This window comes from Polaromonas sp. CG_23.6 (assembly GCF_029892315.1).
GTDB lineage: Bacteria > Pseudomonadota > Gammaproteobacteria > Burkholderiales > Burkholderiaceae_C > Polaromonas.
The window spans coordinates 181920-403463 of sequence record NZ_JARXUY010000001.1 but is presented as its reverse complement, the minus strand read 5'-3'; the positions used below and the strand labels follow the sequence as shown (position 1 = coordinate 403463).

229 protein-coding genes, 1 tRNA gene, 3 pseudogenes and 3 riboswitches (2 of these 236 running past the window's edge) are annotated in these 221544 nt (G+C 61.3%); of the genes and pseudogenes, 136 read left to right on the top strand and 97 right to left on the bottom strand.

What is annotated here, in order from left to right; translation table 11 throughout:
- Window positions 1-866, top strand: the end of a protein-coding gene (gene metH, locus H4V98_RS02025; RefSeq protein WP_196862660.1) for a methionine synthase. It extends 1975 nt beyond the left edge of the window; only the last 866 of its 2841 coding nucleotides appear in the window; its start codon lies beyond the left edge, outside the window; it ends in the stop codon at window positions 864-866.
- A 30-nt stretch (window positions 867-896) separates the two neighbouring features.
- On the opposite strand, the gene H4V98_RS02020 is transcribed toward metH, so the two are convergent.
- The 3 genes from H4V98_RS02020 to H4V98_RS02010 form a co-directional block, all read right to left on the bottom strand.
- Window positions 897-5528: an amino acid adenylation domain-containing protein gene (locus H4V98_RS02020; RefSeq protein WP_196862661.1), complete on the bottom strand. Its 4632-nt coding sequence runs from the start codon at window positions 5526-5528 to the stop codon at window positions 897-899.
- Window positions 5529-5539: 11 nt separating this feature from the next.
- Entirely contained in the window at window positions 5540-6196 is a 657-nt protein-coding gene (locus tag H4V98_RS02015; RefSeq protein WP_196862662.1) for a 4'-phosphopantetheinyl transferase superfamily protein, read from the bottom strand.
- Between the two features lie 667 nt (window positions 6197-6863).
- Window positions 6864-8408, bottom strand: coding sequence for a YifB family Mg chelatase-like AAA ATPase (locus H4V98_RS02010; protein ID WP_196862663.1), 1545 nt, complete (start codon window positions 8406-8408; stop codon window positions 6864-6866).
- A 225-nt stretch (window positions 8409-8633) separates the two neighbouring features.
- On the opposite strand from H4V98_RS02010, the gene H4V98_RS02005 reads away from it, so the two are divergent.
- From H4V98_RS02005 to glcF, 7 genes are all read left to right on the top strand, one after another.
- On the top strand, window positions 8634-9401 hold the full coding sequence (locus H4V98_RS02005; protein WP_196862686.1) for a TorF family putative porin: 768 nt from the start codon (window positions 8634-8636) through the stop codon (window positions 9399-9401).
- Window positions 9402-9451: 50 nt separating this feature from the next.
- The gene (glnK, locus tag H4V98_RS02000) at window positions 9452-9790 is read left to right on the top strand and encodes a P-II family nitrogen regulator (protein ID WP_196862664.1); all 339 of its coding nucleotides are present in this window, start codon (window positions 9452-9454) and stop codon (window positions 9788-9790) included.
- Window positions 9791-9824: 34 nt separating this feature from the next.
- Window positions 9825-11351 (top strand): ammonium transporter, encoded by a 1527-nt coding sequence (gene amt, locus H4V98_RS01995; RefSeq protein ID WP_196862665.1) that lies wholly within the window; start codon window positions 9825-9827, stop codon window positions 11349-11351.
- Window positions 11352-11495: 144 nt separating this feature from the next.
- Window positions 11496-12422, top strand: coding sequence for an SMP-30/gluconolactonase/LRE family protein (locus H4V98_RS01990; protein ID WP_196862666.1), 927 nt, complete (start codon window positions 11496-11498; stop codon window positions 12420-12422).
- Window positions 12423-12618: 196 nt separating this feature from the next.
- Window positions 12619-13770: a glycolate oxidase subunit GlcE gene (gene glcE, locus H4V98_RS01985; RefSeq protein WP_196862667.1), complete on the top strand. Its 1152-nt coding sequence runs from the start codon at window positions 12619-12621 to the stop codon at window positions 13768-13770.
- Window positions 13771-13778: 8 nt separating this feature from the next.
- Entirely contained in the window at window positions 13779-14543 is a 765-nt protein-coding gene (locus H4V98_RS01980) for a YoaK family protein (protein WP_196862668.1), read from the top strand.
- 8 nt (window positions 14544-14551) lie between these two features.
- Window positions 14552-15799, top strand: a complete 1248-nt coding sequence (glcF, locus tag H4V98_RS01975) for a glycolate oxidase subunit GlcF (RefSeq protein WP_196862669.1) — start codon at window positions 14552-14554, stop codon at window positions 15797-15799.
- Window positions 15800-15941: 142 nt separating this feature from the next.
- Here glcF and H4V98_RS01970 read toward each other — a convergent pair whose 3' ends face one another.
- A complete protein-coding gene (locus H4V98_RS01970) occupies window positions 15942-16427 on the bottom strand; it encodes a glutathione peroxidase (RefSeq protein ID WP_196862670.1) in 486 nt (161 codons plus the stop codon).
- Window positions 16428-16687: 260 nt separating this feature from the next.
- Window positions 16688-16798: riboswitch (guanidine-I (ykkC/yxkD leader) on the top strand.
- A gap of 54 nt (window positions 16799-16852) precedes the next feature.
- On the opposite strand from H4V98_RS01970, the gene H4V98_RS01965 reads away from it, so the two are divergent.
- From H4V98_RS01965 to atzF, 16 genes are all read left to right on the top strand, one after another.
- On the top strand, window positions 16853-17890 hold the full coding sequence (locus H4V98_RS01965; RefSeq protein ID WP_196864414.1) for an ABC transporter substrate-binding protein: 1038 nt from the start codon (window positions 16853-16855) through the stop codon (window positions 17888-17890).
- 75 nt (window positions 17891-17965) lie between these two features.
- On the top strand, window positions 17966-18979 hold the full coding sequence (locus tag H4V98_RS01960; RefSeq protein WP_231374829.1) for a fatty acid desaturase: 1014 nt from the start codon (window positions 17966-17968) through the stop codon (window positions 18977-18979).
- Between the two features lies 1 nt (window position 18980).
- On the top strand, window positions 18981-19769 hold the full coding sequence (locus tag H4V98_RS01955) for an SDR family oxidoreductase (RefSeq protein WP_280757253.1): 789 nt from the start codon (window positions 18981-18983) through the stop codon (window positions 19767-19769).
- Window positions 19769-20533 (top strand): glucose 1-dehydrogenase, encoded by a 765-nt coding sequence (locus H4V98_RS01950; RefSeq protein WP_196864412.1) that lies wholly within the window; start codon window positions 19769-19771, stop codon window positions 20531-20533. The genes H4V98_RS01955 and H4V98_RS01950 overlap by 1 nt, the downstream gene beginning before the upstream one ends.
- A gap of 17 nt (window positions 20534-20550) precedes the next feature.
- Window positions 20551-21474, top strand: coding sequence for a DMT family transporter (locus H4V98_RS01945; protein WP_280757252.1), 924 nt, complete (start codon window positions 20551-20553; stop codon window positions 21472-21474).
- On the top strand, window positions 21471-22235 hold the full coding sequence (locus H4V98_RS01940) for a creatininase (RefSeq protein WP_196864410.1): 765 nt from the start codon (window positions 21471-21473) through the stop codon (window positions 22233-22235). Before H4V98_RS01945 ends, H4V98_RS01940 begins: the two co-directional genes overlap by 4 nt.
- Window positions 22236-22248: 13 nt before the next feature.
- Window positions 22249-22830, top strand: coding sequence for an isochorismatase family cysteine hydrolase (locus tag H4V98_RS01935; protein ID WP_280757251.1), 582 nt, complete (start codon window positions 22249-22251; stop codon window positions 22828-22830).
- On the top strand, window positions 22746-22925 hold the full coding sequence (locus H4V98_RS01930; protein ID WP_348535214.1) for a hypothetical protein: 180 nt from the start codon (window positions 22746-22748) through the stop codon (window positions 22923-22925). Before H4V98_RS01935 ends, H4V98_RS01930 begins: the two co-directional genes overlap by 85 nt.
- Complete coding sequence (locus H4V98_RS01925) at window positions 22922-23728, top strand: N-acyl homoserine lactonase family protein (protein WP_196864409.1); 807 nt, start codon at window positions 22922-22924, stop codon at window positions 23726-23728. Before H4V98_RS01930 ends, H4V98_RS01925 begins: the two co-directional genes overlap by 4 nt.
- On the top strand, window positions 23725-24552 hold the full coding sequence (locus tag H4V98_RS01920) for a hypothetical protein (RefSeq protein ID WP_196864408.1): 828 nt from the start codon (window positions 23725-23727) through the stop codon (window positions 24550-24552). The genes H4V98_RS01925 and H4V98_RS01920 overlap by 4 nt, the downstream gene beginning before the upstream one ends.
- Window positions 24553-24770: 218 nt before the next feature.
- Window positions 24771-24877: riboswitch (guanidine-I (ykkC/yxkD leader) on the top strand.
- Between the two features lie 56 nt (window positions 24878-24933).
- Window positions 24934-25752, top strand: a complete 819-nt coding sequence (locus H4V98_RS01915; protein WP_231374830.1) for an ABC transporter permease — start codon at window positions 24934-24936, stop codon at window positions 25750-25752.
- A 4-nt stretch (window positions 25753-25756) separates the two neighbouring features.
- On the top strand, window positions 25757-26593 hold the full coding sequence (locus H4V98_RS01910) for an ABC transporter ATP-binding protein (protein ID WP_196864407.1): 837 nt from the start codon (window positions 25757-25759) through the stop codon (window positions 26591-26593).
- Between the two features lie 46 nt (window positions 26594-26639).
- Entirely contained in the window at window positions 26640-27422 is a 783-nt protein-coding gene (locus H4V98_RS01905) for an urea amidolyase associated protein UAAP1 (protein ID WP_196864406.1), read from the top strand.
- 56 nt (window positions 27423-27478) lie between these two features.
- Entirely contained in the window at window positions 27479-28129 is a 651-nt protein-coding gene (locus H4V98_RS01900; protein ID WP_196864405.1) for an urea amidolyase associated protein UAAP2, read from the top strand.
- A 71-nt stretch (window positions 28130-28200) separates the two neighbouring features.
- Window positions 28201-31827: an urea carboxylase gene (gene uca / locus H4V98_RS01895; protein ID WP_196864421.1), complete on the top strand. Its 3627-nt coding sequence runs from the start codon at window positions 28201-28203 to the stop codon at window positions 31825-31827.
- Between the two features lie 30 nt (window positions 31828-31857).
- Entirely contained in the window at window positions 31858-33684 is a 1827-nt protein-coding gene (gene atzF / locus H4V98_RS01890; protein WP_196864404.1) for an allophanate hydrolase, read from the top strand.
- Between the two features lie 2 nt (window positions 33685-33686).
- Here the strand turns inward: atzF and H4V98_RS01885 are convergent, their stop codons facing one another.
- Together H4V98_RS01885 and lplT are read right to left on the bottom strand one after the other, a co-directional pair.
- A complete protein-coding gene (locus H4V98_RS01885; RefSeq protein ID WP_196864403.1) occupies window positions 33687-34595 on the bottom strand; it encodes a DMT family transporter in 909 nt (302 codons plus the stop codon).
- Window positions 34595-35875, bottom strand: a complete 1281-nt coding sequence (lplT, locus tag H4V98_RS01880) for a lysophospholipid transporter LplT (protein ID WP_196864402.1) — start codon at window positions 35873-35875, stop codon at window positions 34595-34597. Before lplT ends, H4V98_RS01885 begins: the two co-directional genes overlap by 1 nt.
- A 231-nt stretch (window positions 35876-36106) precedes the next feature.
- Between lplT and alr the strand changes: the two genes are divergently transcribed.
- The gene (alr, locus tag H4V98_RS01875) at window positions 36107-37201 is read left to right on the top strand and encodes an alanine racemase (protein ID WP_196864401.1); all 1095 of its coding nucleotides are present in this window, start codon (window positions 36107-36109) and stop codon (window positions 37199-37201) included.
- A 35-nt stretch (window positions 37202-37236) separates the two neighbouring features.
- Here the strand turns inward: alr and H4V98_RS01870 are convergent, their stop codons facing one another.
- Complete coding sequence (locus H4V98_RS01870; RefSeq protein ID WP_196864400.1) at window positions 37237-37452, bottom strand: hypothetical protein; 216 nt, start codon at window positions 37450-37452, stop codon at window positions 37237-37239.
- Between H4V98_RS01870 and gtfA the strand changes: the two genes are divergently transcribed.
- Window positions 37451-38893, top strand: coding sequence for a sucrose phosphorylase (gene gtfA / locus H4V98_RS01865; RefSeq protein ID WP_196864399.1), 1443 nt, complete (start codon window positions 37451-37453; stop codon window positions 38891-38893). The two genes, H4V98_RS01870 and gtfA, sit on opposite strands and share 2 nt — an antisense overlap.
- Before the next feature lie 232 nt (window positions 38894-39125).
- On the opposite strand, the gene H4V98_RS01860 is transcribed toward gtfA, so the two are convergent.
- The 3 genes from H4V98_RS01860 to hpaI form a co-directional block, all read right to left on the bottom strand.
- On the bottom strand, window positions 39126-40100 hold the full coding sequence (locus H4V98_RS01860) for a 2-dehydropantoate 2-reductase (RefSeq protein ID WP_196864398.1): 975 nt from the start codon (window positions 40098-40100) through the stop codon (window positions 39126-39128).
- 100 nt (window positions 40101-40200) lie between these two features.
- Window positions 40201-40605, bottom strand: a complete 405-nt coding sequence (locus H4V98_RS01855) for a 5-carboxymethyl-2-hydroxymuconate Delta-isomerase (RefSeq protein ID WP_196864397.1) — start codon at window positions 40603-40605, stop codon at window positions 40201-40203.
- 57 nt (window positions 40606-40662) lie between these two features.
- On the bottom strand, window positions 40663-41469 hold the full coding sequence (gene hpaI, locus H4V98_RS01850; RefSeq protein WP_196864396.1) for a 4-hydroxy-2-oxoheptanedioate aldolase: 807 nt from the start codon (window positions 41467-41469) through the stop codon (window positions 40663-40665).
- Between the two features lie 44 nt (window positions 41470-41513).
- Here hpaI and H4V98_RS01845 point away from each other — a divergent pair, with 44 nt between their 5' ends.
- The 4 genes from H4V98_RS01845 to radA all read left to right on the top strand — a co-directional run bounded on the left by H4V98_RS01845 (window position 41514) and on the right by radA (window position 45345).
- Window positions 41514-41708, top strand: coding sequence for a diacylglycerol kinase (locus tag H4V98_RS01845; protein ID WP_196864395.1), 195 nt, complete (start codon window positions 41514-41516; stop codon window positions 41706-41708).
- 152 nt (window positions 41709-41860) lie between these two features.
- The gene (locus tag H4V98_RS01840) at window positions 41861-42430 is read left to right on the top strand and encodes a phosphatase PAP2 family protein (RefSeq protein WP_348535213.1); all 570 of its coding nucleotides are present in this window, start codon (window positions 41861-41863) and stop codon (window positions 42428-42430) included.
- A gap of 50 nt (window positions 42431-42480) precedes the next feature.
- Window positions 42481-43857 (top strand): bifunctional DedA family/phosphatase PAP2 family protein, encoded by a 1377-nt coding sequence (locus tag H4V98_RS01835; RefSeq protein WP_280757249.1) that lies wholly within the window; start codon window positions 42481-42483, stop codon window positions 43855-43857.
- Between the two features lie 108 nt (window positions 43858-43965).
- A complete protein-coding gene (gene radA, locus H4V98_RS01830; RefSeq protein WP_196864419.1) occupies window positions 43966-45345 on the top strand; it encodes a DNA repair protein RadA in 1380 nt (459 codons plus the stop codon).
- A 192-nt stretch (window positions 45346-45537) separates the two neighbouring features.
- Here the strand turns inward: radA and H4V98_RS01825 are convergent, their stop codons facing one another.
- On the bottom strand, window positions 45538-45783 hold the full coding sequence (locus H4V98_RS01825; protein ID WP_196864393.1) for a hypothetical protein: 246 nt from the start codon (window positions 45781-45783) through the stop codon (window positions 45538-45540).
- 227 nt (window positions 45784-46010) lie between these two features.
- Between H4V98_RS01825 and H4V98_RS01820 the strand changes: the two genes are divergently transcribed.
- Entirely contained in the window at window positions 46011-46424 is a 414-nt protein-coding gene (locus H4V98_RS01820) for a glycerate kinase (RefSeq protein WP_196864392.1), read from the top strand.
- 142 nt (window positions 46425-46566) lie between these two features.
- Here H4V98_RS01820 and H4V98_RS01815 read toward each other — a convergent pair whose 3' ends face one another.
- The 5 genes from H4V98_RS01815 to H4V98_RS01795 form a co-directional block, all read right to left on the bottom strand.
- Window positions 46567-47058 carry a spore coat U domain-containing protein gene (locus H4V98_RS01815; RefSeq protein ID WP_196864391.1) on the bottom strand — a complete coding sequence of 164 codons (492 nt, stop codon included), beginning with the start codon at window positions 47056-47058 and terminating at the stop codon, window positions 46567-46569.
- Window positions 47059-47144: 86 nt separating this feature from the next.
- Window positions 47145-47657, bottom strand: coding sequence for a spore coat U domain-containing protein (locus H4V98_RS01810; RefSeq protein WP_196864390.1), 513 nt, complete (start codon window positions 47655-47657; stop codon window positions 47145-47147).
- Window positions 47658-47700: 43 nt separating this feature from the next.
- Window positions 47701-49962, bottom strand: coding sequence for a fimbria/pilus outer membrane usher protein (locus H4V98_RS01805; RefSeq protein WP_280757248.1), 2262 nt, complete (start codon window positions 49960-49962; stop codon window positions 47701-47703).
- A gap of 257 nt (window positions 49963-50219) precedes the next feature.
- Window positions 50220-50963, bottom strand: a complete 744-nt coding sequence (locus H4V98_RS01800; RefSeq protein ID WP_196864388.1) for a fimbria/pilus periplasmic chaperone — start codon at window positions 50961-50963, stop codon at window positions 50220-50222.
- A gap of 24 nt (window positions 50964-50987) precedes the next feature.
- A complete protein-coding gene (locus tag H4V98_RS01795) occupies window positions 50988-51467 on the bottom strand; it encodes a spore coat protein U domain-containing protein (protein WP_196864387.1) in 480 nt (159 codons plus the stop codon).
- 366 nt (window positions 51468-51833) lie between these two features.
- Between H4V98_RS01795 and H4V98_RS01790 the strand changes: the two genes are divergently transcribed.
- From H4V98_RS01790 to waaF, 3 genes are all read left to right on the top strand, one after another.
- On the top strand, window positions 51834-52775 hold the full coding sequence (locus H4V98_RS01790; protein ID WP_196864386.1) for a branched-chain amino acid transaminase: 942 nt from the start codon (window positions 51834-51836) through the stop codon (window positions 52773-52775).
- Between the two features lie 37 nt (window positions 52776-52812).
- Complete coding sequence (locus tag H4V98_RS01785) at window positions 52813-53022, top strand: zinc-finger domain-containing protein (RefSeq protein ID WP_196864385.1); 210 nt, start codon at window positions 52813-52815, stop codon at window positions 53020-53022.
- 226 nt (window positions 53023-53248) lie between these two features.
- Window positions 53249-54253 (top strand): lipopolysaccharide heptosyltransferase II, encoded by a 1005-nt coding sequence (gene waaF, locus H4V98_RS01780; RefSeq protein WP_196864384.1) that lies wholly within the window; start codon window positions 53249-53251, stop codon window positions 54251-54253.
- A gap of 288 nt (window positions 54254-54541) precedes the next feature.
- Here the strand turns inward: waaF and H4V98_RS01775 are convergent, their stop codons facing one another.
- From H4V98_RS01775 to H4V98_RS01765, 3 genes are all read right to left on the bottom strand, one after another.
- Window positions 54542-55762 carry an ATP-binding protein gene (locus H4V98_RS01775; protein WP_280757247.1) on the bottom strand — a complete coding sequence of 407 codons (1221 nt, stop codon included), beginning with the start codon at window positions 55760-55762 and terminating at the stop codon, window positions 54542-54544.
- A 7-nt stretch (window positions 55763-55769) separates the two neighbouring features.
- Entirely contained in the window at window positions 55770-56489 is a 720-nt protein-coding gene (locus H4V98_RS01770; RefSeq protein ID WP_196864383.1) for a response regulator transcription factor, read from the bottom strand.
- A gap of 159 nt (window positions 56490-56648) precedes the next feature.
- Window positions 56649-58034 (bottom strand): MFS transporter, encoded by a 1386-nt coding sequence (locus tag H4V98_RS01765; RefSeq protein WP_196864382.1) that lies wholly within the window; start codon window positions 58032-58034, stop codon window positions 56649-56651.
- A 31-nt stretch (window positions 58035-58065) separates the two neighbouring features.
- Between H4V98_RS01765 and H4V98_RS01760 the strand changes: the two genes are divergently transcribed.
- From H4V98_RS01760 to H4V98_RS01750, 3 genes and pseudogenes are all read left to right on the top strand, one after another.
- On the top strand, window positions 58066-58908 hold the full coding sequence (locus H4V98_RS01760; RefSeq protein ID WP_196864417.1) for a M48 family metallopeptidase: 843 nt from the start codon (window positions 58066-58068) through the stop codon (window positions 58906-58908).
- Between the two features lie 124 nt (window positions 58909-59032).
- Complete coding sequence (locus H4V98_RS01755) at window positions 59033-59200, top strand: hypothetical protein (RefSeq protein ID WP_196864381.1); 168 nt, start codon at window positions 59033-59035, stop codon at window positions 59198-59200.
- A gap of 929 nt (window positions 59201-60129) precedes the next feature.
- Window positions 60130-61542, top strand: a pseudogene (locus H4V98_RS01750) (undecaprenyl-phosphate glucose phosphotransferase).
- 156 nt (window positions 61543-61698) lie between these two features.
- Here H4V98_RS01750 and H4V98_RS01745 read toward each other — a convergent pair.
- From H4V98_RS01745 to H4V98_RS01725, 5 genes are all read right to left on the bottom strand, one after another.
- On the bottom strand, window positions 61699-63069 hold the full coding sequence (locus H4V98_RS01745; protein WP_196864379.1) for an NAD-dependent succinate-semialdehyde dehydrogenase: 1371 nt from the start codon (window positions 63067-63069) through the stop codon (window positions 61699-61701).
- A gap of 100 nt (window positions 63070-63169) precedes the next feature.
- Entirely contained in the window at window positions 63170-63853 is a 684-nt protein-coding gene (locus H4V98_RS01740; protein ID WP_196864378.1) for a type 1 glutamine amidotransferase domain-containing protein, read from the bottom strand.
- Window positions 63854-64021: 168 nt separating this feature from the next.
- Entirely contained in the window at window positions 64022-65131 is a 1110-nt protein-coding gene (locus tag H4V98_RS01735; RefSeq protein ID WP_196864377.1) for an alkene reductase, read from the bottom strand.
- 112 nt (window positions 65132-65243) lie between these two features.
- On the bottom strand, window positions 65244-66401 hold the full coding sequence (locus tag H4V98_RS01730; protein WP_196864376.1) for an iron-containing alcohol dehydrogenase: 1158 nt from the start codon (window positions 66399-66401) through the stop codon (window positions 65244-65246).
- 97 nt (window positions 66402-66498) lie between these two features.
- On the bottom strand, window positions 66499-67104 hold the full coding sequence (locus tag H4V98_RS01725) for a TetR/AcrR family transcriptional regulator (protein ID WP_196864375.1): 606 nt from the start codon (window positions 67102-67104) through the stop codon (window positions 66499-66501).
- A gap of 92 nt (window positions 67105-67196) precedes the next feature.
- Here H4V98_RS01725 and H4V98_RS01720 point away from each other — a divergent pair, with 92 nt between their 5' ends.
- The 4 genes from H4V98_RS01720 (at window position 67197) to H4V98_RS01705 (ending at window position 69492) form a co-directional block, all read left to right on the top strand.
- Entirely contained in the window at window positions 67197-68042 is an 846-nt protein-coding gene (locus H4V98_RS01720) for a PA4780 family RIO1-like protein kinase (RefSeq protein ID WP_196864374.1), read from the top strand.
- Window positions 68043-68315: 273 nt separating this feature from the next.
- Window positions 68316-68831, top strand: a complete 516-nt coding sequence (locus tag H4V98_RS01715; RefSeq protein WP_231374833.1) for a redoxin domain-containing protein — start codon at window positions 68316-68318, stop codon at window positions 68829-68831.
- Between the two features lie 75 nt (window positions 68832-68906).
- Window positions 68907-69062: a DUF6789 family protein gene (locus H4V98_RS01710; RefSeq protein ID WP_196864373.1), complete on the top strand. Its 156-nt coding sequence runs from the start codon at window positions 68907-68909 to the stop codon at window positions 69060-69062.
- A gap of 232 nt (window positions 69063-69294) precedes the next feature.
- Window positions 69295-69492 (top strand): hypothetical protein, encoded by a 198-nt coding sequence (locus tag H4V98_RS01705; protein ID WP_196864372.1) that lies wholly within the window; start codon window positions 69295-69297, stop codon window positions 69490-69492.
- Between the two features lie 41 nt (window positions 69493-69533).
- Here the strand turns inward: H4V98_RS01705 and H4V98_RS01700 are convergent, their stop codons facing one another.
- The gene (locus H4V98_RS01700; protein ID WP_196864371.1) at window positions 69534-69707 is read right to left on the bottom strand and encodes a hypothetical protein; all 174 of its coding nucleotides are present in this window, start codon (window positions 69705-69707) and stop codon (window positions 69534-69536) included.
- Window positions 69708-69835: 128 nt separating this feature from the next.
- Window positions 69836-70171: a hypothetical protein gene (locus tag H4V98_RS01695; protein WP_196864370.1), complete on the bottom strand. Its 336-nt coding sequence runs from the start codon at window positions 70169-70171 to the stop codon at window positions 69836-69838.
- A 144-nt stretch (window positions 70172-70315) separates the two neighbouring features.
- Here H4V98_RS01695 and H4V98_RS01690 point away from each other — a divergent pair, with 144 nt between their 5' ends.
- Window positions 70316-71206 carry a DUF3014 domain-containing protein gene (locus H4V98_RS01690; RefSeq protein ID WP_196864369.1) on the top strand — a complete coding sequence of 297 codons (891 nt, stop codon included), beginning with the start codon at window positions 70316-70318 and terminating at the stop codon, window positions 71204-71206.
- 212 nt (window positions 71207-71418) lie between these two features.
- Here the strand turns inward: H4V98_RS01690 and H4V98_RS01685 are convergent, their stop codons facing one another.
- A complete protein-coding gene (locus H4V98_RS01685) occupies window positions 71419-73194 on the bottom strand; it encodes an ABC transporter ATP-binding protein (protein WP_196864368.1) in 1776 nt (591 codons plus the stop codon).
- 417 nt (window positions 73195-73611) lie between these two features.
- Here H4V98_RS01685 and H4V98_RS01680 point away from each other — a divergent pair, with 417 nt between their 5' ends.
- Window positions 73612-73839 carry a hypothetical protein gene (locus H4V98_RS01680; protein WP_196864367.1) on the top strand — a complete coding sequence of 76 codons (228 nt, stop codon included), beginning with the start codon at window positions 73612-73614 and terminating at the stop codon, window positions 73837-73839.
- Between the two features lie 94 nt (window positions 73840-73933).
- Here H4V98_RS01680 and H4V98_RS01675 read toward each other — a convergent pair whose 3' ends face one another.
- Complete coding sequence (locus H4V98_RS01675; RefSeq protein ID WP_196864366.1) at window positions 73934-74749, bottom strand: exodeoxyribonuclease III; 816 nt, start codon at window positions 74747-74749, stop codon at window positions 73934-73936.
- Between the two features lie 52 nt (window positions 74750-74801).
- Here H4V98_RS01675 and pyrE point away from each other — a divergent pair, with 52 nt between their 5' ends.
- Window positions 74802-75515 (top strand): orotate phosphoribosyltransferase, encoded by a 714-nt coding sequence (gene pyrE, locus H4V98_RS01670; protein WP_196864415.1) that lies wholly within the window; start codon window positions 74802-74804, stop codon window positions 75513-75515.
- Window positions 75516-75524: 9 nt separating this feature from the next.
- Window positions 75525-76196 (top strand): DUF4124 domain-containing protein, encoded by a 672-nt coding sequence (locus tag H4V98_RS01665; protein ID WP_196864365.1) that lies wholly within the window; start codon window positions 75525-75527, stop codon window positions 76194-76196.
- Between the two features lie 90 nt (window positions 76197-76286).
- On the opposite strand, the gene gatB is transcribed toward H4V98_RS01665, so the two are convergent.
- From gatB to gatC, 3 genes are read right to left on the bottom strand one after another with little or no spacing between them, the layout of a single operon-like run.
- Window positions 76287-77744, bottom strand: coding sequence for an Asp-tRNA(Asn)/Glu-tRNA(Gln) amidotransferase subunit GatB (gene gatB / locus H4V98_RS01660; protein ID WP_196864364.1), 1458 nt, complete (start codon window positions 77742-77744; stop codon window positions 76287-76289).
- Window positions 77741-79273, bottom strand: a complete 1533-nt coding sequence (gatA, locus tag H4V98_RS01655; protein ID WP_196864363.1) for an Asp-tRNA(Asn)/Glu-tRNA(Gln) amidotransferase subunit GatA — start codon at window positions 79271-79273, stop codon at window positions 77741-77743. Before gatA ends, gatB begins: the two co-directional genes overlap by 4 nt.
- Window positions 79270-79569 carry an Asp-tRNA(Asn)/Glu-tRNA(Gln) amidotransferase subunit GatC gene (gene gatC, locus H4V98_RS01650; RefSeq protein WP_196864362.1) on the bottom strand — a complete coding sequence of 100 codons (300 nt, stop codon included), beginning with the start codon at window positions 79567-79569 and terminating at the stop codon, window positions 79270-79272. Before gatC ends, gatA begins: the two co-directional genes overlap by 4 nt.
- Window positions 79570-79874: 305 nt before the next feature.
- Between gatC and H4V98_RS01645 the strand changes: the two genes are divergently transcribed.
- The 4 genes from H4V98_RS01645 (at window position 79875) to mrdA (ending at window position 84774) form a co-directional block, all read left to right on the top strand.
- Window positions 79875-80918 carry a rod shape-determining protein gene (locus H4V98_RS01645; protein ID WP_036807110.1) on the top strand — a complete coding sequence of 348 codons (1044 nt, stop codon included), beginning with the start codon at window positions 79875-79877 and terminating at the stop codon, window positions 80916-80918.
- A gap of 81 nt (window positions 80919-80999) precedes the next feature.
- Window positions 81000-81920 carry a rod shape-determining protein MreC gene (gene mreC, locus H4V98_RS01640; protein WP_196864361.1) on the top strand — a complete coding sequence of 307 codons (921 nt, stop codon included), beginning with the start codon at window positions 81000-81002 and terminating at the stop codon, window positions 81918-81920.
- Entirely contained in the window at window positions 81917-82435 is a 519-nt protein-coding gene (gene mreD / locus H4V98_RS01635) for a rod shape-determining protein MreD (protein WP_196864360.1), read from the top strand. The genes mreC and mreD overlap by 4 nt, the downstream gene beginning before the upstream one ends.
- Window positions 82436-82614: 179 nt before the next feature.
- Complete coding sequence (gene mrdA, locus H4V98_RS01630) at window positions 82615-84774, top strand: penicillin-binding protein 2 (RefSeq protein ID WP_196864359.1); 2160 nt, start codon at window positions 82615-82617, stop codon at window positions 84772-84774.
- Window positions 84775-84807: 33 nt separating this feature from the next.
- Here the strand turns inward: mrdA and H4V98_RS01625 are convergent, their stop codons facing one another.
- Together H4V98_RS01625 and H4V98_RS01620 are read right to left on the bottom strand one after the other, a co-directional pair.
- Window positions 84808-85566, bottom strand: a complete 759-nt coding sequence (locus H4V98_RS01625; protein WP_196864358.1) for a TSUP family transporter — start codon at window positions 85564-85566, stop codon at window positions 84808-84810.
- A 383-nt stretch (window positions 85567-85949) separates the two neighbouring features.
- Complete coding sequence (locus H4V98_RS01620; protein WP_196864357.1) at window positions 85950-87692, bottom strand: GMC family oxidoreductase N-terminal domain-containing protein; 1743 nt, start codon at window positions 87690-87692, stop codon at window positions 85950-85952.
- 243 nt (window positions 87693-87935) lie between these two features.
- On the opposite strand from H4V98_RS01620, the gene H4V98_RS01615 reads away from it, so the two are divergent.
- The 5 genes from H4V98_RS01615 to H4V98_RS01595 all read left to right on the top strand — a co-directional run bounded on the left by H4V98_RS01615 (window position 87936) and on the right by H4V98_RS01595 (window position 92986).
- Entirely contained in the window at window positions 87936-89084 is a 1149-nt protein-coding gene (locus H4V98_RS01615; RefSeq protein WP_196864356.1) for an ABC transporter permease, read from the top strand.
- Between the two features lie 259 nt (window positions 89085-89343).
- The gene (locus H4V98_RS01610; RefSeq protein WP_196864355.1) at window positions 89344-90129 is read left to right on the top strand and encodes an ATP-binding cassette domain-containing protein; all 786 of its coding nucleotides are present in this window, start codon (window positions 89344-89346) and stop codon (window positions 90127-90129) included.
- Between the two features lie 18 nt (window positions 90130-90147).
- On the top strand, window positions 90148-91080 hold the full coding sequence (locus H4V98_RS01605; RefSeq protein ID WP_196864354.1) for an MlaD family protein: 933 nt from the start codon (window positions 90148-90150) through the stop codon (window positions 91078-91080).
- Window positions 91081-91169: 89 nt separating this feature from the next.
- Window positions 91170-91790: an ABC-type transport auxiliary lipoprotein family protein gene (locus H4V98_RS01600; protein WP_348535212.1), complete on the top strand. Its 621-nt coding sequence runs from the start codon at window positions 91170-91172 to the stop codon at window positions 91788-91790.
- 422 nt (window positions 91791-92212) lie between these two features.
- Window positions 92213-92986, top strand: coding sequence for a class II aldolase/adducin family protein (locus H4V98_RS01595; RefSeq protein WP_196864352.1), 774 nt, complete (start codon window positions 92213-92215; stop codon window positions 92984-92986).
- A 44-nt stretch (window positions 92987-93030) separates the two neighbouring features.
- On the opposite strand, the gene H4V98_RS01590 is transcribed toward H4V98_RS01595, so the two are convergent.
- Genes H4V98_RS01590 through H4V98_RS01580 form a run of 3 tightly spaced genes read right to left on the bottom strand, consistent with a single transcriptional unit; the run spans window position 93031 to window position 94446 of the window.
- A complete protein-coding gene (locus tag H4V98_RS01590) occupies window positions 93031-93888 on the bottom strand; it encodes a transglutaminase family protein (RefSeq protein WP_280757246.1) in 858 nt (285 codons plus the stop codon).
- Between the two features lie 58 nt (window positions 93889-93946).
- Complete coding sequence (locus H4V98_RS01585; protein WP_280757245.1) at window positions 93947-94261, bottom strand: hypothetical protein; 315 nt, start codon at window positions 94259-94261, stop codon at window positions 93947-93949.
- A complete protein-coding gene (locus tag H4V98_RS01580; protein WP_196864349.1) occupies window positions 94261-94446 on the bottom strand; it encodes a DUF1328 domain-containing protein in 186 nt (61 codons plus the stop codon). The genes H4V98_RS01585 and H4V98_RS01580 overlap by 1 nt, the downstream gene beginning before the upstream one ends.
- Before the next feature lie 468 nt (window positions 94447-94914).
- Between H4V98_RS01580 and H4V98_RS01575 the strand changes: the two genes are divergently transcribed.
- Window positions 94915-96024, top strand: coding sequence for an alkene reductase (locus tag H4V98_RS01575; protein WP_196864348.1), 1110 nt, complete (start codon window positions 94915-94917; stop codon window positions 96022-96024).
- 64 nt (window positions 96025-96088) lie between these two features.
- Here the strand turns inward: H4V98_RS01575 and H4V98_RS01570 are convergent, their stop codons facing one another.
- Complete coding sequence (locus tag H4V98_RS01570) at window positions 96089-96379, bottom strand: hypothetical protein (protein ID WP_280757244.1); 291 nt, start codon at window positions 96377-96379, stop codon at window positions 96089-96091.
- A gap of 381 nt (window positions 96380-96760) precedes the next feature.
- Here H4V98_RS01570 and H4V98_RS01565 point away from each other — a divergent pair, with 381 nt between their 5' ends.
- From H4V98_RS01565 to H4V98_RS01545, 5 genes are all read left to right on the top strand, one after another.
- Window positions 96761-98935 carry a TonB-dependent receptor gene (locus tag H4V98_RS01565; RefSeq protein ID WP_196864347.1) on the top strand — a complete coding sequence of 725 codons (2175 nt, stop codon included), beginning with the start codon at window positions 96761-96763 and terminating at the stop codon, window positions 98933-98935.
- 18 nt (window positions 98936-98953) lie between these two features.
- Window positions 98954-99946, top strand: a complete 993-nt coding sequence (locus H4V98_RS01560) for an ABC transporter ATP-binding protein (protein ID WP_196864346.1) — start codon at window positions 98954-98956, stop codon at window positions 99944-99946.
- Window positions 99943-100188 carry a hypothetical protein gene (locus H4V98_RS01555; RefSeq protein ID WP_196864345.1) on the top strand — a complete coding sequence of 82 codons (246 nt, stop codon included), beginning with the start codon at window positions 99943-99945 and terminating at the stop codon, window positions 100186-100188. The genes H4V98_RS01560 and H4V98_RS01555 overlap by 4 nt, the downstream gene beginning before the upstream one ends.
- On the top strand, window positions 100185-100391 hold the full coding sequence (locus H4V98_RS01550) for a hypothetical protein (RefSeq protein WP_196864344.1): 207 nt from the start codon (window positions 100185-100187) through the stop codon (window positions 100389-100391). The genes H4V98_RS01555 and H4V98_RS01550 overlap by 4 nt, the downstream gene beginning before the upstream one ends.
- A 609-nt stretch (window positions 100392-101000) precedes the next feature.
- A complete protein-coding gene (locus tag H4V98_RS01545) occupies window positions 101001-101198 on the top strand; it encodes a hypothetical protein (protein WP_196864343.1) in 198 nt (65 codons plus the stop codon).
- Between the two features lie 155 nt (window positions 101199-101353).
- Here the strand turns inward: H4V98_RS01545 and H4V98_RS01540 are convergent, their stop codons facing one another.
- The 7 genes from H4V98_RS01540 to H4V98_RS01510 form a co-directional block, all read right to left on the bottom strand.
- Window positions 101354-101518 (bottom strand): hypothetical protein, encoded by a 165-nt coding sequence (locus H4V98_RS01540; RefSeq protein ID WP_196864959.1) that lies wholly within the window; start codon window positions 101516-101518, stop codon window positions 101354-101356.
- 32 nt (window positions 101519-101550) lie between these two features.
- Window positions 101551-102195 carry a thiamine phosphate synthase gene (gene thiE, locus H4V98_RS01535; protein WP_196864960.1) on the bottom strand — a complete coding sequence of 215 codons (645 nt, stop codon included), beginning with the start codon at window positions 102193-102195 and terminating at the stop codon, window positions 101551-101553.
- 76 nt (window positions 102196-102271) lie between these two features.
- The gene (locus tag H4V98_RS01530) at window positions 102272-103090 is read right to left on the bottom strand and encodes a thiazole synthase (RefSeq protein WP_196864961.1); all 819 of its coding nucleotides are present in this window, start codon (window positions 103088-103090) and stop codon (window positions 102272-102274) included.
- A gap of 2 nt (window positions 103091-103092) precedes the next feature.
- Window positions 103093-103302, bottom strand: coding sequence for a sulfur carrier protein ThiS (thiS, locus tag H4V98_RS01525; RefSeq protein WP_196864962.1), 210 nt, complete (start codon window positions 103300-103302; stop codon window positions 103093-103095).
- Window positions 103299-104372, bottom strand: coding sequence for a glycine oxidase ThiO (gene thiO / locus H4V98_RS01520; RefSeq protein WP_196864963.1), 1074 nt, complete (start codon window positions 104370-104372; stop codon window positions 103299-103301). The genes thiS and thiO overlap by 4 nt, the downstream gene beginning before the upstream one ends.
- 300 nt (window positions 104373-104672) lie before the next feature.
- The gene (gene thiC, locus H4V98_RS01515) at window positions 104673-106610 is read right to left on the bottom strand and encodes a phosphomethylpyrimidine synthase ThiC (RefSeq protein WP_196864964.1); all 1938 of its coding nucleotides are present in this window, start codon (window positions 106608-106610) and stop codon (window positions 104673-104675) included.
- 92 nt (window positions 106611-106702) lie between these two features.
- A riboswitch (TPP riboswitch) is annotated at window positions 106703-106817 on the bottom strand.
- A 60-nt stretch (window positions 106818-106877) separates the two neighbouring features.
- Entirely contained in the window at window positions 106878-107528 is a 651-nt protein-coding gene (locus H4V98_RS01510) for a hypothetical protein (RefSeq protein WP_196864965.1), read from the bottom strand.
- A 242-nt stretch (window positions 107529-107770) separates the two neighbouring features.
- On the opposite strand from H4V98_RS01510, the gene H4V98_RS01505 reads away from it, so the two are divergent.
- The 7 genes from H4V98_RS01505 to H4V98_RS01475 all read left to right on the top strand — a co-directional run bounded on the left by H4V98_RS01505 (window position 107771) and on the right by H4V98_RS01475 (window position 115173).
- Window positions 107771-108349, top strand: a complete 579-nt coding sequence (locus H4V98_RS01505; RefSeq protein ID WP_280757243.1) for a Spy/CpxP family protein refolding chaperone — start codon at window positions 107771-107773, stop codon at window positions 108347-108349.
- 347 nt (window positions 108350-108696) lie between these two features.
- Entirely contained in the window at window positions 108697-109416 is a 720-nt protein-coding gene (locus tag H4V98_RS01500) for a hypothetical protein (protein ID WP_280757242.1), read from the top strand.
- Between the two features lie 156 nt (window positions 109417-109572).
- Window positions 109573-110424 (top strand): endonuclease/exonuclease/phosphatase family protein, encoded by an 852-nt coding sequence (locus H4V98_RS01495; protein ID WP_280757241.1) that lies wholly within the window; start codon window positions 109573-109575, stop codon window positions 110422-110424.
- A gap of 74 nt (window positions 110425-110498) precedes the next feature.
- Window positions 110499-111776: a cardiolipin synthase ClsB gene (clsB, locus tag H4V98_RS01490; RefSeq protein ID WP_280757240.1), complete on the top strand. Its 1278-nt coding sequence runs from the start codon at window positions 110499-110501 to the stop codon at window positions 111774-111776.
- Between the two features lie 7 nt (window positions 111777-111783).
- A complete protein-coding gene (locus H4V98_RS01485) occupies window positions 111784-112785 on the top strand; it encodes a YbhN family protein (RefSeq protein ID WP_196864969.1) in 1002 nt (333 codons plus the stop codon).
- Between the two features lie 70 nt (window positions 112786-112855).
- Entirely contained in the window at window positions 112856-114175 is a 1320-nt protein-coding gene (locus tag H4V98_RS01480; RefSeq protein WP_196864970.1) for a putative DNA modification/repair radical SAM protein, read from the top strand.
- Window positions 114172-115173 carry a TIGR03915 family putative DNA repair protein gene (locus tag H4V98_RS01475; RefSeq protein ID WP_231374915.1) on the top strand — a complete coding sequence of 334 codons (1002 nt, stop codon included), beginning with the start codon at window positions 114172-114174 and terminating at the stop codon, window positions 115171-115173. Before H4V98_RS01480 ends, H4V98_RS01475 begins: the two co-directional genes overlap by 4 nt.
- 225 nt (window positions 115174-115398) lie before the next feature.
- Here H4V98_RS01475 and H4V98_RS01470 read toward each other — a convergent pair whose 3' ends face one another.
- The 3 genes from H4V98_RS01470 to H4V98_RS01460 all read right to left on the bottom strand — a co-directional run bounded on the left by H4V98_RS01470 (window position 115399) and on the right by H4V98_RS01460 (window position 117859).
- A complete protein-coding gene (locus H4V98_RS01470) occupies window positions 115399-116196 on the bottom strand; it encodes a fumarylacetoacetate hydrolase family protein (protein WP_196864971.1) in 798 nt (265 codons plus the stop codon).
- 135 nt (window positions 116197-116331) lie between these two features.
- Window positions 116332-116964, bottom strand: coding sequence for a MarC family protein (locus H4V98_RS01465; RefSeq protein ID WP_196864972.1), 633 nt, complete (start codon window positions 116962-116964; stop codon window positions 116332-116334).
- A gap of 148 nt (window positions 116965-117112) precedes the next feature.
- On the bottom strand, window positions 117113-117859 hold the full coding sequence (locus H4V98_RS01460) for an SDR family oxidoreductase (RefSeq protein ID WP_196864973.1): 747 nt from the start codon (window positions 117857-117859) through the stop codon (window positions 117113-117115).
- A gap of 97 nt (window positions 117860-117956) precedes the next feature.
- On the opposite strand from H4V98_RS01460, the gene H4V98_RS01455 reads away from it, so the two are divergent.
- Together H4V98_RS01455 and H4V98_RS01450 are read left to right on the top strand one after the other, a co-directional pair.
- Window positions 117957-118562, top strand: a complete 606-nt coding sequence (locus tag H4V98_RS01455) for a 2-hydroxychromene-2-carboxylate isomerase (protein WP_280757239.1) — start codon at window positions 117957-117959, stop codon at window positions 118560-118562.
- Between the two features lie 86 nt (window positions 118563-118648).
- Complete coding sequence (locus H4V98_RS01450) at window positions 118649-119338, top strand: dienelactone hydrolase family protein (RefSeq protein WP_196864975.1); 690 nt, start codon at window positions 118649-118651, stop codon at window positions 119336-119338.
- 201 nt (window positions 119339-119539) lie between these two features.
- On the opposite strand, the gene H4V98_RS01445 is transcribed toward H4V98_RS01450, so the two are convergent.
- Window positions 119540-120427, bottom strand: a complete 888-nt coding sequence (locus tag H4V98_RS01445) for a LysR family transcriptional regulator (RefSeq protein WP_196864976.1) — start codon at window positions 120425-120427, stop codon at window positions 119540-119542.
- Window positions 120428-120630: 203 nt separating this feature from the next.
- Between H4V98_RS01445 and H4V98_RS01440 the strand changes: the two genes are divergently transcribed.
- Window positions 120631-120948 (top strand): DUF4148 domain-containing protein, encoded by a 318-nt coding sequence (locus H4V98_RS01440; protein WP_196864977.1) that lies wholly within the window; start codon window positions 120631-120633, stop codon window positions 120946-120948.
- A 236-nt stretch (window positions 120949-121184) separates the two neighbouring features.
- Here the strand turns inward: H4V98_RS01440 and H4V98_RS01435 are convergent, their stop codons facing one another.
- The 4 genes from H4V98_RS01435 to H4V98_RS01420 all read right to left on the bottom strand — a co-directional run bounded on the left by H4V98_RS01435 (window position 121185) and on the right by H4V98_RS01420 (window position 125923).
- On the bottom strand, window positions 121185-121973 hold the full coding sequence (locus tag H4V98_RS01435) for a DUF72 domain-containing protein (RefSeq protein WP_196864978.1): 789 nt from the start codon (window positions 121971-121973) through the stop codon (window positions 121185-121187).
- Between the two features lie 93 nt (window positions 121974-122066).
- A complete protein-coding gene (locus H4V98_RS01430; RefSeq protein ID WP_196864979.1) occupies window positions 122067-122441 on the bottom strand; it encodes a response regulator in 375 nt (124 codons plus the stop codon).
- Window positions 122438-124195, bottom strand: a complete 1758-nt coding sequence (locus H4V98_RS01425) for an ATP-binding protein (protein WP_196864980.1) — start codon at window positions 124193-124195, stop codon at window positions 122438-122440. Before H4V98_RS01425 ends, H4V98_RS01430 begins: the two co-directional genes overlap by 4 nt.
- Before the next feature lie 78 nt (window positions 124196-124273).
- Window positions 124274-125923 carry an ATP-binding protein gene (locus tag H4V98_RS01420; RefSeq protein ID WP_196864981.1) on the bottom strand — a complete coding sequence of 550 codons (1650 nt, stop codon included), beginning with the start codon at window positions 125921-125923 and terminating at the stop codon, window positions 124274-124276.
- Window positions 125924-126330: 407 nt separating this feature from the next.
- Here H4V98_RS01420 and H4V98_RS01415 point away from each other — a divergent pair, with 407 nt between their 5' ends.
- Window positions 126331-126834: a response regulator gene (locus tag H4V98_RS01415; RefSeq protein WP_280757238.1), complete on the top strand. Its 504-nt coding sequence runs from the start codon at window positions 126331-126333 to the stop codon at window positions 126832-126834.
- A 43-nt stretch (window positions 126835-126877) separates the two neighbouring features.
- Complete coding sequence (locus H4V98_RS01410) at window positions 126878-127216, top strand: hypothetical protein (protein ID WP_196864983.1); 339 nt, start codon at window positions 126878-126880, stop codon at window positions 127214-127216.
- Between the two features lie 37 nt (window positions 127217-127253).
- On the opposite strand, the gene H4V98_RS01405 is transcribed toward H4V98_RS01410, so the two are convergent.
- Together H4V98_RS01405 and hemB are read right to left on the bottom strand one after the other, a co-directional pair.
- Window positions 127254-128369, bottom strand: coding sequence for a magnesium transporter CorA family protein (locus H4V98_RS01405; protein WP_196864984.1), 1116 nt, complete (start codon window positions 128367-128369; stop codon window positions 127254-127256).
- Between the two features lie 110 nt (window positions 128370-128479).
- Window positions 128480-129496: a porphobilinogen synthase gene (gene hemB / locus H4V98_RS01400; RefSeq protein WP_196864985.1), complete on the bottom strand. Its 1017-nt coding sequence runs from the start codon at window positions 129494-129496 to the stop codon at window positions 128480-128482.
- A 365-nt stretch (window positions 129497-129861) separates the two neighbouring features.
- Between hemB and H4V98_RS01395 the strand changes: the two genes are divergently transcribed.
- The 22 genes from H4V98_RS01395 to H4V98_RS01290 all read left to right on the top strand — a co-directional run bounded on the left by H4V98_RS01395 (window position 129862) and on the right by H4V98_RS01290 (window position 145073).
- Complete coding sequence (locus tag H4V98_RS01395) at window positions 129862-130284, top strand: CopD family protein (protein ID WP_196864986.1); 423 nt, start codon at window positions 129862-129864, stop codon at window positions 130282-130284.
- 161 nt (window positions 130285-130445) lie between these two features.
- Complete coding sequence (locus H4V98_RS01390; RefSeq protein ID WP_280757237.1) at window positions 130446-131543, top strand: VanZ family protein; 1098 nt, start codon at window positions 130446-130448, stop codon at window positions 131541-131543.
- A gap of 9 nt (window positions 131544-131552) precedes the next feature.
- Window positions 131553-131936, top strand: coding sequence for a (2Fe-2S) ferredoxin domain-containing protein (locus H4V98_RS01385; protein ID WP_196864988.1), 384 nt, complete (start codon window positions 131553-131555; stop codon window positions 131934-131936).
- Window positions 131937-132064: 128 nt separating this feature from the next.
- Window positions 132065-132709, top strand: coding sequence for an alpha/beta fold hydrolase (locus H4V98_RS01380; RefSeq protein ID WP_196864989.1), 645 nt, complete (start codon window positions 132065-132067; stop codon window positions 132707-132709).
- Window positions 132710-132795: 86 nt separating this feature from the next.
- Window positions 132796-134004, top strand: a complete 1209-nt coding sequence (locus H4V98_RS01375) for a D-alanyl-D-alanine carboxypeptidase family protein (RefSeq protein WP_231374914.1) — start codon at window positions 132796-132798, stop codon at window positions 134002-134004.
- A gap of 144 nt (window positions 134005-134148) precedes the next feature.
- The gene (rpsL, locus tag H4V98_RS01370; RefSeq protein ID WP_011799633.1) at window positions 134149-134526 is read left to right on the top strand and encodes a 30S ribosomal protein S12; all 378 of its coding nucleotides are present in this window, start codon (window positions 134149-134151) and stop codon (window positions 134524-134526) included.
- Window positions 134527-134728: 202 nt separating this feature from the next.
- The gene (gene rpsG / locus H4V98_RS01365; protein WP_011799634.1) at window positions 134729-135202 is read left to right on the top strand and encodes a 30S ribosomal protein S7; all 474 of its coding nucleotides are present in this window, start codon (window positions 134729-134731) and stop codon (window positions 135200-135202) included.
- A gap of 206 nt (window positions 135203-135408) precedes the next feature.
- Window positions 135409-137511 carry an elongation factor G gene (gene fusA / locus H4V98_RS01360; RefSeq protein WP_196864990.1) on the top strand — a complete coding sequence of 701 codons (2103 nt, stop codon included), beginning with the start codon at window positions 135409-135411 and terminating at the stop codon, window positions 137509-137511.
- A gap of 182 nt (window positions 137512-137693) precedes the next feature.
- Window positions 137694-138884, top strand: coding sequence for an elongation factor Tu (tuf, locus tag H4V98_RS01355; RefSeq protein WP_036807038.1), 1191 nt, complete (start codon window positions 137694-137696; stop codon window positions 138882-138884).
- Between the two features lie 28 nt (window positions 138885-138912).
- Entirely contained in the window at window positions 138913-139227 is a 315-nt protein-coding gene (rpsJ, locus tag H4V98_RS01350) for a 30S ribosomal protein S10 (RefSeq protein WP_007838118.1), read from the top strand.
- A 236-nt stretch (window positions 139228-139463) separates the two neighbouring features.
- Complete coding sequence (gene rplC, locus H4V98_RS01345) at window positions 139464-140144, top strand: 50S ribosomal protein L3 (RefSeq protein ID WP_196865088.1); 681 nt, start codon at window positions 139464-139466, stop codon at window positions 140142-140144.
- The gene (gene rplD / locus H4V98_RS01340) at window positions 140144-140764 is read left to right on the top strand and encodes a 50S ribosomal protein L4 (protein WP_011799638.1); all 621 of its coding nucleotides are present in this window, start codon (window positions 140144-140146) and stop codon (window positions 140762-140764) included. The genes rplC and rplD overlap by 1 nt, the downstream gene beginning before the upstream one ends.
- Window positions 140761-141087 (top strand): 50S ribosomal protein L23, encoded by a 327-nt coding sequence (rplW, locus tag H4V98_RS01335; protein WP_036807029.1) that lies wholly within the window; start codon window positions 140761-140763, stop codon window positions 141085-141087. The genes rplD and rplW overlap by 4 nt, the downstream gene beginning before the upstream one ends.
- The gene (gene rplB, locus H4V98_RS01330; RefSeq protein ID WP_196865086.1) at window positions 141087-141911 is read left to right on the top strand and encodes a 50S ribosomal protein L2; all 825 of its coding nucleotides are present in this window, start codon (window positions 141087-141089) and stop codon (window positions 141909-141911) included. The genes rplW and rplB overlap by 1 nt, the downstream gene beginning before the upstream one ends.
- 9 nt (window positions 141912-141920) lie before the next feature.
- Complete coding sequence (gene rpsS, locus H4V98_RS01325) at window positions 141921-142199, top strand: 30S ribosomal protein S19 (protein ID WP_007866503.1); 279 nt, start codon at window positions 141921-141923, stop codon at window positions 142197-142199.
- 9 nt (window positions 142200-142208) lie between these two features.
- Complete coding sequence (rplV, locus tag H4V98_RS01320) at window positions 142209-142538, top strand: 50S ribosomal protein L22 (protein ID WP_196865085.1); 330 nt, start codon at window positions 142209-142211, stop codon at window positions 142536-142538.
- Window positions 142539-142546: 8 nt separating this feature from the next.
- Entirely contained in the window at window positions 142547-143452 is a 906-nt protein-coding gene (gene rpsC / locus H4V98_RS01315; RefSeq protein ID WP_196865084.1) for a 30S ribosomal protein S3, read from the top strand.
- A 24-nt stretch (window positions 143453-143476) separates the two neighbouring features.
- Complete coding sequence (rplP, locus tag H4V98_RS01310) at window positions 143477-143893, top strand: 50S ribosomal protein L16 (protein WP_029526555.1); 417 nt, start codon at window positions 143477-143479, stop codon at window positions 143891-143893.
- Between the two features lie 16 nt (window positions 143894-143909).
- A complete protein-coding gene (rpmC, locus tag H4V98_RS01305) occupies window positions 143910-144113 on the top strand; it encodes a 50S ribosomal protein L29 (RefSeq protein ID WP_196865087.1) in 204 nt (67 codons plus the stop codon).
- Window positions 144113-144382 carry a 30S ribosomal protein S17 gene (rpsQ, locus tag H4V98_RS01300; protein ID WP_036807019.1) on the top strand — a complete coding sequence of 90 codons (270 nt, stop codon included), beginning with the start codon at window positions 144113-144115 and terminating at the stop codon, window positions 144380-144382. Before rpmC ends, rpsQ begins: the two co-directional genes overlap by 1 nt.
- A 17-nt stretch (window positions 144383-144399) precedes the next feature.
- On the top strand, window positions 144400-144546 hold the full coding sequence (locus H4V98_RS01295) for a hypothetical protein (RefSeq protein ID WP_280757236.1): 147 nt from the start codon (window positions 144400-144402) through the stop codon (window positions 144544-144546).
- A gap of 20 nt (window positions 144547-144566) precedes the next feature.
- Window positions 144567-145073 (top strand): peroxiredoxin, encoded by a 507-nt coding sequence (locus H4V98_RS01290; RefSeq protein WP_280757235.1) that lies wholly within the window; start codon window positions 144567-144569, stop codon window positions 145071-145073.
- Here H4V98_RS01290 and H4V98_RS01285 read toward each other — a convergent pair.
- The 3 genes from H4V98_RS01285 to H4V98_RS01275 are packed head-to-tail and all read right to left on the bottom strand — an operon-like array spanning window position 145058 to window position 146470.
- Window positions 145058-145219, bottom strand: a complete 162-nt coding sequence (locus tag H4V98_RS01285) for a hypothetical protein (RefSeq protein ID WP_196865082.1) — start codon at window positions 145217-145219, stop codon at window positions 145058-145060. The genes H4V98_RS01290 and H4V98_RS01285 overlap by 16 nt on opposite strands.
- Before the next feature lie 18 nt (window positions 145220-145237).
- Window positions 145238-145726, bottom strand: a complete 489-nt coding sequence (locus tag H4V98_RS01280; protein ID WP_196865081.1) for a GNAT family N-acetyltransferase — start codon at window positions 145724-145726, stop codon at window positions 145238-145240.
- Between the two features lie 57 nt (window positions 145727-145783).
- Window positions 145784-146470 (bottom strand): cytochrome b/b6 domain-containing protein, encoded by a 687-nt coding sequence (locus tag H4V98_RS01275; protein ID WP_196865080.1) that lies wholly within the window; start codon window positions 146468-146470, stop codon window positions 145784-145786.
- Between the two features lie 181 nt (window positions 146471-146651).
- On the opposite strand from H4V98_RS01275, the gene H4V98_RS01270 reads away from it, so the two are divergent.
- On the top strand, window positions 146652-147107 hold the full coding sequence (locus tag H4V98_RS01270; protein WP_196865079.1) for a cytochrome c: 456 nt from the start codon (window positions 146652-146654) through the stop codon (window positions 147105-147107).
- Window positions 147108-147299: 192 nt separating this feature from the next.
- On the opposite strand, the gene H4V98_RS01265 is transcribed toward H4V98_RS01270, so the two are convergent.
- The gene (locus H4V98_RS01265) at window positions 147300-147815 is read right to left on the bottom strand and encodes a TlpA disulfide reductase family protein (RefSeq protein WP_196865078.1); all 516 of its coding nucleotides are present in this window, start codon (window positions 147813-147815) and stop codon (window positions 147300-147302) included.
- 13 nt (window positions 147816-147828) lie between these two features.
- On the opposite strand from H4V98_RS01265, the gene H4V98_RS01260 reads away from it, so the two are divergent.
- The 4 genes from H4V98_RS01260 (at window position 147829) to H4V98_RS01245 (ending at window position 151434) form a co-directional block, all read left to right on the top strand.
- The gene (locus H4V98_RS01260) at window positions 147829-148533 is read left to right on the top strand and encodes a DUF4197 domain-containing protein (protein ID WP_196865077.1); all 705 of its coding nucleotides are present in this window, start codon (window positions 147829-147831) and stop codon (window positions 148531-148533) included.
- A 208-nt stretch (window positions 148534-148741) separates the two neighbouring features.
- Window positions 148742-150022: an aminotransferase class V-fold PLP-dependent enzyme gene (locus H4V98_RS01255; protein WP_196865076.1), complete on the top strand. Its 1281-nt coding sequence runs from the start codon at window positions 148742-148744 to the stop codon at window positions 150020-150022.
- Window positions 150023-150305: 283 nt separating this feature from the next.
- A complete protein-coding gene (locus tag H4V98_RS01250; protein ID WP_196865075.1) occupies window positions 150306-150545 on the top strand; it encodes a KGG domain-containing protein in 240 nt (79 codons plus the stop codon).
- A 289-nt stretch (window positions 150546-150834) separates the two neighbouring features.
- Window positions 150835-151434, top strand: a complete 600-nt coding sequence (locus H4V98_RS01245) for an OmpW family outer membrane protein (RefSeq protein ID WP_196865074.1) — start codon at window positions 150835-150837, stop codon at window positions 151432-151434.
- Between the two features lie 458 nt (window positions 151435-151892).
- Here the strand turns inward: H4V98_RS01245 and H4V98_RS01240 are convergent, their stop codons facing one another.
- From H4V98_RS01240 to H4V98_RS01215, 6 genes and pseudogenes are all read right to left on the bottom strand, one after another.
- Complete coding sequence (locus tag H4V98_RS01240; protein ID WP_280757234.1) at window positions 151893-155657, bottom strand: autotransporter domain-containing protein; 3765 nt, start codon at window positions 155655-155657, stop codon at window positions 151893-151895.
- Between the two features lie 354 nt (window positions 155658-156011).
- Window positions 156012-156761, bottom strand: a complete 750-nt coding sequence (locus H4V98_RS01235) for an alpha/beta hydrolase (protein WP_196863474.1) — start codon at window positions 156759-156761, stop codon at window positions 156012-156014.
- Window positions 156761-158008: a CaiB/BaiF CoA-transferase family protein gene (locus H4V98_RS01230; RefSeq protein WP_196863473.1), complete on the bottom strand. Its 1248-nt coding sequence runs from the start codon at window positions 158006-158008 to the stop codon at window positions 156761-156763. Before H4V98_RS01230 ends, H4V98_RS01235 begins: the two co-directional genes overlap by 1 nt.
- A 101-nt stretch (window positions 158009-158109) precedes the next feature.
- On the bottom strand, window positions 158110-160059 hold the full coding sequence (locus H4V98_RS01225) for a PEP/pyruvate-binding domain-containing protein (RefSeq protein ID WP_231374715.1): 1950 nt from the start codon (window positions 160057-160059) through the stop codon (window positions 158110-158112).
- 387 nt (window positions 160060-160446) lie between these two features.
- Complete coding sequence (locus H4V98_RS01220; RefSeq protein WP_231374723.1) at window positions 160447-161103, bottom strand: SGNH/GDSL hydrolase family protein; 657 nt, start codon at window positions 161101-161103, stop codon at window positions 160447-160449.
- Window positions 161104-161406, bottom strand: a pseudogene (locus tag H4V98_RS01215) (hypothetical protein); the annotation flags it as partial.
- A gap of 259 nt (window positions 161407-161665) precedes the next feature.
- Between H4V98_RS01215 and H4V98_RS01210 the strand changes: the two are divergent.
- The 4 genes from H4V98_RS01210 to H4V98_RS01195 all read left to right on the top strand — a co-directional run bounded on the left by H4V98_RS01210 (window position 161666) and on the right by H4V98_RS01195 (window position 163751).
- On the top strand, window positions 161666-161827 hold the full coding sequence (locus H4V98_RS01210; RefSeq protein ID WP_280757233.1) for a hypothetical protein: 162 nt from the start codon (window positions 161666-161668) through the stop codon (window positions 161825-161827).
- A gap of 369 nt (window positions 161828-162196) precedes the next feature.
- Window positions 162197-162388 carry a hypothetical protein gene (locus H4V98_RS01205; RefSeq protein WP_196863471.1) on the top strand — a complete coding sequence of 64 codons (192 nt, stop codon included), beginning with the start codon at window positions 162197-162199 and terminating at the stop codon, window positions 162386-162388.
- 788 nt (window positions 162389-163176) lie between these two features.
- Window positions 163177-163356, top strand: a complete 180-nt coding sequence (locus H4V98_RS01200) for a hypothetical protein (protein ID WP_196863470.1) — start codon at window positions 163177-163179, stop codon at window positions 163354-163356.
- 143 nt (window positions 163357-163499) lie between these two features.
- Entirely contained in the window at window positions 163500-163751 is a 252-nt protein-coding gene (locus H4V98_RS01195; protein WP_196863469.1) for a hypothetical protein, read from the top strand.
- Between the two features lie 169 nt (window positions 163752-163920).
- Here H4V98_RS01195 and cynS read toward each other — a convergent pair whose 3' ends face one another.
- From cynS to H4V98_RS01160, 7 genes are all read right to left on the bottom strand, one after another.
- Window positions 163921-164364, bottom strand: a complete 444-nt coding sequence (gene cynS / locus H4V98_RS01190) for a cyanase (RefSeq protein WP_196863468.1) — start codon at window positions 164362-164364, stop codon at window positions 163921-163923.
- Window positions 164365-164404: 40 nt separating this feature from the next.
- Window positions 164405-164851, bottom strand: coding sequence for a nuclear transport factor 2 family protein (locus tag H4V98_RS01185; RefSeq protein WP_196863467.1), 447 nt, complete (start codon window positions 164849-164851; stop codon window positions 164405-164407).
- Entirely contained in the window at window positions 164848-165729 is an 882-nt protein-coding gene (locus H4V98_RS01180) for an ABC transporter ATP-binding protein (protein ID WP_196863466.1), read from the bottom strand. The genes H4V98_RS01185 and H4V98_RS01180 overlap by 4 nt, the downstream gene beginning before the upstream one ends.
- The gene (gene ntrB / locus H4V98_RS01175) at window positions 165719-166591 is read right to left on the bottom strand and encodes a nitrate ABC transporter permease (RefSeq protein ID WP_196863465.1); all 873 of its coding nucleotides are present in this window, start codon (window positions 166589-166591) and stop codon (window positions 165719-165721) included. The genes H4V98_RS01180 and ntrB overlap by 11 nt, the downstream gene beginning before the upstream one ends.
- An 8-nt stretch (window positions 166592-166599) precedes the next feature.
- Window positions 166600-168015 carry a CmpA/NrtA family ABC transporter substrate-binding protein gene (locus tag H4V98_RS01170; RefSeq protein ID WP_196863464.1) on the bottom strand — a complete coding sequence of 472 codons (1416 nt, stop codon included), beginning with the start codon at window positions 168013-168015 and terminating at the stop codon, window positions 166600-166602.
- Window positions 168016-168163: 148 nt separating this feature from the next.
- Entirely contained in the window at window positions 168164-168835 is a 672-nt protein-coding gene (locus H4V98_RS01165) for a response regulator transcription factor (protein WP_196863463.1), read from the bottom strand.
- A 15-nt stretch (window positions 168836-168850) separates the two neighbouring features.
- Window positions 168851-169984, bottom strand: a complete 1134-nt coding sequence (locus H4V98_RS01160) for a PAS domain-containing sensor histidine kinase (protein WP_231374724.1) — start codon at window positions 169982-169984, stop codon at window positions 168851-168853.
- 256 nt (window positions 169985-170240) lie between these two features.
- Here H4V98_RS01160 and H4V98_RS01155 point away from each other — a divergent pair, with 256 nt between their 5' ends.
- The 5 genes from H4V98_RS01155 to ptsP all read left to right on the top strand — a co-directional run bounded on the left by H4V98_RS01155 (window position 170241) and on the right by ptsP (window position 174833).
- Window positions 170241-170801, top strand: coding sequence for a hypothetical protein (locus tag H4V98_RS01155; RefSeq protein ID WP_196863461.1), 561 nt, complete (start codon window positions 170241-170243; stop codon window positions 170799-170801).
- Window positions 170802-170805: 4 nt separating this feature from the next.
- The gene (locus tag H4V98_RS01150; protein WP_196863460.1) at window positions 170806-172068 is read left to right on the top strand and encodes an MFS transporter; all 1263 of its coding nucleotides are present in this window, start codon (window positions 170806-170808) and stop codon (window positions 172066-172068) included.
- Window positions 172069-172073: 5 nt separating this feature from the next.
- Window positions 172074-172517 carry a PTS fructose transporter subunit IIA gene (locus H4V98_RS01145; RefSeq protein ID WP_196863459.1) on the top strand — a complete coding sequence of 148 codons (444 nt, stop codon included), beginning with the start codon at window positions 172074-172076 and terminating at the stop codon, window positions 172515-172517.
- Window positions 172486-172755 carry an HPr family phosphocarrier protein gene (locus H4V98_RS01140; RefSeq protein ID WP_196863458.1) on the top strand — a complete coding sequence of 90 codons (270 nt, stop codon included), beginning with the start codon at window positions 172486-172488 and terminating at the stop codon, window positions 172753-172755. The genes H4V98_RS01145 and H4V98_RS01140 overlap by 32 nt, the downstream gene beginning before the upstream one ends.
- Before the next feature lie 293 nt (window positions 172756-173048).
- The gene (ptsP, locus tag H4V98_RS01135) at window positions 173049-174833 is read left to right on the top strand and encodes a phosphoenolpyruvate--protein phosphotransferase (RefSeq protein WP_196863457.1); all 1785 of its coding nucleotides are present in this window, start codon (window positions 173049-173051) and stop codon (window positions 174831-174833) included.
- A 100-nt stretch (window positions 174834-174933) separates the two neighbouring features.
- On the opposite strand, the gene H4V98_RS01130 is transcribed toward ptsP, so the two are convergent.
- On the bottom strand, window positions 174934-175443 hold the full coding sequence (locus H4V98_RS01130; RefSeq protein WP_280757232.1) for a DNA starvation/stationary phase protection protein: 510 nt from the start codon (window positions 175441-175443) through the stop codon (window positions 174934-174936).
- A 520-nt stretch (window positions 175444-175963) separates the two neighbouring features.
- On the opposite strand from H4V98_RS01130, the gene H4V98_RS01125 reads away from it, so the two are divergent.
- Entirely contained in the window at window positions 175964-176152 is a 189-nt protein-coding gene (locus H4V98_RS01125) for a hypothetical protein (protein WP_196863455.1), read from the top strand.
- Between the two features lie 15 nt (window positions 176153-176167).
- On the opposite strand, the gene lipA is transcribed toward H4V98_RS01125, so the two are convergent.
- The 7 genes from lipA to H4V98_RS01090 form a co-directional block, all read right to left on the bottom strand.
- Entirely contained in the window at window positions 176168-177166 is a 999-nt protein-coding gene (gene lipA / locus H4V98_RS01120) for a lipoyl synthase (RefSeq protein WP_196863454.1), read from the bottom strand.
- 28 nt (window positions 177167-177194) lie between these two features.
- Entirely contained in the window at window positions 177195-177863 is a 669-nt protein-coding gene (lipB, locus tag H4V98_RS01115; RefSeq protein ID WP_280757231.1) for a lipoyl(octanoyl) transferase LipB, read from the bottom strand.
- Between the two features lie 5 nt (window positions 177864-177868).
- Window positions 177869-178048, bottom strand: a complete 180-nt coding sequence (locus H4V98_RS01110; RefSeq protein ID WP_196863452.1) for a hypothetical protein — start codon at window positions 178046-178048, stop codon at window positions 177869-177871.
- Window positions 178049-178237: 189 nt separating this feature from the next.
- Window positions 178238-178567 (bottom strand): DUF493 family protein, encoded by a 330-nt coding sequence (locus H4V98_RS01105; RefSeq protein ID WP_196863451.1) that lies wholly within the window; start codon window positions 178565-178567, stop codon window positions 178238-178240.
- Window positions 178564-179466 (bottom strand): D-amino acid aminotransferase, encoded by a 903-nt coding sequence (locus H4V98_RS01100; RefSeq protein WP_196863450.1) that lies wholly within the window; start codon window positions 179464-179466, stop codon window positions 178564-178566. Before H4V98_RS01100 ends, H4V98_RS01105 begins: the two co-directional genes overlap by 4 nt.
- Window positions 179467-179536: 70 nt before the next feature.
- The gene (locus tag H4V98_RS01095; protein ID WP_196863449.1) at window positions 179537-180124 is read right to left on the bottom strand and encodes a DUF2062 domain-containing protein; all 588 of its coding nucleotides are present in this window, start codon (window positions 180122-180124) and stop codon (window positions 179537-179539) included.
- Window positions 180125-180188: 64 nt separating this feature from the next.
- Window positions 180189-180623 (bottom strand): DUF4149 domain-containing protein, encoded by a 435-nt coding sequence (locus tag H4V98_RS01090; RefSeq protein ID WP_348535230.1) that lies wholly within the window; start codon window positions 180621-180623, stop codon window positions 180189-180191.
- Between the two features lie 201 nt (window positions 180624-180824).
- On the opposite strand from H4V98_RS01090, the gene H4V98_RS01085 reads away from it, so the two are divergent.
- The 9 genes from H4V98_RS01085 to H4V98_RS01045 all read left to right on the top strand — a co-directional run bounded on the left by H4V98_RS01085 (window position 180825) and on the right by H4V98_RS01045 (window position 188284).
- Window positions 180825-181385 carry an ATP synthase subunit I gene (locus H4V98_RS01085; RefSeq protein WP_196863448.1) on the top strand — a complete coding sequence of 187 codons (561 nt, stop codon included), beginning with the start codon at window positions 180825-180827 and terminating at the stop codon, window positions 181383-181385.
- A 14-nt stretch (window positions 181386-181399) separates the two neighbouring features.
- Window positions 181400-182293 (top strand): F0F1 ATP synthase subunit A, encoded by an 894-nt coding sequence (gene atpB, locus H4V98_RS01080; RefSeq protein ID WP_196863447.1) that lies wholly within the window; start codon window positions 181400-181402, stop codon window positions 182291-182293.
- Window positions 182294-182367: 74 nt separating this feature from the next.
- Window positions 182368-182616 (top strand): F0F1 ATP synthase subunit C, encoded by a 249-nt coding sequence (gene atpE, locus H4V98_RS01075; protein WP_011799683.1) that lies wholly within the window; start codon window positions 182368-182370, stop codon window positions 182614-182616.
- Window positions 182617-182656: 40 nt separating this feature from the next.
- Window positions 182657-183127: a F0F1 ATP synthase subunit B gene (locus tag H4V98_RS01070; protein WP_196863446.1), complete on the top strand. Its 471-nt coding sequence runs from the start codon at window positions 182657-182659 to the stop codon at window positions 183125-183127.
- A gap of 16 nt (window positions 183128-183143) precedes the next feature.
- Window positions 183144-183683 carry a F0F1 ATP synthase subunit delta gene (locus H4V98_RS01065; RefSeq protein ID WP_196863445.1) on the top strand — a complete coding sequence of 180 codons (540 nt, stop codon included), beginning with the start codon at window positions 183144-183146 and terminating at the stop codon, window positions 183681-183683.
- 60 nt (window positions 183684-183743) lie between these two features.
- Window positions 183744-185297 carry a F0F1 ATP synthase subunit alpha gene (gene atpA, locus H4V98_RS01060; RefSeq protein ID WP_196863444.1) on the top strand — a complete coding sequence of 518 codons (1554 nt, stop codon included), beginning with the start codon at window positions 183744-183746 and terminating at the stop codon, window positions 185295-185297.
- Between the two features lie 153 nt (window positions 185298-185450).
- Window positions 185451-186317: a F0F1 ATP synthase subunit gamma gene (gene atpG, locus H4V98_RS01055; RefSeq protein WP_196863443.1), complete on the top strand. Its 867-nt coding sequence runs from the start codon at window positions 185451-185453 to the stop codon at window positions 186315-186317.
- A 48-nt stretch (window positions 186318-186365) separates the two neighbouring features.
- The gene (atpD, locus tag H4V98_RS01050; RefSeq protein WP_036806937.1) at window positions 186366-187790 is read left to right on the top strand and encodes a F0F1 ATP synthase subunit beta; all 1425 of its coding nucleotides are present in this window, start codon (window positions 186366-186368) and stop codon (window positions 187788-187790) included.
- 77 nt (window positions 187791-187867) lie between these two features.
- Window positions 187868-188284 carry a F0F1 ATP synthase subunit epsilon gene (locus H4V98_RS01045; RefSeq protein WP_196863442.1) on the top strand — a complete coding sequence of 139 codons (417 nt, stop codon included), beginning with the start codon at window positions 187868-187870 and terminating at the stop codon, window positions 188282-188284.
- Between the two features lie 62 nt (window positions 188285-188346).
- On the opposite strand, the gene H4V98_RS01040 is transcribed toward H4V98_RS01045, so the two are convergent.
- The gene (locus H4V98_RS01040) at window positions 188347-188544 is read right to left on the bottom strand and encodes a hypothetical protein (RefSeq protein ID WP_280757230.1); all 198 of its coding nucleotides are present in this window, start codon (window positions 188542-188544) and stop codon (window positions 188347-188349) included.
- Here H4V98_RS01040 and H4V98_RS01035 point away from each other — a divergent pair.
- From H4V98_RS01035 to pdeM, 4 genes are read left to right on the top strand one after another with little or no spacing between them, the layout of a single operon-like run.
- Window positions 188543-189628 (top strand): ligase-associated DNA damage response exonuclease, encoded by a 1086-nt coding sequence (locus tag H4V98_RS01035; protein WP_196863441.1) that lies wholly within the window; start codon window positions 188543-188545, stop codon window positions 189626-189628. The two genes, H4V98_RS01040 and H4V98_RS01035, sit on opposite strands and share 2 nt — an antisense overlap.
- Complete coding sequence (locus H4V98_RS01030; RefSeq protein ID WP_196863440.1) at window positions 189625-191295, top strand: ATP-dependent DNA ligase; 1671 nt, start codon at window positions 189625-189627, stop codon at window positions 191293-191295. The genes H4V98_RS01035 and H4V98_RS01030 overlap by 4 nt, the downstream gene beginning before the upstream one ends.
- 2 nt (window positions 191296-191297) lie before the next feature.
- The gene (locus tag H4V98_RS01025; protein ID WP_280757229.1) at window positions 191298-194234 is read left to right on the top strand and encodes a ligase-associated DNA damage response DEXH box helicase; all 2937 of its coding nucleotides are present in this window, start codon (window positions 191298-191300) and stop codon (window positions 194232-194234) included.
- Complete coding sequence (pdeM, locus tag H4V98_RS01020) at window positions 194234-194920, top strand: ligase-associated DNA damage response endonuclease PdeM (protein ID WP_196863439.1); 687 nt, start codon at window positions 194234-194236, stop codon at window positions 194918-194920. Before H4V98_RS01025 ends, pdeM begins: the two co-directional genes overlap by 1 nt.
- Window positions 194921-195029: 109 nt before the next feature.
- On the opposite strand, the gene H4V98_RS01015 is transcribed toward pdeM, so the two are convergent.
- The 3 genes from H4V98_RS01015 to H4V98_RS01005 are packed head-to-tail and all read right to left on the bottom strand — an operon-like array spanning window position 195030 to window position 197125.
- Window positions 195030-195560, bottom strand: coding sequence for a TPM domain-containing protein (locus H4V98_RS01015; protein ID WP_196863438.1), 531 nt, complete (start codon window positions 195558-195560; stop codon window positions 195030-195032).
- A gap of 14 nt (window positions 195561-195574) precedes the next feature.
- The gene (locus H4V98_RS01010) at window positions 195575-196501 is read right to left on the bottom strand and encodes a TPM domain-containing protein (protein ID WP_196863437.1); all 927 of its coding nucleotides are present in this window, start codon (window positions 196499-196501) and stop codon (window positions 195575-195577) included.
- Window positions 196502-196516: 15 nt separating this feature from the next.
- Window positions 196517-197125: a LemA family protein gene (locus H4V98_RS01005; protein ID WP_196863436.1), complete on the bottom strand. Its 609-nt coding sequence runs from the start codon at window positions 197123-197125 to the stop codon at window positions 196517-196519.
- Between the two features lie 129 nt (window positions 197126-197254).
- Here H4V98_RS01005 and H4V98_RS01000 point away from each other — a divergent pair, with 129 nt between their 5' ends.
- The 3 genes from H4V98_RS01000 to H4V98_RS00990 are packed head-to-tail and all read left to right on the top strand — an operon-like array spanning window position 197255 to window position 199538.
- Window positions 197255-197701: a nuclear transport factor 2 family protein gene (locus H4V98_RS01000; protein WP_196863435.1), complete on the top strand. Its 447-nt coding sequence runs from the start codon at window positions 197255-197257 to the stop codon at window positions 197699-197701.
- A gap of 15 nt (window positions 197702-197716) precedes the next feature.
- Entirely contained in the window at window positions 197717-198922 is a 1206-nt protein-coding gene (locus H4V98_RS00995; protein WP_231374717.1) for an alpha/beta fold hydrolase, read from the top strand.
- A gap of 55 nt (window positions 198923-198977) precedes the next feature.
- Entirely contained in the window at window positions 198978-199538 is a 561-nt protein-coding gene (locus H4V98_RS00990) for a DUF2946 family protein (RefSeq protein ID WP_280757228.1), read from the top strand.
- A gap of 100 nt (window positions 199539-199638) precedes the next feature.
- Here H4V98_RS00990 and H4V98_RS00985 read toward each other — a convergent pair whose 3' ends face one another.
- The gene (locus H4V98_RS00985; protein WP_196863433.1) at window positions 199639-200526 is read right to left on the bottom strand and encodes a c-type cytochrome; all 888 of its coding nucleotides are present in this window, start codon (window positions 200524-200526) and stop codon (window positions 199639-199641) included.
- A gap of 197 nt (window positions 200527-200723) precedes the next feature.
- Between H4V98_RS00985 and H4V98_RS00980 the strand changes: the two genes are divergently transcribed.
- A tRNA-Arg gene (locus H4V98_RS00980) sits at window positions 200724-200799 on the top strand.
- 336 nt (window positions 200800-201135) lie between these two features.
- Here H4V98_RS00980 and H4V98_RS00975 read toward each other — a convergent pair.
- The gene (locus H4V98_RS00975) at window positions 201136-202074 is read right to left on the bottom strand and encodes a 2-hydroxyacid dehydrogenase (RefSeq protein ID WP_196863432.1); all 939 of its coding nucleotides are present in this window, start codon (window positions 202072-202074) and stop codon (window positions 201136-201138) included.
- Between the two features lie 251 nt (window positions 202075-202325).
- On the opposite strand from H4V98_RS00975, the gene H4V98_RS00970 reads away from it, so the two are divergent.
- A complete protein-coding gene (locus H4V98_RS00970; RefSeq protein ID WP_196863431.1) occupies window positions 202326-202532 on the top strand; it encodes a dodecin in 207 nt (68 codons plus the stop codon).
- Between the two features lie 31 nt (window positions 202533-202563).
- The gene (locus H4V98_RS00965; RefSeq protein ID WP_196863430.1) at window positions 202564-203001 is read left to right on the top strand and encodes a universal stress protein; all 438 of its coding nucleotides are present in this window, start codon (window positions 202564-202566) and stop codon (window positions 202999-203001) included.
- Window positions 203002-203484: 483 nt separating this feature from the next.
- On the opposite strand, the gene H4V98_RS00960 is transcribed toward H4V98_RS00965, so the two are convergent.
- Complete coding sequence (locus H4V98_RS00960) at window positions 203485-203802, bottom strand: high-potential iron-sulfur protein (protein WP_196863486.1); 318 nt, start codon at window positions 203800-203802, stop codon at window positions 203485-203487.
- A gap of 603 nt (window positions 203803-204405) precedes the next feature.
- Between H4V98_RS00960 and H4V98_RS00955 the strand changes: the two genes are divergently transcribed.
- On the top strand, window positions 204406-205377 hold the full coding sequence (locus H4V98_RS00955) for a tripartite tricarboxylate transporter substrate binding protein (RefSeq protein WP_196863429.1): 972 nt from the start codon (window positions 204406-204408) through the stop codon (window positions 205375-205377).
- Window positions 205378-205393: 16 nt separating this feature from the next.
- Window positions 205394-205771 (top strand): hypothetical protein, encoded by a 378-nt coding sequence (locus tag H4V98_RS00950; protein ID WP_280757227.1) that lies wholly within the window; start codon window positions 205394-205396, stop codon window positions 205769-205771.
- A 175-nt stretch (window positions 205772-205946) separates the two neighbouring features.
- On the opposite strand, the gene H4V98_RS00945 is transcribed toward H4V98_RS00950, so the two are convergent.
- Window positions 205947-206306 (bottom strand): hypothetical protein, encoded by a 360-nt coding sequence (locus H4V98_RS00945; RefSeq protein WP_196863427.1) that lies wholly within the window; start codon window positions 206304-206306, stop codon window positions 205947-205949.
- A 552-nt stretch (window positions 206307-206858) separates the two neighbouring features.
- Here H4V98_RS00945 and H4V98_RS00940 point away from each other — a divergent pair.
- Complete coding sequence (locus tag H4V98_RS00940) at window positions 206859-207338, top strand: hypothetical protein (RefSeq protein ID WP_196863426.1); 480 nt, start codon at window positions 206859-206861, stop codon at window positions 207336-207338.
- 10 nt (window positions 207339-207348) lie between these two features.
- Here H4V98_RS00940 and H4V98_RS00935 read toward each other — a convergent pair whose 3' ends face one another.
- Both H4V98_RS00935 and rsmI read right to left on the bottom strand, forming a co-directional pair.
- Window positions 207349-208575: a multidrug effflux MFS transporter gene (locus tag H4V98_RS00935; protein ID WP_196863425.1), complete on the bottom strand. Its 1227-nt coding sequence runs from the start codon at window positions 208573-208575 to the stop codon at window positions 207349-207351.
- Window positions 208572-209432 carry a 16S rRNA (cytidine(1402)-2'-O)-methyltransferase gene (rsmI, locus tag H4V98_RS00930; protein WP_196863485.1) on the bottom strand — a complete coding sequence of 287 codons (861 nt, stop codon included), beginning with the start codon at window positions 209430-209432 and terminating at the stop codon, window positions 208572-208574. Before rsmI ends, H4V98_RS00935 begins: the two co-directional genes overlap by 4 nt.
- A 50-nt stretch (window positions 209433-209482) precedes the next feature.
- Between rsmI and H4V98_RS00925 the strand changes: the two genes are divergently transcribed.
- From H4V98_RS00925 to H4V98_RS00915, 3 genes are all read left to right on the top strand, one after another.
- Window positions 209483-209944, top strand: a complete 462-nt coding sequence (locus H4V98_RS00925; protein ID WP_196863424.1) for a YraN family protein — start codon at window positions 209483-209485, stop codon at window positions 209942-209944.
- Between the two features lie 123 nt (window positions 209945-210067).
- Window positions 210068-210667 carry a phosphoheptose isomerase gene (locus H4V98_RS00920; RefSeq protein WP_196863423.1) on the top strand — a complete coding sequence of 200 codons (600 nt, stop codon included), beginning with the start codon at window positions 210068-210070 and terminating at the stop codon, window positions 210665-210667.
- Window positions 210664-211326, top strand: a complete 663-nt coding sequence (locus tag H4V98_RS00915; protein WP_196863422.1) for a BON domain-containing protein — start codon at window positions 210664-210666, stop codon at window positions 211324-211326. The genes H4V98_RS00920 and H4V98_RS00915 overlap by 4 nt, the downstream gene beginning before the upstream one ends.
- 78 nt (window positions 211327-211404) lie before the next feature.
- Here H4V98_RS00915 and H4V98_RS00910 read toward each other — a convergent pair whose 3' ends face one another.
- The 4 genes and pseudogenes from H4V98_RS00910 to H4V98_RS00895 all read right to left on the bottom strand — a co-directional run bounded on the left by H4V98_RS00910 (window position 211405) and on the right by H4V98_RS00895 (window position 215210).
- The gene (locus H4V98_RS00910; protein ID WP_196863421.1) at window positions 211405-212307 is read right to left on the bottom strand and encodes an NAD(P)-dependent oxidoreductase; all 903 of its coding nucleotides are present in this window, start codon (window positions 212305-212307) and stop codon (window positions 211405-211407) included.
- Window positions 212308-212333: 26 nt separating this feature from the next.
- Complete coding sequence (locus H4V98_RS00905) at window positions 212334-213470, bottom strand: PilT/PilU family type 4a pilus ATPase (RefSeq protein ID WP_196863420.1); 1137 nt, start codon at window positions 213468-213470, stop codon at window positions 212334-212336.
- Window positions 213471-213511: 41 nt separating this feature from the next.
- Window positions 213512-214127 (bottom strand): annotated as a pseudogene (locus H4V98_RS00900) (cyclic nucleotide-binding domain-containing protein).
- A gap of 39 nt (window positions 214128-214166) precedes the next feature.
- Entirely contained in the window at window positions 214167-215210 is a 1044-nt protein-coding gene (locus tag H4V98_RS00895) for a type IV pilus twitching motility protein PilT (protein ID WP_196863419.1), read from the bottom strand.
- 43 nt (window positions 215211-215253) lie between these two features.
- On the opposite strand from H4V98_RS00895, the gene H4V98_RS00890 reads away from it, so the two are divergent.
- Window positions 215254-215994: a YggS family pyridoxal phosphate-dependent enzyme gene (locus tag H4V98_RS00890; protein WP_196863418.1), complete on the top strand. Its 741-nt coding sequence runs from the start codon at window positions 215254-215256 to the stop codon at window positions 215992-215994.
- Here the strand turns inward: H4V98_RS00890 and H4V98_RS00885 are convergent.
- On the bottom strand, window positions 215991-218468 hold the full coding sequence (locus tag H4V98_RS00885; protein ID WP_196863417.1) for a bifunctional diguanylate cyclase/phosphodiesterase: 2478 nt from the start codon (window positions 218466-218468) through the stop codon (window positions 215991-215993). The genes H4V98_RS00890 and H4V98_RS00885 overlap by 4 nt on opposite strands.
- A gap of 596 nt (window positions 218469-219064) precedes the next feature.
- Here H4V98_RS00885 and H4V98_RS00880 point away from each other — a divergent pair.
- Window positions 219065-219634 carry a polymer-forming cytoskeletal protein gene (locus H4V98_RS00880; protein ID WP_196863416.1) on the top strand — a complete coding sequence of 190 codons (570 nt, stop codon included), beginning with the start codon at window positions 219065-219067 and terminating at the stop codon, window positions 219632-219634.
- Window positions 219635-219766: 132 nt separating this feature from the next.
- On the opposite strand, the gene H4V98_RS00875 is transcribed toward H4V98_RS00880, so the two are convergent.
- The 3 genes from H4V98_RS00875 to H4V98_RS00865 all read right to left on the bottom strand — a co-directional run.
- On the bottom strand, window positions 219767-220492 hold the full coding sequence (locus tag H4V98_RS00875) for an LrgB family protein (protein ID WP_196863415.1): 726 nt from the start codon (window positions 220490-220492) through the stop codon (window positions 219767-219769).
- Window positions 220485-220871 (bottom strand): CidA/LrgA family protein, encoded by a 387-nt coding sequence (locus H4V98_RS00870; RefSeq protein ID WP_196863414.1) that lies wholly within the window; start codon window positions 220869-220871, stop codon window positions 220485-220487. The genes H4V98_RS00875 and H4V98_RS00870 overlap by 8 nt, the downstream gene beginning before the upstream one ends.
- Window positions 220872-221002: 131 nt before the next feature.
- A protein-coding gene (locus H4V98_RS00865; protein WP_196863413.1) for an FAD-linked oxidase C-terminal domain-containing protein crosses the window boundary here: on the bottom strand, window positions 221003-221544 show its 3' end. It continues 961 nt past the right edge of the window; the window shows 542 of its 1503 coding nt (coding positions 962-1503); its start codon lies off the right edge, out of view; it ends in the stop codon at window positions 221003-221005.

Sequence of the window (221544 nt, the reverse complement as noted above, 5' to 3'; positions counted from 1 at the left end):
CGTTCCCGGCGATTCTGAAGGACGAGGTGGTGGGCACCGAGGCCGTGCGCGTCTATGCCGACGCCAAGCGCATGCTCAAGCGGCTGATCGAGGGACGCTGGCTCACCGCCAGTGGCGTGATGGGTTTGTATCCCGCCAACAGCGTCGGCGACGACATCGAGATCTACACCGACGAGACGCGCAGCGAAGTCGCCATGACCTGGTACGGCCTGCGCCAGCAGACCGAGAAAACAGCCGTTGACGGCGTGATGCGCCCCAGCCGCTGCCTGGCCGACTTTGTCGCGCCCAAGGTGCTTACTCCTGAATTAATAGCTGCTCGTGCAAGCCAGACATGCGCAAACGGCCAAAATGGCTCAAAAATCGCCGATTACATCGGTATTTTTGCCGTCACCGCCGGGCTGGGCGCCGAGAAGAAGGACAAGTATTTCCTCGACGACCACGACGACTACTCGTCCATCATGTTCAAGTCGCTGGCCGACCGGCTGGCCGAGGCTTTTGCCGAGGCGCTGCACCAGCGGGTGCGCAAGGACCTCTGGGGCTATGTGCCCGCCGAAGCGCTCGACAAGGACGCGATGCTCGCCGAGCAATACCAGGGCATCCGCCCGGCGCCCGGCTACCCGGCCTGCCCGGACCACAGCGCAAAAAAAGAGATGTTCGAGTTGCTGCAATGCGCCGACATCGGCATGGCGCTGACGGAAAGCCTGGCGATGACGCCCGCCGCCAGCGTCAGCGGGTTTTACCTGAGCCACCCGCAAAGCAGTTACTTCAGCGTTGGCAAGATCGGCGACGACCAGCTGCACGATCTGGCGCAGCGACGTGGCGCGCGGGCCGAAGACCTGCAACGCCTGCTGGCGCCCAATCTTTGAAGCGCGGGCCGCGTCCGGGCGGGCGCTTCTTCAGGCCGGCAACGGCCCGGCTTGCAATCTGATCCGCGTCCGCGCTCCAGCCTGCGCATCGACGGTACGGGCCAGTTCCCGCTGCAGCGCCTGGGCCAGTTGCAGCACACCGGGCTCCTCCATCATCGAGGCGTGATGGCTGACGATGGTGACCGGGCGAATGCCGCCCTGGATGTGCTTTTCCCAGCCCAGGCTTTGTCCGGCGTTCAAATAAGGCATTTCGGCCAGATGGGACGCGCCCTTGAAAAGAACCATCGGCCCAGGGTAGGGCTTGGGCCTGTAGAGCTTGAGGGCCACAAAGAAGTGGTGGTACAGGTGATGCCCGATAAGGTCTTGCGTCACGGGTTCGCCGGGGGAAAATTCTCCCAGCTTCAACGCAAGATTTTCTTCAAGGAGTTTTGTCTGGCGGCGGCGCTCGGAGCGTTCCCTGATGAACTTCAGAGACCAGTTCCGCATCAGCCACAGTCTTCTCAAAAATGAGATGTTGCGCTCTGCCGCCTCTGGCGACAGCGTGTCGATCATCCCCAGGAGCGCCACCTCCGCGCCGGCCTGCCTGAGCTGCTGTGCCATCTCGAAGGCAATCACGCCGCCCGCGGAATAGCCGAGAAGCCAATACGGACCGTGAGGATCTACGGAACGGATGGCCTCGACATATTGCGCGGCCATGGCCTGAATGGTCGCCAGTGCGGGACGGTGGCCGTCAACGCCTTGGGCCTGCAGCCCATAGAAGGGTTGTGCCGGCCCCAGCTCGGTTGCCAGGCGCTTGAAATTGATCACGTTTCCACCGGCGGCATGAATGCAAAAAAGCGGGGGCTGGTCTGCTTGTCCCTGGCAAATGGCCACCAGCGGAGACCACTTGGGCACGGCAGGCGCCAGCGCGCCGGATGCGCTGGCTGCCGCCTGCATGTGCGCCATCGAAATCTCGCAGGCCTTGGCGACGATGGCCGTAAAGCCTGCAAGGGTCGAAGCCTGAAACAGGGTGGCCAAGGGCAGGTCAACGGCGAATTGACTGCGAATCTGGGCGAACAGGCGCACGGCCGTGAGCGAATGGCCACCGAGCGCGAAAAAGTCATCCTCGGGCGCGATGTCCTGCATGTCCAGCAACTCGCGCCACATCCGAGCAATGCCAGATTCGATGGAGGAACGCACTGGCACTGCCTGCGCCACCGGGCTGGCATCAGGCAACGCCAGTGCCAAGGCGGCACCGGCGGCAATCCCGTTGTGCAGCATGGCTGCGGCGAACTGGCCGGGCACGCTGGCATCGAGCTGCCCGGCCAGTTCGCCGAGGACCGGAAAACGCATCATGTCAGCCAACGGGACGTTGAGGCCGCAGGTTTCCTGCAACCGGCGCTGCACCTGCACGGCCAAGAACAAACTGCCGCCAAGATCAAAAAAACTGTCGCCGGTGCGCACGCCGGACTGCCCGAGGATCGGCTCCCAAGCAGCGGCAATGGCTTTTTCAAACCGGCTTTGCGGCAGCCCGCCCGCATCGGCGGTCGGTGACCGTGCTGGCAGCAAGGCGCGCCGGTCCACCTTGCCATTGGGCGTCAGCGGAAATGCGCGTAGCGCCGCGATGGCCTTGGGCACCATGATGTCGGGCAGCTTTTCGGCCACGCCACGGCGCAGTTGGTCGGTGTCGAGCAACGTGTCCGCCTGCGGCGTCACGTAAGCGGCCAGGCTCCAGTCACCGGCGGCATCTTCGCGGGCGATGACCACTGCTTCTTTCACGCCAGGCTGGCGCAGCAGCACGCTTTCGATCTCGCCGAGCTCGATGCGGTGGCCGCGAATCTTCACCTGGTGGTCGATGCGGCCGAGGAACTCCAGCGTGCCGTCGGGATGGCGGCGCACCAGGTCGCCGGTGCGGTACCAGCGTGCGCCGTTGTCCTCCAGGAAGCGCTCGGCGTTGAGCTCGGGCCGCTGCCAGTAACCGTCGGACACGCCGTCGCCGCCGATCAGCAACTCGCCGGCCACCAGCGCCGGGCATTCGGCGCCGCGCGGCGTGCGGATCGAGAGTTGCGTGTTGGCAATCGGCTGGCCCAGCGGCACCAGGTCGTCCAGCGTCGCCAGGTCGCAGGCGGTGGACCAGACGGTGGTTTCGGTCGGACCGTACATATTGAAAAAAGCCCCCGGCACCAGCGCCCGCAACTCCTGGGCGAGTTTCATCGACAGCGCTTCGCCGCCGACCATCAGCACCGCCAGGCCGTAGAGCGCCTGGCGTCCGGCAGTGTCCGACACCAGCATCGAGGCCATGGACGGGGTGCATTGCAGGTGCGTGACCTGGCCTTGACGCAGGGCGTCGGCCACCGACAGGTAGGGCAGGGTGTTGGAATGCAGCTCGATGGCAAAGCCGTGCGTCAATGTCCAGAGCAACTCAACCACCGAAATGTCAAAGCACACGCTGGTCACGGCCAGCCAGCGGCCGGGTGGCGCATGCGGAATACGCGCGTTCAGGCCGGCGAAAAAATTGAGCGCGTTCTGGTGCGTGACCACCACGCCCTTGGGGCGGCCGGTTGAGCCGGAGGTGTAGATCAGGTAAGCCGCGCGCCGCGCCTTCTCTGGCGCCGGGCTTCGCGTCAGGACTGGCGCGAAGCCCGCCCCGGCTTCAGCTTTATCCAGCAGGAACACCTTTTCCGGCGGAAGGTGCAGCCGGGCAGTGACGGCGCGGTTGGAAAGCACCAGCGGCGCGCCGGAATCCTCGATCATGTACAGCAGGCGGTCGTGCGGGTAGTCCGGGTCCAGCGGCAGGTAGGCCGCGCCGGTCTGCAGGATGGCTAGCATGCCAACGACCATGTCAGGGCCGCGATCCAGGCACAGGCCGATGACGTCGCCCGGGCGCACACCGCTCAGCCGCAGGCGTTCTGCCAGCGCGCTGGCCTGCGCGTGGAGTGCGTCGTAGCTCAGGGTCTGGCCCCGGAAGGACACGGCGGTGCTGAGCGGCGTGCGGGCCACCTGTGCGGCAATGGCTTCGTGAATGCCCAATGCAGTGTCATACGGTGTGGCGGTCGCGTTCAGGTGCGCCAGTGAAGCCGTATCAACGTCAGGTGTCAGGGCAATCGCCGCGATCGGGTCGGCACCTTCAAACGCCTGAAGGTAAACCGCCAGATGGCTGGCCATCGCTTCCAGGGTTTCGCTTGAAAAAACAGCCGTGTCGCCGACGAGTTCGAGCTGCTGACCGGACGCTTCGCTCATTAGGATCAGTTCGGCCCCGGGCGGCACGGCAGCGCCTTCCAGACTGATTCCCAGTTTGCTCCAGCGTTCGCCGGCCTCCGGCGTGCCGCCAAGCCGCGCCGGCAGGTCGCGCGGGCAGGCACCGGCCCGGTGCATCTGGTCAATCTGTGCCTGCGCGTGTTCTGCGACTTGCTGTGCCGACCGATCGGGCGCGGTGTCCAGCGTCAGCGGTACCCAGGGCGACAGCCAGTATTCCAGCCCCTGGGCGCTGGCTTGCAGCGTGCTGTCACCGTACAGCATGGAAATGCGCTGCTGCGCGGTCAGGGCTGATAGCCAGCCGAAAAAACCGGCCACTGTTGCCGCGCCGCGCGCTGGCAGTGCAAGGGGCACGCGCGCCAGTTGCCGCAATGGCACTGAAGCGAACTGCAGCACGCCTGTTTTTTGCGGATAAGGCAGTTCCACGGGCGCCAGCGTGCGCAAGGCCTGTTGCCAGAAGTGTTCACCCTGGCCAATTTCAGGGGCGCAGGCGGCCAGCTTGGCGCATGTCACGCTGTCGAGCAAGGGCAGCGCCATGCCTGACAGCAGGCCGTGGCCAGGTGCAGTGCCCCAGGGCGCAGTGAACCCGCACAGCACGATGTCGCCGTTTGCCGTGGCCACCCGAACGCTGTCTGCATCGGCCTGCAGCACCGTGCCGGGTGCCGCGCCGGAGGACTCGGCGACGGGCAGGGCGCACGCCGTGTTTATCAGCAGTGTTTTATCGCCCAAGTAAAGCTTGGCGCGGGCCACCGGGTTGGAGAAATGGGGGTGAGGGCCAAAGTCGAGCGCGGCGACGAGCGCCGCCAGTTCTGCGGCCGGGCGTGAAAAATCAAGCGTGCCCAGTGTGGGCGGACGCTGCTGGCGGTCAACGCAAGGGCTGGCGGGCAATGCTTCGCCCAAGACAAGGTCGTTGCGTCCAATCGCATCGGCCAGGGCTTCAAAGCTTTGCAGGCCCGCTTCGTAGCAGCGCGCCTGCAAGCCCAGTGTCGTTTCGCCCGGCGGAATGGCAAAGTGTGCCTGGCGCACGATGCGGCCTTCGCCCAGAGGCGTCATTTCGTGCCAGGTAACGCCATACGACCTTTCCTGCGCCATCAGCGCCCACGCCGGCGCATGCCAGCCCGCGTGCTGCGGCAGTGGTGCGTCGTGAAACGTGATGGCCAGTGCTTGCGCCTGCGCCATCAAATCGCGCGATACGTTGCACGGCTTGTCCAGGCAAAAAAGGTAATCGAACGTCTGCCCCGACTGCTGCATCAGCGACGCCTCATCGGCAAAGGCCGAAACCCCGCGCGTGCGCGCCCACTGAACGATGGCTGGCTCGGTGCTGACGACGGCATGCACCGCATGACCGGCATTGAGCCAAGCCTCGGCACAGTGAATCAGCAGGCTTTCATGGCCTGCAAACAGGGCGCTGGCCCGATGGCTTTTCATACTCATTCCTTTCATGCGCTGACGCAGGTGGCCGCTTGCATGCTTGATGCAGCGCTGGCTGGCGCGTCAGGCGGGTAAAGCCGGTGCAACGGGCGCGGCTTTTGAAGGCGGCCGTGCTGCGTCGCAAGGACCGGTTCAAAGACCGGTGTGTGGTGGACCAGTCGGAGCGCATTGTTTGCTGCATGGGCAAGGCTTGCTGTCACGGCCAGCATGATCACGCAGTCGGAAGGCCCCTGTACTGCCATGGCCCATGTGCGTTCGCCGCGGCAGCCGTGCCCGCCAAGGCCTGCCTGCGATGTGGAAACCTCAAACCAGCCTTGGGGTGTTGGCTGGCAATGCAGCGCTGGATGGTCAAACGACAGTCCCCTTCCCTTGGATTTCCAGTACGCCTCAAGCAGCGTCCAGTAGAAGAAAAACTGCTGCGTGCTGTCGCTCCCCGGCGCCGCCTGGCGTTGCTGCGCATCGGGCAGCGCTATCAGGCCGCGCAGCAGCGCCATGTCGGCGTTGCCCTGTTGGAGGGGTTCGGCATCAATACCGACCTCGCCGATGCGCGTGACGGCACACACCACCAGTGTGCGGCCGTAGGTATGGCTGAAGTAGATGGCCTGGTCTGGCGGAACTGTCAGGAGAGGTTTTCCGCTGGCTTCGCTGGAAAATGCAAGGGACATGGACGGCACGCCCAATAGGGTCGCCACGGCCAGGCACCGCAATGCATGCGCCAGGATGTAGGCGCGGCGATCTTCATCGTGCCGAAATTTTGCTGCACAAAGAAGCTCCGGTGCACCAAGCCACGCAGTCAATTGTGGCCATTGAGCCGGCTCAATATCCTTGGGGCGCGCTGTCCAGATATGGATACCGCCAGCTTCATCAATGCTCAAAGTTTCCTCTCAATTAGAAATTAATTGTAGGGAAGCTACATTGCGTTCACAACCATTTCAAATAGCCTCGGTCCTTACGACAACCGCAGCTGCGTAATATTTTCATAACAAAAAAAGACAGGCCTGAACAATTATTTTTTTGCTAAGTATTGCCTTTTGCGCAATAAAGCATTGGCTTGTTAGCTATAAAAATAGTAGCAAAAGAAGATTTTTTTGTAAACACTGATTGCCGGCAAGCTTTTGTGTTGATGGGTAACCCGGGCTCCGGAAAACCGCTGCGGTGTTGTCCCTGAAAAAGTGATTTCAGCAAGAGAGGCGTTTTTTTGAGAGTGTTTGCAAGCAAGAAAATAAATTTTATTTTCTTGCTTAAATTACTAAAAATAACTCCATTGATGAGTTTTGATCATGCTTCAAACTTGACTAAAAGCCGGGATTCCTGATCCTGGAGCCTTGTGCTTCAGTGCGCTGCCTTCAGGACGCGTCGATATTGCACCGCCTCGGCGACATGCGTGACCTGCACTGTTTTGGCACTGGCCAGGTCGGCAATGGTGCGCGCCACCTTCAGGCAGCGGTGAATGCCCCGGCCCGACCAGCCCAGCCGCGTTGCTGCCACATTGAGGAACCTGGCAGCAGCCGGGTCCAGCTGGCACTGGACGTCGATGGCCTGGCCTTCGAGCGCCTGGTTGGCGCTGCCCTGCCGGTCCATTGCGCGGTCCCGGGCCTTGACCACCCGACTGCGCACGGCCTCGGTGAATTCGCCCGGCGGCGCGTTCACCAGTTCATCGGCGGTAAGGCTGCCGACCTCCACATGCAGGTCGATCCGGTCAAGCAGCGGTCCGCTGAGCTTGCCCTGGTAGCGTGCAATGCCTTCGGGCGAGCAGCGGCAGGCGCGCAGGCTGGAGCCCAGGTAGCCGCAGGGGCAGGGGTTCATCGCGGCAATCAGTTGAAAGCGCGCCGGGAATTCCGCGCGCTGCGCAGCACGCGAAATCGTGATGTGGCCCGACTCCAGGGGTTCGCGCAGTGCCTCGAGCGCGGCACGGGGAAACTCCGGAAGTTCGTCAAGGAACAGCACGCCCCGGTGCGCCAGCGAGATTTCACCCGGGCGCGGTGGCGAGCCGCCGCCCACCAGCGCCACCGCGCTGGCCGTGTGGTGCGGCGCGCAGGTCGGCCGCACGGCCCAGTGGTCCAGCGTGAAGCGCCCGCCCAGCGAGGCGACAGCGGCGGTTTCCAGCGCTTCGTCGGTGGTCATGGCGGGCAGCAGGCCGGCAAAGCGCTGCGCCAGCATGGACTTACCCGAACCCGGCGCGCCCACCATCAAGATGCTGTGTCCGCCGGCCGCCGCGATTTCCAGTGCCCGGCGGGCGGCGGCCTGTCCCTTGACATCGGCCAGGTCGGGATAGGCGGGCTGCCGCGAAGGCGCGCTTGAAGCTGCGCGCGTCCAGCCGTCGCTTGCTTCGGGAACGGCATCGCCCGGCAAGAACTGCCTGACCACGTCAAGCAGATGCTGCGCGCGGTAGACCTCGGCCTGCGGCACCAGCGCGGCTTCCTGCGCGCTGCCTTCTGGCAGCACCAGCCGGGGCAGGGGTTGCGGCGCGCCGTGCGGCGGCCGGGCAATCGCCAGACTCATGGCCAGGGAGCCGCGTACCGGCCGCAGATCACCGCCCAGCGACAGCTCACCGGCAAACTCATAGCCCGCCAGCTTGCGCGCATCGATCTGGCCGCTGGCAGCCAATATGCCGAGTGCAATCGGCAAATCGAACCGGCCCGAGTCCTTGGGCAGGTCGGCGGGCGCCAGGTTCACCGTGATGCGCTTGTTGCCCGGAAACTCCAGCCCGGCATTCTGGATGGCCGAGCGCACCCGCTCGCGCGCCTCCTTGACCTCGGTATCGGCCAGTCCGACCAGTGTGAAACTCGGCAGGCCGTTGGCCAGGTGCACTTCAACGCACACCGGACGCGCTTCAAGTCCCAACAAGGCACGGCTGTGCACTAAAGACAGGCTCATTCGGTTGCTTTCTTATTTATGCATCAAAGTTGTGCGCATTGGACGCATCAAAACGGTGCGTAACATCTTGTAATCCTCTAGCGTAACCGGTAGCGGTTGCAATCGGCCAAGTGCTTGCAGGCGAGGAAAAAAGTAGCTGGCACGGTCCCTGCTAAAGCAATTCATCCATTTTTTAAAAATCCCGGAGTTGTCATGAATCCAATCACTGTTCCCCTGGCTTGTTGCATGTCTTTGATGCTGTCCGGCGCCGCCTTTGCCCAAAGCGCCGCACCTACCGAGCCTGCTGCATCGCCGTTGTCATTCAACCTCGCGCTGGCCAGCAACTACAAATTCCGGGGACAGGACCAGGATCAGTCGAAGACCAAGGCTTTCAAGCCTGCCCTGCAAGGCGGTGTGGATTACGCATTTGACAGCGGTTTTTACCTTGGCAACTGGAACTCGACGGTGAACTGGACCAAGTACCTGCCGTCAAACCCGAGCAACCACATTGAAATCGATATTTACGGCGGTTATAAATTCAATGCCGGGCCGCTGGCCATGGATGTCGGCGCCCTGACCTATCTCTACCCCGGCGCCAGCGGCGCCAACACGACCGAGGTTTACCTGGGGGCCGGTTACGGACCGGTCAGTGCCAAGTATTCGCATACGGTTTCCAAGGGCTATTTCGGCATTGGCAAGGAATTCCTGATCGGCGATGGACGCGGGACCGGCTATTTCAACCTGGCCTATGCCCAGGAACTCCTGCCCAAAGTCACCCTGAAGGCTTCCCTGGGCTTTACCAACTTCAAGAGCGGCGTGAATTCGGCCAGCCTGCCTGACTACATGGACTACAGCGTGGGCGCCAGCTATGACCTGGGCAATGGCCTGGCCTTGTCGGGCGCGCTGGTGGGCGCGGACAAGAAGTCGAGCTATGTCTATCCTGCCGTGGTGGACACCAGCGGCCGCTCCATCAATAAAAACACGCTGGTCGTGATGCTTACAAAAACCTTGTAGAGCGGCGGGATCTGTTGCCGCCCCGTTATTCATCCTGGAGGAAAACTGAAATGAAACTTGTCACTGCCATCATCAAACCGTTCAAATTGGACGAGGTGCGCGAAGCCCTCTCAGGCATGGGTGTGCAAGGCATCACCGTGACCGAAGTCAAGGGCTTTGGCCGTCAGAAGGGCCATACCGAGCTGTACCGGGGCGCCGAGTATGTTGTCGATTTCCTGCCCAAGGTGAAGATCGAGGCAGCCGTGTCCGAGGATCTGGTGGAACGCGTGATCGAAGCCATAGAGACCTCGGCGCGCACCGGCAAGATCGGCGATGGCAAGGTTTTCGTGTACGACCTTGAGCAGGTCGTGCGCATCCGTACCGGCGAAACCGGCAATGACGCACTCTAACGTCTCCCTCCTGAAATAAAAGAGAACCATTGCCATGAAAAAATTGATTGCTTCCCTGCTACTCGGACTGAGCTTGCTCGGCACCGGCGCTTTCGCTCTGGCGCAAACCCCGGCAGAAACGCCTGCCGCTGCTGCCTCCTCCTCCGTATCCGCGGCTCCCGCCACAACCACTGCCATGGCTGCACCAGCGGCTGCCGCAGTGGCTCCTGCCGCCGCAGCAGCCCCGGTGCCCAACAAGGGCGACACCGCCTGGATGATGGTCTCGACCATTCTGGTGATCCTGATGGTCGTGCCCGGCCTGGCGCTGTTTTATGGCGGCCTGGTGCGCAGCAAGAACATGCTGTCGGTGCTGATGCAGGTCATGGTGACGTTCTCCCTGATCGTCGTGCTGTGGTTCATCTACGGCTACAGCCTGGCGTTCACCGAGGGCAATGCCTTCATCGGCGGCTTTGACCGGTTGTTCATGAAAGGCATCTGGGACAACGTCGCCGGCACTTTTGCCAATGGCGCGACCTTCAGCAAGGGTGTGGTAATTCCTGAAATCGTGTTCGCCGCCTTCCAGGCCACCTTTGCCGGCATCACCTGCTGCCTGATCGTCGGTGCCTTTGCCGAGCGCATCAAGTTCTCCGCCGTGCTGCTGTTCATGGTCATCTGGTTCACCTTCAGCTACGCGCCGATGGCCCACATGGTCTGGTTCTGGATGGGCCCTGACGCCTACACCAGCCCGGATGTGGTGGACGCCATGACCAGCAAGGCCGGCTATATCTGGCAGTCGGGCGCGCTGGACTTTGCCGGCGGCACCGTGGTGCACATCAATGCGGCCGTGGCCGGTCTGGTCGGCGCCTTCATGGTGGGCAAACGAATTGGCTACGGCAAGGAAGCCATGGCACCGCACAGCCTGACATTGACCATGGTCGGTGCTTCGCTGCTGTGGGTGGGCTGGTTCGGTTTCAACGCCGGCTCGGCGCTGGAAGCCAATGGCTTTGCCGCCCTGGCCTTCATCAACACCCTGGGCGCCACCGCTGCTGCGGTGCTGGCCTGGTGCCTCGGTGAAGCGCTGATGCGCGGCAAGGCGTCGATGCTGGGCGCTGCCTCCGGTGCCGTGGCCGGCCTCGTGGCCATCACCCCTGCCGCCGGCAACGTCGGCATCGGCGGTGGTCTGGTGATTGGTTTTATCGCCGGTTTTGCCTGCCTCTGGGGCGTGCATGGGCTGAAAAAGCTGTTGGGCGCTGACGACTCGCTTGACGTGTTCGGCGTGCATGGCGTCGGCGGCATCGTCGGCGCGCTGCTGACCGGCGTGTTCAATTCGCCCGCCCTGGGCGGCCCCGGCTTTGTCGCCGACTGGGTGACGGCTACCGGCATCACTGCCGCCGACTACTCGATCGTCTCGCAAGTGTGGATCCAGGCCAAGGCCGTGCTGATCACGGTGGTGTGGTCGGGTGTCGTGTCTTTCATCGCCTACAAGGTCGTTGACCTGACCATCGGCCTGCGCGTCAACGAAGAAGACGAGCGCGAAGGGCTGGACATCACCTCGCACGGCGAAACTGCCTACAACCGTTAAAGATTGCTTGGGTTGAGAAGCTGACAGAAGTCTCCTTGAGAAGTTTGGCCCGCTGGCATCTCGCCAGCGGGCTTTTTTTTGCCGCTAAAGTCGCAGTTCGTGGCGAACCCCTTCGCTGTACCACACGCGTCCAAGGAGAGCAACATGCCCTGGCAAATCGCCATTTCACAGCCCAGCGAACTGGGCGAATCGCCGTTCTGGCACCCCGACGAGCAGCGTCTGTACTGGGTGGACATTCCCGCCCGGCAGGTCTGCCGGTCAACAGGCTCGGACGGCAGCGTCGAGCGCTGGACGCTGCCGTCCGAGCCCGGCTGCATCGCGCCGGCCCGCAGCAATGGCCAGAGCGCGGGCCTGGTCATCGCCCTGCGCGACGGCATCTACCGCGCCCGGCAGTGGGGGGGTGATCTGGTGCTGCTCGCGCCTGCGCAGCACGACCCGGCCACCACGCGCTTCAATGACGGCAAGGCCGATCCGCTGGGCCGCTTCTGGGCCGGCACGATTTACGAACCGCGCGATGCGGCCCGGGCGCAGCTTTTCTGCCTGGACGCCCGGGGTGGCCGCACGCCTTTCCTCGATGTCAAGGCGGCCGATGCCACCACGGCCAACGGCCTGGCCTGGTCGCCCGACGCGGCCACGTTGTACTGGGCCGACACGCCGAGCCATGCGGTTCGCGCCTGGGACTGGGATGGCGCCAGCAACACCCTCAGCCGCGAGCGCGTGTTCCGTGCATGGCCCGGCAAACCCGAAGGCTGGCAGCCGGGCAGTCCGGGTTATGGCGGCCGCCCCGACGGCGCGGCGGTCGATGCCGAAGGCAACTATTACGTCGCCATGTATGAAGGCGGGCGGCTGCTCAAGCTATCGCCCGCCGGCGAGCTGCTGGCCGAGTTCGGCGTGCCTGCGCAATGCCCGACCATGCCCTGCTTTGGCGGCGCCGACCGCAAGACGCTTTACCTCGCGACCGCACGGCACAACCGCCCGGCCGGCGAACTGCAGCAGTGGCCCGCTTCGGGCTGCGTGCTGTCGATGCCGGTCGAGGTGCCGGGGCTGCCGGTGAATTTCTTCATGGATTGACGGCCAATCCTTTGTTTATTGATAAAAACAGGCATTTGCGCACGCCAGTAAAGAATATGCAGCTATTTTATTGATAGCGTTCATTGAGATGATGTGACTCTCGCAGGCGACAGCCGCCAGCCTGCGAAAAAACCGCACACGCCGCATTCAAAAAAATCAAACCTCCTGAACGTCATGCACGCGTACCATTCCAGCCATGAATGCAGACACCGACATGACGACTTTGATGGCCACGCGCATTCGCGACGCGGCAAAGGCAGGCACGCCCTTGCGCATCCGTGGCGGCGGCAGCAAGGACTTTTACGGCCAAACGCTCAGCGGCGACGTGCTCGACATGGCCGATTATTCGGGCGTTATCAGCTATGAGCCGAGCGAGCTGGTCGTCACTGTGCGCGGGGGCACCCCGCTGGCCGAACTGGAGGCGCTGCTGGCCGAACAAGGCCAGTGCCTGCCGTTCGAGCCGCCGCACTTCGGCCCGCATGCCACGGTCGGCGGCATGGTCGCCAGCGGCCTGAGCGGCCCGGCCCGTGCCAGCAGCGGCGCGGTGCGCGACTACCTGCTGGGCGTGGTGCTGCTCAACGGCAAAGGCGAATGCCTGACCTTCGGCGGCCAGGTCATGAAAAACGTCGCCGGCTACGACGTCTCGCGCCTGATGGCCGGCACGCTGGGCACGCTGGGCGTGCTGCTGGAGTTGTCGCTCAAGGTGCTGCCGGTGGTTCCCGGCGAAGCCACGCTGATGTGCAGCGGCTTGAGCCAGCAAAAGGCGCTGAACCTGCTCAACCGCTGGGGAGGCCAGCCGCTGCCGCTCAACGCCAGCTGCTGGGTGCACGATGCAAGCGCTGCACCGGCACAGGACTTCTTGTTTGTTCGCCTGCGCGGTGCCCTGGCCGCCGTCGAGGCCGCGTGCCCGCGCATGGTGGCCGATGTGCAGGCGGCCGGTGGCCAGGCGGTGCCCATGGACAACGCGCAAGCCAGCGCCGACTGGATGGCCTGCCGCGAGCAAACCCTGCCGTTTTTCGCGCAGCCGCCTTCGCCTGATGCCTGCCTGTGGCGTCTGAGCGTGCCGCAGACCGCGCCGGCGATGGATTTGCCCTATGCCTCCCTGGTTGAATGGCACGGCGGCCTGCGCTGGCTCTGGGCGCCGGCGTCTGCGGCTGCGCAGCTGCGCCAGCTGGCCGCGCAGGCGGGCGGCCATGCCACCTTGTTCAGGCGCGCTGCCCTGATGCCGGAAAACGTGCCGGTGTTCACGCCGCTGTCTCCGGTGCAGTCGCGCATCCAGCGCGAACTCAAAAAGCAGTTTGACCCGGCCGGCATCTTCAATCCGGGCCGCATGCCGATGGACGGCTGAAGCAGCGCATGCGCCGTTTTCGCCACCTGACCAGCCAGCACCGGACGGCGTCCACCAACCGCCTGCTGGGCGGCATCCTGGCGTTCAATGCCGGTGCCATCAATGCCGGCGGCTTCCTGGTGGTGGCGATGTACACCTCGCACATGACCGGCTTTGCCTCGCTGCTGGCCGACAACCTGGTGCTGGGCAACATGCGCCTGGTGCTGAGCGCCATTGGGGCCTTGCTGGCCTTCACCTGCGGTGCGGCATTCACCGCCATTCAGGTGAACTGGGCGCGCCAGCATTCGTTGCGCAGCGAATATGCGCTGCCCCTGCTGGTCGAAGCCTTGCTGCTGCTGCTGTTTGGCCTGATGGGCGCCACGCTGAACCGCCAGACGCCGTTTGCCGTCCCGTTCACCGTGCTGGTGCTGTCCTTCACCATGGGGCTGCAAAACGCGCTGGTCAGCAAGATTTCGTCGTCGCAAATCCGCACCACCCACATGACCGGCATCGTGACCGACATCGGCATCGAGCTGGGCAAACTGTTTTACTGGAACCGCACGGCCAGCCCGTTCGAATCGCGCGTGCGCGCCAACCGCATCAAGCTGCGGCTGCTCGGCACGCTGCTGGCGGCCTTTATCGGCGGCGGCATCGTCGGCGCAGCGGGCTTCAAGCATGTCGGTTTCACCTGGGTCATTCCGCTGGCCCTGCTGCTGCTGGGGATGAGCCTGCCGCCGCTGTATTCCGACCTCGTGCGCATCATCCGGCGCAAAACCGCCCGTCAAAGTACCTGAAGAACACCATGCAGACACAACTCGCCCCCGAATTCCAGAACACACCCGACGGCCTGCAGGCCGAAGCCATCCTGCGCAAATGCGTGCACTGCGGTTTTTGCACTGCCACCTGTCCGACCTACCAGCTGCTCGGCGACGAGCTGGACGGTCCGCGCGGCCGCATCTATTTGATCAAGCAGGTGCTTGAAGGCGAAGTGCCAACGCGCAAGACCCAGTTGCACCTGGACCGCTGCCTGACCTGCCGCAACTGTGAATCCACCTGCCCCAGCGGCGTGCAGTACGGCCACCTGATCGACATTGGCCGCAAGCTGGTCGATGAACGCGTGCCGCGTCCGGCCAGCGACCGCGCCGTGCGCTGGGCGCTCAAGGAAGGCCTGCCGTCGCCCCTCTTCGCCCCTGCCATGAAGATGGGCCAGGCGGTGCGCGGCCTGCTGCCGCATTCGCTGAAGAACAAGGTGCCCGCCAAACAGGCCGCCGGCGCCTGGCCAACACGCTCGCATGCCCGAAAAATGCTGATGCTCTCGGGTTGCGTGCAGCCCGCGATGATGCCCAACATCAATTCGGCCACGGCCCGTGTGCTGGACGCTGCCGGTATCCAGACTGTCGTGGCGGCCAAGGCCGGCTGCTGCGGCGCGGTGAAATTCCACCTGAACGACCAGGACGGTGGCAAGGCCGAAATGCGCCGCAACATTGACGCCTGGTGGCCGCACGTCGAGAGCGGCATCGAAGCGCTGGTGATGAACGCCTCGGGCTGCGGCGTCACGGTCAAGGAGTACGGCTTCATCCTGAAGGACGATCCGGCGTATGCCGAAAAAGCCGCACGCATCAGCGAGCTGACCCGCGACCTGAGCGAGCTGCTGCCGGTCATTGCCGAATCGCTGCAGGCCAGCCGGCCCGACCTGGTGAAAAAAATCGCTGCCAGCGCGCCCAAACTGGCGTTTCATCCACCTTGCACGCTGCAGCACGGCCAGCAGCTGCGCGGCGGCGTCGAGCAGCACCTGGGCAGCCTGGGCTTTGACATCAAGGTGTCCCTGAACGAGGCGCACCTGTGCTGCGGCTCGGCGGGCACTTATTCAGTGCTCCAGCCAGAAATCGCCTACCAGTTGCGCGACCGCAAGCTGGCCAATCTGGGCGACATGGCGCCCGAGGTGATCGTGTCAGCCAATATTGGCTGCATCACCCACCTGCAAAGCGGCACGGCCACGCCGGTGCGGCACTGGGTTGAAGTGCTGGATTCGGCGCTATTGAATCAATAGCTGTCAGTGTTTGCCAGTATTGCGCAAACAGCCATTTTGTCTATGAATTGACAGGGTGGGGTGGGTTTGAAGCGAGACGCAAGCGACAGGTTTTCGCACCTGCGTTTGCATTTTCAGATTTCCCTGAACACCTTTCGCCGGCTCAGGCGGCCAGCGCGGCTTCAATGTCTTTGGCCAGGTCGGCCGGCTTGTCCAGCGGCGCATAGCGCTTCAACACCTGGCCGTCCTTGCCGACCAGGAATTTGGTGAAGTTCCACTTGATGGCCTTGCTGCCCAGCAGGCCGGGCGCCTCACTCGACAGCCACTGGTACAGCGGATGGGCAGCCGGGCCGTTGACATCGACCTTGGACATCATCGGAAACGTCACGCCGTAGTTGACCTGGCAGAAGCTGGCAATTTCGCTGTCCGGGCCTGGGTCTTGTGCGCCGAACTGATTGCACGGAAACCCCAGCACCGCCAGGCCTTTGCCGCCATAGGTCTTGTGCAGTTCTTCCAGGCCGCCGAACTGCGGCGTGAAGCCGCACTGGCTGGCGGTGTTGACGATCAGCATGACCTGGCCCCTGAAGGCCGACAGGGCCAGGTCCTGGCCGTCGATCTGGCGGGCTTGATAGTCGTAAATACTGGGCATGGAATCTCCAAGAATGAGGGCCTGACAAGAACCTGCTGGCAGGCGCCAGGGAATAACGTGTGCGGGGCAAGGCGTATTTTGCGCACCAACACAATGCGCTGCAACCGCAAGGGCAATGACCAACTGCACCTGGCTGGATCAGGGTGGTGCCAAATCCATGGCCGGACAGGCCATCCGCAGGTAAAAAAGATGGCACGCGTATTGCGTTCAACCCTTTTGCAAGAAAAGCGATTTGTACAGTTGATGTGCAAATGCTTCTAACGTAGGGGCACTAGGGTTCCGGTCGCCGAAGGATCAATTCGGCCGATGTCTGGTCCGAGAGTGCCCCGGCCTCGCAAGAGGCTCCACGGAGGGATAAAAGCCCGGGAGAACGATGTACCAATCGTATTTTCCTGCGCCCGTCCCTCACCTTCAGGAGCCTCGTCATGACATCATCCGGTTTTTCTTCTTCACGCAACGCTGCGCCGTCGTTGCTCGGTCGTCTGTTCAAGCCTGCACTGGGTCTGGCGGTTGCCCTGGCGGCGGCATCGGCATTCGCCGCCGGCCCGGCGAGCATGAAAATTGGCACTGTGGTCTGGATCGGGTACGGCCCTTTTTATGTGGCTGACGCGCTCGATTTGTACAAAAAATACAACCTCAAGGTGTCGCTGCAGGTCTTTAACGATCCGGCCCTGATTCCGTCGGCCATGGCGTCGGGCGCGCTGGACGGCGCCATGCTGACCTATGACCAGGTGGTCGGCCAGGTGGCCGGCGGCAAGGCGCAAAAGGTGGTGATGCCGATTGACTATTCCAACGGTGGCGACGCCATTGTGGCGGAGAGCAGCATCACCAAAGTGACCGACTTCAAGGGCAAGAAGGTGGGCTTCAATCCCCTGTCGCCATCGGACTTTCTGCTGTCTTATGCGCTCAAGACGAACGGCATGACCGACAAGGACATCGTGGCGGTCAACATGACGCCCGAGGGCGTACCGGCCGCGATGGCCTCGGGCCAGATGCCCATCGGCGTGACCTACGAGCCCAGCTTGTCGCAGATTCTCGGCCAGGGCGACGGCAAGAAGTTCAAGGTGGTGTTTTCATCCAGAAATGCCCCCGGTCTGATTGCCGACGTGCTGGTGTTTGACGACAAGGCCATCAAGGCCAAACCGGCGGAAATTGCCGGCATCATGAAGGCCTACCTGGACGGCCTGGCCTACATGAAAGCCAAGCCCGATGAGTCGGCCAGGATCATCGGCAAGTTCATGGGCGTCTCGGCCAAGGAAGTCAAGGAACAACTCCTTGGCGTGTACAACATCCCGCTGGCCGAAATGCCCAAGGCTTTCGTCAAGGCCAAGGAAACCACCTCGTATTTCGCCAGCGGCGAGATCATCGGCCAGTTGCTCAAAGCCAAGGGCCAGATCACCGCAGTGCCGCCGATCGAAACCACGTTCGACGCGCAGTTCGTCACCGCGCTGACCAAGAAGTAAATCCCTGCGGGCGTTCGCTGTGCGCGTCCCCGCGGACGGGCACCGCGGGACCGCACCATGAAAAAAGGTTGCATCATGAAGCAGGTTTTCCGCTATCCCGAAGGGGTCTGGCCCAATGTGGCCGCTCTGGCCCTGACGCTGCTGGGCTACGGCGCCGGTGTGGCGCTGCTGGGCCAGCCGAACTGGGGCCTGAACGCCCTGGGCTTTTTGCTGGTCGCGCAGACCCTGGTCTGGTCGGCCTATTTCATTCATGAATTTGCCCATCAGGCCATCTTCAAGACGCCGGCTGCCAACCAGCGCTGGGGCACCGTGATGAGCTGGATCAACGGCAGCTGCTATGCCACATTTGCCGACATGCGGCGCAAGCACATGCGCCACCATGTGGAGAGGGCCGATGTGATTACCTTCGATGTGCGCGGCTTCCTGCTGCGCGCGCCGGCCTGGCTGCGAAACGGCGTGCTGGCGCTGGAATGGGCTTATTTTCCGGCCGTGGAGTTCCTGATGCGGGCCTTTGTCGTGGTGCTGCCTTTTCGTGACGAGCGCCGGCATGCGGCGCGCGGGCGCGTGCTGGCCATCGCCGCCGTTCGCCTGAGCCTGCTGGCGGCGCTGGGCTGGTGGTCGGTCAAGGCGCTGCTGCTGTACTTCGCGGCTTACCTGGTGTTTGTCACCGTGCTGCGCTTTGCCGACTGTTTTCAGCACACCTACGACGCCTATCCGATTCTGGACGACCAGCCGGTGCCTGGCGACAAACTGCGCGACCGCGCCTACGAGCAAGCCAACACCTACAGCGACATCGTGGGCCTGAACAGCAAATGGCTCAACCTGGTCTGGCTGAACTTTGGCTTTCACAACGCGCACCACGAGCGGCCCACGGCGCCCTGGCACCGCCTGCCGGCTTTTCACCGCGAGCTTTATCCCGACAGTTACGCGCAGGTCGTCACGGTGCGTGAGCTGCTGCACAGTTTTCACGTCAATCGCGTCAAGCGCGTGCTGGCCAGCGACTACGGCCACATCCAGGCCCCGGGCGCAAGCGGACGCACGCATGGTTTTCTGGGCGCCGTTGGCGTGTCTTTCCTGACGGCGGTCTAGCGTGGCACCGTGCTATGCCCTGGAGGGCAAAACCGTGGTGCTGACCGGTGCAGGCGGCGGCATTGGCCGTGCGCTGGCGCACGCGTTTGCCGCCCAGGGCGCCAGCCTGATGCTGCTGGACCGCGAGGCAGACAGCCTGCTGCGCCTTGCCGATGCGCTGGCCGCGCCAAACAAGGTCAGCACGGCCGTGTGCGACCTGGGCGACGACGCGCAGGTTTCCATGCTGGCTTCGCAGTTGCAGGCGCAAGGCGCGCGCGTCGATGTGCTCATCAACAATGCCGGCAGCGAATACCCGACACCGATCGACAGCAGCGCGCCCGACGCGATGGCGCGCTGGGCCGGTTTGCTGGACAACAACGTGGTCAGCATGGTGCGCCTGACGCGCGCGCTGCTGCCGCTGATGCCCGCCGGGGCCAGCGTCATCAACCAGTCGTCAATCTGGGGCAAGACCGGCGTGGCCGACTTTTCGGCCTATGTGGCCAGCAAGCACGCGGTGATCGGCCTGACGCGGTCGCTGGCCTTTGAGCTCGCAGCGCGCGGCATCCGCGTCAATGCGGTCTGTCCGGGCTGGATCCGCACCGATGCCGCCCTGCGCTCGCTGGCCAGCATGGCGCAGCAGCAAGGCCGCAGCGAAGCCGAGATCGAGCGCGAACTGCTGTCCCGGCAGGCCCTGCCGGCCATGCTGGCGCCAGCTGACATTGCCGGAATCTATCTCTTCCTGGCCAGCGTCGATGCGGCGCCGCTGACCGGCCAGGCCATCGTGGTGAGCAACGGCGAGGTGATGGGCTGATGACTGCGGCGTTCGAGCTGTCCCTGTCCGGCCGCACCGCGCTGGTGACCGGGGCCAGCAGCGGTATCGGGCGCGCCATCGCGCTGGCCTTTGCGCAGGCCGGCGCGGCCGTGCTGGTCAACCATCTGGGGCGGGCTGACGAGGCCGCCGCACTCGTGCGCGAGATCCACAGCCTGGGCGCCCAGGCCTGGGCGATCGAGGCCGATGTCAGCCGGTCGGCCGATGTGGCCGGTCTGGCGGCACAGGCCGCGCAGCGTTGCGGCACCGTCGACGTGCTTGTCAACAACGCCGGCATCATCCAGGAAAAACCATTTCTCGACACCACAGAGGACGACTGGGACCGCATGCTGGCCGTCGACCTGAAGTCGGTGTTCCTGACCGCGCGCGCCTTTTTTCCTGGCATGGAGGCGCAGGGGCACGGCGTCATCATCAACATCGCCTCTGACCTGGCCGTGCTGGGGCGCGAACACTACGCGCCCTACTGCGCCGCCAAGGCCGGCGTGATCGGCCTGACGCGGGCGCTGGCGCGCGAGTTCGCCCCGGCGATCCGTGTCAATGCGATTGCACCGGGGCCGGTCAACACGGCCATGATGTCGCTCGACGCCATGAGCCCGCAGTGGCTCGCCAAGGAGTTGGACATCCCCCAGCGGCGCATTGCCGAGCCGGACGAGATTGCCGCCACCGCGCTGTTTCTGGCCTCTGACCTGTCGCGCTTTTACTGTGGCCAGGTGCTCGGCCCCAATGGCGGCTCGGTCATGGGCTGAACCGGATTGACCACGCCGTGACGCCGTCTCTATCCGTTTCACCCCGACCTGCCGCCTGGCCGGTGGCCGTGCTGCTGTTTTCCTCGTCGCTCTGGGGGTTGTCCTGGTGGCCGCTCAAGCAGTTTGTGGCGATGGGCCTGTCCGGCCCGGTGCTCTCGCTGCTGGCCTATGGCCTGGTCAGCCTGTGCACCTTCATGCTGCTGTGGCGCGAGCGGGCTGCCTGGCGTTCGCAAACCGGCCTGCTGCTGGCGCTGGCGCTGGTGGGGGGCTGGGCCAACACGTCTTTTGTCTACGCGCTGATGCTGGGCGACGTGGTGCGCGTGATGTTTTTGTTCTACCTGTCGCCGGTCTGGTCCGTCCTGGGCGGCTGGCTGTTCCTGGGCGAGCGGGTGCGTCGCCGGCGCATCATCGCGGTCGCGCTGGCGCTGACCGGTTTGTGGTTCGTGATTGGCGGTGTCCGCGCCTTGCAGTCGCCGCTGAGCACGGCCGACTGGCTGGCCTTGTCGGCGGGCCTCGCGTTTGCGGGCAACAACCTGATTGCGCGCGCGGCGCAGGCGATTCCGCTGCGTTCCAAGACGGTGGCCGTGTTCCTGGGCTGCAGCGTGCTGGCGCTGGCCGCCGTGCTCGGGCAGGGCGCTGCCGTGCCGGCCGTGTCGGCACCGGTTTTACTGGCCGTGCTGGCCTATGGCTTTGTCTGGCTGCTGCTGGCCACGGCCACCTGGCAGTACGGCGTGACCCATCTGGAAAGCGGCCGCGCCGGCATCGTCATGGTGGCCGAATTGCTGGTGGCCGTGCTCAGTGCGACCTGGCTGGGCAGCGAACAGATGTCGCCTGTTGAATGGCTGGGCAGCGCCCTGATTGCCCTGGCCGCGCTGGTCGAAGCCACCGACGCCGGCGAGCCCGGCCTGCCACTTGTCACTGTTCCAAAGGAGTCAACATGAGCACCGTCTGGATGAACGAATTGTCCTGGGTCGATTACCAGGCCCGCATGACCGGGGACAAGCCCCCGGTTTTCCTGCCGGTCGGCGCGCTGGAGCAGCACGGCCCGCACCTGCCGCTGGGCACGGATGCGCTGCTGTCGGCCGCCGTGGCCTTTGACGCCGCCGTCCGGGTCGGCGGCCTGGTGGCGCCTACCTTGTCGTATGGCTACAAATCCCAGCCCAAGTGCGGCGGCGGCCAGCATTTCTGCGGCACCACCAGTGTGGACGCGGCCACCCTCATCGGCTCGGTGCGCGACGCCGTGCGCGAGTTTGCCCGCCACGGCGTCAACCGGCTGGTGGTACTCAACGGACATTATGAAAACCAGTGGTTCCTCATCGAAGGCATCGACCTGGGTTTGCGCGATGTCGGGCCCGGCGCCACGCTGGAGGTCATGCGGCTGGAATACTGGGATTTCATGACCCCTGCAACGCTGACGCATGTTTTTCCCGAAGGCTTCCCGGGTTTTGCGCTGGAGCATGCGGCCGTGATGGAAACCTCCATGATGCTGCACTACCACCCGTCGCTGGTGCGGCTGGACCTGATTCCCGACGACGGACCGGCCGATTTTCCGCCCTACGACATCTACCCTGCGCGCAGCGACTGGGTGCCGCCATCGGGCGTGCTGTCGTCGGCGCGTGGCGCGGACGCGGCCAAGGGCCGGCTGCTGGCGCAGGAAGTTTCGGCGCGCATCGCCCAGGCCATTGCCACCGGCTTTCGCTGAAATCGGGCTGGCCGTGAAACCTCTTGCCTGGACGATTGAAGTCGCCGACACGGCGCTGCTGGTGATCGACATGCAGCGCGATTTTTGCAGTCCGCACGGCTACGCGGCGCGCGCCGGGCTCGATGTGGCGCGGCTGGCCGGGCCCATCGGTCAGATCCGCCGGCTGCTCGACGCCGCGCGGGGCGCGGGCCTGCTGGTCGTGCACACGCGAGAAGGTCACCTGCCCGACCTGTCCGATTGCCCGGCCGAAAAAATGCAGCGCAGCCGGCAGGCCGGCGCGCCCATCGGCAGCGTTGGGCCCATGGGCCGGCTGCTGGTGCGCGGCGAATACGGGCATGACTTCATTGACGAGTTGCAGCCGGCCACAGGTGAAGCGGTGATTGACAAGCCCGGCTACGGCGCGTTCTACCAGACCGGGCTGGCGCAGCTGTTAACGAACCGCTGCATTCGCCAACTGATTGTCTGCGGCGTCACCCCGAGGTGTGCGTGCATTCGACGCTGCGCGAAGCGGTGGACCGGGGCTATGCCTGCGTCACCGTGGCCGATGCCACTGCCGCGAGCGATCCCGCCTTGCAGGCGCCGGCGCTGGCAATGATCGGCGTCGAGGGCGGGATTTTCGGCCGTGTGGCCACCACCGATCAATTGCTGCAAGCGCTACGCGGCGCGCCCAGCCACAAAGAGATCCCATGACCCAAGTCAAAAAATTATGGCCCTTACTGACCGCAACGCATCGCTACGACAAGTCCATCTCGACCTTCAACCGCGGCCGCGGCCAGCAGATTGAAGCGCCCATCCTGGCCTACCTGATTGAAACGGCCAACGGACGCATCCTTTACGACGTGGGTTGCGACCATGCCAAGATCAACGACCCGTTGGCAAGTGCCCGTTACTACGACCCGGCGGTGTTCGAGTTCGGCGCGCCGGAGATGCGTGATGAGCAGCGCATTCCCCGCCATCTGGCGCGCCTGGGGCTTACGCCAGCCGATGTCGATGTGATTTTCATTGGCCACCTGCATTTCGACCATGCCGGCGGGCTCAAGGACTTGCGGCGCTGCGGCTGCGGAGCGGAGATTCATGTGCAGCGCGATGAAATGGCGGTGGCGCGCAGCGGCGCCGACCGGGCGGTCTTTGCCGACGACCTGCAGGACGAGGCCGGCGCGCCGCTGCAGTTCAGGCTCAGGCAGGGCGAGTACACGCTGCTGCCCGGCGTGCATGCGGTGGCCTCGCCGGGGCACACCGTCGGCCACATGTCGATGCTGGTCGAACTCCCCAAGGGGCCGCCGGTGCTGCTGGCCGGCGATGCCGCCGATCTGCAGGAAAACCTCGATGACGAGGTGGCGCCTGGTACCTTGTGGCAGGCCCGCGAACAGCAGGCCGTGGACAGCATCCGCAAGCTGAAGGCGCTGGCCGTTGAGACCGGCGCCCGCATCTGGCCCAACCACGACATGGCGTTTTACCGTTCGCTGCCGGTCTTTCCGATGGCCTGCGAATGAGCGCGGTTCAAACCGGCGTCTTGCCAGGCGCCGGCGGGTCTGCCGTGCCGGACCGCTACCGCGGTGTTTGGGCACGCACGCTGCTGGAAGCACCGGGGGTGCGCGACGACCGCAGTTTTGTACGCTGGCTGCAGACCAGTGTCTGGCATGCCGACCTGCGCATTCCCCTGATGGCCCGGCCCGTGACCGCACAGGCGCCAGGTGCGCAGCCCGGACAGCCACTGGCGCTCAGGCTTGCCGCCCAGCAGGGATTTTGCGGCATGACCCAAGTCCGGCAGCAGGCGGCAGGAGAAGTCTGCACCTGGCACCGCCTGAGCGACTTTCAGCCGGCACGGGAGGCGGCGGATGCTGGCGTGATGCTCTTTGACGGGCCTGATCGTGTGATTGAAACGGGCCTGCATGCGTCGTATCTCGAGGTCTGGGAGCGCCTGCCCGGTTCCACCGGCCGGTCCATTGTGCTGGCCGGCCTGGACGAAACAGGGCAGGACAATGCCGAAAGGGTGCTGGTGGCGGGCCGTTATCTGATGCGTGTTCGTCCCCGGCGCCTGGCCTTGTCGCCTGACAGAGAAACGGAGCCATCGCTGGCCGATGTTGTTGCCCGGCATCCTGATATGGCCCGCGAGATACTGGATTTTGAAATCTCCTTTGGCCGCCTTGACGCCGGCCGCTGGACGATCGAGCATTCCACGCTGCCTGAACTCGAAGGCCGCAGCCTGCCTTGCCGGTTGCACCACGAGTCCGAATTTCAGGCACGAATCGAGGGCGATTTTTCAACCTTACCCTGGCAGGTCATTGAGTGGGACTGCACAGATTCAAGCATTTAGGCCCTGGAATCTGCCAGAAAAGGGCGATGGCCCGGAATAGGCCTCATGGGAGTGCGTTTTCCCTGATTTGGTGCACATCACTTGATGTTCAACAAGGCGAATGGCCCAGATGACGGCTGTTGCATCGCGACAGGTTGACCCTGATGCCAGAAATCTGGCATTGAATTTGCTTATTGTCTTGCAAGAGAGGTGTCGTGCTGATTACAGCGCCACTTTACTTGTCAGACCGCTAGGGTTCCGGGCGCCATGTCGAATGGCGCTGTCTGGTCCGAGAGCTGTCGGCCGCATTCATGCGGCTCCACGGAGGGATAAAAGCCCGGGAGGAGATGGTGTGTATCGCCGTCCTCTCTTGGCTTTTTCCTTCAACTTCTGGAGCCCGCATTGTCCGAAAAATTTTTGCCACCCGCGCGCCCGGGCATCTGGCGCATCGCGGGTCATCTATCCCGACGGCAGTACTGGATGTTTGCCGCGCTGGGGCTGTTGCTTCCCTTCGCCGCCTGGGCGGCCCTTTCTGCCTCGGGCTGGGTTGACCCGATGTTCCTGCCCGGGCCATTGAACGTGTTCACCCGCATGGTGACCTGGCTGCTCGAGGATGACCTGATGGGGGATGCTGCGATAAGCATCTACCGGGTCGCTGCTGGCTTTTTGTTGTCAGCTGCATTGGCCTTGCCGCTGGGTCTGCTGATCGGGGCCTTCCGCCCAGTCGAGGCCCTGCTCGAACCCCTGACCGATTTCATCCGCTATATGCCGGCCGTGGCCTTCATTCCCCTGGTCATGCTGTGGCTGGGCATTGGTGAAAGCGCCAAGATATCCATCATCTTCATCGGCACATTTTTCCAGATGGTGCTGATGGTGGCCGAGAACGTCCGGCAGGTGCCGATGGCGCAGATCGAAGCGGCCCTCACGATGGGCGCAACGCGCTACGAAATGATCCGCCTGGTGCTGTCGCAATCGGCCAAGCCGGCGATGCTCGACACGCTGCGCATCACGATGGGCTGGGCCTGGACCTACCTGGTGGTGGCCGAGCTGGTGGCTGCCAATTCCGGCTTGGGTTATGCCATTTTGAAGGCGCAACGCTACCTGAAGACCGACACGATTTTTGGCGGAATCATTTTGATCGGGGTGATTGGCCTGTTGATCGACCAGGGCTTTCGCTGGCTGCATCGCCGTCTGTTCCCCTGGTCACAGGCGAGAGGCTAAAACCATGTCCAAAGTCAACATCAAAAATGTCGGCAAGATATTCGCTGCCGCCGCCGGCCAGATCCCCGCGCTGCAGGACGTGAACCTCAGCATTGAAGACAACGAGTTCGTCACGCTCGTGGGGGCGTCGGGCTGCGGCAAATCGACTTTGTTGCGGATTCTTGCCGGGCTCGAATACCGCACCAGCGGCGAGGTGCTGTGCGATGGCCAGTCGATCAACAGCCCGGGCGCAGACCGCGCCATGGTGTTCCAGCACTACAGCCTGTATCCCTGGCTCAGCGTTATCGACAACATCAAGTTCAGCCGCCAACTCAAGGTCAACCGGGAAAATCTGACGTCCTCCGACGTGGAAGCCGCCTCCGGGCGCGCCGATGCGCTGCTGAACCTGATCGGCCTGAGCAAGGTGAGTTCGGCCTATCCGAACCAGTTGTCGGGCGGCATGCAGCAGCGGGTGGCGATTGCCCGGGCCCTGATGGGCCGGCCTTCGATCTTGCTGATGGATGAGCCTTTCGGCGCCCTGGACGCGCAGACGCGCGAGGTCATGCATGACCTGATCCTGCACATTCACCGGGTTGAAAAAACCACCATCATCTTTGTCACCCACGACGTGGAAGAAGCCATCTACCTGGGCCAGCGCGTGGTGCTGATGCAGCCGCGCCCCGGACGCATCCACAGCACGTTCGCGGTACCGCTGCCGGCCCAGCGCACCCAGGAGATGAAACACACGGCGCCGTTTCGCGAACTGCGTGCCGAGATCCTGGCGCGCATCCGGCAGAGCACCGGCATCACCACCGACCTGGACAGGCTTGACCAGCTCAACCTGCAAGGCACTTCAGCCTGAGGTCATTGCCCCCGTTATCCCCTCTTTCTTTACAAGCGATCAAGCCATGTCAACCACTTTTGCCAATTTGCCTGCGCTGGCCCGCGCAGCGGTGCCCGATATATCCACCACCTTTGCGCCCGAGCGGGTGCTGTGGGAGGAAACACTGCCCGGCGGCTGCCACTGGTCGGGCGTGCTGCGCCGCGGCAATACGCTGCGACTCTCCGACCTGCAGGGCTGCGCCAATGTCTCGGCGCTGTTTTTCAACCAGGAAGAAAAGACCGAGCGTTACAACATGCCTGACACGCTCAAGGCACAGCACACGGCTTTTCTCACAAGTGGTCATGCCTGCTACTCGGACATGGGACGCATCCTGTGCTCGATTCCCGAAGACAGCTGCGGCTGGCACGACACCTTCAGCGGCGTGCTCGACGCGGCCAGCCTGGAAAAAAAGTACGGCCAGGCGCGCTACCAGGAACACCGCAACGGCATGTACCGCAGCGGTCTGGATGGGTTGCTGGTGGAGTTGAACAAATGGGGCCTGGGCCGGCGCGATGTGGGCGCCAATGTCAATTTCTTCAGCAAGGTGAGCGCCGATCAGGGCGGCAAGCTGCATTTCGAGACGGCCCACCGGCAGCCAGACCAGCATGTCGATCTGCGTTTCGAGATGAATGTGTTGGTGGTGCTTTCCGCAGCGCCGCATCCGCTCGATCCGGCGCCGGTCTATGCCCCGGGCGCGGTCAAGCTCACGGCCTGGCGCTCCGGCACGGCGGGCGCCCAGGATGTGTGCCGGCTGTCATGCCCGGAAAACGACCGGGGTTTCATCAACACCGAGCGCTGGTTTCTTTAAACCAGCACGTCGGCCACTGCTTTCGCTTTCGATCCATCATTCCAAGGAATCCCACCATGTCTGCCACCATTCAGGCCAGCGCACTCGATCCCGCACAGGCCACCCTGGACGAAACCATTCCCGCCGGCGAGCCATGGATGCAGCGGCTCAGCAAGGGCCAGATTTTTCGCATTGTCGATCTCGAAGGCAACCAGGCCGTCGATACGCTGTTCTTCAACGCCGACGACCCCGAAGAGCACTACAGCCTGACGCACACCATTCAGGCACAGGGTGCGCTCTACCTGGGCCTGGGCTCCGTCCTCATGTCGAGCGAAGGCCGGCCCCTGCTGACCATTGTGGCCGACACCTGCGGCCGCCACGACACGCTGGGCGGCGCCTGCTCGTGCGAAAGCAATACCGTGCGCTACGCCCTGGAAAAACGCGCCATGCACAGCTGCCGCGACAACTTCATGGCGGCCATCGCGCACAACCCGTACGGACTGCACAAGCGCGACATGGCCTCCAACATCAATTTCTTCATGAACGTGCCGGTCACCCCAAACGGCGGTCTGACTTTCGAGGACGGCATCTCCGCGCCCGGCAAGTATGTCGAGATGCGTGCCGAGACGGACGTGATCGTGCTGGTGTCGAACTGCCCGCAGCTCAACAACCCGTGCAATGCCTACAACCCCACGCCGGTACGCTGCCTGGTCTGGGACGCCGCTTAACAACTTCCGGGTGCCGGACGACCGGCGCCCCTTCCTGACTGGCAGGACGACCTGCCGCTTGCCGTGAGCCGATCATGTTCAAAAAAGTTCTTGTTGCCAACCGGGGTGCGATTGCCTGCCGCATCATCCGCACCCTGCGCCGCATGGGTGTGGGCGCCGTGGCGATCTATTCCGAAGCCGATGCCGATTCGGCCCATGTGGCCGCAGCCGATGAAGCGGTTTGCATTGGCCCGGCGGCCGTCAGCGGCAGCTACCTGGCGATGCAGCGCATCATCGAGGCGGCGCTGGCCAGCGGCGCGCAAGCCATCCATCCTGGCTACGGTTTTCTTTCGGAAAATGCCGGTTTTGTCGAGGCCTGCGAAGCCGCCGGGTTGGCCTTTATCGGCCCCACGCCGCAACAGATGCGGGTCTTTGGCCTCAAGCACACGGCGCGCGCGCTGGCGACGCAGGCCGGCGTGCCCCTGCTGCCCGGCACCGGCCTGCTGTCCGGCCTGGACGACGCGCTGGCGCAGGCGCAAACCATCGGCTATCCGGTGATGCTCAAGAGCAGTGCGGGCGGCGGCGGCATCGGCATGCAGATGTGCCGCCATGCCGAAGAACTTCGCGCTGCTTTCGATTCGGTCAAGCGGCTGGCGCAAGCCAACTTTTCCGATGCCGGCGTGTTCCTGGAGCGCTTCATCACCGACGCCCGCCACATCGAGGTGCAGATTTTCGGTGACGGCGCGGGTGGCGTGCTGGCGCTGGGCGAGCGCGATTGTTCTTTGCAGCGTCGCAACCAGAAGGTGGTCGAGGAAACGCCGGCGCCCAACCTGCGCGAGGAGGTGCGCCAAGCCCTGCTGGAAACGGCGCGCAAGCTGGCCCGCACCGCCTGCTACCGGTCGGCCGGCACCGTCGAGTTCGTCGTCGATGCCGCCACGCAGGAATTCTTCTTTCTCGAAGTCAATGCACGCCTGCAGGTCGAGCACGGGGTGACCGAGGCCGTCACCGGCGTGGACCTGGTGGAATGGATGGTCCGCCTGGCCGCCGGGGACATGCCGCCCCTGCACACGCTGGCGGTGGTGCCGCGCGGCCATGCGGTGCAGGCGCGCCTGTATGCCGAGGATCCGGCCAAGAATTTCCAGCCCTCGACCGGACTGCTGACCGAGGTGTATTTTCCGAACGACCTGCGGGTGGACACCTGGATTGAACGCGGCACCGAGGTCAGCGCGCATTACGACCCGATGCTGGCCAAGCTGATCGCGCATGGCGACGACCGCGAGCAGGCGCTGGCCAGGCTGGACCAGGCCCTGGGCCAGACCCGCATCGCGGGGCTGGAGTCCAATCTTGACTACCTGCGCGCCCTGATGCGCTTTGCGCCCTTTTTGCAAGGGCGGCACACGACGCAAAGCCTGGCCGGTTTCGCGGCACCCAGCGAGGCGATTGATGTGCTCAGCCCGGGCGTGCAAACCTCGGTGCAGGACTGGCCGGGCCGGCTCGGCTACTGGGATGTGGGGGTGCCCCCCTCCGGGCCGATGGACGGACTGGCGCTGCGGCTGGCCAACCGGCTGCTGGGCAATCCCGAGGGCGCGGCGGCGCTGGAAATCACGGTCGCCGGGCCGACTCTGAGCTTTCGCAGCGCGCGGCAGATCGCTGTCACCGGCGCGCCTATCGAGTTGCTGCTGGACGGTGCGTCCGTGCCCATGGGCCGGGCGCTGGGGGTGCAGGCTGGTCAGACGCTGCGCGTCGGCCGTGTCACGGGCACGGGCTGCCGGGCCTATCTGGCGGTGAGCGGCGGCCTTGATGTGCCGGTTTACCTGGGCAGCCGGTCGACCTTCACGTTGGGCCAGTTCGGCGGCCATGGCGGCCGGGTGTTGCGTGCCGGTGATGTGCTGCATCCGGGCCAGACCGCCGGCTTGCCCGTCATGGAGGCTGATACAGCGGCGGCCTTGACACCGGTGTTCGGCGCGCACTGGGATATCGGCGTACTGGTCGGGCCGCATGCCGCCCCCGACTTCTTCACGCCGGAAGATATGGAAATGTTCTTTGCCACCGACTGGCAGGTGCATTACAACTCCAGCCGCACCGGCGTTCGGCTGATCGGTCCGAAGCCGGCCTGGGCCCGACGCGATGGCGGGGAGGCCGGTCTGCACCCTTCGAACATCCACGACAACGCTTACGCCATCGGCGCGATCGACTTCACCGGCGACATGCCGGTGATCCTCGGGCCTGACGGTCCGAGCCTGGGCGGCTTTGTCTGCCCGGCCACCGTCGTGCAGGCTGAACTGTGGAAGCTGGGCCAGTTGTCGCCCGGCAATACCGTGCGGTTCAAGCCCTTGCGTCAACAGGAGGCGGCCGAACTGGCGCGTGCCCAACATGCGGCGCTGACCGTGCCGGCGGCCGCAGAGGCCGAGCGGGTGGTGACGGTTTCGGCGCAAAGCCAGCCCCTGGACGGCGCGGTGCTGCACCGTTCGCCCGCCAAGGAAAACGGCGTCGAGGTGGTGTACCGGCGCGCCGGCGACGCCTATGTGCTGATCGAGTTCGGTGAGCTCCAGCTGGACCTGACGCTGCGCTTCCTGGTACATGCCCTGATGACGCGCCTGCAGGACTGGCGCGACGAAGGCCAACTGCGCGGCGTGATCGACCTGACGCCGGGTATCCGCTCGCTGCAGGTGCATTACGACGCGCTGCAGTTGCCGCTGCCGGCCCTGATGGACCAGCTGCTGCAGGCCCAGGCCGGACTGGCGGCGGCCGATGACATCGAGGTGCCGAGCCGCACCGTCTGGCTGCCGCTGTCCTGGGACGACCCGGCCACCAAGCTGGCGATTGAAAAATACATGCAGTCGGTCAGCGCCGATGCGCCCTGGTGCCCGAGCAATATCGAGTTTATCCGCCGCATCAACGGCCTGCCCGACATCCAGGCGGTGTATGACATTGTGTTCGACGCCAGCTACATGGTGCTGGGCCTGGGTGATGTGTACCTGGGCGCGCCGGTCGCCACACCGCTGGACCCCCGGCACCGGCTGGTGACCACCAAGTACAACCCGGCCCGCACCTGGACGCCGGAAAACGCCGTCGGTATCGGCGGCGCCTATATGTGCGTCTATGGGATGGAAGGCCCGGGCGGCTACCAGTTCGTCGGCCGCACGGTGCAGATGTGGAATCGCTGGCGGGTGACGCGTGATTTTCAGGAAGGCAAGCCTTGGCTGCTGCGGTTTTTCGACCAGATCCGTTTCTACCCCATGGGTGCCGAGGAACTGCTGGCCTACCGCAAGGAGTTCGTGGCGGGGCGTGCCGCGCTGCGGATCGACGAAGGCGTTTTCCGCCTCTCGGATTACCAGCGTTTCCTGCGCGAAAACGATGCATCGATCAGGGACTTCAAACAAGGGCAGCAGGCGGCGTTCGAGGCCGAGCGCGAGCGCTGGCGTCTTGCGGGCGTGTCCGAGGCGCCCGATGCCGGCAGCGCCGCAGAGGCAGAGGCCCAGGCGGCCGCTGCCCAGGCCTTTGAAGGCGAAGTGGTGGCGTCCCAGGTTGCGGGCGGCGTGTGGTCTGTGCTGGTGGCGGTGGGCGCTGACGTGACGGCCGGGCAGGCGCTGCTGGTGATCGAGTCCATGAAAATGGAAATCACCGTGCATGCCCATTGCGCTGGCCGTATCGAGCAGCTGCTGTGCGTGGAGGGCCAGTCCGTGACGGCAGGCCAGCCGCTGGTGTTGATGTGCTGATGTGCTGATGTGTTGAACAAGGAAATGACGATGCGACTTGATCTTTCAATTCCCGCCCTGCGGGCCCGCTACCTCGATGGCAGCCTGACACCCGCGCAACTGGTGGAGCAGCTCGATGCGCAGATGCGCGCAGAAGACGCCGCCCTGGACCGGCATGTCTGGATTCGCCGCCTGACGCTCGATGAAATGCGCGCCCATGCCGCGGCCCTGGACGGGCGCGATCCGAAGACCTTGCCGCTGTACGGCATTCCGTTTGCCATCAAGGACAACATCGACCTGGCAGGCATTCCCACCACGGCCGCCTGCCCGGCGTTTGCCTATACGCCCCAGGCCAGCGCCACCGTGGTGCAGCGCCTGATCAAGGCCGGGGCCATCCCGGTCGGCAAGACCAATCTTGACCAGTTTGCCACCGGCCTGGTGGGGGTGCGCTCGCCGTATGGCGCCTGCCGCAACAGCCTGAACCCGGACTATGTGTCGGGCGGGTCCTCCGCTGGCTCAGCCGTTTCGGTCGCGCTCGGTCTGGCGAGCTTTTCGCTGGGCACCGACACCGCCGGCTCGGGCCGCGTGCCGGCCATGTTCAACAATCTGGTCGGTCTCAAGCCGACCTGCGGCCGGATTCCCGCCACGGGCGTGGTGCCGGCCTGCCGCACGCTCGATGTGGTGTCGGTGTTCGCGCTGACCGCAGGTGATGCCGCCACGGTGCTGGGGGTGGCGCAGGGCGAGGATCCGCTGGATGCGTATTCGCGCGACCTGCCGCCTTACGGCCATGACTTTGGCGCGGCCAGCAGTTTCCGGTTCGGCGTGCCACGCCCGGCCGACCTTGAGTTTCACGGCAACCCCGACGGCCCTGCGCAGTTCGCCCAGGCGGTCGCCCACTTGCAGGCGCTGGGCGGCACGCCGGTGGAGGTCGATCTCACGCCGTTTCGCGCCGTCGCGACCCTGCTCTATGAAGGCCCCTGGGTGGCCGAGCGTTACCAGGCCATCCGCTCCTTTATCGAGGCGCAACCAGAAGCGCTGCATCCTGTCACGCGCGCCATCACCGAGAAGGGCGCGCAGATTTCAGCACCGGAGACCTTTGCGGCGCTTTACCGCCTGAAGGAACTCCAGCGGCAGACCCGGCCGGTCTGGCAAGACATCGACTGCCTGGTCACGCCCACAGCCAGCACCATCTACACCATCGATGCGGTGCAGGCCGACCCCATCCGGCTCAATTCCAACCTGGGCCACTACACCAACTATGTGAACCTGCTCGACCTGGCTGCGGTTGCCGTGCCGACCGGCTTCATGTCTGACGCCATGGCGGGCATGCCCTGGGGCGTGACATTGGTCGCGCCTGCCGGCCAGGACCTGCCCCTGCTATCGCTGGCGGCACGCCTGCACGCGCGCACCGTGTCCACGGTGGGCGCCATGCCGCATGCGCCGCACTGCCTGGCCAGCGCCCTGCCGGACGGCCTGCAATTTGCGTCCGGCCTGGTCCGGGTGGCGGTCTGCGGCGCGCATCTGAGCGGCCTGCCGCTGAACGGGCAATTGACGCAACGCGGCGCCCGACTCGTGCGGGAGGTGCGCAGCGCCCCCTGCTACAAGCTGTTTGCGCTGCCCGGCGGCCCGCCCCAGCGACCCGGCATGCTGCGGGTTGATGCGGGCGGCTCCGCCATCGAGATGGAAGTATGGGAACTGCCCGCAAGCGAATTTGGCTCTTTTGTGGCCGGCATTCCCGCTCCCCTGGGCATCGGGACGGTGGCACTGGAGGACGGCAGCCCGGTGCAGGGCTTTGTCTGCGAGGCGCATGCCGCTGCGCAGGGACAGGACATCACCCACTTCGGCGGATGGCGCCGCTATCTGGGCAGCCTGGCGTGAGCTCAGTCTGTCTGGGATGAACCGGTGGCGAGCAGGACGGCCAGCAGGATCAGGCCGCCGCCGAACAGCGTGCGCGGTGACAATTCGCCTGCGCCGAGCAGGACCGATGAGGCGCTGGCAAACACCACCTCCGACAGCATGATGAGCGAGGTGGTGCTCGCGCGCAGGCGCGAGGCGCCGTACTGCAATGCCAGGTTTCCGGCCAGAAATGCCAGGCTGAGGAGCACGGTAACGCCAATCCAGGCAACGCCGGGCGCGGGCGGTGCCGCCATCAGGCCCAGACCCGTCCCAATGGCCGCCGTTCCGGTCGCCATGAGCGCCCCGCCGCCAAACATCGCCAGGATGCGTGATTCGCCGGGCGTGTGGTTGAGCTGGCGGAGCAAGATGTTGGTCAGTGCAAAGGTGAAGCCGCCCATGATGGCCAGCCAGTCCGCCAGGCTCTCGGGCACGGGCCAAGGCGATGCGGGTGTCTTCAGCACCACGACCAGTCCGGCCAGGGCCAGTGCGAGCCGCAGCAGTGAGCCGGCGCCCGGCTTTTCCCCCAACATGGGCCAGGCCAGCAATACCACCCAGGCCGGCATCAGGTAAAACAGCAGCACGACGCGCACCACGTCGCCCGTCGTGACGGCCCAGTTGAACCCCAGATTGGTCAACCCGGAGGCGGCCAGCAGCAGCCACAGCATCGGATGCTGTAAAAAGCCGCGCCAAGCGCCGGGTCTGACCGCCAGCAGACACAGCAGTGAAAAGACAAAGATGAAGGCCGTCGCCCACAGGGGGTGCACGCCATGGCCCTGCAATTGGCGAAACGGCCACCACGAAACGCCCCAGACGAAAGCGTTCAACACCAGCGCGCAGGCCGCCAGCGTGGCCGCCCGCCCTTGCGTGACGCGGGCCGGATTCGAGCCAGCCATTAATGCGACTTGTCGCTGCGGGCAATGCTCATCAGGTGATCAAGCTGCACCTTGTGCTTGATGGTGTTGCTCTTGTGCCAGCGCTGGATCAGCCACATGAAGCCGGCCACCACGACACCGAAGCCGGTGATCGCGCCAAAGGCTGACAGGCCCAGGCCGGTGGACAGGCTGTAGCCTGCGCCCAGGCTCAGGATGCAAGCCTGCTCGTTAAAGTTCTGCACGGCAATCGAGCGGCCGGCGCCCATCAGGTTGTGCCCCCGGTGCTGCAACAGCGCGTTCATCGGCACCACCAGGAAGCCGCCCAGGCCGCCCAGCAAAATCAGGAAGGGCGCGGCCACCCAGACGTTGTCGATGAAGTTCATGCCGATCACCAGCAGGCCCATGGCAATTCCCAGCGGCATGACCTTGGTGGCATGCTCCAGCTGCATGCGCATTGACGCCAGAATGGCACCGACCGCCGTGCCGATCGCCACCACGCCCACCAGCGACGACGCCTGCGTGGTGCTGTAGCCCAGCGCTGCTGCGCTCCAGGCCAGCACGATGTAGCGCAGGTTGCCTGACACCCCCCAGAACAGCGTCGTGGTGGCCAGGGAAATCTGGCCCAGCTTGTCGTGCCAGAGTGCCGAATTGCAGTTCCAGAAATCAGGCAGCAGCTCGAGCTTGTTGCGCGGCATGGGACGCATCTCGACACCGGTGTCGGGGATGCGCAGGTTGAACCAGGCGGCAATCGCATACAGCAAGATCAGCAGGCTGATGGCCGCTTCGGGCGCGGTGTCGATGCCGGTGTTGATAAGCGGAATATCAATCGCCAGCAGATGGCTGGAGACGGCATGGCCCACCAGTTGGCCGCCCAGCAGCACGCCCAGGATGATCGACGCGATGGTCAGGCCTTCAATCCAGCCGTTGGCTTTCACCAGCTGCGAAGCTGGCAGCAGTTCGGTCAGGATGCCGTACTTGGCAGGCGAATAGGCGGCTGCGCCCAGTCCGACAATGGCATAAGCCAGCAGCGGGTGCGAGCCGAACAGCATCATCAGGCAGCCGACGACCTTGATGGCATTGCTGGCAAACATGACGTTTCCCTTGGGCCGGGCGTCGGCGTAGGCGCCGACAAACGGCGCCAGAATGACGTAGAAAAGCGCAAACATCGGCACCAGCGCGGCCGGTTGCCATTTGGGAGCCCCACTGGTTTTGAGGAGTTCTACAGCCGCTACGAATAGCGCGTTGTCAGCCAGCGAACTGAAAAACTGGGCTGCCATGATGGTGTAAAAACCGCGCTTCATTGAACTGTATTGATCACCGCAAAAAATGCACCGGTGGGTCCGGTGTCTCAAGATAGGGGGTGAATGTCTCCAAAATATCGCTGTTTATAGCATGGGGGCCAGATGTCAAAATGAAGGGCGGCCCGCCGTGTGATGCAAGCCCTGACTGCATCCGCCCGGACCTGCCCGCCCTTTGCGTGTCTTTGTCAGTTTTTGCCACCCATTCCTGTTCTTAACCACTTTCATTGCGCCATGCCACGTCCCATTCTTGCCACCGTCCACACCGCCGCCCTCAGTCACAATCTTGCGCGGGTGCGCGCTGCCGCGCCGGATTCCCGCGTCTGGGCCGTTGTCAAGGCGAATGCCTACGGCCATGGCATCGAGCGTGTTTTTGACGCGCTGCGCAGCGCCGACGGATTTGCGCTGCTGGACCTGGCCGAGGCGCAGCGTCTGCGCGCGCTCGACTGGCGTGGCCCCATCTTGCTGCTCGAAGGCTGCTTTGACGCGCGTGACCTGGAGCTGTGCTCGCGCCTGGGGCTGTGGCACACCATCCACTGCAATGAGCAGATTGACCGGCTGGCCGCGCACAAGTCGCAGCTGCCGCACCGCGTCTTCCTGAAAATGAACACCGGCATGAACCGGCTGGGTTTCAGGCCCGAGCGCTTTCGCGCCGCCTGGACGCGGCTGAATGCGCTGCCGCAGGTCGAGGAAATCTCGCTGATGCAGCATTTCCCTGATGCCGACGGGCCCAAAGGCATTGACGCGCAGCTGCAGGCCTTCAACGCCGTGACGCACGACCTGCCAGGCGAACGCACGCTCAGCAACAGCGCGGCCATCCTGCGTCACGGCGAGGCACTGTCCGGCTGCTCCGACTGGGTCCGGCCCGGCATCGTGCTGTATGGCAGTGCGCCCGACTTTCCCGCGCACAGCGCAGCCGACTGGGGCCTGCAGCCGACGATGACGCTGTCTTCCCGCCTGATCGGCCTGCAGCAACTGGTAGCCGGCGACACGGTCGGCTACGGTTCGAGTTTTGTCGCCGAAGGGCCGATGCGCATCGGCGTGGTGGCCTGCGGCTACGCCGACGGCTATCCGCGCCACTGCGTCACCGGAACCCCCGTGCTGGTGGGCGGGGTGCGATGCCGCATGGTCGGGCGCGTCAGCATGGACATGATCACCGTCGACCTCACGCCCGTGCCGCAGGCCGGCGTGGGTTCAGAGGTCACGCTCTGGGGCTGCGCCAGCAGCGGCGCCGTGCTGCCGATCGATGACGTGGCGCGTTCGGCCGGCACGGTCGGTTATGAGCTGATGTGCGCGCTGGCCGCGCGCGTGCCGACTGTCGCTGACTGACGGGCGAAAAAGAACTGGCATGTGAAAGGTTTCTCTTAAACCGTCATGCTGAAAGCATCCGGGCGTTTCACGCCCGTCTGTTTTTCAGGGGTATCCGCCGCGGTGCCGATGTTCTCGCCGGTGCCGTCCTGCCGCCATGGCATGGTTTCAACATGTGCTGCCCCAGCCTGCTGCAAACCGGCATCCCCCTTCCTTTTCACTGGCCTGCCGGTATCCGGCGACAGGCTTTCAACAGGAGCAATTCTCGACATGACACTACGCAACCAGATCCAGCTGATCGCCTACCCAGACCGCATGGGCAACAACCTTGCCGACCTGTACAAGGTTATCGACAAGCATTTTTCGCATGTCATTGGCGGCGTTCACATCCTGCCGCCTTACCCGTCGAACGCCGATGGCGGGTTTTCGCCGCTGACGCACAAAGAGATTGATCCCAAGTACGGCAGCTGGGCCGACATCGAGAAAATCTCCAGCCGCTTCGACCTGTGCCTGGACCTGACGCTCAACCACATTTCCGACAAATCCGAAGAATTCAGGGATTTCCAGGCCAAGGGCTACGACTCCGAGCATGCCGACCTGTTCGTCCATGTCGACAAGCTCGGGCCGATCTCGCCCGATGATCTGGCCCGCATCCACATCCGCAAGGAAAAAGAGCCGTTTCGCGAAGTCACCTTTGGCGACGGCACGACCGGCCGGGTCTGGTGCACTTTCACCGAGCACCAGATCGACCTGAACTACCGCTCGCCCAAGACCTACGCGCTGATGGAGGACTACATGAAGTTTCTGGCGGAACGCGGCGTCAAGCTGTTCCGCCTGGATGCGTTTGGCTACACCACCAAGGAAATCGGCACCAGCTGCTTTCTGGTCGAGCCCGACGTGTACGACATCCTCAAGTGGGTCGATGGCGTGGCCCGCGAGAACGGCGCCGAGACGCTGCCCGAAGTGCACGACCACGCCAGCTTCCAGTATGCGATTGCGCTGCACGGCATGCACCCCTACGGTTTTGCGCTGGCGCCGCTGCTGCTGTATTCACTGTTCGACGCCAACAGCGTCTACCTCAAGCAATGGCTGCGCATGTGCCCGCGCAACCAGCTCACGGTGCTGGACACGCACGACGGCATCTGCATTCCGGACGTGGAAGGCGTCTTGCCCAAGACCGAGATCCAGGCGGTGATCGACAACGTCAGCCAGCGCAGCGCCGACCCCATCCTTCGCCGCTCGGCCGCCAACGTGCACAGCGTGGGCGCGATTTACCAGCTGACCTGTACCTACTACGACGCGCTCAAGCGCAACGACGACGCCTACATCGCCGCGCGCGCCATCCAGTTCTTTGCGCCCGGCATTCCGCAGGTGTACTACGTCGGTCTGCTGGCCGGCAGCAACGACCATGAACTGATGGAAGCCACCGGCGAGCTGCGCGACATCAACCGGCACTTCTACACGCTGGACGAGGTCGACGAGGCCGTCAAGACGCCTGTCGTGCGGCGGCTGCTCAAACTCATGGCGTTTCGCAGCAGCCATCCGGCATTCGACGGCGTGTTTCACCTGATGTATTCCAACGAAAGCAGCGTGGCCATGTGCTGGCGCAACGGCGAATTCAGCTGCGACCTGTTCGTGGACCTGAAATTCAAGAAGTCCACGATCAATTACGTGGACGTGAAGTCCAAGCGCCGGCTCTCGATGAGCTGCTGAGCCGGCACGGCCTGCACAAGCCGGCTGGAGACAGGCTGCGCTGGCCGATGGCTCCAGCGCAGGGTCGGCTTTCGCAATATCACCGTCCATGACGGCCAGGCGCTGCAGCCGGGCGGTGCTGCAGCGTGCTGCCGCCAAGCCAGGCGGCTGACGGGAAATCCTTGCGCTTTGGTTGCTCTGTATTTAATAGCTGCTTAAGACCGCTCAGTATGCGCAAAAGCCTTGAAATGGCTTAATACAGACCGTGCACCTGCGCCTTTAGCCGCGCCAGGCCGAGCAGCGCGTCGGTGAACGGCGTTGCCACGCCGGTCAACTGGCCCAGTTCCCGCACGGCGGCCACCAGCGCATCGAGTTCCAGCGCCTTGCCGGCTTCCACGTCCTGCAGCATCGAGGTTTTGAAGGCGCCGAGCTTGCGGGTGACCTGGTGCCGGTCTTCGGGCTGCTGGTCAATCGGGATGCCGATACGCGCGCCGATGTCCTTGGCTTCGAGCATCACCTGGGAGATGAAGCCGCGCACCAGTTCGTCGTTCATGATCAGGTCGGTGGTGGCGCCGGTCAGCGCGCTGATCGGGTTGACCGTCATGTTGCCCCAGAGCTTGAACCAGATGTCTTTCTGGATCTGGTCTGACACCGCCACCTCGAAGCCGGATTTTTCCATCCATGCCGCCAGTTGCTGCACGCGCCCGGTTTTCTCGCCCGACGGTTCGCCCAAAATGAGCTTGTTGCCGAAGTGATGGAAAACCTGCCCCGGCTCGTCGACCGAGCAGCTGGCATGCACCACGCATCCGACGATGCGCTGCACCGGCAAGGCTTCGGCCAGCGTGCCTTCCGGGTCCACCGAGGTCAGCCGCGTGCCGGCCAGCGTGCCGCCAAAGCCCTGCAAAAACCACCACGGCACGCCGTTCATCGCTGTCAGCACGGTGGTTTGCGGGCCCAGCAGCGGCGCGATCTGGCGCGCCACGTCGGGCAGTGACGGCGCCTTGACGGCCAGCACCACCAGATCCTGCACGCCCAAGTCAGCCGGCGTGTCGCTGGAGGCGACGGCCTGAGAGGTGACCTGGTTTCCCGTGCGCAGGCGCAGCCCGTGCAACTGCAGCGCGTCAAGCGTGGCACCGCGCGCCACCACGCTGACGCTGCAGCCGGCATGCGCCAGCCCGCTGCCTATCCAGCCGCCAATGGCGCCTGCGCCGTAAATGCAAACTTTCATGGGGAAGGTCTCCAGACGTCGAAATTTAAGAGAAAAAGGCCTTTTCCGCAATAGGTTCATGTGCTGGCAGCTATTGATTAAATAGCGGCTTGGTGCCGGCTCAGGCTGGCGTCATGTGCGTCGCCAGGTTGTTGTGCTTGCCTTCATAAACCGGCGCGCCTTCGTGGACCTGCAATGTCAGCCCGACGGCATGGGCGGCAAACACCGGTGCCAAATGCGCCTTCACGCTGGCCAGCACCGCTTCGCCGGCGCGCGCGATCATGGCCGGGGTGCGGCCCGGCGTGATCAGCAGGTTCAGGTAGATGAAGGCGCGGTCGGGCTGGCCGTCGGCGACTGCAAAATGCGGCGCCGGCCAGGCCATCACGCGCGTGCCGGCCACTGGAAACAGCGGGGCACCGTCGTCATGGCGCAGCGCCACCAGCGTAGCCGCCAGGGTGGTGCACAGCGTGCCCATGTCGGCCGAAGCTTCAAGGTTGGCGGTGTATTCGATCGTCAGGTGCGGCATGGGGAACTCCAAGGAGGGAAACGAAACGCAGGGACAGGGCAAAAATGAAACAGCCGTTCAGTAGGTCTGGCTGGCCGGCGCGGCCGACACGCTGGTTTTGAAGCGTGCCGCCAGCGCGCTGGTGGTGTTGGCCAGCAGGTTGGTGTCCAGCCCCACGGCGACAAAGGTGGCGCCGAGTTTCAGGTAATGGCGGGCCAGCGCCTCGTCAGGCGTCAAAATGCCCGCCGCCTTGCCAGCTTTCAAAATGCGCGCAATGGCGTCGGCAATCGCCGCCTGCACCTCAGGGTGGCCGGGGTTGCCGACATGGCCCATCGACGCCGACAGGTCGGCCGGGCCGATGAACACGCCGTCCACGCCTTGCGTCGCGGCAATCGCGTCCAGATTACGCAATGACAGTTCGGTTTCAGCCTGCACCAGCAGGCAGACCTGCGTATTGGCGTCATGCACATAGGCCGGGTTGCGGCCCCAGCCCGATGCCCGCGCGCCGCCCATGCCGCGAATGCCCTGCGGCGGGTAGCGCATGGCACGCACCAGGTCGGCGGCCTGCTCGGGCGTGTCGACCATGGGCACAAGCAGCGTCTGCACGCCCAGGTCGAGGTATTGCTTGATCAGCGTGGTGCCGCTGTGGCCGTGTCCGACCGGGACGCGTGCAATCGGGTGCGACGCATACGGCGCAATCGCCTGCAACTGGCCCAGGATGCTGCGCAGGTCATTGGGCGAGTGTTCGCCGTCGATCAGCAGCCAGTCGAAGCCGGCGCCGGCGCAGAGTTCCGCGCTGTAGGCATCGGCCAGGCCCAGCCAGAGGCCGATTTGCGGCCGTCTGTCGGCCAGTGCTTGCTTGAAGGGATTGATCGGGGTGGTCATGCGGGGTGTCCGGTGTCGGGTTGGAGGAAGCAAGGCAGACAGGAATGCTACAACGTGTCCGCGCTGCGGGCATCAGGTTGTTCAACACCGCGCTGGAAAATGCGCTGGACCATCTTCATCCCGAACAGCATGATGCGATTCGAATTGCCAAAAACTGCGCGGCCGGTGCGGTGCTGGTGTTGCGCCTGACGGGATTTGGCGTGTTTATTACCTTCCTGGCATCGACCTGGCTCGCGTAGACTATTTATCAAAACATTGATCGCAATTTCTCTGGCCTTGATGACGAAACAAGGCCATGAGCCGCTTGCGTGCCTTCCCGCCATTCGGCTCGCATCTTTAAACCCACCAAAACTCGATGGACACTCTGGAAGCGCTCAACCTGGCAACTTTTTTGGGCATCAATGCCGACCTGAACACGCCCCATTGGCGGATCGGCACGGCCATTCTGCTGGCGAATGGCTTGATCTATCTGATTCCGTTGGTGTTGATTGGCCTGTGGTGTTGGGGAAAAGAAAGGCAACGCAACCTGGCGCTCAAAGGGTGTTTTGTGGTGCTGCTTGCATTGGGTATGAATCAAATCATTATTTTGCTCTGGCCTCATCCGCGGCCCTTCATGATGGGCTTTGGCCATTCGTTCATGGCGCACGCAGCTGATTCGTCCTTTCCCAGCGATCACGCCACTATTTTTGTGGGTATCGGGCTGACGCTGGTTTTCAATTCCGTGCGTTCACTGATCGGCTGGAGCGTTCTTGCAGCCGGTGCGGTTGTGGCGTGGGCACGCGTGTATCTGGGCGTGCACTTTCCGCTGGATATGGTGGGGGCGGTGGCCGTGGCAAGCCTTGCTTGGCTGGCCATCCACATGATGTGGGTCAGGGTTGGCGAGGCCGTTACGTGGCGGATTGAGCAGTTCTACCGGCTCGTTCTGGCGCAACCCATCTCGCATGGCTGGATTCGCCGCTAAGCCACTAATGGTGACCGGGCCCTCATGCCCAAAACAACGCAGGAAAGCCGATGTTGCAGTACCTGGTCAATGTGGTTGAGCGGCTTGGGCAGTGGGGCTACCTCATCATTTTCCTGGGTGCAATGCTGGAATCGGCGGCGTTCTTGGGGCTGGTCATTCCTGGCGAGAGCCTGGTGCTGGTGGCCGGTTTTCTGGCCGCTCAGGGCTCTCTGGACCTCGATGTGCTTATCGTCGCCGTGGCGGTCGGGGCCGCCATCGGCGACAGCATCGGCTATGAAATGGGCCGCCAGATGGGGCGCCCGGCCCTGTTGCGCTACGGCGGGCGTTTTGGCCTGAACGAGGCGCGCGTGCAAAGCGCTGATGACTTTTTTGCGCGGCACGGCAGCAAGGCCGTGTTCCTGGGCCGGTTTGTCGGTTTTGCCCGAGCGCTGGTGCCCTTTCTGGCCGGCTCCTCGCACATGGCTTACCGAACGTTTTTGCCCTACAACGTGCTTGGCGCGGTACTTTGGGCATCTGCGGTGGCCTTACTCGGTTACTTTCTGGGTGCCAGCTGGCAAACGGCTGAACGTTGGATTGGACGAGCCAGCGCCATCGTCGGCGGCCTGGTGGTGGTCGCATTGCTGGTTTCCTGGCTATGGCGTTGGGCGACCCGGCATGAAGCTGTCCTGGGGCAAGCATGGAGCCGCTTTCTGGAGCGTCCCCGCATCAGTGCAGTGCGCCAGCGCTTCGCACCGCAGATTTCTTTTGTCCAGGACAGGTTCTCGCCCACCAGCTATTTGGGCTTGCAGCTGACGGTGGGGGCTGCAGTGTTGATCGGCGCGAGCTGGCTGTTCGGTGGAATTGCCGAGGACGTGGTGAGCGGCGACCCGCTCACCGTCATCGACCTGCAGGTGGCGCAATGGTTTCATGCGCACTCCACCCCGCTGATGACCGGGGCGATGCTGGCGGCGACAAACATTCTCGGCCCCATTGCGATCGTGCCGGGGGTGATATGGGTGGCTGCCTATCTGGCCTGGAAGCGAAACTGGTACTGGCTGCTGTGTGTCGGCTTGACAGTGCCTTGCGGAATGCTGCTCAACGTGGTCATGAAGTACGTCTTTCACCGTGTTCGCCCGAGCTTTGACGACCCCTTGCTGATACTGACCACCTACAGCTTTCCCAGCGGCCATGTGGCCGGCGCCACGCTGTTTTACGGCGTCATGGCGGCGATGGTGGTGGCCAGGACCCCGGTCTGGCACTGGCGCGTGACGGCAATCCTGGGCGCCTTCACGCTGGTGGCGCTGGTGGCGCTGACGCGGGTGTACCTGGGCGTGCATTACCTGAGCGACGTGCTGGCCGCATTTGCCGAAGGCATTGCCTGGCTGACGTTGTGTCTCACCGGAATACACACTTACTGGGCGCATCGCCTTGCCGCCAAAAAATCCTGACGAGGCAAGGCCGGCACCGTGCAGACATGCCCGGTTCCTGTCAATGACTTCAACGGCACCGACGGCCAGGCTGACCTGGCCTGGGCGCGCCGTCAATACACTAGGCGCATGGCCAAAGAAAAAACGATTTACACCTGCACCGAATGCGGCGGCATCAGCCCCAAGTGGCTGGGCAAGTGCCCGCACTGCAACGCCTGGAACACGCTGATCGAGTCGGTTGCCGAGAACCCGGGCGCTGTCAAAAACCGCTACAGCACGCAGCGCCAGGGGCTGGCCAAGGCGTCCGAAGTCATCGCACTGGCCGACATCGAAGCCAGTGACATGAGCCGCACGCCGACCGGTCACGAGGAACTCGACCGGGTGCTGGGCGGCGGCATCGTCGAGGGCGGCGTGGTGCTGATCGGCGGCGACCCGGGCATCGGCAAATCGACGCTGCTGCTGCAGGCGCTCGATTCGCTGCAGCGCGCCGGGCTGAACACGCTGTACGTGACGGGCGAGGAAAGCGGCGCGCAGGTGGCACTGCGCTCGCGCCGGCTGGGGCTGGACGGCTCGCAGGTGAAAGTCATGGCCGAGATCCAGCTCGACAAGATCCTGGCGACGCTGGAGGCCACACAGCCGGCGGTTGCGGTGATCGATTCGATCCAGACGGTGTATTCCGACCTGCTGACCTCCGCACCCGGCTCGGTGGCGCAGGTGCGCGAATGCGCGGCGCACCTGACGCGCACGGCCAAGTCCAGCGGCGTGTGCATCATCCTGGTCGGCCATGTGACGAAAGACGGCGCGCTGGCCGGCCCGCGCGTGCTGGAGCACATGGTCGATACCGTGCTGTATTTCGAAGGCGACACGCATTCGAGCTTCCGCCTGGTGCGCGCCATCAAGAACCGCTTTGGCGCGGTCAACGAGATCGGCGTCTTTGCCATGACCGAAAAGGGGCTCAAAGGCGTGACGAATCCGAGCGCCATGTTCCTGAGCCAGCACAGCGAGCCGGTGCCCGGCAGCTGCGTGATGGTGACGCTGGAGGGCACGCGGCCGCTGCTGGTCGAGATTCAGGCGTTGGTCGATGACGGCGGCGCCAATCCGCGCCGCCTGAGCGTGGGCCTGGACAAGGACCGGCTGGCGATGCTGCTGGCCGTGCTGCACCGCCACGCCGGCGTTGCCTGCATGGACCAGGACGTGTTTGTCAATGCCGTTGGCGGCGTGCGCATCAGCGAACCGGCGGCCGACCTGGCGGTGATGCTGGCGATTGCCTCAAGCCTGCGCGGCAAGGCCATGCCCAAGGGTTTCCTGGCGTTTGGCGAAGTCGGCCTGGCCGGAGAAGTGCGGCCCGCGCCGCGCGGCCAGGAGCGGCTGCGCGAAGCGGCCAAGCTGGGTTTCAGCGTCGCCGTTGTGCCCAAGGCGAACGCACCCAAAAAGCCGATCGAGGGGCTGACCATCCACCCGGTCGAGCGGATTGAGGAGGCGCTGGATTTGGTGCGCAGCTTGCAGTGAACTGGCTCAGCGCTGTGCGGTCAGTCTTGCGCGGCAACTTGCAAAGGAGCACAGATTGCTCAGTTGCTATGAAAATAGTAGCTAGTTGCGCTCACCAGTCGTGCGGAAACGCCTTAAAAGGCTTAAGAAAATAGATGGAGCCGGACCGTTCTGTGCTGTTGTAGAAGACCGCCGTCAGTTCGCCGCCCCGGCTTAGTTCCACTTGACATAAAGCCATCCGCACAAACCCGCGCCAACCGCCCAGAGCAGCCAGGTTTGGGACACGGCATACGGGTAGAGCATCAAGGCCACGCCGGTCCAGGTCAGCGACGCCGTCGATGTCTTGCGGCCGCGCCTGAACGCCACGTAGCCAATGATGCCGAACAAAATGGCGCCTGCTATATAGGCCGGGCTGGGCAGGACAAGTCCTAACGATGCGAGCTGGTTGAGTTCATCCATCGCCCGCATCGTAAACCCGTTGTACTGCCCCGAGGGGCACCGCGGGAATTTAGCCGCTGGTGGGTTGACGGCGCGTGTCGTCTGGCAACGGCGTTTGCCCAGTCAACCGACCACGACAGCCGACCGAAGCGTTCCATGCAGGACAAATACCTTGGGGGAAAAATAACCCGTTGCCGCTACGCATTCCCCGCAGGCTGGCGGCCCGCCAGGGCTGCGAAAATAAGGCCATGAACTTTCAGAAAATCTTTATTCCTGTCGCCGGCGTGGCGGCGGTCGCGCTGGCTTATCGGCAGTACGGCTGGTTGGGTGTGGTGGCGGTTGCCACCGGCCTGGTGATGTGGATGCTGCTGCATTTCACCCGCATGATGACGGTCCTGCGGCGCGCGGCCGAACGGCCGATGGGTTATGTGGGCAGCGCCGTGATGCTCAACGCCAAGCTCAAGCCCGGCGTGACGCTGATGCATGTCATTGCCATGACGCGTGCCCTGGGCAAGCTGGAGTCTGAAAAGGACGTGCAGCCTGAAATCTTTCGCTGGACCGACGGCTCGGGCTCGCATGTCACCTGCACGTTTGTCGGCGGCAAGCTGGCGCACCACGAGTTGTTCCGGCCTGCCGAAAGCGAGTTGCCGCCTGCGTTGTAAGCATCTTTGGTGGGGTTTGTGATGCCCGGCGAAAATGCATTCATCGGTAGGCCCGGTTTGCGCTGGCTGGCTGGCTGGCTGGCTGGCTGGCGCTGTTGCCTTGGTAAAGCGGCCGCATGGCGTCAGGATGCAGCGCCAAGCGCTAGTTGTAGGTGATGGTCACGACGACAGCGTCGTTGTAAAAGCCGGGCGGCACAAAATTCTGGCCGGCCGGAATGCGGCCATAAACTGTGCTGTTCACGGTCGTCGCGCTCAATAAATTCAGCGTGGCACTGCCGGTTATGCGACTGGTGCCGCTGGTGTTGTCACCCCAGATGGACCCATATGCGGCGGAGATGTAAAGGTCGTAGTTCAGGCGGTAGCTGCCACTGGCCATTTTGCGTGGACTGAAGCTGGTGCTGTTGCTGCCTTTGTCCAGGTCAATGCTGTAATCGATCAGCAAACCCAGCGTGGTGGTGCAGCGCATGGACACGTTGCCAGTGGCCAAGCCGGGCGATCCAGACAACGGGGAATAGGCACCGAAAGCGACTGCGGCAGTGCTGACTGAGCAAGAACAACCACTGCACACAGCCGAAGCGGGCAAAGGCAAGGCCAGCAACAGCCCTGCCAGGACGGGAACGAACAGTGGTTTCATGGTGTGTTTCCTTGGCCGATCAGAGTTCACGGCGCGGGCAAAAGAGGCACCGCCATCGCCAGTGGACACGACATCAAGCAGGCTCATCAGTGATAGGTCAGGGTCGCAATGACCGTATCCGCATAAAGACCGGCCGGTAAAAGCTGCCCGGCGGTAATACGGCCATAAACGGTGTACTGGCGGGCCATGCCATTGCCGACATGCGTGACGAAACGGTCATTGTTGTTGAACTGATTGCCCCAGAGCATGCCACGAGCGCTGTCGGTAAACAGCGCATAGGGCAGGCTGTGACCGGGTTCGGCCGGCTTCATGCGGCGCGTCGCGATATTGCCGGGGACCCGGGGATGGGCGCCGGCATCCAGCGCGATGTCGCAAATTGCCCCTTGCGTGCAGGTGATCATCACCGCGCCGGCGGCCTCTGTCGCTGAGCGGGACGACGGATCGTAGGGGCCAAAATTCACGGGAGTGGTGGTGATCGCGCAGGTCAGGCTGACGCTGGCCGACACGGCCAGGGTGGCGTTTGCCGAGCCCGCTGCGGCGGCGGTGCTGCCAAGCACCAGCAGCGCTGCGGCCAGCCATTGCACTCTAAGCGTGTCCATTTGAATTCCTTTGCTGGCGTGTTGGGAGGGGCGGCACTGCCTGTCAATGGCCGCCTGCGCAAGCCAGCGGTCCAAGATGGGGTTCGCTGGGGCCGGCAGGATCGAGCGCGACGTCGAGTGCACACCCGCCTTCTTTCCAGGTCACCGCCAGGTGGTTGGCATCGCCCAGGTCCATCAGGTAGGCTTCGCCCCGTTTGCCCACCACGAAATCCCCGTTGCCCGGCTGCACGCTCACCCGGGCGCCCGCCGGCACGGGCGCGCCACGGGCCTGGTGCAGCACGACCAGTGCATTGCGTGTGCGCCGCACCGGAAAATCGACCACCACGCCGCTGCGCGCATAGGGCGTGGCCATTTTCAGGGTGCCGCCGATCTCGATGTCGAACGGCAGTTCTGCCGGGTCGATGGTGAGCTGGTTCTGCTGGTACGGCAGCAGGTCGGTGACCAGTGCCAGGCCACGGGCGTTGGTTAGCGCGGCGACCTGGTTGCTGCGGTACACCGGCACGCCCGCCAGGTCGGCAACGCGCACCACGGCAAACGCGCCATGGTCGATGCGCCGGGTGAAAAAGGGCAGGTCCGCGAGCCAGCCCAGCGAACCGTTGGCGCCCAGGCGAATGGCGTTGTTGTCGGTGCCGGTGTTGAAGTCGGCCAGAAACTGCCCGAAATGGGTGTTGAGCGTTGCACCGGCCTGGGCTTGCTGGCGGGCCTGGTCGCTCGCGTTCAGGCGCCACCCCCAGCCCGGCCCGATGGGCGGTGGCTGGCTGGCTTGCACCGTGTTGGTGAAACGGCCTTCGCTGTTGTGGTTGCTGGTGGCAATGACGCTGCGCTGCTTTTCCAGCGGCATGATCAGGCTCAGGCCCGCGTTCCAGCCCTGCTGGGTGCCGAATTGCCTGTTGGCGTAGAGGCTGAGAAACACATTGCCGAACAGCCGGGTGCCGACATTCACGGCCGCCAGGCGGAAATTGTCGCCCTCCCAGGTGGTCTGCCGGGTGTAGCTCATGCCCAGCGACAACTCGCCCAGCGGCATACCCAGGGCGGCCTGCAGGCGGCCTTTGGGTCGGGTTTCCTCGCCCAGGCTGCCAAACTGTTCGAAGCCGGCGTCGAAATGCTCCCATTGCAGCGAACCCGAAGCGCCGGCAGGTGCGCTGCGTTCAATGCCCAGCAGGTAGCGGCCCCCATTGCCGGGAAGCGCGCGGGCATCGCCCTGGCTGCATGACCATGCGGCGGCGGCGCGCGCCGACCCCAGCGATGCGAGCAGTCCTGTGACCTCGACGCCGGCCGCCTGCCGTTCTTTCTGGGTTTCGATCCGGCCTTCACCGGTAAGCGCGGACGTGATGCCGTAACGGTAAGTAGCCGCCGCAAAGCCGGGACCGTAGTCGCTGTCAGGCTGGCCGAAGTTGCGTCGCAGCGCACCGGCCTCGAAAGAAAAGTCGGACAGGCCCGCCGCCAGCAGCAGGGGCGACAGGTAATAACGTTGGGAAATGACCGTTTCCACGCCACGCAGGTCACGCACCACAAGACTCACCTCGCCGCTGCCGGTGACCACTGGCACTTGCGTCAGGTCGAACGGTCCGGCCCCTACGTTCAGGCCGCTGCTGCGCCGCTGGTTGTTGACGATCACATTGACCGCCGAAGGCAGCGCCGCCGACCCCGACAGCGTGGGCAGGGGATAGGAGATGTAGCCAGGCGTGAGGCTGAAATCGCGCGCAAAACGGATGCCGCCATAGCGCACCGGTCGGCTCCAGGCACCGCCGCTGCCCACGGCGTCACCCACCACCAGCGTTTCCCTGCGGCCCGGCAGGTCCTGGCGCCAGTAGGTTTCGGTGCGCACGGTTTCCCGGTTGAACCCGTTGTCGCGCACCACCGCTCCGCTGACGAAAGAGGCCTTGCCGCTGAAGGCCACCCCTTCGAGAAATATACCGCTGTTGTCACGGTTGCCGCCGGTCCGGGTGAGCGTCGCGTCGTAGTTGAGATAGAAGCCGGGGGATGACGGCGTGGGAAACGTTGCGCGGTCTGCGCCAATGGCCAGCGAGGTTTCTACAAAGGCAGTGGCCGGCGCCTTGACCTGAAGCACCAGACGGCCAAGGTCAAGTTCATGCGTCAGGCCTGTCACGTCCTGAAGTGCATAACCGCGTTGGCCATCGGGCAGTACCAGCGGCTCGCCGGGCGGTGGCCGCAAGCGTGCCGCCGCCCAAGCCTCGACCGGCAGGGCAAGACGGCCATCGGCTAGACGCTCGACGCGGACAATACCGGGCAGGATTTCGCTGTTGACTTCGACTTCGAGCAGCAGGCTTTCCGCTTGACGCATGGCATCTTTCTCTCGGGGCAGTGCCAAAAATACACTGTCGCCGGCGGGTCGCGGCAAGCGCTCGGCTGGCGGGCTATTTTGTGAAGCGCTCCATGCTGGCGGCACCGCGCCTAGGCAAAGCAAGGGCATCAGGGCTTTCTGCAAGGTGCGCAAAAGCAGGCGGTTGGTACGGCCATGGTGATGCAAGTCATTCGTTAAACCGGCACGGGGCATTTGTTAGCATTGATTTGGATGCCAAAACACGTCATGGCGCTACCTCAGGGCGGTGCAACGAGGACTTCTGCGATCAGGGGACCGGCTTCGGATTGGGCGCTGATTTGCCACGGCATGCGCACGTCAGCTGCCTGGTCGAAAGTCCATTGGTGCCAGGCGCCCGCCAGTACCGTGACGCCACCCGCGAGTTCCAGGTGCCAACCCTGGGTTTGGACGTTCAGTGCCGAAAGCCGGATACGCCGGTTGCCGTCGTTGTCCAGCCGGACGCAGCCCTGACCCGCCGTTGCGGCGCACTGGCTCCAGCGCAGTGCAGGCCGCGCGGTGGCCGACGGTGCAGCAAAGAGGGGAAGGTTGAAACGCAGCAGCATGTAAACCATGGCCTGGTGTTTCTGGCGCTCATTTTCATCGGTGATGTCCTCAAGGATCAGGCGATAGGCCTTTTCAGTCTGGGCCGGTGCCGCACCGCGCAACACCACCCGAAACACCTGTGTCTGGCCCGCCCCGATTTGGGCAATCGACGGCGACACCAGCAGGTCGCCACTTTCCGCGTACTGGTCCACTCCTTCGTGCTGGCGCCAGGAAAGTGTTTGTGCCTGAAAGGTCTTGGCCTGTGCTGACGGGTTGGTCAGCGTGACAGAAGCGACACGGGCCTTGGGTGACAACTCCACCAGCACCGGTGAAATGCCCATTGCACCGGCGGCATTTGCCGCAAGCAGGGAGCCAAGCGCCCAGCCGATCAAGCGGCAGCGCCGCTTGGCACCACTCTGCAAATCAAGTGAATCAGCCATCAGGACGACTCCAGGCAGGGGCGATCAGAACTCGACGGTAAGCGCCAGTGCCTGGGTATACGTGCCAACGGGTTTGACCCCCTGAAGTGCGGCGGTCCTTCCATACAGCGTAATCGTCTTCTGGGTCCCATCGGCCGCCACAGTGACACCGCCTGCCAGGGTTGAACTGAGCGCTGTGGTTCGGCCAGCGTCCGTGTACACCTCGTAGGCCACCACATTGGCGCCGCTCGCCATGTTACGGGTCGCCGCGCCGTAGAGTACCGCCGCAACACCTGAATTGGTGCAGGTGATGTTGACTGTCGCCGGGGCAGTCTCATTCTTGCCGTTGGCCAGATCGGTCACCGTCAGCGCGCCAAATGGCAGCGTGGCATTTGTCGCCGCAAACACGCAGTTGGCGGCAATGGTTGCGCTCACGTCCAGGGTTCCCACGGCCGTGGCGGCGCCAGCCGCATTGCCCAGCACCAACGCACCAATCGCCACTGCAAGCCTGTTCATATTTTTCATACAGAACCTCATTGTTGAAAACGTCAAAAATTACAAAAAACGTTAAAAATAACAAAAATGAATTTTGTAAATGGTTTGTAACTCTGAATTATTTTTTTGTATGTTCGTTAACGAACATGGACTTGCAACGGGACGTGTGCGGTGCATGAACCCAAAATTCAAACTGCCCATCCGAGGCAAACTTTTCTTTCCAGATTTCATGCAAGTCGTCGCCAGTCGAATTTGCGTGCCTCAGACTTGGCGCTGTGTCTGGACCGTAAAATCAGCCTTCGGAGTTTTGCACTGCCTGCGCTGGCCGTCTGCAGTGGCAACAATCCGGCCAGAATCGATTCAAGTCAACACTCATTCATTTACAGGATCATCAGCATGTCCCCAGCAGCCCCCTCCATGGAAAATCGCGACGGCAAAATCTGGATGGACGGCCAGATGGTCGAGTGGCGCGAGGCCAAGATCCATGTGCTGACCCACACCCTGCACTACGGCTGTGGCGCTTTTGAAGGCGTTCGTGCCTACAAGCTGGCCGATGGCAGCACCGGGATTTTCCGGCTGGAGGAGCACACCGAGCGTCTGTTCAACAGCGCCAAGATCCTGCGCATGAAAATCCCGTTCACGCCGCAAGAGGTGATGGACGCGCAACTCGCCGTGGTGCGCGAAAACCATCTGGAAAGCGGCTACATTCGCCCATTGACCTGGATTGGTTCCGAAAAACTCGGCGTCAGTCCCAAGGGCAACACGATTCATTTGATGGTCGCTGCCTGGACCTGGGGCGCGTACCTGGGCGAGGAAGGCATGCGGCGTGGCATTCGTGTCAAGACCAGCAGCTTCACGCGCCACCACGTCAACATCACCATGATCCACGCCAAGGCGGTGAGCAACTACACCAACTCGATTTTGGCCAACATGGAAGCCACCGACGAAGGTTACGACGAAGCTCTGCTGCTGGACCCGCAGGGCTTTGCCTCCGAAGGCGCGGGCGAGAACCTGTTCATCGTGCGCAAGGGCGTGGTTTATACGCCTGACTCCAGCGCCGGCGCACTGAACGGCATCACACGCAACACGATTTTTGCCATCTGCGAGGACTTGGGCATCACCATCAAGGAAAAGCCGATCACCCGCGACGAAATCTACATTTCGGACGAGGCGTTCTTCTCGGGCACGGCGGCTGAAGTGACGCCGATCCGCGAACTCGACCGCATCGACATCGGCAGCGGCTCGCGCGGCCCGATCACCGAAAAAATCCAGGCGGCGTTCTTTGACATCGTGAATGGCCGCAACCCCAAATACGCTTCGTGGCTGACCAAGGTCTGAGTGCGTCCGTCAAAAATAGCAACGCAAGCCTGACATCATGAACAAATCATCCTCCATCGAACTGCTGGCCAGCGACCTCAATGACCAGGGCTGCATCACCTGCCCCAGCGCAAAGGCCGACATGAAGCTGTGGAACAACCACCCTCGGGTCTTTCTGGACGTGGCGCGCACCGGCGAGGCCAAGTGTTCCTACTGCGGCACCGTGTACCGATTGAAGGCGGGGGAACATGTCGGTGGCGGGCACTGACAAGCCCCCACGGTCCGCCGCTGCGCGGGTCGCTGCCCCCCGAGGGGGCGCTGCGCCTGCGGTCTGGCGCAGCATACCCGCAGCAAAGCGCGGGGCATATCTCCCTCCAGCAGGGGCCGCAGAACCGGCTTTGCCGGGCTGCAGGCGCAGCGGCCCCATCGGGGGGGCAGCGCAGCACACCAAGCGACAAGCGTGGGGGCAACATCCTCGGCGGCTTGAATCCTGAATGACCAACGCCCTCATCATTGCCCCGCAGTGGATTGGCGACGCGGTCATGACCGAGCCACTGTTGCGTCGGCTGCGCGCGCGCGGCGAGCGCCTGACGGTGGGCGCGCTGCCATGGGTGGCGCCGGTGTACCGCGCCATGCCGCAGGTGGCAGAAGTCATCGAATTCCCGTTTGCCCACGGCGGCCTGCAATTCAAGGCGCGCCGCAGCATTGCCAAACGCCTTTCGGGTCAGTTCGACAAAGCCTATGTGTTGCCTAATTCGCTGAAAAGCGCGTTGTTGCCGTTTTTGGCCAGCATTCCCCAGCGCATTGGCTACCTGGGCGAGGCGCGTGTCGGCCTGCTCACACACCGGCTGAAAAACCCGAAGAACAAGCCCCCCATGGTGGCGTTTTATTCGGCCCTGAGCGGGGAAAGCGGCCTGGAGGGTGACCGGCCCGAAATGCAGATCGATGCGGCGCAGGTCGAGGCCACGTTGTGCGAACTGGGTTTGTCGCGCAGTGCCTATGTGGTGTTTGCGCCGGGTGCCGAATTTGGTCCTGCCAAGCGCTGGCCCGCCCGCCATTTTTCAGAACTGGCCGCGAAGCTGGACGCAACGGTCGTGCTGCTCGGCTCCGGCAAGGAAGCAGCGCTGTGTGACGAGATTGCCGCGCCGGTGAATGCCGTGCAATCGGGCAAATGCCTGAACCTGGCCGGCAAGACCTCGCTGCCTCAGGCCTTGGCGCTGATTGCCGCCAGCCGCAGCACCGTCAGCAACGACTCTGGCCTGATGCATGTCGCGGCTGCGTTGGGCGTGCCGCAGGTGGCCATTTTTGGCTCGTCCAGCCCGTTGCATACACCACCCCTGAGCGACAAGGCCCATGTGCTTTGGCTGAAAGCCGACCCCGCCTACCAGCCGCCACTCGACTGTGCCCCATGCTTTGCCCGCGAGTGTCCGCTGGGGCACACGCGCTGCCTGAATGACATTGGCGCAGAGCGGGTGCTGGTGGCGCTGCAAACAAATTAATGGGTGCGGGGGTAGAACAAGAGCAGCAAGCATGGCCGTACGCAGTGAACGGTCAAAAAAAAGGCCACCTTGCGGTGGCCTTGTAAAAGTCCTCTCAGAAAATCTTGTTCGGTGAAGCGCTGAATCTTTTTTTGATGGCCAGCCTTTTCCGAATTTTTATCAACTTTATCTGGTTTCAAGTGTTGTGACAGCAACACCCTTACTGTGCTTCAGCTTGTTGGTTCTGAACATCCCCAAAAGAGGGGATTTTCACATTTTTAGTTGAAACTTCAAGTTTCGTGAACAAGTTCACGGTCTGGTTTCCCCGATGGGCAACTCGACAATGAATGAAGCACCGCCTCCCGGTCGGGCTTCGCAGCGCACGGTGCCGCCATGGCGCTCGCTGATCGACTTGACCAGTGCCAGCCCCAGGCCCACGCCGCCTTCGCGTTCGCTGGCGCCGGGCAGACGGTAAAACGGCTCGAAGATACGTTCGCGCTGCTCGGCCGGCACACCTGGCCCCCGGTCATGCACCCGAATGATGGCTTTTTGGTGCTTGGCTGCGCCGGTTTGTGCCAGCTCCAGCGTGATGTCGCCATGGGTGTAGCGCCGGGCATTTTCCAGCAGGTTGCGAATCAGCCGGCGCAGCAGTCGGGGCGAACCCTGCAGCGTCAGGCTGTGGTCGGCATCCGGCCCGGTTTGCAACTCGGCCATCAGCTCGGCATTGACGCGTGCGCATTCCTCGGCAGCCAGCCCCGTCAGGTCCAGGGTTTCGAACGGTTCGGCGTCTGCCTGTTTGGTGTCCAGCCGGCTGGCCAGCAGGATTTCATCGATCAGCTGGTCCAGCTCGGTGATGCTTCTCGCTATTTCCATTCGCTGGGGTGACGCCTTGTCAACGCCCATCAATTCCAGACCCATGCGGATGCGCGCCAGCGGCGAGCGCAACTCGTGCGAGGCATTGGCGAGCAGCGATTTGTGCGAGTCCATCAGCGTTTCGATGCGTTCGGCCGCATGGTTGAAGCGCCGCGCCAGAAAAGCCACTTCGTCGCGTCCTTCGGTGTTGATGCGCGCCGACAGGTCGCCCGCGCCCCAGCGCTCGACGCCGCGCTGCAGGGCTTCGAGCCGCAGTGTCAGGCGCCGCATCACCGGATAGGCCCCCACAGCGACAGCCAGCCCGACCAGGCCGAGCATCCAGCCAAAGCTGAAGCCAAACGGCGGCCGGTTCCAGGCACTGCCCGGTGGGCGTTGCGGGCGGGGCAGCAGCAGGTTCAGGGTCTGGCCGTCGGTTGTCACCACGTCGAATTCGATGTCTTCGCCCCGCTGGCGGTCAGGCTTGGTCTGTGCCGTGCCAATGACCTGACCATCGGCGTTGTGCACCAGTACTTCACGGATCGGGAGTTGCGGCGGGTCGGTGCTGAAATGCCACGCTGCGGCAACCAGGAAGGTCAGCACCACCACCGTGGCCACAACGGCCAGCCAGATGCGCACATACAGGTGCGAGGTGAAGCGGGACCAGATTTGCGAGCTCACCCGGCGCTCAGTCTTGCTGCTTGGCAAACACGTAGCCGACGCCGCGCACCGTGAGGATGCGCTTGGGGTCCTTGGCGTCCATCTCGATAGCGCTGCGGATGCGGCCCATGTGCACGTCGATTGAACGGTCGAAGGCTTCGAGTTCGCGGCCGCGCACCGCTTCCATGATCTGGTCGCGGCTGAGCACGCGGCCGGCGCGCTCGCTCAGGGCCACCAGCAGGTCAAACTGGTAAGAGGTCAGCTCGCACAGGTTGCCCGACACCGACACCGAGCGCGCATCGCGGTCAATCTCCAGCGAGCCGAAGCGCATCACCCTGTGGCTGCCCGCCGAAACGCTGTTGCCGCTGTTGTCGCCACCCCGGCGCAGCACGGCGCGGATGCGCGCCAGCAACTCGCGCGGCTCGAAGGGCTTGGGCAGGTAGTCGTCGGCGCCAATCTCTAGGCCGACGATACGGTCCATCGGGTCGCCCTTGGCCGTCAGCATCAGCACGGCGGTGCGCGATGCGTCGCCGCCCTGGCCCTTGATGCGGCGGCACACTTCCAGCCCATCCATGTCGGGCAGCATCAGGTCCAGGATCACCAGGTCGGGCGAACTGGCCTGCAGCGCTTCCAGGCCGCTGGCGCCGGTAGCGGCATGCGAAAAACCATAGCCTGATTGGCGTAAATATTCGCCCACCATGCTGGCCAGGCGGGTGTCGTCTTCGATCATCAAAAGTTGTTGTGTCATGGACCGTCCTCTAATTGGAATGGCGCGTCCTTTTGCAAGAACCGGCGCCACAGGCTTCATGGTGCGCCAGGCGCAACAATTGCACTTTAAGCCACCGTAAAGATACGGTAAACAAAGCGTTCAGTCTGCTATTTAATCAATAGCTATGAAGGAATGATGCTATTGCGCAGGAGCCGTTTTTGAACGTGAAGCCAAGGCAATCAGCAGCAGCACCGGCACGCCGAGCAATGCAGTGGCGGTAAAAAAGTTGCTGTAGCCAAACGCATCCACATACGCACCTGAATACCCCGCCAGCGCCTTGGGCAGCAGCAGCATCATGGAGCTGAACAGCGCGTACTGGGTGGCTGAATAGTTGATGTTGGTCAGGCTCGACAAATAGGCAATGAAGGCCGCCGAGGCAATGCCACTGGACAGGTTGTCGGCTGAAATGACAAAGATCAGCGCCGTCACATCGTGGCCGCGCGTGCCCAGCCAGGCAAACATCAGGTTGCTGCCGGCGCTCAGCACCGCGCCCAGCATCAGCACCTTCATCACGCCAAAACGCATCGCCAGCCCGCCGCCCAGAAAGGCACCGACCAGCGTCATGATGACGCCATAGATCTTGGTGACGGTGGCCACCTCGTCCTTGGTGTAGCCCATGTCGACATAAAAAGGATTGGCCATGATGCCCATCACCACATCGCTGATGCGGTACAGCGCAATCAGGCCCAGAATCAGCAGCGCCTGCTTGCCGTAACGGCGCAGGAAGTCGGCGAACGGCTCGATCAGTGCGCCCTTGAGCCAGTCGGCTGCGTTCTTGCTGGGCGGTAGTTCGCGGCGCTGGGGTTCGGGCGAGCACAGCACCGTGACCACCCCCAGCAGCATCGACGCGGCCATGACCAGGTAAGCTGCCTGCCAGGCACCGTGCTGGTAGCTGGTGACCCCGGCGACTTCGACCCGCGCGGCAATCCACAGCGCGCCTGCGCCCGACCAGATCATCGCCATGCGGTAGCCGGTCTGGTAGCTTGCTGCCAGCGCGGCCTGGCGCTGCGTGTCGGCCGACTCGATGCGGTAGGCATCCAGCGCAATGTCCTGCGTGGCCGAGCCAAAGGCCACGGCCAGCGCGCACCACACCACCGGCATCAATGCCACTTTCGGATCGGTCAGCGCCATGAAGACCAGCGCCACCATGATCGTGACCTGCGACAGCAGCAGCCAGCTGCGACGCCGACCCAGCCAGCGCGTGAGCAGCGGAATCGGCAGGCGGTCCACCAGCGGCGCCCAGGCCCACTTGAAGCCGTAGGCCAGGCCAACCCAGCTCAGATAGCCAATCGTGGTGCGGTCGATGCCGGCTTCGCGCAGCCAGAAGCTCAGCGTGCCAAACACCAGCAGCAGCGGCAGTCCGGCTGAAAAACCGAGCAGAAGCATGCGCAGCGTGGCCGCTTCTGAATAGACGCGCCAAACCTCGCGCCAGCCGGGCTTGGGCGCAGGCGAACTTTGTTCAGGGCCGGTTGCTGCAGAAGATGGCGATGTGGTGAGAGGAGAGGAAAAGGTTTTGTCTGACATAGGGGTTGAAGTTTGTGGCTATTATTCCCGCATGTGCTTTTTATGCGATGTCAAACACTCTGCATGGTCGGGTCGGCGCGGCTTTTTGCTGGCGGCTGCCGGGTCAGCCGCCACGATGGTTTCTGCGCCCCTGCTCGCCCAGGTGGACGTGGGCCGATCGTCAAGCCTGCGCAACCTGGTTCCGGCCGAAGAACTTGAAGCCGCCGCTGTCAAGCAATATGCAAAGCTCCTGGCCGAAGCCAAATCACAAGATGCACTGGCACCCTCAGGCAATGCACAACTGCAGCGCTTGAGCGCCATTTCCCAGCGGCTGATTCCGCATGCCACTCAGTGGAATGACCGTGCACGGCAGTGGCGCTGGGAAGTCAACCTGATCGGCAGCAAACAGATCAACGCGTTTTGCATGCCTGGCGGGAAGATCGCTTTTTATACCGGCATCCTGGAGCAGCTTCGACTCACCGACGACGAAGTCGCCATGATCATGGGCCACGAAATGGCCCATGCCCTGCGCGAGCACGCGCGTGCCCGCATTGCCAAAAGCCAGGGCACCGGCACGCTGCTGTCGCTGGGCGCGCAACTGCTGGGGCTGGGCGAGTTGGGCAATGTGGCCGCGAATGTCGGTACCGAACTGCTCACGCTGCGCTTCAGCCGCGACGACGAAAGTGATGCCGACCTGGTCGGGTTGGAGTTGGCCGCGCGTGGCGGTTACAACCCGCAGGCTGCCGTCAGCCTGTGGCAAAAAATGGCACAGGCCGGTGGTGGCGCCAGTGGGCCGAGTTTCTTGTCAACGCACCCTTCGGGTCCGCAGCGTATTCAGGAACTTCAGTCCAACGTGCCCAAAGTACAGGGTCTATACCAGCGGGCACGCAGTTAGCCAATAGCCAAAAGTGCTTTCTCAGTGCCTGGCTGCTGCTTGCACTGCCAACGCCAAACTGTTGATCGCCAGACGGCGCTTCCCCAGCCACGATATCTTCGCCAAGGTTTACGGCAGGCGAAGCATGCTGCTTTCAGCAAAATTTCCTCGCTGGAAAATTTATAGCTTCAAAGCGCTACTTCGCTTTGGCGCGGGCTTTCCTTTGAGCGCGCAATTTCATTGCGCCGCCCATGGGGCGCCTGGCAAGGCGCTTGTTTCGGTCGTCGCGCTCTTCACGCCATCTGAAACGTAAACCCGAATTCATGGATTTACATGAAGTAACGACTTAGATATATGGCAACATTTATTTTAATGTTGAGCTTTTAAATTTTCCAATCTTCTACCTCCTGTGAAAACCACTTTTCCAAGGCTGGAATTCAAGTAAATGAGTTAACTAGTTTTCATGTACCCAACTGCATGATAAAAAATGTGCAGTTGTACGTTTCCAGTGGCAGAATTTAATCAACAGTTATCTCATATAAAAGCGCTGTAAAAAACGCCTAGACGGGTCCAGAAATAATTGGAAGTTAAAGCATTGAAAATCTGGACAAACAATTTTTCAAAAATCGATCAGTCTGCTTGACGTAGACAGCAAGTTTACTGGTTTGAACCAAAAAAAACAAAGGTAAGGAAGTGAGGGGATGAATATTGCGCTGTTGCGTGTTGGATCGCCAGGGGCTCCTGTTCGATTATTACAGTTAATCGTCAGTTCAAGCCAAACTCCACGCAACCAAATTTCCAAATTCCTTTGAAAATTATGGTGTCTTTGTATAGATCTTCCAGGTGTATCGTCCCAGTATGAGGTGAGGGCCATAACTCTTGAATATGGCGAGGGTTTTTTCTCGGGCTTAACAATGGTTTGACAAGGTGTTTTCCATCTCAGGGCCTTGAGGTGCCTGGGACAGGCGCGCATGCTGTGCTGGAAATGAGAGATCAATTTTTTGCACTGCTGTTGGTTGGTGTTTACAGCGTACTTTGCTATTTTATTGATACTTTTGCATGTTGCCGGGATATTGACCAATCCAAAAATGCAAACAAGATTTTTTGATGCTTTTGCCAAGACGCATTGAAGTTGTGCCAGCAATGGAATTTATAAAGGCTGACAACCTGTTAGGGAAAACCTTAACAAAATACTAAGTATCTGTTCTTTAGACATTTATTCAAACCGCTAATGAAAATATTATGTCCAATAAAGGTATTTCTTTAAAAATAGATCAGAAACCTGTAATTCCCAAACAGACACGAAGTGATCTTGCCGGAATTGCTGAAAGTGCGTTTATCGGATTGGCTCTGGTGTTGTCGCTCTGGCTGCTTGTCTTTCATTTTGAGCATACGCTGAGCCCTGCTTACGTTGTGCTTTCGATACTTATTTTTTCAATGTTTGCTTTGGTTGCACCTCAAAGCAAACCATCGATGGCAGAGAATTTTCTTAATATTGCGATATTTTGGTGCTGTATTTTCATAATTTTCAAGGTGATTGGTTTTTTTGCGTATCACATTCCTTATTTTTCAAAAGAAGTCATCGTTAACTGGTTATGGGTCGCACCGGCTTCCCATATTGGTGTGCTCCTTGTACTTCGGGGTGTTTTTCCTGGATTGTTCCGTGCGCAAATTTCTTCTCGCCGGACAGTCATTGTCGGCATGAACAGACAAGGAATCGCACTGGCACGAAAAATCGAATTTTCGCCCTATGCAGACAAGAAATTTTTAGGATTTTTTGAAGACCGGAGCGTAGATCGGACTGGCGGGAAAAACCAGTACCGGCTGTTGGGAAAAATCGGGAATCTGTCCGACTTTGTAAAGAAACATCACGTTCAGTCAGTATATTTGTCATTGCCCATGACAGCGCAGCCAAGAATACTGGAAATCCTTGACGCCCTCAAAGATACAACCTGCTCTATCTATTTCGTTCCCGATATGTTCATCACGGACCTGATTCAGGGGCGCAGCCAGTCGGTATGCGGGGTCGATGTCATCTCTGTCTGCGACACCCCCTTCAGAGGTTTCAGGGGTTTTCTCAAGCGCGCGAGCGACATTGTTCTTTCATTCGCCATATTGGCCGTTATTTGCCCGCTGCTTCTGCTGATAGCCGCACTCGTCAAGGCCAGCTCGCCAGGTCCTGTGATATTCACCCAGCGGCGCTATGGTCTGGACGGAGAGCAGATTGTGGTCTAAAAGTTTCGCTCCATGGCGGTCACCGAAGACGGCAGCACGGTCCGCCAGGCTACCAAGAATGATTCAAGAATCACACGGGTGGGTGCATTTTTGCGCAAGACATCACTCGATGAACTGCCGCAATTTATTAATGTATTACAGGGCCGGATGAGTATCGTGGGACCACGACCCCATGCAGTTGCCCACAATGAGTTGTACCGTACCCTGATCAAGGGTTATATGGTCAGGCACAAGGTACGGCCTGGCATCACCGGCTGGGCACAGGTCAATGGCTTGCGCGGTGAAACTGACAAGCTGGAAAAGATGCAGGCCCGTGTCGATTTTGACCTGGATTATTTGCGTAAGTGGTCGTTGCTGCTCGACATTGTGATTATTCTGAAAACCATCCGGCTGGTTTTTAAAGACAGTACGGCGTATTGAGAAGCAGTCTGTTCGCCCTGCGCTTTGTCAAATGTGCCATCAGCGCTGGTCCTGTAACAGTGAACAGCGAAACAGCCACTATTTCAAGGAAATAATGGCTGCTTCGCTTGACCTGAAAGCGTTTAATGCTATTTTTTCAATAGCAAAAAAGCATTTTCAGCTGACCCGTATCAACTTCTTGTTGACAAATTCCTGGATGCCCGCGCCTGACAGTTCGCGACCATAGCCTGAATTCTTCACGCCGCCAAATGGCAGTTCCGGTGATGACGTGGCCCCCGAATTGATAAACACCATGCCGGTGTCAATGCGCCGCGCGACGCGCTTGCCGCGCTCGATGTCTTGTGTGAACACCGAACCGCCCAGGCCGAACGGTGAATCATTGGCCAGCGCCACGGCGGCATCTTCGTCAGCCACGCGGAAGAACAGCGCCACCGGGCCAAAGAACTCCTGCATGTACGCCGGGTTGCTCTTGTCGATGTCGGCCAGGATGGTGGGCTGCATGAAGTTGCCGTCCAGGCCTTCAATGCGCTTGCCGCCAATCAGCAAGCGTGCGCCGCCAGCCACCGCCTCGTCCACCTGGCCGATCAGGTTCTTCAGCGCGTCAAGCGAGGACAGTGGCGCCAGCGTGGTCTGCTTGTCCATCGGGTCGCCGGGCTTGAAGTTTTCCAGCGCAGACTGGAATTTCTGCAGAAAACCGTCAGCCATCGATTCGACCACGATGAAGCGTTTGGACGCGGTGCAGGCCTGGCCTGAATTGCCCATGCGGCCACTGACGGCATGCTTGACCGCCTTGTCCAGGTCGGCGTCGTCAAGCACGATGAAGGCGTCGCTGCCGCCGAGTTCCATCGTCGTCTTTTTCAGGTTCTGTCCGGCCCGCGCTGCCACGACGGCGCCAGCTGCTTCGCTGCCGGTCAGCGCCACCGCACGAATGCGCACATCGTCAATCACCTGCGTCACCTGGTCCTTGGAGATGAACAGGTTGGTGTAGGCCCCTGCCGGTGCGCCGGCCTCAAACATCAGGCGCTCCCAGGCCAGCGCGCATTGCGGCACGCTGGAAGAATGCTTGACCATGACGACGTTGCCAGCCATCAGGTTGGGCGCGGCAAAGCGGGCGATCTGGTAGTACGGGTAGTTCCAGGGCTCGACGCCGAACAGCACGCCGATGGGACTGCTTTCAACCATTGCCTCACCGCGCGGCGTGGCGATTTTTTCAGGGGCCAGAAAACGCTCGGCATGCTCGGCGTAATAGTCGAGGATAGCGGCGCTCAGCGCAACCTCTCCCATGCTTTGTGGCAACAGCTTGCCCATTTCCAGCGTGATCAGCTCGGCAAACTCCTGCGGGCGTTCGCGCAGGATGGCGGCGGCGCGGGCCAGCACGGCGGAGCGCTCGGCAAAGCTTTTGCCGCGCCATTCGGTTTCATAGCAGCTGGACGCCTGCTGGAGTTTTTCCTCCAGTGCGGCGTCGGTGATTTCGTCGAACGTCTGGAGAACTTTTCCGTTGTAGGGATTGGTACTTTGGTAGGCCATGGTTTCCTTTTTAATGGGTTGACAAATGAACGATTGGACCCGTGGGCGGCTTGCCTGGCCCTCGGCCTTCAAGCTGCGCGCCTATGGGTCAATGCCTGATTTACTCGCCCTTCAGTTGACGTACAACGGCCAATGCGGCTGCTTCTGACGACGCCGGATTCTGGCCGGTGATCAGCTTGCCGTCGGTGACAACATACGACTGCCAGTCAGCCCCTTTGCTGTAATGACCGCCGTTTTTCACCAGCATGTCTTCGACCAGGAAGGGCACGATGTCGGTCAGTTGCACGCCCGCTTCTTCGGTGTTGGTGAAGCCGGTGACTTTTTTGTCCTTGACCAGCGGCGAGCCGTCGGCTGCCTTGACATGGCGCAGCACGCCGGGGGCATGACAAACGGCGGACACCGTCTTGCCGGCAGCGGCCATGGATTCGATCAATTTGATGGAATCGGCATCTTCTGCCAGGTCCCACAGCGGGCCGTGGCCGCCGGGGTAGAACAACGCGTCAAAGCCATCGCCTGAGACTGCCGACAGCTTGCCGGTGTGGGCCAGCGCCTGTTGCGCGGCCGGGTCGGCCTTGAAGCGGCGTGTGGCATCGGTCTGCGCGTCGGCCTCGTCGCTTTTCGGGTCGAGCGGCGGCTGGCCGCCCTGGGGTGAAACCAGTGTCACGTCGGCGCCGGCATCCTTGAACGCGTAGTAGGGTGCGGCAAATTCTTCCAGCCAAAAACCGGTTTTCTTGCCGGTGTTGCCGAGTTGGTCGTGCGAGGTGAGAACCATCAGAATTTTCATATATGTCGTCCTTTGTTTGCCGTTCCTGCCTCATCCGGGGCAGGAGCGGCGGTTTGATACCGTCAAAATGCTTGCTTGGCTGCTCTTTATCAATGAAAAAGTACTTTTGCGCAAGTACCATAAGCACAGGCAGCTATTTATTTGATAGCGCTGTGACGCGTCTGGCCCTTACGCCGGCTGCAAATCCAGTACCGGGTAATCGGTGTAACCATGCGCACCGCCGCCGTAAAAGGTCGTGCGGTCAGGCGTATTGAGCGCGGCGCCCTGACGGAAACGCTCGACCAGGTCAGCGTTGGCAATGAACGCCCGGCCAAAGGCCACGGCGTCTCCCGTGCCTTGGTCAATCAGCGCATCGGCTTCATCTGCCGTGTAGCCGCCGCAGAAAATCAGCACGCCGTTGAACGCCGCACGAATTTGCGCGCGGAAAACAGCGGTCAACTCAGGCCCGCCGATCCAGTCGGGCTCGGCGATGTGCAGATAGGCAATGCCGCGCTCGGTGAAGGCTTTGGCCAGGTACAAAGCGCTGGCTTCGGCTTCGCTGTCGGCAATGTCCATTCCCATAAAGTGCGGCGACAAGCGCACGCCGACCTGTTTGGCGCCGACTTTTTCAATCACCGCATCCAGCACTTCGAGCGTCAGGCGCGCGCGGTTTTCCAGGCTGCCGCCGTAGGCGTCGGTGCGCTGGTTGCTGTTGGTCGACAAAAACTGCTGCAGCAGGTAGCCGTTGGCCGCATGCACTTCCAGAAAGTCAAAGCCGGCCCGCTGGCCGCGCACGGCGGCTTGGCGGTACTGCTCGACGATGCCTGGCAGTTCTTCTGTCGCCAGTGCGCGCGGGGTTTCAGTGGGAACGTTTTCAGCGGTGCCGTCAGGCTGGATCACGAAGCACTGGGCGTCTTTGGCAATCAGGGCCGACGGCGCGACCGGCGCAGCGCCGTTTTCCTGCAGCAGCGAATGCGAGATGCGGCCGACATGCCAGAGTTGCAATGCGATATGGCCGTACTGGGCATGCACGGCCTGCACGACTTTTTTCCAGCCGGCTTCCTGTGCATCGGTGTAGATGCCAGGCGTCAGGGCATAGCCCTGGCCTTGCCGGGACACCTGCGTGGCTTCGGTGACGATCATGCCGGCGCTGGCGCGCTGCGTGTAGTACTCGACATTGAGCGCATTCGGAATGTCGCCCGGCTGGCCGGCCCGCGAGCGGGTCAGCGGCGCCATGATGACGCGGTTGGGCAGGGTGGTGTTGCCCATTTTCAGGGGGGTAAGGAGTTTTTTCAGCATGGGGGTCTTCTAGGTTGAGGGATAAAAATGGGGCTGTTTTTGCCAGTGGTTCTGGTACGACAGCCCGGGACTGCGGACTTCTTGAAGTCCGCAGTGCGGAACGTCCAATGATTTACAGTGCGGCTTCCAGAATGGTCCGGCTGACTTGCGGGCTGATGTCCTGGTGTTCGCCCAAACGGGTCATGCCATTGGCTTCAAGTTGCCTGACCACCGCATCGACCACTTCGCTTCCGAGGTGGTAGCCCGACAGCCGGGTGCTGATACCCAGGCTTTCGAAAAATCCACGGGTACGCTCGATAGCCGCGTCAATCCGCTCGTCGTCAGTGCCGCTGGTGATGTGCCAGACGCGCTCGGCATACTGAAGCAGTTTGGCGCGCTTGGTTTTGCGCTGCACGTTGAGCAGCGGAGGCAGCACGATGGCCAGCGTGCGGGCATGGTCGATGCCATACAGCGCCGTCAGTTCGTGTCCGATCATGTGGGTGGCCCAGTCCTGCGGCACACCGGCGCCGATCAGGCCGTTGAGTGCCAGCGTGGCGGTCCACATCAGGTTGGCGCGGGTGTCGTAGTCTTCCGGCTCGGCCAGCGCCTTGGGGGCGATTTCAATCAGCGTTTGCAGCAAGCCCTCGGCGAAGCGGTCTTGCGCCAGGCCCTGCACCGGGTAGGTCAGGTACTGCTCGACCGTGTGCACAAAGGCATCCGCGATGCCGTTGGCAATCTGCTTGGGCGGCAGGGTGAAGGTCTTGGTAGGGTCCAGCACCGAGAACACCGGAAAGACGTGGAGGCTTTTGAACGCCAGCTTGGTCTGCGTCGCCTTGCGTGTCACGACCGAGCCGTTGTTCATTTCCGAACCGGTGGCGGGCAAGGTCAGCACCGTGCCGAAAGGCAGGGCGCGGGTCACGTTGTTGCCCTGCTTCAGCAGGATGTCCCATGGCTCGCCGTCGAAGCAAGCTGCAGCCGCGACAAACTTGGTGCCGTCAATCACCGAGCCGCCGCCGACGGCCAGCAAAAAGTCGATCTTTTCGCGCTTGACCTGCTCGACCGCCTTCATCAGCGTTTCATAGGTCGGGTTGGGCTCGATACCGCCAAACTCCTGCAGCACGCGCTCGCCCAGCGCCGCCCTGACTTCGGCCAGCGTGCCGGTTTTCTCGGCACTGGCGCCACCGTACAGCAGCAGCACTTTGGCGGTGGCAGGCACCAGATTGGCCAGCTCGGCGACCTTGTCACGTCCGAAAATGATTTGGGTGGGGTTGTGAAACGTAAAACTCTGCATGTTTTCCTTTTGAAATAGACCAGTCGGCTAATGGGTGTGAAAAAAAATGGCTCGCAGGGCATGAACCCTGCGGGCCGGGATGGTTATAAAAAAATGGTCAGGCGGCTGTGAGTTGAGGCAGTTTCAGCAAGCCCAAAGTGGCGGTCATGGCCGCATCCATGGCGCTGCGATCACGCCGGATTTTGGTCAGCAGGGCCGCACCCAGCCAAAGCTCGTACAGTGTCAGCGCTGTCTGACTGGCATTGAAATCGCTGGACAGCGAACCGTCTTCCAAACCTTCCTGAATACACTGGCCCAGCCGTTCGATGATCAGGTTGGTGCCGTGCAGCAAGGCCACTCGCATCGCTTCGGACATGTCGCAGACCTCGCCGCTCAGCTTCACGACCAGACAGTTGCAGTCAGTGACCTGCGTATCGTCCGTGCTGGCCCAGCTTTCCCAGTAACCCATCAGGCGCTCTGCGGCAGGCATTCCGTTGGGCCGCAGTTGCAGGTCAACATGCGTGAGGTAGTCTTTCACGTAGCTGTCCACCAGCGCTTCGCCAAACGCTTCCTTGGATTTGAAGTAGTGGTAGAACGACCCCTTGGGCACGCGGGCAGTGGCCAGAATCTCGTTCAGTCCGACCGCCGAAAAACCCTTGCCCAGAATAATGGTGCGTCCGGTGTCGAGGATGTGCTGCTTGACATCCGTGTGTTCGTTGCTCATGGGCTGGAGTTTACCTTTTAAATTAGACCAGTCGTCTAGTGCGGTCTTTGCGTGCTGTCGGGCTGGCGTTGTTGCCGGGCACAATGGCAGACATGAAAGCACCCCCAAGACTGCAATCCCTCGTTGAAGAGGGCCTGATCGATACCGTCGTCCGCCAGCTCATGAGCGGCAAGGAAGCGATGGTTTATGTGGTTCGCTGCGGCGATGAAACCCGATGCGCCAAGATTTACAAGGAAGCCGACCAGCGCAGCTTTCGCCAGGCGGTCGATTACACCGAGAACCGCAAGGTCAAGAACAGCCGCCAGGCACGCGCCATGGCCAAGGGAACCAAGTTCGGCCGGCAGGCCAGCGAAGCCGCCTGGCAAAGCGCCGAGGTCGATGCCCTGTACAAACTGGCCGACGCCGGCGTGCGCGTGCCCCAGCCGTACAACTTTTGTGACGGCGTGCTGCTGATGGAACTCGTGACCGACGCGAACGGCGACGCCGCGCCGCGCCTGAACGACGTGGACTTCACGCCCGAGCAGGCGCGCCGGCACCATGCCAGCCTGATCGCCGAAGTCATCCGCATGCTGTGCGCGGGCGTCGTCCATGGCGACCTGTCCGAGTTCAACATCCTCCTGGCCGAAGACGGCCCGGTCATCATCGACCTGCCGCAGGCGGTGGATGCCGCCGGCAACAACCACGCCAGCCGCATGCTGCTGCGCGACGTGGCCAACCTGCGCAACTTCTTTGGCCGTTTCGCGCCTGACCTGCTGAAGATCGACTACGGCAACGAGATGTGGGATTTGTACCAGCGCGGCGTGCTGTACCCCGACACCGTGCTGACCGGCCATTTCAAGCGCAAGGCCGGGCCGGTGGACCTGGGTGGCGTGCTGCGCGAAATCGACGATGCCAGCGCCCAGGAAGCCGCCCGGCGGGTGCGCATGGGCCAGTCGTAGGCAACACCAGCGTCGCCGGGCGACCCTGCAGCCCATCGCGTGCATTGCCCGGCAGGCGAAAAGCTGCTCCAGGCGCGTCTTGCAGGGCCCCTGCGCAGGCCCCGGTGGTCTGGTCCCACGCGCAACCAACCTGTAGGTGAAGGCTTACCCAGGCTGGCGCCAACTGCCCAAGCGGTTGCCACACCATGCGGTTTAGGCTCAAGCCCTTGGTGCTCGCTGCTCGCTGGTGAGTTGCAAGCCGGATGCCCATCCACACGCCTATGGAGAAACCACATGAACAACCAAAAAATGAGTGCCGGCGCAGCCTTTCCCCCGATGGGCTGGGATGCTGTCAAGGGTGGTCGCGTCGAGCCGGCACAAGACAGCGGCTGGCGCATGCTGGTGGTGTACCGAGGCAAGCATTGTCCTATTTGCAAAACCTACCTTGATACGCTCCAGGGGATGCTAGACGATTTCAAGGCAGCGCAGGTGGCCGTCTTCACCGTCTCGGCCGACAGCCGCGACAAGGCTGAAACCGAAGTGACCGCATGCGGCTGGACGTTTCCTGTCGGCTACGACCTGTCGGTCGAGCAGATGCACCAGCTGGGGCTGTACGTGTCCGCGCCGCGCTCGGCCGAGGAAACCGACCGGCCGTTCTCCGAGCCAGGCGTGTTCGTGCTCAATCCGCAGGGGCAGGTGCAAGTCGTGGATGTGTCGAACGCGCCCTTTGCCCGCCCGGACCTCAAGGCGCTCCTCAAGGGTGTGCGCTTCGTGATGGACAAGGAGTACCCGATCCGGGGGACGGCCTGAGCTGAACCGGTCGCCGCAGCCCGCGCCCGCGCCGTCGCCGACGGCATTCGTCCCGCAGCCCCAACAAGACATTTCATGCCTGGAAAAGGATGGATCGCAGGCCTGGCCGCCACTGTCGTGCTGTCGGTACTGATGGTGATGAAGACCATGAGGGGCGTGATGCCCGAGCGGGATCTGCCGAAGTTGCTGGCAATGATGATGGGCTCCCCAGACTCGCCGATGGCCGGCTGATGGCTGACACGGCAGCGGACGCTGTGCGCCGCTGCGTACCAAGCCATGGACGGACCGGACACAGCACGCATCTCCATCGGGCTAAACGATGACGGCAACGCGAAAAGGGTATTTCGAGCCCCTCTCCTACGTGGATTCAAACCGCGGCGTCGATGCGCTGAATGCCTGATGGGGAGACCATGGCCTCTTGTTGTTCAAATTTTCCGATTCTGCCTCTCAAGGAGCAAAAACCATGAAGCCCACCAAAACCGGACCCGCCTCCAGTCATGATGATGCGAAGCATCCCAGCCCGCTGGGCAGCCAACAGGCTGTGGCCGAGAAAGCGGCCAACAGCAAGGCCAGCGTCAAGGCACGGGTAGATTCGAAAAACATGCCTGACACGCCTGATTTGCACCACCAGCACACGCCCAACAGTTCAGGCAGGAAATAGGAAGGCCAGGGGGCTGAGCCCTTGAGGGGGATCAGCCTGCATCAACTGGCAAAGCCGGTGGGTTCCTGTGGACTCATGGCCATGCGCAGCGTTCGAGCTTCATGGCTTGATGCGGCTAGGCCGCTTTGCATGCCCGTGGTGCCAAGGCCGATGGGCGATTCTTCTTCCACAGGCTGGTTCGACTTGATCTCGGGCTGGTGGGTGTCTCCGGTCAACTTGGTGTTGTCTTTGGGGCTCGGAATGGCTTGCTCCTGTGTTGAAGTGCTACCAATTTATGACTGCATGCAATGCCCAGGGGAGGGCCGATAAATTTTGACTTTAAAGGCAGGGTGAACGGCAATTTTCAAACCGCCGGCAGCAAAGACACGCCCGCAAGTCCGGAGACGTTCTGACGCAATAACGCGAGGAACCAGGCAAGCTGACCCCATCTGCCGCGCATCGGCTGCGCGATGCGATACGGCATGAATACGCCGCCGATACACACGATCAGGGCTGCGAGGCAATCCACACCCATCCGCATCACGGTGCGGTCGCGCCGCTCGATCGGTTTCATCAGGAACACGCTGGTGAGCGCAATGCCGGGCAGCGCCGCCAGCGTCGAAAAGCGTCCGACCTTGCCCGGAACCGCACCGACAGTGTCAACAAGGTCCGCTGCGGACATCAGGACAAATCGCCACATGCATCGCGACCCCGCCCAAACCCGTTTTCTCGCTGTTTCGCTACGCATGGTGCGCAGCCTGCCATACGAAGCTTGCATGGATTTACCGCAGTGATACCATCAAAATCCGAACCCATAAGCACGTCGTTCGCGTCGTCAACCACCATGAGCAACAATGCAGCGCGCTTTGCGACAGTCCTGATTTTGGCCGCCATCGGCGCAGGCGCCTGGTACTGGTGGCAGCAGCGCCCGCAACCCCTGACGGCGTTTCCCGACACCCCTGTGGTTGCGGCGCCCGCGCCTTCGCTCCCTGCTTCTGTCCCTGCGGCGATTCAATACCCGATCACCTCCGCGCCCGATGAGCCCGCCGCTGGTGCGCCGTTGCCCGCACTGGCCGACTCCGACGCCTGGTTGAGCCAGGCCCTGGTCACGCTGCTGGGGCGCGACAAGGTGCAAACCTTTTTGCACCTTGAGGGTTTCGTCCGCCACGTGGTGGCGACCACCGACAACCTGGCCCGCCAACACGCCCCGCCAATGGTGTGGCCCGTGGTGCCGACACCCGGCCGCTTCACCACCCTGGCCAGCGGCGAAGAGGCCGGCAACACAAGCGCCGGCGTGACCCGCATCAGTCCCGACAACAGCCTGCGTTACACACCCTTTGTGCTGTTTGTCGAGTCGGTGGACACTGCGGCCGCTGTGCGTCTTTACAAACGGCTGTACCCTTTGTTTCAGCAGGCTTATGAAGAGTTGGGATTTACCGGCCGTTATTTCAACGACCGGCTTGTTGCAGTGATTGACCTGCTGCTGTCCACACCGGTGCAGGCCGGACCGCTCGATGTGACGCTGGTCGAGGTCAAGGGCTCCGTTCCCTCGCTCCGGCCCTGGTTGCGTTACGAGTTCACCGACCCTGCGCTCGATGCGCTGTCGGCAGGGCAAAAAATGCTGCTGCGCACCGGCCCGGTGAACCACCGGCGGCTGAACGCCAAACTTCTGGAGGTCAGGCGCCTGGTCAGCAGCGATGCGCCGACACCGGCAGCGCCTGCTTCACGTCCCTGATCCGGCGCATCATCACCTTCAGGGCGGAAAAAGTCCTGGAGCCTATGGCAGAGGTCAGTGGTGCGCGCTGTATGCCATCCGGCACGCCCGCATGGCGTGCAAGGGACCGGGCATGTTTTGCTTCTAAATAGATAGCTTGATACGAGCGCCAGATGGGCGGGACAGACTTTTTTGAAGCAGAAAAATCCGTGGCCAATCAGAACGAATGCGCTTCATGCCTCCATTGGCTCCACCATCGCGTGGCGGCTGGGCCGCTCACCAATCTGTTGGCGCCACATGGCGTAGTACAGCCCCTTGGCTTCGAGCAGTTCTGCATGGCTGCCGCTTTCCACGATGCTGCCTTTTTCCAGCACAAAGATGGTGTTGGCATGCATGATGGTTGACAGCCGGTGGGCAATCAGCAGCGTGATGCGGCTGCTGCTGGCCGACAGCTGGCGCACGGTACGGGTGATCTGCTCTTCGGTGATGGAGTCGAGCGCCGATGTGGCCTCGTCAAAAATCAGCAGGCGCGGATGGCGGATCAAGGCCCGGGCAATCGACAGCCGCTGTTTTTCGCCGCCCGAGAGCTTCATGCCCATCTCGCCGATGACCAGGTCCAGCCCCTCGGGCGACTTGGCCAGCAGGTAGGCGCACGCGGCTTTTTCCATGGCGGCGATGATTTCGTCGTCGGTGGCGTCGGGCTTGACGAACTGCAGGTTCTCGCGAAGCGTGCCGGCAAACAGGTGCGTTTCCTGCGTCACAAAGCCGATTTGCCGCCGCACCTCGTTGTAGCGCAGGTCGCGGGTCGAAATGCCGTTGTAGAACACCTGGCCGCTGGCGGGCGAATACAGGCCGACCAGCAGCTTGACCAGGGTGGACTTGCCCGAGCCCGACGGGCCGACAAAGGCCACGGTGTCACCCAGCCCGGCCGAAAACGACAGCGACTCCAGTGCGTTGTCGGCGGCGTCCTTGTGGCGAAAGCTGACATCGGCAAAGTGCACCGAAGTGACCGGCCCGATCTTCACCGGCAACTCGGGCCGACGCTCGACCGGTTTTTTCATCAACGCATCAAAGTTCAGCAGCGACGTTTCGACTTCCCGGTAAGCGACGATCACGTTGCCAAGTTCTTGCAGCGGCGCAAAAATCGCCACCGAGATGAACTGCATGGCGATCAGCTCACCGGTGCTCAGCACGTCGCGAAAGATCAGCCACAGCAGGGCAAACAAGATCGCCAGCTTCAGCAGGCTGAGCGTGCTGCCCTGCAAGAAGGACAGCAGCCGGATGCGCCTGACCTTCTTCATCTCCAGCGCAAAAATTTTCATCGTCTGCGCCTGCAGTCGCCGAATCTCGGGAAAGGTCAGGCCCAAGCTCTTGATCAGCTCAATATTGCGCAGCGACTCGGTGATGAAACCCGAATTGCGGTTGGTCTCGCGCACGATGGAGCGTTGCTGGGTCTTGATTTCGCGGCTCAGCAGCCCGGTCAGCCCGCCCATCAGCAACACGCCGACCAGAAACACCGGCACCAGCAGCCAGTGCCGCGTGACCGAATACCAGCTCAAAAAAGCGATGCCGACGATGGCCGCAAAAAAGGTGTTGATGAAGGCGTTGATGAAGCGCTCGCTGTCGGCGCGCACCTTTTGCAGCAGCGACAGCGTCTCTCCGCTGCGCAAATCCTCGAATTCCTGGTATTTCAGCCGAAGCACCTGGCGCAGCCCGTCGTTGAAAATCTGCGTGCCAAATTTTTGCACCAGCAGCCGGGTCGCATAGTCCTGCAACGTCTTGGCCAGCCGCGACAGTACGGCCACGCCCACCGCCAGCCCGAGCAGCGACAGCACACCCGACACAAGTTCTTCCTCTGTCTTGCCCGCCCGCCCGATGGCATAGTCGTCAATGATCCGGCCGAAGATGATCGGATCGACCAGCGCCAGCACCTGGCTGATGGCCGCCAGCAGCAAGGCAAGTGCGGCGAGCGAGCGGTGCGGCCGCAGATAGGTCCAGAGAATGTGCATGGCTTTATTTTTTCGAGTGGCACATGCGCTGCAGTATCTCCAAAAGCGCAGCAGTTGAGATTGAAAAGAAAATCCTGACGCAGCAGCAACTCGAACAGGGCGTGCCTGTCTCAGGCTGGGGACGGCGGTTCCCTCTGCCAGGGGCGTCTATGGCAATTCTTTTGAGGTGATGCAGCATTGATGGCGTATTAATTGCTTCAATTTGTTTCAAAATAAGGCGTTTTATCCCTTGTTGAGGGGATGTACTGCCAGTGCTATTTACTTAAAAATTACATCATTCCAAAGGCGGGCTTATTTGACGACCTCACGGGTCGTTTTAATTGACTGCTTGCTTGCCAGTCGCAGCGGATCAAAGTCGCCATCGCAAAGGCTCAGGCGCATGCTCAGGCACATAACTATTAAAGACAAGGGTCCCACATGTCCACCCCTAAGTACAAAATCGAAAGCAACGGCACGCTTACCAGTGATTTGTTACTGGCCATCAACTTTGACCACCTCTACGACAACAGTTCGCTGGCCGTGGCCATTGCGGCTAAAAGCATCACCTTGCCAACACAAAAAGAGGTGCGCGTGGTACGGGTGCATGACGGGGAAGTGATTTTCCGCACCAAGGTAGAGGATGCGGCGAACGCAAGCTTTTCCTAGCATCGGTTAGCCCCAATTTTTTTGAGGAGCATACCCCCGTAGAACTTGATGCCTTGAGGCAGTCTGTTGCGCAGCGCCCTGGTACTCAAGTGGCTCAAAGTCTCCAGTCGTAATCGATTGTCAGCGGTGCATGGTCGCTGAAACGTTGCGCCTTGTGGATGGCCGCCGCGCGGGCAGTGGCGCCAAAACCTGGTGTCGCCAAGTGATAGTCGAGCCGCCAGCCAACGTTCTTGGCATAGGCCTGTCCCCGGTTGCTCCACCAGGTGTAAGCGTCGCCGGTGGTTTCAGGATGCAGCCGGCGGTACACATCGACCATGCTGTCCTGGCCCAGCAGCTCCGTCATCCAGGCGCGTTCCTCGGGAAGAAAACCGCTGTTCTTCTTGTTGCCCTTGAAGTTCTTCAGGTCGATTTCCTGGTGCGCGATGTTGATGTCGCCGCACAGCACGAATTCGCGGGGCGTACCGCCGCATTGTTTCAGCGCCGCCAGGTGCGGGTACAGCTCGGCCAGGAAGCGGAACTTGGCCGCCTGACGCTCCTCTCCCGAGGAGCCGCTTGGAAAATAGCAGCTGATGATGGACAGTTTGGGGCTGTGCGCGCGGCCAGGCCGGTCAAAGCGCAGTTCGACATACCGGCCTTCGGCGTCGAACTCGGTCGAGCCATAGCCGACAATCACTTCGCTTGGTTCATGGCGGGTGTAAATGCCGACGCCCGAATAGCCTTTTTTCTCGGCAAACTGAAAGTAGCCCTTGCTTCCGGCGATTTCCTCAAAGCGCCCGCTCAGGTCGGCCGCCTGCGCCTTGAGCTCTTGCACGCAAATACAATCTGGCATCGATTGGGCCATCCATTCCTGAAGGCCCTTGGTGGCAGCGGAACGGATGCCATTGAGGTTGAGGCTGGTTAATTTGAACATGGGACTTTCAATGAATACGACGACAGGGCAGACAGGCAATCAAGGCGAGGCCATGCCACCGCAGGGCGATCTGGCCCAGGAATTCGTGCAGTTTGCGGTCGAATCCGGGGTGTTGCGCTTCGGCCAGTTCAAAACCAAGGCCGGGCGCATGAGCCCCTATTTTTTCAATGCCGGCCTGTTTGATGACGGCGCCAAGCTCGGCCGGCTGGCGCAATTTTATGCGCGCCAGCTGCTGGCCGAGGAGCAGCGCAGCGGCCTGGCGTTCGACATGATCTTCGGTCCCGCCTACAAGGGCATTCCGCTGGCTGCCGCAGTCGCCATCGAGCTGGCACGGCTGGGGCGCAACCTGCCGTTTGCCTACAACCGCAAGGAAGCCAAGGACCACGGCGAGGGCGGCACGCTGGTCGGCGCGCCACTCAAGGGACGCGTTCTGATTGTCGATGACGTGATGTCTGCCGGCACGGCCGTGCGCGAGTCGATTGCGCTGATCCAGGACGCCGGCGCCACGCCGCATGCGGTGGCGATTGCGCTTGACCGCCAGGAAAAGGCCACTGAAAACGGCCTGGACGTCGAACACAGCGCCGTGCAATTTGTCACGCGGCAACTCGGGTTGCAGGTTTGCGCTATTGCGCAGCTGAGCGATTTGTTACATTATTTGGCCTTGCACAGCGACCCTGCAACTGGTGACCAAAACGCCGATGCCATGCAGCTCAAAAACCATTACCAGTCCGTGCTGGCTTACCGAGAACGCTACGGCGTCAACTGAAAAAAGAAATTGCGCCTGTCTTCACTGCTCACATCCGGTCTTGCGGGTCTGGTTTTTCTTCTGGCAGGCGCTGCAGTGGCACAGCAGATCTACTCGTGCGTGGATGCAAAAGGGCGCACCATCACTGCGGACCGACCCATTGCAGAGTGCAGTGACCGCGCCCAGCGCACACTGTCGCCGTCCGGCATTGTCACGCACCAGATTGGACCCTCGCTGACCGCGCATGAACAGGCTGCTCAGGAAGAAAAAAACAGACGGGCTGCTGAGTTGCGTGCGCGCGAAGCCGAAGACCGGCGCCGCGACAAGGCGCTGCTGATGCGTTATCCCACGCCTGAAGTGCATGACCGCGAACGGGTGGCCGCGTTGCTGCAGATCGATGAAATCATCCACACGTTGAGGACGCGGCGGAGCGAGTTGGCCGGCCAGCGCAAGACGCTTGACGGAGAACGGGAGTTTTATGCCAAGGACCTGTCCAGGATGCCGGTTTCGCTCAAACGCAGGCTGGAAGAAAACGCGGGCAACGTTGCTGTCCAGCAACAATTTATTGCCGCTCAGCAGCAGGAAAAAAAACGCGTCAACCAGCGCTTTGATGAGGAACTGGTCAAGCTCAGGCAGTTGTGGGCGTTTGCAAATCCGACAGCTCCCATCGGCACTGGCGATTCCCGTAACGGCAGGAACTGAAAGTTTAAGCCAAATTGCTTTTCTGCGCAATACTGGCTTGCCTTGATAGCTACTGTTTCGATAGCATTTTGATGCAGTGAAAGCGGGGCGTCAAGCCAGTTTTTTCTTCAGCAATTCATTCACCTGCGCCGGATTGGCCTTGCCCTTGGTGGCCTTCATGGCCTGGCCGACCAGCGCGTTGAAGGCCTTGCTGTTGCCGGCGCGCACTTCCTCGACGTTCTTGGCGTTGGCCGCCAGCACGCCGTCGATGATGGTTTCCAGTTCGCCGGTGTCGCTCATCTGCTTGAGGCCCTTGGCCTCGATCAGCGTGTCAACGTCCTGGTCTTCACCGGCCCACAAGGCGTCAAACACCTGACGTGCCGCATTGTTGGAAATCGTGCTGTCGGCAATCCGGCCGATCAGGGCCCCCAACTGGCTGGCGCTGACGCTGGACGCTTCAATCGACTTGTCCTCGGCATTCAAGCGGCGTGACACCTCGCCCATCACCCAGTTGCTGGCCAGCTTGGCCTGCTTGCTGGCATGTGCCACCGCTTCAAAATAGGCCGCCGTCGCCTTGCTTTGCGTCAACTGGCCGGCGTCGTAGTCGCTCAGGCCATAGTCGGCCACGAAGCGTGCGGCCATCACGCGCGGCAGTTCCGACATCTCTGAGCGCGTCTTTTCCACCCAGTCGCGGCCAATGACCAGCGGCGGCAAATCCGGGTCGGGGAAATAGCGGTAGTCGGCGGCGTCTTCCTTGCTGCGCATCGAGCGCGTCTCGCCGGTGTCCGGGTCGAACAGCACGGTCGCCTGCTGAATGGCGTGGCCGTCCTCGATCTGCTCGATCTGCCAGCGCACTTCGTAGTCCATCGCCTGCTGCATGAACTTGAAGCTGTTCAGGTTCTTGATCTCGCGGCGCGTGCCCAGTTCGGCGCCGGGCTTCCTGACCGACACGTTGGCATCGCAGCGAAAGCTGCCTTCCTGCATGTTGCCGTCGCAAATGCCGATCCAGGTGACGATCTTGTGCAGTTCCTTGGCATAGGCCACGGCCTCGGCAGTCGAGCGCATGTCGGGTTCGGTGACAATTTCCAGCAGCGGCGTGCCCGCGCGGTTCAGGTCGATGCCGCTCTGGCCGATGAAGTCCTCGTGCAGCGATTTGCCGGCGTCTTCTTCGAGGTGGGCACGCACCAGGCGCACGGATTTCTTTTCGCCGTCCAGGAAAAACTCGACCACGCCGCCTTGCACCACCGGGATCTCGAACTGGCTGATCTGGTAGCCCTTGGGCAGGTCGGGGTAGAAATAGTTCTTGCGCGCGAACACGCTGCTTTCGGCAATGTGCGCGTTCACCGCCAGGCCGAACTCGATGGCGCGCTGCACCGCGCCCTTGTTCATCACCGGCAGCGCGCCGGGCAGGGCAAAGTCCACGGCGGACGCCTGGGTGTTGGCCTCGGCGCCAAACGCGGTCGAGGCGCGGCTGAAAATCTTTGACTGCGTGGTCAGCTGGGTATGGGTTTCAAAGCCGATGACAACTTCGTAACCTTGCACCAGCAGGGATTTTTTATCTTGGCTCATGCTGAAATTCCCGGTACTTTCTGGTGCCAGTCGGTCGCCAGCTGAAACTGGTGGGCTGCGCCCAGCAACTGCGCTTCCTTGAAATAGTTGCCGATCAGCTGCAGGCCGACGGGCATGCCGGCCGCGCCGAAACCGGCCGGCACGCTCATGCCGGGCAGTCCCGCCAGGCTGGACGACAGCGTGTAGATGTCAGCCAGATAGTTCGCCACCGGGTCGGCGGACTTTTCGCCAATTTTCCAGGCCACCGTGGGCGACACCGGACCGGCAATCACGTCGCATTGCGTAAAAGCAGTCTGGAAATCCTGCGCGATCAGGCGGCGGATTTTTTGCGCCTTCAAATAGTAGGCGTCGTAATAGCCGTGGCTCAGCACATAGGTGCCGATCATGATGCGGCGCGTGGCCTCGTCGCCAAAGCCTTCGCTGCGCGACTTCTTGTACATGTCGGTCAGGTCGGTGTAGTGCGCCGCGCGGTGGCCGTAGCGCACGCCGTCAAAGCGGCTCAGGTTGCTGCTGGCTTCGGCCGGGGCGATCACGTAATAGACCGGAATCGACAGTTCGGTCAGCGGCAGGCTGACATCGACCAGCGTCGCGCCCAGTTTTTCAAATTCGGCCAGCGCGCCGCGCACGGCCGCCACCACGTCGGGCGCGCAACCGGCGCCGAAAAACTGCGTCGGCAGGCCGATTCTCAAGCCTTTTAGGGGCTTTGCGCTAGTTCCGTCTGCATGAGTAGCTATTAAATCAGTAGCATAGTCAACAGCGGGCAGGTCCAGCGAGGTCGAGTCGCGGTCCGGGTCCGGGCCGGCCATGGCGGACAGCAGCAGGGCGCAGTCGAGTGCGCTGCGCGCCATCGGGCCGGCCTGGTCCAGGCTGGAGGCAAATGCCACCATGCCGTAGCGCGAGCAACGGCCATAGGTTGGCTTGATGCCGGTGATGCCGGTCAATGACGCCGGCTGGCGGATCGAGCCGCCAGTGTCGGTGCCGGTGGCGGCAGGCACGAGGCGCGCAGCGACGGCGGCCGCCGAGCCGCCCGACGAACCGCCGGGCACGCGGCTCACGTCCCAGGGGTTCTGCACTTTTTGATAGGCGCTGTTTTCGTTGCCCGAGCCCATGGCGAACTCGTCGCAGTTGAGCTTGCCCAGCGTCACCATGCCGGCGCCGCCAATGCCAACGCCCAGCCTGTTGACGACTGTGGCATCAAACGGGCTGCGGTAATGCGCCAGCATCTTCGAGCCGGCAGTGGTGGGAAAGTCGCGGGTGACAAACACGTCCTTGTGCGCCAGCGGCACGCCCAACAAGGGCGTGCGTTCCCCTGCGGCCAGTCGGGTGTCGGCGGCCCGGGCCTGCGCCAGTGACGCGTCGGCGTCAAGTGCCAGAAACGCGCCCAGGCTGGCATGCTGGTCGATACGTTTCAGAAAATGCTGCGCGACTTCTACGCTGGAAACCTCACCTGCTGCCAGTTTGGCAGCGAGTTGCGCCACGCCGAGGTCGTGCAGGTCAAGGTTCAGGGGGCTGGAGGAGGGGCTGCTCATTCGATCACTTTCGGCACAAGAAACAGGCCGCGCTCGACGGCTGGCGCGCTGGCCTGGCTGGCTTCGCGCTGGTTGGGTTCGCTGGCGATGTCGTCGCGCAGCCGCAGGGCGACGTCGCCGAGCAGCGCCGCCGGATGCGCCAGCGGCTCAATGCCGTCGGTATTCACCGCCTCCATCTGCGCGACCAAGGCAAAAAAACCGTTGAGCTGGCTCAGTGTGCGCTCGGTTTCGTCGGGCCGGAGTTCCAGCCGTGCCAGATTGGCCACGCGTTCAATGTCTTTAAATGTCAATGCCATAAATGCCAATAAGCGCTTGTGAAGTGATGCAGAAGAAAAAACGCCTTGCACAGGGCGCGATAATGCAACTAAAACCAGATGTAAACCAAAAAAAACGGGCATTGTGCCACGCTGAATCAGAGTGGATGCGTTATTATCCCGCCTTTGGCGTGAATTCAAGGCCTGATCCACCCTTTAGGCGCTTTTTAGACGCTTCAAACAGGTTTTGCAACCTAGCCTTGTACGTCCTCTCTTTCCTCTGCTGATTAAATAATAAAGGCGATGCGGCAGCGAAGTTTGCCCATGCCGCAACCGGATTTTTGAACATGTTTGAAGCATTCCGTCGGTACTTTTCCACCGACCTGGCGATCGATCTGGGCACTGCCAACACCCTGATCTTTGCGCGCGACAAGGGTATTGTGCTGGATGAGCCGTCGGTGGTTGCGATTCGCCACGAAGGCGGTCCCCATGGCAAAAAGGTCATCCAGGCCGTCGGCCGCGAAGCCAAGGCCATGCTGGGCAAGGTGCCTGGCAACATCGAGGCGATCCGCCCGATGAAGGACGGCGTGATTGCCGACTTCGTCATCACCGAGCAGATGATCAAGCAGTTCATCAAGATGGTGCATCCGCGCCGCCTGCTCACGCCCAGCCCGCGCATCATCATTTGCGTGCCCTGCGGCTCGACCCAGGTCGAGCGCCGCGCCATCAAGGACGCCGCCGAGGCGGCCGGCGCTGCCGCTGTGTATCTGATTGAAGAGCCCATGGCTGCCGCGCTGGGCGCCGGCCTGCCGGTGTCCGAGGCCAGTGGCTCGATGGTCGTCGACATTGGCGGCGGCACTACCGAAGTCGGCGTGATCTCGCTCGGCGGCATGGTCTACAAGGGCAGTGTGCGCGTCGGCGGCGACCGTTTTGACGACGCCATCATCAACTACATCCGCCGCAACTACGGCATGCTGATTGGCGAGCCGACGGCTGAAGTGATTAAAAAGACCATCGGTTCGGCCTTTCCCGGCTCCGAAGTCCGTGAAATGGAAGTCAAGGGCCGCAACCTGTCCGAAGGCGTGCCGCGCAGCTTCACCATTTCAAGCAACGAAATCCTTGAAGCCCTGACCGACCCGCTCAACCAGATCGTCTCGGCCGTCAAGAACGCGCTGGAGCAGACGCCGCCCGAACTCGGCGCCGACATTTCCGACCGCGGCATGATGCTGACCGGCGGCGGCGCGCTGCTGCGCGACCTGGACCGCCTGCTGGCCGAGGAAACCGGCCTGCCGGTGCTGGTCGCCGAGGACCCGCTGACCTGCGTGGTGCGCGGTTGCGGCATCGCGCTGGAGCGCATGGACCGCATGGGCTCGATCTTCACCACGGAATAGGCTTTTTTCACCACGCCATCCTCAAGCCCGTCCCATGCAGCGCGGCTGCAGCACCATACCGGACCGGCTTGACCACGCACCATGGCTTTAGGAACCCTCGACCGATCCCTGCCGCCCTTTTTCAACCAGGGGCCGTCGGTATTTTCCAAGCTGGTTTTCTTTGGTGCGCTGTCGGTGTTTTTGATGGTGGCCGATGCGCGTTTCAACGTCACCCAGCCGATCCGCGCCGCCCTTGCCACGGCCCTGTACCCTGTGCAGTGGGTGGCCCTGCAGCCGGTTCATGCCGTGCAGGGCGTCAGCGGCTACTTCACCGACCTGGACCAGGCGCAGCTTGAAACCGCCCAGGCCCGTGAAAAGCTGGCGCTGCAGTCCCTGCGCGCCGGCCAGGTCGAGTTGCTGATGCAGGAAAACAACCGCCTGCGCAAGCTGCTTGACCTCAAGGCGCAACTCGCCACGCCGGTCTTCGCGGCCGAGGTGGTGTACGACGCCGCCGATTCCTATACCCGCAAGGTCATCATCGACAAGGGGCAAGTGCATAAAGTCGCCCTGGGCTCGCCCGTGCTTGACGAATCGGGCGTGCTGGGACAGGTGACGCGGGTGTATCCGCTGGTCAGCGAAGTCACGCTGGTGGTCGACCCCGATCTGGCGATTCCGGTGCTCAATGTGCGAACGGGCGCGCGCAGCGTAGCCTATGGCGACCCGACGGTGGGCGGCACCGGCATGGAACTGCGCTTCATGGGCAGCAACGCCGATGTTCAGGAAGGCGACCTGCTGACCACCAGCGGCGTCGATGGCGTGTACCCGCCCGGCCTGTCGGTGGCGCGCGTCAGCCGGATCGAGCGCCGGGCCGAATCGGCATTTTCCAAGATCTATTGCGTGCCGCAGGCGCTGACCACGGGCGCACGGCATGTCATCGTCGTCCAGCCGGTCACGACCGATCTGGCGCTGCCGCCTTCAAGCATCGCGCCGGTTGCGCCTGCCCGAAAGGGGTACGCCAAATGATCATGCGCTCCGGCCAGCAACTGCTGCTGCCTGCCAGTCCGGTGTTCATCTGGAGCACCCTGGCAGCCGCTTTGCTGCTCAACATGCTGCCACTGGGCCGGGTGCCGTGGATGCCTGATTTGCTGGCGTTGGTGCTGGTCTTCTGGAACGTGCACCAGCCGCTGAGGGTCGGCATCGGCATCGCCTTCATGTTCGGCCTGGCGATGGATGTTCATCAAACGTCGCTGCTCGGGCAGCATGCCTTTTCCTATGTCGCGCTGAGCTTTTTTGCGTCCATGATCCAGCGTCGGCTGTTGTGGTTCACGGTGCCGCTGCAGGCCTTGCAGGTGTTGCCGCTGTTTGCAGCGGCACATGCCGCCGAAATAATCCTGCGGCTGCTCGGCGGCGGCGTTTTTCCCGGCTGGATCGTGCTGGTCGCGCCATTGGCCGAGGCATTGCTCTGGCCGCTGGCGAGCGTGCTTCTGCTGGTGCCGCAACTGCGCACGCCTGACCGGGATGAAAATCGGCCTCTTTGAGAGCTTGCCGGACAGACCGCAGAGCTTGCCGCCAGCCCAAGGCCAGCGGCAAGCTCTGTCCCCAACTGATCAAATGACATCCAACCCCGGCCTCAACCGACCCCGTGCCTTGTCCGGCCTCACACTGATGAAATGCATTCCTCCCGGGCACTTTTTGATGCACCCTGAATCCGATCACCATGACTGAACTCAGAAACGTTGAAGCCGAGCTGTCGCGTTTTCGCATTCGTGTGGTGGTGGCCGGGCTGGTGGTGCTTCTCTGCTTTTCCCTGGTGGCGGCCCGGCTGTCCTTCCTGCAGGTGCATCGCTACGAAGACCTGCGCGCGCAGGCCGAAAGCAATCGCACGGCGATTGTCCCCATCGTGCCGAGTCGCGGCCTGATCCTGGACCGCAACGGCATCGTGCTGGCGTCCAACTATTCGGCCTTCACGCTGGAAGTCACACCGTCCAAGGTGGAAAACATGGACGAAACCATTGCCGCGCTGGAAAAGCTGGTTGACATCACGCCCCGGGACAAGCGCCGCTTCAAGCGCCTGCGCGAAGAATCGAAGAGCTTTGAATCGATTCCGCTGCGCACCCGTCTGAGTGACGAAGAAGTGGCGCGCTTCGCCGCCCGGCGCTTCAGTTTTCCCGGCGTGGACATCAAGGCCCGGCTGTTTCGCAACTATCCCTATGGTGAATTGGGCAGCCATGTGGTGGGCTACATCGGCCGCATCAACCAGGCGGAGAAGGACGCGATCGAGGATCGCGAGGAAGAAGGCAACTACCGCGGCACCGACTACATCGGCAAGCTGGGCGTCGAGCAGAGTTTCGAGCAGCAGCTGCATGGCCAGACCGGCGTCGAGCAGATGGAAACATCGGCCGGCGGGCGGGCGCTGCGAAAACTGGCGACCAGTCCGGCCACGCCGGGCAACAACGTCATGCTTTCGCTGGACATCGGCCTGCAAAAACTGGTCGAGGACATGTTCGGCACGCGACGCGGCGCCCTGGTGGCGCTGGACCCCCGAAGCGGCGAGGTGCTGGCTTTTGTCAGCAAGCCGACCTTCGATCCCAACCTGTTCGTCGAGGGCATTGACCATGAAAGCTGGCAGGCGCTCAACGAGTCGATCGACAAGCCGCTGCTCAACCGCGCGCTGCGCGGCACCTATCCGCCGGGCTCGACCTACAAGCCCTTCATGGCCATGGCCGCGCTGCAAACCGGCAAACGTTCGCCCACCGCGATCATCAACGACCCGGGCTTCTTCATGTTTGGCGGCCATCGTTTTGGCAGCCCGGAAAACGAGCGTGGTGGCGCCATGGACATGAACCGCGCGATTGTCGAGTCGAGCAATGTGTATTTCTACACGCTGGCCAACGAGTTGGGGGTGGAAGCCATTCACGACTTCATGGCGCCACTGGGCTTTGGCCAGGCCACCGGCATCGACATCAATGGCGAGGTGCGCGGCGTGTTGCCCAACCAGGAATGGAAACGCAACTATTTCAAGCGGGTGGCGCAGCAGAAGTGGTTTGCCGGCGAAACCATTTCACTGGGCATTGGCCAGGGCTACAACAGCTTCACCATGCTGCAGCTGGCGCAGGCCACGGCCACCCTGGCCAACAACGGCATCAAGCACAAGCCCCGGCTGGTGATGGGCACGCAGGACGCGATGACACGCGCGCTGCATCCGCTGCAGGCCGACCCGCCGGTTGACCTGCACTACAAGCCTGAAAACGTTGCCATCATCCGCAAGGCCCTGGTCGGCGTGACGCAGGGCGGTACATCGACCCGGGTGTTTGCCGGCGCGCAATACCTCTCCGGTGGCAAGACCGGCACGGCGCAGGCGGTCAGCATGGGCCGCAATGACCGCTACAACAAGGCGAGCATGGAAGAGCACCAGCGCGACCATGCGGTGTACATGGCGTTTGCCCCGGCCGACAACCCGCGGATCGCGCTGGCCGTGATTGTGGAAAATGCCGGTTGGGGCGGCGGCGTGGCGGCGCCGATTGCCCGCAGGGTGTTCGACTATGTGCTGCTGGGTCAGTACCCGAGCGAGGAAGACATGCTTGCGGTGCAGGCAGGCAAGGCTGTGGCGCCCACAGGCAAGCCGCGCCTGGCCGCCGACATGGTTGCGCTGCTGGTGGGCGACACGCCCGGTGCCATGGTGTCGGCCGCCGGCGCCAGACCTGTCACCGTTCAGAAAGCCGAGCCAGCGGCCGCTCTCGTCAAAGCCGTCGAGGTGGAAAAACCGGCCAATGCGGCAATGACGGCAAAGGCGGCCAAGCCTGTCAAGGCCACGCCCGCCCGAAAGCCGGTTCCGCCGGCATCTGCAATCATTCCTGTAGAAAGCAGCGCACCTTAGCCCTGCGCATGGCTGCCGGGCGCGTGGCCATGGCTATTTCAGGAACGCGTCAAAACCGGTTTTCAGGATCAGCGCGCTGACCACGCCAATAAACACCAGCCGTACAAAACCCGCTCCGTGCTTGAGCGCCAGGCGCGTGCCCAGCAGACTGCCCGCGACGTTCGCCACCGCCATGGTCAGCGCGAAATGCCACCAGACATGGCCTTTCCAGGCAAACAGTCCCAGCGCCGCCAGGTTGGTCGCGGTATTGAGCAGTTTGGCCGAAGCCGACGCGTTCAAGAAATCGTAGCCCAGCCAGCGCACGAACAGGAAGACAAAAAAGCTGCCCGTTCCGGGACCGAAAAACCCGTCGTAAAACCCCAGAACCAGGCCGATGCAGCAGGCCACCAGGGTTTCGGCATGCCCGGTGAAACGCGGCGTGTGGTGGCGGCCAAGGTCTTTTTTTGCCAGCGTGTAGGCCAGCACGGCCAGCAGCACGAAAGGCAGGACTTTGCGCAGGAAGCCCGGATCGATCATGGTGACCAGCCATGCACCCGCCAGCGAGCCGCAAAACCCGGCTCCCGCCGCCGGCAGCAGCGCCGACCAGCGCATCTGGACGCGCCGCGCGTACTGGGTCGTGGCGACTGCCGTTCCCCAGACCGATGCCCCCTTGTTGATGCCAAACAAGGTTGCCGGATGCGTGGTGGGAAAGACGGCAAACAGCGCCGGCACCAGAATCAGTCCGCCGCCGCCAACGATGGCGTCCACAAAACCGGCAAACAACGAAGCAACAGAGACAAGCAGCAATTCCATGGCGGCAATTGTCGCACCCGCCGGGTCGGGCTTTTACTCATTTATTAATAGCAATGAATGCTTCTGCGTTGTGCGCAAAAGCCATTTTTAACACTTGAATATCAGGGTGCGGACGAAAAAAAGCGCTGGGGTTGCCAGCGCTTTTGGTCAAACCAGCATTTTTTGCAACGCTGTGTCTTCTATTTATAAATGTCTCCTCGACTCCCCGCATTGCGAGCAGCAAGGCCCGATAGCAAGTTCTCCAATGTAGCGGGTGCACTGAGAAAGCGCATCAGGGATTTCCCGCAAATGAAACGCTCACAAACCACGGTAGCGAGCCTTTTGCGCACTGCAACCTTGGCCTGACAATTGCCGGCTGACGGCCCGCCATTTTCGCTGGCCGCTCAGATGCCAGCCTGTATCCACTGCGCTGCTTTCTCGGCAATCATCAGGGTCGGCGAGTTGGTGTTGCCGCTGGTGATGAGCGGCATCACGCCGGCATCGACCACGCGAAGTCCGCGAACGCCGCGCACCCGCAGGTGCGAATCGACCACCGCCATCGGGTCGTCGGAGCGGCCCATTTTTGTTGTCCCGACCGGGTGAAAAATCGTCGTGGCGATGTCGCCGGCCAGCCGCGCCAAATCCTCGTCGGTCTGGAACTGCACGCCCGGCTTGAATTCCTCCGGCTGGTATCTGGCCAGTGCGCCCTGGCTGACGATCTTGCGCGTGATGCGCAGCGAATCGGCCGCCACTTGCCGGTCCTCGGCTGTGCTCAGGTAGTTGGGCGAAATGGCCGGTGCGTCGGCAAAGGCGCCGGTCTTCAGGCGAACGCTGCCCCGGCTGGTCGGGTTCAGGTTGCAGACGCTGGCGGTGAAGGCGTTGAAGTTGTGCAGCGGTTCGCCGAAGGCGTCGAGCGACAGCGGCTGGACGTGGTACTGGATGTTCGGCCAGGGCTGGTCGGGCGAACTGCGCGTGAAGGCCCCCAGTTGCGACGGCGCCATGCTCATCGGCCCGGTGCGGCGCAGCGCGTATTCCATGCCGATGCGCGCCTTGCCCCAGAGCGAATTGGCCATGGTGTTGAGCGACAGGCCCCAGCGCTTGCTGTCTTTGTCGCCCCGGACCTTGTACACCGAGCGGATCTGCAGGTGGTCCTGCAGGTTGGCGCCGACGCCTGGCAGGTCCTGCACCACCGGGATGCCGTGCTGCTGGAGCAGCCCGGCCGGACCAATGCCGGAAAGCTGCAGGATGTGCGGCGAGCCGATACTGCCGGCGCACAGCAGCACCTCGCCCATGTGGCCCGAGTCGCGCGTTGCCAGCGCCGTGACCCGCTCCTGGCCGGTCCAGACCTCGACTCCGGTGCAGCGCTGGCTGCCGTCGGCCTGCAGCTCGATCACCAGCTTGCTCACCTGGGCGTTCGTCCAGAGTTCGAAGTTGGGCCGGCCCAGGCAGGTTGGCCGCAGGAAAGCCTTGGCCGTGTTCCAGCGCCAGCCGTTTTTCTGGTTGACTTCAAAATAGCCCACACCTTCGTTGCTGCCCCGGTTGAAGTCCGGGGTCTGGGGAATGCCGGCCTGGGAGGCCGCCTCGGCGAACGCATCAAGGATGTCCCAGCGCAGGCGCTGCTTTTCCACGCGCCATTCGCCGCCGGCATTGCGGTGGCGCAGGATTTTTTGGTAGGGCTGGAGCTTGTCCTCCATCAAGGCCGGCGCCACGCCACGCGCGCCGTGCAGCGGGTCAGCGCCCTTGTAGTGGTCTTCATGCAGCTTGAAGCAGGGCAGGGCGTTGTCCCAGGTCCAGGCGCTGTCGCCGGTCAGCTCCGCCCATTTGTCGTAATCCCGCGCCTGGCCGCGCATGTAGATCATGCCGTTGATGCTGGAGCAGCCGCCCAGCGTCTTGCCGCGCGGGTAGCGCAGCGCGCGGCCGTTCAGCCCCGCGTCGGGCTCGGTGTTGAACAGCCAGTCGGTGCGCGGGTTGCCGATGCAGTACAGGTAGCCGACCGGAATGTGAATCCAGTGGTAGTCGTCCTTGCGGCCGGCCTCGATCAGCAGCACGCGCTTGGACGCATCGGCGCTGAGCCGGTTGGCCAGCAGGCAGCCGGCCGTGCCCGCGCCGATGATGATGTAGTCGAAAGTCAGGTTCTGGTCGTGCATGAAATAGGGCTTTGGTGGACTCACCTTGCATTGTGGCAAAACTCGGTCATGCCCGTGAAGGAGATTACCCCTTTGCCCGCCGCGCTTTCACAGCTGGCGAGCCTGGCCGGCAGGCACCAAGCCCTGTAGGACCATGGCGGAACCAGACGGAACGCCTGCTTTCTTCATTTTCTGCAGTTACCATGACCGCTTTGCGTTCAAATCCGCCTGGTCCATCGGTGGCTGTTCCACACCATTGCCCGCATGCCTCTTGACGACTCACCGCCGCGCCTTGACATTCAGGATTCCCCTGAAGGCCCGCTCGTGCGCCTGCAGGGAAGCTGGACCGCCGCACAGCTGACGCTGGCACCCGCCTGGGCCGCGCTGGGCGAACAGCTCGACAGCCTGAGCAGCGCCCGGCCGCCTGCTGCGTCCAATTCCGCCCGGTGGAGCCTGGAAGACATTGAACAGCTCGACTACCTGGGCGCGCAGGTGCTGTGGACGGCATGGCGCCAGCGCTGGCCGGACGATGTGCAACTGGCGCCTGAACAGCGCGAAATGCTGGAAACGGTGGAGAAATTCACCGTCGCTCTGGCGCCGCCGCGCCGCTCGCCGTGGTCGGAACCGCTGGTGGTGTTTGGCGAGCGGCTGCTCGGCCTGATCGACCATCTCAAGGGCATGCTGCGCCTGCTGGGGCAGCTGCTGCTTGACCTGTTGCGGCTGTTTCGCCATCCCCGGCAAGGGCCGTGGCGTGACCTGTCGGGCCATCTTTACCATTTTGGCGCGACGGCGCTGCCGATCACGGCGCTGGTCGGATTCCTGATCGGCGTGGTGCTGGCCTACCTGATCTCGCAGCAGCTGCGCCAGTTCGGCGCCGATGCCTTCATTGTCAACATCCTGGGTATTTCGCTGATCCGCGAACTTGGTCCGGTGCTCGCCGCCATTTTGATCGCCGGGCGCAGCGGCTCGGCCATCACCGCGCAGATCGGCGTGATGCGGGTGACCGAAGAGATTGACGCGATGCGCGTCATGGGCATTGCCCGGGGCTTCCGGCTGGTGATGCCGCGCGCCATCGCGCTGGCGGTGGTGATGCCGCTGATCAGCGTCTGGACCACGATAGCCGCGCTGCTCGGCGGCATGCTGGCGGCCGATGTCTCGATGGGCGTGACGCCGTCGTACTTTCTCAACTCGCTGCCCGCCGCTGTCAGCGTGTCCAACCTGACGCTGGCAACCTCCAAGTCGGTCGTCTTTGGCCTGCTGATCGCGCTGGTCGGCTGCCACTACGGCCTGCGCGTCAAGCCCAACACCGAAAGCCTGGGCAAAGGCACGACGGCGTCGGTGGTCACCTCCATCACCGTGGTCATTTTGGTGGATGCGCTGTTTGCAATCTTGTTCAGAAGCGTGGGCATTTAAGTGATGAAGACCCCCACGCTCCCCACTTCCGTGTGGTTCGCTGCCCCCGAGGGGGCCGTCCCGCCTGCGGCCTGGCAAAGCCATGGATGTCGCCCCCACGGTCGCTCACTGCGTGTAGCTTCCTGCCCCCCGAGGGAGCTGCTGCGCCTGCGGCCCGGCAAAGCCGGTTCCGCGGCCCCTGCTGGTAGGGTGCATCACCTGCAGGGTTGTCGTTTCGCTTACCGCGCAGAGGTCATGGTTTTTGGAAACCGGGTGAGAAATGACTGAACCCGTCGTTCAAATCAGCAAGCTCTGGACGGTGTTCCAGAACGGCGACAAAAAGTCGGTGGTGCACAAAGACCTCGATCTGACGGTGGAGCGCGGCGAAATCATGTCACTGGTCGGCGGTTCGGGCACCGGCAAGACGGTGCTGCTGCGCCAGATGCTGGGGCTGGAAACGCCAACACAGGGCGACATCACGGTGCTTGGCAAGCCCGCCGCCGAACTGGGCAAGCGCGGTGCGGCCAGCCGGGTCGGCATGCTGTTCCAGCAAGGCGCGCTGTTTTCAGCCTTCACTGTGCTGGAGAACATCGCTTTTCCGCTGCGCGAACTCAACACGCTGCCGGGCGCGCTGATGCGCGAGGCGGCGCTGGTCAAGCTGCAGATGGTCGGCCTGCCGGCTGAGGCCGCCGACAAGATGCCCAGCGATTTGTCGGGCGGCATGATCAAGCGGGTGGCGCTGGCGCGCGCGCTGATCATGGACCCGCCGCTGCTGCTGCTGGACGAACCGACCGCCGGACTGGACCCCGAAAGCGCCGACAGCTTTTGTGATTTGCTGCGCTCGCTGCACCAGGGCATGGGATTGACGGTGGTGATGGTCACGCACGACCTGGACACCATCTTCGAGCTGAGCACGCGCATTGCCGTGCTGGCATCGCAAAAAGTCATCATCAACGACGTGCCGCAAAAGGTGGTGGCGTTCGAGCATCCCTTTATTCACGACTTTTTTCTTGGCGAACGGGGGAAACGGGCGATGACGCTGCTGAACCACCCCGCCGCCCCTTGATCTAGAAAGGTTTTCATCATGGAAAACAAGGCCCATGCGCTGATTGCCGGCGCGTTCGTGGTGCTCATCACCGCCCTGCTGGCCGTGCTGGCCATCTGGCTCACGCGTGACAACACCGAGCGCAACCTGTACGAAATGAGCACTTCCGAGACCGTTTCCGGCCTGCAACCGCAAGCCACGGTGCGCTACCGGGGCGTGGCCGTCGGCAAGGTCGAGCGCATCGGGTTTGACCAGAAGGTCAAAGGCAATGTGCTGATCCGCGTGTCCATCGACCAGGCCGCGCCGGTGACGCGCTCTACCTTTGCCACCGTGGCGTCCCAGGGCGTCACCGGTTTGGGTTTCATCCAGCTCGACGACGACGGCAGTTCCAGCCAGCGGCTCACGCCCAACGACGACGATCCGCCGCGCATTCCGCTCAAGCAGGGCGGTATCGACAAGCTGATCAAGCAAAGCGGAGTGATCTTCGACCAGGCCGAGCAGGCAACCACGCGCATCAACCAGTTGCTGTCGGCGCAGAACGAAGCGGCCATCAACACCGCCGTCACGCAACTCGCCGAGGCCGCCGGCAGCATCAACCGCGTCGCCAAGGCGCTGGAGCCGGCCGTGTCCACGCTGCCCGCATTGTCCAGGGATGCGCAGGCGGCCCTGCGTTCGGTCAAGGGCGCGACCGATGAAGTCGCCCTCACCGCCCAGCGCCTGAATGAAAAAGGCGGCGCGCTTGACCGGCTCAAGGAGGGCGGTGAGGCGCTGGCCGCCGGTGTGGAAACCTTCAGCGCGGCCACGCTGCCCAAGCTGGGCGAGGTGGCCGACGAAACGGCGCGCACCATGCGCCAGTTGCGCCGTACCGTGAGTGGGGTTGATGACAACCCGCAATCGCTTATTTTTGGCAATGGCCCAGCCGTGCCCGGCCCCGGCGAAACCGGCTTTTCCGCCAACGGAGACCCACAATGATGACCTTTGAGCCACTTTTCAATGCTATTAATTCAGTAGCTTTAAACGCAGGCCAATATTGCGCAAAACGGGTTTTGTGTGTGATAAGTGTGTTGGCCCTTGCCACCGGGTGCTCGGTGATTGACAAGCCGACCCGCGCCACCATGTACGACTTCGGACCGGGCGAGATGACCACTCAGCTTGCGACAATGCCCCCGGCCCTCATGGCTGCGTCTGTCCTGTCGCCGCTGGCGATTGCCGACATTGCCACCTCCGGCGGCGCGCTGGAGAATCAGGCCGTGCTCTACCGATTGGGCTATGTTGACGACCAGCAGCTGCGCCCCTATTCACAGGCGCGCTGGACCATGCCGCCGGCGCAATTGGTGCGCCAGCGCATGCGCGAGCGCCTGAGCCAGCAGCGCGTGGTGCTCAATGCCCGAGAGGGCGTGGCGCTGAACCGAAGCCAGAACACCAATTTGCCCATGCTTCGGCTGGAGCTTGAAGAGTTCAGCCAGCTGTTCACTGCGCCTGATGCCAGCATCGGCCTGATTCGGCTGCATGCCACGCTGGTCGAGATCACGCCCTCTGGTGAACGGTTGTTGGCGCAACGCAACCTGTCGGTGCAGCGACCTGCCACCAGTGCCGATGCCGCCGGCGGCGTGCGTGCCCTGACCGCCGCGACCAACGCCGCCATCGACGAGCTGGACCAGTGGGTGCGGCAAATAAAATAGGTCTCTTACCGTATTTCACCTGTCCCGGTCAGCTGTGCGCAGCGCATGGGCTCCTGCAGCCTTTTGTCGCAGTGCCAGGCGTTATGCGCGAACCCAGACAGGTCCCGGTACAAAATAACTTCGGCTGGAGACTCTCAGCATGGGATTGGCTTCTTAAGCACAGTAGCGACCAGCCAGCCTTCCATCGAATTGACAGGCGCCTCGTGGAAAACCGCTCCGGGTGGTTACGGAAAAACGGCAAAAAACCCGGTTTGCGCAATATTAACGGGCATTGCCAGCTATATTTTAAGTAGCAATTTATACCGATTTCCTCTCGCTGCAAACCCTGAGCGGGGCCAGCGGTGTCGCGCGTGAAACAGGGGCCCGGGTCGCAGCCGTTGTAGGCTGTCGAGCTCCACCACGCATATTTCAAGAGGCATCCCATGAACATTCCTTCCCTGCAAGGCGCAGTCAGCGCCGAAGAATGGCAGCTGCGCTGCGACCTGGCGGCCTGCTACCGGCTGGTTGCGCTGTACGGCTGGAGCGACCTGGTGTTCACCCACATCAGCGCCAAACTGCCCGAGTCGGTTGCCGGCGCCGGCGCGCACCATTTCCTGATCAACCCCTACGGCCTGATGTTTGACGAGATCACCGCCTCCAGCCTGGTCAAGGTGGACGAGCAGTGCAACAAGGTCATCGACTCGCCGTTCCCGGTCAATCCCGCCGGCTTCGTCATCCACAGCGCCGTGCACGCGGCCCGGCCAGACGCGGTTTGCGTGCTGCACACCCACACCCGGGCCGGCGTGGGTGTCAGCGCGCAGGCTGGCGGCATCCTGCCGATCAGCCAGCAATCGACCTTCGTGCTGGCGTCGCTGGCTTACCACGACTATGAAGGCGTGGCCTTCAAGGATGCGGAAAAGCCGCGCCTGCAAGCCGACCTGGGCCGCGCCAATTTTCTGGTGCTGCGCAACCACGGCCTGCTGGTCGTCGGCAAGTCGATTGCCGATGCGTTCCTGAGCATGTACACCTTTGAGGCCACCTGCCGCATCCAGATTGATGCGCAGGCCGGCGGTGGCGCGCTCACGCAGGTCAACCCGCTGATCGTGCAGGGCGTGTCCGAAGCGATGCGGGTGCAGACCGGCGGCCTGGGCGGTGCCTTTGTCTGGCCCTCGCTGATCCGCAAGCTGGAGCGTCTTGACACGCCTTACCGGACCTGACAGGCGCCATCTGGCCCGGGGAGAACCGGGCGGCGGGCGGATGTTTAAAAACCCGGCAAGCCCGGCGAGGCTGCGACAGCCGGCTCAGTGGCACGGCCCTCGTCGTCGGCAGGCATTTCGCCCTCATCGACGGTGATGTCCTTGCGCAGCATCTTCACATCGCCAAAAATCGTGGCAAAGGCCACGTCCTTGGCGTCGCGGCCGGTGCCGATGCGCACCAGCCGGTCGATGGGCGCCATGCGCGTGGCATCGAACAACACCCAACGACCGTCGAGCCAGGCCTCGAATACGGCGTGAAAGTCCTGCGGCGCTTCGGCGAAATTTACATAGCCGACCACCAGCCGCGCCGGAATGTTCAGCGCCCGGCACAGCGTGATGCCCAGGTGCGCAAAGTCGCAGCACACGCCCACACGCTGCACAAACACGTCCTGCGCCGTGGTGGTTGGCTGGGTGACGCCAGTCTGGTAATCGATTGATTCGTGAATCCAGCTTTCCACCGCGCGCACCCGGCCCATGCCGGGCGGCAGGTGGCCGAACAGTTGCTGCGCCACGCGGCGCAGCGAATCCGATTCGCAATAACGGCTGGGCATCAGGTAGTGCAGCACGTCGTCAGGCAGGGCGCTGACGGGTGTCTCGTCCAGATGCAGCGGCTGCGCCACCGGATGCAACTGCACGCGGGCATGGTAGTTGACCGACAGGATGCCCTTGGGTGCGTCCAGGCGAATGAAGCGGTTGCCGCTGCGTTCGTCGGAAAAATGCCGCACCTTCATGCTCGGCGTGATGGTCAGCCGCTCCTCCACGACTTCATGGCCGGGATGAAATGCAGCGCCGATGTTCAGCAAAAAATGCGCCGGGCTGCTGACTTCGTATTCGATCAGGCAGTCAACCAGTGAGGTGTGCATGAAGGGTGGCTCCTGTAAGGCGAATCAAAAAAAGCCCGTGGCGCAACAAGCCAGACGGCTAGTCACGCCTGCGCTGCCGGGGTGCGGGTGAATCGGTGCCGGAAAACCAGTTCTTGCAGGTCACAAACACGACGCGGACAGCGCGCTCCAGAATATCGGTGGACAACGTGGAAGGGCGACGCGCCCTGAGCCTGAACACCAGCATGAACTCGGCAATACGGGCAGGAAACCCGACCTGCCGCTGGGGCGCGATGGCCAGCACCGTGTGGCTTGTCGGGTCGTCAGGTTCCTCCCGCGACGACCAGCCCTGAAAAATGCGGTTCTTCAACCGTGACACTGCTGTACGGGGCGGCTCGCTGTCGTCAGGTTCCATTACTTCATCATTTTCTTGGCAGCGCCTACACCCAGCGCCGCCAGCACGATGAAAATCAGCGCCAGAATCAGGAACAGGCCGAACAGAACCTTGGCAATCCCCGCCGCGCCTGCAGCGACGCCGGTAAATCCCAAGGCGCCAGCAATCAGTGAAATGATCGCAAAAATAATTGCATATTTGACCATTTTTATCTTTCTTCAATCCTTGATTACAACCCAAGGCACTTATCGTCCATCAGCCACAGCCATCCATTGGAGGGTTGACTTCTATCGTAAAAAAGCATGCCAGTTTTCAGCATAAGCATGGTCCTTTGCGCTTTGTAGGACATTGCCTTGGCCGTTGTGCCCGAAGCATCTTTTGGCTTGCCAGAATGTCCTATCGTGACATGCTTCCATGACCGGGGAATGACGCACGTTCCATGCCATTATGGACCGATGGTCAAACCGGTCATCCCGGCCAAAAGCGGGCTGCTTTGAGCAGAATGAAAAAAGCTCCGGCTGGATTGCGCCGCACGCCCAGGTTCATAATTGACAGCTGCTTTTCTCAAGGCTTACTGTGTACCAGGCGGCCTGGAGAAGCCGATCCTGTGCAGCACGCCTGTGGTCCAGTTCTGGCCGGCGGCCTGCCTTTTCACACCAGAACCAGGAAATCCAATGCCCACTTTATTCGACACTGTCCAGGCTGGCGATCTTCTGCTGGCAAACCGCATCATCATGGCGCCGCTGACGCGCAACCGCGCGCCCGATGCCATTCCCACGCCGCTCATGGCCGAGTACTACACCCAGCGCGCCACGGCAGGCCTGCTCATCACCGAAGCCACGGCCATTAGCCACCAAGCCCAGGGGTATGCCGATGTGCCCGGCCTCTACGGCACCGAGCAGCTCGACGGCTGGAAGCACGTGACCCAGGCAGTGCATGACGAGGGCGGCAAGATCGTGGTGCAGCTATGGCACGTCGGCCGCGTTTCGCACAGCGACCTGCAGCCGGATGGCGGCCAGCCGGTCGCGCCCTCGGCCATCACCGCCAAGACCAAGACGGTGCTGATCAAGGGCGGCGTGCCGACCTTCGTCGCCACGTCCGAGCCACGCGCGCTCGATGCCGGTGAACTGCCCGAGATCGTCCACACCTACCGGGCGGCGGCGCTCAATGCGGTGGACACGGCCGGCTTCGACGGCGTGGAAATCCATGGCGCCAACGGCTACCTGCTCGACCAGTTCCTGAAGAACGGCTCCAACCAGCGCACCGACGACTACGGCGGCCCCATCCGCAACCGCGCCCGCCTGATGCTGGAAGTGACACGCGCCATCGTGGACGCGATTGGCGGCGGCCGCACCGGCATCCGGCTGTCGCCTGTGACACCGGCCAACGACGCCTTCGACAGCGACCCGCAGCCGCTGTTCGAGTACGTCGTCAAGCAGCTGGCCAAGCTGAACCTGGCGTATGTCCACATCATCGTCGGCGCCACCGGCGGCCCGCGCGAATTGTCCGAGCGTCCGTTCGACTACCCGGCGCTAAAAGCGGCTTACCGCGCGGCCGGCGGAAAAGGTGCCTGGATGGTCAATAACGGCTACGACAAGGCCACGGCCGAACAGGCGCTGGAAAACGGCGCCGACCTGGTCGCCTTCGGCAAGCCTTACATAGCCAACCCGGATCTGGTGCGGCGGCTCCGGACCGATGCACCACTGAATGAGCCCGACAAAGCCACCTTCTACGGCGGCGGCGCCGAAGGCTACACGGACTATCCGGCGCTATCGCATAAATAGCTAGAAACGAAAGCGCTACCTGCGCAATAAGAGATTTTTACTTGATTAAGCCATGTTCGGAAAGTCAACGGAGCCATTTCACGGTGCCGGCCATGTTCAGACAGCCCGCAAACTTGACGCCGCGCTTGTCACGGCCAGTGGCCACGCAGCGAAAGACATTGCTGCCTTGACTTTGTGCCGCTTGGACAATTTTGTCCGGGTCGTCTGCTTTGTCAGCCAAAGCGCCTTGGCCTGTAGTCGGCACAAAATGCAATGGGTTGCCCGAAGCGCCGCAGACAGTGAGGATTTCGGCCTTCAAGGCCCCGCGTGTCAGGCCGATGGCTTGCGGATGACCACTCTTGCGTGCTCCTGCCAAGGATTGACACGCCCCAAAAAAGTGCTTGAAGTGCCCTTTTTACACTACTGCGAATGGCGCGGCCGCACCTGCATTCCATAGGCCCCGCCGCTCGGGGCGAGCCCGACCTCGCTCTCGCGCTTGCACAGCTTCAGCACATCAAACTTTCCGGACGCAGACTGGTGCTGGCTGCACAAGTGCACTGCGTTAGAAACAACCCTTCAATTAATTGCGAATGATTCTCATTTGAATATATAATTCATTTTGAAACAACTGTCGCCAGATGTGGATGCGCCGGCCTATTGCCTGCGCATCTGCCCTTGAAAACGGAAACTTGAACGCTACAAATAACCGCACACGCCAGCCATCGCCAGCCAGTGCTTCGACATGAAGGACTTCGTCATGCTGGCACATCAACCCTGGCCCATCGCGCTGGCGATCGCGGCGGCTTATGCGACTTTTCCTGCGACGGGCATTGCCCGGGATGGCCGCGACACATCCACCTCGTCGGCCGCACTTGCCGATGTGACGATTTACGGCCAGCGCGATGCTCAGAAACTACGCAAAGACGCATCGGTCGCCAAGCTGGTCATTGGTGAGCAGGAGGTGGAGCGCTACGGCGACGCCACCGTGGGCGATGTACTGCGCAGACTGCCTGGGATGGGCTTTTCGGGGCCGGCGGGGGTGGTCAAGGACATCCGCTTCAGGGGTCTTGACAAAGGCTACACGCAATTCCTCATCAATGGTGAGCCGGTTCCCACCGCCACCAAGGACCGGCAAATCCAGGTGGACCGGCTGCCGGCCGACATGATCGAGCGCATCGAGGTGATTCGCAGCCCCAGCGCCACGATGGAATCGGACGGTATTGGCGGCACTGTCAACATTGTGCTGAAAAAGACCGCCGACAACTTCACCCGCCTGCGCGCGGCCTACGGCAAAAATGGCTCGCTTGACGTGGGCGACATGGTGGCGCAATGGAGCCGTCAACTGGGCGACGTGGATGTGGTCCTGGCCCTGTCGCACACCGTGGGCGCGGAGGACGTTGTCGAGGAAAAAGATACGCTCAGTGCCAGTGGCGCTGTCACGCAGCGGGAGCTCAAGCCCAAACCGGCCAAGAAAACTGAAACCCTGCTGTCGCCCCGCATCACCTGGCGCAACGGCCAGGACCGGCTGACGCTGGACGCTTTCGTGACGCAAGGCACCGAGGACAAAACGGAGAGTTCATCGCTTTTCAATGCCGCCGGGGTTTACACCAAAGGAGTGGAGAAAACAGAAAACAAGGACGACATGATCGGTCGCCTGGGGACCCGCTACGACGGGCGGGCAGCCTGGGGTAGCTGGTTTGCCAAGGCCGGCATCCAGCGCGCCACGGTCGTCAAGGACGCGCTCAGCCTTGAAAACAATGCCGTCCGCGTCCTCACGAAACGGGCCACGGAACGCGAGCAGATCGTGGACCGTGACCACTACGCCGGCATTGGTGCATCGTTCGAGGCAGCCAGACGGCACACGGTGTCCACTGGCCTGGAGTGGCGCAGCGCGGAGTTCGACAACCAGAAAACCAAGATGGAAAACGGCGTTGACAAAAGCGCACTGGCCGACCGTTACAACGTGGTCGAGCGCAAGCTCACGGCTTATGCCCAGGATGAGTGGCAGATTGCCGACAGGCAATGGCTGACCGCCGGTGTCCGGCAGGAAAAAACCAGCCGCAACGCGACCGATGGCAAGGGCATCGAAAAAGACGGCGAATACAGTTTTACCAGCCCTTCCCTGCACTACCGCTGGGAAGTTGCCAAGAACACCAACGTTCGGGCAAGCTGGAGCAACACCTCCAAACTGCCCAAGTTTGACCAGATCAATCCGCTGGTCACGACCAAATCGGGGAGCCTGGCCAACCCGGACACAGCGGGCAACCCCAACCTGCGGCCCGAGCGTGCCCGGGGCCTTGAGCTCGGCATTGAGAAATTTTTTCAGGGCAGCCGCGGGGTGTTAGGCGCGAACTTGTACCAGCGCAATGTCACCGATTTCATCCAGAAGACCACCACGCTGGAGGGCGCACGTTATGTGCAGCGTGCAAGCAATGCGGCCCAGGCCAAATTCTGGGGCCTTGAGTTCGATGGACGACTGCCCCTGCTGCACAAGGGTGCGCATGCGCTGAATTTGACCGGCAGCCATGCCGAGCTGCGCGGACGGGTCCTCAATGCCGTCAATGGCACTCATGGGGGCGTGCAAGACATGCCGCCACGCATCACCTCGGTGGGCGTGGAATGGACTCACCAGCCGACCCGCTGGTCCGTGGGCACCCACGTCAGCTATCAGCCTGGCTTCACCACCGATGGACTGAACGATAACAGCGAGCGCGAGCGCAAAAGCCGCAACGCGTCGTCGCTGCTGGATGTGTACGCCACCAAGATCATCAGCCCGCTCGCTGAAATAAGGCTGGTGGCCAAGAACCTCCTGTCGGTCAAAAAGCAGGAAACGACCACCAAGTACAGCGCTGGCGGAATCTTCGCTAGCAGCGAGTCCAAGACCGAAAGCTCCCGGCCGACGATTTACCTGACCTATGAGGCGCGCTTCTAGCACTGAGGAGTTAAGGCAATGCACACCAACATTCCCCTTATGGTCCCGATGGCTGGACCGAGCCACGAAGCGCCTTCCGACCGCGACCTGCCGGGTGTAACGCCGGTCAAAACCTTGCTGAAGGAAATGACTCGCATGATGCTGGCGCACCCTTGGTTGCTGGCGTTGACGATTTTCCCCAACATCATCTCACCGGCCCTGGCGCCACTGCAAGCGTGGCTGGCCAATGAAGTGCTGGCCGAAGTCGCCAAGGGCGGCCGGGCTTTTGCATTGCAGGAGTTGCTCACCTATGTGCCTTATGCGCTGGCCGTTTTCATGGGGTTGGCGCTGCTGCAGATTTTTGAGAAAGTCAGCAACCGCATGTATGACGACCGGCTGCTGATCGACGTGCAGCGGCGCTGGTTTGAAATTCGCGGCGTCGGTTGCGCTGGCCAGCAGGTGGCCAAGGCCACCAATGACGCCAAAAACGTGGTCAAGATTTTCGATCTGGCCCAAAAAGAAATCTGGGTCGTGCTGATTGGTGTTCCGGCCGTGCTGCTGTGGCAGATCAAGCTGTCGCCAGAGTTGCTGCCAGCGCTGGTGGTAACGGCTTTCATCCCCTTCCTGGCGTCTTTGGTGTTCGGCCAGATCATTGCGCGGCTGAGCCTGCGCGGCGTGGTGCTGGTCGGCAACGTCAGCTCGGCCGTTGCACAGGGTGACAAGCGGCGCCTGCACACCGAGCAGGAAAAGCTCTACCGCAACCGGATCAAGTTTGAAGTCACCAAGCAGCTGAGCGAAGTGACCTCCGAGTTTGCCTTCTGGCTGTCGCTGGTGCTGGTGCTGACGCTGTCGCTGGGCGGGGTTTGGGCGCTGCTGCCGGAGCAGCTCACGGCCGCGCAGATTGGCGTCTTTCTGGTGAACCTGAAGCTGCTGACCAAGCCGCTCAATGCGGTGACCAAGATGCACAACAAGGTGCGTGAAAGCTGGCCCTCGGTTCGCCGGGTGCTGCGGCCCCAGGAGGCGGCAGCGTGAGCGAGCGAACTTCCTGCACCTGTCATGCGATCGACATCGAGACGTTTCGCGCCGCCTGCGCCAGCGGGGCGCACAACGTCAAAACCTGCTTCAAGGCCATCGGGTGCCTGCCCAAATGCAACGACTGCATCCCGATGGTCAGAAGTGTGCTGGCGGAGTTTTCTGAAAAAACACTGCCAGCGCAGTCCGTGGCGCTTACCGCGCCCATTTCCAACGCCTTGATTGAAAAGAGATCCCTATGAACCAACCCTACAAAACCAAATTGGCGCACATGCTGGACAACGGCGACAAGCTGGAATTCGAGTCCTTCGTCGAAGCCAGCAGCCACGACGACGCCGTGGCCCAGGCCAAGGTTCGCCTGCATGCGGTAATTGCCGCACTGGCCACGGCTGAAACCATTGACATCGACAAGACCAAGGTGGAAATGGGCGCGCACCAGCACTGAGTGGCAGCACCCGGTGCCCAGCCTTCAGGCGCCGAGATAAGCGCTTGATCCGGCTTCGCCGGCAACAGCGCTGTTTGTCCCAGTCTCAGGGCTGGTGCCGCGGCAAGTTGGTCCGGGTCACCGGCACAAAACCCATGGCCCAGGCCAGCGAGCGCGCAGCCTTACCTTCGTAAGCGCTGTCCATGAGCAGCACCACGTCGCCCGCATCCTGTGGGCCACGGCCTTGATCTGGCTTGGTTTTGCGTTGGCGTACAACGCAAGTAACCCAATCGGACGTACGGTACTCTCGCCAAATGCGTGTCGATTTGGCAGATGACGGAGTTGAGCCTTTTCCAATGTCAGGCTCGCCACAAAAAACTAACCTGACCCGAAAACTTCGGTGCCGAAAAGCAGCCTCTTTTAGTTTGAGGTCAGGGCATCAAAACCATGTGAAAACGCATCTTTTGATGCGTTCCAGTGGCTTTCAGCAGCACCGGTGAGGTCATTCATGCCCTGGTAACCGGTTACCAGGGTTTCTTCAGCGTCACCTGCGCTGCTTCGTTGAAGGCGTCTCCCCTAACGCTGTTCTCGCACCGTGACATACGTCCGCATGCCGTAGCTTGAAGCGCCATGGCCGCTCGCTGGCGTATCGTGACATCCGGTTCGGGTGTGCTTCAGCTGGACACTGCGAACCCACCCATAAAAAAGAAAGAAAATTTGATTTTAAAAACAACCAGGCTGTTCGTTATGACGGCGCTTGCCGAAATCGTGGGATTCTTTTTGCACTATCTATCGCTCCGTAAAAGCGGGTCCGTGTGGGGCTGCTAGAGCGCCTCCGCGCTGAATAGAGTGATTTTCCATGACTTCAAAAATCACCATCATTCCAGCGCAGGCGGGAATGACGACCTAGTTTAAATTGTGCGCGCCAGAAATGGCCCTGTTTGCAGGTCAGGGCGACAGCGCGCCAAGTCGTGTTCGGAAAATCAATGGCGCCATTTCACGGTGAGAGCCATATGCACAAAGCCCACAAACGTGACGTCGAGCTTGTCACGGCCAGTGGCCACGCAGCGAAAGGTCCGCATGCCTTGACTTTGTGCCGCCTGGACAATTTTATCCAAGGCATCTGTTTTTTCAGCCAAGTCAGGCATTTTGGTGCCTGAAATGACGCTGGAGACGCTTTTTAGCCAGCGGCCAGGCGCAAACCGGCCAGCGTCGCCTGCTGCGGGTCAGCGGCCAGCGTCACCGCGCTGACCACCGCCGCGCCATCGTTGTCACCACCCAGGCAGGCCAGCACGCCAGGCAGCCGCTCCAGCGAAATGCCACCTATCGCCACCACCGGATACGGCGTGGCCAGCGCGGTCCAGGCTTTCAGCTGCGCCAGACCAACCGGCGCGTAAGGCATGACCTTGAGTGTGGTCGGATAAATCGGTCCAATCGCCAGGTAAGACGGTTGCACGGCATGGGCACGCGCCAGTTCGGCTGGCGTGTGGGTGCTCAGTCCCAGCCGCAGGCCGGCGTTGCGCAGGACCTCGATGTCGGCGCTGTCCAGGTCTTCCTGGCCCAGATGCACACCGTAGGCGCCAGCCGCCAGTGCCAGCTGCCAGTGGTCGTTGATGAAGACCTGCGCACCCGGGACCTTTCGGCCCGCTTCGACGGCGGCGCGCACTTCGCGCTCGATATCAACCGGCATGTGGTCGGTGGCCTTGAAGCGCAATTGCACCGTGCGCACGCCCCAGCTCAGCAGGCGCTGCACCCAGGCGGCGTCGTGGACAACAGGGTAAAAGCCGATGGGGCCGGTGATGGGGGCGAAAGGCGCAGGGGTCATGACGGTCACCGTATCAAAAGATGGACGCTGGGGCATTGCTCCTTACCCAAAGGGGGAAGGAGTAACACGAAAAGTATCAGCCGGCGTGCCAGAACGGCACGCCGACGGTCGAGGTCGAGGCCTGCGCCGCGGCGCGCTCGGGCATGGGCGTTGACTCATACGCCGCGCGGCCTGCCGCCACGCCATCGGCAAACGCCCGCGCCATGCGCACCGGGTCGCCGGCCTGCGCGACGGCGGTGTTGAGCAGCACGGCGTCAAAGCCCAGCTCCATCACCTGCGCGGCATGCGACGGCCGGCCCAGCCCCGCATCGACGACCAGCACCGCGTCGGGCAAACGCCGGCGCATGGTTTCCAGTGCGTAGGGGTTGAGCGGCCCGCGTCCGGTGCCAATCGGCGCGGCCCACGGCATCACCGCCGCGCAGCCTGCTGCGTGCAGGCGCTGCGCCATCACCAGATCGTCGGTGGTGTAGGCGAATACGTCAAAGCCGTCTTTCGCCAGCGTCGTGGCGGCCTCCAGCGTGGCCACGGTGTCGGGCTGCAGCGTGTAGTCATCGCCGATGACTTCAAGCTTGATCCAGGTCGTGCCGAAAATCTCGCGTGCCATCTGCGCCAGCGTGATGGCCTCTTCAGCGCTGTGGCAGCCCGCCGTGTTGGGCAGGATGTGGCATCCGAGCGCCTGGATGCGCTGCCAGAAACTCGTGCCGCCGCCGGTTTCAGGCTGCAGCCGGCGCAGGCCGACGGTCAGCACTTCGGTGCCGCTGGCACGCACCGCATCGCCAAGCACCTGCGGCGACGGGTAATGCGAGGTACCAAGGAAAAACCGGCTGTTCAAGGTCTTGCCGCCCACGGTCCACGGACTGCCATGGGCGATGGAATTATTGACTGAATTGCTCATGTTCAGCCTCCGGTGATCGGTGTCACCACATCGATTTTGTCGCCGCTCTGCAGGCTGCGCTCGGGCCACAGCGGGCGCGGCACAAAGCCGCTGTTGACGGCGCAGGCAAAGGCGTTTTTCAGGTCGTAGCCGCGTTCCAGCAGCAGGCCTTGCAGCGTGGCGGCTTGGGTAGCGGTGCGTTCGCCGTTCAGGGAAATCTCAAAAGTGCTCATGTCGCCTCCTTACTTTCAGTGCCCAAGAGTTTATGGGCCAGTTCATCGACCACTGCCGGCGCGCACAAATAGCCATGACGGTACAGGCCGTTGATGTGCCACACGCCACCGCGCAGCACCACGGCGGGCCGGTGGTCGTCCAGTGCCGGGCGCAGCGCCGCCGACAGCCGCAGCACCCGCGCCTCGCCAAACGCCGGGTGCAGGCTGTACAGCGCGCTGCCCAGCTCCAGCGTCGAGCGCAGCGTGACCGGGCCGTTGTCTTCCGATTCGAGTTCGGTCGCACCGACGACGAACTGGTGGTCCGGCCGGGGCGCCACGTACAGCGCGTAACGCGGATGCATCAGCCGCACCGGGCGCTGCAGCGTCACGCCGGGGCATTCGACCCGAAGCACCTCGCCACGCACGCCGCGCACCGCCGGCCATTGCCCCTTGCTGCCGACGCCGCGCGCATCGACCGCCACATCGACGGCATGCGTGGCATCGGCGCACACGATGCGGCCTTCTTCCAGCCTTTCCACCGCCTGGCCTTCATGCCACTGACCGCCCAGCCGGTCGATCTCGATAGCCAGCGCGGCCATCCACTGGTCGTTGGCCAGCTGGCCTTCGCTGTCCAGGAACAGCCCGCCGCCAAAGCGCCCCGCCAGTGCCGGCTCTTGCGCGGCCAGCGCTGCCGCATCGAGCGTGTGGACCTGCGCGCGGCAGGCGTCGGGCAGCTTGTGCTGCAGCAGCCGGGTGAAGTGTTCCAGCGACGACTGGTCGGGTGCATGCGCCACGACCAGCGTGCCTTTCTGGCGAAAGTACACCGGCGCGCCGCCGCCTTCGGCCAGCTCGGCAATCCAGCGCGGCCAGAGCACCATCGAGCGCTGGCCCAGCGCGAACACGGCGTCATCCGACACGGCCAGTTCAGCCAGTGGCGACAGCATGGCCGCTGCCGTCATGCTGGCCGTGTCCAGCGCAGCGCGCGGACGCGCGTCAAACAAGGTGACGCGGCAGCCGGCGCGCAGCAGCCGCCAGGCCAGCGTGCGGCCCGCCAGGCCGGCGCCGGCAATGCCGATGTGAAGGGATGTCATGGTGAGGGTATGGAAATAGCGGGGTTGGAAAGACTGCAAGGGTAGCGGGATGGCGAGAATGGCAAAATTTCAGCGCGTCATTGTTTTTCCACTGCCCATGAGCGAAGCCAGGAATGAGGTCCAGCGGTGTGCGCACGGATTGGATGTTGAATTCAAGTAAATAATGCCTGTTGCGCAATACCCGCCTGCCCAAGCAGCTATTTTATTCATAGTAGGGTGCTAATTTTTTTCCCCTTGCGGAGAGTCCTCATCATGACCCCCCTCCTAAAGGGAGAGGGAACATGGCAGGGCAATTGAGCGTCAGGAATAAATCTCGCTGCCGCCCTTGCGGAACTCTTCGGCCTTTGCTTCAAAACTGCTTTCCATGTCAACCGCCACCGGCTTGATCGCAATCACGCCAGGCATTTTCATCGATGGGGCCAGCGTGGTGGTATGCGGGTTCAGACGCGCAAACTCGCGCACCTCCTGCGAGATTTTCATCGAGCAGAACTTCGGCCCGCACATCGAGCAGAAATGCGCCACCTTGGCATTTTCCTTGGGCAGCGTTTCGTCGTGGTAGGCCATCGCCGTGTCGGGGTCGATCGCCAGGCGGAACTGGTCTTCCCAGCGGAACTCGAAGCGCGCCTTGCTGACCGCGTTGTCCCACATCTGCGCACCCGGGTAGCCCTTGGCCAAATCGCCCGCGTGGGCGGCGATCTTGTAGGCGATCAGTCCCTGCTTCACGTCGTCGCGGTTCGGCAGCCCGAGGTGTTCTTTGGGCGTGACGTAGCACAGCATCGCCGTGCCGTACCAGCCGATGTTCGCCGCGCCCATGGCCGACGAAATGTGGTCGTAGCCGGGCGAGATGTCGGTGATCAAAGGGCCGAGCGTGTAGAACGGCGCTTCAAAGCAGGCTTCCAATTGCTTCTCGACGTTTTCCTTGACCAGTTGCAGCGGCACATGGCCGGGGCCTTCGATCATCACCTGCACATCGTGTTTCCAGGCGATCTGCGTCAGTTCGCCCAGCGTGTGCAGTTCGGCAAACTGCGCTTCGTCGTTGGCGTCGGCAATCGAGCCGGGGCGAAGGCCGTCGCCGAGCGAGAAGCACACGTCATAGGTCTTCATGATTTCGCAGATGTCTTCGAAATGCTCGTACAGAAAGCTTTCCTTGTGGTGCGACAAACACCATTTGGCCATGATGGAGCCGCCGCGCGAAACAATGCCGGTCAGGCGGTTTGCCGTCAGCGGCACATAAGCCAGGCGCACACCGGCGTGAATGGTGAAGTAATCGACGCCCTGCTCGGCTTGCTCAATCAGCGTGTCGCGGAAGATTTCCCAGGTCAGGTCCTCGGCCTTGCCGTTGACCTTTTCCAGCGCTTGGTAAATGGGCACCGTGCCAATCGGCACCGGGGAGTTGCGCAAAATCCATTCGCGGGTTTCGTGGATGTTCTCGCCGGTGGACAAGTCCATCACGGTGTCCGCACCCCAGCGGATCGACCACGCCAGCTTGTCCACTTCTTCCTCGATGCTCGACGTGACGGCCGAATTGCCAATGTTGGCATTCACCTTGATCAGGAAGTTGCGGCCAATGATCATCGGCTCGGTTTCGGGGTGGTTGATGTTGTTCGGAATCACGGCCCGGCCGCGTGCCACTTCGTCGCGAACGAATTCGGCGGTGATGTCTTTTGGAATCGACGCGCCGAACGAGTGGCCGGTCTTGGGCACGCGCTCGGTGGCCAGGCGTTCGGCCAGCTGGGCACGCACCAGGTTTTCACGGATGGCGATGTATTCCATCTCGGGGGTGATGATGCCTTTGCGGGCGTAGTGCATTTGCGACACATTGGCCCCCGCCTTGGCGCGACGCGGCACGGGCGCGTCGTTCATGCGCAGGGCTTTCAGGGCCGGGTCGTTCAGGCGCTCGCGGCCGTAGGCGCTGGTGATGCCGGGCAAGGCGTCGGTGTCGCCGCGCTCGTTGATCCATGCGGCGCGCAGGGCCGTCAAACCGCGCGTGATGTCGATGGCGGCCGACGGGTCGGTGTACACGCCGGACGAGTCAAACAAGCGCAATGGCGGATTGGCTTCGCGGCGGGTTTCGCTGCCTTCGGCGATCAGCGTGTCCGTCAGCGTGACTTCCCGAAACGGCACGCGAATGTCGGGCCGCGAGCCTTCGATGTAAATCTTTCGGGAGCCGGGAAAAGGGGTGCGCGTGATGCGGCTGGTCAGGTCCGCTGCGTTGACGGAAAGGGGGGTCTTGGCCATGGTTGTCTCCAGAAGGTGGTGGATGCCTGCCTGGGGAGCCGGAGATGTTGCCGCGAAGCCACCGCGCAAAGCGGTGAAAAAACGGACTACCGGAGCCAAAGTGCCTTGTTTCCTACGCGGGGATGATCCCGATCAGGTTCAGCGGGTCTCGCAAAGTTGCGATCTCAGCCTCGGATGTAAACATCCTTGGCACCCCGACAAGCTGCGGCGATTGTAAGCACGCCAGACGGCGGTTGGCAATACCCGACGTAGCAGCCGTTGCGCGGATCAGCCGAACCGGCTGGGCTGGCCCACCAGTTTTTTCGCCAGTTCGTCGAGCAATCCAGTGGTGACCTGCGCGGCCGGATAGGTGGTGTTCAGCACACCAAAGCCCCCCACGTTGGTCACGCGAAAGGCGATGCAGCCGGTGGCATGCTCAGGCGTCAGGGTAATGAAGGCGCGCGACTTGGTCTGGTAGTCGAACACATAGGCCAGCAGCTTGCCGCTGTCGGGGTTGCGCAAATCCTTGCGTTCATGCTGGATCTGGCCAACGGACAGGCGCTGTGTCACGCGTTCAAGGTCGGGTGGAAAGTTGACAGTGACGGTGTGGGTCGCTACCGGCCCGATGACCGGCAACAGGTCCCAACCGACGCCGATGTAGTCGCACACCTCGGCATTGCTCAGCATCTTGCGACGCGCGTCACAGCGAAAATTTCGCTGCGCCAAGGCGGGAAACGGCACCTTGCCGTCCAGGCTATAGGCCCCTGCGGCAGGCGGCTGAATCACGATAAGCTGAGCACACATGTCCTGCAGATAGGCCAACGCCACCCGGCAGGCCTGTTCGCAGGCTTGGGTGCCTGCCGTGAGGTCACGCTGCGCACCGAGTTCCAGGCCTTGCAGCGCGTTGGCACGCCTTTTCAGCTCTGATAGAAAACTCATGGACGGGCCAGTGTGTGTTGTGTTTTAAGACCAAAGCATAGCGCAGGCGGGCGCCCGGATAAACGCACAAGCCTTCTGGTTTGGAGTACGGAGGTGCGAGCTTTTGGTCGCAAAACGATTTTCATTTAACTTTACAAACCATAACCGGCGCGCAATGGCGGCGATACACGGGCACACCACACTTGCTTTCAAGCTGTCGCCAATTCCTGGTGGCAGTGCTTTTTTGTCCAAAGGAAACTTCCATGAAATTCGCACCCACATTACTGAACGGCCTGATCCTTGCCGGCCTGTTGACCACGACGGGGGCGGCCATGGCGCAAGGCACTGACGCGGCACCGGCAGGGCTGAAACCCGCCACATCGGCACCTGCAGCCCAGAACGCCGGGTCGCACCACGGTGAGCAGAGGATGGGCCGCCGCGATCCCGCCAAAATGCAGGCCCGGATGGCCAGGCACCAGGCTGAATTAAAAGCCAAACTCAAGATCACGCCGGCGCAGGAAAGCGCCTGGACCGCCTTCACCACGACGATGCAGCCGCCCGCCCGCATGATGAACAGCGAACGGCCCATGGCCACACAGCGCGCCGAACTTGACGCCTTGAGCACGCCCGAGCGCATCGACAAAATGAAGGCGCTGCGCACCCAGCGCATGACCGAAATGAATGCGGAGATGGACAAGCGCGGAGAAGCTGTCAAAACTTTTTACGCCACATTGAGCCCGGAACAGAAAAATACTTTTGACGCCGAGCACAGGAAAATGGGTGGGCATCACGGCGGCGGGCGCGGTCACCGCGACGGTGACGGCATGCGCCACAAAGACTGAACTTTCGACTGTCGAAGCCCAAGTGAGAACAACACCGGTTGCGCTAGTGCCGCCGGTGTTGTTTTTTTCCTTACCAGACAAACATCATGCTATTTTTTCAATAGCTGAAGATGCCTTTATAGCAAGCCCGTGATGCCTGTTTTATCGTTTTATAAAACGTCAGAACATTTATCCGAACAAGTGGTGGCTTTTGAACGCATCGTTTTTTGTCCGGCTTGCACTAGATCTTTCACAAGTAAGCAGCAATATCGCACCGACAAAGCCGCCCATACCTATGGGCGAGTTAAGGCTTTTTGGCAGCGCCTGTCCCGGAAGCATCTGGCGAACCCTGGACGCCTGATCCCGTCATGGGCGAGCCGCTTGCGCCCATGGCGCCTGAATTTTTCATGCCTTTTTTTGCACCAGCAGCGTTTTTGCTTGTGGCCATGTCAGTGGCGGAGCCGGAATCATCTGGCGAACCGCTTGGGGCCTTGGCAGCTTTTTTGGCACCCGAATGGTTCATGCCCCTGTTCATTCCCGTCGCGCCATTTTTGCCCATGCCTGCGGCTTGCCCGGAAGCATCACCTGAGCCTTGCACGCCCGAGCCAGTCATGGCTGAACCGCTGGCACCCATGGTGCCTGAGGAGTTCATGCCCTTGTTCATTCCCTTGTCCATGCCCATGGCACCCTTGGGGGGCATGCCTGCGGCTGAGCCGGAGGCATCTGGTGAGCCTTGCACGCCTGAGCCGGTCATACCGCCCGAACTGCTGGTCTGGGCTTGGGCCATACCGCCCATTGTCAGTACTGCCGCAACCGCGAAAGCCAGTGGCACAAATTTGATGGATGACTTTTTCAACATAAAAACTCCTTTGATAACGGATAAAAATGCGCTCGCCAATCGAGGGCCAGCGAAAGCACTGTTTCAGTTTATTGTTCGCTTCCAGATGCTTTTGCCAGATATAGGCATATTCCGGTGTAGGACGCTAACCTTGGACAGCACTACATTTGCCACATGGTTTGTGAAGTGGATGCGTGTGCTTGGCCTGGCGCTTTATGCTTACGCGCGCCGGCCTGTCCCGCAGAAATAAGTTACCGTCCTACAGTGCTGAATACCTCGCCGCGCAACAATCACGTCTGGTTCAAGCCAGACCGGTTTCCGGCATTTTTTTGCAGCCAGCTTGTTGCCCCTTCTTCCATCCCATACCGCGCTGCCTGGGATCCTTGATCCAGCGTCCGAGAACCTCATGCTCCATAAAATCAAAACACCTCATGCCGAGCCCCGTACAAGGCGTCTTGCAACTGGTGCCGAACCCACAACAGCTGACGACCCCAAAGCAGGAGTCGAACCGGCGTTCTCTTTCAAGGTGCTCACGGTAAACATCCACAAGGGCTTCACTTTTTTCAACCGCAAGTTCATCCTGTCCGAATTGCGCGACGCGGTGCGCTCCGTGGGCGCGGACGTGGTGTTTTTGCAGGAGGTGGCCGGCAGCCACCTCAAGCATGCGGAAAAGTTTGACAACTACACCGATCAGCCGCACTACGAATACCTGGCGGACAGCATCTGGGACCAGTTTGCCTACGGCCGCAATGCCGTCTACACCAACGGCCACCACGGCAACGCGTTGTTGTCCAAGTTCCCGATCGTGCGCTATGAAAACCGTGACATTTCCATCAGCGGCCCGGAGCGGCGCGGCATGCTGCATTGCGAGTTGCAGGTGCCCGGACAGAGCCACACGGTGCACGCCATTTGCGTGCACCTGGGCCTGGTCGAAACCCACCGCACCCAGCAAATGAAGCTGCTGTGCGACATGGTGCGCAAGGAAATTCCCGCGCGCTCGCCCGTGGTCGTGGCCGGGGATTTCAACGACTGGCGTCGGCGCGCACATTCGCAAATGGCCAATGGCGCGAATATGCACGAGGTGTTCGTGCAGGCCAACGGCCACGCGGCACGTACTTTTCCGGCCCGGTTGCCCATGCTGCAACTGGACCGCATCTACGTGCGCAATGCGGTGGGCCATTCGCCCATCGTGCTGCCCAGCCATCCGTGGTCACACCTGTCCGACCATGCGCCACTGGCGGCCGAAATCAGGCTTTAAAAGACTACCGCCATGCACCCGCACCGCACTCTTTCACCACCATTCCAGCGCCAGGCAGTTTGCAGGCAAAAGACATGACGCGCTGGGTTGGCGGCAACCGCTTTCAGTTGCTGGAAAACGGCGAGGCATTTTTTCCACGCGTTTTTGAATCGATTGTCGGGGCGCGCCATGAGGTGGTGCTGGAAACCTTCATTTTGTTCGAGGACAAGGTCGGGCTGGCACTGCATGCGGCGCTGCTGGCAGCGGCGTCGCGCGGTGTGCAGATCGACCTGACGATTGACGGTTTCGGCTCGCCTGACCTGTCGCCGGATTTCATTTCGGCACTGACACAGGCCGGTATTCGCGTGCATGTGTTTGACCCGGCGCCGCGCCTGTGGGGCTGGCGCACCAATGTGTTCCGGCGCATGCACCGCAAGATTGTGGTGGTGGATGGCCAGCGCGCCTTCGTCGGTGGCATCAACTATTCGGCCGATCACCTGGCGGACTTCGGGCCCGAGGCCAAGCAGGACTATTCGGTCGAGATCGAAGGCCCCATTGTTTCGGTGATCCACACGTTCGTGCACAAGGCGCTGGCGGCCGGGAAGCGCAACACCGGCAGGGGACTTGCCGGCCAGCTGCGCGAGCGCATCGCCGACCGGGCGCATTTGCTGACGAATCGCTGGCGCGCAGACTCCACGCCGGCGGGCGAGGCGGAGGCCATCTTTGTCACCCGCGACAACCGCAAGCACACCACCGACATCGAGCAGCATTACCGCATCGCCATTCGCGCCGCCCGGCACCGCGTGGTGATTGCCAACGCCTACTTTTTCCCCGGCTATCGGCTGCTCAGGGAAATGCGCCGGGCTGCCCGCCGCGGCGTCCAGGTCCGGCTGATCCTTCAGGGCGAACCCGACATGGCGATTGTCAAGACCGCCGCCAACCTGCTGTATGACCAGCTGTTGTCGGCAGGCGTGCAGATCTTTGAATACTGCGAGCGGCCGCTGCACGGCAAGGTGGCGGTGTCCGACGACACCTGGTCCACGGTCGGTTCGAGCAACCTGGACCCGCTCAGCCTGTCGCTGAACCTGGAGGCCAACGTGATCATCAAGGACCGCGCCTTCAACCAGCACCTGACCGCGCGGCTGGACCATCTGGTGCAGCAAAGTTGCAAGCAGATCCATGCGGCTGACTTGGTGGAATGGAGCTGGTGGCGAACGCTGCGCAGCTTTTTTGTCTTCCACCTGCTCAGCCGGTACCCGGCCTGGGCCGGCTGGCTGCCGGCGCACAAGCCGCGCCTCATGCTGGCGAAAGTGGCCGACACAGCGGTCGAAAGCGCTGGCGCCGACCGGGTGAGCCAGGCCGATGCGGCGTGAGGCGCCCATGAGCGAACGTCGAGGTGCTTCGGCGCCTGTCAGAAGCCAGACAGACAGTCGGCGCAAACTCACCGACCGGGCCTGGTGGCCGTGGCTGCGGCGCGCGGCCACGACGGTCTTTTTTGGCCTGGTCGCCTGGCTGCTGGTATCGCAGGCACGCACCATTGAATGGGGCAAGGTGCTGTCGTCGCTGCAGGACTATCCTCTGTCGGCGTCCTGGGGCGCTGTGGCGCTGGCCGCTGCCAGCTACGCGCTTTACAGCTGCTTCGACCTGCTGGGGCGCCACTACACCGGCCACCGGCTGCGCGCGTCCAGCGTGATGCAGCTGACGTTTGTCAGCTATGCCTTCAACCTCAACCTCGGCTCGGTGGTCGGCGGCATTGCCTTTCGCTACCGGCTGTATTCGCGGCTCGGGCTGGCCATGGGCACCATCACCCGCGTGATCAGCTTCAGCATGCTGGCCAACTGGATGGGCTATTTGCTGCTGGCCGGGCTGGTGTTCAGCCTGCAGCCGCCGGCCTTGCCGCCGGGCTGGAAGATCGACGCGTTCCAGTTGCGCCTGATCGGCTTCGCGTTGCTGGCGCTGGCGCTGGTCTACCTGGGCGCCTGCGCCTTTTCCCGCCAGCGAGCTTTTAGCCTGCGCGGCCACGACATCGAACTCCCTTCGCTCAGACTGGCCGGCCTGCAACTGGCCATGGGCGCGGGCAACTGGCTGCTGATGTCGGGCATCGTTTTCATCCTGCTGCAGCAGCGCATCGATTTTTTCAGCGTTGCCAGCGTGCTGTTGCTGGCGGCGATTGCCGGCGTTATCACCCACATCCCTGGCAACCTGGGCGTGCTGGAAGCGGTATTCGTCGCGCTGCTGTCGCAACGCATGCCCGAGTATGAGCTGCTGGCTGGGCTGATCGCCTACCGTGTGGTGTATTTCCTGGTGCCGCTGCTGGTGGCGACGGTGGTTTACCTGATGATGGAAACCCGGGCCGGTAGGGCAGCGCCGGCCCGGGTCTGAAGGCCCGATCGGTATTGCGGTCATTGCACCGGGCCACACCCATCTGGCCTAAACACTGTATATTATTACAGTGTCCAATCCAACCCTTCAGAACAAGCTCGCCATTCTGGCCGATGCCGCCAAATACGATGCCTCATGCGCTTCCAGTGGCACCGGCAAGCGCAATTCCATAGGCGGCCAGGGCATCGGCTCAACCGAAGGCAGCGGTATCTGCCACAGCTATGCGCCCGATGGCCGCTGCATCTCGCTGCTTAAAATTTTGCTGACCAATTTCTGCACCTACGACTGCCTGTATTGCGTCAACCGGGTCAGCAGCAACGTGCCCCGGGCGCGCTTCACAGTCGATGAAGTGGTGGGGCTGACGCTCGACTTTTACCGGCGCAACTGCATTGAGGGCCTGTTTTTGTCCAGCGGCATCATCCAGAACCCGGACTACACCATGGAGCAGGTGGTCGAGGTGGCGCGCCGGCTGCGCGAAGACCATGACTTTCGCGGCTATATCCACCTGAAGACGATTCCCGACGCTTCACCCGAATTGCTGGCCCGCGCCGGCCTGTATGCCGACCGCCTGAGCATCAACATCGAGCTTCCCACGCAAAGCAGCCTGCAGGCGCTGGCGCCTGAAAAGGACGGCCCCGCGATCCGCCGGTCGATGGCGCGGCTGCGCGGGCATATCGACGACGCCAAAGGCGCCGCGCAGGACCAGTCGCGCACCTCGATCATTTCGCTGCCACAGTCGCGCCGGGCTGGGCGCAGCGTTGCGCCGCTTTTTGCGCCGGCAGGCCAGAGCACGCAGATGATCGTCGGCGCCGATGCGACCGACGACCGCACCATCCTGGGCGCCAGCGCATCGCTTTATGGCGACTTCAAGATGCGGCGGGTGTATTACTCGGCTTTCAGCCCGATTCCGGATGCGTCTGCCCGTCTGCCGCTGAAGGCACCACCGCTGATGCGCGAGCACCGGCTGTACCAGGCTGACTGGCTGATCAGGTTCTACGGTTTCACGCATGACGAGATCGACCCCAAGCTGGCCTGGGCGTTGTCGCACCGGGCGCAGTTTCCGGTCGATTTGAACCGGGCGCCGCGCGAAATGCTGCTGCGCGTGCCGGGCTTGGGTGTGAGAGCCGTGGTGCGCATCCTGGAGGCACGGCGTGTGCGCGACGTGCGTGCCAGCGACCTGCTGCGGCTGCATGTGCCGCTGGCCAAAGTCTGGCCTTTCGTGCTGCTGCCTGACCACCATCCCGGCGCCACGCTGGAGGCGGACAACCTGGCAACTCGCCTGCGGCCCGCGCCCGCGCAAGCTGACCTGTTTGACGAACCGCAGGTGGCCCAACCCCTGGCAGCAGTCAAAGTGCCCGCCTTGAAACCTCCGCAAAGGACACTCGCATGACCCTGAGCACGGACCTGCTGACCCACGAATTGTTCCCATCGACGCGGGTACCGGTGATGCTGCACGGTGCCACCGACCTGCAGGGCTTTCGCCAGGCGGCCCGCAGCCTGCTGGCCCGGCTGGTGCCGCCCGAACAGGTGTCGTGGCACACCACCGACGCGCCGGTTCAGGACCTGTTTTCAACGCCGGATTCGGCGGTTGCAGCCGCCAACGCCGAGGCCTTCAGTGAGGCACCGGCCGTGAAGGTGCCAGCTGAGTTCATGGCGCTGTGCGAGAGCGTCATCCTGCACCGCGACCCGAACCGTTTCGGTTTGCTCTACCGTATTTTCTGGCGCCTGGCGCATGAGCCCGGCCTGCGCCACGACCCGCTCGATCCGGACCGGATCCAAGCCGCGCACCTGGCCCAGGCGGTGCGGCGCGACCTGCACAAGATGAAAGCCTTTGTGCGTTTTCGCTCGGTGCAGGACGAGCGTTTCAGGGCGCATCCGGAAGACGGCCCGCTGCATGTGGCCTGGTTCGAGCCTGGGCACCACATCGTCGAAGCCGTGGCGCCGTTCTTTGCGCGCCGTTTTACGCAGATGCGCTGGGCCATCCTCACGCCCGACCGCAGCGTCGAATGGGATTGCGTGAGCCGCCGCACCGCATTGCCTCCCCTTGCGGCAAGGCAGCCCTTCCAGCCAAAGCCTGTCGCCATGAATGGCCAGCTGCGTTTTGGCCCTGGCGCGAAAAAAAGCGATGCGCCCCCTGCCGATGCCGGCGAGCAGCTTTGGCTCACCTATTACCAGCACACCTTCAATCCGGCGCGCCTGAAGATGAAGGCGATGCAAAAGGAAATGCCGCACAAATACTGGCACAACCTGCCCGAGGCGGCGTTGATCGGTTCACTGGCGGCCATGGCAAACGAGCGAACCCTGCGCATGGTCGCTCAGCCCGCCACGGCCACCCACCGCCGCCTGCCCACACGCAGGGAGGCGCTTGCTCCAAGCGTCGAAAAATGAATAATTTAATAGCTGAAAAGGTCCGCTGGTATTGCGCAAAAAGCTTTTTTGGCTTCCAGTTTTGGTTTTGAGGTGTTGTGGCTAAAGCAAAACACCTGACGTGCAAAGTTGCCGTCTGCTTTGCCGCCCGGCCCTGTCTTCAAGGGAGCGCTGGCGTTCTGTCTGGCTTTGCCGCGCAGGACGAACAGGCGCCAGCGGCACCGGGCAAATGACCTGTGCCGGTCCTCAGCGGGCAAGCCCCGGGTTCAGGTTGGAAAAAGCAATTCGGGCCTCCCCGATGCCCTCAAACGTCGCCACCACCAGGTCCCCCGGAAGTGCCGGCAGCACGCCACACCAGGTTCCGGTGGTCACCACGCTGCCGGCGGGAAGTACCTGACCGCCCTGGGTGGCATGGCGCAACCACGCTGCCAGAACCCAGGCCGGATCACTCAGGGAATGCGTGCCCACAAAGGTTTGCGCCGGTGTGCCCGAAATCTCGACACGGCACGGCTGGGTTGACCAGTCGTGCGCCGCATCAAACGGCACCCAGTCGCCCAGCACCAGCGCGCCGTGCGACTGCAGGTCGGCCAGCTTGAGCAAATCAGGTGCCTGCAGGCCTTGCGTCCAGCGCGAATCCACCACCTCGATCGACACGGTCATGGCGTCCACCAGCAGGCAGGCGCTGTCGCGGTCCAGCCGGGCGGCCAGCGCTGCATCGACCGGCACGGCCAGGCGCAGGGCAATTTCAGCCTCAATGCCGCGCATGGCAAAAGGCCGGTCGGTGGTCGCCGGACTGTGCCAGATGCCGTGTTCGGGCAACCGGGCATGGGTTTGCGCATCCTGGCGCGAAGGGCCGCCGGTTTTCCAGTGCGACGGTGCGCCCGGCTTGAACCATGCCAGCTGCTCGGCCACGCCATGCTGCACGGCATACGCCTGCGCCGCACTTGTGATGACCGGGGCAAAGGGTGCGGCATCGGTGGTGTGGTGGCCGCCTCGGGCCTGTACCAGGGCTTGAATGACGGACTGCGCAGAGGCAAGTGGCATGGCGGGCAGGTCTTTCTGAAGTTGGGTGAAGGTCAGAGCGGTTGGCAAAGGCCTGCCGGGTTGGGCTTTGCCTTTGTTCGCGTCCGACGTCAAAAATGTCGGTGTATCCACGACTGCAGAAAATCCCGGCTGGACTCAATGCTTCAGGATGGGGAACAGCTTGCCCAGGCCGTCGGCCATGACTTCCACCGCCAGCGCAGCCAGGATCAGCCCCATCAGCCGCGTCATGACATTGATGCCGGTCTTGCCCAGCACGCGTGAAATCGGCTCGGCCAGTGAAAAGCAAACCGCTGTGGCCAGGCCAATCACCATCCCGTAGCCGACCAGCGTGCCCAGTTGCAGGAACGTCTTGGCTTTTTCGGCATAAATCACCACCGTGGACATGGTCGCCGGGCCGGTCAGCAGCGGGATCGTCAGCGGCACCACGGCAATGCTGGCGCCCTGGGCGGCCTTGGCCGCGCCGTCCTCAAACTCGTTGGTCAGCGGCTTGGCTTCGGCTGGCTGTGCATTGAGCATGTTCATGGCGCTGATGAGCAGCAGCAAGCCGCCGCCGACCTGGAAGCTGGCCAGCGAGATGCCGAAAAATTCCAGAATCTGCAATCCCAGCAAGGCGCTGATGGCAATCACGACAAAGGCGCTGAACGACGCCACTGCCACCGTTCGCTGCCGCTGGGGTCTGGAAAAGCCCTGCGTGTAGTGGATGAAAAACGGCACGATGGCCAGCGGGTTGACGATGGCCAGCAGCGTCACCAGGGGTTTGAAGTCCACGAATCAACTCTTTTCAAAAAGGGAACCTTGGGGCCAACAACAGCGCTGCAGCACTTGGCAAAGGGCGTTCCCTGCCAGCCAGGGCCGCAGGCGCAGCGGCCCCCTCGGGGGGCAGCGCAGTACGCGAAGCGACAAGCGTGGGGGCAATTCACCTTCCGCCCGCCACGTCGAGCAATGCGCCGGTCGTGTAGCTGGACGACGCGCCCATCAGCCAGACGATGGATTCGGCCACTTCCTCGGCACTGCCGGCGCGCTGCATCGGCACCAGCGGCGCCATGTCGCGCACCCGGTCGGGCAAGCCGCCGGAGGCATGGATGCCGGTCTCGATGATGCCCGGCCGCACCGCATTGACACGAATGCCTTCGGCTGCCACTTCCTTGGCCAGGCCGATGGTGAAGCTGTCAATCGCACCCTTGGCCGCCGCATAGTCAACGTATTGCCCAGGCGAGCCCAGCCGGGAGGCAACGCTGGACACATTGACGATGGCGCCGCCCGCGCCGCCGTGCCGCGTGCTCATGCGCCGCACGGCTTCGCGGGCGCACAAAAAGGAGCCGAATACATTGATTTCAAACATCCGCTGCAGGCGCGCAAGGGTGATGGCCTCGACCCGCGTGGTCTGGTCCACCACGCCGGCGTTGTTGACCAGTGCGGTCAAGCGGCCGAATTTGGCGTCAATTTTTTCAAACATCGCCACCACCTGCGTCTCCACGGCCACGTCGGCCTGCACCGCCATGGCCTGGCCGCCGGTCTGGCGAATCTGCCGCACCACCTCGTCGGCGGCCAGCGAGTTGGCGGTGTAGTTGACGGCCACGGCATAGCCGTGCCGTGCGGCCATCAAAGCCGTGGCGGCGCCAATGCCGCGCGAGCCGCCGGTGATCAAAACAAGTTGCGACAAACCAGTCTCCTGCAAAAAATGGCAATCCCGGTTACAAAGGGCATCGCGCTTAAACCCCTGACTGTACTGATTTCCTGACCCCTACCGGAGAAAAATCTTGAGCATCACCGTTGACTATTACTTCACCCCGCAAAGCCCCTGGGTTTACCTGGGGCACGAGCGCTTTGCGCGGATTGCGCGCTCAGCGGGCGCAGCGGTGCGAATGTTGCCAATCGACCTGGGCAAGGTTTTTCCCGTTTCAGGCGGGCTGCCGCTGGGTCAGCGCGCTACGCAGCGACAGGCTTACCGGTTGCTGGAACTCCGGCGGTATGCGGATTTTCTGCACCTGCCAATGAACGTCAAGCCGAAATTTTTTCCGGTTTCCGGCGACGCTGCTTCACGCCTGATCATTGCCGTTGATCTTCACGACGGGGCAGATGCCGCGATGAAGATCAGCGGCGCGGTCTTTGGCGCCTGCTGGGCGCAGGACAGGCACATCGCCGACGAGAAAGTGCTGGCCGAATTGCTCGACGAAGTCGGCCTGGATGCCGCGCGCCTGGAGCAATCCGCCAGCCAATCTGTACAGGAGCGCTACGAGGCCAATACCGCGCAGGCCATCGAGGCTGGCGTGTTTGGCGCGCCCAGCTACGGGATCGACGGCGAATTGTTCTGGGGTCAGGACCGGCTTGACTTTGTCGAGCGCCGGCTCGGGGCTGCCGTCTAAAGAATCCAGCACTTGCATTTCCCTGCTCTTTTGCTTTTCAGCCTTTCTTTTTTTAAAACAAGTTACCAACAGGAGCTTTTCACACCATGGGTCAATTCACCAGCCTCACCTCTGCCGACGGTTTCACGGTTTCCGCCTATGTGGCCAAACCTGAAGGCACGCCGCGCGCGGCCATCGTCGTGCTGCAGGAAATCTTTGGCGTCAACTCGCACATCCGCGCGGTTGCCGACCGTTTTGCCGCCCAGGGCTATCTGGCTGTGGCGCCGGCCACGTTTGACCGCACCAGGACCGGCGTGGATCTTGGCTACACCGAGGACGACATGAAGGCCGGTTTTGAGCTCAAGACCGCTGTTGACGCGCTGCCGGGCGCTGGCGTGCTGCAAGACATCCAGGCTGCCATCGACCATGCCGCCGAACTCAGCGGCGGCAAGGTCGGCATCATCGGCTTTTGCTGGGGCGGCCTGCTGACCTGGAAAGCCGCCTGCCTGCTCAAGGGCCTGTCGGCAGCGGTTCCCTACTATGGCGGCGGCATGACGGCCGAAGCCGAAATCGCCCGCCAGCCGCAATGCCCCGTGATGGCGCACTTCGGCGACCGCGACCACTGGATTCCGATGGAAGGCATTGAGGCGTTCAAACAAGCACATCCCGAGGTGGCGGTGCATGTTTATTCGGCGGACCACGGCTTCAACTGCGACCAGCGCGGCGCATACGACGAAGCAGCGGCCAAACTGGCGCGTGAGCGCACGCTGGCCTTCCTGGCCGACCAGCTTGGCTGACGGTTAAATGGCGATTGGCTGAAAAACAAGTGTTTTAAGCCTTTTCCGCTTACCAGGTAAGCGTGATTAGCTATTTTATTGATGGCAAATTTCTCGCTCGCATTGAATCGGATGCTTTGGCTGCTCCGATTCGTCAGCTGGTTTGCAGGCAATGCCCCTGTGCCGGGGCGTTGCCTGCGACCACAAACGCTGACAGAAGCTTCAGTCAATCTTCCAGCGTTTTTCCAGGAATGCCAGCAGCGCCTTTAGCGCCGCGCTGTTCTGGCGGCGCTGCGTGTACGCCGCATAAAGCCAGATTGGTTCAGGGGTGAACTCTGGCAGCACGTCTTGCAAGCTGCCGTCTTCGAGCATTTTTTTCACCATCAGACAGGGCAGGCGGGCAACACCCATGCCTTTGACGGCCATCTGCATCAACGTCAAGGAATCGGTCGCGTCCATGCGGCTGCGCAAGGCAACGCTGTGAGGTTTTCCATCCACGTGAAATAACCACGTGGGTTGCAGACCGGAAAGCGACAGCGTCAAGGCATCGTGCAGTGCCAGTTCATCCGGGTGCGCAGGTTGGCCGCGCTTTTCCCAGTACCCCGGGGCGGCGCAGATGACCATGTGCATTGGTCGCAGTTTGCGCACGATGAGATTGGGATCAGGCGTTGCGCCGATACGCAGCGCCAGGTCCATGCCTTCTTCGACCATGTCGCGCACGCTGTTGCTCAAGTCCAGGCTGATCTGCACTTCAGGATAACGTCGCATGAAGTCGGCCAGCAAGATGGACAGTTCCACGCCGCCAATGCCATGCGGCGCCGTTATGCGCAGGCGTCCGCTGGGCTCACGCGAGCGGTGCAGCAATTCGTCGCGTGTCAGGGCCATCATTTCCAGCAAGGGCGTGCTGCGCTCAAGCAGCAAGGTGCCCGCGTCGGTCAGGCTGATGGTGCGCGTGCTGCGGTTGAGCAAGCGCGTGCCGAGTTGCCTTTCCAGCTCCGAAACGTACTTGCTGACATTGGCCTTGGAGACATCCAGCGCGACGGCCGCGCGGGAAAAACCGCCACGGGCTGCCACTTCACGAAAGGTGCTGATAAGTTTGAGGGTGTCCATTGTTTCCATTTCTGAAACAGAGTGATTCTGTCTCAAGGTACTTAAAAATGCAACTAAGCACCTACCTGTTAATCACACCATACGCAAGGTTGCAAACCCTGTGAATCGCGTTTTCGGCACAGCCGGGCTTGACTGATTGGCCAATGCCGCAAAGCGTACCTGATTCAATGGAACCATTAACTTAACTTGAAAGAAACGACATCATGAACACCACCAAAATCCTGGCTTCCACCATCATTGCCATGGCATCGGCCATGGCCGGCAACGCTTTTGCGCAAGCCCCTGACCATGTGTATCCCCCCGTCAACACCATGTCCAGCAGCGTGACGCGGGCAGAAGTCCAGTCCGAACTGGCGCAGGCGCAGAAAAACGGCGTGGCATTGCGCGATACCACTGACCATGGCTATGCAGGCAGCATGGCCGCCATGAATGGCAACACAAGCAAAACGCGTGCTGAAGTGCATGCCGAACTGCACAGCTACATGATGAATGGCGGCGGCATTCCTTACGATCACAGCTAAAGCAAGCATTGACTGACAACACCCGGAACACCGGGCGGTCAGATCAAAAAAAGCGACCAAGGCGGCAATTCGGGCCGCCTGTCCGCATTTCTCCGTGGCCTGCGCTTGCACCTGGCACATTGACCCCATGTTGCTCCCGGCCAGGTCATCTGAACCGGGCTTTGCCATGCCTTGGATGGCGGCAAAAAAAGCGAGCAGCAACCCCATTTTTAGTGCGCAGCGGCTGCGCCATTTCATCACTGGTCCAGCCTTTGCGCGGCGTATAAGGCGTTTTCAATGGCTGCACCTTCAGCGGTGTTGTCAAAGACGCACCAGACGGAAACCCCGGGTGCTGCCGCCTGCTGCAGCCTGGCGACGAGGGCATCAAGCCTGGCACGGTCATAGGCCGAGTAGTACATGCGAGGCGAGCCATGCAGGCGAACATACACCAGGCCGGCAAAGCCACCCGGCAGGTGACCGGCTTCATGCACCACCGGATCTGCCAGCACGCGGCTTGTTTGCCAAGCCTTCAGCAACGGGTCGGCCGATGTCGCAAACCAGCTGACATGTCGTGGTTCAAACGCCACCAAACCGCTGTGGCGCTTGCGCAGAACCTCCAAAAAATCCTCTGTCAATACGGCATCGAAGGCCAGGCTGGGCGGCAGTTGCACCAGCAGGGAGCCAAGTTTTTCACCCAGGCCACCGACCTGCGCCAGAAAGTCGTCGAGCAGCCCGGCGCAACCGGCCAGGCGCTGCTGATGCGTGATGGTTTTGGGCAGCTTGACCGAAAAGCGGAAGTTATCGGGCACGCTGGCTGCCCAGCGGGCATAGGTGGCGGTCTGGTGCGGCCGGTAAAACGACGAGTTGATTTCGACCGCGTTAAACCGGTCGGCATAGCGCTGTAAATGCGTGCCAGCGGCAGGAAACGCTGCCCACAGTGCACGCGGCAGGCTCCAGCCGGCGCAGCCGATGTTGATGCCGCCGCCATGGGGCGAAAGTCGGGTTGGCCCGGACGCTGATTCGTCATAAAAGAGGTTGGTTTGCATGAACCCCCCGGTTTTTATAAAAAAAGCGATTCGCGCTTATCCTGCGTACATAAGCAGCTATCTTTTTTGATGAATAAAAGGTGCGTCAGCTGTTCAGGCGCTGAAGATTGGCAAGGCTTGCGCCATCTGCTGAAAGGAAACAGGCTTGATGAGTACCTGGTCAAACCCGGCCTCCAAAAGAGGCTGCAGGGCTTCTTCCATGCAATGTGCGGTATAGCCCACCACACGGATATCTCCTTGCGGAAATTGCGCCCGGACATGACATGCCAGTTGATCGCCCGACAAGCCGGGCATGCGAATGTCGATCAGCAAGGCGTGCGGTTGCGCCTGTTTCAGACGGCGGATGACGTCATGGCCGTTGCTGAATTCCTCGACTTCCCAGCCCAGCCGCTCCAGGTAGGCGTGCGCCAGAATGCGGTTCACCTCCTCATCGTCAACGACCCAAACCACGGGGTGAAGCTGCGTCATGCTGGTTTTCTTTCTGCGGGAACGCTGTAAGGAATGAAGATGTCAACCGTAGTGCCATATGCCACATTGGAAGTCAGGGTGATTTTGCCGTGCAGGAGATGCAGCAATTCCCTGCACAGTGCCAGACCCAGTCCGAAGCCTTTGAGGCAGGAACTGAAGGCTTGCGCATCAACAGTATTAAAGCGTTCAAACACCTGCGAAGTCTTGTCGGACGCAACGCCGATGCCGGTGTCGATGACGGAAATCAGCAAACCTTCGTTCCCTGCGGGTTTGACCATTATTAAAATTGAGCCAGTGGGTGTGAACTTGATGGCGTTGTGGATCACGTTGTTCATGACTTGAACCAGTTTGGCACGGTCAGACTGCACCGTATTCTGCACAAGGTCATTTATCGAAAGCGACAACTCGACGTTTTTTTCGTCAGCATTCACCTTGTGAATCGTTATCAGCATTTCCATCAGCTCGGGTATTTGGACAGGCTCCAGCGTCAGCCCCATCTTGCCCGACTCGATCTTTGTCAGGTCCAGAATGGTGTTGACCAGTGCATTCAGATGGGTGCCGCTTTTGTGGATCAGACCCGCGTACTGAATGATCCGGGGTTCGGGGGAGGTGTCGCGGATCAACTCCGAAAAGCCGAGTATCGAGTTCAGCGGCGTGCGCAACTCGTGCGACAACGAAGCCAGGAAGTTTGACTTGATCTGGTTGCCCTCCAGTGCCCGCAGGCGGTTTTCTTCAAGCAGGTCAAGATAGCGTTTTTGCTTTTTGGCCAGCCGGGCAATGGTGGTGGCCACCACGGTCAACACCACGGCCAGCGCCAGCGCCAGGCTACGGATCAGATTCCAGCGGCTGTTGAAATTTTGCAACTGTTCGTGCAGTCCCGTACCCACCGTCACCAACAGCGGATAGCCCTCCACGCGGTGAAATCCAATCCGGCGGTAAATTCCGTCGCCAAGATCCGGTTCGTCATAAATACCGGCAGGCAGGGTGCTGACTTGCTTCCAATTGGGTGATGCCTGGGCATCCTGACCGGCGCTGAATCCCTGGTTGGTCAGTCGGAAGCGAACGATTCCGTCCAAACCAATGATGGACAGCCTGCCCTGATGGGTCAGCGCCTTCAAGTCAGTGAAAAAATTTTTCAGCAGTTCCGGGTCAATGCTGGCCACGATCACGCCCATAAATTTTCCGTCAGGGTCCAGCATGGGCCGCACCAACTGCAGCGACAACTTATTGGATACCCGGCCGAGCACTGGCTCGCTGATGAACAGGCGGTCTTCGGAATTGTTCTTGAAGACCTGGAAGTGCACCTGGTCTGCGATGCTGACCGGCATGCCGGGCATGCCCAGTGAGGTATCCACTACCTGACCTTCGACATTGGCCACGGTAACTTGCAGCACCATGCCATTGAGCTCTTGCAGCTGGCTGTTCATGGCGGCCTGTGCCGGCAGGCGCAAGCCCTGCAGATGCTGCTTGCGCAACACTGTGAGCTGCCGGTCAACGATAGCCAGATTAAACATGACAAACTTGGCGTAACCTTTGGCGTTCAGGGACACGTTCGCGTCCAGCGCATTATTGACACCTCGCTGGTCAGCCCGGTGCACCAGCAGCGCAGCGCTGCCCAGCACCGCGATGCTCAGGCTGCAGGCAATCCAGGCCAGGCGCGCAATGCCCATGGCATGGACCAGACGCCACCACGCTGCAATATTCCAGGTTCCACCAACGGCATTGACACGGAGTTCACTGGGCAAAAAAGACATGTGTGGCGTTTTGGCGTGGGAGTCAATGTTGGAAGAATATAAGCAAAAAATACGGAAGACGGTACTGAGTTTGGCTTTTTAGAATTCGACCTGGCCTGTCTGGCAGGTCTCGAGCGCTGACGTCAGCGCTTGCAGCATGGCTACCCGCGACAGTGGCTTGGTCAGACTGTTCGTCATGCCTGCGCTCAGGCAGCGGTTCATGTCTTCGCTGAAAGCGTGGCCGCTGATGCCGATGATTGGAAGGGCCGCCAGGTAACGCTGGCGTGCAGGCGAATCCTGCGGCTGGGGCTGGCGAATGCGTCGGGTAGCCGTCAGTCCGTCCATTACCGGCATGGAAACGTCCATGAGCACGGCGTCAAAATAGCTTTCCTTTGACAACTCATCAAGCGCTTCCTGGCCGTTGGCGCGGCATACCGTCACCGCCTCTGCCTGGTGCAGCCACGCTTGCAGCAGTATCTGGTTGGTCAGATCGTCTTCAACCACCAAAATGCGCAAGCCAGCCAGCCGCTCCAGCCCGGCGGGAGGGGCGGTTTCCATGGCCGTCACCAATGAATGGCTAAGCTGCAGATCGACCCAGAATTCAAAGGTCGAACCCTTGCCGGGCTGGCTCCTCACTGAAAGTTCGCCGCCCATCAGCTCAACCAGTTCCTTGCTGATGTACAAGCCCAGGCCCGAGCCGCCATGGTGCCGGCTCACCGATGCGCTGCCTTGATGAAACGAGTCAAAAAGCTGCGCTTGCTGTTCAGGCTGAATACCCATGCCGGTGTCGGTGACTGATATCGTCAGGCGCCACAGGTCTTGTTGTGCAAGCAGTATTCGGGAATAAACAGCAACCTTCACACTGCCTTGAGGCGTGAACTTGAGCGCGTTGCTCACCAGGTTGTTAACCACCTGCGACAAGCGATGCGGATCCCCGATATAGCATGTGTGCGGTAGTGCGTGTTCAAGTTGCAGCGCAACGCCTTTGTCCCCGGCCAGCGGGCTGAAGGCATGAACCGCGGCACTGAGGATTTCAACCAAATCAAAAGGCACCTGTTCGGTTTCAACCAGTCCTGCCTCGATTTTTGAAAAATCCAGCACATCCTTGATCAATGCACGCAAGTTACGCGAGCTTTTTTTCAGGCTGGACACGTAGGTGCGCTGCTGTGAATCGAGCGATGACGAGGCGAGCAAGTCGATCATGCCCAGCACGCCGTTCAATGGCGTCCGGATTTCATGGCTCATGCTGGAGAGGAAACGGCTTTTGTTTTCACTGGCCTGCTTGAACTCATGTGTCTGCTCCTTGGCCAGGCGCAGTTCCAGATCTTCAATCAAGGCAAAGCGCAACGACAGGCAAATGTGCATTTGCCCCTGCCAGGCGAAATGCGCGACAGACAGCCTGGTTTTTTTGAGCTGCAGGTTGCTGTTGAGAATCCATATGTCCATGTCTTGCACCACCTGATCTTGCGCGGGGACTGCGCCCTTTACGTGCAAAAGTAGCTTCAGTTTTTGCTGATCTGTGGGCGTGAACAACTGGGAAACAGGGCTGCCGAGCAGATGGCTGGAGCGCCATCCGAGCAGCCGGGTGACGGGTTTGCTGACATAAACAATGACGCCTTCGGCATTGACCACCAAGGTCACGCACGGCAACAGATCGAGTGCTTGCCCGGCCAGCCCGTCCAGACCGGCAGAGGGCAGGGCAGGGGTGTCAGAGTACTTTGCTAAAAATGTCTTGAGTAAACGTTTCATAGCATGGCTTGAGAGCCTGGTTCCTGGGACGCTTGACCTGGAATTCGACGTTTTATCAGTCTGATAATCACAATGTTCGTTTATTTATCTGTTGATCATTGTCAATTTATCGATTTTGGTAAAGTATGGATCAATTTGTGATTTTTTTTGAATGTTGGCGAGTTATTCATCGGTGCGCCCGAAGCCTTTTGCATACACCTGCCAGTGCCTGCGGCAACACACGCGTAGTTCACTCGATTGTAAGAATGTTGTAAATAGTGAAAGAAGATTTTTTTGGTATTGGCGCGGCATCCAGGATTCTTGGGCTGTCCAGGAGGTCTCTGCAAAAGCTGGTCGATTCGGGAAGGATTCCGGCTGTCAAAACCACAGGCGGGCACCGCCGGATAACGCGTGATGCAGTCAATGCCGTGAGTCACAAAACCGGGCCAAATGCATTGCTGCGCAGGGTTGAGTCGCCTGCCGCTGGGGCGGGTGTGCTGGCCGCTCAACGGCCAGAAGCGTTGACTGTTCTCCTGGTCGAAGATGGTGCCGCCACGGGAGCGCTCATCGCCCACAGGCTTGGAGAATGTTACCCGTGCGTCAATTTTTTGCTGGCGACCGATGGCCTGGAAGCCGTGCTGATGCTGGAGCGCAACCGTCCCCAAATCCTGATCACCGATCTGAACATGGAGCCGTTTGACGGCTTCATGCTGCTGCAGCTGGTCAGCGGTCGGCCCGAATACCAGTCAGTTGCGCTGGTGGTCACTTCCTGCATGAGCGAGCAGGAAATTGACCGGCGCGGCGGACTCCCGCCCAACATGCTGTTTTTCCCCAAGCCGCTTGATTTGCAACGGCTGCGGGGCTTTGTCGATGCGCATGTCCAGCGGTGTTACGTCAACGCACGGCAGGTCCTGGTGCGGAACAAGGCATGAGCCGCTCCTGTCCCGCTCTGGTCTTTGCTTGCAGGGCAAGCTCATGAGCGCCGAAATCGATTTGCGGAAGTTTGAGCAAACTTCCGGCAACCTGAAATGGCTGCCCATGGTGGCCGCCGCATTTTTGCGGCAGTTGCCCCAATGGCGTGTGGATTTTGCTGCCGCCCTGGCGACGAGAAACCTCACCTACCAAGGTGATCTGCTGCACAAAATCAAGGGATCCTGTTACGCCGTGGCGGCCTACCCCACCATCGAGGTGATTCGTCAGGCTGAAGCGGCGCATGCGCTCGGCAAGCCGCTGAGGCCGTCCCGGCTGCTTCGCCATCTGGAATCGGTCGAGGCCGAACTGCACGCCATCGTCGCCAGCGCGCCGGCCAAGTGAGCGGCGCAGTCTGACTGGCGGCTGTGCAGAATCGGCCTTAGCGGCTGGTTCGCGCCAGATATTGCTTGCGCCAGAACACCGACACGACCACCACGACCAGCAAGACCATCAGGCCGAACGTCCACCAAAACCCGGCCGAGCTGTGGATGGCGGGCAAAAACTCGAAGTTCATGCCAAAAAACCCGGTGATCAGGTTCAGCGGCAAGAACACCGCCGTCAACGCGGTCAGCGTGCGCATGATGTCGTTGGTGCGGTTGCTCTGCGCCGAAAAATGCATCTGCACTGCTGTTTCGGCGCTTTGTTCCATGCGCCGCACATGGTGAACCACGCGCTCGATGTGCTCCAGAACGTCGCGCGAGCGCACCTTGAGCAGCTCGCGCTCGCGCATGCCCGCCGGCGTGTCGGCATCGGGCCAGGTTTCAATCGAATCGATCCAGTCCTGCACGGCGGCGCGCTGGTCTTCGCAAATCTCGTCAAGCAAATGCAACGCCAGCCGCGCATCGAGCACCGAACTCCAGTTGGTGAAGCGGCTGCCGGGCTTGAGCAGTTCGGACTGCCAGTGGTCCATCTGGCGCGTCAGTTCGCGGCGCAGCGCCAGGTAGCCATCGACCATCTGGTTGACGATGCGCAGCATCAGGTCAGCCGGGCTGGCCGGCAGTTTCACACCGTTGGCGCGCGCCTCGCTGGACGTCGCATTGAGCAGCTTGAGCGCATACGCTTCGCGCACCGAGCAGCCCGCCGGGTGCACTGTCAGCAGCACCCGGTCGAACACCGCAAAGCCCACAGGACTGGTGTCGATGCGCTTGAGCACCGGCGGGCCGCTGCGCTTGCTCGGTTGGTGCAGTGGCTCGCCGGGCTGCGCCAGGTCAGTTTCGGTCTGGCCTGCCGCCAGCCGGCGAAACACCAGCATGTCGTACTGCGAGGTGTAATCGTAGTGCGACGGCAACTGGTTGTTCAGCAGGTCGGACACATGCAAGTCCACCAGTTGCGTGCCGCACAAGGTTTGCAACGTGGCCTGGATGGGCGCCAGCATCACCTCGAACTCGCGCCGGGCGCAGGCAATCCAGACAAAGCCCTGCACCGGCAGTTCGGTCGGCAGGGCGTCGCTTTCGGTCACGCCGTGCTGGCCGGAGAGGATGGTGAACACGCGCATGAAGGCTCAAGTCTCTGGGTTAAGCATCAAATTGGCTGTTTGCGCATGGTGGACGGTTGCAGACAGCTACAATTTTTGTAGCAAATGGCGTTGAAACCGGTGCTGATGCTTCAGCCCCGGCGCAGCTTGCGGGCCGCATCCAGCGCAAAGTAGGTCAGCACGCCATCGGCGCCGGCGCGCTTGAAGGCCAGCAGACTTTCCATCATCACCGCGTCGTGGTCAAGCCAGCCGTTCAGCGCGGCGGCTTTCAGCATGGCGTATTCGCCACTGACCTGGTAGGCGAAAGTCGGCACCTGGAATTCGTCTTTCACGCGGCGCACCACGTCCAGGTAGGGCATGCCGGGCTTGACCATCACCATGTCGGCGCCCTCGGCAATGTCCATCGCCACTTCGCGCAGCGCTTCGTCCGAGTTGCCCGGGTCCATCTGGTAGACCTTCTTGTCGGCCTTGCCCAGGTTGCCGCTTGAGCCGACCGCATCGCGGAACGGGCCGTAAAACGCACTGGCGTACTTGGCGCTGTAGGCCATGATGCGGGTGTGGATCAGGTCCTGGCTTTCCAGCGCGGCGCGAATGGCGCCGATGCGGCCGTCCATCATGTCGCTGGGCGCGACAATGTCCACGCCGGCTTCGGCCTGCGTCAGCGCCTGCTGGACCAGCACTTCCAGCGTCTCGTCGTTCAGGATGTAGCCGTTGGCGTCCGGCAGGCCGTCTTGGCCATGGGTGGTGAACGGGTCAAGCGCCACGTCGGTCATGATGCCGAGTTCCGGGAAACGCCGCTTGAGTTCGCGCACCACATGCGGCACCAAGCCTTCGGGGTTGGTGGCTTCGTCGCCGTTTTCGGATTTGAGCGACGCGTCGATCACCGGGAACAGCGCCATCACCGGAATGCCCAGCTTGACGCATTCCTCGGCCACCGGCAGCAGCAGGTCCAGGCTGACACGCTCGACGCCCGGCATCGAACCCACCGGCTCGCGCCGCTGCTGGCCGGCCAGCACGAACACCGGGTAAATCAGGTCATGCACCGTCAGCGCGTTTTCACGCACCAGGTTGCGCGTGAAATTGTCACGGCGCAAGCGACGGGGGCGACCCATCGGGAAAGAAGCGAAGTTGGAGGCGTGAAAGGTCATGGGCAAATTGTGCCAAAGCTTTGCATCCGGCACGAATGCCTTGTGCAGTGTCCTTTTTGGACAGAAATGTGCCAGTCTTTACACGCACTTACGGCTGTTGAGCTCAATGTGCCATGGCGATACCGGGGTGCGGGTACTAGAATAAAAGTGTGCGGTTACCAGTGTTTGGCGATTGCATCCCGCTTTTCCTCCCTGAGCGGGGCCTTTGCGTGTGACAGCAAAGAGGCGTTTCAATCCCGGCGGGCCATCAGGTCGCCGGGATTTTTTTTTGACCATTTTCAGAACTGCTGGCGTATTGCCTGAACAGGCGCAGGCCAACACAGCAGCAAGCGCGTGGGTGAAATCGCACGGACTAAACTACGCCGATGCTCTGGGTCAAATCCTTTCACATCGTTTTCATCGCCAGCTGGTTCGCCGGCCTTTTTTACCTGCCGCGGATTTTCGTCAACCTAGCCATGGTGCCGCCGCAAAGCATTGCCGAGCGTGACCGGCTGCTGCTGATGGCCCACAAGCTGATGCGCTTCACTACGATCCTGGCGGTGCCGGCCATCGTTTTGGGGCTGTGGTTGTGGCTTGGCTACGGCATCGGGCGCGGCAGCGGCTGGATGCATGCCAAGCTGGTCGTGGTAGTGCTTGCAATTGGCTACCACCATGCCTGCGGCCGCATGCTGGCGAAGTTCGTCGCCAACCGCAACACCCGCAGCCATGTCTGGATGCGCTGGTTCAATGAAGTGCCCGTGCTGCTGCTGGTCGCCGCCGTCATCCTGGTGGTCGTCAAGCCGTTTTAAAAGAAAAGCAGCACGAAAAGGCAATGCCAGACGACCCGACCCCGCCGCACCCGGATTTCCCAGCAGACGCCGGCAGGCCGGCTCTGCCGGATGCCCTGCGTCGCCCCCTGCAAGGGGGAAAGGAACTACACGAAGCGAAGCGAAGTGAGGACGATGGGGGTGTGGCTAGCCTTCTGGCGCTGGCGCTGGTCTGCCTGGTCATTTACGCCAGCCTGTATCCGTTTTCGGACTGGCGCAACCAGGGTATTTCGCCGCTGCGCTTCCTGGCCTCGCCTCTGCCAAAGTACTGGACCGGCTTTGATGTCGGCATCAATCTGGCGGGTTACGCGCCGCTCGGGTTCTTGCTGACCGTGTCGGCGCTGCGCAGCCGGCGCATAACCTGGGCGGTCAGTGTTGCGGTGCTGGGCGCCGGCCTGTTGTCACTGGCAATGGAAACGCTGCAAAGCTATTTGCCGTCGCGCATTCCCTCTAATGTTGATTTGGCGCTGAACACACTGGGCGCCTGGCTGGGGGCCTGTTTCGCGCTGGTGCTGGAGCGTTCCGGACTGATCGACCGCTGGAGCCGACTGCGGGCGCGCTGGTTTTCAGCCGATGCGCGCAGTGTGCTGGTGCTGCTCTTGCTCTGGCCGCTGGCCTTGCTGTTTCCGGCGTCGATACCGATGGGGCTGGGGCAGGTCTTTGAACGGCTGGAATCGACGCTCGCCGATGTGCTGGCCGACACGCCCTTTCTTGAATGGATGCCAATGCGCGAGGTCGAACTTCAACCCCTCGTGCCGCTGGCCGAACTGGTCTGCGTGGCACTGGGCGCGCTGATTCCCTGCCTGCTGGGTTACTGCGTGATCCGTGCGCTGTGGCAGCGCGCCGTGTTTGCCGTTTTTGCCCTGGGCGTCGGCCTGGGGGCATCGGCGCTGTCGGCCGCTCTCAGCTACGGACCCCAACATGCCTGGGCTTGGCTGGATGTGCCGGTCCAGGCCGGCATCGGCCTGGCCGTGTTGATGGCCGTGCTGCTGCTGGCCGCGCCGCGCCGCGCCGCGGCCGCGCTGGCGCTGCTGGCGCTGGCGACCCACCTGAGCCTGCTCAACCAGGCGCCGACCAACCCTTACTTTGCCCAGACACTGCAAATCTGGGAGCAGGGCCGTTTCATCCAGTTTTACGGCCTGGTGCAGTGGCTGGGCTGGCTCTGGCCGTATGCTGCGCTGGCCTGCATGCTGGCGCGGCTTTCCAGCCCTGAGCCGAAGGCGCTCGCCGCTGAAAAGTAAAATTGACGCATGACTCATTCCACTGCCCCGAACCCTTCGCCAGATGGCGTCCAGCCCGTCCCTGCGACCTCTTACTATGAACGGCACATCTTCTTTTGCCTGAATCAGCGTGGCAAGGGAGAAGAGTGCTGTGCCGACCAAGGCGCCGAGAAGGCTTTTGACCGTTGCAAGAAGCTGGTCAAAGCCGCCGGGTTGTCCGGGCCGGGCCAGGTGCGCGTGAACAAGGCCGGTTGCCTGGACCGCTGCGCCGGCGGGCCGGTGGCGGTGGTCTACCCGGAAGGCGTCTGGTACAGCTACTTGGACGCCAGCGACATCGACGAGATTGTCGAGTCACACCTGAAGAACGGCCAAGTGGTCGAACGCCTGCTGACGCCGCCTCATCTGGGGCGTTAGGATTTTTCACCAGCTGAATCGCTGGAATGGGCATGATTTAAGCCATTTGCGCAATACTGAATTGCACTAGCTGCTATTATTTAAATAGCATTTGGCTGCCACAAAGAGAAAGAGAGAAAACGATTTCCATGAACTCCCAAACCCAGAAGACCAGTATTGCCGGCCCGGCCGGCGTGCTGGAGCTTGCCCTGGATCTGCCGGCAGGCACATCGCGCGGCATTGCCGTCATTGCCCATCCGCATCCGCTGTTTGGCGGCACGCTGGACAACAAGGTGGTGCAAACGCTGGCGCGGGCCTTCGTGCAGTCGGGCTGGACGGCGGTGCGTTTCAACTTTCGCGGTGTCGGCGGCAGCGCCGGCAGCCACGATGAAGGCCGGGGCGAACTGGAAGACCTGCTGGCGGTGGTGCAGCATGCGGCGCCCGCTGGCGAAGAACAGGCCGCATTGGCACTGGCCGGTTTCTCGTTTGGGGCTTTTGTCACCACGCACGCCTTTGCCCGGCTGCAGGCGCAGCGCCCGATTGAAAAGCTGGTGCTGGTGGGCACCAGCGTCAGCCGCGCGCCTGCCGCGCCCATCGACACCGCAGCGCACAGCCGCACACTGGTGGTGCATGGCGAACAGGACGACACTGTGCTGCTGCCCGATGTGATGGACTGGGCGCGTCCGCAGTCATTGCCTGTTACGGTTGTCCCCGGGGTGGGGCATTTCTTTCATGGACAATTGCCGTTGTTGAAAACCCTGGTGATCCGCCATCTGGCATCACCTGTGCATTGAATCTTTTGGAGCAGATGCGGTCCATCGCCTCTCGCTTGCGTTTTCTCGCTTTTTCCTTACTTGTTTTTCTTACCGGTTTTTTTGACATGCAATGCTTCTTCAAGGCCCCTGTCGGCCTGCGCTCTCTTGCCTCCACGCTGATCCTGTTTGTCTCGGTGGCGCTTCCGGCAGCGCATGCCCAGACACCGCAAGTGCCTGAAATCGCCGCCCGCTCCTATTTGCTGCTTGACGTAACGGCCAACCAGATCCTTGCCGCCAAGGACATTGATTCACCGGTCGAGCCGGCATCGCTGACCAAGTTGATGACCGAATACCTGGTGTTCGATGCACTCAAGTCAAAGAAAATCACGCTGACCCAGACCTTTGGCGTGAGCGAGAAGGCCTGGAAAATGCCCGGTTCTCGCATGTTCATCGATCCCAAGATGCAGGTGCCGGTCGAGGACCTGATAAAGGGCATGATCGTGCAGTCGGGCAACGACGCCACCATGGCGCTGGCAGAAGGCGTGGGCGGAACCGTCGAGCATTTCGTCGAACTGATGAACCAGCAGGCCAAGGCGCTGGGCATGAAATCGACCAGCTACAAGAATCCTGAAGGTCTGACCGAGACCGGCCACACCACCACGGCGCGCGACCTGAGCATTTTGTCCACGCGCCTGATGAGCGACTTCCCCGATTACATCGGTTACTCGGCGATCAAGAAATACCGCTACCCCGGAACGCCAGCGAGCAATGACACCAACCGCAACACGCTGCTGTTCCGCGACCCCACGGTTGACGGCCTGAAAACCGGTCATACCAATGCCGCCGGCTACTGCATGATTGCCACGGCCAAGCGCGAATTTCCAAACCTCGGCGCCGGCGGCAAGCCCGGCGAACGGCGTCTGGTGGCAATCGTGCTGGGCGCTTCGAGCGACAGCGCCCGCGCCAATGAAACGCAAAAGCTGTTGAACTGGGGCTACACCGCGTTTGAAGCGGTCAAGTTGTTCGATGCCGGCCAGGCTGTGGTCTCGCCTGCGGTCTGGAAGGGCAAGGACGCCGTGGTCAAGCTGGGCCGCCCGGAGGCCATCGTGGTGGCCGTGACGGCTGGCAGCGCGTCCAGACTCAAGACCCAGGTCGCCCGGCCCGAGCCGCTGGTGGCGCCTTTCAAGAAGGGCCAGCAGATCGGCAGCCTGAAGATCATGAATGGCGACGACCCCGTGCCGATGGCTGAAGTGCCGCTGGTGGCGCTGGACGCCGTGGAAGAGGCCGGCATCATGGGCCGCGCCTGGGACTCGATCCGGCTCTGGATCAAGTAGAAAAACAAGCGGGATGTGTGCTGGCTGGCACATGTCCCTTGAGACTTTTGGCCAGCTGGCTTATACTCGAAGGCTTTTCCGCTTTTGGTGCGGAGAAGTTTTCCGTATTTTTATATCGTTTTCCAGACGTTTAGGGACGTTTCAATGCCAACCATCAATCAGTTAGTCCGTCAGGGGCGCGAGGTCGAAAAGATCAAGTCAAAAAGCCCCGCGATGGAAAATTCTCCACAGCGCCGTGGCGTTTGCACCCGCGTGTACACCACCACGCCTAAAAAGCCAAACTCCGCTTTGCGTAAAGTCGCCAAAGTGCGCCTGACCAACGGATTTGAAATCATTTCCTACATCGGCGGCGAAGGCCACAACCTGCAGGAACACAGCGTCGTGCTGGTTCGCGGCGGTCGTGTCAAGGACTTGCCTGGTGTGCGCTACCACATCGTTCGTGGCTCGCTCGACTTGCAAGGCGTGAAAGACCGCAAGCAGTCGCGTTCCAAGTACGGCGCCAAGCGTCCAAAGGCTAAATAAGCCAACTGGTTCGAGCCTGACGGTTCGCGCCCGAAGAAACTGTCAAGGTTTTTTCAAAAAACAGGTGCTTGACTCACCCTGGCCGGTGTTTTGAGCGAAGTGACCCAAGTGCAAATTGTTTGTGCCGGTCGAGTAAGTGAGGGTTTGCTAACTCTCGCGGTGTTGCCGAAAGCAGCGCCAACTGAAGCAAAGAGGTGAAAAAATGCCACGTCGTCGCGAAGTCCCTAAACGTGAAATTCTTCCTGATCCAAAATTTGGCGATGTCGATCTTGCCAAATTCATGAACGTCATCATGCAAGGCGGCAAGAAAGCCGTCGCAGAGCGCATCATTTATGGCGCTCTGGAGCAAATCGAGAAAAAGAACCCCGGCAAAGATCCGCTGGAGGCTTTCCACATGGCCATCGGCAACATCAAGCCCATGGTTGAAGTGAAGTCCCGTCGCGTCGGTGGTGCAAACTACCAGGTGCCGGTTGAAGTGCGTCCTGTCCGTCGCATGGCTTTGGCCATGCGCTGGCTGAAAGAAGCCGCCAAGAAGCGTGGCGAAAAATCAATGTCATTGCGCCTGGCCAATGAATTGATGGAAGCCACTGAAGGCCGTGGCGGTGCCATGAAAAAGCGTGACGAAGTTCACCGCATGGCCGAAGCCAACAAGGCGTTCAGCCACTTCCGCTTCTAATTGAATCGATTGCAGTGTTGACTGCGTGTTGATTTGACGGGTTGCTGATCGGATCATCAAGGAACCAAAATCCTTGATTCCTGACGGTTCAACCCCAACTTCTGCCGGCTCGGTGCCAAAAGCGCCCGGCCGGCAGACGCGTAGAAAAACAAGAGAACTATCTTGTCAACGAGTCTTTGTTCGCAACACCGAACTGAAAGTTATTTATGTCCCGCGCTACCCCCATTAAAAACTACCGCAACATTGGTATTTCCGCGCACATTGATGCCGGCAAGACCACCACCACCGAGCGAATTCTTTTTTACACCGGCGTAAGCCACAAGATTGGTGAAGTGCATGATGGCGCGGCCACCATGGACTGGATGGAGCAGGAGCAAGAGCGTGGCATCACGATCACTTCGGCTGCAACCACCTGTTTCTGGAAAGGCATGGACGCTTCTTTTCCAGAGCACCGCATCAACATCATCGATACCCCGGGTCACGTTGACTTCACGATTGAAGTCGAGCGCTCGATGCGCGTGCTCGACGGCGCCTGCATGGTTTATTGCGCTGTCGGCGGTGTTCAGCCGCAGTCCGAAACCGTCTGGCGCCAAGCCAACAAGTACAAGGTGCCACGCCTGGCCTTCGTCAACAAGATGGACCGCACCGGCGCGAACTTCTTCAAGGTTGTCGAAGGCATGAAGCTGCGCCTGAAAGCCAACCCCGTACCCATGGTGATCCCTATCGGCGCTGAAGAAAACTTCACCGGCGTTGTGGACCTGATCATGATGAAAGCCATCATCTGGGATGAAGCTTCGCAGGGCATGAAGTTTGAATACAAAGAAATTCCAGCCGAGCTGCTGGAATTGGCCAAGGAATGGCGCGAAAAGATGGTTGAGGCTGCTGCCGAAGCCAACGAAGAACTCATGAACAAATACCTCGAAGAAGGTGATTTGTCCGAGGCAGAGATCAAGTTCGGCATCCGCACGCGCACTATTGCCAGCGAAATCCAGCCGATGTACTGCGGTTCTGCCTTCAAGAACAAGGGCGTGCAGCGCATGCTGGACGCCGTGATTGACTTCATGCCTTCACCCATCGACATCCCGCCTGTCAAAGGTACCGATGACGATGAAGCGCCTGTCACCCGCAAAGCTGACGACTCCGAGAAGTTCTCGGCGCTGGCTTTCAAACTGATGACCGACCCGTTCGTCGGCCAGTTGACATTTGTCCGTGTCTACTCTGGTGTGCTTAAAAAGGGCGATACCGTTTACAACCCGATCAAAGGCAAGAAAGAGCGTATTGGCCGAATCGTGCAAATGCACGCCAACGAGCGTCAGGAAGTCAGTGAAATCGTTGCCGGCGACATTGCCGCCTGCGTGGGTCTGAAAGACGTGACGACTGGCGAAACGCTGTGCGATCCTGATGCCATCATCATGCTTGAACGCATGGTCTTCCCTGAGCCGGTGATTGCACAGGCCGTCGAACCAAAAACCAAGGCCGATCAGGAAAAAATGGGTATTGCCCTGCAGCGCCTGGCCGCAGAAGATCCATCGTTCCGCGTCAAGACTGACGAAGAATCGGGCCAGACCATCATCGCCGGCATGGGCGAGCTGCACCTGGAGATCATTGTTGACCGCATGAAGCGCGAATTCGGCGTGGAAGCCAACGTTGGCAAGCCGCAAGTGGCCTACCGCGAAACCATCCGCAAGACCATCGAAGATGCCGAAGGCAAGTTCGTGCGCCAGTCGGGCGGCAAGGGTCAGTACGGCCACGTCGTGCTGAAGATCGAGCCGAACGAACCCGGCAAGGGCATCGAGTTCATCGACGCCATCAAGGGTGGTGTGGTGCCGCGCGAGTACATTCCTGCCGTTGAAAAGGGCATCAACGAAGCTGTGACTTCAGGCGTGCTGGCTGGTTACCCGGTGGTTGACGTCAAGGTGACGTTGCACTTCGGCTCTTACCATGACGTGGACTCGAACGAACTTGCGTTCAAGATGGCCGCAATCTTTGGCTTCAAGGAAGGCTGCCGCAAGGCCAGCCCGGTCATTCTCGAGCCGATGATGGCAGTTGAAGTCGAAACGCCTGAAGACTACGCCGGCAACGTGATGGGCGATCTGGCCTCACGCCGCGGCATGGTGCAGGGCATGGAAGACATGCTGGGTGGCGGCAAGGTCATCAAGGCTGAAGTGCCTTTGTCCGAAATGTTCGGCTACTCGACCACGCTGCGTTCTGCGACGCAAGGCCGTGCGACCTACTCGATGGAATTCAAGCACTACTCCGAAGCGCCGCGCAATGTGTCCGAAGCCATCATGGCTGCGAGAGCTAAGTAAAAAAATTGCGGGACAGACCGAAGGACGCGCAAAACGCCCCTTCGCTCTGTTCCCAACTGGCTAGTCCCCGAATTAAATCCCCTGTCTGCGATTACGCGCCTTTCACTGCCCGTGGTGAAAAATAATGCAGCGTAGTGCAAACGTTAAACCTTACACGGGCATGTTCTTTACTGGAGTTGAAAATGGGAAAAGAGAAATTTTCGCGGACCAAGCCGCACGTGAACGTTGGCACGATTGGCCACGTTGACCATGGCAAGACCACGCTGACGGCGGCGATTGCGACCGTGCTGGCGGCCAAGTTCGGCGGCGAAGCCAAGGCCTACGATCAAATCGATGCGGCACCTGAAGAAAAAGCGCGCGGCATCACGATCAACACCGCCCACGTCGAGTACGAAACGGCTGCGCGCCATTACGCCCACGTCGACTGCCCAGGCCACGCTGACTATGTGAAGAACATGATCACCGGTGCTGCGCAGATGGACGGCGCTATTTTGGTGTGCTCGGCCGCTGACGGCCCGATGCCCCAGACGCGCGAGCACATCTTGCTGGCCCGCCAGGTGGGCGTGCCTTACATCATCGTGTTCCTGAACAAGTGCGACATGGTTGACGACGCCGAGTTGTTGGAACTCGTCGAAATGGAAGTGCGCGAGCTGCTCGACAAGTACGATTTCCCGGGTGACGACACCCCCATCATTCACGGCTCTGCCAAGCTCGCCCTCGAAGGCGACAAGGGCCCGCTGGGTGAGGAAGCCATCATGAAGCTGGCCGACGCCCTCGACAACTACATTCCACTGCCAGAGCGCGCGATTGACGGCGCCTTTCTGATGCCCGTGGAAGACGTGTTCTCGATTTCCGGTCGCGGTACCGTGGTGACCGGCCGTATCGAGCGCGGCATTGTCAAGGTCGGCGAAGAAATCGAGATCGTCGGTATTGCCGATACGCAAAAGACCATCTGCACCGGCGTGGAAATGTTCCGCAAACTGCTTGACCAGGGCCAGGCGGGCGACAATGTCGGCATCTTGCTGCGCGGCACCAAGCGTGAAGACGTGCAGCGCGGCCAAGTGCTGTGCAAGCCCGGCACGATCAAGCCACACACGCACTTCACTGGCGAGATCTATGTCTTGTCCAAGGACGAGGGTGGCCGCCACACGCCTTTCTTCAACAACTACCGCCCGCAGTTTTACTTCCGCACGACGGACGTGACGGGTGCGATCGAGTTGCCAGAAGGCAAGGAAATGGTCATGCCAGGCGACAACGTGTCGATCACCGTGAAGCTGATCAACCCGATTGCCATGGAAGAAGGCCTGCGCTTCGCCATCCGCGAAGGTGGCCGTACCGTGGGCGCTGGCGTTGTTGCCAAGATCCTCGCGTAATTCCAAAGAATCAACTCAAGGAATTACCATGGCCACCAAGCAAAAAATCCGTATCCGTCTCAAAGCGTTTGACTACAAACTGATTGACCAGTCAGCCGCCGAGATTGTTGACACTGCCAAGCGCACTGGCGCGATTGTCAAGGGCCCTGTGCCATTGCCAACACGCATGAAGCGTTTTGACATCTTGCGTTCGCCGCACGTCAACAAGACGAGTCGTGACCAGTTGGAAATCCGCACGCACCAGCGCCTGATGGACATTGTTGACCCAACGGACAAGACCGTTGATGCGTTGATGAAGCTCGATCTGCCTGCAGGCGTGGACGTCGAAATCAAGCTGCAGTAATTGGAGTAGGACGCGGATCCGGCTATGGCTGGGTGAAAACCCAACACCGGTGCCGTATCTATTTCTCCTGTCTAGCGCGGATTTGCCATTTTTGGCAGTCTGCGCTATACTTTTAGGCTGTCCTGAATTTGGCATTGGAAACTGAGCATGCCAGGGGTAGTTTTATTAACAGTCTTTCACATCAAAACGTCTGCGGCCAATTGAAGTCGCAGCGGTGGAAGTTACGAAAGAAAATCATGAGTCTGAGCAACTCCCTCGGGTTGCTGGGCCGCAAGGTGGGCATGATGCGTCTGTTCACTGATGATGGGGACACAGTTCCTGTCACAGTGGTAGATGTGTCTAACAACCGCGTGACCCAGGTTAAAACCGAAGCAAATGACGGCTACGATGCCCTGCAAGTGGCATTTGGCTCGCGCAAAGTATCGCGCGTGACCAAGCCGGCTGCCGGCCACCTTGCAAAAGCAGGTGTTGAAGCTGGTGAAATCCTGAAAGAATTCCGCGTGACGGCTGATGTCGCAGGCAAATACGCTGCTGGCACGGTTGTGCCCGCAGCCGATATTTTCGCTGTGGGACAGCTGGTGGATGTGCAGGGCACGTCTATCGGTAAAGGCTTTGCCGGCACCATCAAGCGTCACAACATGAAGTCGCAGCGCGCGTCGCACGGTAACAGCCGTTCGCACAATGTGCCCGGCTCCATCGGCATGGCGCAGGATCCCGGTCGTGTGTTTCCTGGTAAACGCATGACGGGTCACATGGGTGACTGCACCATCACCACGCAAAACCTCGACATCGTACGCATTGACGAAGCCCGTCAACTGCTGATGATCCGCGGCGCCGTGCCTGGTTCCAAAGGCGGTTTTGTGACGGTTCGCGCCGCCATCAAGGCCAAACCAACCGCTGCCAAAGGAGCGAACTGATGCAGGTCGAACTCCTGAATGACCAGGGTCTGTCATCGTCCAAAGTGGACGTGTCCGATACCGTATTTGGTCGCGAATACAACGAAAGCCTGATTCATCAGGTGATCGTGGCCTTCCAGGCCAATGCCCGTCAGGGTACGCGTGCCCAGAAGGACCGTGAGCAGGTTCGTCACTCGACCAAGAAGCCTTTTAAACAAAAGGGAACGGGTCGCGCACGTGCAGGTATGACGTCTTCGCCATTGTGGCGCGGCGGCGGTCGTATTTTCCCGAACATGCCTGATGAAAACTTCACGCACAAGATCAACAAGAAAATGTATCGCGCCGGAATGGCTTCGATCTTTTCGCAACTGGCGCGCGAAGGCCGCCTGGCTGTGGTTGACTCCTTGACCGTGGATTCACCCAAGACGAAAGTTCTGGCTGACAAATTCAAGGCCATGAATCTCAATTCGGTGCTGGTGATTGCTGATCAGGTTGACGAAAATCTGTACTTGGCATCGCGCAACCTGGTCAACATCCTGGTTGTTGAGCCCCGCTATGCCGACCCGTTGTCACTGGTGCACTACAAAAAAGTGCTCGTGACCAAGGCCGCCATGGACCAACTCAAGGAGATGTTTGCATGAGCGCCGTGAACGCCCAAACCAAATACAACGAAGGCCGCCTGATGCAGGTTTTGGTCGCTCCCATCGTGTCCGAAAAGGCCACGATGATTGCGGAAAAATCCAATTCGGTCACCTTCAAGGTCCTGCAGGACGCTACCAAATATGAAATCAAGGCCGCTGTGGAATTGATGTTCAAGGTGAACGTCAAGGCTGTGGCCGTACTGAACATCAAAGGCAAGACCAAGCGCTTTGGCAAGTCTGTAGGACGCCGGGACAACCTGCGCAAAGCCTACGTGACGCTGCAGGCCGGTCAAGAGCTGAACCTCGGTGGGGAGTCCGCATAATGGCCGTCATTAAGATGAAACCCACCTCGCCGGGTATGCGCGGCATGGTGAAGATTTCCCGGGACCACCTGCACAAGGGTGAGCCTTACGCGCCGTTGCTGGAGCCACAATTCCAGAAATCCGGTCGTAACAACAACGGGCACATTACAGTTCGCCACAAGGGCGGTGGTCACAAGCACCACTACCGCGTGGTTGACTTCAAGCGCAACAAGGATGCCATTCCGGCCAAGGTCGAACGTATCGAGTACGACCCCAACCGCACGGCCCACATTGCGCTGATCTGCTACGCAGACGGCGAGCGCGCCTACATCATCGCCCCTCGCGGCCTTGAAGTCGGTGCCACGATCCTGAGCGGTTCTGAAGCACCGATTCGCGTCGGCAACACGCTGCCGATTCGCAATATCCCCGTGGGCTCCACGATCCACTGCATCGAGATGCAAATCGGCAAGGGTGCGCAAATCGCCCGCTCCGCCGGTACATCCGCGACGCTGCTGGCCCGTGAAAGCACTTATGCCCAGGTGCGCATGCGCTCCGGTGAAGTTCGCAAGATCCACATCGAATGCCGCGCCACCATTGGTGAAGTTGCCAATGAAGAACACAGCCTGCGCCGCCTCGGCAAAGCGGGTGTCAAGCGCTGGATGGGCATTCGCCCAACCGTTCGCGGTGTGGTCATGAACCCGGTCGATCACCCACACGGTGGCGGCGAAGGCAAGACCGGCGAAGGTCGCCATCCTGTCGATCCATGGGGTAACCTGACCAAGGGCTACCGCACCCGCAACAACAAGCGCACGCAAGTGATGATTGTTTCGCGTCGCAAGAAGTAAGGGCAGGAAATGACACGTTCACTCAAAAAAGGTCCATTTGTCGACCACCACTTGGTAGCAAAGGCTGACAAAGCCGTTACCAACAAAGACAAAAAGCCGATCAAGACCTGGTCGCGCCGCTCCATGATCCTGCCCGAGTTCATCGGCCTGACCATCGCCGTGCACAACGGCAAGCAGCACGTCCCTGTCTACATCACCGATCAAATGGTTGGCCACAAGCTGGGCGAGTTCGCACTCACCCGGACTTTCAAAGGTCATCCGGCTGACAAAAAAGTTGTGAGAAAGTAAGGAAAGACCATGGAAACACGTGCAACCCTCCGGGGCGTTCGTCTGTCGGTCGACAAAGGCCGTCTGGTCGCTGACCTGATCCGCGGCAAGAAAGTGGATCAAGCACTCAACATCCTGAGCTTCACGCAGAAAAAAGCTGCTGGAATCATCAAGAAGGTTGTGGAGTCCGCCATCGCCAACGCTGAACACAACGACGGTGCCGATATCGACGAGTTGAGGGTGAAAACCATCTACGTCGAACAAGGCGCCACGCTCAAGCGTTTCTCCGCGCGCGCCAAAGGCCGCGGCAACAGCATCAGCAAGCCTACGTGCCATGTGTACGTGGTCGTTGGAAACTAAGGGCAGACATGGGACAAAAAATCAACCCAACCGGTTTTCGGCTGTCAATCAGCCGCAACTGGTCCAGCCGCTGGTACGCCAACAACCGTGACTTCGCCGGCATGCTGGCCGAAGACATCAAGGTGCGCGAGTACCTGAAGAAAAAGCTGAAGAATGCTGCCGTGTCGCGCGTTCTGATCGAGCGCCCTGCCAAGAATGCCCGCATCACGATTTTCTCGGCACGTCCGGGTGTTGTCATCGGCAAAAAAGGCGAGGACATCGAAGCCCTGAAGAAGGAACTGAGCCGCCAGCTGGGCGTGCCGGTTGCAGTGAACATCGAAGAAGTTCGCAAGCCTGAAATTGATGCCAAGCTGATCGCTGACAGCATCACCCAGCAGCTTGAGAAGCGCATCATGTTCCGCCGTGCCATGAAGCGCGCCATGCAAAACGCAATGCGTCTGGGTGCCCTGGGCATCAAGATCATGTCGTCGGGTCGCCTCAACGGCATCGAAATTGCTCGTTGCGAGTGGTACCGCGAAGGTCGCGTGCCCCTTCATACCCTGCGCGCAGACATCGACTACGGCACCTCGGAAGCACAGACCACCTACGGCATCATCGGTGTCAAGGTCTGGGTTTACAAAGGTGACACACTGGGCCGCAACGACGGCACAGGCGCCAAGATGATCGAAGTGGCTGACGAAGAGCGCAAGCCGCGCGGCCCGCGTCGTGATGCCCGTCCGGGTGACCGTCCGGACCGTGGAGCGCCTCGCAGTGCTCCGCGCGCCCCACGCAGTGCGGTCGGTGGCAACACCGCACCGGCTGACGGCAGCGACAAGCCGGCTGAGGCGTCTGGCGCCGAAGCCCCGAACAACACCGTTAAGCGCGTCCGCAAAGCCGCGCCAGCTGCAGCAGCTGACGGTGCCAAGACCGAGTAATCGGTCTACTAACGGAGAATTTAAATGCTGCAACCCGCTCGCAGAAAATACCGCAAAGAGCAAAAAGGCCGTAACACGGGTGTCGCCACCCGTGGCAACACCGTTGCATTTGGTGACTTCGGTCTCAAGTGCACCGACCGTGGCCGCCTGACTGCTCGCCAACTTGAAGCCGCACGGCGTGCGATTTCCCGTCACGTCAAACGTGGCGGCCGTATCTGGATCCGTGTCTTCCCGGACAAGCCGATTTCCCAAAAGCCTGCTGAAGTGCGTATGGGTAACGGTAAAGGCAATCCAGAATACTACGTGGCTGAAATTCAGCCCGGCAAGATCGTTTTCGAAATTGTCGGTGTGACTGAAGAACTGGCTCGCGAAGCGTTCCGCCTGGCATCTGCCAAGCTGCCGCTGCGCACCACGTTCGTCAGCCGCATGATTGGCCAGTAATCAGGAGAATGAAGAAATGAACACTACTGAACTGCGCCAAAAAGATGTTGACGGCCTGAAAGCTGAAGTCAAAGAGCTGCAAAAAGCCCACTTTGGCCTGCGTATGCAAAAAGCTACGCAGCAACTGACCAATACCGCCACGCTGCGCTCGACGCGCCGTGCCATCGCTCGCGCCAAAACAATTTTGGCCGAAACCAACGCCCGCCAAGGAGCAAAATAATGACGGAAGTTAAAAAATCCCTCAAGCGCACCTTGGTTGGCAAGGTCGTCAGCGACAAGCGCGCCAAGACCGTTACGGTTCTGGTCGAACGTCGCGTGAAGCATGAGCTGTACGGAAAAATCGTGTCCTTGTCCAGCAAGTACCATGCCCATGACGAAAAAGGCGAGTACAAGACAGGCGACGTGATCGAGATCACAGAAAGCCGTCCGATCTCCAAGACCAAGAACTGGGTTGTGACCCGCCTGGTGCAAAAAGCGGCTATCGTTTAAGTCGCAGGACTTGGCGCATGCGCTCTAAAAAAGGCCCACTTTGTGGGCCTTTTTTATTGCTTTTCGCACGTGGCAAGCTGATCATTTCCAGGCAAAAGACCGCCAACAGCCCGGATCTTCGTCCCATGGGAGAAAATCAGTGCCGCAACGTGATTTTTCGTTGAAATTAAAACCTGGAGCATTCATGATTAAAGTAGGTGACACCCTTCCATCAGCCACATTGATGGAGTACGTCGATGTTGAAGGCAACGGTTGCAGTTTGGGCCCCAATCCAGTCGATGTGGTGCAGGACAGTGCTGGCAAGACTATTGCCCTTTTTGCCGTGCCCGGTGCTTTCACGCCGACCTGTTCGGCCAAGCATGTGCCCGGTTATGCAATGAAGTTTGACGAATTCAAGGCCGCTGGCGTTGATGAAATCTGGTGCCTGAGCGTAAACGATGCATTTGTGATGGGCGCATGGGCTCGCGAACAGAAAACCATCGGCAAGGTGCGCATGCTGGCCGATGGCGACGCCGCCTTCGCCAAGGCCACTGGCTTGACGCTGGATCTGAACGTCAAGGGTTTGGGCCTTCGCAGCAACCGTTATTCCATGCTGGTCAAGGATGGCAAGGTCGTGAGCCTGAATGTCGAAGGGCCGGGCAAGTTTGAAGTCAGCGATGCCGAAACGCTGCTGGCTCAAGCCACTGCCTGATCTCCAGCCTGATTTTTCAAGCCGCCGGTCTTCAACCAGGCGGCTTTTTTTATGGCCGATACTTTTGGGATCGCGTAATGCAGACGCTGATTTTCTACTATGATTTTAGTAGCTAGATTTGCATGCTGGTCTTGCGGGAAAGCCATTTTTTACTTGAAATTCCACTATAAATCAACCTTCAGATAGTGGGCGCCTGCCATGGGGTTGTGATAGTAGGGTGGGATGTCTTCAAAGCCCAGATCGGAATACAGTGCCCGGGCGGACTCCATGTCGTTCAGGGTGTCCAGCAGCACGCTTTGATAGCCCGCCATGCGTGCCTTGTCCAGTATCACTTCAGCCAATTGCCGACCCAGGCCAAAGCGGCGAAACGCCTTGCGTACATAAAGCCGTTTCATTTCGGCTGCATTCGGGTAATCGACCGAATCCAGGGCGCGCAAACCGCAACAGCCGGCGATTTCTCCATCCACCAGCGCCAGCAACAAGGCGCCGCGGGGTTCGTTGTATTCACCCGGCAGGTCGGCCAGTTCGGCATCGAAATTCTGAAAACACAAGTCGATGCCCAACTGCGTGGCGTATTCGGTAAAGATCTGCCGCGTGGCGGCCAGCCGCTCGGGAGAGTCGGGCGTGATGAACTGGAGGGTGGGTCGTGGCACGGTGTCGCTTGGAGGGAAATCGGCCACCAGTTTAGCGCCTTGCCAAGGATGGGCTTTTTAAAAGGCGACGGAGTCCAGTGTGGAAATCCAGTAACTCAGTCCTGCGCACAGCATAAAGAGCAGCAGCGCAGCGGTTCTAGACGCCAAATCATCACGCGACGCAGGCGCCGGCCGCACCAGTTCCTTGTCGCCATGCACCATCGCATGCACCAGATTTTGCTTGCGCAGCAGGTAGAACACGATGGCGACAATATGCAGCACCGCCAGGCCCAGCAGTATCCATTTGCCGATATTCGCGTGGTAGTTGGTCGCCACGCTGACTGTGGCGTTGGAAACGAAGGCCGTCAGCGGACCGGCGAAGGCAATCTCGTCGTCGCTGACCAGGCCGCTGCTCACCTGAAGCACGAGGATTGCCAGTAATGCAAAGACCGACAGGGCACCGACCGGGCTGTGGCCTACGCTGTGTTCTGGCCTGCCCTTGCCTTTGAGGTAATTGATGAGGCTTTGCGGCGCATAGATGAAGGCGCCAAAGCGTGACCAGCGACCGCCGACCAGACCCCAGACGATGCGGAACAGCAGCAGTGCCAGCACCGTATAGCCGAAGCGAAAGTGCCAGACCATGGCGCTTGCGCCAACTGTGCCGCTGATGGCCAGACCGCTGACACCGATGACCAGTCCCCAGTGAAAAAGCCGTGTGGGCAAATCCCAAACGCGTACTTTGGTCAATGTTGTGTTGTTGTGCATCCGTACCCCGGTTTGTTTTTTATAGCGACAACAGATTTGTTCGAATGTTGGGGTGCTGGTGATTTACCGCAGCCGACAAATTTCGGCGAAATTTATCACCACTGGCTAAACTTCAGCAGTCCGACAATAAGCGTAACAGCGTTGTCGTTCTGACCCATCTTGAAAAGTCACAAGGAATCTTATGAAATTTTTTGCTTGCCTTGCCACTGCAGCCACTTTGCTGACCGTGGTTGTTCCGGCTTCGGCCCAGTTCGCCAAGCCTGAAGATGCGGTCAAATACCGCCAGAGCGCGTTGTCTGTCATGGGCACGCATTTTGGTCGTCTGGGCGCCATGGCCAACGGCAAGGTGCCGTTCGATGCCAAGGTCGCGGCGGACAATGCCCAACTGGTGGCGGTGATGGCCCGACTGCCATGGGCCGGTTTTGGTCCCGGTACCGACAAGGACCCCCGCAGCAAGGCCATGTCGGAAGTCTGGACCGAGCAGGCCAAGTTCCAGGCCGCTAGCGAGAAGCTGGTGGCTGAAGCCGACAAAATGGCTGCCGCGACCAAGACCGGCAACCTGGATGCACTGAAGACCTCGTTTGGCGCAACGGCCGACAGTTGCAAGTCATGCCACGACACTTTCCGGAATAAGTGATAGAGCCCCACAGTCGTTCGCTTGGCTTAACTCATTGCCCCCGAGGGGCCGCTGCACCTGCGGTCTGGCGAAGCCAGTCCCGCGGCCCCTGCTGGGTGAAGATCGCTGGGCTGTGCGTGTGGCAGGCTTGGTAAAAAAGGCCGGACCCTTGCGGGAGCCTGCCTTTTTCATGGGCGCTTGAAGTAAAGCGGTTCAGGTTTCGGCCAGCAGCTTTTCAATCAGCTGGTGAAGGGCTGCAAAGTCAGGCTCGCCGACGAACTGCTTGACGATCTGGCCTCGCTTGTTGACCAGGAAAGTCGTCGGGGTCAGTTGCACATCGCCCCAGGCCTTGGCATTGGCGCCGGTGTTGTCGATGGCGACCTTGAACGGCAACTGACGGGTTTCGGCGTAATTGACAACATAGGCGGGCGGGTCGTAACTCATGGCGACGGCCAGTGTGTCGTAGCCCTGTGCCCGGTATTTGTTGTATGTGGAAATAATCTTCGGCATTTCGGCCACGCAGGTCACACAACTGGTGGCCCAGAAGTTCACCAGTGTCACCTGGCCCTTCAGGTCGGCCGTCGTTTGCCGGCTGCCGTCGAGCAGCACGAAGGTTGATTCGGGCGCGGCCTGGGCGCCGCTGCAGCCGCTCAGGAAAGCCGCGCCCCCAATGGCCAGTGCGCCCGCCAGCACCATGCGGCATACTGGCAGGGGAGAAATTCTTTTCATCGGAGACCTCTTCATGCAACGTCGAAATTTTAACCAGGCCGGTGCCGGTGCGCTGGGCTTGATGCTATGGGCCGCTTATGGCCACGCCCATGCTTTGTCGCTGGGCGACCTGACCAACGCCGAAGCCAGCAGCGGCTTGAAAACAGCGCTTGAAAAAGGCGCCTTGATGGCTGTTTCGCTGCTCGGCAAGACGGATGGATTCCTCGGCAACCCAAAAGTTCGCATTCCTTTGCCGAGTTACCTAGAAGATGCGTCAAAACTGCTGAAAAACTTTGGACAGGGCCGGCGGATTGACGAACTGGTCATGGCCATCAACCGGGCCGCTGAATCCGCCGTGCCAATGGGCAAGGACTTGCTGGTGGGCGCCGTGCGTTCTATGAATGTCAACGATGCCAAGAACATCCTGACCGGTGGGGACACCTCGGTCACGAGTTTCTTTGCCGAAAAGACGCGTACACCGTTGGGTGTGAAATTCCTGCCGGTCGTCAACCGGGCGACCGAAAAAGTCGGTCTGGCGCAGAAGTACAACGACTTTGCCGGCAAGGCGGCCGGCTTCGGCCTGGTGAAAAAGGAAGACGCCAACATCCAGCAGTACGTCACCGGCCGGACGCTTGACGGCCTGTACCTTGTGATTGGCGAGGAGGAAAGAAAAATCCGCCAGGACCCGGTCGGTTCCGGCAGTGCTATTTTGCAGAAGGTGTTTGGCGCATTGAAATAACTTTTTCGGCAAGATAGGTATCAAATTTACAGTTGGCGCTGGCTATTAAAGGATTCATTGCTATCAATTTTTATTTGACAACGGAATTTCCACAGGCCTGGCCTTTGAGCTCATGCAAGGCGGAAAACCGCCTATGCTTGACTGCCGCGTCCGATCAGGCGCTTGCCATCCGGCCTGCTGGCCTTTGGATTTTTTGTACAGGAAAACAATGAAAATCGAGACCATCGCCGTTCATGGCGGCTACACGCCCGACCCGACCACCAAGGCCGTCGCGGTGCCCATCTATCAGACCGTGGCCTACGCCTTCGACGACACACAGCACGGTGCGGACCTGTTCGACCTGAAGGTGCCGGGCAACATCTACAGCCGCATCATGAACCCGACCAATGCGGTGCTGGAAGCGCGCATGACGGCGCTTGAAGGCGGCATCGGCGCACTGGTGGTGGCTTCGGGCATGGCGGCCATTACCGCTGCCATCCAGACCATTGCCGAAGCGGGCGACAACATTGTCGCGTCGTCGGCGCTCTACGGTGGCACCTACAACCTGTTTGCCCATACTTTTCCGCAACAAGGCATCGAGGTGCGTTTTGCGGACCCGCGCGATCCGGCCTCGTTTGCGCCGCTGATCGATGCGCGCACCAAGGCCGTATTTTGTGAGTCCATTGGCAATCCGCTGGGCAACGTGACGGACATTGCGGCGCTGGCCGAGGTGGCGCATGCCGCCGGTGTGCCACTGATGGTGGACAGCACCGTTTCAAGTCCCTATCTGTGCCGCCCGTTCGAGCATGGGGCCGACATCGTGGTGCATGCGATGACCAAGTACCTGGGCGGCCACGGCACCACGCTGGGCGGCGTAATCGTTGACAGCGGCAAATTTCCCTGGGCCGAGCACAAAGAGCGTTTCAATCGCCTGAATGAGCCCGACGTGAGCTACCACGGCGTGGTGTACACCGAGGCGCTGGGCGCCGCCGCCTACATTGGCCGCGCGCGTGTCGTGCCGCTGCGCAATATGGGCGCCGCACTGAGCCCGATGGCGGCCTTCCAGATTTTGCAGGGTATCGAGACATTGGCGCTGCGCATGGACCGTATCTGCGACAACGCCCTGGCCGTTGCCTATTTCCTGAAAAACCATCCGAAGGTGGCCTGGGTCAACTACGCCGGCCTGCCGGAGCACCGCGACCATGCACTGGCGCTGAAGTACATGGCGGGCAAGGCCTCGGGCATCATCAGCTTTGGCGTCAAGTCGGCGGCTGACGCGATGGCGGCAGGTTCGCGTTTTCAGGACGCGCTGCAACTGTTCACCCGCCTGGTCAATATCGGCGATGCCAAATCGCTGGCCTGCCATCCAGCCTCGACCACGCACCGCCAGCTCAACGCGGCTGAGTTGGCCAAAGCCGGCGTCAGCGTGGACATGGTGCGTCTGTCGGTCGGTATCGAGCACATCGACGACCTGCTGGCTGATCTGGAGCAGGCGCTGGCCGCAGTCTGATGTCTGGCCCGAACTGTTGGCTCGGCACGGTTGGGCGCTGACACGACCAGACGCATCTGCTGGCAACACCATTGCCTTCGTTGACTGCGTGCAGACTGACAGGTTCGCTGATGCCTTGCCCTCTGGCAGGTACATTGCCGCAGCGCAAGGCGAGGAAACTCAGTTTTGCGCACCCTGGCGCATGGGATGTTTCCTACTTTTCAAAGGCTCCAAAGCCGACGGCGGGGCCGATTGACCGGATTGCACACTTGAGTTTCCTTTTTCCATCGACCTCAGGAAGCCCATGTCCAACAATCCAGACAATACCCAAGATGCGGACAACCGCAACCAGCGCAAAGCCTCCAGCCGTCGTGGCTTTGCCTCCATGGACCCGGAGCGGCAGCGCCAGATTGCCAGCAGAGGCGGCAAGGCAGCCCATGCCAGCGGCAATGCACACCAGTTCAATGCCACAGAAGCACGCGAAGCCGGTCGCAAGGGCGGGCTGGCCGGCCGGCGAACACCGGACTCCCTGCAGAAGCCCTGAATTGCAGTTCATGGGTGGCGTGGCATCCGTCACCTTGTGCGGGTGCTTTGCACGAGGGATAAAAAACTGTCTCTGCCCTGCGCGACAGTGCGGCTTGAAAGATACTGTAAGACGTTGTTTACAAACAACGAAATTTGCCTTTTGACAAAGTGATTCGTTGATCCGCCGCAAGCTGCAGTAGCACGGCAAGATGCGCTGGCAAACCATTGCGCCATGTCAAATGCTGGGGTTTACCGGGCGAGCCCAATATGGCTTGGGAATGTTCCCCATCCTTTGTCAGCTGCCCATCATGAAAAAACAACTCGTTGCCGCCGCCATTTTTTCCACCCTGATCTCGGGTGCTTGCTTTGCACAACAAACCTCAGAAGGCCCGTGGATGGTGCGCGCCCGCGCGGTACGTCTGGACAGTGCCAACGGTGACAGCACGGGCCTTGGCCTTTCCATGAACAACAAATGGATTCCCGAGGTGGACCTCAGCTACTTCTTCAGCCCCAACGTGGCGCTGGAGTTGATCCTGACTGTTCCTCAAAAGCAGACCCTGACGTCCAGCGTCCTCAATACCAAGGTGGGCACTTTCAAGCACCTGCCGCCCACGCTGCTGGCTCAGTTCCACTTTCCCATGAATGGTTTCAAGCCTTATGTGGGCGCCGGCATCAACTACACGCGATTCAATTCGGTAGACCTGCTCACGGGTGTCGGCATGGACGACCACAGCTGGGGCGGTGCCTTGCAGGTCGGCGTGGACATTCCGTTGGCAAAAAGCGTGTACCTTAATCTGGACCTGAAAAAAGTCATGATCCGCACCGATGTGATGCTGGCAGGCGCCAAGATTGGCAAATTCAAGGCCGATCCGTTGCTGTTTGGCGTGGGCCTGGGTTGGCGCTTCTAGGTTCTGCAGCCCGGAACAGCCTTGAAAAAGCCCTGTCGCGTGTTGGTGCGGCAGGGCTTTTGGGTGTCAGGTCACAGGCGTTGCAGGGCTGTGCTGCTGTGGAAAGACGGACGGCAAGAAAAGGCTTCGCTTGACTGGCAATTGCTCTGTTCAATAAGCTTGTCGTTTTTGCTATCGAATTAAAAGCTGTCTGAATATAAACAGCATGCGCAAGAAGCCTTTTTGATCCAATAAATTCGTTTGCTGGCCAGGATGATTCAGATACAACCCGTTGTTTGCGGCTTGCGCAGGGTTCAGGCGTCACCAGCATGCTATTTTTTAGATAGCTGCCAGTGTGCGTCCTGATTGCGCAATAAGCTTTTTGGATACTGATCAGAACACTCCCAAAAAAGTTTTTCCTGTCCGCCTGTCTGCCCGGCCGGAACTGGAGCGACGAATAACTGCTCCAGGCCGCGGGTTCAGAATTTCCAGAGCAGTGACGCCTTGATGCCATGGTCGCTCACCTGGCTTGAGGCCTGGCCGACGTAGGAAACGCCCATCGTCAGGTTGCGGCTCACCGCAAAGTCGATGCCACCTTCGAGCACCAGTGCGTTCCTGGCGATCGGAACACCAGCCACGCTAAAGCCGGGCTGGCCCGCCAATGCCAGGGCAGAGGTCGGGGTCACATCGCCAAAAGCGTGGCGCCAGCCGACCAGTCCGCGAAGGCGGGTCTGGTTGTTCGGCATGCCGGCGTTGGTGGTGCCGCGCAAGCCAAGCGTGCTGTAGGTGGCGTGCGTGCTGCTATTGCTGCCGCTGAGCCCGGCAACGCCGCCGCTTTCGGTGAAGCCATCGGTGCTCAGCTTGACATGCGCCAGGCCGGCAAAGGGTTCCAGCGAACCGTTCGCCATCGGCATCTTCCAGCCGAGTTCACCAAAAGCCTGGGTTGTGTTGATGTCGTATTTCGCAGTCGTCTGGCCGCTGAACCCCGGGAACGCAATGTCCCGGCGGGTATCGGCCTTGCCAGCACTGTATGTCGCGCCCGCGCGCAGTCCGAGTTGACCCCATTGCTTGCCGCCATAGACACCGACATGGTAGGTGTCGGTTTTTGCCAACGAAGGGAGGTCGTCTGGTGTCACGCGGCTTTTGCTGTAACCGCCGAGCACGCCCACACGCCAGTCGTCGCCCACGCGGGTGTCTGCGCCCAGGAAGATGCCGCGCGTGGTCCGCTCAAGCGACGACGCATTGCCGTCTGCATCGGTGCTGCCCCACGAGTCAACGGCCTGTACCCACACGCCGCTGCCAGAGGCTGCGGGCGCGTCGGTGGCTGTGGCGGCAGGCGTGTCGAACGACTCGCGCAGGCGGCCCAGGCTGGCGTTGCGCACAAAGCGGCTGTCTTCAAAAGCTGCCGACTTCAGCGAAGCATGCACCTCGCCAGACAGGCTGTCGAAGGCGGTTCGTGCATTGGCTGCGTTTAACTGGACGATAGCGCTGTACAGCGGACCGGTGTCGAGTGCAGACAGGGCGCCCGCAGCCGCGCGCTGGTTGGGCGTTTGCGCAATGTTCTGCAAGCTCACCTGGTTGCGCTGCAGGCGCAGGGTCACGTTCTGGGGGCTGTAGGTCAGGGAGGGATTCAAAAAGGCCATGTCAGTGGTCGCGCCGGCAAACTGCCCTGACACGCCGCCGTTAGCGGTGAGGATGGAATAAGTGGTGGTCGGCTGAAAGTTGCCGCTGGCCAGCACCGACACGTTGCCGCCTTGCAGCGCAGCCACTCCACTGACGCGGAGCTGGTCACTGCGGCCATCGGAAGCGGCGTTCAGCTGGTAAACCGAGCCTTGCGCCAGCGTCAGGTTGCCGGCCACGTTGAGTGTGCCAATGCTGTTGCCGCCCGGCGCGACAGTCGCACCGGACTGCACCGCCGTGTTGCCGACCGAGCCGGTTCCCGCCAGACGCGCGCCGTTGCCCACAGTCACCGCGCCGCCTAGCGAGCCATTGACCGCCAGCATTCCGGCGGTCACCTGTGTGCTGCCCGCAAAGGCCGCGCTGTTGCCGCCCAGCGTCAGAGCGCCCGCGCCCGTCTTGGTGATGCGGCCTGCGCCGGAGAGGACATTGTTCAGTGACCCGTCGCCTGCCTGGTCAATCACCAGCGCTGCATTGTTGACAATCGCGCCGCTGCCCAGGCTGGCAGCACCGCCCGCCAATGTTCCGTTCAGCACGGAAGTGCCGCCTGAATAGGTGTTCACCCCCGAAAGCGTCGTGGTTCCGGTGCCGCGTTGTTCGACACTGCCAGTGCCCGAAATCGCGCCGTCAAAGGCTGCAGCGTCGGAGCGGTTAAACGCGAGTGTTCCGCTGTTGGCCACGTTGCCGGTGATGGTGCCGGTCGTGCCGCCATTGCCCAGCGCCAGCGTGCCCGCAGTGATGGTCGTGCCGCCGGTGTAGGTGTTGGCGCCCGTCAGCGTTGTCGTGCCGGTGCCACGTTGTTGCACGTTACCTGCCCCCGAAATCGCGCCGTCAAAGGCTGCAGCGTCGGAGCGGTTAAACGCGAGTGTTCCGCTGTTGGCCACGTTGCCGGCGATGGTGCCGGTCGTGCCGCCATTGCCCAGCGCCAGCGTGCCCGCAGTGATGGTCGTGCCGCCGGTGTAGGTGTTGGCGCCCGTCAGCGTTGTCGTGCCGGTGCCACGTTTTTGCACGTTGCCTGCTCCCGAAATCGCGCCGTCAAAGGCTGCAGCGTCGGAGCGGTTGAATGCCAGTGTTCCGCTGTTGGCCACGTCGCCGGTGATGGTGCCGGTCGTGCCGCCATTGCCCAGCGCCAGCGTGCCAGCAGTGATGGTCGTGCCGCCGGTGTAGGTGTTGGCGCCCGTCAGCGTTGTTGTGCCGGTGCCACGTTGTTGCACGTTACCTGCCCCCGAAATCGCGCCGTCAAAGGCTGCAGCGTCAGAGCGGTTAAACGCGAGTGTTCCGCTGTTGGCCACGTTGCCTACGATAGAGCCAATCGTGCCGCCATTTCCCAACTCCAGCGTGCCCGCAGTGATGGTCGTGCCGCCGGTGTAGGTGTTGTCGGCTGTAAAAATTGCCGTGCCTTGTCCCGCCTTCGTAAGTTTTCCAGGTCCCGACATCACGCCATTCGACGTGTACTTTGTGCCGGTATCGGTCTCCAGAGTGCTGCCTTGACCCAGGACCATGGCGCGGTTGGTGATGATGTCAGCCGTGCTGCGCAGCGTGCCTCCGTTCAGGGTTAGCACGCCAGCTGCGTCGCCAAGGTTTGCGTCTGACGAGATGGCCAGCGTGCCGGAAAAAATCTGCCAGGGCGTCAGCGCCGTGGTGCTGCCCGTCAGCGTCCAGGTGTTGCTGCCGAGTTTCTGGAAGCCGGCAAAGTTGCGGTATTGCGCGGTCGGCCCGATCAGCGCGGTGTTGAAGCTGGCGTCGGTGCTTCCTGACAGGCCCAACGTGTCGCTGTTGGAGAGGCTGCCAACGACGTTGCCTTCTATAACGGACGTGGAAACCAAACCGAGAAAGCTGTTGCCGCCGGTAAAACGAATGGCATCGGCACGGCTCAAGCCGTCGCCCGACAAGCCGCCGCGCACGGTGCCTGAGCTCTCGAACGAAGTCGCGACAGTGGCTGACACCCCTACACCGCCCGCTGATGAGGTTGGACCACCAAGACCTCCGCGTCCGCCCTCAATAATTCCGTCATTGATGAAAAGCCTGGTGGGTGCTGTTATCAACACACCATTACCGCCAGCGCCGCCCAGGCCAGGTGTCAGGCCAATGCCGACGTTACCGCCGTTACCGCCCTGGCCACCCTGGATGCTTCCGGTGTTGTACACCCCCACGTTGTTGACGGCGTTGCTCAAGCCGGCACCGCCGCTGCCGCCGTCGCCGCCAAGCGCAAGACTCGAACCACCATTGCCGCCGACGCCGCCTGTGAGCACGCCCGAATGGGTGCCGTCGCTGATGGTTTGCACGGCGTCAGCGCCTGCAGTGCCATTCGTGCCGGTTAAGACGCCGGGCGAGCCATTGGTGCCCGGGGCGCCCGTGATGGATCCGGAAGTGTTCTGCGCCCAGGCACTGGTGCCTGCCAATGTCGCCAGTGCGATCAGGCAGGCGCTGGCCAGCCGGCTCCTGCGTGGCGAGCAGGATTCGCCGCTCGTGGCCGAGGCCGCCTTGTGGCTGCCTTTGGCAACTTCGGAAACGGCTTGGCAAGCGCCGGTGGCGTGGTTTAAAACAAGGCTGTAAATTTGATTCATGGTGCGGACCTGTCCAGTCGTTGAAGGTAAGTCTTCATTGCGTTGCGCTGTCTCGACGCTTCAAAACCGCTTGGGGAGGCAGTGGAGCGGGTCGAGGTTAAACACGTTTTCTTGTCAATTTTTCATTCCGCTACTTCTAGCGAACGATGCAATTATTGAAACGGTTGGTGACAGTTGCAATGAGCCGGTCGGACTAATGCCTGGCTCGGAATTTATGCCTTACCCTGATGCCGGGACACTGCAGCAGCCCTCGGGTGAATGTGCCCAGGGGTTGGTCAATGTCGGTTTGTTGGCCCCTACAGGCGAAGTTGTAACGCCGGGCACCATCGGCAAAGAAGGAGCGAGTCTGGTGGTTTAAGGTGCAGCGTCTGCTTGGGCGCTGCTGTCGAGCAGGAGTTGAACCAGGGCCGCAGGCTCGCTGATCATCGGGTCATGGCCGGTTGGAATCTCGATATATTGCGTATTCGGCAGCCAGGCACCGTTCCAGAACAGCGGATCCCTGGCCCGCAGCCGGCTCGGCGCAATGGTTGCCAGCGCGGGCTGGGTGCAGCTGACAAAGGAGCGCCGCACGGCGGCGACGCGCTGCATGTCGAACTGCAGTGGCGCCTGGTAGGTGTTGCCGGGGTGGGGCGTCTGCCGGCGCCGGACCCATTCATGGTCGGCATCTTGAAGGCCAAAGACCACCGGGTCGGGCGGCGGAAAGCTGAAATGCGGCGACGCCCGGGCGGCCGCCAGGCGCTGCTGCTGGGTGGCGCTGGACTGCGTGCTGCTCCAGCTTTCGCCAGGCTTGGGCAGCACCGCATCGACATACACCAGGTGCTTCAGGCGCTGGCCCAGACGGTCGGCCACCGCCGTGCCGATCATGCCGGCATAGGAATGCACGGCGAGCACCACGTTGTCCAGTTCTTCGGCCTCGATCAGATTGAGCACGTCGTCGATATGTGTGTCCAGCGTGATGCTGGCGGACAACAGATGGGCGCGTTCGCCCAGGCCGGTCAGCGTGACCGCGTGCACCCGGTGGCCCTGGTATTGCAGCGCCCGGGTGACGCGTTGCCAGCACCAGCCACCGTGCCACGCGCCATGCACCAGAACAAAGTTGGCCATCAGATCACCGCAGCAGCTTTCAGCGTGAGCAGTTGCGCATCGGAGTAATGCAGCACCTCGCGCAACACTTCGTCGGTGTGCTGGCCCAGCAGCGGCGGTGCCAAGCCGCCCTGGCCCGGCCCGCGAACCGGCGTGGCGCTGAGCCTGATCGGGCTGGCCACCAGCGGCAGGTCGTTTTTAAACGGATGCTGCCAGTGCGTGACCATGTTGCGCGCTTCGATTTGCGGGTCGGCAAACACCTCGGCCAGGTTGTTGATGGCGCCGCACGGCACCTTGGCCGCTTCGAGCGCAGCCAGCCAGTCGGCCTTGCCGCGCAGCTTCATGATGCTTTCGAGAATCGGCACCAGCTGGGCACGGTTGTGCACCCGGTCACGGTTCTTGGCAAACAGCGGATTCACGCCAAGTTCGGGAATGCCTGCGACCTTGCAGAACTTCACATACTGCGAATCGTTACCAACGGCCAGAATCAGGTGGTCCTTGCTGCCGTCGGCGGCGGGCGCGACCTCAAACACCTGGTAGGGCACGATGTTCTGGTGCGCATTGCCGACGCGCTGCGGCACTTTCCCGCTGACCAGATAATTGGCGCCCAGATTCGCCAGCATGGCGACCTGCGTGTCGAGCAGCGCCATGTCCACCTGCTGGCCTTCACCCGTTTTTTCGGCATGGCGCAGTGCGGCCAATATGCCGACAGTCGCGTACATGCCGGTCATCAGGTCGGCCACGGCGACACCGACTTTTTGCGGGCCGCCGCCCAGGTCGTCGCGCTCGCCGGTCACGCTCATCAGCCCGCCCATGCCCTGGATGGCGTAGTCATACCCGGCGCGTTCGGCATACGGCCCGTTCTGGCCGAAACCGGTGACCGAGCAATAGACCAGGCGCGGGTTCAGTGTTTTGAGCGAGGCATAGTCAAGCCCGTAGCGCGCCATGTCGCCGACCTTGAAATTCTCGACGAACACGTCGCAGTGCAGCACCAGTTCACGAATCAAGGCCTGGCCGACCGGCTGGGCAATGTCGCAGGTCACCGAGCGCTTGTTGCGGTTGGCACCCAGGTAATAGGCCGCTTCATGGGTTTCCGTGCCGTCGTCGTTCTTCAGGAACGGCGGCCCCCAGGTGCGCGTGTCGTCGCCGCTGCCCGGACGCTCGATCTTGATGACATCGGCCCCCAGGTCGGCCAGCGTCTGGGTACACCACGGGCCCGCGAGGACGCGGGACAAATCGAGAATGCGGATGCCTTGAAGAGAGTTCATGGCCTTATTTTGCCTGCGTATCAGTGCAAATTAGCAAGCTATTTTTTTGATAGCGATAACCCCTTTTTCATCAAGCGGAAACAGCATTTTTTACTATAAATTCATGGTCTGGGCGGCGCCGTGCTCCGGTCCACATAAGGCCGCGCCTGCAGCAGCGCGATGTGCTCGCCTACCGTGGCCCATTCGATGTCCTGGTCCACGCCGCCAAACACCTGCTTGACGCCCGCGCCGACATCGGCCAGGCGCAGCACCAGCGCGTCGTTCAGCACGACGCGGCCCACTGCGACCGGCACCTGCCGGACGCCGCCGGCCGGGTCGAGCTGCAGCGCGGTGTCGTCGGCCGACCGGCTGAGCACCTGGATGGCTTTGGACCAGCTTGAATACATGACCTGCTCGGCCACGCGCTGGCCTTCGACCACCCGGATGCCGATGCCGCGCTTGGCCGAAATGTAGGTGACATGCCAGCCGGCGGGGCTGAACGGGTCGCGCGTGATCATCACGCCGGCGTTGGCCGCGTCGATGGCCGACTGCACAAACACGCCCATCATCACCGCGTCGGCCGCAAAGCGCGCCGCGCTGCGCGCTTCCCAGGCTTCGAAGTTGAACACGGAGGCCCAGACCGTCTTCACCGCGCGCTCCAGCGCCTCGCCGGTCAGCACATTCGGTACGGTGGTGTAGAGCCCGGCGCCGCTGAAACCGGGCAGGTCCTCCGAATTGGACGAGCTGCGCACGAACACGCCCCCGCCACCCAGCTGGGCTTGCCAGCGCGCCTGCCAGTCGGCCGCTGTCGGGCGGTCCAGCGGCCACTGCACGATCTCGCCGCGCAGCCGGGCCAGCGCCTCCTTGCGGATTTTCGGGTCGGTCTTGAAGCCGGGCATTTGCTGCATCTGCGCCAGCCGGTCGGCCAGGCGGTGGGCGCGCATGAAGCGGTCGTACTGCGAAAACGGAATGCAAAAGCCGTCGGGCACAAACGTGCCGGCAATGCCCGCAAGCTGCAATACGCCCAGGTTGGCAGCCTTGGCGCCGCATTGCGCGCTGTGCCGGGGCCGCAGCGCCACCAGCGGCCACAGCCGGGTTTCGCCCAGGTCCGGCTTGGCGACGGACACGACTTTTTGAGGGCTAGCTTGTTTTTGGCGAAGCTGCCATGCAGCAATTTCAGACGCTGTCAAGCGGCGCAGCTGGTAGCCGGATGCCGCCACCTTCAGTTCGACCCATTGCCCCGCCTGCGCTCGCAGCAGGCCGGCCGCATCGCGCAGATAGGCATTCGGAATGCCCCAGCCCTTGGCCAGAAGATTGACATGCGACAACACGGTCGAGGCCCGTTCAGTCACCACGCCGGAAACCGGCGCCAGGCTGAGCGGAACCTGCCGAAGCACGGCAATGTCGTCCGGCCGCAGCGTGTCGGCATCGTCAGCCTTCTCCACGATGCGCAGCCGGCCAATGGCCACGCCCGGGTTCAGCGCCATGAAAGGCTGCTGGCGAATCAGCGCTTCCTGTGTGACGAAAGCCAGGCCCGTCTTCTGGGCCAGGCGCTCGTGCAGCGTCGAGCTGGTCTTGAGCTGCAGCGGCGCGAAAAAGCTGGCCTTGAGCAGCTGGTCGGCCTGGCGCAGCAGCGGCTCGGTCAGCTGGTCGCCTTCCCAGAATTCATAGGTGAAGGACGCCATATCAGGCTGCCAGCTGACCGTGCCGAACAGAAAGCGGCGGTCCGGGCGCAGGTAGTTGCTTTTAATGGCCTGCGCGTCGGCGCGCGGCATCAGGCCGGTCCGGCGGACAAAATGCTCGTGCAGGCCAAAGCGCGGTGTGTTGAGGTAATGCATGCGCGCCGGCACGGGCAGCCGGTCGATGGCAAACATCACATGCGGCAGCGCCAGCGCCGTTCCGGGGTTGTGGACACGCGCCAGCGCGTCGAATTCGGCCTGGCTGCGCAGGGTGGGCAGGGCGTCTGGGGTACGCACCCCCGCCTGGCTGGCAAGCGGCGCCGGCTGGGCCTGCAGGCCCGGCAGCATGCAAAGCCCCGCGAGCAGCAGGAAAAGCGGGGCGTTGAAGGTCATGGCTTGGCGGGCATTGGGAATGCAAGGCAAAAGCGCAGTTTAGGACCAACGCCCCCGGCTTTCAACTGGCCTTGCCATGCGACTGATTGCAAGCGATGTAGTATTTGCTATTTAATAAATAGCAATAAGTGCACGCCAGTCGGGTGGAAAAGGCATTTTTATATGTGAATTCAGCCGGGCGCACTGAGGTCTTGCCCGGCCGGCTGATGCTGCATGCCTTGGTTCAACGCTCGGGCTGGCTGCGCGACACGGCTTGCACCGCAGGAACCTGCCCGACCGCGCCCTGTTAACAGGTTCGCCCCAGGAACAGGCTGGTGCTCGATTTGTTCTGCAAGCCAGTCTTGAAGAGATCGCCACATGACTCTCCAAGACCTCCGCACTGCTTTGTCAAAGCCCCAGGTTTCGAATGAACTGCGCAAGATAGTTCGCGATCTCCAGGTCAGCGGCCTTGGTGGGATGGCCGCTGCAGCCGTTCCAGTCCCTGATCAAGAAGTCAGCATAGCGAATTTTTGTTTCGCCACTGTTGAGCATCTGGTTATAAGCCGCTTGTACATAGCCTTGCTGCTCGCTTCCCGTATGAGTCGCTGCAATGAGCATCGCCGATGGATAACGTGCGCGAATGGTTTTGAAAAGTTCGACATAGGCAGTAACGAAATCTGTCTGATTTGGCGGTCCGTTCCAAAAATCATTGGTTCCTAGATACACGACCACGACCGTTGGCTGCATTGCCGGAACGATGGAAGGCGCGCCCGGGCTGTTTGCTTCGCCAGTCAGGTTTCGAGGATAGTAAAAAGGCATTGACGGATTGCTGGCTGTCGGACCCGCATCGCCGTTGTTGCGATAGATCCCGATGCCTGAAATACTGATATTTGTCGCAGGCGCTTCACCCAGCTGCAGTGCTGTTTGCTGGGCGTACGACCAAAAGGCACTTTCGGTTTCAGTAGAAAATCCGCAAGGCTGCACGCCGATATTGCCGAACCCCGCAGTGAACGAGTCTCCGACAAACTCCAGACGGTATTTGTTGGGGTATTCAGGGGGCTGCATAAGCTGGCCTGTTCCATCCAACGAAAAACCCACGAACTGCGAAGGGCCTGCCTGATGGCCTTCAGACTCTCGCATCAGCAGCACCTTGTGCGTGCCATTGCTCAAACCGGTGGCCAAGGTGTACACATTGGTGCCGGCAGAAACTGAAAACCTCTTGACCGGCTGATCATCGATCACATAGGCATAGTAAACCCGGGCGTCCGATTCATTCAATGTGACCGAGATTGAAGTGCCCGTGAACTGCGCCGACATGGAAGATCCGGACCAGGAGTAACGGGGCGCTGCTGGATTGGTGAAGTCAAATCGACCATGAAATTTAACCGCTGGTGTGGGTACAGGCGTGGGTGCTGGTGTTGGTGTTGGTGTTGGTGTTGGTGTTGGTGTTGGTGTTGGTGTTGGTGTTGGTGTTGGCGCAGGGCTGCATAGATAACGCGACCAGAAGTAAGTGCTGATGGTCGGGTTGTAGCCTGGGTTGTTGAATTTGGCAATATACAGGTTGCCATCCGTATAGGAGACAACATTCCCGGCGACATATTGCCGTCCGGCGACCCACACAGTGCTTGTGCAAACACCAGTAGGCGCAGGCGTAGGCGCAGGCGTAGGCGTAGGCGTAGGCGTAGGCGTAGGCGTAGGCGTAGGCGTAGGCGTAGGCGTAGGCGTAGGCGTAGGCGTAGGCGTAGGCGTAGGCGTAGGCGTAGGCGTAGGCGTAGGCGCGCACGAGTAACGCGACCAGAAGTAGGTGCTGACGGTCGGGTTGTAACCGGGGTTGCTGAACTTGGCGACATACAGGTTGCCATCCGTGTAGGAGACAACGTTTCCGGCGACATATTGCCGTCCCGTCACCCATACAGTGCTTCCACAGACAACGGCAGGTGCCGGTACTGGTGTAGGCGTTGGCGTTGGCGTTGGCGTTGGCGTTGGCGCCGTACACGTTGATTTCAACGCCCAGTAATAAGTGCTAATGGTGGGTCGAATACCGGGTTGTGTGAGTACTTTGGCAATATATAGATTTTCATCTGTATATTTGACAATACTTCCGACTGCGTAAGAGCTAGCCTGCGCCCAATTTGGACTGACTGCACAGGTCTGCGCCATGGCTGAATGGCTGATTCCCATAAGCAGCAGTAAAGCAGCAAACTTGCTTGTCCATCTGGTTTTTAAAAACTTTGCAAGTTTATCTGACGTGGTCATTTTGAAGGTTTATTGTTATTTTACAAATGCAGCTACAAACAACATAAATAAAACAGTGTTAGATGGCATTGTCGGGATTGGGCAATCTGTTTGAGAGAACTGTTGGCACGCGATGCAATGAGCATTAATTAAAGGACAAGAGTCATTGCCTGATCAAGCCGATGCATTGCCTTGGTTTTTATGCCAATCAGCTCAGAACGCGCACTGGCTTAATTAATGAATGAATGAATGAATGAATGAATGAATGAATGAATTTTCATTACATATTTAAAAAAATAGATATTCTTGATACGCAATAAATTTTGATAAAAATGCTTGACCACGCATTTTGATTGGTTATACACAAATTAATTGTTTTAATATGTAAAAAATCTGAAGAGATCCAGGTTGGGCGATTGTCAGTTTGCTATTTTTCGGTCCTTACGGTGGACTTTCCATTCGAACTTCTCAAGGTCATGTTGGAAGGGCTGCGGTAAAACTTTTGAGCTGTTCTATGCGGTTTGTCTGTTTTCGGACACACATCCCTGTGTTGCCATCTGGAGGCCCGCCAGTTCAGTCGCATTCGACAAGGCCTGTGACGGGGCTGGACAGCACTGTCAGGTGGGCTTTTTTTCGGCAATGTCGCAAAACGCATCCCCTGGGCCCTAGCGCTTGCACACTGGCGCGCGGGTGTAGACGAAAAACCGGATGGTTTCCCCCTGGTTTCCGCTGGTGCAAGTAGCATGACCTTTAACCACCTGGGTGCCCGATGGCCCCGCCAGTTCTCAATCCGGCGACCCCGACGTGGCGTTTTCAGTCTGAGTCAGATGTCGTTGAGTCAGCAAAAAATTGCTGCAAAACCCAAGCGGCCGAAAATTGCGTGATATGTGTATTCGACGTTGCATGGGACATTCCTACAAGGCAGATCACATTGCCGTTGAGGTTATTAGCGCCATTTCATCCGCGAATGCCCATCCCCAGATTTTGAAACTTGAGCGTAAAAAAATGCATGCAAATTTCCAGGATGTTGCTCTTGGTCAACCTTTCAATTTGCAAAAGCCGGTAAAAACCGAAAGAGCGTGAAGCTGTGGACGAGTGAGCGCTAGAAACAGCCAGTGACGGCATTGGCTCCGGGCCAACGATCAGGGAACCAAGGGCCCAGTAAAGCGAAGGCCCGTCGGAGCGTCCAGCTCTGACCCTGTTCCGCCTCCAGGCAACTTTCTTTAGTGACTTTCTTTTCTGCCATAAAAAAGTTTCCTCCCGCCGGGCAGGCGCTCAACCCTAAAACCACAGAAAAACCAACCAAAGCCAAAGAAATAAATCTAAAACGCAGAGATCGAATCCGCAGCGTTGCCAGAGCGTCTTTACATTACTGGCAAAAGTCGTTCTGGCATGCAGACCTGTTCGGGGAGGCCCCCTCCCGGCCTTACCTCAGCGGGGGAAGGAGAAAAACCAATGACGGCGAAGGCAGATATTGAGCTAATAGCTATTAATTTTGTAGCAAATGGGTCGGTTAATTCCAGCGCTTGCCAATGTTCGGAACTTGCCCGTCAGGGCATCTGCGCTCTGTTTAGCTTGAAACCACCTGCGTAGCGCAGTGTTTCGGGCTGAGCACCTCGCACTGCCAGCCAAGCACGGCCGGCCGCTTCAGTACTGCTTGTACGGCAGGAACTTGCCCGACAGCACCACATTGACGCGATCACCCTTGGGGTCGGGCTGGCGCACGATGTCCATGCTGAAGTCGATGGCGCTCATGATGCCGTCGCCGAATTCTTCGTGGATCAGCTCCTTGATGGTGGTGCCGTAGACGCTGACGATCTCGTACCAGCGGTAGATCAGCGGGTCGGTCGGCACGGCGGTCGGCAGTGAGCCTTTGTAGGGCACGATCTGAAGCCATTTGCGCTCTTCCTCGGTCAATCCGAAGATGTCTCCAATGGTGGCCGCCTGCGCCGTGTCAAAGGTCATCTGGCCCAGGCAGCCGGCGGTCACCCATTCCTTGCTCAGGCCGACGGCCTTGGCCACGGAGTCCCAGGTGATGCCCTGGCTGACCTTGGCGGTGATGATTTTTTCGGTGATGTCGTTGCGGTTCATGTGCTTCCTTGGGTTGTGGCGAGAGTAAAAAAGAGAAGGATCAGGCGGCCACGGGACGGGGCCAGTGGAATTGGCGCTCGGCTGCCTTGATCGGCACGTCGTTGATGCTGGCCTCGCGCCGGCACATCAGGCCCAGTGCATCGAACTCCCATTGCTCGTTGCCGTGGGAGCGAAACCAGAAACCTGCGTCGTCGTGCCATTCGTATTCAAAGCGTACTGAAATGCGGTTATCGGTGAAGGCCCAAAGTTCCTTCTTGAGCCGGTAGTCCAGTTCCCGCGCCCATTTGCGCTTCAGGAACTCGCGGATCATCGGCCGACCCGAGAAAAAATCGGCCCGGTTGCGCCAGACCGAATCCTGGGTGTAGGCCAGCGCCACCCGGTCGGGGTCGCAGCTGTTCCAGGCGTCCTCGGCCTTTTGCACTTTCTCGCGCGCGGTTTCCAGCGTGAAGGGCGGCAGCGGCGGACGGGGCATGTCAGTGGTATTCATGCGACGGCTTTCAGCACGGGAGGAACCACTGCAGGGACAGCCGCGCGGCCCGGCTCGACCGTGGGCGGGTGCGCGGGTGCCCTGCCATGCGACAGGTCCTTGGAGCGCGTCACCAGAAAATCCACCAGGTGGTTGCGTATCGGGTAGTAGGCCGGGTCGTGGTGCAGCGTGGCGCGCTGGCGGTTGCGCGGCATGGTATTGCGCACGATCTCGGCCACGCGGGCCTGCGGGCCGTTGCTCATCAGCATGATGCGGTCGGCCAGAAGCACCGCCTCGTCCACGTCGTGGGTGATCATGAACACCGACTGCCGGGTTTCACGCACGATGCTCATCAGCGCGTCAAGCGCGCCGAAGGGCTCGTCAAGCAGCAGCATCTTGGGCTCGATCGCAAAGGCCCGGGCAATGCCGACGCGCTGCTTCATGCCGCCCGACAGCGCCGACGGTTTTTTGTCGAGCGCTGCCGTCAGGCCCACCAGCGCGACGTATTTCTCGACCTGCGCATCGACCTGTGCGGCGCGCCAGTCCGGCCATTTGGAGCGCACCGCAAAGGCGATGTTCTTGCGCACTGTGAGCCACGGCATCAAGGCATGGCCCTGGAACACCACGCCGCGCTCCAGGCTGGGGCCGGACACTTCACGTCCGTCCATGAACACATGGCCGGCGCTGGCGGTTTCCAGCCCGGCCAGCACATTCAAAATGGTGGTCTTGCCGCAGCCTGAATGGCCGATGATGCAGACAAATTCGCCGCGCTCGATCTGGACATTGACCTCGTCGAACACCGGCTCGGCATTGCCCGGATAGGACTTGGCCAGCGCCTCGATCTGCACGAAAGGCCTGGGCCCCACCGGGCTGGATACGGCGGAAGGTTTATTCGGCATAGGTCACCCACTTTTGCAGTTGCGCGAACATCAGGTCCAGCAGCATGCCCATCACGCCAATCACCACGATGGCAAAGATCACGTTGGTCAGCGACAGGTTGTTCCATTCGTTCCAGACAAAGTAGCCAATGCCGGTGCCGCCCACCAGCATTTCGGCCGCCACGATCACCAGCCAGGCAATGCCCATGGAAATGCGCATGCCCGTCAAGATGGTCGGCGCTGCGGCCGGCAAGATCACCAGAAAGGCCTTGCGCAGCGGGCTCACTTCCAGCGTGGCGGCCACGTTGAGCCATTCGCGCTTGACGGCCGACACGCCAAAGGCGGTGTTGATCAGCATCGGCCAGATCGAGCAGATGAAGATCACGAAAATGCCCGAGGCCGACGAGTCCTTGATGGTGTAGAGCGCCAGCGGCATCCAGGCCAGCGGCGAGATCGGCTTGAGCACCTGGATGAACGGGTCCAGTGCCCGCCGCAGCAGGGGCGACATGCCGATCACGAAGCCCAGCGGAATCGCTACGATGCAAGCCAGCAAAAAGCCGAGCGCGACGCGCCCCAGCGAATGCCCGAGCTGGATGGCGATGCCCTTTTCGTTCGGGCCGCGGTCATAGAAGGGGTCGCTCAGCTGGGCGACAAATGTCTGGCCCATTTGCAAGGGCGTGGGAAAGCCCGAGCCCTTGCCGCTGCCGGCGTCCTTGCCCATCATTTTCTGGTATTCGATCTGTTCGGCGCTCAAGGCAGGTGCACCGGCCGGGCCTGTGACGGTTGAGGTACGGGTGGCCGCTTGCCAGCCGACCAAAAACACCAGCAGCAGCAGCGCCGACACCAGGCCCGCCCGGAAGCCCATGGTTTTGAACATTTTCATGACCGTGCTCAGGCGGATTTGCTGATGGCAAAGCTCTTGACGTACTGGTCCGCCTTGGCCGCGTCGAATTCCTTGCCCATGATGGTGAACTTGGGGTAGGCGCCGTCGGGCGTCTTCTGGCCGAGTTCCTTCATGTACTTCTTGGCATCGGTGAGCAAAAAGACTTTTTCGGCAATCTGCTTGTAGTTGATGTCGCCCTTGACGTAGCCCCAGCGCTTCATCTGGGTCAGCATCCACACCGCCATCGACTGCCACGGCATCGGGTCGAAGTCGGCCCGGTCCGGCACATTCTTGATGTTGCCCAGACCGTCGGCGAACTTGCCGGTCAGCACCTGGTTGATCACCGCCTCGGGCTGGTTCAGGTACTGCGCGGGCGCAATCACCTTGGCGATCATTTCGCGGTTCTTCGGGTCTCGGGCCATGGCGGCGGCCGTCAGCACCGAGCGGTAGAGCGCAGCAAAGGTGTTGGGATTTTGCTGGATGAACTCGGCGCTGGTGCCAAAGGCGCAGCAGGGGTGGCCGTTCCAGAGGTCTTTGGTCAGCAGATGGATGAAACCGGCTTCCTCGTACACCGCCCGCTGGTTGAACGGATCCGGGCCGAGGAATCCGTCGATGTTGCCAGCGCGCAGGTTGGCGACCATTTCGGCGGGGGGCACGACACGCAGCTGCACATCGGTGTCGGGGTTCAGCCCGGCTTCGGCCAGGTAGTAGCGCAGCAGAAAGTTGTGCATGCTGAACTCGAAGGGAATGGCGAACTTGAAGCCCTTCCAGTTCTTCGGATCGCGGTTGTCCTTGTGCTTCATGGCCAGCGTGATGGCCTGGCCGTTGACGTTCTGGATGGTGGCAACGTTCATTGGTGTGGCGTTTGAACCCAGGCCCATCGAGATGGCCAGCGGCATCGGGCTGAGGAAATGCGTGGCGTCGTATTCCTTGTTGATCATCTTGTCGCGGATCAATGCCCAGCCGGCCGTCTTGGTCACCTCGACATTCAGGCCCTGCTGTTTGTAAAAGCCCAGCGGGTGCGCCATGATCAGCGGCGTGGCGCAGGTGATGGGAATGAAGCCGATCTTCAGGTTGGTCTTTTCCAGCGAGCCGGGTTTCTTGCCGGCCTCCTGCGCCATCGCCTGCATGCTGGCGACCGGCAGCAGGCTGGAAATCGCGGCCATCGCCGTGCCCTTGCCGACGGCGCGCAAAAAGCGCCGGCGAACTGCATCTTGCGGGAAAATCGCCTTGACCAGCGTGGCTTCGATGAAGGCGTTGGAATACGCCTCGAACTCGCTGCTCAGGCTGCGCCGGCGCAACTCCGCCACTGCGCCGTCTGCACTGACCTCCTGATGGTGATCGGCCACGGTGTGGTCCTTGCCGCAGCTGCACTTGAGCATCAGCGGCTGGTCGGCGTCGTAGGGGGAAAAGTAGTCAGACATGGCGCGCACCTTTCAAAAGAAGATGCACTTGGCCTTGCAAGGTGCGGGCCACCCGCAGGCCCTCGGGCGGCCGAGCCCTGATTTGGCGGTGGCTTGCACGACGTCTTGTAGGGCAGTCACTACACCCCTGCCCTCGGGAACGAAGCCGTCAGCCGCCCGAAGGTGCCTGGCGATGTCGCTCGGCGTACAGGGCCAGTTCCACATCGTTCCTGGTGCCGGTCTTTTCAAGGATGCGCAGGCGGTAGGTGCTGACGGTGTTGGACGCCAGCCCCAGTTGCGCACCAATTTCGCCCACGGACCTGCCGGTGCTCAGCAACCGGAACACCTGATGCTCGCGGTGCGACAGCGACTCGGTGCCGCTGGCGCCGCCGGGCCTGTTCGTGCCGCTGCCCATGGCACCGGCCAGTGCTTCGGCGGCCACGGCCGACACATACAGGCCGCCGGCCGCCACCTTGCGCACGGCGGCGATCATGTCGTCGGAATGGGCGCTTTTGTTCAGGTAGCCGGCCGCGCCCAGCTTGATGCAGCGCACTGCGTACTGCTTTTCCGGGTAGGTGCTGAGCATCAGCACCGGCAGCCGGGGCCAGTTTTTTTTCAGCGCCTGCAGCACGTCCAGCCCGTCGCGGCCGGGAAGGGCGATGTCGAGCAGTACGGCGCTAAGTCCCTTGTCGCCGCCCAGCGCCAGGGCGCGCTGCAGGACGTCGGGGCCGGTGTCAGCTTCGGCCACGACATCGATTTCAGGCGCATCGGCCAGCACCTGCTTGAGGCCTTCGCGCACGATGCGATGGTCGTCGCCGATCAGGATGCGGATAGGCGTCATAGATGGTAATTTCTGCTATTTATTCAGTAGCTGGATACGAAGATGGAACGTGCTGCCAAGCCCGATCTGGCTTGAAATTTGAAGGCTGCCTCCCAGGTGGCGCGCCCGCTCGCGCATGCCCATCACGCCGTAAGCATTGGCCGCCTCGAAGGCGTCGGCGTGGGCGCCCTGGCCGTTGTCCTGCACCGTGATGCTGATGTCTTGCGCACGGGCACGGATGGCAATCGCCACCCGGCTGGCCTGTGCATGGCGGCCCACGTTGCTGAGCATTTCCTGAAAGATGCGAAAGATGGCAATGGCCGACGGTTCGGGCAGCGGCACGGCACCGGCCACGTCCATTTCCCAGTCCAGGGCCAGTTCGGCCGACTGCACGAATTCGTGCGCCTGCCAGTCCAGCGCCGCCCACAGGCCCTGGTGGTCCAGGATGCTGGGGCGCAGGTCGGTGATGATGCGGCCGACGTTGTCCACCGCCGATTCGATCAGGCGGCTCATGTTCTGGCATTTGCCGCGCATGCGCTCACGCATCGATTGCGCCTCGCCCGCGCTGCGCCCGGGCTGCTCGCCCAGGCGCTTGTCCAGCCAGCCGACATCCATCTTCAGCGCCACCAGCAGGCTGCCGAGTTCGTCATGCACTTCACGCGCGATGCGGGTGCGCTCCTGCTCGCGCACGCCGTGCGCATAGGCCGAGAGTTCGCGCAGCTGCTGCAGTGCCCCGGACAGCGCCTGGGTGCGCTCGCTCACCCGCTGTTCCAGCACCGCATGCGCTTGGCGCAGGGCGTCCTCGGTCTGGCGGCGGGCCGAAACATCGGTAAAGGTGATCACCGCACCCTGAACCGCACCATTTTCAATCACGGGATAAGACGAGTATTCGACCGCAAGTCCACTGCCGTTCTTGCGCCAGAACAGCTCGCTGTCGATGCGGCAGGGCAGGCCTTCCCTAAACGCCTTGAAGATTGGACATTGTTGCTCGGGATAATGCGCCCCGTCCGCATGCGAGTGGTGCGCCACTGCATGCATGTTCCGGCCCAGCAGTTCGGCCGGCGCATATCCCAGCAGCTCGGCGCCGGCGCGGTTGATGAAGGTGCAGCGCCCGTCCAGATCAATGCCGTAGATGCCTTCGCCGGTGGATTCCAGCAATTGCGCCAGCATGTCCCGCAGGGCCGCCTGCCCGAGGCCGGGCTGCCCGGTCGCCAGGGGCTTGTCCGGTCTGGGGTCTTGTTTGCACATGCCGAAAAATCATGCAAGCATCATGCCCGATGGGGTGCGCCGGGGCGCCAGGCGCAGCACCATTGCGGTGCCTGCGGTGTTACCCAAATGCTGCTGGCCTGTGGCAAGGCGCTGCTGAAGGTAAAGTGTGGAACTGGCCCCTTTTTTCGGCCAGCTTCCACACGTTTTGACCGCCTCCATGTCCAGATTCCTGACTTTTCCACATTTTTCGCGTTTTCCAGGCGTCGTGCTGGCGTTGGTATCGGTGCTATCGCTGGTTGCCGCCTGCAGCCCGGCACTCAACTGGCGCGACGTGCGGCCCGAAGGGACGCGGCTGAGCCTGCTGCTGCCGTGCAAACCCGACAAGGCGCAAAAGGTTGTTCCCCTGGGCGGGCGGCCGACGCAACTGTCGATGCTGGGCTGCGATGCGGACGGTGCCACCTTTGCCGTCGCTATCGCGGATGTGGGCGACCCCTTGCAGGCGGCGCCGGTGCTGGCGCTGTGGCAAGACCTGACGCTGGCCAACATGAAGGCCGCACCCGCCAGCCGCCAGCCGCTGCCCCTGAAAATTCCCGGTGCATCGCCCGGCACGCCCGTTACCCGCCTGCAGGCGCAGGGGCAGCGCGCCGATGGCACCGCCGTCAGCGGACAGGCTGCGTATTTTGCGCAGGGCTCGCAGTTGTTCCAGGTGGTGATATATGCGCCGCGCATTGCACCCGAGGTGGCCGAAACATTTTTTTCCAGCCTGAAGTTTGAATGACGCCGTGACGCCCAAAGACATCGCCATCTCGCCAGACCGGCTGGGCGCCCGGGCAGCCACCGTGGTTTTTCTGGCGTTTGCGGCGGCTTACTTTTTCGCGGCGGTGCTGCGCGCCATCATCGCCACACTGGCGCCGGTGCTGACGCAGGAGTTCGCGCTGCAGGCGCGCGACCTGGGGCTGTTGGCGGGCGGGTTTTTTCTGGGCTTTGCTGCTGTCCAGCTGCCGCTGGGCACCTGGCTGGACCGGCACGGGCCCAAGCACGTCATCCTGGGATTTTTGAGCCTGGCGGTGGTCGGCTGCCTGGCGTTTTCAGTGGCCACCAGTTTTGCCGGGCTGCTGACCGCGCGCGTGCTGGTTGGCATGGGTGTGGGAGCCTGCCTCATGACCGCGCTGACCGGCTACCGTCGGTGGTTTGACGCGGCCACGCTGCTGCGCACCAATTCATGGATGCTCATGACTGGCTCGCTTGGCATGCTGGCCTCGACGCTGCCAGTGCAGTGGCTGATGCCATTGACCGGCTGGCGCCCCCTGTTCTGGTTGCTGGCCGTGCTGATTTTGCTGTCGATGGCGGCGATTGCCTGGGTCGTGCCGGGCTGGCGGGCGACTGCGCTGCCGACGCCTGCCGGGTTGAATGCAGAAAGCGCCATTCATGACGAAGCCGGTTATGCGTCCATCTGGCGCAGCCGCTATTTTCACAAGATGGCGCCGCTGGCTTTCTTCAACTATGGCGGCATGGTCGCCATCCAGACGCTGTGGGCCGGGCCGTGGATGGTGCGGGTGGCCGGCAACACTCCGCTGCAATCGGCCACCGGCCTTTTCTGCATCAATGCCAGCATGCTGGTGACCTTCTGGAGCTGGGGCATGGTCAACCCCCACCTGGCCCGCCGTGGCTGGTCGGCCACGCGCCTGATCGCCTGGGGGGTTCCACTCAGTTTGGCGGTGCTGGCGTTCAATATTTTCGCCGGCACGGCCACCGGCTGGCTGGGCTGGGCACTGTTTTGCATGACTTCCAGTGTCCTGGGCCTGGCCCAGCCGGCTGTCGGCATGTCGTTTCGGGCCAGTCTGGCCGGACGCGCGCTGTCAGCTTTCAATCTGGTCATTTTTGCCGGCGTGTTTGTCGTCCAATGGGGGCTGGGGCTGCTGATTGACGGTTTTGCGACCCTGGGGCTGGGTCAGGTCGCCAGTTTTCAGGTGGCCATGCTGGTCTATTTGTGTTGCTGCATTGCGGCGTATGCCTACTTTGTCAGTGTGAACGCTGATAATTGAGCGCAATGAACGGCATTTTCATCATCGCCCATGCACCGCTGGCCTCTGCCTTCCTCGAATGCGTACGCCATGTTTTTCCAGACCATGACGCCGGCGTGGCAGCTTTCGACGTGCAGCCCGAGACAACGCCCGAAGCTACGCTGGCGCAGGCAAAACTCGCGCTCAAACAGCTCGGCCAGCCGCAGGCGCTGGTGCTGACCGATGTTTTTGGTGCAACACCCTGCAATGTCGCCCAAAAGCTGGTCGATGGCGTCAACACCAAGCTGGTGACCGGCATGAACCTGCCCATGCTGCTGCGCGCCATGTGCTATCGCGACGAAGGGCTTGACATGCTGGTGGCGCGCGCGCTGGCCGGCGCCAGCCAGGGCGTGATGCAGGTGGCCGTGACCGCGCCTCAAAACCAAACACTACGAAACCATGATCAAGACCCGCACGACCATCAGCAATAAGCTGGGCCTGCATGCCAGAGCGTCCGCCAAATTCACCAAGCTTGCCGGCAGTTTTCGCAGCGAGGTCTGGATGAGCAAGGGCGAGCGCCGCGTCAATGCCAAGAGCATCATGGGCGTGATGATGCTGGCCGCCGGCATTGGCAGCAGTGTCGATATTGAAACCGATGGCGCGGACGAGCAGGCCGCCATGGAGGCCTTGCTGGCGCTGGTGGCGGACAAGTTCGGCGAAGGCGAGTAAATGCCCCCACGGTCGCTCACTGCGTGTAGCTCCCTGCCCCCCGAGGGGGCCGCTGCGCCTGCGGCCCGGCAAAGCCGTGAGCGTTGCCCCCACGGTCGCTCACTGCGTGTAGCTCCCTGCCCCCCGAGGGGGTCGCTGCCCCTGCGGCCCGGCGGAGCCGGTTCCGCGGCCCCTGCTTGCATAAGGCGCAATCCGTCCGGTATTGTTTCTTGCTCGGCTTGGGGAAGGTTGGGAAGGGGGCTGGTTTGCAACTGGCGCTTTTGCAGTTTTAGCCACTTCATCAGGAGCCGCACATGACTTTTTCCGTCCACGGTCTGGCGGTGTCGCGCGGTGTGGCGATTGGCCGTGCAGTGCTGGTGGCGTCGAGCCGGGCCGATGTCAGCCATTACTTCATCGACCCGGCCACCACCGATGACGAAATTGCGCGGGCCAAACTGTCGCGCAATGCGGTGATGGAAGAAATCATGCGTTTGCAGCATGACCTGCCCAAGGACGCGCCGCATGAAATCGCCGCGCTGCTCGATGTGCACCTGATGCTGCTGCAGGACGAATTGCTGATCAGCGGTGTGAAGCACTGGATCACCGATCGCCATTACAACGCCGAATGGGCGCTGACGACGCAGTACGAAATCATTGCACGCCAGTTCGACGAGATGGAAGACGCCTACCTGCGCGAGCGCAAGGCCGACCTGGAGCAGGTTGTCGAGCGCATCCTGTGCCACATGAAAGGCTCGGCCTCACCGCTGCAGGCCGCCCGGCAATGTGCCGCGCGGGCCGGCAGCCGTCGCCGGGACGCGCAGCAGGACCTGCTGCTCGACGACACGCTGGACGTGCCGCTGGTGCTGGTGGCGCATGACATTTCGCCGGCCGACATGCTGCAGTTCAAGCAGAGCCTGTTCGCCGGCTTTGCCACCGACGTGGGCGGGCGCACCTCGCACACCGCCATCGTCGCGCGCAGCATGGACATTCCGGCGGTGGTCGGCGCACGCAGCGCCAGCCAGCTGATCAAGCAGGACGACTGGGTGATCATCGACGGCGATGCCGGCGTGCTGATCGTTGATCCTTCGCCCATCATCCTGGCTGAATACGGCTTCAGGCAGCGCCAGGGCGAACTCGAGCGCCAGCGGCTGAACCGCCTGCGCCACACCCCGGCGCTCACGATGGACGGCCAGCGCATCGAGCTGCTGGCCAACATTGAAATGCCAGACGACACGCTGGGTGCGGTCGAGGCCGGCGCGGTGGGCGTGGGGCTGTTTCGCAGCGAATTTTTGTTCATGGGCCGCAATGGCAAGCTGCCCGACGAGAACGAGCAGTATTTTGCGTACCGCAGGGCCATCGAAGGCATGCAGGGCATGCCGGTGACCATCCGCACCGTCGACATCGGCTCTGACAAGCCGCTGGACCGGCCCACCACCAAGGCGCAAGAGGACCACCTGAACCCGGCGCTCGGGCTGCGCGCCATCCGCTGGAGCCTGGCCGACCCGCCGATGTTCCTGACGCAGCTGCGCGCCATTCTGCGCGCTGCCGCGCACGGACAGGTCAACCTGCTGGTGCCCATGCTGGCCCATGCCAGCGAAATCCGCCAGACGATCGACCTGATCAACCAGGCGCGCGCGCAGCTCGACGTCCGGGGCTTCGTCTACGGGCCGGTGCGGCTGGGCGCAATGATCGAGATTCCGGCAGCAGCGCTGACGGTACCGATGTTTCTCAAGTATTTTGACTTCCTGTCGATCGGCACCAACGACCTGACGCAGTACACGCTGGCCATTGACCGCTCCGATGAATCTGTGGCGCACCTGTACAACCCTTGCCATCCGGCAGTGCTGCGGCTGGTGGCCGACACGATTGCCGAATGCACTGCGCGGGGGAAAGGCGTCAGCGTGTGCGGCGAAATGGCTGGGGACGTGCACATGACCAAGCTGCTGCTGGGTTTGGGGCTGCGGAGCTTTTCAATGCATCCCTCGCAGATTCTGGCCGTGAAGCAGCAAATCCTGCGGGCAGATGCCTCAAAACTCAAGCCGTGGGCGCAAGAAGTGCTGAACAGTGAAGACCCTTCGCTGATGCTTCAGGCATCCTGAACGCAGGCGTAAAAAACGCCTCGTTTCAGGCTGCTGGTTTCTTTCAGCAAGGCAAGCAACTGGTCCGCCCGCTGCTTACGACAACCGAATGATTTTCAGTTCAATGTCCGCTGTCATCCGACGGACGACTGGCTTCAAACAGGAACCAAGTGCGGCGTTCGGTTTCGTCAATCCAGTTTTCGATCAGGCTGGCGCTGGCGATGTCGCGTTGCGCATCGCAGACCTCATGCACATCGCGCAGGTGAACACCCAATGCCTTGTTGTCATCGCGCAGCTCTGCCAGCATGGCAGCCGGGGTGACGTAGGCTTCGTTGTTGTCCTTGATGGTTTGCAGGCTGGAAATATGGCTGATGGAGCGCAGCGTCGTGCCGCCCACTTTGCGGATGCGCTCGGCAATCGGATCGGTCATCTCGAAAAGCTGATCGGACTGCTCGTCCAGCATGACATGGTAGTCGCGAAAATGCGGGCCGCTCATGTGCCAATGGAAGTTCTTGGTCTTCAGATAAAGCGCGAACACGTCGGCCAAAATGCCGTTCATGGCTACAGCGATGTCCTTTGTTTCCCCTGATTTCAGATCGGTGGGGGTCATCAAGGCTTTGTCCTGTGGCATGTCAAGGTTTCCAGCGGATTTGTTGTCAGTTGATTTCATAAATGGGTCTCTCAATGGCGGGTTATGAGCTGGGCTTTAACTCTGCTGTTCACTATAGTTTTATGCCCGGCCTGTTTTGACTGAATGCGCTGCATGCCTACAGGCACAAGCTACTTTACGGAAGGCCGGCGCCTGCCCCACGCGTCTTTTCATTCTCAAGCCGAGTCAACATTCGGAATGGCCTGACTGACATGCCCGCCAGCGCAGCCCGGATCGCAAGCGCAAAACGTTATTCCAGTTCGAAATGAATCCGCTATGTCGTTGCCGTGCTTTGCTGCAGCCGGTTCTCCGGCTGTGCGTCAGTCTTGTTTTTAAGTTGAAGACGCGATTACATGTTGTCGCCAGCTTCACACGGCGGGCATTTGGCAGACACTGCGACAGCTAGGGGATTGTGCTGAAATGAATCAGCAAACAAGTTTGTGAAGTTGACCGCCACAGCGTGGTGGCCCAAACAAGCCCAATGAACTACCCGGAGAAAATCATGAAATTGCTTGCCGCAATAGTGCTGGTCCTGACCAGCCTCACCGGTTGTATTGCCTATCCGGTCCCTTATGACAATGGTCCGTCCCGGGGTGACTACCGTGGGCAGCATCGTGGCCAGGGTGACCGTGACGGCGACGGCGTGCGAAACCGGGACGACCGGCGTCCCAACAACCCCAACCGGTATTAAAAAGCCGCAGGCCGGTTACTGCGCCGGCTTGTCCACCACGCCAGCCGCATGCGCCTGTTCGTCGGCGTGGTAACTGCTGCGCACCATCGCGCCGACGGCGGCGTGGCTGAAACCCATCTCGTAGGCCTTTTTCTCGAACATCTTGAAGGTGTCCGGGTGCACATAGCGGCGCACCGGCAAATGCGACATCGAAGGCGCCAGGTACTGGCCGATGGTCAGCATGTTGATGCCATGGTCGCGCATGTCCTGCATGACCTGCAAAATTTCCTCGTCGGTTTCGCCCAGGCCGACCATGATGCCGCTCTTTGTCGGCACGTCCGGGTGCAGGGCCTTGAACTTTTTCAGCAGGTTCAGTGAAAACTGGTAGTCGGAGCCAGGGCGCGCTTCCTTGTAAAGGCGCGGCGCGGTTTCCAGGTTGTGGTTCATCACGTCGGGCGGCGAAGCCTTCAAAATTTCCAGCGCCCGGTCGTCGCGTCCCCGGAAGTCGGGCACCAGTACTTCGATTTGCGTCATGGGTGACAACTCGCGGATGCGCTGTATGCATTCGACAAAATGGCCGCTGCCGCCGTCGCGCAAATCGTCGCGGTCCACGCTGGTGATGACGACGTATTTCAGTTTCAGCGCGGCCACCGTGCGTGCCAGGTTCAGTGGCTCGTCCTTGTCCAGCGGGTCGGGCCGGCCGTGGCCGACATCGCAAAACGGGCAGCGCCGGGTGCACTTGTCGCCCATGATCATGAAGGTCGCCGTGCCCTTGCCGAAGCATTCGCCAATGTTCGGGCAACTGGCTTCCTCGCACACCGTGTTCAGCTTGTTCTCACGCAGGATCTGCTTGATCTCGTAAAAGCGCGTGGTCGGGCTGCCAGCCTTGACGCGAATCCAGTCGGGTTTTTTCAGGATTTCGCCTTGCACCACCTTGACCGGAATGCGCGACAGCTTGGCCGCCGCCTTCTGCTTGGCCAGCGGGTTGTAGTTTTCCAGGCTCTGGACTTCGCGGACGACTTCGGGTGTGCTCATGGTGTGCTTGTAATGGGTTGGGGTCAGGTCAGGGCGCGAGGTAGGTGGCGAGCTTTTGGCCCAGCACGTCGGCGGCCTCCTGCCAGCTGGCCGATACGCCGATTGTAGAAAGGTCTGTGGTTTTCAGGTTTGCGTAGCCGCAAGGGTTGATGCGAGAGAAGGGTTCCAGGTCCATCGCCACGTTCAGCGCCACCCCGTGGTAAGTGCAATGCCGGCTGACCTTGATGCCCAGCGCGGCGATTTTGCCCAGCCCGCGAAACGGATCGGCCGAATTCACCGGGCCGCTCAATGCGGCGTGCGAGAACGGGTCGTCCATGCGCACGTAGATGCCGGGCGAGCCGCCCACCCGGTGGCCGGTCACGCTGAAATGCGCCAGCGTGCGAATCACCGATTCCTCGATCCGGTAGACATATTCCTTGACGAAGTAGCCCGCCCGCTTCAGGTCAATCAGCGGGTACACCACCACCTGGCCGGGGCCGTGAAACGTCACCTGGCCGCCCCGGTTGGTTTGCACCACCGGAATCCCGCCGGAGTTCAGAATGTGATCGCTTTTGCCTGCCAGCCCTTGCGTATAAACCGCAGGATGCTCGCATATCCATAGTGCATCCGGCGTGGTCTCAATGCGTGCGGCAGTGAAATCCTGCATCGCCTGGTAGGTGGGCAGGTAATCGACCCGGCCGAGTTGTCGTGTTTCCATGTTTCTCAAGCTTTCAGTTCAGCAGCGCATCGAGTTGCCCGGCCATGCCCAGGCAAGGCAGATGCAGCATATCCTTCGTCAGATGCGGCGGCGCTGCGAACAGACACTTCTTCCAGCAGCCGGTAGGGCACGCGGGCGGCCGTGGTGAAAGCCTCGACGCGGTTCAACCAGTCAAGGGTGGGCATAGGTCAGGCGCTGTGGCAATTTTGGAGGTTTGGACCCGCCCAAAGAAAGCCTGCGTTTGTGGTTGCAGCGGCGTATAACACCAGCGAGAGTCGAAAGAGTCGTTCAAGCAGAGCGAAAAAAGGTGACGTCAGGACGCAACCCGATAGCGTAACGCGCACCCGGCCCTGTCAAGTGACGCGCAGAACGCTTTACAGCACGACCTTGACCATCGGGTGCGTGCTCAGCGTGCGGTACAGCTCGTCAAGCTGCTCGCGGCTGGTGGCCGTCACGGTGATGGTCACGCCCAGGTACTTGCCGCCCTTGCTTTCGCGCAGTTCGATGGTCGAGGCGTCAAACGTCGGGTCGAACTGGTGGGCGATATGCGTCACCGCGTGGACATAGCCCTCGGCCTTGATGCCCATGACCTTGATCGGAAACAGCGACGGGTATTCGATCAGCGAATCCTTGCGGGCTTCGGCGTCGGGCGGCGTTGCCGGCGTGTTTTCAGGCGTGATTCCGTTGTCGTTTTCCGCGCTCATGTCGATAGTTCCTGTTTGGCTTGCTGGTAGGCGGCGTACAGTTTTGCATACACCGGGCCGGGCGTGCCGTGGCCGACCGGCTGGTCGTCCAGCAAGGTGATGGGCAAAATTTCCTTGGTGGCCGACGACAGCAGCAGCTCGTCGGCGGCCAGCACTTCGGCGCGGCTGATGGTGCGCAACTCGAACGCAATACCGGCGGCGCGACAGATTTCTTCAATCAGGCCGTAGCGAATGCCCTCTAACACCAGATGGTCCCTGGGCGGCCCCATCACGGTGCCGTTCTTGACCACCCAGACGTTGCTGGCGGCGGCTTCGCTCAGGTGGTCGCCGCGAAACATCACGGTCTCCAGCGCGCCGGCGTCAAAACTGATCTGGCGCGAAAACACCGCGCCCAGCAGGCTGGTGCTCTTGATGTGCGCTTTTTCCCAGCGGAAGTCACCGGCGCTGACGCAGGCCACGCCTTGCGCACGCTGGGCTTCGCTGGGCAGTTTCATCGGGTTGACCATGATGAACACTGTGGGCGTCAGGCCGGGCAGCATCGGGTGGTCGCGCATGGCCACGCCACGGGTCACCTGGATGTAGATCAGTTGATTGCTTTTTTGCGTGTCTGCGCCTGTGGAAAGGGCATAGTCTGCTATTAATTTGAGAGCTGTGTCGCGCCACTCGTCCTGCGTCAGCGGATTGGCGATGCGCAATTCGGCCAGGCTGCGGTTGAGCCGCGCCATGTGCTGCTCAAAGCGGAACAGCTTGCCGGCGTAGGCAGGCACGACTTCATAGACACCATCGCCAAAGATGAAGCCACGGTCGAGCACGCTGATCTTGGCGTCCCGCAACGTGCTGAAGTCGCCGTTGAGGTAGCAAGGCGTCTCGGGCAGGGCGTTGGCGGCAACGGTGGACATGGGCATTGGCATGGGGTGTGGCTGCAGGCGGCGGTTGGAGGAAAAGAAGAGTGTGAAAGGCTGGATATGTTCAGCCAGCGGGCGGTGTTGCTGCGGTGCGCGGGGTGTTTTGCCTGCGCCAGCGTTTGAAGCCGACGCGCATTCGCCAGGCGAGCTTGGCGACCAGGTAGCCGGTCAATGCACCGCCAAACGCAAAAATACCCATGCCCAGAATAGTCGGCGCCCCAAACGAGCCCAACCAGGCCAGCATCCCGGCGCCATCGGCCAATGGAACCGGCGCTGGCGCGTCCAGCACCAGGCTGCCCAGGCGGTAGGCCAGCCAGAGCCAGAAGCCGATGGTGAACGGATTGGTCACCAGCGTCATGCCGGCAGCGACCGGAATATTGGCGCGCCACCAGACGCAGTTCAGGGTGGCCAGCGCAAACTGCGCCACCGGCACGGCAAAAGCCCAGAAAATTCCGATGGCAACGCCCCGCGCCACGGCTTCATGTTGTGCGCGCCACAACTGGCGGTCCAGCAGGCGGTGCGCCACAGGCTTGAGCCAAGGGTGCGCCGCGAGTGACTCGCGGCAGGGCAGTGCGCTGCGAAGGCGATTGATAAGGCCCGCCAGCCGCCCGTTGCTGCTGCGAGCGCTCGTCAGGGGCTGGTCCGCATTCATGGGGCTGTGTTCAAGGCAGTGCGCGCTGACCTTTTCGCGCGCAAAGATCCGGATCGCTCAGGCATCAAACGAGGAAGAACACGGCGCCAATGGCCAGCACGCCAAGCACCAGGTTGACAGTGGAAAGCGTGGCAATCTGCTTGGCGCGCCGGGCGCCTTCGCGCCAGTCGGCAGCAACGACGGCCTGCTTGAGACGGCGAAAAGGGCCAAAATAAATGTGGCCGAACAAGGCAAACATCACCAGGCCAATTCCCAGCATGGCGTGCCAGCCAGCCGGAGCATTCTTCATGCCCACGCCCATCAGCATCGCCAGTCCGGACAGCAGCAACACCACAATCGTCACCCAGACCAGGCTGAAGAAGCGTTGCAGCGTTTTGGCCATCAGGGGCAACCGTTGCGGTGGTGCCAGCAGTTCAGTTGCCGCAGGGCGCAACGCAAATAGAAGGAAACTGACTCCACCCAGCCAGGCGATTGCAGAAAGAACATGGAGGAATTTCATCAACGCAGGCATTGGCGGGTCTTTCATTAGAATGAGGCGCCATTGTGGTCCAGACCCCGGGCTGATCATAAAGCGGCCACGAAACCACACCAATCCCGCGCAGGCGCATGGATATTGGTAAACAACAGGGGTTTCTACGTATAATCAGAGGCTTTGCTGAGATTGGCGTTCGTAACCTTCGTGTAATTTGTGAGGATCACAATGGCAAACCCAGCAGCGAAATGCCCCAAGCGCCCTGAAGGATCTGCCTCGGCAAATGCGGCAGAAGCAGACTGGTCATACGGGCCAAGCGATACAGATGAGGCGGAAGGCGAAGGGTTCAAGCCCTTGACGCACGAAGAAGCGAAAAAGGTTCGGGAATTAAATCCTCCCTTTTCCTTGTGGCTTGTGTGCGCAGGTCAGGTTGTGGTTGGTCTCGTGGTGGCGGCATTGGCCTGGGTGTTGACCGGCCAGGCGCGCATGGGCTGGTCGGCAGGTTACGGGGCGCTGGCGGTGATCATTCCCGCAGCGCTGTTTGCGCGGGGTCTGTCGCGTCAAAAATCGGCAATGCATGGAAATGCGGCGCTGGCCGGATTTTTTGTCTGGGAAATGGTCAAGATTGCCTTGACGGTGGCGATGCTGTTTGCCGCGCCAAGGCTGGTCGAAGGATTGAATTGGCTGGCTTTGCTGGCAGGTTTCGTGGTGACGATGAAGGTGTACTGGGTGGCCATGTGGTTCGGCCCGGCACGCAAGACTCGATCAATAAATTTTTTGAAGAACTGACAAATTGGTGACCTATGTCTGCTGCTGAAATACATGCCCCGACGTCTGGAGAGTACATCCAGCACCACCTGCAGCATCTGCAGACAAATTTCTCGTTCGAAAGTGTCAAGCAAAGCAGTATTGTCGATTTCAGCCTGTTCAACCTCGACTCGCTGATCTATTCGGTATTGCTGGGCATCATCGGCTGCTTCTTCTTGTGGCGCGCAGCCCGCAAGGCGACCTCAGGCGTTCCTGGCCGCTTCCAGGCAGCCGTTGAAATCCTGTCGGAAATGGTGGACAGCCAGGCCAAGGGCGTGATTCACAATGCCAAGAGCCGCAAGCTGGTGTCGCCGCTGGCGCTCACCGTGTTTGTCTGGATTTTCCTGATGAACGCCATGGACATGCTGCCGGTCGATATGCTGCCCAGAATCTGGACGATGTTGTACGGCGCTGCTGGCCATGACCCGGAGCATGCCTATATGCGCGTCGTGCCCACGGCCGACCTGTCCACCACCCTGGGCCTGTCCGTCAGTGTGCTGCTGGTTTGCCTGGTCTACAACATCAAGATCAAGGGCGTCGGCGGCTGGTCGCACGAACTCATCGCTGCGCCGTTCGGCGACCACTGGTTTTTGTATCCGATCAACTTTCTGATGCAAATGATTGAATTTACCGCCAAGACCGTCTCACACGGCATGCGGTTGTTCGGCAACATGTTTGCCGGCGAACTCGTCTTCATGCTGATCGCCCTGATGGGTGGCGTGTGGGCCTGGCAGTTCAACCCCCTGACGGGTATGTTCTGGCTGGGATTCGGGCATGTTGTCGCCGGAACCGTGTGGAGTATTTTCCACATCCTGGTGATCACGCTGCAAGCCTTCATCTTCATGATGTTGACGTTGATTTACGTGGGGCAGGCCCACGATTCACACTAGGCCTTTCTGCCTGACGGCAGTTGGCTTTTTCTTTCCCTTTTCTTTTTACCTTTCCTCTCATCTTTGGAGCAATCATGGAAAACATTCTCGGACTCGTCGCTTTGGCTTGTGGTTTGATCGTCGGTCTCGGCGCTATCGGTGCCTCTATCGGCATCGCCCTGATGGGTGGCAAATTTCTGGAAGCTTCGGCACGCCAGCCTGAACTCATGAACGACCTGCAAACCAAGATGTTCATTTTGGCCGGTCTGATCGACGCTGCTTTCCTGATCGGCGTTGCCATCGCCCTGCTGTTCGCATTCGCCAATCCGTTTGTCTTGCGTTAATTTTTCGGCAAACCCTGGTAGGTTCTATAAGGAATAAGCCGTGAACATTAACTCCACCCTGTTCCTGCAGGCTGTCGTTTTTGCGATCCTGGTCTGGTTCACGATGAAGTTCGTGTGGCCACCAATCACAAAAGCGCTGGACGAGCGGGCACAGAAAATTTCTGACGGCCTTGCTGCCGCTGACAAAGCCAAGTCCGAACTCTCCACTGCCAACAAGCGTGTAGAAGCCGAACTGGCCACGTCGCGCACCGAGACCGCCACCCGTCTGGCCGATGCCGACCGTCGGGGTCAAGGCATCGTCGAAGAAGCCAAGGCCCGTGCGGTCGAGGAAGCCAACAAGATCATCGCGGCAGCCCAGGCTGAAGCCGCTCAACAAACGGTCAAGGCTCGCGAGGCGCTGCGCGAGCAGGTTGCCTTGCTGGCGGTCAAGGGCGCCGAGCAGATTCTCCGCAAGGAAGTCAATGCCGGGGTTCATGCCGAGTTGCTGAGCCGCTTGAAGACCGAGCTGTAGGCAGGACAGAAGCACTATGGCTGAACTTGCTACCATTGCCCGCCCTTACGCAGATGCGCTGTTCAAGGCGCAGGGCTCCGACCTGACTGCTGCCGCTCTCTGGCTGGACAGGCTGGCGGCTGTGGCGGAAAATGCCCAGTTGCTCCAGTTTGCTGACAGCCCGAAGGCAAGCGTGGACCAGGTGTTCGATCTGATGGCCAGTGTGGCCGGCAATGACACCAACCCGCTGCCCCCGGCTGCCAGGAATTTCCTGCGCCTGGTGATTGAAAACGGTCGCCTGTCCGCGCTGCCCGAGATCGCTGTCCAGTTTCGTTCGCTCAAGAACGCTGCAGGCGGGGTCACCGATGCCATCGTCTACAGTGCTTTCCCGCTGGACGAGCCAGCCTTGAACGAGATTGCATTGGTGCTGGAAAAGCGATTCGGACGCAAGCTCGGCATCAAGGTCGAACTTGATCCGTCGCTGATTGGCGGGATTCGTGCGGTCGTGGGTGACGAGGTGCTGGACACCTCGGTCAAAGCCCGCTTGGAACAAATGAAAATGGCGCTGATCGCCTGAACTGACGCACGCGCGCAGTCCCGGGTTTTTAGCCAACAACATAGAAAGAAGGAAAGAGTCATGCAACTCAATCCCGCAGAAATTTCTGAACTGATCAAGAGCCGTATCGAAGGCCTTGCAGCCAGCAGCGACATTCGCAACCAGGGCACCGTGGTGTCAGTGGCCGACGGTATTGTCCGCATCCACGGCCTGTCCGATGTGATGCAGGGCGAAATGCTTGAGTTTCCCGCCACGGCAGATGGCACGCCCACGTATGGCCTGGCACTGAACCTTGAGCGCGACTCGGTCGGCTCGGTGATTCTGGGCGAATACGAACACATTGCCGAAGGCGACACCGTTAAATGCACGGGCCGCATTCTCGAAGTCCCGATTGGCCCTGAACTGCTTGGCCGTGTGGTCAATGCACTGGGTCAGCCGATTGACGGCAAAGGCCCGATCAACGCCAAGCTGACCGACGTGATCGAAAAAGTTGCGCCTGGCGTGATTGCACGTAAATCGGTTGACCAGCCTTTGCAAACCGGCCTGAAGTCGGTTGACTCCATGGTGCCAATCGGCCGTGGCCAGCGCGAACTGATCATTGGCGACCGCCAGACCGGTAAGACCGCCGTCGCGATTGACGCCATCATCAACCAGAAGGGCAAGGGCGTTTCGTGCGTCTATGTCGCGATTGGCCAAAAGGCGTCCTCGATCAAGAACGTGGTGCGCTCGCTGGAACAAGCCGGCGCCATGGACTACACCATCGTCGTGGCGGCTTCGGCTTCCGAATCGGCCGCTATGCAATACGTCAGCGCCTACTCGGGCTGCACGATGGGCGAATATTTCCGCGACCGCGGCGAAGACGCGCTGATCGTGTATGACGACCTGTCCAAGCAGGCCGTGGCCTACCGCCAGGTATCGCTGCTGCTGCGTCGTCCACCAGGCCGCGAAGCCTACCCTGGCGACGTGTTCTATCTCCACAGCCGCCTGCTGGAGCGCGCCGCCCGCGTGAACGAGAAGTATGTTGAAGACTTCACCAAGGGTGCCGTCAAAGGCCGTACCGGTTCACTCACCGCGCTGCCGATCATTGAAACGCAAGCCGGCGACGTGTCCGCTTTCGTGCCGACCAATGTGATTTCGATCACCGATGGCCAGATTTTCCTGGAAACCAGCCTGTTCAACGCCGGTATCCGTCCTGCGATCAACGCCGGTATCTCGGTATCGCGCGTCGGTGGCGCCGCCCAGACCAAGCTGATCAAGAACCTGTCCGGCGGTATTCGTACCGACTTGGCCCAGTACCGCGAGCTGGCTGCGTTTGCGCAGTTTGCCTCCGATCTGGACGAAGCCACCCGCAAGCAGCTCGACCGTGGCGCGCGCGTCACCGAGTTGCTCAAGCAGTCGCAGTATTCGCCCTTGTCCATCTCCGCCATGGGTGCCACCTTGTTCGCTGTGAACAAGGGCTTCATGGACGATGTGGATGTCAAGAAGGTGCTGGCTTTCGAAAGTGGCCTGCACGCCTGGCTCAAGGACAAGAATGCGCCGCTGATGGACAAGCTTGAAGCCAACAAGGCCATGGACAAGGATTCCGAGGCCGAGTTGACCACGGCGGTGGCTGCATTCAAGAAATCGTTTGCGTAAGCAAACCGAAATCGAACGATGAGCGCAGCAACAACTCTGAGGACAAGGCCCATCAAGCAGGGGCCGCGGAACCGGCTCTGCCGGACCGCAGGCGCAGCGGCCCCCTCGGGGGGCAGCGCATTACACGAAGTGAACAGCGTGGGGGTAATCTAGATGGCAGCAGGCAAGGAAATACGCGGGAAGATCAAGTCGGTCGAAAACACCCGCAAGATCACCAAGGCCATGGAAATGGTGGCCGCCTCCAAAATGCGCAAAGCGCAGGAACGGATGCGTGCGGCTCGCCCTTATAGCGACAAGATTCGCAACATCGCAGCCCACCTGAGTCAGGCAAACCCCGAATACACCCACCCGTTCATGGAGTCCAACGACGCCAAGACGACCGGGTTTATCGTGGTAACCACCGACAAGGGACTGTGCGGCGGTTTGAACACCAACGTGTTGCGTATCCTGACGACCAAGCTCAAGGAAATGCAGGCGGCCGGTGAAGATGCGCAAGCTGTAGCCATTGGCAACAAAGGCCTGGGTTTCCTGAACCGCATCGGCGTCAAGGTGGCGGCGCACGCCACACAACTGGGCGACAAACCCCATCTGGACAAGCTGATCGGCCCGGTCAAGGTGCTGCTCGACGCATACAGCGAAGGCAAGATCAAGGCGGTTTACCTCTGCTACACCCGCTTCATCAACACGATGAAGCAGGAGTCGGTGGTTGAGCAGTTGCTGCCGTTGACCGCTGACCGCATGCAGGCTGACAAGACCGAGCACGGCTGGGACTACCTCTATGAGCCTGACCCCCAAACCGTGATTGACGAATTGCTGGTTCGCTATGTCGAGGCACTGGTGTTCCAGGCCGTCGCCGAGAACATGGCGTCCGAACAGTCCGCCCGCATGGTCGCCATGAAGTCGGCCACCGACAACGCCGGCAGCGTGATTGGCGAGCTCAAGCTGATTTACAACAAGACGCGTCAAGCGGCGATCACGAAAGAACTTTCGGAAATCGTTGCCGGTGCCGCAGCGGTCTAAGCCGCGCCACCCAGATTTACAAGATTAAAGAACCAAAAGGATTCGGTCATGGCTCAAGAAACTCTAGTGGATACAAGCATCCAGGGCAAGATTGTTCAGTGTATTGGCGCGGTGGTGGACGTGGAGTTTGCCCGTAACCAGATGCCCAAGATTTATGACGCGCTCAAGATGGAAGGCTCTGCCCTGACGCTTGAAGTCCAGCAGCAGCTGGGCGACGGCATTGTCCGCACCATTGCGCTGGGAACGTCCGACGGCCTGCGCCGCGGCAACATCGTGTACAACACCGGCGCCAACATCACCGTTCCCGTGGGCAAGGCCACATTGGGCCGCATCATGGACGTGCTGGGTGCGCCGATTGACGAGCGCGGTCCGGTTGACCAGACACTGACCGCCCCGATTCACCGCAAGGCCCCGGCCTATGACGAACTGAGCCCCTCGCAAGAGTTGCTGGAAACCGGCATCAAGGTGATTGACCTGGTGTGTCCGTTCGCCAAGGGCGGCAAGGTTGGCCTGTTCGGCGGTGCCGGTGTCGGCAAGACCGTGAACATGATGGAACTGATCAACAACATCGCCAAGGCGCACTCGGGCTTGTCCGTGTTCGCCGGTGTCGGTGAGCGCACCCGTGAAGGCAATGACTTCTATCACGAGATGGCCGACTCCGGCGTTGTGAACCTGGAGAACCTGGAAGAGTCCAAGGTCGCCATGGTTTATGGCCAGATGAACGAGCCCCCGGGAAACCGTCTGCGCGTGGCACTGACCGGCCTGACGATTGCCGAGTCCTTCCGTGACGAAGGCCGCGACGTGCTGTTCTTCGTGGACAACATCTACCGCTACACCCTGGCCGGCACCGAAGTGTCCGCACTGCTGGGCCGCATGCCTTCCGCTGTGGGCTACCAGCCCACGCTGGCCGAGGAAATGGGCCGCCTGCAAGAGCGCATCACGTCAACGAAAGTCGGCTCGATCACCTCCATCCAGGCCGTTTACGTGCCAGCCGATGACTTGACCGATCCATCGCCTGCCACCACCTTTGCCCACCTGGATTCCACCGTGGTGCTGAGCCGAGACATCGCTTCGCTGGGTATTTACCCGGCGGTCGATCCGCTGGACTCGACCAGCCGCCAGCTGTCGCCAGCGGTCGTTGGTGAAGACCACTACAACACCGCCCGTGCGGTGCAGGGCACTTTGCAGCGCTACAAGGAATTGCGCGACATCATCGCGATTCTGGGCATGGACGAACTGGCGCCTGAAGACAAGCTGGCCGTGGCCCGTGCCCGCAAGATCCAGCGCTTTTTGTCGCAGCCGTTCCACGTCGCTGAAGTGTTCACCGGCTCGCCCGGCAAGTACGTCAGCCTGGCCGAAACCATTCGCGGCTTCAAGATGATCGTGGCCGGTGAGTGCGATCACCTGCCAGAGCAAGCCTTCTACATGGTCGGCACCATCGACGAAGCCTTCGAAAAAGCCAAGAAGATGTAATCAAGCCGGTATTCGGTCAAGCATCTCAAGGCGCTTGCTGAATACCACTTTTTCTCATCTTTTAAACTGGAATACGTATGAATACCATCCACGTCGATGTCGTCAGCGCAGAAGAGTCCATCTTTTCCGGTGAAGCCCGGTTTGTGGCTTTGCCCGGCGAAGCGGGCGAGCTGGGAATTTACCCGCGCCACACGCCGCTGATCACCCGCATCCGGCCTGGCACCGTGCGCATTGAAAAAGCCGATGGCACGGAAGAGTTCGTCTTTGTGGCCGGTGGCATTCTTGAAGTGCAGCCTAACTGCGTGACGGTGCTGAGTGATACCGCCATTCGCGGCAAGGACCTGGACGAAGCCAAGGCAACGTCTGCCAAGGCGCTGGCCGAAGAAGCGCTGAAAAATGCCAAGAACGATATTGATATCGCCATGGCCCAGTCTGAACTGGCCGTCATGGCGGCGCAGATTGCAGCGCTGCGCAAATACCGCCAGAAAAAATAAAAACCGGTCAGTGCAGGCCCTGGCTTGCAATCGCAATGATCTGATTTCCAGAACATGGCCATTCAAGCCCCTTGTGCAAGCAAGGGGCTTTTTTCATGCCGACAAGCTGCGTGGCGGCGTAAAAGAAAACCGTCAAGTCCCTGCAGATTGCCCACAGGCTGGCCTGCAGCAAGCAGTTTCACCCCACTGGCGCTAGGATGACAAGCTGCTTCTTTGCCTGTGCGCAATGGCAAAGCTTTTTCATCCCTGAAATTGACCATGAATCTGATTGTTGCCCGGCCCGAAGGCCTGTATTGCCCCCCAGGTGATTTTTACATCGACCCCTGGAAACCGGTCGAAAGCGCGGTGATTACCCACGGGCATTCAGACCACTCGCGCATCGGGCATGCACGTTACCTGGCGACCGACAAGAGCGAAGGCATTCTGCGCAGTCGCCTGGGCGAGATCACCTTGCAAACCCTGGCTTATGGCGAGTCGGTGATGCACAACGGCGTCCGCATCTCGCTCCATCCGGCCGGCCATGTGCTGGGTTCCGCCCAGGTCCGGGTTGAATACGGCGGGGAAGTCTGGGTGGCGTCGGGTGATTACAAGCTTGAAGACGACGGCACCTGCGAGCCGTTCGAGCCCGTGGCCTGCAATACCTTCATCACCGAGTCAACCTTCGGCCTGCCGATTTACCGCTGGCCCTCGCAAGCTGATTTGTTCGCTGACATCAACCAGTGGTGGCGTAGCAACGCAGCAGCGGGGCGCGCGTCGGTGCTGTTCTGCTATGCCTTTGGCAAGGCACAGCGAATCCTTCATGGCGTGGACGCCAGCATCGGCCCGATCCTGACGCATGGCGCGGTCGAACCTTTAAACCGGGTTTACCGGGCCACCGGCGTCGATTTGCCCGCCACACAAACCGTTGCCGAAGCGGATGTCAGCGCTATCGGCCAGTCGCTGGTGCTGGCACCGCCGTCGGCCCAAGGCACGCCCTGGATACGCCGCTTTGGGAATTATTCCGATGCCTTTGCCAGCGGCTGGATGCTGCTCAGGGGCGCGCGCCGCCGGCGTGGGGTGGACCGTGGCTTTGTGATGTCCGACCATGCCGATTGGCCCGGTCTGCAACGCGCCATCGACGGCACAGGGGCCGAGCGTGTGTTTGTCACCCATGGCAGTGTCGCCGTGATGGTGCGCTGGCTGCGTGAACGGGGGCTGGACGCGCAAGGCTTCAAGACCGAATATGGCGGCGATGAAGACATTGCCGATCAGGCGCCGCCTTTGGCTGTGGCCCAAGCGGGCGGTATCGAACCCGAAATTGTGCAATCCAGGTCTGCGCCATTCCCGGGCGATGCTGCTTCATGAAAGCCTTTGCGGCCCTTTACCGCGAACTGGACGCCACCACGTCGAGCCTGGCGAAGCAGGCGGCACTGCGGCGTTATCTGCAGGACGCGGCACCAGCCGATGCCGCCTGGGCGGTGTATTTTCTGGCGGGCGGCAAACCGCGCCAGCTGGTGGCGAGCAAAGTGCTGCGCCAAATGGCGCAGGATGCCGCCGGCTTGCCCGAGTGGCTGTTTGACGAGAGCTACGATTCGGTCGGCGACCTGGCCGAAACCATGGCGCTGCTGCTGCCTCCACCCACGGGCCGCCATGACATCGGCCTGGCCACCTGGATCGAGCAGCACTTGCTGCCCCTGCGCAAGACCGCGCCCGACGACCTGCCTGAGCTGCTGCGTCAGCAATGGAGCCAACTGGCACTGGATGAGCGGCTGGTTTATTTCAAGCTCATCACCGGTGGCTTTCGCGTCGGTGTGTCGCGGCTGCAGGTCACGCAAGCGCTGGCGGCTGTCGCCGGTGTCGATGCCAAGCGGGTGGCCCAGCGGCTGATGGGTTACACGCACATCAGCGGCCAGCCGAGTGCGGCCGACTATGCCGCGCTGGTCGCGCTGGAAAGCCCTGGCGAGCTGAACCCGCAAACCAGCAGCCAGCCGTATCCGTTTTTTCTGGCCCATCCGTTCAACCAGCCGCTGGACCAGTTCGACATGCTGCTGGGTCCGCCCCAAAACTGGATCATCGAATGGAAATGGGACGGCATACGCGCCCAGCTGGTCAAGCGCGCCGGCCAGGTGTGGCTGTGGTCGCGCGGTGAGGAGCTGTTGACCGAGCGCTTCCCCGAACTGGCCGCCATGGGCGCTGCGCTGCCCGACGGCACGGTGCTTGACGGCGAAATCGTGGTCTGGCGCGGCAATGCCGACCAGCCCGGCAGCGAAGGCAGCGTGCAGCCCTTTGCCGACCTGCAAAAACGCATCGGACGCAAGACGCTGGGCGCCAAGCTGCTGCGCGATATTCCGGTGGTGTTGCTGGCCTACGACCTGCTCGAATGGCAGCAGCGCGATGTGCGCGGACTGCCGCAATCGCAGCGCCGGGTCTTGCTGGACGCCCTGCTGACCGACCTGCGCCACCCCGCACTGTTGCCCAGCCCGCTGCTTGAGGGCGAGAGCTGGCAGGTCCTGGCCCGCCAGCGCGAGTCGGCGCGGTCCATGGGCGTCGAGGGCATGATGCTCAAGCAACGCGATGCGCCCTACGGCGTCGGCCGTACCAAGGACGTCGGGCTGTGGTGGAAGTGGAAGATTGATCCGCTGAGCATCGACGCGGTGCTGATTTATGCCCAGCGCGGCCATGGCCGGCGCGCCAGCCTGTACAGCGACTACACCTTTGCCGTGTGGGACGGGCCGCCCGAACAGCTTGATCGCATGCTGGTGCCTTTCGCCAAGGCCTATTCCGGCTTGAGCGATGCCGAGATGGCGCGGGTGGACGCCATCATTCGCAAGACCACGGTCGAAAGCTTCGGCCCGGTGCGCAGCGTCAAGCCGACGCTGGTGTTCGAGCTGGGTTTTGAAGGCATTGCCCGCAGCCCGCGCCACAAGAGCGGCATTGCCGTGCGCTTTCCGCGCATGCTGCGCTGGCGCGAAGACAAGCCGGTGCTTGACGCCGACACGCTGCAAACGCTGTCAGCCCTGTTGCCGGGATGACCGTGGCCAAACCTTCGGCGACCGCAGCGGCAAAAAAAGTGCTTGATGCCTGGCTGGCCGAACGCGGCTGGAAGCCCTTCAGGTTCCAGCGCAACGCCTGGAAAGCGGTCGCCGAAGGCCGCTCCGGCTTGCTGCATGCCACGACCGGCGCGGGCAAGACCTATGCCGTCTGGCTTGGTGCCTTGATGGCTTTTAGTGCTTTTGCGCAAGTGGGCCGTGCGCAGGCCGCTATTAAAAAAATAGCAAATCAGAAGAATCCGAAAAAATCTGCAACCGCACCGTTGACCGTGCTGTGGATCACGCCGATGCGCGCCTTGGCGGCTGACACGCTGCGTGCCTTGCTGCCGCCGCTGGAAGCCTTGAACGCCGCTTTGAATGACGACGGATCGCCACGCTTCACCGCCTGGAGCGCCGGCGCGCGCAGCGGCGATACGCCGGCGGGCGAACGCAGCGCCCAGAACCAGCGGCTGCCGACAGTGCTGGTCACCACGCCAGAAAGCCTGTCGCTGCTGCTGGCGCGCGCCGATGCCCGGGACGTGCTGGGCAGCGTCAGGATGGTCGTGGTCGATGAATGGCATGAGCTGATCGGCAACAAGCGGGGCGTGCAGGTGCAGCTGGCGCTGGCACGGCTTAACACATGGAACATTGCGAGTGCGATGGACCAGACCACAAGCGCTTTAACCCAGCCGGGGCCGCGGAACCGGGTTCGCCGGGCCGCAGGCGCAACGGCCCCCTCGGGGGGCAGCGCAGTACGCGCAGCGACAAGCGTGGGGGCGTTGTCAATTTGGGGCATGTCGGCGACGCTGGGCAATTTGCAGGAGGCGATGCACACGCTGCTCGGCCATGACGGCGGCGTGCTGATCCAGGGTCAGGTACCCAAGAAACTGGTGATCGATTCGCTGCTGCCTGAGCGCACCGAACGCTTTCCCTGGGCCGGCCACCTGGGCTTGACGATGCTGCCGCAGGTGATCGCGGAAATCGACAAAAGCAGCACCACGCTGGTGTTTGCCAACACCCGTTCGCAGGCCGAGCTCTGGTACCAGGCGATGCTGGAGGCGCGGCCCGACTGGGCCGGCGTGATTGCGCTGCACCACGGCTCGCTCGACCGGGCGGTGCGCGAATGGGTCGAGCTGGGCCTCAAAAACGGTGAACTGAAGGCCGTGGTCTGCACTTCCAGCCTGGACCTGGGCGTTGATTTTTTGCCGGTCGAGCGCGTGCTGCAGATTGGCTCCCCCAAGGGTGTGGCGCGCCTGCTCCAGCGCGCTGGCCGCTCGGGCCATGCGCCGGGACGGCCGTCGCGCATCACGCTGGTGCCCACGCTCGGCATTGAATTGGCCGAAGGCGCGGCGGTGCGGGCGGCGATTGCCGCCGGCCACATCGAGTCGCGCACTTCGCCCGACCAGCCGCTGGATGTGCTGGTGCAACATCTGGTCACGGTGGCGCTGGGCGGCGGCTTTGTGCCAGAGGCCTTGTATGCCGAAGTGCGCTGCACGGCCGCCTATGCCGACCTGTCGCGCGAGAACTGGGACTGGTGCCTGTCTTTTGTCGCCCAGGGTGGCGCGTCACTGTCCGCGTACCCTGACTATCGGCGCGCCGTGCCCGACGGGGAGGGCGTGTGGCGCGTCCCCGATGCGCGGCTGGCGCGGCGCCACCGCATGAACATCGGCACCATCGTCAGCGATGCGAGCATGGCGGTGCAGTATGTCGGCGGCGCCAAAGTCGGCACGGTGGAGGAAAGCTTTGCCGCGCGCCTGAAGCCCGGCGACTGCTTCCTGTTCGGCGGCCGGCTGCTGGCGCTGGTGCGCATTCACGAGATGACCGCCTGGGTGCGCCGTGCCACGGGCAAGCGCGCGGCCATTCCGCGCTGGAGCGGCAGCCGTCTGCCGCTGTCGACCACGCTGGCCAATGCGGTGGTGCAGCAACTGGCGCTGGCAAGTGAAGGGCACTACGACACGCCCGAACTCAAAGCCATGCGGCCGCTGCTGGAAATCCAGCAGCGCTGGTCGGCCTTGCCCACGCCGCAGACCCTGTTGGCCGAAGTGCTGCGCACCCGCGAAGGCTGGCATCTTTTTGTGTATCCATTCGCCGGACGGCCGGTGCACATGGGCCTGGCCAACCTGCTGGCCTGGCGCGTGGCGCAGCAGGCGCCGCGAACCTTTTCCATCGCCGTCAACGACTACGGTTTCGAGTTGCTCAGCGCCACCGAGGTGGACTGGGCGGCTTTGCTGCCGCAGGTACTCGGTTTCTCCAGCCAAGCCAGGGCCTCGGAACCGGCTTCGCCGGGCTGCAGGCACAGCGCCCCCCTTGGAGGGCAGCGAACCACACGCAGTGGAGAGCGTGGGGGCGAGCTACTTCATGAGGTGCTGGCCAGCCTGAATGCCAGTGAATTGGCGCAGCGCCGCTTTCGTGAAATTGCGCGTGTGGCGGGGCTGGTTTTTCAGGGTTATCCGGGTGAAAAGCGCAGCAACAAGCAGCTTCAGGCCTCATCGTCGTTGTTCTACGAAGTGTTCAAAAAATACGATCCAGCCAATCGATTGTTGCTGCAGGCCGAACAGGAACTGCTGTCACAGGAACTGGAGATTGGCCGGCTGCAGGCGGCACTGGAACGCATGAACCGCCAGCAACTGCAACTCAAGGTCTTGGCCCGGCCCACGCCCTTTGCCTTTCCGCTGATGGTTGAGCGCTTTCGCGAACAGTTGTCGAACGAAAGCGTGGCCGACCGCATCGCCCGCATGGTGGCGCAGCTCGACCATGCAGCCGATGATCCGGTCGGCACTCAGGATGCGGGCAATGCGGGCAACGACGACGATGCTGCCGCCGAAAAAGTGCGCCGGTCGCTGGCGTTTTCGCAGGACACCTTGTTCCGCCCTTCCGCTGCAAAAGGTTCGGGCAAGGAGCGCGTACCGCGTCGCGCCACGGGACGCAGGCCGGGCTTGTGATGCTGGCCGAACAAGCTGCATTGGGCCGCCCGCTGGCAATTGCATGCGCTGGCGAGACCCTGTGGCTGCTGCCCGAGCATGCGCTGTGGTGGCCAGCCGAACGCGTGCTGTGGGTGGCGGACCTGCATTTGGGCAAGGCGGCAACCTACCGCGCGCTGGGCCAGCCGGTGCCTGCCGGTACGACGCGTGAAAATTTGGCGCGGTTGGGTGTCTTGCTGGACCATTACCAGCCGGCGCAACTGGTGTTTTTAGGCGACTTTTTGCATGCAGCGCAGGCCCGCACGCCTTCGCTGCTGGCCGAACTGGCGCTGTGGCGCCGAAGCCATGCCGCGCTGGAATGCCTGCTGGTGCGTGGCAACCATGACAGCCGCGCCGGCGATCCGCCGACCGCACTGAATATCCGCGTGGTCGACGAGCCCTGGCCGATGGGCCCGTTTGCCGCCTGCCATCATCCGCAAACCGATGCGGCCCGCTTTGTGCTGGCCGGCCATCTGCACCCCGTGCTGACGCTGCACGGGCCGGGCCGTGACCGTTTGCGGCTGCCTTGCTTCAGTTTTGACAAGCGTTGTGCCGTGCTGCCGGCCTTTGGCGAATTCACTGGCGGCTGGCAGGTGGATCGCCAGCCGGGGCGCTCCCTGTATGCCGTCGGCGGCCAGGCGGTATGGCACGTGCCGCCAAGGCGATAAAAAACCGTCAACAACAAGTTTTATGCATCAAATAGATGTTTTGCGCACGACCAGAAAGCATGGTTAGCTATGAAATAAATAGCAATTCAGGCAGATTAGGTGGTGTGGCTTATTGCAGCAGCGGGGTGTCGGGAAGCTCGTTGGGCTGTTCCTGAACCGCTTCGGTGCGCGGGAAATGGGCGACCAGCACCGCCGAGGTTTCCTCCAGCGCTTGCGTCAACCCGTCCTCGTAGCGCGCTTCGCGGAAAGAGCTGGCCATGTGCGCCACCACAGTTTGCCAGTGGTTGTCGTCCACATGGCGCCGCAATCCCCGGTCGGCGACGATTTCAATCGCATGCTCGGCCAGCAGCACATAGACCAGCACGCCGTTGTTGTGCTCGGTGTCCCAGACCCGCAGCTTGCCGAACATCGTCACGGCCCGCTGCCGGACCAGCTCGGCCATCGGGGTGTCAGCATTCAGTCGCCAGAGGTAACTCATGGGCAGCGAGGATTCAACGCAGATGCGGATCTGGCCGCTGTGGCGCTGTTCGCTGGCACCCACACGCTCAGCCAGGCGATGCAGCATGTCGGGCGGAATCGCGCGCTGGGTATCGGAAACATCGAGCCAGAGGTGCTTGAGCAGCAAGGTGAGCTTGTTCATCAGTCGTCTGCCCTTCACCAGCTGCCCGAGGCGCCGCCGCCGCCGAAATTCCCGCCGCCGCCACTGCTGAAACCGCCACCGCCACGGCCGCCGCCGCCAAATCCACCGCCACCGAAACCACCCCCGCCAAAGCCCCCGCCGTAGCCTGAAGACCGGCCGCCCATTCCCCCCATGCCGCCGCCAAGTCCTGAAATGAGTGCAAACACCATGCCCGCCAGCGCCGCGATGCCGCCAACGATCAGGCTGCTGGTGAACAACCAGGCCAGCACGCCAACCGCGCCACCCGTAGCGACCGAGCCCATCTTGCGCCCCAAAACGCTTGACAGCACGCGTCCGCCGATGGGCACGGCAAAAAACAGGAACACGGCCAGCGTTGTCCAGTCGAATCCGCCGCCACTGCTGCGGCGAGCGGGACTGCCCTGCTGCGGCGCCGGCAGGTTTTCGCCGGTAATGCGCGCCATGATCTGGTCGGCGGCTGCATCCAGGCCGCCGGCAAAGTCGCCTTGCTTGAAGCGCGGTGTAACGGCCGATTCGATGATCTGGCTGGCGGCCAGGTCGGGAATCGCGCCTTCAAGCGCTTTGGTGGTTTCAATGCGCACCGTGCGGTCGTTTTTGGCGACCACCAGCAGCAGGCCGTCGCCGATGCTCTTGCGGCCGATCTTCCAGCTGTCGCCGATGCGCTGGGCGTACGCAGCAATGTCCTCGGGCTGGGTCGTGGGCACCATCAGCATCACCACCTGCGCGCCGCGCGACTGCTCGAAAGCGGTCAGCTTGGCTTCAAGCGCAGACTTCTGCGCTGCTGTCAGCGTGCCGGTGCTGTCCATCACATGCGCTGTCAGTGGCGGGACGGGCTGCACGCCACCCTGCGCCCAGGCGGCCAGACTGGCCAAGGGTAACCAGAACGCCAGTAACAGTGCCTGCAAAAGGAAACGAATGCGCATGGAGAGTCGTTTCGCTTACTTTTTGTTGAAATCGACCACCGGCGGTGTCGATATCTGCGCTTCATTGGCCACGGCAAAGCTGGGCTTGACCTTGTAGCCGAAGACCATGGCGGTCAGGTTATTGGGAAAACTGCGCGTCAGCACGTTGTATTCCTGCACCGTCTGGATGTAACGGTTGCGCGCCACGGTGATGCGGTTTTCGGTGCCTTCAAGCTGCACGCGCAGATCGCGAAAACCCTGATTGGCCTTCAGGTCGGGGTAGCGTTCGCTGACGACCATCAGCCGGCTCAGCGCGCTGCCCAGTTCGCCCTGCGCAGCCTGGAATTTGCTGAAGGCGGCCGGGTCGTTCAGCGTCTCGGGCGTGACCTGGATCGATGTGGCCTTGGCGCGCGCCTCGATCACCTTGGTCAGTGTGTCCTGCTCGAAAGCTGCTTCACCCTTGACCGTGGCAACGATGTTGGGCACCAGGTCGGCACGGCGCTGGTACTGGTTCAGCACTTCGGACCAGGCCGACTTGGTCTGTTCGTCCAGGCTCTGGAACTGGTTGTAACCGCAACCCGAGAGCAGCAGGCTCAGCAGGGCGGCCAAAGACAGGCTGAATAAACGCGGAAAACGCAATAGCATGGGAAAGCCTCCAAAATTCAAGTTGCAACACTACCATAGCCGCGGGAGGCTTCTCCCGTTTTTGCCGGACAGGCGCACAATTCCGCACCAAGCTCCTGCGCCTTTCCTTCGACTGATTCGATTGTCACCATGCAAAAAACCAAAGCAATCCCTGCCAGCACCGGCAACCCTGACGAAACCGAAGCAGCGTTTTACGACGCGCTTCAGCAAGGCGACATCGAAAAGCTGATGGCCTGCTGGGGAGATGAGGACGAAATGGTGTGCGTGCATCCGGGCGGCTCCCGGCTGGTCGGCGCCGGCGCCATACGCAGCGCGTTCGACGCCATGTTTGCCAATGGCTCCCTGCGCGTGCAGCCGCTCAAGGTGTGCCGGGTGCAGGCGCTCGGCTCCAGCGTGCACAGCGTGCTCGAACGCATCGAAGTCCTGACCGAAGAGGGCCCGCGCCACGCTTATGTCCTGGCCACCAACGTGTACTTCCTCACGGCGCAAGGCTGGCGCATGATGGCGCACCATGCAAGTCCGGGCAGTTTGCACGATTTACAGGAAGTGTCCGAATCGCCTGTGCTGCTTCACTGACCGGTGGGCGCGGACATGAACTACGGCGCGCCCTGGTGGCTGCCCGAGGGGAACATGCAGACCATCTGGGCGGCCCTGCACGCCCGGCGTTTTGCCGGGTTGGCGCCCGTGTTCCAGCGCGAACGCTGGGCTACGCCGGACGGCGACTTTGTCGATGTGGACTGGAGTGTTCAAGCTCCCACGCTCCCCGCTGCGCGTGGTTCGCTGCTGAATGTTGCGCCCCCACGGTCGCTCACTTCGTGTAGCTTCCTGCCCCCCGAGGGGGTCACCCCGCCTGCGGTCTGGCAAAGCCAGTCCCGCGGCCGGAACTTGGCTGGTGAAGCGGCTGGGGCCGCTGCGCCTGCAGCTCCGCAAAGCCGATTCTGCGGCCCTGGCTTGAACGGTCCTGATGCGCGTGCTTCGGTACGCCCCGAAAAGGCATCGGAACAACCGCTGCTGGTGCTGTTTCACGGGCTGGAGGGTTCTTCTGGCAGCCACTATGCCCAAGCCTTTGCCGACGTGGCTGGCTGCCGGGGCTGGGCCTTTGCCGTGCCACATTTTCGTGGCTGCTCGGGCGAAATGAATTTGGCGCCGCGCGCCTACCACTCGGGCGATTATGCCGAGATTGACTGGATCCTCCGGCGCTTTGCCGACCGGCACCACGGGCCGGTGCTGGCAGCAGGTGTGTCGCTGGGCGGCAATGCGCTGATGCGCTGGGCCGGCGAGATGGGCCATAACGCCCGCCAGGTGGTGGCAGCCATCGCTTCGATCAGCGCGCCGCTGGACCTGACCGCCAGCGGCCGGGCCATCGGGCGCGGCTTCAATCGGCAGGTCTACACCCGCATGTTCCTCAAGAGCATGCGGCCAAAAGCCCTGCAAAAGCTGGCCCAGCACCCCGGCCTGTTCGACCGCACGGCGTTGCTGGCAGCCCGCGATTTGTATGCGTTCGACAACATTTTCACCGGCCCGGTGCATGGTTTCAAGGGCGTGGACGACTATTGGGCGCGTGCCTCGGCCAAACCGTATTTGCGCCAGATTGCCGTTCCCGCGCTGGCGCTGAATGCCTTGAACGACCCGTTCATTCCGGTCGGCAGCCTGCCCCGGAGGGTTGATGTCAGTCCCGACGTGACGCTGTGGCAGCCAGCGCAGGGCGGACATGTCGGCTTTCCGTCATCGGGTTTTCCAGCGCATGTGCGCGCCATGCCCGAGGCCGTGGTGGATTTTCTGGCCGCGCAGCTTTAGGCTTCCCTATCGCCCTGAAATGCCAGGGGCTGGCAAAGCAGCGCAAAATAAGGCCATGGATGACATTGTTCGACAAGCGATTGCCAAGTGGCCCAACGTTCCCGACTGCTATGGCTGGCTCGGGCTGGACGCACGCGGCAACTGGTACATGCGCGACGACCAAGCGCAGGCTGCCGGGCCGTTTGCGCCAGAAAATAAGGGCGACAGCCACGCCGACAGCAAAGGCTCGTTGCTGCAGCACGAAAAGCTGATTGACTTCATCCAGCGCAATTACGAAAGCGACGCCACCGGTCGCTGGTTTTTCCAGAACGGGCCGCAACGCGTGTACGTGGAGCTTGAAGCCACGCCCTTCATCTGGCGCGTGCACCCGGCGCCAGAGTTTGGCGTGACCGCGCACACCGGCCAGGCCGCGCGCGTCCAGCGTTGCGTGCTTGACGAGGAGGGCCGGCTTTACCTGGAAACCGATCTCGGCTTCGGCCTGGTTCATACCCAGGACATGACGCATGCTGCCGATGCGGTGGTTCAGGGCTTGTGGGTGCCGCAGGAACTGCAAGCGAGCGCCTTGCCAGCGCGGTTTGGCTACGCCTGCAGTCCCCAGGCTATGCAAAAAAAATAGCAGTACATACTTGTGCGGCCTGCGAAAGTAGCCTTTTTTATCGAATTTTTACGAAAAAAGCCGGTCAATGACCGGCTTTTTTTAAATTCTGAGTTTGCGCTTATTTAGCAGCGTTCACCATGTAGACCACCGCAGAATGGATATCTGCGTCCGAACCGGCAGAGCCGCCCTTGGGGGGCATCGCGCCCTTTCCCTTGATGACGCTGGTGGTCAGGGCCTCAATGCCGGTCTGGATACGCGGTGCCCAGGCTGCCTTGTCGCCGAACTTTGGCGCGCCAGCCACGCCAGCCGCATGGCACGCCACGCAGGCCTGCTTGTACAGCGTTTCGCCAGCGCCCAAATCGACGGCTGCCACTTGGACGGGTGCGGCCGGTGCCGTGGCCATTGCAGGCGCTGCGGGAGCGGCTGCAACCACTGCGGCAGGCGCCGCTGGCATGGCCGGAGCCGCTGCTGCAGCGGACGCATCTGCAGCACCTGCTGCAGGCGCGGCGGGCTCTGCAAACTTGCCGCCTGCAGCGGCTGTCATGTACACCACGGCGCGGCCGATTTCAGCGTCCTGAAAGTCGCCGCCGCCCTGCGCTGCCATGGCCCCTTTGCCTTTGAGTGCTGAATTCAGCAGTGCGTCGTAGCCGGTGGCAATACGGGATGCCCAGGCTGAGACATCGCCGAATTTCGGAGCGCCTGCGACGCCCGCTGCATGGCAGGCAACACATTGGGCTTTGTAGACCTCTTCGCCTGCGCGAAGGGGACGGTTTGCATCGCGAATTTCAACCATGCCGATTTTCTGGATGCGCTCGGCAATGGCGCGGCCACCATCATCGGCGCCGGCCATGGGCTTGTTGGCCGAGGTGACGTAGTAAACCAGGCCAATGATTGCAAAAATCGGAACAACAAAAGAGAAAAAAACCGCGGCCAGCAGCTGCTGGGGGGTTTTGATCGGTCCCATGTGGGCTTCTTCATGGGCCGTGGTGTGATCGTTTGCGCTCATGGCGTCCTCAAAAACAGAAAGTCGGGGGCTGTTGCAGGCTGCTTCAGTAGGCTTGCATTATAGCGGCGGCCATGGAAATCCTGACGTGGTTCGGACCGACTGATAGAATCAGCGGTTGTGCCCGGTTTTGCTTGCCAAAGCCTGACCGGCCAGCCGCCTTAATCTCTCGATTTTGGCGAAAATCGGTTTTCAGCATTGCGGCTGTAGCTCAGTGGATAGAGTATTGGCCTCCGAAGCCAAGGGTCGTGGGTTCGATCCCCGCCAGCCGCACCATTTCAGACACCCGGAAACCCTTGAGTTTCCTTACCATCACGCCAACCACCCCGGTTGGCGTTTTTGTTTCTGGTCGATTTCTGGTGGTGGGCGAGTCTGGCTTGTTCTGGCCTTGTTCTGTATCAGGGGCAGCATTAGGCGACGCCGGTGACTTTGGCCCTGAGGTCTCCCAGCCAGCCAATGGCAACCGCCTTTTGTTCCGAGCATCTGTTTTTGTTTTGATCCGGTCGTGCCCGGAACAAGGCAAAAGAGGAGGGCTTTGTGTTGTCGCTGTGAACCGCCGCGAGTTTCATGGACGCTGGATGGTTCAAGTCAACCAGCTACCGAGGCCTTCGCTCAGATGGGGCTGACCACCCCGTGGCCGGAAAAATGGCCTTTGGCGTTTTCAAGAAAACGGTCAAAGGACGCTTGTGTCGCTTCGGGGGACCAGCCGGCCAGGTGGGGCGTGAGGATCACGTTGTCCAAGCCGATGAGTGCCTCGGGGCGTCCCGGTTCGCTTTCGTAAACGTCCAGGCCGGCACCGGCGATGCGGCCATCGCGCAGGGCCGTAGCCAGCGCTTCGGTATCGACCACGCTGCCCCGGCCGATGTTCACCAGAAAGCCTTGGGGGCCCAGTGCATCAAGCACTTGGGCGTTGACGAGATGCCGGGAGGCTTCGCCGCCCGGGGCGGCGCACACCAGCACATCGCACCATTGCGCCAGCCCGACTAGGCTGTCGAAGTAGCGATGCGCAACACCTGCTTTGGGACTGCGGTTGTGGTAACCGACAGGCATGTCGAAAGCGCCCGCGCGCCTGGCTATCTTCTGCCCGATGGTGCCCAGGCCGAGGATTCCGATGCGCTTGCCAGAGACATTGGGCGGCTGGGGAATGGCCAGACGCCACACGCCTTCGCGGCAAAGGCGGTCAAGTTGCCGGAAGTTGCGCACCGCGGCGATGACAAGACCGAAGGCATGGTCGGCCACGCAGTTGTCGTTGGTGCCCTGGCCATTGGCCACGGCAATGCCGCGTGCCCGCGCCGCATCCAGATCGACCAGCTCGTACCCCGCGCCCATGCAGCAGATGAGTTCGAGCGCCGGCATGGCGGCCATTTCCTGCCCTGTCAGACCCAGAACGCCAATGGTTAGCACGGCGCGAAACTTCGCGCCGTGCGTGGCGATCGCTGCGGTGCGTTCGCCATCGGTCGGTGCGTAAATCAGGTCATATAGCTCGGACAGCACCGATTGGTGTTCGCTTGAATGCGTGTTGAGCACCAGCAAGGGAATTTTGTCGGACATGCGCGTGAAACTCCTGAAAATGATTTTTAAGCCCATCAGTTTGGCACGTCGTTGGAAACGCGTCGGCTACGTTGGACTGAGGCCAACTTTCAGCCGGAAAAAATCCACATGCCACCGGCCCGGGGAAGTTGAACGGCCTGCTTCACCAAAGAATGACCGCATTGTGTCTGTTGACGTTGCGTTTGGCGTCTCAATGCAAACGCGTAAGATGAAACGTCATATCGCCTAACAACTTTTGAGGGAGACACACCATGAACAACCATGTTTACAAGCAACTGGAACTGACCGGCTCGTCAAGTGTCAGCATAGAAGAAGCCGTGAGCACCGCCATTGCCAAGGCGCATGAAACGGTGCGCAATATCCAGTGGTTCACCATCACTGAAACCCGGGGCCATGTGGTCGAGGGCAAGGTCGCGCACTGGCAGGTTTCCCTGAAAATCGGTTTCACGCTCGATTAGTCGTTCAGTCCACCCTTTCCTGGAACCTGCCATGTACCAACGAATTCTGCTGGCTTATGACGGCTCTGCTCCCGGGCAGCAGGCCTTGCTGGATTGCCATGAAATTGCGCAGTGGAGCGGCTCGGAACTGGCGCTGATTGCCGTCATGCCGCTGCCGTTGAACAACCTCGGGCTTGAAGGCAGCATTTACGACGAATCGCTGCAGGACAGCGAGAAGGAACGTTATCAGGCCATTCTTGACACCGGCCTGCGCAAGCTGGGCGATGCTGGCCTGAAAGCCAGCGGGCATGTCGTGACCGGGGATGCCGTGGGTGAAATTACCCATTGTGCGCGCCAAATCAAGGCTGACCTGATCGTGGTGGGTCACAAGCATCTGGAGGGATGGGCCGCCCGCTGGTGGCGGGGCTCTGTTTCCAAGACCCTGATTGAACAGTCGCCCTGTAGCGTGCTTGTGGTTATCACGCATTAAATAGCGTGCAGCAGGGCCAGCGAGCACTTTGCCGCTCAGGGCAGCACAAGGCCGAAAATGGCGACCAGCGGTATGCAGGGGATACAGCGCGCCTTTGTCAATCGGCCAAGCCAGCGCGTAATCAACAGGGCACCTTGTCGTTATGCGGCAAGCTGAAAATAGCTTTTTGCTATTCAATTAATAGCATAATTCGCTTTCCAGGATTGCGCAAAAGCCTTTTTTAATGCCTAAACGAATCCGTTGTGTCGATTGTCAGGAAATGCAGCCAGAATCCTTGTTCTGTTGACTGCTTTTCAATCCAAATGAATTCGATTTTTTACCTTGATACCGTCGCTTACTGGGTTTTCCGGATGGCAGGGTATGCGTTGCTCAACCTGGGGGAAGACGCCGCACTGATTGCCTTGATGTTTTGCTGAACCCAAGGCGCAGCCCGAAAAGCGCCGGACTGCGAAAAGGCGTGCGTCACGCCAGACCTTGGGTTCTTTAGGCTTTCTTCGCCCAGGCGCTGCACCAGGCTTTGGCAGAAACCTGCTTGCCGGCAAACAAAGGGCAACCGCCCGCTGCATCGGTTGGCTTGCCTTGGTACAGCGCGCAGTTGGCGCAGTTCTGCTCGTTGGCGTGTTTTGGGTACTTCGCCTTGTCCACCTTGGTGGTGTCGCTTTTGTAACCCAAGGCAACTGCCTGTGGTTCGGTTTCCACAACCAGTGGCGCGGCGGCCTGCGCCTGAACCAGACGGGTCGAAGCCAGCAAGCCCGCACCTGCAATGGAATGAATGACAAAGGTTCTACGATTTGATTTCATGTGGGTTCTCGATTTTATTGAATTGAACCTGATCCGATACGGTAAAAAATGAATTGCCGCATCGGCAAGGCATCGCTCAAGCAGCACCGGTTTCCAAAGAATTGAAACCAACACCACAAGACCTCGCCGCGTCATGGTTCTCCAGCCAATATAGGCAAATCAAGTTTACAGCCACGCCCTGAAAACTGCTGGCAGACAAGCGCGTTCCTGTGATCCAGCGCAACAGGTCTGTGCAAACTTTTGCCAGATTTGCGGCCCGGACCTATTTTTTAAATTGATAGCCAGGAATTTTCTTGCTGCTTCTTCTGAATAGATAGCAAATCATCTATGTCGAATAAGTGAATAAAAAATGATTCTCCCGAATTGCGAATCGCCAGGAGGGCACCGTGTCAGCCTTTTTTCTCGCAAACTGGGGGGTGCATAAACCTGGTTTGAAACAAACTGATTCTGAAGAGTTGAAGACAATGCCGATATTCTGATTTTGAAGTAAGGCTATGCTTAGCCTACAACTTGGTAACATGCGATGTCACCCTGGAGACAATTCCTTTCTCGCATGACGACTGGGTAATTGGTCATTTCCTCACACTAATAAGGGCTTTCGCCATGAAGAGACATTTTCTACGTACCGTTCCCGCACTGATTGCCTTATCCCTGTCACCAATGTTCGCGGCCGCACAGGCTGCCTGGCCCACCAAGACCATCACGCTGGTTTCCCCTTATGCACCGGGCGGCACCACTGACATGTTGGCGCGGATGCTGGCTTCCAAACTTCAGGGTGTTCTGGGACAGACCGTCATCGTCGAGAACAAGGGCGGCGCTGGCGGCAATATCGGCACCGACTATGTGTCCAAGTCCAAACCTGATGGCTACACGTTTTTGCTGGCCGCGAGTGGCCCGCTGGTGATTGCGCCGTCGTTGTATCCGAAACTGCCTTATCAGCCGAACACTGATTTCACTGCAGTGGCGCCGGTTGCCAACGCCGCGTTTGTCATTGCGGTCAACGCCAAGTCGGGGCTGACGAGCGTCAAGGACATCATTGCCAAGGCCAAAGCCGGCAATCTGGCCTATGCCTCGGCTGGCTCTGGCACGCCACAGCACATCATCGGGGAAATGTTCAATGTGCAAGCCGGCGTCAAGATCCAGCACATTCCCTACAAGGGGTCGGGTCCGGCGTTGAACGACCTTGTAGGTGGCCAGGTTCCCATGACTTTCGAGAATCCTGTACCCATCATGCCGCAGGTCAAAGCTGGAAATCTCAACGTGCTGGCGGTGACCAGCGCCAAGCGCTCGGCGGCATTTCCCGACATTCCAACCGTTGCCGAACTGGGACTCAAGGGCTTCGATGCGCAGCCCTGGTACGGTGTTCTGGGCCCGGCCGGTATTCCGGTTGAGATTGTCGACCGCATGAACAAGGAAATTCGCACCATCCTGGCTTCGACCGACACCAAGGCGCGTCTGTTTGCCCTGGGCGCAGAACCGATGGACATGACGCCGCTGGCATTCAAGAATTTCATTGCGGCAGACACGAAAAAATGGACCGGCGTGGTTAAGGCTTCTGGCGCCACGGTGGACTGAAGGGCAGACAGGCGCCATGAGTTCCGAATTGCTTGATGCTGAGACGCTGCGGCAGGCCTGCACCGGCCGCGCTGCTTCGTCCTGCACCTGCGCGCTGGGCGCTTGTCCAAGCTGGGAAAGCTTTACAGAAGACCGCTGGCCGGGCCAGTGGGTCCAGCGCTTGGGAACCTTGCGCGACCCGGCGATTGACGAGCCGACCCTGGAAGAACTTCACCCCGACGGCACGCGCTACGCTTCGCTGGAAGCGCCGCTGGCCCTGAAGTTTTTTCCCTGCAACCGCTGCGACGCCTATGCCTGTAACCGGTGTGGCCGGACCCTGCTGAGGTATACCGAGTACGGCGGCTACTACGTTGACCACCGTGTTCGTGAAGTGACACCGGAACGGGTGGTTTAGCGCTTACGGATTTTGGCCAGTCAGTGATTTGGTGTGTTGAAAAGGCTGCTTGTGCAGGTACAGCTTGCGTGGGCAGCTATTAATTAAGTAGCAAAAGTATTCATCGCCTTGATTGTCTTGCGCGCCAAGAGGCGCGAGCCCGGTGATTTGGCACCACAAGCTTTCCAAACTGCGTTCAGTCGGCCTGCCAGATCATCTTTTTGCCCGAGGCTTCCCAGCGTTCGTAATTGGCCGCATAAATCTCCTCAATGCGGTGGCGCTTGACCCTGAAGGTCGGCGTGATGATGCCATTGTCCACGGTCCAGGCGGTGGTCACGATGATGATGCATTGCAACTGCTCGCGCGGGTCCAGCGTGGCGTTGACGGCCTGCAAGTGGTCCGCCAGCGAACTTTTCAGTGCCGTGTGCGCGCCTAGCGGCTTCGGGATTGAGCACCTTTTTTGCACCAGCCCGCCAATCACCGGAATCGACAGCAGCAGCTGGAGCCTGGCCGGCGGCATCTTGTGGTGTACGCCCTGCTTGAACTTGAGCCACAACCGGTGGAACCGAGAAAAAGATGGTAGGCGGGGCGTGCTGCAGGTCCGCGGTAAAGGTGTCGAGCGACTTTGCAAACCAAAGCCGCATGCCGGTGCGCAGCCATGCGGCGCACCGGGTCGGCCACCTCGTCCCTGGAGTGATCCCGGATTTTTCTGTCCTCCATGGGCTGTGTCAGGCTGATACTCTGTGGGATGGTTTTTTCCCAATGGTAAAGGCGCCGCAGCACCAGCAGGTCAGGCGAAATGATGTCCATGAACAAGTTCTCCTGTCGTTGTTGTCAAGGGCGGCCAGCCCAGACACAGGACTGAATCCTGGGCGCACAAACGCTCTGCTGTCGAGCTTCGTGCCTTTGCGTATTGAGACTTCGATTGCCCGGCATGTCCACCTCTGGGGCACGGGGAAAACCCCATAAGAACCCCAAGGAAAACCCGCGTTTGGGGATTCCTGACAGACTGAAGGCCGTGGTGGGTTTGTTTGAATTTTCCTAAAACGGGAATGCAACAGGCTTCAACCGTCAGACCCGCAAGCGCTTTATGCCTCAGGAGTGCATCATGAAAATTCTCAAGAACTTTGTCGGCCTGGCTGCCGTGGCAGTCGTGGCGGCCGGCTGTGCTTTCTCACCCGTGCAGCCGGGCATGTCGCGTGAACAGGTGCTGGCCAGTTACGGCACGCCGACCCGGGTTGTGCCACTGGCAGCGGGAACCCGCCTGCAGTATTCGAGGCAGCCTGCCGGCCAGAGTGCCGTGATGGTTGACCTGGATGCGGCTGGCAAGGTGGTGGATGTGCGGGAGGCGCTCAAGCTGAATGAATTCTTGCGCATCGAACCTGGAAAGTGGACACGCGACGATGTGGAGCGCGAGTTCGGCCCGCCGGCACGGATTGACGCGGTAGCGTCGTGGTCCGGCGACATCATGAATTACCGCTGGCGGGATAATCTGCAAGACATGTATTACTGGGTGTACCTGGACGCCGGCAACCGCGTCCAGCGCACTGGGCAGGGCGTCGAATTCCCCGTCACGAAGGACGACTGAGCCTGCGGGCTTATTGCACCGCACGGCCAATTTCGGGCCAGTGGTGGTGCAGGTAGACCCAGGACACCAGCCCGATGCACAGCATGCCCAGCGACACGGCAGCCAGCGCTGGGGTCGAATGCATGACCAAGGGTGCAATGATGCCGGCCACCAGCCCATTGGCCGTTGAGCCGATGAAAGCCTGCAGCGAAGACGCCATGCCGCGCCGCTGCGGGTACAGGTCCAGCACCAGCAGCGTGACGACGGGCACCATCAGCGCCCAGCCAAAGGCGAAAACGGCAATCGGAAACATGGCCCATGCCACATGGGCATCAAAAAACAGATTGGCCACCAGGTTGACAACCGCCGTCACGAACATGATGACAAACCCGTGGCGTATCTGCTTTTTGGGCGCAATTTTTCCGGCCAGGCGGCCGCTCAGCCAAGCGCCCGACATGATGCCCGAGATGGTCAGCATGAAGAACCAGAAAAACTGGGTGGGTTGCAGGGCCAGATGCTGGCCAAGGAAGGCAGGCGCTGCCAGCACGTACAGGAACATGCCATTGAAAGGCACGCCGCTGGCCAGCGCCAGCAGTAAAAACCGTGGGCTGGACCCCAGCTGCCAGTAGCCGCGCATCAGGTGCCGCACTTCAAACGGCTGACGCTCCTCGGGCTCCAGCGTTTCCGGCAAATAGCGGTAGTTGGTCACCCAGAGCACCACGCCCACCCCGGTCAGAAACCAGAACACACTGTGCCAGCCCAGGTGCACGAACAGCCAGCCGCCGACTATTGGGGCAAGCGCCGGTGCAATGCCGAAGTAGATCGTGACCTGGCTCATGACCTGCTGCGCCTGCGCGGGCGGGAACATGTCGCGTATCACGGCGCGCGACACCACAATGCCGGCGCCGGTGGACAGGCCCTGCATCGCGCGGAAAAACACCAGCTGGCCGACGCTTTCCGACAGGGCGCAACCCGCCGACGCCAGCGTGAACATGGCAATGCCCCACAGCACGACCGGGCGGCGGCCAAAACTGTCGGCAAACGCGCCATGAAACAGGTTCATGAAGGCAAAGCCAAACAGGTAAGCCGACAGGGTCTGCTGCATTTCCACCGGGGTCGCGCCCAGCGATGTTGCCATGCCGGAAAATGCCGGCAGGTAGGTGTCGATGGAAAACGGCCCCAGCATGCCGAGCACGGCCAGCAGGGCCGCCAGCGCCCAGCGTGGGCCGCGCCAGAGTTGGTCAGCGTTCGGATTCATTCGTTTTTAAGCTTCAAGGCAGTGTCGTAGAGTTCGTTGCGCGGCGCGTCAGTGATGTCGGCGGTAAGCTTGACAGCGGTTTTCAGCGGCAATTCGGCCAGCAGCAGTTTGAGCACCCGCGTGCTGTCATCCGGCCCTTCATGTGGGACCGAGGCATGCAGTACCAAGGCAAACTCGCCCCGGGTGCGCTGCGGCCCGGCATCCAGCCAGGCGGCTAAATCCTGTGCTGGAACGGTCGCAATTTCCTCGAACTGCTTGGTCAGTTCACGCCCGACCGTGACGAGTCGGCCTTGCAACACCGCCATGGCGCGCGCCAGTGCCTCGATGCGGTGCGGCGCTTCAAGGATGACCGTGGCCCGCGAATCGGCCCGCAACAACTCGATGGCCTGCTCGCGTTCGCCGGCCTTTGTCGGCAGGAAACCGGCAAATACAAAACTGCTTCCGTTGTCAGCGCTGCCTTCGGCGCGGGTGACGCCAGCCGCGCTGAGAACAGTCGTGACGCTGCTGGCGCCCGGCAAGGGCATCACCTTGAACCCGGCGGCCCGTACCGCCGCCACCAGACGTGCACCGGGGTCGCTGACAGCCGGCGTTCCGGCGTCGCTGACATAGGCCACGCGTTCGCCGCGCTGCAATCGCTCCACCACGCCCTGCGCGGCTTCGGCCTCGTTGTGCTGGTGCACGGCCAGAAGCGGCTTGTCAATGCCATACTGGCGCAGCAGCGGCTGGGTGTGGCGCTTGTCCTCGCAAGCAATGGCCTGCACCAGTTGCAGCACATGCAGTGCGCGCAGGGTGATGTCGGCCAGGTTGCCGATGGGCGTGGCCACGACATACAGCGTAGCCTCGGGATAATGCTGCATGCCTGCTGCGGCGCGTGCCGTGTCCAGGGCCAGTTCGAAAGAAGCGTTCAATGTGGTTTTCCAGAAAACAGGCGGATCAATTGCCCACCCAGGACGTGGCGGGTGGTGCTGCGACGGCGCCGAAGCAGGTTACCACCAAGTCCCGGGGTGACGCCGCCGAAGCGGCGGCGCAAGCCTGGCTTTCCAAGGCGGGCCTGCGGTGGGTCGAGTCCAATTATCGGACGCCGGGACGCGGCGGCGGCGAGATTGACCTGATCATGCGAGCGCCTGACGGAACCCTGGTGTTTGTTGAGGTCCGCCAACGCGCAAATGCGTCGCATGGCGGTGCCGGCGCCAGCATCAGCAGCACCAAGCAGCGCCGCATCATTTTTGCCGCACGCCATTATTTGATGCGTTTTGCCAGTGCACCGCCATGCCGCTTCGACGTGGTGCTGGTTCATGGGGCACTGTGCGCGGGAAAAGGTCCAGGACCAGAAATTGAATGGCTGCCCGCTGCATTCGACGCCTCCTGATCCATGGCGGCTGCTGAAAATTCGGCCGCTGTAGAGAATGGTAATTTGTAACCAATCCTTCACGATGCCAACCGTATGCCTTTATCGACAGGGCGGCATGCCATGACCCGCTATCATCCGTTCATGCTTGAACAACGAATCGAACAGCACTTCATCGACAGTGCCGACCTTAAATACCAGTCCGCGCAAATTCTCTCCAAACCCGTTGCCGCCGCAGTGCATGCCATTCTGGCCAGTGTGACCAGCGGCAACAAGGTCCTGGCCTGTGGCAACGGCGGTTCGGCTGCCGACGCCCAGCACTTCGCGGCTGAATTCGTCGGTCGCTACGAGCGTGAGCGGCCCGAACTTGGCGCCATTGCGCTGACCACCGACAGCTCCATCATCACCGCCATTGCCAATGATTACGATTTCAGCGTGATTTTTTCCAAGCAGGTGCGCGCCCTTGGCGTGGCCGGCGATGTGCTGCTGGCCATCAGCACCAGCGGCAATTCAGCCAACGTGCTGGCCGCCGTCGAAGCGGCGCACGAGCGCGAAATGACGGTGGTGGCGCTGACCGGACGGGGCGGTGGAAAAATGAACCAGGCGCTGCGCGAAACCGATGTCCATATCTGTGTGCCGCATGAGCGCACAGCCCGCATTCAGGAAGTGCATTCCCTGGTGATCCACTGCATTTGCGATGGTGTGGACACCCAGTTACTTGGCGATCAGGAGTCTTCGGTATGAACTATGGTGCAATGAAACGAATGGCCGGCATGGCCTGCACGGCAGTGGTGCTCTCCAGTCTGTTGTCGGCTTGCGTGGGGCCGCTGCTGGTGGGCGGCGCCATGGTAGGCGGCACGCTGCTGGCGGTTGACCGCCGGACTTCCGGTGCCCAGCTGGACGACGAAGCCATTGAGCTGCGGGCTGCCAATCAAATACGTTCCAACCTCGGAACCCGGGTGCGCGCAAGCGTCACCAGTTACAACCGCCAGGTGCTGCTGACCGGCGAGGTGCCCAACCTGCAGGACAAGCAGCGCGTCGAGGAGGTGGTCAAGTCAGTGGAAAGCGTGGCATCGGTGGTCAACGAACTGGCGGTCCTGAACAGCCCGTCGCTGATGGACCGGTCTGCCGACACGCTGCTGACGGGCCGCATCAAGGCCATGCTGCTGGATGCACGGGAACTGCAGTCGAACGCCTTCAAGATCGTGACCGAACGCAATACGGTGTACCTGATGGGCCGTGTCACGCAGCGCGAAGCAGACCGTGCCACGGAAGTGGTGCGCGGTACGCCGGGTGTGCAAAAAGTCGTCAGGCTTCTGGAAATCATCAGCGAGCAGGAGCTGCAGAGAATTGGAACCGTACCAGCCAAAAATGCCCAGCCTGCCGCTTCCGTGAAGCTCTGAGTCGCTTGCGAAAGGGTTAATGATCATTGCCTTTTCGCATCGCAGGCAAGCCGGGCCGCTGCAAGAAGCCGCTTAGTGTTACCTCAGTCGTTTGACCAGGCTGGACGTATCCCAGCGCTGGCCGCCCATTGCCTGCACATCGGCATAAAACTGGTCCACCAGCGCCGTGACTGGCAGCCGGGCGCCATTGCGCTTGGCTTCGTCAAGCACCAGACCCAAGTCCTTGCGCATCCAGTCCACCGCGAAGCCAAAGTCAAACTTGTCGTCGACCATGGTCTTGCCGCGGTTGTCGAGCTGCCAGCTTTGCGCAGCACCCTTGCCAATCACCTCTAACACCTGGTTCACGTCAAGCCCGGCCTTCTGGCCAAAAGCCACCGCTTCGCTCAGGCCCTGAACCAAGCCGGCAATGCAGATCTGGTTGACCATTTTGGTCAGCTGGCCAGCGCCTGCCTCGCCCATCAGGGTGAAGGCTTTTGAAAAGGCCATGCCGACCGGCCGGGCCGCATCAAACGCCGCCGCATCGCCGCCGCACATGACCGTGAGCGCGCCGTTTTCAGCGCCAGCCTGGCCGCCCGAGACCGGTGCGTCAATGAACTGCAGGCCGATGGCTTTCGCCGCGCTGTAAAGCTCGCAGGCAACGGTCGCTGACGCCGTGGTGTGGTCGACAAAGATGGCGCCCGGCTTCATGCCGGCAAACGCGCCGTCCGCGCCCAGCGTGACGGAGCGCAGGTCGTCGTCGTTGCCAACGCAGCAAAACACCATGTCTGCACCCGCTGCGGCTTCGCGCGGTATGGCGGCGGAAGCGCCCTTGAATTCATCGCGCCATCCCTGGGCCTTGGGGGCGCTGCGGTTGTACACCGTGACGTCGTGGCCCGCCAGCGCCAGATGTCCGGCCATGGGGTAACCCATGACGCCCAGCCCGAGAAAGGCGACTCTGCAGGAAATGGAGGGCGCGTAGTGCTTGGTCGTGAGGATGGTCATGGGGTTCAATAAAGCGGTTAAAAAATTCACACAATCGCAAAATGTTCGGTTCCAGCCGACAGGTCGGTTGACTTGGCACGCTGCGAATAAAGCTTGATCTGCAGCCGAAGGTCGTTAACCGAATCGGCGTTGCGCAGGGCGTCTTCATACAGGATATGGTTGCCTTCAAAAGCATCGAACAGCGACTGGTCAAAGGTCTGCATGCCCATGTTGCGGCTTTTCTTCATGATTTCCTTGATCTCGTTGACATCACCCTTGAAGATGAGGTCGGAGATCAGCGGGGAATTGAGCATCACCTCGACTGCCGCAAACCGCCCCTTGCTGTCCTGCCGGGGGACCAGGCGCTGGGACACCACCGCCTTGAGATTGAGCGACAGGTCCATCAGCAACTGCGTGCGGCGCTCTTCCGGGAAAAAGTTGATGATGCGGTCCATCGCCTGGTTGGCACTGTTGGCATGCAGCGTGGCCAGGCACAAATGGCCGGTTTCTGAAAAAGCCAGCGCATGCTCCATGCTTTCACGGTCTCGGATCTCGCCCATCACGATCACGTCAGGCGCCTGGCGCATCGAGTTTTTCAGCGCCGAGGCCCAACTGTCTGTATCGAGTCCGACCTCGCGCTGGGTCACCACGCAGTTTTTGTGCGGATGGACAAACTCCACCGGATCTTCAATCGTCAGGATGTGGCCGTAGGACTGCTCGTTGCGCCAGTCCAGCATGGCCGCCATGGTGGTTGACTTTCCGGCACCAGTGGCGCCAACCAGAATGACCAAGCCCCGCTTGGCCATCACCACGTCCTTCAGTACTGGCGGCAAACCCAGGCCGTCCAGTGTGGGAAGCATCGCTGGAATGACGCGTATCACCATGCCGACCTTGCCCTGCTGCATGAAGGCATTGATACGAAAACGGCCAATACCGGGCGGCGAGATGGCAAAGTTGCATTCCTTGGTGCGCTCAAACTCGGCCGCCTGCTTGTCATTCATGATGGCGCGTGCCAGCGTCAGCGTGTGGCTGGCATTGAGCGGCTGGGAGGACACTTTGGTCAGTTTGCCATCAACCTTGATGGCAGGCGGAAATTCTCCTGTCAGGAAAAGGTCGCTGCCGCCACGGTTGACCATGAGTCGCAGAAGGTCGTTGATGAATTTACTGGCCTGGTCTCGTTCCATACGTTCTCCTGTGTGTTGTCAGCGGATGAGAGAGCACCCGATTAGCTCTGCTGCTCGCTGAGCCGGGCGCTCACGACCCGCATGCGGCGCGAAAGCTTGCGGGCCAGTAAGGCGATCAGGCAAGCCGTCAGCGCAGGGTCGGTCCCCATCATTTCGTCGAGCCTCTGTGCGCTTAGTAGCGCAATCAGTCAGCGAGGAGCAAACGGAAAACCGCGGGCCGCTGTCGAGCAGCGACATTTCGCCCAGCCGTGCTTCGGTCAGGTGCAGACGCTCGCCCCAAGGCTGCTCGCGGTCCATGGCAATGCTGCCACTCAGCAACACCGGCATGGAGTTGCCGTACTCGTGCTGACGAATCACGTCCTGATTGGCCGGAAGCGCAGCGAAGACAAGGAATGCCTTCAGGCGTTGCAAGGCATCTGGCCCCAAGCGTGCCATAAGGTTGTCCGGGCTCCACAGTTTGTCCAGCAATTTGCTGCCGCGTCCCGCTGCCAAGCGCTTGGCGCCCACCTCATTGGCCCGGGCTTCCCAAGGCACCATGGACGACGCATCGATTCCCTGGTCAGCAAAGGCGGGGGAAAAGAAAACCGTGTCAACAAGGCTGTCGCCGCCGGAACTGGTTGGCGTGGCTTGCCTGATCCGTCCGGGTAAGCCCTTCATGGTGCATTTCTCCTGATGAACACGGGGGGGGGGGCGGTTCTAGCCTGGAAAGTTATCGGGAATCTTGGCCTTGCCGCGAGCTTCTGCAGCAGAAATGACATTGCGCCTGACCAGGTCAGTCAGGTTCTGGTCCAGCGTCTGCATGCCCAGGCTGTTCCCCGTCTGAATCGACGAATACATCTGCGCCACCTTGGCTTCACGGATCAAATTGCGGATGGCACTGGTGCCCAGCATGATTTCATGCGCGGCCACCCGGCCCTGGCCGTCCTTGGTCTTGCACAGGGTTTGCGAGATCACTGCCTGCAACGATTCGGACAGCATCGAGCGGATCATTTCTTTTTCCTCAGCCGGAAACACGTCGATGATCCGGTCGATGGTCTTGGCGGCGCTCGACGTGTGCAGTGTGCCAAACACCAGGTGGCCGGTTTCCGCCGCCGTCATGGCCAGACGAATGGTTTCCAGGTCGCGCATTTCACCCACCAATATGGCGTCCGGGTCTTCGCGCAGGGCCGACTTCAGCGCAGCAGCAAAGCTTAGCGTGTGCGGGCCAACTTCACGCTGGTTAATCAGGCATTTCTTCGACTCATGGACAAACTCGATCGGGTCCTCGACCGTCAGGATATGGCCGTACTCCGTTTCGTTCAGGTAGTTGACCATGGCCGCCAGTGTGGTCGATTTGCCCGAGCCTGTTGGACCGGTGACCAGCACCATGCCGCGCGGCTTGAGCGCCAGATCGCCAAAAATCTTTGGTGCCCCCAGTTGCTCCAGCGTCAGGATTTTGGAAGGAATAGTTCGCAGCACCGCCCCGGCGCCGCGGTTGTGGTTGAAGGCGTTGACCCGAAATCGCGCAAGGCCGTCGATCTCGAAAGAGAAATCAACTTCCAGGAATTCTTCGTACTGTTTGCGCTGGGTGTCGTTCATGATGTCGTACACCATGGCGTGGACTTCCTTGTGGTCCAGCGGATCAATGTTGATGCGGCGAACATCACCATGGACCCGGATCATCGGAGGAAGGCCGGCTGACAGGTGCAGATCGGATGCCTTGTTTTTGACGCTGAAGGCCAGCAACTGCGTAATATCCATTCCGGCAAATCCTCTAGGTTGAATCTGAGCTTACAGTCGGATTATGACCACGATTGCCCACCATCTCCAACTTGTCAATGACCAAATTCATGCCGCCTGCCTGGCCTGCGGACGCGATCCTTCCAGTGTGCGCTTGCTGGCAGTTTCAAAAACCTTTGGCGCCGATGCAGTGATGGAGGCCATGGCGGCAGGCCAAACAGCTTTTGGCGAGAACTATATTGCCGAAGGCGTGGGCAAAATCGAGGCTTTGCGCGGTGCGCTGGCCGGTGCTGACCAGAAGCTTTTTACAGCTGCCAACGCCCTGGAATGGCACTGCATCGGACCAGTCCAAAGCAATAAGACACGGCTGGTGGCCGAGCATTTTGACTGGGTGCAGTCGGTGGACCGGCTGAAGATCGCGCAGCGGCTGAGCGAGCAGCGCCCGGCCGAACTGCCCGCACTGCAGGTCTGCCTCCAGGTCAACATCGATGGCGGCACCAACAAGTCAGGCGTGGCGCCCGAGGCGGCCCTGGCGCTTGCCCGGGAGGTTGCGCTGCTCCCGCGCCTGGTATTGCGCGGCCTGATGGCTATCCCTGAGCCTGCTACTGATTTCGTAGCTGCTTGTGCTTTGCACGCAAGAGCAAAAGACCTTTTCGATCAAATAAATGCCTCTGGCGTACTGGCGTTGCCAATGGACACGCTGTCGCTGGGAATGTCGGCGGACCTGGAGGCCGCGATTCACGCTGGCAGCACGATGGTGCGCGTGGGAACGGCGATCTTCGGTGGGCGCCCGAGGCCTGTCTAGCCAGACAGCAAGGGGGCGGCCAACGTCTTTCGCTGCGTACCCGGTTCCATGAGGTAGGCTTCGAGTTCCACCAGTGGCAGGGGTTGCGAAAACAAAAAACCCTGAAACTGGTCGCAACCCTGTGCCACCAGGAAGTCTTGCTGGGCTTGGGTTTCTACGCCTTCGGCGACCACTTCCAGGTTCAGGCTGTGCGCCAGGGTAATGATGGTGCGGGAAATGGCGGCATCGGTCCGGTCGGTCAGCACTTCCGCGACAAAGCTCTTGTCGATCTTGAGTTGGTCCAGCGGCAGGCGCTTAAGGACCGACAGCGACGAATAGCCCATCCCGAAATCGTCAAGCGCCAGTGTCACGCCCAAGGCCTTGAGCGTTCCCATGCGCGCCAGTGTGATGTCTATGCCGTCAGCCAGCAAGGTTTCGGTGAGCTCGAGCTTCAGGCGCTCGGGCTTGACACCAGTGCGCCGAATCTCGGCCATCACCTGGTCGACAAAATCAGGATGCCGGAACTGGCGCACACTGACATTGACCGCGATGCTCAAGCCGGCAGCCTGTGGCCAGTGTGCCCAGGCAGCCAGTTGTTCGCAGGCGGTTGCCAGTGCCCACTGGCCCAGCGGCAGAATCAGGCCGCTGTCCTCGGCCATCGGGATAAAGTCGGCTGGCATGACCAGCCCGCGTCTCGGATGCTGCCAGCGCAGCAAAGCCTCGACACCCGTCACGCAGCCCTGACGGTCAACCTGGGGCTGGTAATGCAGCACAAACTCTTTCTTGCGCAGGCCAGCGTGCAATTCCGAGCTGACAGCGGCATTGGCATTGACCGCCGCCTGCATTTCGGGATCAAAAAAGCACACCGAATTGCGGCCGGTGGTTTTGGCCTGGTACATCGCCAGGTCGGCCTGCTTGAGCACCTCGCTCACGCTGTCATGCGGGCCACAGAGAGAGGTCACGCCGATGCTGGAGGTGGTGTAGTGCTGGTGGCCGGACAGATCAAAAGGCTCACGCAAATGCTCCAGCACTGTTTCGGCCAGCTTTCGGATCTTGACGGTAGCTTCGATTGCATTGTTTCCCAGGTCTTCGAGCAGCACGACGAATTCATCGCCTCCCAGCCGCGCCACTGTGTCAGTGTCATCAACGCAGCCCGCCAGCCGTTCAGCAACCTGCTGCAAAAGCATATCTCCCTTGTGGTGGCCCAGGGTGTCGTTCAGCACCTTGAGCTTGTCCACGTCAATGAACATCAGTGCGCCGTTGCGCCGCTGGTCAACGCTTTGAGACATCACCTGCTCCAGGCGGTTCAGCAGCATCAGCCGGTTTGGCAGGCTGGTCAGCGGGTCGTAGAAGGCCAGCTGGTGAATGGCATCGGCCGCAACCTTGCGCTGGGTGATGTCCCGGCCGACAGCGACCCAGTGCGCCAAGTCATCCGCCGTGTCGGCGACCTGAACGATTTCCAGTTCCAGCCAGAAGCAGCTGCCGTTCTTGCGGTAGATCAGCAGTTCGCTGCGGGCCTGCCGCTTGCGCGCCAGCATTCTGGCCATGCGTTCAAATTCGTCCTGCGCTGCTCCTGACCCCAGGAGTCTGTGCGGCGTCTGGCCCAGTACCTCATGGCGGCTGTAGCCCGTGTGCTGTTCAAAAGCGTGGTTGACGAACACGATGTAAGGCACTTTTTTGCGCGCAGGCTGGGCTTCGGCGATCAACACGATGTCGTTGAGCCGAGACACGCAGGTTTCCAGCAGCATCAACTGCTCCTGCGATTTGCGCCGCTTGCTCACATCGCGAAAGTAAACCACCAGCCCTTCGGCAAAGGGGCCGGCGCGCACTTCCAGCCACTTGCCCAGTCCGGGGTAGAAGTCTTCGAACTCAAGCTGCCGGCCGGTGGCGATTGACCGCTGCAGTTCCTGACGCAGGCGCTGGTTCTTGTCGTTGACCAGAACCTCCCAGATTTCCTTGCCCAGCAATTCGGTACTGGCATGCCGCAGCAACTGCTCGCTTGCCTGGTTCACGTGGGTAAAGCAGCATTGCCGGTCCAGCATGACAAAGGCGTCGGTGATGGTGGACAGCGTCGTGGTCAGGCGCATGCCCGGATGAAGCGTTTCCTGCTGGGCCTGCTTGCGTTCTGAAATATCCTGCAGCATGCCCTGAAGACTCTTGACCTGGCCGCGCTTGTTATGCACCGCTTCGCAAACGATGCGCACCCATTTGCTGCTGGACGGTGTGTCGATCTGCATTTCTTCGTCAAAACCGGTGCCATGCCGGCTGCACTGCTGAAGCAGCCATCCGACGCGGTCCCGGCACTCTGGCGAGAACCGGGCGGTGAGTTCATCACGCGTGATCAGGCGCTCTGGCAGCAGACCGATGATGGCCGAAAATTTCGTCGAGCAGGACACCCATTGAGGGGTTTTCAGTTCCATCGTCCAGCTGCCGGCCTGCGCAACGCGCTCAGCCATCGCCAGTAAGTGGGTGGCCTGTTGAGAGGCTAGGGACATGAAACTCCTGATGAAAATGACACGGGAAGAAGTCAAATAGGGTTGTCTGGCGCTCAGACACCAATATAGACAGGCTTTTGCCGAGCGGCAGCATTTGGGCAATGCGCTTGCATGTAAAAACATCTCTATGCGGATTATGTGCAAAAGTCATGGCTTCGCAGGCATACATTTTTTGAGCCGTGCGCCCACTTGGCCGGTCGATTTTTTCAATGCTCGACCCATGCATGACCGCAATACCTTGGCCGCACCCCAGCATTGCAGGGTCTTGACACGACGCGATGGCAAGGCGCGTGCAAAACGCTTGCCGACGCTTTGCGTTCTGCAAAGTGGGCGGCGGGTTTCGCTCTGCCGCGGCCGAGGAGTTGATGGTGCAACTTGATGCCTGTCGTGACTTGACTGACTATCTTTTAGATAGTCCGCACCGCGTGTGGGTCGCACTGATGAATGAACTGACACTCAGTTCTGATGGAGTGGCCTGCGGGATTTGTATGAAAGATTTTTGGGCATGAAAAATTAATTAGTTACTCATCTTGCATTCGGACAGAAGGTCTTTGCCTATTTCGCAACGTAGGATGAATGGTTTTGAAGGACATGACATGGCAACACCGTTTTTTGGCAAGCGCGACAATGAAATTCCAACCACCGGTGTACGGCCTGCTGTGGGCGGCAACTACACAGGTCCTGGCGCAACGCCCGCCGGCCCGGTGCATTCCGCTTCCCCCGCAACAGGAACGCAAAACATGACCCGGCCGATGGCGGGTGAGCCAGCTGCCCCTGCGGTGAATGAACGGGACAGCGGCAGCAAACTGACGGTCGGACCCAACATCAAGCTCAAGGGCGTCGAAATTACCGACTGTGACACGCTGGTCGTTGAAGGCACGGTGGAAGCCACCATGAACTCGCGTGTCATCCAGATTTCCGAGCAGGGCGCATTCAAGGGTTCGGCCGAGGTCGAGATTGCGGAAGTTTGGGGAGAATTCGATGGCAACCTGATTGTTCGCCAGAAACTGGTGATCTACGCCACCGGCAAGGTCACCGGCACCATCCGCTACGGCAAGCTGGTGGTGGAAGAAGGCGGCCAGCTTTCGGGCGAAATTGTGTTTGGCACCCAGGGCGGCAGCCTCAAGCCCGCCGTGGTGGCCAAGTCCGGTTTGCAGGCTGCATGACTGTTTAATATTATCGAATAGTGGCTTTTGCGCTTGTCGTGTGGACTTGAGCTGCTATTTTTTTGGACATTGGTCGTTCAAGTTCGATTTGTCCCTTTTCCGATCATTGGCGGCAAGCGTAGTCCAACGTGATCAAAAGAGCCTGAAAACCAGTGGAATGAGCAGCGATGCCAGCACAACCTGCATGCCCAGCGCCAGACCTGCGTAGGCTCCGGCATCTGCATCCACCTGCATCGCACGCGCTGCCCCGATACCATGCGATGCCGTTCCCAGGGCAAAGCCCCGCGCCGCCCAGCCTTGCGTCGTCGTCGGGATGCGCAATGCGGCAAACAAGTATTTACCGCACAATGCGCCGACCAGACCGGTGATCACCGCAAAAACCGCCGCCAGGGCAGGAATGCCGCCAATCTGCTCGGCAATGCCCATCGCAACGGGTGCGGTAACCGATTTGGGCACCAGCGAAAGAATCAGTTCCCTTGGCAGGTCAAGCATCCATCCGAGCAGCAATGACGAGAGCGCCGCTACGCTTCCCCCGGCGAGTGCCGCCACCAGTAGCCGACCCCAACGCTGACGCAATTCGGTGCGGCGCAGCCAAAGCGGCCAGGCCAACGCCACAACCGCAGGGCCCAGCAGAAAGTGTATGAATTGCGCGCCGGCAAAGTAGGTCGGATACGACACGCCGGTGCCTAGCAGTCCGCAGGCCAATATCACGACCGACCAGAGCACCGGATTCGCCCACGGCCCATGACCGGCACGAACGTAAAGGGCATGTGCCAGCACATACACCATCAGCGTCGCGGTCAGGCCGAACAGCGGCGTGGTCGAAAGATAAACCCACAGCTGGACAAAATCAGACATCGCCATCCTTTGCCGAAGCCGTGATTGCTGTCGGACCATGGCCTCGATCCCTGAGCAGGTGCAGTGTCAGCACTGTCACTGCCAGTCCGGCCACGGTGGACAACACGACGACAGCCAACATGCGGATTCCGTATTGGCTTACCAGTGAAAGATGGGTCATCACGCCCACGCCCACCGGAACAAACAGTAGTGAAAGGTGTGAGAGCAAAAATTCCGCGCATGCCCCTACCGGCTCCTGAATGGCTGGCCAGCGCAGCGCCAGCAACAGCAACACCATGCCAATCACCGGACCGGGCAGCGGCAGTGCCAGGCCACGCCCCAGCAGTTCACCTGCCGACTGAAAAATCAACAGCCACATCATTCCGCGCAGGGGATTCATGTCATTCCATTTCCAGATCAATCCGACAGGTCATTTTCCTGCCGTGCCAAGCCACCGCCTGTTCTCAGGCTTCACGGTGTGTGACTGACTGATTTTTCAACGGAATCATGGGCGCAATGGCGCGGCAGGTTTCAAAAACGCGGCAGGTCAGGGTGTGAAATCTTGCCGCCGCGCACCAGCATTTTTCCATACTCGGCGCAGCGGTTCAGCGTCGGGATCACCTTGCCCGGATTGAGCAGGCTTTTCGGGTCAAACGCGCGCTTCACGCCGAACATCTGCTCGTTCTCCTCGGCTGAGAATTGCACGCACATCGAATTGAGCTTTTCCACGCCCACGCCATGCTCGCCCGTGACGGTGCCGCCCATGGCCACGCTGGTTTCCAGAATGTCGGCGCCGAACAATTCGCAGCGGTGCAGCTGGTCGGCATCGTTGGCGTCGAACATGATCAACGGGTGCAGGTTGCCGTCGCCCGCGTGGAACACATTGGCGCAGCGCAGGCCGTACTTGATTTCCATGTCGGCAATTGCCAGCAAAATATCGGCCAGGCGCTTGCGCGGAATCGTCGAGTCCATGCACATGTAGTCGGGGCTGATGCGGCCCGACGCGGGAAAGGCATTCTTGCGTCCGCTCCAGAAGCGCAGCCGTTCGGCTTCGTTCTGGCTGACGGTGATGG

Excerpts from the sequence above, each read along its gene's own strand:
- H4V98_RS02020 (WP_196862661.1), bottom strand. The coding sequence starts at position 5,528 with ATGAAAAGCCATCGGGCCAGCGCCCTGTTTGCAGGCCATGAAAGCCTG.
- H4V98_RS02015 (WP_196862662.1), bottom strand. The coding sequence starts at position 6,196 with ATGTCCCTTGCATTTTCCAGCGAAGCCAGCGGAAAACCTCTCCTGACA.
- H4V98_RS02010 (WP_196862663.1), bottom strand. The coding sequence starts at position 8,408 with ATGAGCCTGTCTTTAGTGCACAGCCGTGCCTTGTTGGGACTTGAAGCG.
- H4V98_RS02005 (WP_196862686.1), top strand. The coding sequence starts at position 8,634 with ATGTCTTTGATGCTGTCCGGCGCCGCCTTTGCCCAAAGCGCCGCACCT.
- glnK (WP_196862664.1), top strand. The coding sequence starts at position 9,452 with ATGAAACTTGTCACTGCCATCATCAAACCGTTCAAATTGGACGAGGTG.
- amt (WP_196862665.1), top strand. The coding sequence starts at position 9,825 with ATGAAAAAATTGATTGCTTCCCTGCTACTCGGACTGAGCTTGCTCGGC.
- H4V98_RS01990 (WP_196862666.1), top strand. The coding sequence starts at position 11,496 with ATGCCCTGGCAAATCGCCATTTCACAGCCCAGCGAACTGGGCGAATCG.
- glcE (WP_196862667.1), top strand. The coding sequence starts at position 12,619 with ATGAATGCAGACACCGACATGACGACTTTGATGGCCACGCGCATTCGC.
- H4V98_RS01980 (WP_196862668.1), top strand. The coding sequence starts at position 13,779 with ATGCGCCGTTTTCGCCACCTGACCAGCCAGCACCGGACGGCGTCCACC.
- glcF (WP_196862669.1), top strand. The coding sequence starts at position 14,552 with ATGCAGACACAACTCGCCCCCGAATTCCAGAACACACCCGACGGCCTG.
- H4V98_RS01970 (WP_196862670.1), bottom strand. The coding sequence starts at position 16,427 with ATGCCCAGTATTTACGACTATCAAGCCCGCCAGATCGACGGCCAGGAC.
- H4V98_RS01965 (WP_196864414.1), top strand. The coding sequence starts at position 16,853 with ATGACATCATCCGGTTTTTCTTCTTCACGCAACGCTGCGCCGTCGTTG.
- H4V98_RS01960 (WP_231374829.1), top strand. The coding sequence starts at position 17,966 with ATGAAGCAGGTTTTCCGCTATCCCGAAGGGGTCTGGCCCAATGTGGCC.
- H4V98_RS01950 (WP_196864412.1), top strand. The coding sequence starts at position 19,769 with ATGACTGCGGCGTTCGAGCTGTCCCTGTCCGGCCGCACCGCGCTGGTG.
- H4V98_RS01940 (WP_196864410.1), top strand. The coding sequence starts at position 21,471 with ATGAGCACCGTCTGGATGAACGAATTGTCCTGGGTCGATTACCAGGCC.
- H4V98_RS01925 (WP_196864409.1), top strand. The coding sequence starts at position 22,922 with ATGACCCAAGTCAAAAAATTATGGCCCTTACTGACCGCAACGCATCGC.
- H4V98_RS01920 (WP_196864408.1), top strand. The coding sequence starts at position 23,725 with ATGAGCGCGGTTCAAACCGGCGTCTTGCCAGGCGCCGGCGGGTCTGCC.
- H4V98_RS01910 (WP_196864407.1), top strand. The coding sequence starts at position 25,757 with ATGTCCAAAGTCAACATCAAAAATGTCGGCAAGATATTCGCTGCCGCC.
- H4V98_RS01905 (WP_196864406.1), top strand. The coding sequence starts at position 26,640 with ATGTCAACCACTTTTGCCAATTTGCCTGCGCTGGCCCGCGCAGCGGTG.
- H4V98_RS01900 (WP_196864405.1), top strand. The coding sequence starts at position 27,479 with ATGTCTGCCACCATTCAGGCCAGCGCACTCGATCCCGCACAGGCCACC.
- atzF (WP_196864404.1), top strand. The coding sequence starts at position 31,858 with ATGCGACTTGATCTTTCAATTCCCGCCCTGCGGGCCCGCTACCTCGAT.
- H4V98_RS01885 (WP_196864403.1), bottom strand. The coding sequence starts at position 34,595 with ATGGCTGGCTCGAATCCGGCCCGCGTCACGCAAGGGCGGGCGGCCACG.
- lplT (WP_196864402.1), bottom strand. The coding sequence starts at position 35,875 with ATGAAGCGCGGTTTTTACACCATCATGGCAGCCCAGTTTTTCAGTTCG.
- alr (WP_196864401.1), top strand. The coding sequence starts at position 36,107 with ATGCCACGTCCCATTCTTGCCACCGTCCACACCGCCGCCCTCAGTCAC.
- gtfA (WP_196864399.1), top strand. The coding sequence starts at position 37,451 with ATGACACTACGCAACCAGATCCAGCTGATCGCCTACCCAGACCGCATG.
- H4V98_RS01870 (WP_196864400.1), bottom strand. The coding sequence starts at position 37,452 with ATGTCGAGAATTGCTCCTGTTGAAAGCCTGTCGCCGGATACCGGCAGG.
- H4V98_RS01860 (WP_196864398.1), bottom strand. The coding sequence starts at position 40,100 with ATGAAAGTTTGCATTTACGGCGCAGGCGCCATTGGCGGCTGGATAGGC.
- H4V98_RS01855 (WP_196864397.1), bottom strand. The coding sequence starts at position 40,605 with ATGCCGCACCTGACGATCGAATACACCGCCAACCTTGAAGCTTCGGCC.
- hpaI (WP_196864396.1), bottom strand. The coding sequence starts at position 41,469 with ATGACCACCCCGATCAATCCCTTCAAGCAAGCACTGGCCGACAGACGG.
- H4V98_RS01845 (WP_196864395.1), top strand. The coding sequence starts at position 41,514 with ATGCTACAACGTGTCCGCGCTGCGGGCATCAGGTTGTTCAACACCGCG.
- H4V98_RS01835 (WP_280757249.1), top strand. The coding sequence starts at position 42,481 with ATGTTGCAGTACCTGGTCAATGTGGTTGAGCGGCTTGGGCAGTGGGGC.
- radA (WP_196864419.1), top strand. The coding sequence starts at position 43,966 with ATGGCCAAAGAAAAAACGATTTACACCTGCACCGAATGCGGCGGCATC.
- H4V98_RS01825 (WP_196864393.1), bottom strand. The coding sequence starts at position 45,783 with ATGGATGAACTCAACCAGCTCGCATCGTTAGGACTTGTCCTGCCCAGC.
- H4V98_RS01820 (WP_196864392.1), top strand. The coding sequence starts at position 46,011 with ATGAACTTTCAGAAAATCTTTATTCCTGTCGCCGGCGTGGCGGCGGTC.
- H4V98_RS01815 (WP_196864391.1), bottom strand. The coding sequence starts at position 47,058 with ATGAAACCACTGTTCGTTCCCGTCCTGGCAGGGCTGTTGCTGGCCTTG.
- H4V98_RS01810 (WP_196864390.1), bottom strand. The coding sequence starts at position 47,657 with ATGGACACGCTTAGAGTGCAATGGCTGGCCGCAGCGCTGCTGGTGCTT.
- H4V98_RS01805 (WP_280757248.1), bottom strand. The coding sequence starts at position 49,962 with ATGCGTCAAGCGGAAAGCCTGCTGCTCGAAGTCGAAGTCAACAGCGAA.
- H4V98_RS01800 (WP_196864388.1), bottom strand. The coding sequence starts at position 50,963 with ATGGCTGATTCACTTGATTTGCAGAGTGGTGCCAAGCGGCGCTGCCGC.
- H4V98_RS01795 (WP_196864387.1), bottom strand. The coding sequence starts at position 51,467 with ATGAAAAATATGAACAGGCTTGCAGTGGCGATTGGTGCGTTGGTGCTG.
- H4V98_RS01790 (WP_196864386.1), top strand. The coding sequence starts at position 51,834 with ATGTCCCCAGCAGCCCCCTCCATGGAAAATCGCGACGGCAAAATCTGG.
- H4V98_RS01785 (WP_196864385.1), top strand. The coding sequence starts at position 52,813 with ATGAACAAATCATCCTCCATCGAACTGCTGGCCAGCGACCTCAATGAC.
- waaF (WP_196864384.1), top strand. The coding sequence starts at position 53,249 with ATGACCAACGCCCTCATCATTGCCCCGCAGTGGATTGGCGACGCGGTC.
- H4V98_RS01770 (WP_196864383.1), bottom strand. The coding sequence starts at position 56,489 with ATGACACAACAACTTTTGATGATCGAAGACGACACCCGCCTGGCCAGC.
- H4V98_RS01765 (WP_196864382.1), bottom strand. The coding sequence starts at position 58,034 with ATGTCAGACAAAACCTTTTCCTCTCCTCTCACCACATCGCCATCTTCT.
- H4V98_RS01760 (WP_196864417.1), top strand. The coding sequence starts at position 58,066 with ATGTGCTTTTTATGCGATGTCAAACACTCTGCATGGTCGGGTCGGCGC.
- H4V98_RS01755 (WP_196864381.1), top strand. The coding sequence starts at position 59,033 with ATGCTGCTTTCAGCAAAATTTCCTCGCTGGAAAATTTATAGCTTCAAA.
- H4V98_RS01745 (WP_196864379.1), bottom strand. The coding sequence starts at position 63,069 with ATGGCCTACCAAAGTACCAATCCCTACAACGGAAAAGTTCTCCAGACG.
- H4V98_RS01740 (WP_196864378.1), bottom strand. The coding sequence starts at position 63,853 with ATGAAAATTCTGATGGTTCTCACCTCGCACGACCAACTCGGCAACACC.
- H4V98_RS01735 (WP_196864377.1), bottom strand. The coding sequence starts at position 65,131 with ATGCTGAAAAAACTCCTTACCCCCCTGAAAATGGGCAACACCACCCTG.
- H4V98_RS01730 (WP_196864376.1), bottom strand. The coding sequence starts at position 66,401 with ATGCAGAGTTTTACGTTTCACAACCCCACCCAAATCATTTTCGGACGT.
- H4V98_RS01725 (WP_196864375.1), bottom strand. The coding sequence starts at position 67,104 with ATGAGCAACGAACACACGGATGTCAAGCAGCACATCCTCGACACCGGA.
- H4V98_RS01720 (WP_196864374.1), top strand. The coding sequence starts at position 67,197 with ATGAAAGCACCCCCAAGACTGCAATCCCTCGTTGAAGAGGGCCTGATC.
- H4V98_RS01715 (WP_231374833.1), top strand. The coding sequence starts at position 68,316 with ATGAACAACCAAAAAATGAGTGCCGGCGCAGCCTTTCCCCCGATGGGC.
- H4V98_RS01710 (WP_196864373.1), top strand. The coding sequence starts at position 68,907 with ATGCCTGGAAAAGGATGGATCGCAGGCCTGGCCGCCACTGTCGTGCTG.
- H4V98_RS01705 (WP_196864372.1), top strand. The coding sequence starts at position 69,295 with ATGAAGCCCACCAAAACCGGACCCGCCTCCAGTCATGATGATGCGAAG.
- H4V98_RS01695 (WP_196864370.1), bottom strand. The coding sequence starts at position 70,171 with ATGTGGCGATTTGTCCTGATGTCCGCAGCGGACCTTGTTGACACTGTC.
- H4V98_RS01690 (WP_196864369.1), top strand. The coding sequence starts at position 70,316 with ATGAGCAACAATGCAGCGCGCTTTGCGACAGTCCTGATTTTGGCCGCC.
- H4V98_RS01685 (WP_196864368.1), bottom strand. The coding sequence starts at position 73,194 with ATGCACATTCTCTGGACCTATCTGCGGCCGCACCGCTCGCTCGCCGCA.
- H4V98_RS01680 (WP_196864367.1), top strand. The coding sequence starts at position 73,612 with ATGTCCACCCCTAAGTACAAAATCGAAAGCAACGGCACGCTTACCAGT.
- H4V98_RS01675 (WP_196864366.1), bottom strand. The coding sequence starts at position 74,749 with ATGTTCAAATTAACCAGCCTCAACCTCAATGGCATCCGTTCCGCTGCC.
- pyrE (WP_196864415.1), top strand. The coding sequence starts at position 74,802 with ATGCCACCGCAGGGCGATCTGGCCCAGGAATTCGTGCAGTTTGCGGTC.
- gatB (WP_196864364.1), bottom strand. The coding sequence starts at position 77,744 with ATGAGCCAAGATAAAAAATCCCTGCTGGTGCAAGGTTACGAAGTTGTC.
- gatA (WP_196864363.1), bottom strand. The coding sequence starts at position 79,273 with ATGAGCAGCCCCTCCTCCAGCCCCCTGAACCTTGACCTGCACGACCTC.
- gatC (WP_196864362.1), bottom strand. The coding sequence starts at position 79,569 with ATGGCATTGACATTTAAAGACATTGAACGCGTGGCCAATCTGGCACGG.
- H4V98_RS01645 (WP_036807110.1), top strand. The coding sequence starts at position 79,875 with ATGTTTGAAGCATTCCGTCGGTACTTTTCCACCGACCTGGCGATCGAT.
- mreC (WP_196864361.1), top strand. The coding sequence starts at position 81,000 with ATGGCTTTAGGAACCCTCGACCGATCCCTGCCGCCCTTTTTCAACCAG.
- mreD (WP_196864360.1), top strand. The coding sequence starts at position 81,917 with ATGATCATGCGCTCCGGCCAGCAACTGCTGCTGCCTGCCAGTCCGGTG.
- mrdA (WP_196864359.1), top strand. The coding sequence starts at position 82,615 with ATGACTGAACTCAGAAACGTTGAAGCCGAGCTGTCGCGTTTTCGCATT.
- H4V98_RS01625 (WP_196864358.1), bottom strand. The coding sequence starts at position 85,566 with ATGGAATTGCTGCTTGTCTCTGTTGCTTCGTTGTTTGCCGGTTTTGTG.
- H4V98_RS01620 (WP_196864357.1), bottom strand. The coding sequence starts at position 87,692 with ATGCACGACCAGAACCTGACTTTCGACTACATCATCATCGGCGCGGGC.
- H4V98_RS01615 (WP_196864356.1), top strand. The coding sequence starts at position 87,936 with ATGCCTCTTGACGACTCACCGCCGCGCCTTGACATTCAGGATTCCCCT.
- H4V98_RS01610 (WP_196864355.1), top strand. The coding sequence starts at position 89,344 with ATGACTGAACCCGTCGTTCAAATCAGCAAGCTCTGGACGGTGTTCCAG.
- H4V98_RS01605 (WP_196864354.1), top strand. The coding sequence starts at position 90,148 with ATGGAAAACAAGGCCCATGCGCTGATTGCCGGCGCGTTCGTGGTGCTC.
- H4V98_RS01595 (WP_196864352.1), top strand. The coding sequence starts at position 92,213 with ATGAACATTCCTTCCCTGCAAGGCGCAGTCAGCGCCGAAGAATGGCAG.
- H4V98_RS01590 (WP_280757246.1), bottom strand. The coding sequence starts at position 93,888 with ATGCACACCTCACTGGTTGACTGCCTGATCGAATACGAAGTCAGCAGC.
- H4V98_RS01585 (WP_280757245.1), bottom strand. The coding sequence starts at position 94,261 with ATGGAACCTGACGACAGCGAGCCGCCCCGTACAGCAGTGTCACGGTTG.
- H4V98_RS01580 (WP_196864349.1), bottom strand. The coding sequence starts at position 94,446 with ATGGTCAAATATGCAATTATTTTTGCGATCATTTCACTGATTGCTGGC.
- H4V98_RS01575 (WP_196864348.1), top strand. The coding sequence starts at position 94,915 with ATGCCCACTTTATTCGACACTGTCCAGGCTGGCGATCTTCTGCTGGCA.
- H4V98_RS01565 (WP_196864347.1), top strand. The coding sequence starts at position 96,761 with ATGCTGGCACATCAACCCTGGCCCATCGCGCTGGCGATCGCGGCGGCT.
- H4V98_RS01560 (WP_196864346.1), top strand. The coding sequence starts at position 98,954 with ATGCACACCAACATTCCCCTTATGGTCCCGATGGCTGGACCGAGCCAC.
- H4V98_RS01550 (WP_196864344.1), top strand. The coding sequence starts at position 100,185 with ATGAACCAACCCTACAAAACCAAATTGGCGCACATGCTGGACAACGGC.
- H4V98_RS01545 (WP_196864343.1), top strand. The coding sequence starts at position 101,001 with ATGGCCGCTCGCTGGCGTATCGTGACATCCGGTTCGGGTGTGCTTCAG.
- H4V98_RS01540 (WP_196864959.1), bottom strand. The coding sequence starts at position 101,518 with ATGCCTGACTTGGCTGAAAAAACAGATGCCTTGGATAAAATTGTCCAG.
- thiE (WP_196864960.1), bottom strand. The coding sequence starts at position 102,195 with ATGACCCCTGCGCCTTTCGCCCCCATCACCGGCCCCATCGGCTTTTAC.
- H4V98_RS01530 (WP_196864961.1), bottom strand. The coding sequence starts at position 103,090 with ATGAGCAATTCAGTCAATAATTCCATCGCCCATGGCAGTCCGTGGACC.
- thiS (WP_196864962.1), bottom strand. The coding sequence starts at position 103,302 with ATGAGCACTTTTGAGATTTCCCTGAACGGCGAACGCACCGCTACCCAA.
- thiO (WP_196864963.1), bottom strand. The coding sequence starts at position 104,372 with ATGACATCCCTTCACATCGGCATTGCCGGCGCCGGCCTGGCGGGCCGC.
- thiC (WP_196864964.1), bottom strand. The coding sequence starts at position 106,610 with ATGGCCAAGACCCCCCTTTCCGTCAACGCAGCGGACCTGACCAGCCGC.
- H4V98_RS01510 (WP_196864965.1), bottom strand. The coding sequence starts at position 107,528 with ATGAGTTTTCTATCAGAGCTGAAAAGGCGTGCCAACGCGCTGCAAGGC.
- H4V98_RS01505 (WP_280757243.1), top strand. The coding sequence starts at position 107,771 with ATGAAATTCGCACCCACATTACTGAACGGCCTGATCCTTGCCGGCCTG.
- H4V98_RS01500 (WP_280757242.1), top strand. The coding sequence starts at position 108,697 with ATGGGCGAGCCGCTTGCGCCCATGGCGCCTGAATTTTTCATGCCTTTT.
- H4V98_RS01495 (WP_280757241.1), top strand. The coding sequence starts at position 109,573 with ATGCTCCATAAAATCAAAACACCTCATGCCGAGCCCCGTACAAGGCGT.
- clsB (WP_280757240.1), top strand. The coding sequence starts at position 110,499 with ATGACGCGCTGGGTTGGCGGCAACCGCTTTCAGTTGCTGGAAAACGGC.
- H4V98_RS01485 (WP_196864969.1), top strand. The coding sequence starts at position 111,784 with ATGAGCGAACGTCGAGGTGCTTCGGCGCCTGTCAGAAGCCAGACAGAC.
- H4V98_RS01475 (WP_231374915.1), top strand. The coding sequence starts at position 114,172 with ATGACCCTGAGCACGGACCTGCTGACCCACGAATTGTTCCCATCGACG.
- H4V98_RS01470 (WP_196864971.1), bottom strand. The coding sequence starts at position 116,196 with ATGCCACTTGCCTCTGCGCAGTCCGTCATTCAAGCCCTGGTACAGGCC.
- H4V98_RS01450 (WP_196864975.1), top strand. The coding sequence starts at position 118,649 with ATGGGTCAATTCACCAGCCTCACCTCTGCCGACGGTTTCACGGTTTCC.
- H4V98_RS01445 (WP_196864976.1), bottom strand. The coding sequence starts at position 120,427 with ATGGACACCCTCAAACTTATCAGCACCTTTCGTGAAGTGGCAGCCCGT.
- H4V98_RS01440 (WP_196864977.1), top strand. The coding sequence starts at position 120,631 with ATGAACACCACCAAAATCCTGGCTTCCACCATCATTGCCATGGCATCG.
- H4V98_RS01435 (WP_196864978.1), bottom strand. The coding sequence starts at position 121,973 with ATGCAAACCAACCTCTTTTATGACGAATCAGCGTCCGGGCCAACCCGA.
- H4V98_RS01430 (WP_196864979.1), bottom strand. The coding sequence starts at position 122,441 with ATGACGCAGCTTCACCCCGTGGTTTGGGTCGTTGACGATGAGGAGGTG.
- H4V98_RS01425 (WP_196864980.1), bottom strand. The coding sequence starts at position 124,195 with ATGTCTTTTTTGCCCAGTGAACTCCGTGTCAATGCCGTTGGTGGAACC.
- H4V98_RS01420 (WP_196864981.1), bottom strand. The coding sequence starts at position 125,923 with ATGAAACGTTTACTCAAGACATTTTTAGCAAAGTACTCTGACACCCCT.
- H4V98_RS01410 (WP_196864983.1), top strand. The coding sequence starts at position 126,878 with ATGAGCGCCGAAATCGATTTGCGGAAGTTTGAGCAAACTTCCGGCAAC.
- H4V98_RS01405 (WP_196864984.1), bottom strand. The coding sequence starts at position 128,369 with ATGCGCGTGTTCACCATCCTCTCCGGCCAGCACGGCGTGACCGAAAGC.
- hemB (WP_196864985.1), bottom strand. The coding sequence starts at position 129,496 with ATGACCTTTCACGCCTCCAACTTCGCTTCTTTCCCGATGGGTCGCCCC.
- H4V98_RS01395 (WP_196864986.1), top strand. The coding sequence starts at position 129,862 with ATGCTCTGGGTCAAATCCTTTCACATCGTTTTCATCGCCAGCTGGTTC.
- H4V98_RS01385 (WP_196864988.1), top strand. The coding sequence starts at position 131,553 with ATGACTCATTCCACTGCCCCGAACCCTTCGCCAGATGGCGTCCAGCCC.
- H4V98_RS01380 (WP_196864989.1), top strand. The coding sequence starts at position 132,065 with ATGAACTCCCAAACCCAGAAGACCAGTATTGCCGGCCCGGCCGGCGTG.
- H4V98_RS01375 (WP_231374914.1), top strand. The coding sequence starts at position 132,796 with ATGCAATGCTTCTTCAAGGCCCCTGTCGGCCTGCGCTCTCTTGCCTCC.
- rpsL (WP_011799633.1), top strand. The coding sequence starts at position 134,149 with ATGCCAACCATCAATCAGTTAGTCCGTCAGGGGCGCGAGGTCGAAAAG.
- rpsG (WP_011799634.1), top strand. The coding sequence starts at position 134,729 with ATGCCACGTCGTCGCGAAGTCCCTAAACGTGAAATTCTTCCTGATCCA.
- fusA (WP_196864990.1), top strand. The coding sequence starts at position 135,409 with ATGTCCCGCGCTACCCCCATTAAAAACTACCGCAACATTGGTATTTCC.
- tuf (WP_036807038.1), top strand. The coding sequence starts at position 137,694 with ATGGGAAAAGAGAAATTTTCGCGGACCAAGCCGCACGTGAACGTTGGC.
- rpsJ (WP_007838118.1), top strand. The coding sequence starts at position 138,913 with ATGGCCACCAAGCAAAAAATCCGTATCCGTCTCAAAGCGTTTGACTAC.
- rplC (WP_196865088.1), top strand. The coding sequence starts at position 139,464 with ATGAGTCTGAGCAACTCCCTCGGGTTGCTGGGCCGCAAGGTGGGCATG.
- rplD (WP_011799638.1), top strand. The coding sequence starts at position 140,144 with ATGCAGGTCGAACTCCTGAATGACCAGGGTCTGTCATCGTCCAAAGTG.
- rplW (WP_036807029.1), top strand. The coding sequence starts at position 140,761 with ATGAGCGCCGTGAACGCCCAAACCAAATACAACGAAGGCCGCCTGATG.
- rplB (WP_196865086.1), top strand. The coding sequence starts at position 141,087 with ATGGCCGTCATTAAGATGAAACCCACCTCGCCGGGTATGCGCGGCATG.
- rpsS (WP_007866503.1), top strand. The coding sequence starts at position 141,921 with ATGACACGTTCACTCAAAAAAGGTCCATTTGTCGACCACCACTTGGTA.
- rplV (WP_196865085.1), top strand. The coding sequence starts at position 142,209 with ATGGAAACACGTGCAACCCTCCGGGGCGTTCGTCTGTCGGTCGACAAA.
- rpsC (WP_196865084.1), top strand. The coding sequence starts at position 142,547 with ATGGGACAAAAAATCAACCCAACCGGTTTTCGGCTGTCAATCAGCCGC.
- rplP (WP_029526555.1), top strand. The coding sequence starts at position 143,477 with ATGCTGCAACCCGCTCGCAGAAAATACCGCAAAGAGCAAAAAGGCCGT.
- rpmC (WP_196865087.1), top strand. The coding sequence starts at position 143,910 with ATGAACACTACTGAACTGCGCCAAAAAGATGTTGACGGCCTGAAAGCT.
- rpsQ (WP_036807019.1), top strand. The coding sequence starts at position 144,113 with ATGACGGAAGTTAAAAAATCCCTCAAGCGCACCTTGGTTGGCAAGGTC.
- H4V98_RS01295 (WP_280757236.1), top strand. The coding sequence starts at position 144,400 with ATGCGCTCTAAAAAAGGCCCACTTTGTGGGCCTTTTTTATTGCTTTTC.
- H4V98_RS01290 (WP_280757235.1), top strand. The coding sequence starts at position 144,567 with ATGATTAAAGTAGGTGACACCCTTCCATCAGCCACATTGATGGAGTAC.
- H4V98_RS01285 (WP_196865082.1), bottom strand. The coding sequence starts at position 145,219 with ATGGCTTTCCCGCAAGACCAGCATGCAAATCTAGCTACTAAAATCATA.
- H4V98_RS01275 (WP_196865080.1), bottom strand. The coding sequence starts at position 146,470 with ATGCACAACAACACAACATTGACCAAAGTACGCGTTTGGGATTTGCCC.
- H4V98_RS01270 (WP_196865079.1), top strand. The coding sequence starts at position 146,652 with ATGAAATTTTTTGCTTGCCTTGCCACTGCAGCCACTTTGCTGACCGTG.
- H4V98_RS01265 (WP_196865078.1), bottom strand. The coding sequence starts at position 147,815 with ATGAAAAGAATTTCTCCCCTGCCAGTATGCCGCATGGTGCTGGCGGGC.
- H4V98_RS01260 (WP_196865077.1), top strand. The coding sequence starts at position 147,829 with ATGCAACGTCGAAATTTTAACCAGGCCGGTGCCGGTGCGCTGGGCTTG.
- H4V98_RS01255 (WP_196865076.1), top strand. The coding sequence starts at position 148,742 with ATGAAAATCGAGACCATCGCCGTTCATGGCGGCTACACGCCCGACCCG.
- H4V98_RS01250 (WP_196865075.1), top strand. The coding sequence starts at position 150,306 with ATGTCCAACAATCCAGACAATACCCAAGATGCGGACAACCGCAACCAG.
- H4V98_RS01245 (WP_196865074.1), top strand. The coding sequence starts at position 150,835 with ATGAAAAAACAACTCGTTGCCGCCGCCATTTTTTCCACCCTGATCTCG.
- H4V98_RS01240 (WP_280757234.1), bottom strand. The coding sequence starts at position 155,657 with ATGAATCAAATTTACAGCCTTGTTTTAAACCACGCCACCGGCGCTTGC.
- H4V98_RS01235 (WP_196863474.1), bottom strand. The coding sequence starts at position 156,761 with ATGGCCAACTTTGTTCTGGTGCATGGCGCGTGGCACGGTGGCTGGTGC.
- H4V98_RS01230 (WP_196863473.1), bottom strand. The coding sequence starts at position 158,008 with ATGAACTCTCTTCAAGGCATCCGCATTCTCGATTTGTCCCGCGTCCTC.
- H4V98_RS01225 (WP_231374715.1), bottom strand. The coding sequence starts at position 160,059 with ATGACCTTCAACGCCCCGCTTTTCCTGCTGCTCGCGGGGCTTTGCATG.
- H4V98_RS01220 (WP_231374723.1), bottom strand. The coding sequence starts at position 161,103 with ATGCAGCCCCCTGAATACCCCAACAAATACCGTCTGGAGTTTGTCGGA.
- H4V98_RS01205 (WP_196863471.1), top strand. The coding sequence starts at position 162,197 with ATGGCTGAATGGCTGATTCCCATAAGCAGCAGTAAAGCAGCAAACTTG.
- H4V98_RS01200 (WP_196863470.1), top strand. The coding sequence starts at position 163,177 with ATGGGACATTCCTACAAGGCAGATCACATTGCCGTTGAGGTTATTAGC.
- cynS (WP_196863468.1), bottom strand. The coding sequence starts at position 164,364 with ATGAACCGCAACGACATCACCGAAAAAATCATCACCGCCAAGGTCAGC.
- H4V98_RS01185 (WP_196863467.1), bottom strand. The coding sequence starts at position 164,851 with ATGAATACCACTGACATGCCCCGTCCGCCGCTGCCGCCCTTCACGCTG.
- H4V98_RS01180 (WP_196863466.1), bottom strand. The coding sequence starts at position 165,729 with ATGCCGAATAAACCTTCCGCCGTATCCAGCCCGGTGGGGCCCAGGCCT.
- ntrB (WP_196863465.1), bottom strand. The coding sequence starts at position 166,591 with ATGAAAATGTTCAAAACCATGGGCTTCCGGGCGGGCCTGGTGTCGGCG.
- H4V98_RS01170 (WP_196863464.1), bottom strand. The coding sequence starts at position 168,015 with ATGTCTGACTACTTTTCCCCCTACGACGCCGACCAGCCGCTGATGCTC.
- H4V98_RS01165 (WP_196863463.1), bottom strand. The coding sequence starts at position 168,835 with ATGACGCCTATCCGCATCCTGATCGGCGACGACCATCGCATCGTGCGC.
- H4V98_RS01160 (WP_231374724.1), bottom strand. The coding sequence starts at position 169,984 with ATGCTGGCGCAATTGCTGGAATCCACCGGCGAAGGCATCTACGGCATT.
- H4V98_RS01155 (WP_196863461.1), top strand. The coding sequence starts at position 170,241 with ATGTCCAGATTCCTGACTTTTCCACATTTTTCGCGTTTTCCAGGCGTC.
- H4V98_RS01145 (WP_196863459.1), top strand. The coding sequence starts at position 172,074 with ATGAACGGCATTTTCATCATCGCCCATGCACCGCTGGCCTCTGCCTTC.
- H4V98_RS01140 (WP_196863458.1), top strand. The coding sequence starts at position 172,486 with ATGATCAAGACCCGCACGACCATCAGCAATAAGCTGGGCCTGCATGCC.
- ptsP (WP_196863457.1), top strand. The coding sequence starts at position 173,049 with ATGACTTTTTCCGTCCACGGTCTGGCGGTGTCGCGCGGTGTGGCGATT.
- H4V98_RS01130 (WP_280757232.1), bottom strand. The coding sequence starts at position 175,443 with ATGCCACAGGACAAAGCCTTGATGACCCCCACCGATCTGAAATCAGGG.
- H4V98_RS01125 (WP_196863455.1), top strand. The coding sequence starts at position 175,964 with ATGAAATTGCTTGCCGCAATAGTGCTGGTCCTGACCAGCCTCACCGGT.
- lipA (WP_196863454.1), bottom strand. The coding sequence starts at position 177,166 with ATGAGCACACCCGAAGTCGTCCGCGAAGTCCAGAGCCTGGAAAACTAC.
- lipB (WP_280757231.1), bottom strand. The coding sequence starts at position 177,863 with ATGGAAACACGACAACTCGGCCGGGTCGATTACCTGCCCACCTACCAG.
- H4V98_RS01110 (WP_196863452.1), bottom strand. The coding sequence starts at position 178,048 with ATGCCCACCCTTGACTGGTTGAACCGCGTCGAGGCTTTCACCACGGCC.
- H4V98_RS01105 (WP_196863451.1), bottom strand. The coding sequence starts at position 178,567 with ATGAGCGCGGAAAACGACAACGGAATCACGCCTGAAAACACGCCGGCA.
- H4V98_RS01100 (WP_196863450.1), bottom strand. The coding sequence starts at position 179,466 with ATGTCCACCGTTGCCGCCAACGCCCTGCCCGAGACGCCTTGCTACCTC.
- H4V98_RS01095 (WP_196863449.1), bottom strand. The coding sequence starts at position 180,124 with ATGAATGCGGACCAGCCCCTGACGAGCGCTCGCAGCAGCAACGGGCGG.
- H4V98_RS01090 (WP_348535230.1), bottom strand. The coding sequence starts at position 180,623 with ATGAAATTCCTCCATGTTCTTTCTGCAATCGCCTGGCTGGGTGGAGTC.
- H4V98_RS01085 (WP_196863448.1), top strand. The coding sequence starts at position 180,825 with ATGGCAAACCCAGCAGCGAAATGCCCCAAGCGCCCTGAAGGATCTGCC.
- atpB (WP_196863447.1), top strand. The coding sequence starts at position 181,400 with ATGTCTGCTGCTGAAATACATGCCCCGACGTCTGGAGAGTACATCCAG.
- atpE (WP_011799683.1), top strand. The coding sequence starts at position 182,368 with ATGGAAAACATTCTCGGACTCGTCGCTTTGGCTTGTGGTTTGATCGTC.
- H4V98_RS01065 (WP_196863445.1), top strand. The coding sequence starts at position 183,144 with ATGGCTGAACTTGCTACCATTGCCCGCCCTTACGCAGATGCGCTGTTC.
- atpA (WP_196863444.1), top strand. The coding sequence starts at position 183,744 with ATGCAACTCAATCCCGCAGAAATTTCTGAACTGATCAAGAGCCGTATC.
- atpG (WP_196863443.1), top strand. The coding sequence starts at position 185,451 with ATGGCAGCAGGCAAGGAAATACGCGGGAAGATCAAGTCGGTCGAAAAC.
- atpD (WP_036806937.1), top strand. The coding sequence starts at position 186,366 with ATGGCTCAAGAAACTCTAGTGGATACAAGCATCCAGGGCAAGATTGTT.
- H4V98_RS01045 (WP_196863442.1), top strand. The coding sequence starts at position 187,868 with ATGAATACCATCCACGTCGATGTCGTCAGCGCAGAAGAGTCCATCTTT.
- H4V98_RS01035 (WP_196863441.1), top strand. The coding sequence starts at position 188,543 with ATGAATCTGATTGTTGCCCGGCCCGAAGGCCTGTATTGCCCCCCAGGT.
- H4V98_RS01040 (WP_280757230.1), bottom strand. The coding sequence starts at position 188,544 with ATGGTCAATTTCAGGGATGAAAAAGCTTTGCCATTGCGCACAGGCAAA.
- H4V98_RS01030 (WP_196863440.1), top strand. The coding sequence starts at position 189,625 with ATGAAAGCCTTTGCGGCCCTTTACCGCGAACTGGACGCCACCACGTCG.
- pdeM (WP_196863439.1), top strand. The coding sequence starts at position 194,234 with ATGCTGGCCGAACAAGCTGCATTGGGCCGCCCGCTGGCAATTGCATGC.
- H4V98_RS01015 (WP_196863438.1), bottom strand. The coding sequence starts at position 195,560 with ATGAACAAGCTCACCTTGCTGCTCAAGCACCTCTGGCTCGATGTTTCC.
- H4V98_RS01010 (WP_196863437.1), bottom strand. The coding sequence starts at position 196,501 with ATGCGCATTCGTTTCCTTTTGCAGGCACTGTTACTGGCGTTCTGGTTA.
- H4V98_RS01005 (WP_196863436.1), bottom strand. The coding sequence starts at position 197,125 with ATGCTATTGCGTTTTCCGCGTTTATTCAGCCTGTCTTTGGCCGCCCTG.
- H4V98_RS01000 (WP_196863435.1), top strand. The coding sequence starts at position 197,255 with ATGCAAAAAACCAAAGCAATCCCTGCCAGCACCGGCAACCCTGACGAA.
- H4V98_RS00995 (WP_231374717.1), top strand. The coding sequence starts at position 197,717 with ATGAACTACGGCGCGCCCTGGTGGCTGCCCGAGGGGAACATGCAGACC.
- H4V98_RS00990 (WP_280757228.1), top strand. The coding sequence starts at position 198,978 with ATGGATGACATTGTTCGACAAGCGATTGCCAAGTGGCCCAACGTTCCC.
- H4V98_RS00985 (WP_196863433.1), bottom strand. The coding sequence starts at position 200,526 with ATGAGCGCAAACGATCACACCACGGCCCATGAAGAAGCCCACATGGGA.
- H4V98_RS00975 (WP_196863432.1), bottom strand. The coding sequence starts at position 202,074 with ATGTCCGACAAAATTCCCTTGCTGGTGCTCAACACGCATTCAAGCGAA.
- H4V98_RS00970 (WP_196863431.1), top strand. The coding sequence starts at position 202,326 with ATGAACAACCATGTTTACAAGCAACTGGAACTGACCGGCTCGTCAAGT.
- H4V98_RS00965 (WP_196863430.1), top strand. The coding sequence starts at position 202,564 with ATGTACCAACGAATTCTGCTGGCTTATGACGGCTCTGCTCCCGGGCAG.
- H4V98_RS00960 (WP_196863486.1), bottom strand. The coding sequence starts at position 203,802 with ATGAAATCAAATCGTAGAACCTTTGTCATTCATTCCATTGCAGGTGCG.
- H4V98_RS00955 (WP_196863429.1), top strand. The coding sequence starts at position 204,406 with ATGAAGAGACATTTTCTACGTACCGTTCCCGCACTGATTGCCTTATCC.
- H4V98_RS00950 (WP_280757227.1), top strand. The coding sequence starts at position 205,394 with ATGAGTTCCGAATTGCTTGATGCTGAGACGCTGCGGCAGGCCTGCACC.
- H4V98_RS00940 (WP_196863426.1), top strand. The coding sequence starts at position 206,859 with ATGAAAATTCTCAAGAACTTTGTCGGCCTGGCTGCCGTGGCAGTCGTG.
- H4V98_RS00935 (WP_196863425.1), bottom strand. The coding sequence starts at position 208,575 with ATGAATCCGAACGCTGACCAACTCTGGCGCGGCCCACGCTGGGCGCTG.
- rsmI (WP_196863485.1), bottom strand. The coding sequence starts at position 209,432 with ATGCAGCATTATCCCGAGGCTACGCTGTATGTCGTGGCCACGCCCATC.
- H4V98_RS00925 (WP_196863424.1), top strand. The coding sequence starts at position 209,483 with ATGTGGTTTTCCAGAAAACAGGCGGATCAATTGCCCACCCAGGACGTG.
- H4V98_RS00920 (WP_196863423.1), top strand. The coding sequence starts at position 210,068 with ATGCTTGAACAACGAATCGAACAGCACTTCATCGACAGTGCCGACCTT.
- H4V98_RS00915 (WP_196863422.1), top strand. The coding sequence starts at position 210,664 with ATGAACTATGGTGCAATGAAACGAATGGCCGGCATGGCCTGCACGGCA.
- H4V98_RS00910 (WP_196863421.1), bottom strand. The coding sequence starts at position 212,307 with ATGACCATCCTCACGACCAAGCACTACGCGCCCTCCATTTCCTGCAGA.
- H4V98_RS00905 (WP_196863420.1), bottom strand. The coding sequence starts at position 213,470 with ATGGAACGAGACCAGGCCAGTAAATTCATCAACGACCTTCTGCGACTC.
- H4V98_RS00895 (WP_196863419.1), bottom strand. The coding sequence starts at position 215,210 with ATGGATATTACGCAGTTGCTGGCCTTCAGCGTCAAAAACAAGGCATCC.
- H4V98_RS00890 (WP_196863418.1), top strand. The coding sequence starts at position 215,254 with ATGACCACGATTGCCCACCATCTCCAACTTGTCAATGACCAAATTCAT.
- H4V98_RS00885 (WP_196863417.1), bottom strand. The coding sequence starts at position 218,468 with ATGTCCCTAGCCTCTCAACAGGCCACCCACTTACTGGCGATGGCTGAG.
- H4V98_RS00880 (WP_196863416.1), top strand. The coding sequence starts at position 219,065 with ATGGCAACACCGTTTTTTGGCAAGCGCGACAATGAAATTCCAACCACC.
- H4V98_RS00875 (WP_196863415.1), bottom strand. The coding sequence starts at position 220,492 with ATGTCTGATTTTGTCCAGCTGTGGGTTTATCTTTCGACCACGCCGCTG.
- H4V98_RS00870 (WP_196863414.1), bottom strand. The coding sequence starts at position 220,871 with ATGAATCCCCTGCGCGGAATGATGTGGCTGTTGATTTTTCAGTCGGCA.